The sequence below is a fragment of the Cellvibrio sp. PSBB006 genome (genome assembly GCF_002162135.1).
Taxonomy (GTDB): Bacteria; Pseudomonadota; Gammaproteobacteria; order Pseudomonadales; family Cellvibrionaceae; genus Cellvibrio.
The window spans coordinates 1,845,486-2,045,000 of record NZ_CP021382.1 but is presented as its reverse complement, the minus strand read 5'-3'; the positions used below and the strand labels follow the sequence as shown (position 1 = coordinate 2,045,000).

Below are 199,515 nucleotides of genomic sequence, written 5' to 3'. Positions count from 1 at the left end.
TGTGACTGCGTACCTTTTGTATAATGGGTCAGCGACTTATTGTCAGTGGCAAGGTTAACCGAATAGGGGAGCCGTAGCGAAAGCGAGTCTTAATAGGGCGTTCAGTCGCTGGCAATAGACCCGAAACCCGGCGATCTATCCATGTGCAGGTTGAAGGTGAGGTAACACTTACTGGAGGACCGAACCCACGTCTGTTGAAAAAGACGGGGATGACGTGTGGATAGGGGTGAAAGGCTAATCAAGCCGGGAGATAGCTGGTTCTCCCCGAAAGCTATTTAGGTAGCGCGTCATGTCTCACCCTCGGGGGTAGAGCACTGTTTGGGCTAGGGGGTCATCCCGACTTACCAACCCCATGCAAACTACGAATACCGAGGAGTGCAATCATGGCAGACAGACAGCGGGTGCTAACGTCCGTTGTCAAGAGGGCAACAACCCAGACCGCCAGCTAAGGTCCCCAATACCAGTTAAGTGGGAAACGATGTGGGAAGGCTTAGACAGCTAGGAGGTTGGCTTAGAAGCAGCCATCCTTTAAAGAAAGCGTAATAGCTCACTAGTCGAGTCGGCCTGCGCGGAAGATGTAACGGGGCTAAAACTGGTAACCGAAGCTGCGGATGCAACTTGTTGCATGGTAGGGGAGCGTTCTGTAAGCCGTTGAAGGTGAGTTGAGAAGCTTGCTGGAGGTATCAGAAGTGCGAATGCTGACATGAGTAACGATAAGGGGAGTGAAAAACTCCCCCGCCGGAAGACCAAGGGTTCCTGTCCAACGCTAATCGGGACAGGGTTAGTCGGCCCCTAAGGCGAGGGCGAAAGCCGTAGTCGATGGGAAACAGGTTAATATTCCTGTACCTCTTTTTACTGCGATGGGGGGACGGAGAAGGCTAGGCCAGCACGGCGTTGGTTGTCCGTGTTTAAGGTGGTAGGCTGAGATCTTAGGTAAATCCGGGATCTTAAGGCCGAGAACTGATGACGAGTGTTCCTCGGAACACGAAGTGGTTGATGCCATGCTTCCAAGAAAAGCCTCTAAGCTTCAGGTAAAAAGAGACCGTACTCGAAACCGACACAGGTGGTCAGGTAGAGAATACCAAGGCGCTTGAGAGAACTCGGGTGAAGGAACTAGGCAAAATGGCACCGTAACTTCGGGAGAAGGTGCGCTGCTGGCGGTGAAGGACTTGCTCCGTAAGCTGCTGGCAGTCGAAGATACCAGGCCGCTGCAACTGTTTATTAAAAACACAGCACTCTGCAAACACGTAAGTGGACGTATAGGGTGTGACGCCTGCCCGGTGCCGGAAGGTTAATTGATGGGGTTAGCTTCGGCGAAGCTCTTGATCGAAGCCCCGGTAAACGGCGGCCGTAACTATAACGGTCCTAAGGTAGCGAAATTCCTTGTCGGGTAAGTTCCGACCTGCACGAATGGCGTAATGATGGCGGCGCTGTCTCCACCCGAGACTCAGTGAAATTGAAATCGCGGTTAAGATGCCGTGTTCCCGCGGCTAGACGGAAAGACCCCGTGAACCTTTACTGTAGCTTTGCACTGAACTTTGAACCTACTTGTGTAGGATAGGTGGGAGGCTTTGAAGTTGAAACGCTAGTTTCAATGGAGCCGTCCTTGAAATACCACCCTGGTATGTTTGAGGTTCTAACGTAGACCCGTAATCCGGGTTGCGGACAGTGTATGGTGGGCAGTTTGACTGGGGCGGTCTCCTCCCAAAGAGTAACGGAGGAGCACGAAGGTTGGCTAATCCTGGTCGGAAATCAGGAGGTTAGTGTAATGGCACAAGCCAGCTTGACTGCGAGACTGACACGTCGAGCAGGTACGAAAGTAGGTCATAGTGATCCGGTGGTTCTGTATGGAAGGGCCATCGCTCAACGGATAAAAGGTACTCCGGGGATAACAGGCTGATACCGCCCAAGAGTTCACATCGACGGCGGTGTTTGGCACCTCGATGTCGGCTCATCACATCCTGGGGCTGAAGCCGGTCCCAAGGGTATGGCTGTTCGCCATTTAAAGTGGTACGCGAGCTGGGTTTAGAACGTCGTGAGACAGTTCGGTCCCTATCTGCCGTGGGCGTTGGAGATTTGAGAAGAGTTGTTCCTAGTACGAGAGGACCGGAATGAACGCACCTCTGGTGTTCGGGTTGTCGTGCCAACGGCACTGCCCGGTAGCTATGTGCGGACGGGATAACCGCTGAAAGCATCTAAGCGGGAAGCCTCCTTCAAGATGAGATCTCCCTGGGGCTTTAAGCCCCCTGAAGAGCCGTTGAAGACTACGACGTTGATAGGTCAGGTGTGGAAGCGCTGCGAGGCGTTGAGCTAACTGATACTAATTGCTCGTGCGGCTTGACCATATAACAGAATCGATTGTTTAACGATTGCGTGATCCGGGCTTTTTAAGAGATACCAATTCGCTGTAACAGCACGACTTTACATCCACCACCCTATTTGAAGAGCTACAGCACACCGACTGGTGGTAAGACTGGAATCCTTCATACCGCTTTGCTTGACGATCATAGCGAGTTGGAACCACCTGATCCCATACCGAACTCAGAAGTGAAACGACTTAGCGCCGATGGTAGTGTGGGGTTTCCCCATGTGAGAGTAGGTCATCGTCAAGCTCTTAAACCCAGGCCCCGGTTGCTAATGCAATCGGGGCTTTTTTATTGCTACACTAATCTGCCCTTCCTGCTCGTTCCGTACTTCCAATAATGAATGGTCTCGTCTAAAACTTTCTATCATCAACATTGTTGATGACTTTATATATTGAAATGTTTGTCTAGGGTTAACCCAGCATCGTATCTTAACTTTTTTTACTGCCTTATAATTTGATAAATCAAAAATGCGTGGTTAGCGTGGGATTTACGATGAATAAAGACAAATTAGTTATTTTTGATACGACGTTGCGTGACGGAGAACAGAGTCCGGGTGCGTCTATGACACGCGATGAAAAGGTGCGTATTGCCCGAATGTTGGAGAAATTGCGAGTCGATGTTATTGAGGCTGGTTTCGCAATAGCCAGTCCCGGGGATTTTGAATCTGTGCGAGCTGTGGCGGAAGCAGTTAAAGATTCAACAGTGTGCAGTCTAGCGAGAGCCATCAAAGGTGATATCGAGCGCGCTGCAGAAGCAATCAAGCCTGCAAATTCGGGGCGTATTCACACGTTTATCGCTACTTCACCCATTCATATGCAGTATAAGCTGCAGATGGAACCGTCGAAAGTGTTAGAGCAAGCGGTGGCGGCAGTTAAATTGGCTCGTCAGTTTACTGATGATGTGGAGTTTTCGCTGGAGGACGCCAGTCGCTCAGAGTTTGGGTTCATGTGTCGCATTATCGAGGCCGTGATTACGGCCGGTGCCCGAACAATCAATTTGCCTGATACGGTTGGTTATGGCGAACCGGATGAATATGGCATGCTCTTCCGTCGTTTGATAGAGGCTATCCCCAATGCGGACAAAGCAATCTTTTCGACGCATTGTCACAATGATCTGGGGTTGGCTGTGGCTAACTCTCTGTCTGCTGTGATGCATGGTGCACGCCAGGTGGAATGTACTATTAATGGGTTAGGTGAGCGTGCGGGTAATGCAGCGCTGGAAGAAATCGTGATGGCGGTCAAAACACGAAAGGATATGATGCCCGTTGAGACAACTATTGATACCGTCCATATTGTCCCGACTTCCAGACTGGTTTCCAGTATTACTGGTTTCCCCGTGCAACCTAATAAGGCGATAGTCGGTGCAAACGCATTTGCCCATGAGTCCGGTATTCATCAGGATGGGATTCTCAAGCATCGGGAAACCTATGAAATCATGCGTGCTGAAGATGTAGGCTGGAATACCAATAAATTGGTGTTGGGTAAGCACTCGGGGCGGGCAGCTGTAAAGGCGAGGTTTGAGGCTTTAGGTATTACTTTTGCGGATAGTGAAGCGCTTAATGCCGCTTTCACTCGCTTCAAAGAGTTGGCCGACAAAAAGCACGAAATTTTCGATGAGGATCTTCAGGCTTTGGTGAGTGACGCTCAACCTCATACTCTTCATGAGGCCTATCATCTTGGTGACATGGAGGTGGTTTGTAAGACAGGAACCAATCCTTATGCGAAACTGAATGTCGTGATGAATGGCGTGAGTCAAGCCGCAGAGGCAAGTGGTAGTGGACCTGTAGATGCCACCTTCAAAGCGATCGAAAAAATTGTTAATAGCAATGCGCATCTACAATTGTATTCAGTTAATGCGATTACAGAAGGGACTGATTCTCAAGGTGATGTTACGGTTCGGTTGGAGAAAAATGGCATCATAGTGAATGGGGTAGGTGCAGACACGGATATAGTGACAGCCTCTGCCAAAGCTTATCTTCATGCATTGAATCTCTTATATTCACGTGCGGAAAAATCGCATCCTCAACGGGATGGAATTTAAATTCGTCATGAATGAATATCAACGCCAGTCATATCTAACGTCGATGGGTATAGAGAACTATATGCCTCGTTGGCGTTTGGCTCTTGCCCCTGTTCCTGTCGCATGTGCGTTGCCTGTCTCAGACACAGTATTTCCACTTGGCGAGGAAGAATCACCGCAAACGGATACAAATTTACGCAACATGGTGGATAAGCCAACGGCGGTTGCGGATGTGTTACGTGACCTGAAATTGGATCAACCAAAGAAGACGGATGCACCGAAGCCGGAACAAAAAAATGATGTCGGTCTAATATCAACGCCAGTCGTTAAGACAATCCCGGCATTTGCATTAAGCATATGGCGGCCTCAACATGATCTGTTGGTTATCGATTCTCGCAATGCTCAGCTAGCTTTGCCTACTGAATTATTATTACAAAATATCCTTCGTGCTTTATACGGCGTTCCTTCCAATTCAGGAAGCGAAGATATCCTGCGTTGGCCGCTGATTGATAACACCTTCGTATCACGAACAGTTGATGATGCACGAAGTGTTTTGCAGGTCTGGCTGGAGGTTGAGTTGGAGCGTAGGCCAGTCAAGCGGCTTTTGTTAATGGGATATAACGCAGCACAATATTTTCTGGAATCGGAGAACTCATACCAGTCTTCGTTATTCCATATCTTGGCGTTAACACAATTTTCCACCCAAGCAATTATTGCCCCAAGCCTTGTCGAGTTGCTGCAAAAGCCTGAGCAAAAGCGCAGCTTATGGCAAGTGCTACAATCATGGCGCTCCGCAGCATAATCTATGTTTACGCCTATTACGTTAGATACCTCATCAGGGTTGCTGCTGAACATGCGTTTGCTGGTCGAATCAGACCTGGCTGATGTTTTACTGTTGGAACGCAGTGTTCACTCTCATCCATGGCGGCAGTCCAGTTTTGAAGATTGTCTAGATGGGCGGCAGCGCTGTTGGTTGGCTGAATGCAACGGTGTTCTGGCTGGTTACGTCGTTGTAACGTATGGCGGTGGTGATGCCGAATTATTGAATATCGCTGTAGCACCTAAGTATCAGCGTAAAGGTATTGGAAGTTGTTTGCTGCAGTATGCCGTTAGCTATGTTAAAGATCACGCGGATATGATGTTCCTTGAAGTCCGAGTTTCCAATCGTAAGGCGATAGAGCTCTATGCACGCGAGGGCTTTTTTGAAGTGGGGCAGCGCAAAAATTATTATCCCACTAATAATGGACATGAAGATGCGTTGCTGATGGCCTGTCAACTGTAACCTTATTGTCTTACCGGACGTTTTTGCAGTTTTCGTTGTAGCGTTCGTCGATGCATGCCCAAACTGCGCGCCGTGGCGGAAATATTTCCGTCGTTTTCCTGCAGCACTTTTTGTATGTGCTCCCATTCCAGTCTGTCGACTGACGGGGGATTAGCCGGAATCTCCAACTGTTTAATTGCTTGCAGATCAAAAGCGGCAAGAATATCTTCTGTATCTGCGGGTTTGCATAAATAATTTAACGCCCCCAGTTTAATGGCCTCTACGGCGGTAGAGATGCTTGAATACCCCGTCAGCATGACAATCTGCAAATCAGGTTGCCGTATCTTGAGTTCGCGAATCAATATGAGGCCGGATTCTTGCGCTAGCTTTAAATCTACGACGGCTTTGCTGAAGACGTATTTATCTACCAACAATAATGCTTCTTCACTATTGCCGGCAGAAAACGCCTGGTGTCCGCGCCGCACAAGTGCTCTGCCAAGTATCTGGCATAGCGTTGGATCATCATCGACCAGAAGAAAAATTTCTTTTGTTTGATGCATTGTCATGATTCTATCCCGAGTGCTGCAATGGCAGGTGTAATTCTGTCAAGGTACCTTGCGGTGAGCGGTTGTAAAGATAGACCTCTCCACCATAGCGATTAATCGTGGCATGGGTTAAAAATAATCCTAAGCCTAAGCCCTTTCCTTTTGTCGTGACAAAGGGTTTGCCTAATTGACTGGCAATTTCCATGGGAATACCTGGACCGTTATCTTCGATTTTCCAACGCATAGCAGCTTTATCCCAGCTGATGCTGATGATGATATTTTCTGGATTAGCATCAGCGGCGTTGTTGAGTAAATTAATAATGGATTGTGCAATGGTCGGGTGAAGATAACAAACAACATCCGGTGAATCCTGATTGATATCCAGAGTGGCGCTAACATCGGGGCGCATGACGAGCCATCGCTCAAGGATGTCCTCACAGAACTTTCGCAGGGATTGCGCTGCAAATTGTCCGTCTTTGCCATATTCAGCTTTTCCTACCAGGTTTTTCAAGGTAATTGAACATTGTTGAACCTGGTCTGACAGCACTTTTAAGTCATCGTATAGCTGCGGCTCATCGCTATATTCATCACGTAATTCTGCCAATAAGACTTTCATCGTGGATAACGGTGTACCCAGCTCATGGGCAGTTCCTGCAGCAAGTGTTGCGACAGCCATTAATTGTTCATCGCGTAGATCGTCTTCACGTTTTTGATTCAGTAAATCATCCTGTCGACGCAGATCCTGAGCCATCTTGACGACGAAATAGGTTATCAGCGCTGCGCTGATGAAAAAGTTCAACCACATTCCGAGGATGTGAAGATTAATATCCTGGTGATTACCGTGATGATGAGCTGGCGATAGCACAGGCAAGGCAATATGAAAAAATAATAAAAGTGTGTAGCTGGCAACGCACAGTGAGGTAATTACCCAGGTATAAGACCACGAAAGCGTCGCAGCCGAGATACAAATCGGCACAAGGAAATAAGAAATAAAAGGGTTGTTAGCCCCACCGCTGAAATAGAACAAGGCGCTGAGACAAAGCACATCAAGCAGCAATTGAATAAAAAATTCAATATCAGTGACCGGAACTTCACGATGCAAGCGTAAGGCTGTTAACCAATTGATAACGATAAAAATCAGCAAGATCGTGGCGAACGCCGGGTAGGGAAGATCCAAATCGCTGAATGTAAATGTTAAGGCAGCCGTTGCACATAGACATATGACTAACAGCCAACGAATCATGACCAGATGGCGGAGATGTTGCGCAGGTGCCGCAAGCGTTAGCGGAAGTTTATCGGTCATGGAATTTCACGGAATAGTTTGGGTCTGCATTGTGTCAGATTATAGCGAAAAACAGCGCTTAACCCGTTTATCTGTACTGCGACATCTTGCCGCAGTTGTTCAACAAAATCCCTCACATCGTGATCCCGGCCTGAAAGCTAGGGCGTGCTGGTGTATACTTTGCCGCTGTTTTTTCGCCCGTCTGATCATCGTTCCCTTGGATTTTAGAGGCACTACCTCAATTATGGCGCAATCGCTACAAGCTACCCTGATTGAGGGCCAGGTTCCGCAACAACTCAAAAACATGGCCGTTCCCATGGTGTGGGGCTTGATGGCCACCATGTCGCTTAATGCCGTAGATACTTTCTTTATCGCGCAAGTGGGTAGAGAGCCCCTGGCGGCGCTGAGTTTTACCTTTCCCGTCATCATGGTGCTGACCAGCCTTGGCATTGGCTTGGGAGCAGGCACCTCATCGGCTGTAGCACGAGCAATAGGCGAAGGCGACGCGCTCACCGCGCAACGTCTTGCTACTGATGCGATGAGCCTGACGCTGCTTGTTTCCGTTGTTATGTGCTTGATCGGCTGGATATTACTGGAGCCATTATTTTTGGCGTTGGGTGCTACCCCGGAGCTGATTCCACTGATTCGCAGTTACATGTCAATCTGGTTTTTCAGCGCGCCCTGTTTAATGGTACCCATGGTCAGCTTGGCCGCATTGCGAGCCATGGGTATGAGCAATATTCAAGGCTATCTGATGAGCGGCGCCGCGGTGCTCAACGCGGTTCTGGACCCTATATTCATCTTTGGATTACTCGGCGTGCCCGCGTTGGGCTTGCAAGGGGCTGCTATCGCTACCCTTATCACGCGTGTGTTGATGGTACTGGTCGCGCTTTATATTCTGCGCTATCGCGTCAGGATGTTGATCAATCCTTTCATTGGTTGGCTGCAACTCCGTGCCTCCTGGAGTGTAATTGTGCAAGTTGGCATTCCTGCCATGGTTGCCAACGTCATTGTCCCCCTGGCCAGTGCGGTGGTGGTCATGATGGTGGCCCGGTACGGTACGGATGCAGTAGCCGGACTGGGTATAGCCATGCGCGTTGAGCCCTTGGCGCTAATTGTTTTTTATGCCTTGTCGGGCGTTATTGGTCCGTTCTTTGGCCAAAATCTCGGTGCTGGAAAGTACGAGCGGCTGATTGAAGCCCAGCGAGTTCTGACCGTATTTTGTTTGGGTTTTGGCGTATTGTTAGCAGTGATCTTGTGGCTATGTGGCGACCTGATTGCGGGCGTTTTCGGCGATCATGCTGAAGTGATTGAAGTCACCGTGCTTTACCTGACGATAGTACCGTTCAGTTACGGGGCCTATGGTGTGGTCATGTCCGTTAATGCTGCATTTAATGGCCTCGGGCACCCTTGGCCTGCCATGCTGATTTCGGCGGGGCGAGTGCTGTATATCTTCTTGCCCCTCGCATTCCTCGGACAGTGGTTGTGGCAGATGACAGGTATTTTTATTGCAACGGCAGCCGCTAACCTGATTATGGGATTCTGGGCCTGGAGCTGGTTGAAAGGATATATCCAGCGCACCCAAAGTGAAGGGCGAACTACGCTATAATCGCGCCCGTTTTTTTAATTTCCTGCGATAGTATATTTATGACTGAATTAACCAGCGAGCTGGCCAAACGCCGCACTTTTGCCATTATTTCCCACCCGGATGCCGGTAAAACCACCATTACAGAAAAATTATTGTTATGGGGAAATGCCATTCAATTGGCCGGCTCGGTTAAAGGTAAACGCGGACCCCACGCAAAATCTGACTGGATGACCATGGAGCAAGAGCGGGGAATTTCAGTCACTTCATCCGTCATGCAATTTCCTTACAAGGGGCGGGTCGTCAATTTATTAGATACCCCCGGCCACGAAGACTTTTCTGAAGATACCTACCGAACCCTGACCGCAGTCGACTCTGTCTTAATGATGATTGACGGTGCCAAGGGGGTAGAGGATCGCACGATTAAATTGATGGAGGTTTGTCGTCTACGTGACACGCCGATTCTGTCATTCATTAACAAGATGGATCGTGAGAGCCGCGACCCGGTGGACTTGTTGGATGAAATTGAACGCGTATTGAAAATTACCTCCGCACCCATAAACTGGCCTCTTGGATCAGGAAAGGACTTCGTCGGCGTTTATAATTTTTATACCGACACTATTCACGTCTATCAGCAAGGTAAAGGCCACACCATTCCGGAAGATGTTCAAATCAAAGGTCTGGATAGCGCAGAAGCCACCAAAATATTGGGCAGCTACGCCAGCGATATTCGCGAGGAAATTGAGTTTGTTCGTGGAGCAACGAATCAGTTTGATATCAATGAATATCTTGCCGGACGGATGACGCCAGTGTTTTTTGGGACGGCTTTGGGGAACTTTGGTGTACGTGAAATGCTGGATGGATTTGTCGAGTGGGCTCCCACACCGCGCAGCCGCGCCGCAAAAGAGCGAACGGTAGAAGCCGGTGAAGAGAAATTCAGTGGGTTTATCTTTAAGATTCAGGCAAATATGGACCCCAAGCATCGCGACCGCATCGCATTTATGCGTGTCTGCTCTGGTGTTTACCGTCAGGGTATGAAGATGCGTCATGTCCGCCTGGCAAAAGATATCAGGATTGCCGATGCAGTGACTTTTATGGCTGGTGACCGCAGTGCGGTAGACGAGGCGCTGGCTGGGGACATCATCGGTCTGCATAATCACGGCACTATCCAGATTGGTGATACCTTCACCGAAGGTGAAGAATTGAAATTCACGGGCATTCCTCACTTTGCTCCAGAATTGTTTCGCCGCATTCGTTTAAAAGATCCACTCAAAGCCAAGCAACTACAAAAAGGGTTGCAACAGTTGTCCGAAGAAGGTTCAACGCAGGTGTTCTTCCCGCTAAACAATAACGATATTGTGGTTGGTGCGGTCGGTGTATTGCAGTTTGAAGTGGTGGCCTACCGCTTGAAAGACGAATACAAAGTGGAGGCTATGTACGAGCAGGTCAACGTCACGACCGCGCGTTGGGTTGATTGTGCTGACGCTAAAAAACTGGAAGAATTCAAGCGTAAATGTGCCGATAACCTGGCATTGGATGGCGGTGGCCATTTGACTTATCTGGCTCCTACAAGAGTCAACTTGTCATTGACGGAAGAGCGTCACCCGGATGTCCGCTTCCGCGCAACGCGAGAGCATTAATCATGTTTGCGACACTGGTACTGACGATACTGATCTTTATCGTAATACTGGTGGTCTTGATGTGGGTTCGCACACCCCGCTATCGTATCCAACGGCATAATGTCATTGCTCTGCTAGAGTTGGTATTGAATGGCCAGGCCAGTGAAAATGACTGGCGTGTTTTCGCAGCAGTACCTTTGCGTCACAATCCCGAACTGGATGAGATTCGCGAGCGCTGTATGGATATCGAAGAGCGTGAATATATCGGGCCCAGCCGTAGTGGATTATTATTTTCCCAGCAGGGGCTTGAAGAGTTACGCGAACTCTTGCAAAACCTGAAAGAAATGGAAAAAGCGTCGAAAGAAAAGGACGCGCGTTGATACGCAATGTGTTTGAGGTAGATTTTCGTGTGTTGATCGATGTGGCTAAACGCCACATCACACTTCGGCGAAAGGGCGTTGGTTGATGTAGCCCCGCTAATTTATATCTACAGGGGATGCATGTGAGTATCGCGAACGACAATAAAGACCTTGTATGGGATCTGGAAGCCTTTAAGCAGCGCCAACGGGCTATTGATTTTGTTATGGGTTTTGAAAATCGGCTGTGTGTTTTTTCAGGGTCGGTTGAACAGCTGTACACCAATTACAATATTTTTTTCCCTAAAGAAGAAGACCGCAAATTGGTCATCTTGCCAAATCCCTATGCTCCTCATGATACTTTTAATGGTATTCCGGCGGAATCAGTGACCGCCACAGGGTTGAATATTATTCCCGGAATCCATGAGGGCAAACCTGCCCTGTTTCTCTCGATTCCATTCCGTGGTGGTCAAAGCAAGTTCAAAAATGTTCCCTTGCAGATGGGGCTGCGTGTGGTCAGGCAACAGTTGCCAGCTAATAAACCATTTTTGCCGGTATTAATGAAAGGTGACTTGCGAGAGCTGGATGCTTCGACTCCGTGTTTGCATCTGCACGCCATTCATCTTGATCGTTTGATAGAGCATTCAGAATTGGAGCGAAAAAGTATCCAAAAAGTGATCGAGCAGCGACTCAGCAAACTTTCTTGAGAACATAAAAAAACCACCTTGCGGTGGTTTTTTTATCTCGGTACTGCCGTTTATTTGGGTAATGCGAAAGTAATGGGGGCAGAGAACTCGAAACCTGAGCCGGGGATGGCATCGGGCACAGCAGGGAAGGGTGATGAGCGCTGAATGGCTTCCCAGGCTTCTTTATTGAGCGTGTCGTGACGTGTTTCTTCCAACCATGACATGCTCTTGATGTTGCCTTGCCGATCAATGGCAATAGAAATCCGCACACCACCTTCATGACCTCGATCCAAAGCACGACGAGGATATTTCACATTGGTACGAATTTTCTTTAATAAATCTGACACATAGAACTGACGAGCCAAAAGCGATTGAGCCGTAAGTGCTGGTTCGTTGTCTTCTTCCTCTTCCTCACGTGAAGGGGGGGCTGCGACTGGTCTTGGCTGCTCTTTTGGCTCCGGTCTTGCCGCAACAGCAGGTTTCTCCGGTTCAGGCTTGGGTGTCTCTTCAGCCAATTTGGGCAATTCCACTTTCGGTGCTTCGATAGCCGGAGTTGCTGTTGGTGTCGCCGGTTGCGGTTTCGGCGCGGGCTTAGCCACTGCTACCTGAGCCGGTGCTGGTTCAGGCTCTTCTGGCTGAGTCCAGGCGGTAACTGCAGCTACACGGGCGGCAGAAGGCTGAATGCGCTCATATCGGCTGCGTAAATCTGCATTCACATCGCCGACTTTTAATAATTCTTCACGGTAAGTTGAGGATAAGGGAACCCGGCCAATCCAGGTACGCAGCAGCATAGGGAAAAACTGGTCGTCGGCGATGCGCCCCAGTTGCACATTATTGACCGAGACGGCGAGCCCCTGACCTGGGGTCTGGGCAAATACTATATGGTCATTGGCTTCCAGCCGGCCCTTGAACAGTCCGTCAAATTCCACCATGTTATCCGCTTGGGCCGTCAGTACGCTGTTGGTGTTATTAATCGCCATGCCTTCAATCCACATACGACTGAAACGGCGAATCATCATTCCACCCGGGTTTACAATCTTGAGTTCCATTCTCATGGCTGAATTGCTGTTAATCAGCGTATCCGCATCGTCCGTTAAGGTCTCCGAATAGAGTGCGCCAATAAATTGCTCGTTACCTAACTCCTGGTGCAGTGCCAGCCCGTTAAGTAAGGGCTCTGCCTGGGCATATGAGCAGAATAGAATTAAAAGCGCAGATAAATAGTCAGGTATTCTTGGTTTTAGACGCATAGGGTTACATCTCTGATTATTTTTTATGAAATAAACCGACGAAAATAAAGGAGGAGCATACATTCACTTATAAGCTCTTCCGCAGTATGTCAGGTATAAAAGTATAGTACAGAAAGTGGATCTAATTGAAATTTGGCCGCCAGTTCAAGGCGGGAAATACTACTTTACAGAAAAATAGCGCGACTGCAAGCAGGGCAATATCAAAGAGCTGACACCGCTGTTTGTCCATTCAGATAATTCGCTTTCGGTTAATCATCTATTCCCGTAATGTACTAATATGTATCAAAGTCCAGTTTGGATACCGCTGGCTTTGCTTGGTTGAGAATCATATATAAGTGTTATGACTTGGTGTTTGTACAGGATAGGACATGGAAATAAAACCGCTGCACAAGTTTCCCAGAGACACGCTTGAACAGCTGTTATCCGGAATCTCTTTTTTTAAAGCAGTTAAGCAACAGGATTCCTGGCAATATGAATTGTTACTTCAGTCTTCGCGCATTATTTCTTATATCCCCGGGGACATTGTATTAAAACGTGGTGACGCAGATGATTGGCTTTATTTTTTATTAAAGGGTCGGCTTGCCGTTTACGTTGATGATATGGGGCGCGGTGAGTTAGTGAATTATGTGACCCCAGGCGAGGTATTTGGTGATCTCGCACGCCTGGTGGGGCAGCCGCGCACTGCGACAGTGATCGCTGATGAAGCAAGCCGCCAATCCATGGTGTTTGCCATGGATTGCAGTATTTTTGATGATCTTTCTTCTAATCGCCCCATTACCCTCCAGACCAAATTGATTTACTACCGCAACACAGTGCACAACTTGCGCTGGAAATTGGAAGTCTACAGAGCGCAGCATCTACAGCATGAGTTGGCTAATCGCCATCGTCAGGTCCGGCTATATGCGGGCACAAAAGATACTCGGGAAGAGTTGGCGTCACTCCATGAGCAGGCGAAGGCTTTGGCGTTATTGTTGCTGGAATGGAATACAGAGTTCGGCGCTCCGATGGACTCTCCCTCGACCGGAGCGGCTTCCCGTTCTCCATTGAATGAATAATCATCGTTAGCTGTTGAGTTCCGATACCTCCCTTCTTGATACTTTCTATAGCAACCTGTTACATCCTTACACATTGAGCCTGAGGGGCTGCTAAACTGTCATCATTAATAACATTGAGTATCATAGTGCAATACACAATTGCTATTGCAGGTTTACATTACCCATGAAATTTGAAGACCTGAAACTGACGTACGGCTACCCCTTGCAGCTGCAACTGAATAACAGTGCGGGTCAGCCGGAGCGATTTTCTTGCCGTCTCATTGGCTGTATGCCGGGGCGAAGTATTTTATTATCGGTCCCACGCGCATCCGGTAAGCTTTTGCGTTTCCGAGCCGGGCAAAAGATGGTCGTCCGGATGATGGTTGATAACGGAATAGGTATTTTTGCCAGTATTGTAGAAGCGCAAACAGCGGAACCTTATCCGATATTGCATGTGAGCTATCCTGAGCAAGTGAGTTTCAAGGGAATCCGCGGGGCAACAAGGGTCAATGTAGACTTACCCATTCAGGTAAAAAATCTTAGTGCCATCAATGAAGAGATGGTGAGCGGAGTGATTGCAGACATCAGTATTTCTGGGGCGCGCATGGAGTTACCAGAGCCGATCGGCGAAATTGGTGACAAGATACGTGTCAGTGCAAGAGTCACTGTCCTCAATATGGAGCGCGATTTGATCGTCGAGGCGATTATTCGATCAAGGCTGGAGCGAAGCACGCAAGAAACTGACAAAAACTTGCCTGCTGTTTACGGCGTGGAGTTTACAGAAGAGGATGAGGAGAGACGTTTATTGTTGTGCGCCTATGTTTTTGGTCAAATTGTAGATGATCAGCAATTGACCCCCACATAATCGGAAAGCGAACATTTCATCGGCTATCCCACTGTTTAAATAAAAAAGGCGCTCGAATGAGCGCCTTTTTTTCAACCAAACCTGATATGACGAAATTATGCAGTCACAGCAGGAGCAGCAGCCTTTGGCTTGCGGCCACGTTTGGCAGGAGTTGCACCAGCAACAGTTGCCTTCTTGGCGGCTGGCTTTTTCTTGGCTACAGCTTTCTTGGCAACCTTTTTGGCGGGTGCTTTTTTAGCTACAGCTTTCTTGGCGGCAGGTTTTGCAGCTTTCGGAGCAGCTTTTTTGACTGCGCGAGGTGCTTTTTTGGTTGCTGCTTTTGAGCGCGCTGCAGCTTTCTTGGCAGCAGCTTTAGCGCGAGCGGCTGCTTTTTTCTCAGCAGCTTTCTTCTTGGCAGCAGCTTTCTTGGCAGCTACTTTAGCTTTAACAGCAGCTTTTTTGGCGGCCAGTTTGGCTTTAGCAGCAGCTTTCTTTTCAGCTACTTTAGCTTTGGCAGCGGCTTTCTTAGCGGCCAGTTTGTTTTTAGCAGCAGCTTTTTTAGCGGCAGCTTTCAAACGCTTGGCTACAACAGCTTCAGCTTTGGCAACAGCCTTGTCATGCGCAGCGGCCATTTTGTTAGCAGATTTAACAGCAGTAGCCTCTTTTTTGGCATTTGCAACAGCTTGTTTAGCAGCAGCAGCAGCTTTTTTGGCGCTCGCAAGTTCTGTTTTAGCAGCAGAAACTTGTTTGGCCGCGGCCGGAGTTTTCTTTTTGGAAGCAGCAGCCAGTTTGCTTTGAGCAGATTTTACCTGGGCAGTTGCTTTGGCAGCGTCTTTGGACAATGCCGAAACTTGTTTTTGGAGATCAGCAGCTTGAGCGACACGCGCTTTTGCCAACTGGGCTTTCAATTGAGCTAATTGCTGTTCTAAATTTGCAACAGCATCAACCGCTTTTGATTTACGTGCAGCCATGGTGTGTTTCCTTTATTGTTTTCGGAAAGAGTTTATAAAACGGATTAAAACTTCCAACACGCATAAGTTAAAACTTTATAGAAAAAATTCAAGTTTTTTGAAGAGTTTTGACGGAAAAAATGTGTTTTTTTTCTATTTTTTATCAAAAACGAGCTGCTTGAACCTTGGTTCGGAAGAAATTTTCGTAATTTCTTAAAAAGCTTTCGATAATTGGAGTTTTAGCCTCGGTTGAAAATTTACGGATCAGCTGGGTAAAACATCCCCCTTTTGTAATTCATGTGGGCTGAATTTTTTACACAAACCTACGTTGCCCGGTGTGAATGATGAACAGCACTTTATTTTTAAACGGGTGCTTTATGGCTTTGTGCTCAAGGAAATGAAATACAAAAACGAGTTCTCAATGGTAAATGGCGAGGTTTTTTTGCGGAATTCGAACCGAGTACGGCGGTGGCAAAAAAATGCAACTGGATACTTTCATGCAAGCCAAGCCGGCCATGAGTAAGATTTTAAGCTGCGGTTCCCTCAATAAACTTAACTCACTCTGCTGCCTAATCTTGTAAAAGCCTTTCTTCAGCTTATCCGAGTCGCACAATGTGACGATATTCATCTTCCTTCGGGCTACATTACTTCACTTCATTTGAGAGAAGGCTGGATGGGCAATATGTTTGTTTCTTCTCTTATAAAGACTTGTTGCGGCATCTTACTCATTTAAGATACTGTTTATTTAAACAGTTCCATGCGAAATAATGGCTTTTTATCGGTAATCTGCGGGGCGAGATCTCTCCATTGCGAAAAATTATTCATTGTGATGCCGACTGCTTCTTTGCTGCGATAGAAATGCGTGATGACCCAAGCTTACGCTGTCTACCCATTGCAGTAGGTGGCAGCGCCGATAGACGAGGAGTCATTTCAACGTGTAACTACGAGGCGCGTCGATATGGGGTACATTCTGCAATGCCATCAGCCACGGCACGGCGTTTATGTCCTGACTTGATAATTCTCCCGAATCGTATGGATGTTTACCGGGAAGTATCCCTTCGCATGCGCCATATTTTTTACGAATACACCGATTTGGTTGAGCCTTTGTCGTTGGATGAGGCGTTTCTTGATGTGACGGACTCGCCGCATTGCGATGGCAGTGCAACGAGAATTGCTCAACTGATCCGTAGTCGAATTGAGCGGGATTTGGGAATTACCGTTTCTGCCGGCGTAGCCCCTAATAAATTCCTGGCTAAAGTTGCCAGCGATTGGAGGAAGCCGGACGGCTTATTTGTCATTACACCGAAGCAGGTCGAGCACTTTGTGCAACAACTACCGGTGCGCAAAATTCATGGTGTCGGTAAGGCTACTGCGGCGCGCCTGGCAGAAGTGAACGTGAAAACCTGTGGTGATCTGCAAAAGTTTTCGGTGTTTGAGCTTTGTCAGCGTTATGGCCAGTTTGGACAGCGTCTTTACGATCTCAGTCGAGGGCAGGATGAGCGTCAGGTAATTCCCAGTCGGCGACGTAAATCACTCAGTGTGGAGCATACCTATCCGGAGGATCTGCCGGACCTGGCCCACTGTCTGAATCAGTTTCCTGAGCTATTGCAGACCCTGGCCAGTCGGTTGCGGCGTTTGGAAGACGAATACCAGGTTGTGAAAATATTTGTAAAGCTCAAATTCGCAGACTTCTCCGGTACCACTGTTGAGCGCGCAGGGCAAACGTTGAACATGGTTGATTATCACGCGTTATGTGCCCAGGCCTTTGAACGCGGCAACCACAGCCCGGTGAGGTTGTTGGGGGTGGGCGTCCGATTTGTTGATCTGCGTGAGGATCAGGCCTTCTACCAGTTGGATTTGTTCGATTAGGCGGTGATAGACGGGAACTTGGCGACAACCTCGGGCTCTATGGCCAGGTCCGCCCGAGCGGCATGCGGGGCATATGCCTGCGGTGAAGCCGTTATTTTGCCCAATTTCATGCCAATAAAGCATTAGTCATTCGCCCTGGAAAACTGGTAACATGGCGCTCTTGCTGTGCCGGCGCGGCATATATATATAACATTAGCAATACATAACACTAGAGGAGTAATCGCGGTGAGCCGAAGAAAAAAAGGCCGTAGTGCTGACGAGTCTAACGATATTGACCTGACCCCCATGCTGGATGTGGTCTTTATCATGTTGATCTTCTTTATCGTAACCGCTTCGTTTGTTAAAGAAATTGGTATCGATGTCAATATCCCGGAAGATAACAACAACCCTCCACCACCAGATGCCCCTCAGAATATTCTTGTGCGCATCACAGCCGATAACCAGATTTGGATGGAAGATCGCCGTGTGGATGAACGCGCTGTGCGCTCAAATATTGAGCGTATGCGTGCCGAGTTGCCCAAGGCAACGGTGATTATCTCCGCAGACCCGAAGGCTCATGCCGGTACTTATGTACTTGTTGCTGATGCAGCGCGCGAAGCACACGCACCAAATGTTGTGCTGGCTCCGATGAAAAACTGACGGTTGCCGAATAGAAAAAGCCCCGCTGTTGCAAAACAGCGGGGCTTTTTTATTGCCGTAAATTCGTGTTCTTGAGATCTATTACAGACGCATTTCTTCCTGGACCAGTGATACCTTGCGGCTCCTGGTTTTTTCGCGCTTCTTGAGGCGAACCCTTTCAGTACTGAAATGATCGTGCAACTTATCCTGCATCAGCCTGGAAAATTGGCTTTGTTCCAGGCAGATCAAATGCCGATGATCGCCCGCCTCAATAAATACCATTGGTGCTTGCATCAACTCATCATCCCATATGACATCCAGCCCGTAAGCCTCACCCAAGGCCGGTACTGCTCCGGCAGCACAGTCACGGAAAATATCATGTAGTTCATCTTCATCGACCAGCTCCATATGGCGATCAAAAATCTGATTGAGCGTATGACGTAAAATTTTGTTGCGTGATGGGAGGACGCAGAGGGTGTAATGAAAGTCTTCATCGCGGACCAGCACGGCTTTGGCCAGGCTGGTCTCATCAATATGCGCAATACGTGCAGTATTAAAAGATCCTTCGCTGTATTCGTGTTCCAGAAGTGTGAAATCTACACCCTTTGTTTTCAGGTACTTCTCAACGCTAGCAGCAACACCCATAAGACAATCTCCAGAGTGCGAACGAGATACGAGTGGGTGAGGGATATTCGCTCACCATTAACCGAAGTATATGTGTCGTTTCAGGAGAGCGATGGAAACTTTTCAACGGTAAACAGGATTCTTTATACGATTTGGGTCTTTTGCAAAGGGCGGGAAGCGTATGGCAGGCAATTCATATAAAAAAGCCGCCGGCCAAAGGGCCGACGGCTCTGATTAGTTCGTCAATTGTTACGCCAGACCGGCAAGTTTTTGTTTGACCGATGCGAGTTTTACGCAGGTCACAAATACTTGCATGGCAGCAACAACTTCGGGGACTGTTGGTACAGACGGGGCGATGCGAATATTGCGATCTTCCGGATCTTTACCATAGGGGTAGGTTGCGCCGGCGGGTGTTAATTTAACGCCGGCCTCCGCGGCCAGGCGGACAGTTTCTTTTGCGCAATTCTTGCGAGTATCAAACGACACAAAATAACCACCGACAGGTTTTTCCCATGCACCGAGATCGGTTCCATCAAAGGCGCTGGACAATGCACTCAGTACCGCATCGAAACGTGGATTTAACAAGGCAGCATGTTTTTGCATATGTTGCATCAATGCATCTTTGGTGGGTAAAAAGCGGGTGTGGCGGATTTGATTTACTTTGTCCGGCCCGATAGTGCAGGTATTCAGGAATTTTTTGAAACCCGCGAGGTTAGTCGCACTGGCTGCAACAAACGCAACGCCGGCACCTGCATGAGTGATCTTGGAGGTTGAGGCAAACTGGATAACAGAATCCTCTGTGCCGTTGCGACGCGTTGCGGCAAGAATGCTGGCTAATTGCGGTGCATTGGGCGTCAAGTCATGGACAGAATAGGCATTGTCCCAAAACACGCGAAAGTTGGGGCTGGCAATTTGGCCCAGTTTGGCGATGCGCTCAACAGTTTCGTCGCTGTAGACAACGCCCGTCGGGTTGGAATATTTCGGCACGCACCACATACCTTTGATGTTCTTATCTGCCTTGAGCAGCGCTTCAACGGTGTCCATATCCGGGCCGTTGGCGGTCATGGGCACATTCACCATGCTGATACCTAATTGCTCACAGACCGTGTAGTGACGGTCATAGCCAGGTACCGGGCACAGAAATTTGACTTCGCCTTCATTTTTCCAGGCGCTGGCCGCATCTTTCAGACCAAATTGATAGGCAGTCAGCATGACCTGAAACATCAAGGTCAGGCTGCTGTTGCCACCGACTAATACATTGGCGGCGTCAACATCCATGATATTTGCGCCCAATTGTTTGGCTTCTGGCAGGCCGTCGAGGCCGCCGTAGTTGCGGGTGTCAGTGCCGTCGGCGGCGGTGTAGTTGCCATTGAGAATTCCATCCAGTGCATCCGAGAGCGCCAACTGCTCTGCAGAGGGCTTGCCCCGGGTCAGATCCAGATTGAGTTTTTTATCGAGAATAGCTTGATAGTCGGCAGCCAGTTGGCTTTCCCACTGGCGCAATTGTTCCGGAGTCGCTTGATCCAGTTGCAAGGTCTTTACCTCAATGGTTGGTGATTGAATGGTTGTCAGGAGACAAAACGGCCGCATTATAACCGCTCACATAAATAATTACAGGTGATCAGGATCAAGTCGGGAGCAAGGGCGGGACCGGGCAATCCAATCCATCTGCCATTGCGCGAAATAATTCAGCTTCGGCAATAGAGACGACACCATCGTGCAGAATGCATTGACTCATGGCTTTTAAGAGCAGCGGTTTTTGCAGAGCTTTTACCTGATTTAATCGATCCAGGGCTTCATCCAGATGTGCAATTTTCACCACACTTTTCGGCAGAATATCTAACGCTGCCAGACGCAGGTTGTTAACACCAAGTTGAAAAGCATGTGCAGCCGCCTCGTCAGATGCGGCGCCTGCATAAGCGAGGACGCTCAGCAACAACTGACATTCATTCCGCATCTCGCGCAGATCATGTTGCCGGGAGATAACCTTTGGTTCCTGTAAATGATGAATGACGATGCGTTGCAGAGCCCACTCCATCAGATGGATTTTTTTATCCGCCTGAATCAGCAACTTGATACATCCTTTGAATGTCGCCGCCTGTTCCGGTGAAAGCTGCTTGAGTGTCGGCAGGCAAAGCTCAACCAGTGGAAGGCGTAAACGTTCGGATAATGCGCTACTCAGGCGCGCAATCTTTTGTAGGGCTGCAAGCTCTCTTGCCGGTATTTCTTTGGCCAATAGCTGCCACTGTCCTTGTTGTTGATCCGGTTTTTTACTCAGCAACAGCCCGTAGATAAGCGCTCGTGCGGAAAACGGATCATGGGCTGCTTCGCGAATCGCCTCATTGAGGGTGGCGAGAGTCTGTTGTGCGTAATCGATATGCGCAGTATCGGGCTGCCCGATATGCGCAAGTGTTGCATCAATATCGATAGATTGTTTGCGGCTTATTTCAGCAAATTGGGCGCTGCCAACCGTTTGCTGAACACTATCATCATCTGCTGGCCGGTTGTTTGTGAGTGTGATTTCGACCTGTGGATACTGCCCATTCCAACGGGGTTCTATGCGCTTTATACGTTGATCAAGCGGAGGATGCGTAGCCATCAATGCATTAAATGCCGTGCTCACACCTTGGCTGAAATACATATGGCTGAATTCAGCCGCATTAGCAGACTCAAGTTTTGAACCACTGACATAGCCGCCTATTTTTTTCAATGCACCGGAAATACCACCGGGATTGCGTGTGAATTGGACGGCGGAGGCATCCGCTAAAAATTCCCGCTGGCGACTGACGGCGGCTTTGATCATGTTGCCGAAAAATGTACCGCCATAACCGACCACCATCAATGCCATGCCAACACTCAAAAACGCGGCGGATGATTTATCGCGGCTGGAACGAAATATCCGGCGCTGACCGGTGCTGCGCACCATGTAATGCCCGATGAGGCCAATCAGCAAAATGCCGTTGAGCAATGCCACCAGGCGGATATTCAGGTTCATATCACCGTGAAAAATATGACTGAATTCATGGGCAACCACGCCTTGCAGCTCATCGCGATTTAACAGGCGAATGCATCCGCGCGTAATACCAATTACGGCATCTTGTGGTGTGTGGCCGGCGGCGAATGCGTTGATGGCATCATCTTCTATCAGATAAACCGGGGGCACCGGCGTGCCGGAAGCAATGGCCATCTCCTCGACAATATTAAGGATTTTTTTCTCATCGGCGTCGCTGGCATTGATATTAATCAAGCGGCCGCCCATGGCTTCCGCCACGACCCTGCCGCCGCTACGTAACTGGATTAACTTATAAGCGCTGCCGGCAAAGACGACACCGCAGATTATCAGCGTCATCCATCCCAATAGTTCCCAACTCAGCGTGTTAAACAGTCCTTGCCACAACCCGGTATGTTGAGCTTCATATAAATGACCGGTATACCCATCCTGTAAATAAAAGATGATGAATGCAAAGAGTAGGGTGGTGATAAGAATCAGTGAAAGGACCGCAGCGCACAATAAAAGAATAAGGCGTTTGGTATTGCGACGCGCCAGATCCTGTTGCTCAAAAAAGTTCATGGATGGTGTTCCTGCGGATAAGTGGCCGAGGAGATCGTCCTGATAATCTTCCTTCTTTATATATAGCTATTTTTTTCTGCCAGTTCGGCCCGCCACGACAGCGGGCACAATGATCGCAGGATTTAAAATGCAACCTTGGGTGCAGCCTGAATTTCTGCCGAATCGGCGAATTCCAGCAGGGCGGCATCTTCGCTGTGGCCAAACATATTGGCGAAGAAAACCGGTGGGAAAGTTTGTCTGTAGGTGTTGTAGGCCGTCACCGCATCGTTGAAAGCCTGCCGCGAAAAGGCGACTTTATTTTCTGTGCTGGTGAGTTCTTCGGAAACCTGCATCATATTTTGTGATGCCTTCAGGTCAGGATAGGCTTCCATCACCACATTCAAGCGACCCATGGCATTGGTTAGTAAATTTTCGGCACCGGCTAATTGTTGCATGGCGCTGGCACTGCCGGGTTCCGCTGCGGCAGCTTTCAATCCCGCCATGGCCTGGTTGCGCGCACTGATGACGGCTTCCAGGGTTTCGCGTTCGTGTTTCAGATAAGCTTTGGCGGTCTCGACGAGATTAGGAATCAGATCATAGCGGCGTTTGAGCTGGACTTCGATTTGGGAAAAAGCATTTTGGTAGCGATTTTTTAACGTAACCAGCTTGTTGTAGATGCCGATAACATAGAACACCACAATAGCAATAATCACCAGTGTCACAATGGTCGAGATCATAGCCTTATCCCCGAAAGTTGTTGTTGTGCATCCAATACTAGCACGTCAATGCGGAATTGCTGCTTTATCGATCTGCCGCCGGGCGCATTCATACTGAGGTGTGACTCGCGCCTCAATTGATATATTCAAATACGCGCACGACTTTTCTAACACCACCCGTGGTCCGCGCGATATCCGTCACGATTTCGGCTTCGCGGCGGGATACCATGCCCATTAAAAACACCGTTTTAGCTTCAGTGATTACCCGGACTCTGCTGTTGTCGATCTCTTTGTTGGCGATCAGTTTGGTTTTGATCTTGGTGGTTAACCAGGTGTCGTAAGTGCGCGTGGACATAGGCACATAGGGGCCGACTTGTAACTCATTGTGGAGTTGGCGAACAGTGCTGATCTTATTCACGGTGTCACTCGCCAGCTGGCGTAAATCATTGGAGGCAACCTGACCGGTTAACAACACTACGCCGTTGTGACTGTTGACGATGATGCGAGCATCGGCCAAACCGGGATGCGCCTTGATCATATTCACCATGGCAATGGTTTCGATATTCCGATCATCTATCGTGGCGCCGACAGTGCGCTTGCCGGGGTGAACATAAATGGGTTCGCTGGTTGTTGCTTCAATCAAGCGTGCGCAGCCGCTAAATAACATAACGAACGCAAGCAGAATCAGCGTTGGAGAAAACTTCAGCATGTTCAATGACTCCCGAATAGCTGCTGATCAATCAAATCACACAAGCAAAATAATGTTAGTAGATGCACTTCGTGAATTCTGGGGTGAGAGCCCAGCGGTACGCGCAATTCCAGGTCATTGACATCCAACAACGCGGGGATATCCCCGCCATCGCGACCGGTAAGGGCTATCACCTGCATCTCTTTATCATGGGCGGCGCTGATGGCTTGCAATAAATTACTGCTGTTTCCACCCGTAGTCAGCAACAGTAAAACGTCGCCCGGCTGGCCGAGTGCGCGGATTTGTTTAGCATAGATATCGTTAAAACTGTAATCGCTGGCGATGGCGGTTTGGGTGGTGATGTCACCACCCAGGTTGAGCGCGGGTAAACCTGGCCGTTCCTGTTCAAAGCGATTGACCAGGCTGGCGGTAAAGATTTGTGCTTGTGCGGCGGATATACCATTGCCACAGGTCAGAATTTTCTTCTCATCAAGCAGCGCGTGAACAATGATGTGACTGGCGCTGGCAATCAGCGGCGCAAGGCTTTCACCCGCTTGCATCTTGGCTTCGATGCTTTCGTGAAAAAGGGTAATCACCCGTTGATCCATAATGCTGTTCCGCTGAAGGAGTAAACGACTGCGCGCAGGTTAATCAATGATGGCGCATGGAGCAAGGTTTGCAGAACATCAGGCAGCGTTGAAGGCGCTTTTAATCCAGTCAATGCTCGCCGTCTGCATACCATCGAGCGCGATCACGTCAAAGCGACAGGGGACTTTGTCGGTGAGTTTGCGGGTTAGCAAAAAATATTGTGCCGCGCGGGTGATTTTATGTTGCTTGCGGTAATTCACGCTCTCCGCCGCCTGGGTAAAAAAGCGATTGCTGCGCAGGCGCACCTCCACAAACACCAACATATTCCCATCGCGCATGATGAGATCAATCTCGCCGGCCGCACAGCGATAATTCCGCTCGATACAAACCAGCCCTTGCCCCTGAAGAAATTGTTCTGCCAATCGTTCGGCCTGCGCACCGCGTGCCGATTTATTCGTATCCTTACGGGAAAAAGTCATGATTTACTCGATATAAGTTTCAGCAACGACCGTCGGAAGTGGCTGCGCTACACCATTGCGTATACGCGCCCAGATTTGCTCGCGCTCGATTCTGCCGTCAGGCAATAAATGCAAAGCGCCTGTTGCGCCATAGATACGCATCTCCGGCACTTGCGCCAGTTGGGGCAGGCGCGGATAGAGACGGAATGCATCGATGCCCAGCGCATGTAAGCGGCTGTAAATAGCCGAGGATTGGGTATTCTGATCAATCATTTTTTTCTCTGGGCTTTGGTTGTCGAACAGCCAGGGCATAGTGTTGAAACGAATTCCATTGAGGTCGCGGTCAATGCCGGGGTTGGGTATGCCGGAATAAATATGACTGGTTGCATAAACGGGAATATGGCCAGCGTAATGAAATGCCAGCGTAGGTTTTACCTGACGTGCCTGGGCCGGATCGGCGATCAGAAAGATCATATCCACATCCTGCCGGCGCCGTGCTTCAAACTGCAAATTGGTGCCCAGACGCCGCTCCAGTTCCACGGCGCGAGCCTGGCTTTGCTCAATTTGCATCGAGCTTTTGATCACCCGTGAATAATCACCCGTACCGATAAACTGGCTGGTGTTAACGACGGTGCCCCCCAGTTTTTGCCATTCCTCCGTAAATGCCTTGGCACTGCGCTCGCTCCAATCCTGCGAGGGAATCATAACCATCGCAAAGCGGTGGCCCTCAAGGTACGCCTGCCGTGCTACCTGGCGCGCCTCGTCTTCGGCAGCCAGACCAAATTGATAAAGTCCCTGAACCGGTGTTACCGGTTGCGTATCCGGATAATTCAGCGTCAGCACCGGTACGGGAAGGGAAGGCATTAAACTCAGTTCGGCCACCTTTTCTTTTTCCAGTGGACCAATGATTAACTCGGCCCCTTCGCTGACCGCCTGTTCGTAGGCTGTTAATACATCACCACTGCTGTCGTATTGACGAATCAAGGGCATCAGCGGACGTTCCTTGCTGGCGCGGTAGTAAGCCGCAAAGAAACCATCGCGAACGGCTTCACCGGCTTTGGCCAGGCGTCCCTGTAGCGGCAACAGTAACGCGATCTGGCGTGGCTGGTTGTCGATTAAGGTACGCAGTAATTGCAAATCACTGGGAAGGTTTTGGTTGGCAGGATGGCTGGGCCATTGCGCCCGCCAGGCATCCACCTGGGCCTGCTGTCGTTCCAGGTTGGTTTGGTTGTTCTTGCTCAGTGCGGCAAGGCTGTACCAGCCGCGCAGGGTTTCATCCGTTTCGTTTTGACTGCGCTCCTGTAGCTCGCCCTGCGACATGGTCATCAGGGTTTGCCAGATCTCTTCGCGGTTGCGGGCTTCTTCCTCCAGATCCGTCAGCAAGGCAGCCAGGGTTATACGCTCGCGCACGCTATTATGCGTCTCACCTAACAGCGCAAAGACCTGCGCGCGCTTCTGGCGGAGGCGGATCTCAACCTGAGGGTCAAGGCGTTGCCACTGTCGTTCAAGCCGCACGTTGGTTAGAATGCCCTGCGTCAGAAAATAGGAGCCATCTTCCAGGGCGACATTGCTCAACAGATCGACATACTTGATATAAGCATCGTCTTCCAGCGTGCCCGCATCCATCCCGGTCAACAGGTTACGCGCCCAGTCATAATCTTTGCGTTCGATCAATAATTCTGCCGCCTGCAGCATGAGCCTTTCCCGTTCGGGTGATGTACTTTGGCTGGCTTGTTCGAGCAGGGGTTTGACTTTAGGGGCGGTGGAACTGGTTGATCCTGGGGCGTCGGTGGTGGGCTGGCTGCTACAGCTCGCCAGAATGAATGCCAGAAGCGCGATCAACGCGCCGGTTATTCCACGATTCAGCATGCCCAACACTCTCCTGACATATTGCCGTTACAGAAAAAATAGAGAACGAATAATGACCAATAGTGCTTCGACATCAACTACATCTTCAATGTCCACGACAGGAATACTGTATGTCGTCGCCACACCCATCGGCAATTTGGCCGATATGGTACCGCGAGCGGTGGAAGCACTACAAACAGTTGCACTCATTGCAGCGGAAGATACTCGACACAGTTCGCGTTTGCTGGCTCATTTTGACATTAAAACACCGACCGTTGCCTATCACGACCACAGTGACGATCAGCGCACTGAGCAAATACTTCAGCGTCTGCTCAATGGTGAAAGCGTTGCGCTGATATCTGACGCAGGCACGCCGCTGGTATCTGACCCGGGTTATCGCCTGGTGCGTCACGCGCGGCAGCGGGGTATTCAAGTGGTTCCGGTACCGGGTGCCTGTGCCATGATTGCAGCGCTGTCGGCGGCGGGGCTGCCCTCGGATCGTTTTGCGTTTGAAGGGTTTCTCCCCGCAAAACAAACGGCCCGTTGCAATGTGTTGCAATCCTTGGTTAATGAAACCCGCACGCTCATTTTCTATGAAGCCCCGCATCGCATATTGGAAACGTTGCAAGATGTCGCGCAGATTTTTGGTGCGGAACGCGAGGTGGTGCTCGCGCGTGAGTTAACCAAAACTTTTGAAACGATTCGCGGCGGCGCGGTAGGGGAAATGGCCGACTGGGTCGCCAGCGACACCAATCAGCAGCGAGGGGAAATTGTGTTGCTCATTCACGGTGCCATAGCGCCGGCGGCCAAGGATATGGGAACGGAATCCGAGCGTGTGATGCGCGTTCTGCTGGAAGAGTTACCGATAAAACAGGCGGCGAGTTTAGGTGCAAAGCTGACCGGTTTAAAAAAGAATTTTTTGTATCAGTGGGCGTTGGAAAATAGTAAAAAAGAATAGCGGAAGTAAAGCGGCAGCTAATTGCCGGAGCAAATTTTCTGGTGGAAAACTGACTCCGGCAATCGTATTACTTACGGTTAAAACCTGAAGGTGCCCTGTAATGCAATCGTTCTGGGCCGCTCATAAAACGCGTAATAACCGGTACCAGTACCGCCGGTGAGGATGCTGGCAACCGGCAGACCGTTGGCATAGGTCACGACGTTTTCATCAGTCAGGTTCTTGCCGATCAACGCCAATTCCCAGATGTTGTCTGCATCACTGAGTGCAATACGCGCATTGACTTTCATAAACGCGTCCTGCTTCAGTTTGGGATCAAGCGACGGTGTGGTCAGGTATTCATCGCTGAAGATCAAGTCCAGGGTGCTGCTCAGCTCCAATCCGCCACTGGCAAAGCTGAAGGTGTGATCAATCCCCAGGTTGCCTTGATACTCCGGTGTGAATTCACGGCGCGCACCGCCGGCATCACAGAAATTGTCGCCAATGGGAGCAATGTTATCAGTCTGGCCAAAATAACATTGGGAATTGGGAAACTTATCGTATTCAAAATCCAGATAAGCAGCACCGCCGCGAACCAGAATCGTATCCGTTAACGCCCAGCGTCCATCGATTTCCAGGCCTTGCACAATCGCTTCAGCGGCGTTAGTTACGTTGAAGCTCACACCGCCATCAAACTGACTGGTTTGCATATCGCTAAATTCGGAACGGAACAATGCTAGGTTAACTTCCGCCGCACCGCCGGCCAGGGTGAACTTTCCACCCAGTTCATAATTCGTCACTTCTTCGTCTTCGAATTCGAAGGTGCCGGTGATCGGTACGGGTGAACCGCTGCTGGTATTGAATGCATAATTATTGCCTGCGCCGGGTGCGGCGTTGGCGCGAACGTCAAAACCGCCAGACTTGAAGCCAGTGGTATAGCTGAGGTAAATCATGTCTGTGGAATTCAGGTCATATTGCAAATTCACTTGCGGGCTGAACCCTGACTCACTCCGATCACCTTGCACGGTGGGATACGGCTCAATATTAAACAGACCGAACAATACGTTATACGGATCAGCCGGTGTGCCCACAGGCAGTTCTGTTCCCGCTGGACTGACATGGTACTGCCTGCGACTGGCCTCCTTATCTTCCTCGGTATAACGTCCGCCCAAGGTCAAATGCCAGCTATCAGAGATGTTCCATGTCACCTGCGCGAAGATCGCAGCCAGATCACTTTCCTGGTCAAAATTACGATTGCTGGATGCCCCTTGAATTGCCGGATTAACGGCGATGCCCAGCAAGCTATCGGAGGGAACGCCGATAACATCATCAAATTTCAAATCGCTGCTTTGAAAGAACACACCGCCGATATAGCTGATGGTGCCGTCTGTAGGGGATGCGATACGCAATTCCTGGCTGACTTGTTCGTAGTCTTCCTCGGAGCTGACGTTAAAAATCGGCAAGCCGACAAAGTCACAATCACACAGCTCTTCATAGTTATAGGCGTTATAGCCAGTTACCGACGTAAAGGTGTGATCGCCGAAGCCGGTTTCTATGGTGAGTGTTGCGTTTTCAGTATCGTTGTAACTGTAATCACCGTTGGATTGACGTTTGTAATCCTGTTGCGTATCCAGAACGTAAGTTCCACCGGTTAATGCAGAAAGCACATTGGCGTAGGGCACGGCGCCGGCAACCGGCAATTCAACCGGGCGTACCACTTCAATGTTGCGGCCATCGCTGTCAAAGGAACCATCTTCCAGTTTTAAGGTGATGTCCCAATTATCAGTAGGTTTCCAGGCGAGCGTGCCACGAATTACCCGCTCTTCATCGCGCGACTCATCCCGGCCTAATGTTGTATTTTCAAAATAACCATCCGTCGTGCGATCCAGCAGCGCAACGCGTGCAGACAGTGTGTCGGTCAGTGGACCTGAAACTACAAAGCGCAGATCTTCTTCATCGTATTCCGGTTCATAAAGGGCTGTAATCTTGGCCTCGAACTCGTCGGTAGGTTTAGCTGTGGTGATACTGATTGCACCAGCGGTACTGTTCTTGCCAAACAAAATACTCTGCGGACCGCGCAACACTTCGACTCGCTCTATGTCGAGGAAGGGCGCGCGCGCCAGTTGTGCGCGACCGAAATGTACGCCGTCGACAAATTGCGCAGCGGATTGCTCAAAACCCTGGTTTACGCCGGAGGTAATACCGCGAATGGAAATGTTGGTGCCGATACCCGTTTGGGTCATGTTAAAGCTGGGAATGTAGTCCGCCATGCGCTCAATGCTGGTGATGCCATCTTTTTCCAGCTTTTCACCGCCGATGGCGTTAACCGATATGGGAACATCTTTAAGACTTTGCACGCGTTTTTGCGCGGTGACCAGCACTTCCTCTAATGCCGGTGTTTGCGCAGTGGCTGTATGGCTGATGGCGTAGCCGGCGATGAGTGCGGTAAGTAAACTCAGTTTGTAACCCTTCACGTTAGTATTCTCCTGAACTTTTTATTTGATACATGCAAACTGATAAACGATGTCCGGATGGACAAGGATTGAAATTCGTTTCTGGATTCTCCCAATAACTTTTTATTTTTTTGCCAGCGCGAATGACCGGCTAATGATATTGAAAGATGTTGTCGAGTTGATAGCTTATTTCACTAAAAGTAGCAGTGAAGTAAACTTTTTGCTGGCTTTTTCAACGTTTGTGCAATTTTTGGCGCCAGACAATAACAAAGGAATGGTGTTTACAGGAGCGATGGCGTTTACGCTTCGACTCTTGCACTTTTTTTTTCGCGCAGTTACTGTGGCCGCTCGGAGTCGGCCCGACAGTCGCTTCGGTGTTAACTGCACAGTTCTCTTGAGTGCTGTCTGGTGCATCGGGGAGGAAAGTCCGGGCTCCACAGGGTAGAGCGCCAGGTAACGCCTGGGGGGTGTGAACCCACGGAAAGTGCAACAGAAAGTAAACCGCCTAAGTATCCTTCGGGATGCCGGTAAGGGTGAAAGGGTGCGGTAAGAGCGCACCGCGCAGCTGGTAACAGTCTGCGGCACGGTAAACCCCGCTCGGAGCAAGACCAAATAGGAACCCGATGGTGCGACCCGTACCGGGTTCGGGTAGGTTGCTTGAGGTATGTGGTGACACATATCCCAGATGAATGACTGTCCACGACAGAACCCGGCTTACAGGCTGACTCCGAATTACTTTCCTCACCAGGTGTTGGTTAGAACACATTCCTCTATAGACTTTCATTTTCAATACAAAATAATCACTTTCTTAATGTAATACATTAAGTTTGCCTCCTATCCTCTTGTATTTTGGCTAACTCCTCTCAAATCCTGATTTCGCTTTTCGCCAAAACCCTGTTTATACCCACAGTTATTAGGTTTTTTCTCTACAAAATCCCGTCACATCCGCGCCATTGCTGGCTTGACTTTGCTTTTGCCGCATTTATAGTGTGCTCGTGGGAAAAAGTGGTTAATAGTGGTTTTTTGTGGAAATTAAGTCCATCAAGTGGTGAAAAGTGTTCACAGGTAGTCATTCCATCAGCATGGACCCCAAGGGTCGCATGGCGATACCGACGCGCATCCGCGAGGCGTTGGCGGAATCCTGTGCTGGCCGTTTGGTGGTGACTGCCCATACCCAGGACCGCTGTTTGCTGGTTTACCCCGAGCCCGAGTGGCTGGAGTTGCTGCCGCAGATCGAGGCTTTACCCAGTTTCAATAAGGCGGCGCAGCGCGTTAAACGCATCATGATCGGTTATGCAACCTTGCTTGAGGTTGATGGTAACGGTCGCATCCTGGTGCCGCCCACGCTGCGCGAATACGCCAATCTCGATAAAAAGATGATGTTGGTCGGACAAGGTAAAAAATTGGAGTTGTGGAGCGAGGACAGTTGGGCTGCGCTCTTGAATGAGCCTGCCGACGATGAGCTGCCCGAAGAAATGCTGTCGCTTTCGCTGTAGGAGCCATCTGTGACTGAATCTGCCCATATCACGGTGCTTCTTAAGGAAGCCGTCGACGCCTTGGTGACTGACCCGAACGGTTTTTATGTCGACGGCACCTTTGGTCGCGGCGGTCACAGCCAATTGATACTGCAAACCTTATCGCCTCAGGGGCAATTGCTGGCTATTGATAAAGACCTTGCTGCTGTTGCCGTTGCGCGTAAGCGATTTGAACAGGATGCGCGTTTTGAGATTGCCCACAGTTCATTTGCCGATCTGGCTGAACTGGTTGCCGCACGCAACATGACCGGAAAAGTAACCGGTTTGTTGCTGGATTTGGGGGTGTCTTCCCCGCAGTTGGATGAAGCTGAACGAGGGTTCAGTTTTCAACAGGATGGTCCGCTGGATATGCGCATGGACCAAAGTCGCGGCCAGAGCGCGGCGGATTGGGTTAACAGTGCAGAAGAGAGTGAAATTGCCCAGGTGTTAAAGGATTACGGTGAGGAACGATTTGCCAAACGCATGGCGCGCGCCATTGTCGCTGAACGGCAAAAGCAGCTCATTACCACCACGGCGCGATTGGCAGAGATTGTGAAAGAAGCGAACCCGGCGTGGGAAAAAGGAAAGCATCCCGCGACCCGCGCATTCCAGGCAATTCGCATCAAGGTCAATGCGGAATTAACCGATCTGGACGCGGTGTTGGAGCAGGCGCTTAAGGTTTTGGCAGTGGGCGGCAGATTAGTGGTGATCAGCTTCCACTCCCTTGAGGATCGCGTTGTGAAGCGTTTTATCCGTCGTCAGGAGCAGGGCGATCAGTTGCCGCTTGGTGTACCGGTGCGCGATGAACAATTGAATAAACGCTTGCGCAGTTGTGGCAAAGCCATCCGCGCGAGCGACCTGGAAGTCAATGCGAATCTCCGTTCGCGAAGCGCCATCATGCGCGTTGCGGAAAAATTGCAGTAGCCGATTCGGCTCGGCGAAGCAGTAAAAAATACAAACATCAAAAGATATTTTTAATAAACCACCACAAGGCTGACATGAAACAAACCGCTCGCCATTCTGCCAAGCCCATCGCACCCGGTGCGCTGCTGGCGGCTGCGCTCTTGTGGTTGGCGGTTATCGCGTCGGCACTGGCGGTTGTCGCTTCGACACATCAAGTGCGCAAACAAACCAATACCCTCGAAACCCTGCGTCGCGAAGCTGCTCAATTGCAGGTGGAGTGGGGTCAATATTTGTTGGAGCAGAGCACCTGGGCTTCCTACAGTCGTGTGGAGGCTATCGCCACTCAACAGTTGGGTATGTTCCCCGCTACTGCAGAACGCATCGTGATGGTGAATAACCATGAATAGTTCTGTGAATTCCACTATCGCCGATTCGCGCACACTAAAAGTGGCGCGTTGGCGATTCTACAGCGTTGCGTTGGTCATGACGGCCGCTACGCTGGCGTTGATCTGGCACGTAGCCAGTTTGCAAGTGTTGCCTGACACCGACAAAGGTTTTGAATTTTTGCAAAACCAGGGGCAGTCTCGCACCTTGCGCACCGAACCTATTACGGCTTATCGCGGCGTTATCACCGATCGCAACGGTGAACCTCTGGCGGTCAGTACGCCGGTGGCTTCCTTGTGGGCAAATCCAAAAGTTTTGTTGCAGGCGCCGCAGCACTGGGCGGAATTATCCCAAGCGCTGGGTTGGAATAAAGCGGAACTGGAATCGCGGCTTGCACGCTACAGCAGCCGCGAATTTATGTATCTGCAGCGCCATCTGCCACCGCAGGCAGCCGAAACGATTTTGGCTTTGGATATTCCCGGCGTGTACAGCCAAACCGAATACCGTCGTTATTATCCGGCCGGTGATGTGACGGCGCATCTGGTGGGTATGACGGATATTGATGATCGCGGCCAGGAAGGAATGGAGCTGGCTTACGATGCCTGGCTGTCCGGTGAAAACGGCGCAAAAGAAGTCTTAAAGGATTTGCACGGGCGCACGGTTAAAGAATTGCAACTGATCAAGTCCGCCAGGTCCGGGCAAAGTCTTACCTTGAGTATCGATTTGCGCTTGCAGTATCTCGCGCATCGCGAATTAAAAAATGCGGTCGAGGAAAGCGGCGCGCGCGCGGGTTCGCTGGTTATCCTGGACGTTGTTACCGGTGAAGTATTGGCGATGGCTAACCAACCTTCCTACAACCCTAACGATCGTAGTCATGCCAAAGGCGCTGCTTTGCGCAACCGTGCAATTACCGACGTGTATGAGCCGGGGTCGACCATGAAACCCCTGGCGGTCATGGCTGCGCTGGAGTCGGGAAAATTTAAACCCAATGATGTTATCAACACCAGTCCCGGTTATATCCAGGTGGGCAGTAAAACCCTGAAAGATTTACACGATTACGGGACATTGGATCTGTCGATGGTCATCGCAAAATCCAGCCAGGTTGGTATGACCAAACTTGCGTTGGAACTGGAGCCGCACATCATCCGTGATATGTACGCGCGCCTGGGTATCGGCCAGACCACCGGTACCGGTTTTCCCGGCGAAGGTTCTGGCCTATTGCCTGCCCATGCACGCTGGCGACCAATTCAGCGCGCAACGCTGGCTTACGGTTACGGCATGAACGTCACGGTATTGCAACTGGCGCAAGCATATAGCGTGATCGCCAGTGGCGGCCTCAAACGTCCGGTGTCGTTGTTGCGTGTTGATAGCGAAGCTGCAGGAGAGCGTGTCGTGGCTGAACATTACACGCAAGACATCGTCACTATGTTGAAGCGCGCCGCCACCGAAGGTACCGCAACCCGCGCACGCGCAATTTCCTATACCGTCGCCGGCAAAACCGGAACTGTGCATAAAGTCGGTGCTCACGGTTACGAAGAGAAGCGTTATATGTCCTCATTTGCCGGCATGGCACCGGCCGACAATCCGCGCATTGTGGCGGTTGTCGTAATTGATGAGCCAGATGCATCGAAATATTTCGGTGGCCTTGTCGCGGCGCCGGTGTTTTCCAAAGTGGCGGAAGGTGCTCTGCGTATGATGCAGATCCCGCCGCAGCCCCTGGTGCCACCCAAATTGGCGTCACCAAAAATAATGTCGCCCAATATGGCCGTGCAACCCAAAAAAGAAGAACGCAAACCTCATGGGAGGCCCGTAACGTGATGGCGGTGGAATCCCAATCTTTTGCTGTAACCCTCGCACAGCTTTTGCCGCAAACAGAATTGGCAAAAGCTGCGCCCGTTGTGGTGTCCGGTTTAACCCTGGATACACGGCAGTTAAATCAGGGCGATGTATTTATTGCACTCGGCGGCAGCCAGTTCGATGGCCGTCACTTTATCGCCACCGCGATTGAGCGCGGTGCGGTCGCGGTGTTAGTGGAAGCCGATAAAGATTGGCAAGGTATTGATTGGTTGGGATCGGTGCCGGTCATTGCGGTGGAAAATCTCGCGCAACAGGTGAGTGCTATTGCCGGACGTTTTTATGGTGATCCCAGCGCGCACTTTCGGCTGGTGGGCATTACCGGTACTAACGGTAAGACCACCTGTAGCTTACTGTTGGGTCAACTGAGTGCTTTATTGCATGAGTGCGCAGGCGTTGTGGGAACGGTCGGTTATGGCGTGCTGGATGCAGCGGCCCTTGCGCCTTTTTCCCAACAATTGAACGCACTGACCTCCACCGGATTAACGACGCCGGATGCGGTTCGCTTGCAACATATTTTTGCGCAATTGCGCGATCGTGCCGTTGCTGAGGTGGCTATAGAGGTGTCATCCCACAGCTTGCAACAAGGACGCGTCGCCGGATTGCATTTTGAAACCGCCATCTTTACCAATTTGACGCAAGATCATCTGGATTATCACGGCGACCTTGCGAGCTACGGCAAAGCAAAACAGTTGTTGTTGCAAATGCCTGGCTTGCGTTACGCCATCATCAATGCCGACGATGAGTGGGCTAAAAGTTTATTGGAAAAAATACCCGCCGATGTGCAGCCTTTCCGTTATTCATTGCGCGATGTCGACGCGGATGTGTTTGCAAAAGATATTGCGCTCACCGGTTCCGGAGCCAAAGTAACACTGGTTACCCCCTGGGGCGTAGGTGAGTTCCACAGCCATCTGATGGGTGCTTTTAATCTCAGCAACTTGTTGGCTGTGATTACGGCTGCTTGTGTCGGCGGTGCGTCCCTGGCTGATGTGCTCCTGGCCATTCCGCAACTGCAACCGGCACCGGGCCGCATGCAGGCGGTGGTGCTTGAACAATCCCAGCAAGACATCAATGTCATTGTTGATTACGCGCACACACCGGATGCTTTGGAAAATACATTGAAAGCCATTCGTGAGCATAACCCCGGCCGAGTATGGACGGTATTTGGTTGCGGCGGTGATCGCGATAGAACCAAGCGACCGCTAATGGGCCGCATTGCAGAACGCTTTAGTGATTATGTCATTGTGACCAACGACAACCCGCGCACCGAAGACCCGGCGATCATCGCGGCAGAGATTTTACGTGGTATGCATAACACCCACGGTTGTCTGGTGATTGCCGAGCGAGCCCAGGCCATTGACCTTGCTGTCCAGCAAGCCAAGGCGGGAGATGTGGTATTGATTGCGGGTAAAGGTCACGAAGATTATCAAATCTTCGCCACACAAACCTTGCCATTCAGCGATGTAAAACAGGCGCGTCTTGCATTGCAGCGACGTATAGCACGGCGTGAAGCAGACGAGGAGCTGAAGTCATGATGATGCCACTGACATTGGCGCAAATGGCCGACCAGATGCGTACCTCTCTCGGCGCCACGTTACATAACGGTGACGTGAGTTTTTCCCGTGTAACCACCGATACGCGTCAGTTACAAGCTGGCGATTTATTTGTCGCCCTGCGCGGAGAGCGTTTCGATGCCCATGATTTCCTGGCTGAAGCTGCGGCAAAAGGTGTGTGTGGTGTGGTGGTAGAAAGTTTTGATGCAAATGTTGCATTGCCACAGCTGGTTGTCACTAACACGATGCTGGCGCTGGGACAAATTGCCGCCTGCAATCGCGCAGCTTTTAGCGGGCCGTTAATTGCGATTACCGGAAGCAGTGGTAAAACCACGGTGAAAACCATGTTGACCTGCATCTTGCGCGAACGCGGAGCAGTGTTGGCAACGCAAGGAAATTTGAATAATCACATTGGTGTTCCGCTGACGTTATTACAGCTGGAGCCAAAACACGAATATGCCGTTATTGAAATGGGTGCTAGCGGTCTCGGTGAAATTGCTTATTTATGTTCGTTGGCGACGCCATCCATTGCCATGATCAACAATGTGATGCCGGCCCACATCGCCGGCTTTGGTTCTATCAATAACGTAGCCATCGCCAAGGCCGAAATTTATCAGGGCCTGATTGCCAATGGTGCAGCGATCGTCAATCTGGATGACCGTTACGCAGCACAGTGGTTGGCGCAGCTGACGGATAAGCAGGTGATCAAGGTGTCCTTGCAAAATGAATCGGCTGATTGTTTCGCGCGCGATATTAAAGTCACCGCCGATGGTGTGACTTTTGTGTTAGTGATTCGTCAGGAATCCATGTCTGTGCAACTGAACGCCCTGGGTGAGCACAGTGTGCGCAATGCATTAATGGCCGCCGCTTGTGCTTGCGCGGCAGGTGCGAACATCCAACAAATTCGCAACGGTCTGCAAAAATTTACCCCGGTGGCTGGGCGAATGACTCGCCAGACAGGCCTCAAGGGCATGCAAGTGATTGATGACAGTTACAACGCAAACCCGGGATCTGTGCGTGCGGCAATTGATGTGCTCGCAGCACAAGAGGGAACCCGCGTGCTGGTGTTAGGGGATATGGGAGAGCTGGGGAATGACGCCGAGCAACTGCATGCTGATCTCGGCACTTATGCGCGTGCGCGGGGCATTGATAAGTTGTTGACGGTTGGTGTGTTGAGTCAACACGCCAGTGAGGCATTTGCTGGTGCAGGTTTGGCCTCGGGTGCACAGCATTTTGCTGAGCAGCAAACGTTGATTTATGCCTTGGCGTCGATGGCGAATAAAAGCATGACTGTGTTGATTAAAGGCTCTCGCAGTGCCAAGACAGATTTAATCGTGCGCGCCTTGTGCGATTCATCAACCTCCACCGGAGAACCCCACTAATGCTGTATTGGCTCGCAGAATACTTACAAGAATATGTGCGCGGTTTTGCAGTGTTTCAATACCTCACCCTGCGCGCGATCCTGGGCGTGTTAACAGCGTTGGGAATTTCGCTGTTGTTGGGGCCTTGGGTGATTAAACGTTTGAACGCTATGCGCATCGGCCAAGCGGTACGGACAGACGGGCCGCAATCGCATTTGAGTAAATCCGGTACGCCGACCATGGGTGGGGCACTGATTCTGAGCGCGATTTTTATCAGCGCATTGTTGTGGTCGGATTTAAGTAATCGCTACGTGTGGGTGGTCATCATCGTCACTGCAATTTTTGGTGCGGTGGGTTGGGTAGATGATTATCGCAAGGTGGCCAAGCGCGACAGTCGCGGTTTGCCGGCGCGTTGGAAATATTTATGGCAATCCATCGCCGGCTTTGGTGCCGCGGTATTTTTGTTTTACACCGCCGCCAGTCCGGTGGAAACACAATTGTTTATCCCATTCTTTAAAAACGTCGCCATCGATCTGGGTTTGTTTTACATCGTGCTGACGTACTTTGTGATTGTGGGTTCGAGTAATGCGGTGAATTTAACGGACGGTCTCGACGGCCTGGCCATTATGCCCAGCGTTATGGTGGCGGCCGCACTGGGAGTGATTGCGTATCTGTCGGGGAATGTGAAGTTTGCCCAGTATTTGCAAATTGCCTACGTGGCCGGCGCCGGTGAATTAGTGGTTTTCTGTTGTGCATTGGTTGGTGCGGGTTTGGGTTTTCTCTGGTTCAACACTTATCCCGCACAGGTATTTATGGGCGATGTGGGCGCGTTGGCATTGGGCGCCGCACTGGGCGTGATTGCTGTGGTCATCCGTCATGAAATCGTGTTGTTCATTATGGGCGGCATCTTTGTGTTGGAAACCGTCTCGGTGATTCTACAGGTGGCGTCATTCAAGTTGACCGGTCGGCGAATATTTCGCATGGCACCCATCCATCACCATTTTGAATTAAAAGGTTGGCCTGAGCCGCGTGTCATCGTTCGTTTCTGGATCATTACGGTGATCCTGGTGTTGATCGGCCTGGCTACTTTAAAACTGCGTTAATTAAAGAATGTTTAAAGAGAGATGACTGTGACCCAAATGATCGCCACAAGCAAAGTCAAAGCCATCATCGGCACCGGTGTGACCGGCCTGTCGGTGGCTCGCTTTTTGGCGAAGCAGGGGCAAGCATTTGTATTACTGGATACTCGCGCACAACCACCAAACCTGGCGCAGATTAAAAAAGAATTTCCCCATGTGTTGGTTGAGACCGGCGAGTTAAAAACCGAAACCTTATTGCTGGCGGATGAAATTATTGCGAGCCCCGGTGTTGCCGTGGCAACACCGGCAATTGCCGAAGCCAGGGCGGTGGGTATTCCGGTGGTGGGTGATATTGAGTTATTTGTGCGTTATGCGCGCGCACCCATCGTGGCGATTACTGGTTCCAATGCTAAAAGCACGGTAACAACGCTGGTGGGTGAAATGGCCGCTCAAGCCGGGCTGAAAGTTGCCGTGGGTGGCAATCTGGGTACGCCGGCGTTGGATTTATTGCGTGATGATATTGAGTTGTATGTGATGGAGCTCTCCAGTTTTCAACTGGAGACCGTGTCCAAACTCAACGCCAAAGTGGCGACGATTTTAAATATCAGTGCCGATCACCTGGACCGTTACCCCAGCATGCAGGCGTACCATGCGGCGAAACTGCGGGTGTATTTCGGTGCAGAAAAAATTGTTGTTAATCGCAATGATGTCCTGACTCATCCGCCGCTGGCGACCGGCGTAAAGCCGATCACCTTTGGTGGCGGGGCGGAGTTCAATAATTTCGGCATTATTCAAGAGCAAGATGAAGATTATCTGGCATGGCAATTCCAACCCTTGATGCCGGTAAGCCAATTGAAAATCCGTGGCAAGCACAATGTCGATAATGCCCTGGCTGCACTGGCACTGGGGCAGGCCGCAGGCTTGCCATTGCCAGCCATGGTCGAGACCCTGAAAACGTTTGCCGGGTTGCCGCATCGTTGTGAATGGGTCACCGCTATTAAAGGTGTGGAATTTTTTAATGATTCCAAAGGCACCAATATCGGTGCAACAGTGGCCGCCATCAAAGGGCTTGCTCGCCCGCCCGCAAAACTGGTGTTGATTGCTGGTGGCGATGGAAAAGGTGCAAATTTTGCCGAGTTGGCTCCGGCTATTGATGATCAGGTTCGCGCCGTCGTGTTGATTGGTCGTGATGCGCCACAAATTGCGGCGGCCATTGAGGGTAAAAGCAAAATAATTTTTGCAACGAGCATGACCGACGCGGTGAGTAAAAGTTTTGAGCATGCTCATGCTGGTGATGCAGTGTTGTTGTCACCTGCCTGTGCAAGTTTCGATATGTTCAAGAATTATGTAGATCGTGGACAACAGTTCTGTGTAGCCGTGCGGGAGTTGGCATCATGATGACCACAACCCGCAATGATCTGCCATTTAACCAGCGCATCGATTGGACGCTGCTGAGTTTATGGCTGGTGTTGATGTCAGTCGGGCTGGTGATGGTCGCATCGGCTTCCGTGGCTTTTGCGGCAGCCAATTATGGTGATGCCTGGTATTTCGCCAAACGTCACGGCGTTTATATGGCCATGGGCGTCACCGTGGCGATGGTGGTTGTGTCTATTCCCATGAGTGTATGGCAACGCTACGCGGGTTATTTTTTATTGTTCACCTTGTTGCTGTTGGTGATCGTGCTGATTCCTGGCGTAGGGAAAAAAGTTAACGGCAGTCAACGCTGGCTGAGCCTCGGTATTATTTCAGTGCAAGTGTCGGAGATCGCCAAGTTTTGTGCAGTGGTATTTTTTGCCAGTTTCTTTGCGCGGCGGTATCACGAATTGCATTTCGGCTGGCAAGGTTTTTTGAAACCCTTGCTGGTTGTTGGTTTGTTCGTTGTGTTGTTGTTGCTGGAGCCCGACTTCGGCAGTTCAGTGGTATTGAGCGCAACGGTGTTTGCCATGATGTTCATCGCCGGAGTGCGGATGTGGCACTTTCTGTTGTTGATCGGTTTGGGGGTTGCGAGCCTGGGAGCCGTGGCCGTGTTTTCTCCCTACCGGATGCAGCGCTTGATTACTTTTCTGGACCCTTGGGCGGATCAATTTAATACCGGCTATCAGCTAACGCAATCGCTGATTGGTTTTGGGCGCGGTGAGTGGTTTGGTTTGGGCTTGGGTAACAGTTTACAGAAGCTGTTTTTCCTGCCGGAGGCTCATACCGATTTTATCTTTGCCATCATCGCGGAAGAATTCGGTTTGATTGGGGCGACGATTATTATCGGATTGTTTGTTGCGTTGATACTACGCATCTTCACCATCGCAAAAAATAATCTGGCGGTGGGTAAAGCCTTTGCTGCCTTTGCTGCCTTCGGTGTCGCTATCCTGTTTTCGTTCCAGGTGTTTATCAATGTCGGTGTCGCTTCCGGATTATTGCCAACTAAAGGGTTAACGCTGCCGTTTATCAGTTACGGTGGAAGCAGTTTGTTAGTCAGCTGTGTGTTGCTGGCCTTTGTCATGCGTATTGAGTGGGAAGTGCGTGGAGTGAGTTCGATTTACATCCCGCCTGCGCGCCCCTTGCGCGCTGCTGTTCGTCCGCCACCGATAATGCCGGAGGCGATATGACAGATGCGCAATCGCTTAAGGTAATGATTATGGCTGGCGGTACCGGCGGTCATGTATTCCCTGCGTTGGCTGTTGCCGAGGTGTTGCGGCAGGCAGGCGCGCAGTTGATGTGGCTCGGGACGGGGCGCGGTATTGAAAATCGTTTGGTGCCGGCGGCGAATATTCCGCTGCATCTTATTCGTGTGGAAGGTGTGCGTGGCCGTGGATTATCCGGATTAATCAAGGCGCCGTTTTTGGTGGGTTATGCCATTGCTCAAGCCATCGGTATCTTGCGGCGTGAACAACCTGATGTGGTGGTGGGCTTTGGTGGCTTTGCTTCCGGACCGGGCGGTGTCGCTGCGCGATTGTTGGGAAAGCCTTTGGTCATTCATGAACAAAATGCGATTGCCGGGACCACCAATCGGTTGCTTGCACGTTTTGCAACGCGAGTGCTGTCTGCTTTTAACGGTGCATTTGCACAGGCACAGGTGGTAGGTAATCCAGTGCGTACGGCGATTGCCGCGCTACCGGCACCGACAGTCCGTTATGGGGAGCGTCGTGCACAAAAAGCAAAACTGCATGTGTTGGTGTTGGGTGGCAGCCTGGGTGCAAAAGCCATCAATGAAATGATGCCGGAAGCTCTGGCGCAATTGCCATCAGATTCGCGCCCGGACGTATGGCATCAAACCGGAAAAGATCATGCACAAACTACAGCGGCGCTGTATGAGCAACAACACGTGATCGCCAGAGTAGAGGCTTTTATTGACGATATGGCCGCTGCTTATGGTTGGGCGGATGTGATTGTGTGTCGAGCGGGTGCTTTGACGGTTTCAGAACTGATGGCTGCGGGTGTCGCTGCTATTTTAATTCCCTTGCCGTCGGCGATTGATGATCACCAAACCCATAACGCGGCAATTTTAAGTAGCGCCGGTGCCGGTATATCGATGGCCCAGCGCGAGCTCACACCGGCGAAATTGGCGGCGCTCTTGATGACCCATATCAATGAGCCGGAACAAAGTATGAACATGGCTGAAAAAGCGCGCCTGCTTGCGTTGCCTGATGCAGCAGAAACAGTAGCGAATATTTGTGTGGAGGTGGCGCGTGGATAAAGCCATAGAACATTATGAAGTGCCCGAAATGCGCCGTATCCGTCGCATTCATTTTATCGGCATCGGCGGTGCGGGGATGAGTGGCATTGCCGAAGTGTTGTTGAATCAGGGATATGAAATTTCCGGTTCGGATATTAAAGAATCCAGCGTGACAGCGCGTTTGGTAAATAAAGGTGCGCAGGTTTTCATCGGTCACAGTGCGAGCAATGTTGCCGGTGCTGATGTGGTGGTAAATTCCAGTGCAGTTGCGGCTAATAATCCGGAAATGATCGGCGCGCGCGAATTGCGCATTCCGATTGTTCGTCGCGCCGAAATGCTGGGTGAGTTGATGCGCTATCGCCATGGTATTGCCGTGGCCGGCACCCACGGTAAAACCACCACCACCAGTTTAATGGCCTCGATTCTGGCTGCTGCGAAACAGGACCCGACATTTATCATCGGCGGCTTGGTAAACAGTACCGGCACTAACGCGCAGTTGGGCGGTAGCCGTTATCTGGTCGCGGAAGCCGATGAAAGCGATGCATCCTTTTTGCATCTGCAGCCCATGGTCGCCATTGTGACCAATATCGACGCAGATCATATGGACACCTACGGTGGGGATTTTTCAAAACTGAAGAAAACTTTCATCGAATTTTTGCATAACTTGCCGTTCTACGGCTTGGCAGTGTTGTGCGGTGAGGACCCGGTGATTCGCGACATTATTCCCGATATTGCGCGTCCGATTCTCACCTACGGTTTTGACGAACATTGTGATTTCCGGGCGATCAACATTCAGCAAAACAAGATGCAGTCAGAGTTCGATGTACTGCGTCCAGGCAACGAAAAGCCTTTGCATATTCGCTTGAATATTCCCGGTATCCACAACGTGTTAAATGCGACGGCAGTGATTGCGGTGGCCACAGATGAAGGCATCAGCGATGAGGCAATTCAGCAGGGGCTGGAGAATTTCCAGGGTGTCGGTCGTCGCTTTCAGGTGTACGGCAATTTTCCTATTGGCAGTGGCGATGCCATGTTGGTGGATGACTACGGCCACCATCCGCGCGAAGTAGCCGCGATTATCAAAGCAGTACGGGACGGCTGGCCCGACCGGCGTCTGGTCATGGTTTACCAACCGCACCGCTATACGCGCACGCGGGATTTGTACGAAGATTTTGTTGAAGTGTTATCAACGGTAGATGCTCTGGTAATGCTCGAAGTTTATAGCGCGGGAGAGGAAGTTATTCCCGGTGCAGACAGTCGCCATCTGTGTCGCAGCATTCGCGCGCGCGGTGTGATTGAACCTATCTTTGTTGAAACCGTTGAAGGTGTTCCGGCCATCATCAAAGATCTGGTTAAAGCAGGCGATATTGTGATTACCCAAGGCGCGGGCAATGTGGGTGTGTTGTCCCCTGAATTAGCCAAGCGCAACTTGCAGTAGAGGTAAAGAAAAAATGCAATCCATACACTTGCCGATTGATGAGGCCTTAAAAAACCGCTTGGGTCGTGTGGGCGTTTTGTTCGGTGGACAATCGGCAGAGCGTGAAATTTCCTTGCAAAGCGGTACGGCCGTTATCAATGCATTGAAAGAAGCAGGTATTGATCCGGTGGTGATTGATGTTGGCGAGAATGCAATCAGCGATATACAAGCGGCAAAGCTGGATCGCGCGTTTATCGCGCTGCATGGCCCCGGTGGTGAAGACGGACGAATTCAGGCGGTGTTGGAATATTTAAAAATTCCGTATACCGGCAGTGACGTACAGTCATCGGCACTGGCAATGGATAAATTGCGCAGTAAACAATTGTGGCGTGGTGTCGGATTATCCACGCCGGATTTCGCTGTGTTGCAGGCACATACCGATTGGGCAGCCGTGCTGGATAATCTGGGTGGCGAAGTCATGGTGAAGCCAGCCCACGAAGGTTCCAGTATCGGTATGTCGCGTGTGCAATCAGCGACGGAGCTGCAAGCGGCTTATCAAAATGCCGCGCAATACGACGGCAGTGTGTTGGTTGAACGTTTGATCACCGGTGGCGAGTACACCGTGGCGATTCTGGACGGCAAAGCCCTGGCGCCAATTAAACTGGAAACTGACCACCGCTTTTATGATTTTGATGCGAAATATCTTGCGGAAGATACGCGCTACCTCTGCCCGTGCGGCTTGAGTGAGACGAAAGAAAAAGAGCTGCGTGAATTAGCGTTAAATGCCTTCAGCGCGCTCGGTTGTCGCGGTTGGGGTCGCGTGGATGTCATGGCCGATTCGGCACAGAATTTTTATTTGTTGGAAGTGAATACCGTGCCCGGCATGACCAGCCACAGCTTGGTACCCATGGCTGCAAAAGCAGAAGGTTTATCTTTTGCGCAATTGGTCATCGCTGTATTGCTGGCCAGTTTGTAAATCAGCATGAACGACAGCAGTGTCAATGGCAGGCGGCGCAGTAAACGAGCAGAGGGACTGAATACCAAGGTTCCCAGCTACGGCGGTGCCCGTTTGGGCGACAACAACAATGACAATGCCGGTCGTTGGTCAAGACGTTTAGTGGGATTGGTTTTGATAGTCGGAGCGCTGGGATTAGCGCTGTATTTTGTCGCTGAGCCTGTGGCGGAACTGGTTGATCGACCGCTGGCCAGCGTGATGGTGGAGGGTGACTTTCATTACATCAGCAAGGAGCGAGCTATGGCGTTAATCAGTGCAGAGATCAATGAAGATTTTTTGCAGCTGGATTTAATGCGCATGAAAACGGCATTGGAAAGTGAACCCTGGGTTGAGCACGCCGCCCTGGCGCGACGTTGGCCCGATGCGCTGGAAGTACGCATCACCGAGGAGCAGCCAATTGCGCGATGGGGTACAGACGGTTTTTTAAACCAGCGCGGCGAGTTGGTGCAGGTTGACAATATTGATGCATTGGCGGCGTTACCCTTATTGCAAGGCAACGCCGCTGATGCCAGCAAGATTATGCAGCAATATCAGGATTTATCGCAGTTGTTGCGCTCGCGTGGTCTGGACGTTATCGAGTTGAAGTGTGATAGCAAAAAGTCCTGGCGATTGATGTTGAAAGGTGATGTGGAAGTGGCCATTGGTCGGGATCAGGTGATGGAAAAAATGCGCCGCTTTATGACGGTCTACGACCAACACCTGAGCGAGGTCTGGCAAGACGTTACAGCAATTGATGTGCGCTATACCAACGGCGTTGCGGTGCAATGGTCGCCGGATTCAGAAGCGAAAAAAAATTACATTAAATCGATGTGATCATTCAAAGGTTGGAATGATTTAAAAAGAGGTTACGCCAATGGCAAATGCTGGTGACAACAAAATGATTGTTGGCCTGGATATAGGTACATCCAAGGTGGTGGCGCTTGTGGGGGCCATCACGCCCGAAGGACGCCTGGAAATTGTCGGTATCGGATCGCATCGCTCCAGCGGTTTGAAAAAAGGTGTGGTGGTAAATATCGAATCCACGGTGCTTTCGATCCAGCGCGCTATTGAAGAAGCGGAGTTGATGGCTGGTTGCCAGATTCACTCGGTCTACGCGGGTATCGCGGGCAGCCACATTCGCAGCCTGAATTCTCACGGTATCGTGGCGATCAAGGATCGTGAAGTGTTTCCGCAGGATCTGGATCGTGTAATTGATGCAGCACAGGCCGTGGCTATTCCAGCGGACCAGAAAATTCTGCACATCCTGCCGCAGGAATTTTTAATTGATGACCAGGACGGTGTGAAAGAGCCTTTGGGGATGTCCGGTGTGCGCCTGGAAGCAAAAGTGCATCTGGTGACTTGCGCAGTCAATGCGGCGCAAAATATTGAAAAATGTATTCGTCGGTGTGGTTTGGAAGTTGAAGATATTATCTTGGAACAATTGGCTTCAAGTTATGCCGTACTGACTGATGATGAAAAAGAATTGGGTGTTTGTGTGGTGGATATTGGCGGCGGTACCACTGACATTGCCATCTTTAAAGACGGTGCAATTCGCCATACGGGCGTGATCCCGATTGCCGGTGATCAGGTAACCAACGATATCGCTATGGCGCTGCGCACACCGACGCCTAATGCTGAAGAAATTAAAATTAAATATGCCTGCGCATTGGCAAAGTTAACCAGCCCGGATGAAACGATCAAAGTACCCAGTGTGGGAGATCGTCAACCACGCGATCTGTCCCGACAGGCATTGGCCGAAGTGGTGGAGCCGCGCTACGACGAATTGTTTACATTGGTGCAATCGGAATTGCGGCGCAGCGGTTATGAAGATTTGATTGCCGCCGGTATTGTCTTAACCGGTGGTACGTCGAAGATGGAAGGTGTTATTGAACTGGCGGAGGAAATTTTTCATATGCCCGTTCGTATTGGCGCACCACACGCCATTCGCGGTTTGACTGACATCGTGAATAATCCCATTTATTCCACCGGTGTCGGTTTGTTGATGTATGCAATGAAGCAACAACAGGAGGGCAGGGGAGCTGCGCATCATTCGAGGGAACAGCAGGGTTCGATTATCAGTCGGCTCAAGAAATTATTTCAAAGCAATTTTTAAACGCAACCAGGTTTTATTTTTTAACAGACACGTTCAAGGGAAAAAAGGGGTATTACTATGTTTGAATTAGTCGATAGCATTCAACAAAGTGCAGTTATCAAAGTTATCGGTGTTGGTGGTGGTGGCGGTAACGCCGTCAAACACATGATTGCCAATAACGTTGATGGTGTGGAATTTATCTGTGCAAATACTGACGCGCAAGCGCTGAAAGATATTGATGCACGCACCGTGTTACAACTGGGTAACTCCATGACCAAAGGGCTGGGTGCAGGTGCTAACCCGGAGGTAGGCCGGCAGGCAGCGCTGGAAGATCGCGAGCGTATTGCTGAGGTCCTGCGCGGTGCTGATATGGTATTTATTGCCGCAGGCATGGGTGGTGGTACCGGTACTGGTGGTGCACCGGTAGTGGCCGAAGTTGCGCGCGACCTGGGAATTCTGACGGTTGCGGTGGTCACCAAACCCTTCCCGTTCGAAGGCCGCAAACGTATGGCTATTGCCGACGCCGGTATTCGTGAACTGCAGGAGCGCGTGGATTCGTTAATCACCATTCCCAATGAAAAATTGTTGGCGGTGTTGGGTAAGTCAACCAGCCTGCTTGATGCGTTTAAAGCCGCTAACAATGTATTGCTCGGCGCGGTGCAAGGTATTGCCGATCTGATTATCCGTCCCGGCATGATCAACGTCGACTTCGCTGACGTTCGCACCGTGATGTCTGAAATGGGCATGGCGATGATGGGCACCGGTCGTGCAACAGGTGAAAATCGCGCACGCGAAGCAGCCGAAGCGGCAATTCGCAGCCCGCTGCTGGAAGACGTTAATCTGCAAGGTGCGCGCGGTATTCTGGTAAATATCACTGCCGGTATTGATCTGTCGCTCGGCGAATACTCTGAAGTGGGTAACACTATTGAAGAATTTGCATCCGCTGATGCGACTGTAGTGGTTGGTACGGTAATCGATCCAGAGATGAGCAACGAGCTTCGCGTGACTGTTGTGGCAACTGGTTTGGGTGCGGCGGCTACCGCAGCGGTTAAAGAAACCAAACCTGCGCCCACAAAAGTCATCGTGGATAACACGCGTCGTTCCAATGGTCAGATTGATTACAGCGCATTGGATCGTCCGGCGCACTTGCGCGCCAACAGTCATTCTTCGGCGGCTGTTGCACCGATGGCAGAAAAGGATCTTGAATATCTCGATATTCCGGCATTCTTGCGTCGCCAGGCGGATTGATCGATTGGATGTAGTGGTAATGAATGTCGCGAGTCTCAGTCGCCGCTGACGGACGACTTGAAAATTGCCTTTACCGGCACCACAACTCGTCAATGAACGTGTCTGAGTTAGTGGTCCGGTATGCGTAAAAAGCGCAGGGCAGTACTATTTTTAGCGGACAGGGACCAGGTTCGCTAAAGATTGATTTTTCCTATAGGCCGCTTAGCTGGCGACCTGCGACATATATTGGTAACATGACTTGCTTTTTTGAACGGGATTACTTTTGGTTAGACTGCGGGACATCAATAAGGATATCGCGAGTATGACGGCAAAAAATTTACGTCGCGTACACGCCAAAGTCACCTTGGGTACACTTGCTAATCTAGCTAACAGGTAGGGCTAACACAAAGCAATGATCAGACAACGAACACTTAAGAATGCCATTCGCGCGACCGGCGTTGGGTTACACACCGGCCAAAAGATTTATTTGACTCTGCTTCCCGCTCCTGTGGATGCGGGTATCCTGTTTCGCCGGGTGGATCTTGACCCTGTGGTGGAGATCGAAGCGAAGGCAGAAAATGTCGGTGATACGACGCTGTCGACGACCCTGATGAATGGCGACGTCCGCGTATCAACAGTCGAGCATTTGCTTTCTGCCATGGCTGGTCTGGGTATTGATAACGCTATTGTTGAAGTCAGCGCCCCGGAAGTCCCTATTATGGATGGCAGTGCTGGCCCTTTTGTTTTTCTGATCCAATCTGCTGGTATTCAAGAGCAACCAGCAGCGAAAAAATTCATCCGCATCAAAAAGCCCGTCACGGTGCAGGATGGCGATAAAATTGCCAGTTTCCTGCCATTTGAAGGCTTTAAAGTCACTTTCTCTATCGATTTCGATCACCCGGTTTTTCAGGGGCGTACCCTTGAAACGTCGGTGGATTTTTCCAGTACGTCTTTTGTAAAAGAAGTTAGTCGCGCGCGCACTTTCGGTTTTATGCACGAGATTGAATATTTGCGCTCCAAAGGCTTGGCCAAGGGCGGCAGCATCGACAACGCTATCGTCGTGGATGATTACCGCATCCTTAACGAGGATGGCCTGCGCTACGAAGATGAGTTTGTAAAACACAAGGTCCTGGATGCTATCGGTGACTTGTATCTTCTGGGAAATAGCCTGATTGGTGAGTTTAAAGCGCATAAGTCGGGTCACGGCCTTAACAACAAATCCTTGCGCCAATTAATCGCTCAAAAAGATGCCTGGGAAGTGGTCACATTTGAAGATGAGGACGCTGCGCCCATCTCTTATATGAAGCCTTTATTGGCTATTTAAGTTTTTCCCCGTCTTAGTTTCAACGACATTGGTGAACTGATGTCGTTGAAATTTTCTATTGATCATTACCTTTCATCTGTGCCATATTTCGACCTCCCGCTGATATTGGCGGATGATTTTTCAGAAATTGGTGCTAATTTTGCTTATAAATCCGTGTTATCACGGACGACAAAGTGATTGTTTATAATAAAGAAGTTGGTTTTTAAGTCCTTCGAGTTATAAAACATCCGCAACAAGGCAATATTGGTCTAAGCAAGAATCTTAAAATGCCTACTATTACTAATAATTGGTTCAGGCAAATCAGATAACATTCATTGCATGAAAATTATTATCCTCAACAAGCATCACGGTCAGTCACGGAGCATCTCCATTGCGGGATGGACTCGTGCGTTTCTTTCTGTCTGCTTGTTGGGTATGCCTGGAGTGCTCTGCGCTATTGGCTATAACTGGCTTGAAACGCAGGACAACGGTGACTTCTTTAATACCGAGTCCCGTCAGGCGCTTGAAGATGAATTGATTGCCCAGAAAGAACATCTGGAGAAAACCCGTCAGGAGGCCGAAGCACAATTGTCGGCGCTGACGATGAAAATCGCAGAAATGCAGGCGCGTCTCGTGCGTCTGGATGCTTTGGGTGAGCGGTTGACTACCGTTGCCAAGCTGGAAGAAGGCGAGTTCGATTTCAGTCAGCCCCCTGCCGTCGGCGGCCCGGAAACAGCGGCTGTCACTCAGGCCCAGTCTACTCCTGAACTGATTCGGATCATCGATCAGCTCTCTAATCAAATCGAAAACCGCGAACAACAGCTGGAAACGCTTGATGCTTTATTGGCCAAGCGCAAAATCCAGGATGACATCTTTATTGCCGGTCGACCCGTGCAAAAAGGTTGGATGGCTTCCCGTTTTGGGCGCAGAACCGATCCGTTTACCGGCAATGTTGCTTTCCATGCTGGTGTTGATTTCGCGGCCCGTGAAGGCACTGATGTCATCTCGGTTGCTGCCGGGGTTGTCACTGTTGCTGGTCGTCACCCTGAATATGGCAACATGGTGGAAATCAACCATGGTAACGGCTATGCCACACGCTATGCCCACAACAAAAGTAATCTGGTAAAAGTGGGTGATGTAGTTAAAAAAGGTCAAATCATCGCTTTAGTAGGCTCTACCGGTCGCTCTACTGGTCCCCACGTTCATTTTGAAGTTTACAAGCACGGTCGCCCTGTCGATCCTGCAACCTATATTCATCGCGCCAGCCGATAATTCTCCTCTCCCCGCTTGCTTTAACAAGCACCTTTCTGTTTACTTGCCAGCCTTGCTGTCAGGTTCATTTTATTTCAGATCTGCATTCTTATAAGTTACGGTATATCAAATGATTGGTTTTATAGCTAAAGCTTTATTCGGTTCAAAAAATGATCGTGAACTCAAGCGCATGAGCAAGATTGTGACGCGAATTAACGCGCTTGAGCCCGACATGGAAAAGCTGACTGACGAACAATTACGGGCAAAAACTGACGAATATCGTCAGCGTTACCAGCAAGGCGAGACCGTTGATCAGCTCTTACCTGAAGCTTTTGCCACGGTGCGTGAAGCAAGCCGCCGGGTTTTGTCGATGCGCCATTTTGATGTACAGCTTATCGGTGGTATGGCGCTGCACGAAGGGTGTATCGCTGAAATGCGTACCGGTGAGGGTAAAACCCTGGTGGCAACCCTGCCGAGCTACCTGCACGCCCTGACTGGTAAGGGCGTGCACGTGATTACAGTGAATGATTATCTGGCCAGTCGCGACGCAGCGTGGATGGCCCCGGTTTATGAATTTCTGGGCATGAAGGTTGGCGTTATCCAATCCATGCAGCCTTCTGCTTTAAAGCGCGAAGCCTACGCGGCGGACATTACTTACGGCACCAATAACGAATACGGTTTTGACTATCTCCGCGATAACATGGCGCTGAGTAAAGCCGATAAAGTACAGCGTCCGTTATATTTTGCCATCGTGGACGAAGTCGACTCGATTTTGATTGACGAAGCGCGCACACCTTTGGTGATTTCCGGTGCTGCTGAAAACAGTTCTGAACTCTACAAGCGCATGAACCAGTTGGTCGGCAGGTTGAAACCGCAACAGGAAGAAGACGGGGAAGGCGACTACTCTGTTGATGAGAAAACCCGTCAGGTGGAACTCTCTGAAAGCGGGCATCAACATGTAGAAGATTTATTGATTGAAGCAAAATTACTGCAGCCGGACCAAAATCTCTACGCGGCCAATAATTTGGCGTTATTGCATCACGTTAATTCAGCCTTGCGCGCCCATGCATTATTCCATCGCGATGTAGAGTACATCGTTCAGGAGAATCAGGTTGTCTTGATTGATGAGCACACCGGCCGAACCATGCAGGGGCGTCGTCTATCGGAAGGTCTGCATCAGGCATTGGAGGCCAAAGAAGGCGTACCGATTCAAAGCGAGAGTCAAACACTTGCGTCGACTACCTTCCAGAATTATTTCCGCCTATATCCGATTCTCGCGGGCATGACCGGTACGGCAGACACCGAGGCGTATGAATTCCGCGAAATCTATCGTCTTGATGTCGTGGTAATTCCCACCAATAAGACAGTACAGCGTGTCGACCTGAACGATTTGGTTTTTCTGTCGGTAGAAGAAAAATACGATGCAATCGTTGAGGACATCAAAACCTATCAGGAAAAAAATGCTCCGATTCTGGTGGGTACTGCATCAATCGAAACCTCGGAAGAAATGTCACGTCGCTTGAATAAAGCGGGCATTAAACACCAGGTACTTAACGCCAAATTTCACGCACAGGAAGCGGAGATTATTGCCCAGGCGGGTCGCCCAGGCGCGGTCACGATTGCGACCAACATGGCGGGCCGTGGTACGGATATCGTGTTGGGTGGTAAATGGGAAGCGGAAGTGGCCGCGTTGGAAAATTCGACAGAAGCGCAAGTTGCCGCTATTAAAGCCGAGTGGCAAAAACGTCACGAAACAGTTATTGCGGCAGGCGGGTTGCATATTATCGGTACAGAGCGCCATGAATCCCGCCGTATTGATAACCAGTTGCGCGGCCGCGCCGGTCGTCAGGGTGATCCGGGCTTAACGCGCTTTTATTTATCGCTTGAAGATAATTTGATGCGCATCTTTGCGTCGGATCGCGTGCGTGGATTTATGCAGGCATTAGGCATGAACAAGGGCGAGGCCATTGAACACCGCATGGTGAACAACGCCATTGAAAAAGCCCAGCGTAAAGTTGAAGGTCGCAACTTTGATATTCGTAAGCAATTGCTCGAATTTGATGACGTCGCTAATGAACAGCGGCAAATTATTTATCACCAACGCAATCAGCTGCTGGACGCCGACACTATTCGTGACACTGTTAATACTGTTCGCGGAGACGTGGTCGATGACATGATCAGCCATTTTATTCCTCCGATGAGCATTGAAGATCAGTGGAATGTTCCCGGTCTGGAAAAGCAAATTGAAACAGATTTTGGTTTGCAATTACCCATTGCCAAATGGCTTGATGAAGACAATCGTCTGCACGAAGAAAAGCTGCGTGAAAAAATTCTCGCTGAAATCCAGGCGGGCTACGATGCAAAATGCGAACGCATCGGCAACATCATGGTTGAGATTGAAAAACAGGTTATGTTGCAAGTGTTGGACAACGCTTGGAAAGAGCATCTGGCCAACATGGACCACCTGCGTCAAGGCATTAATCTGCGTTCCTATGCGCAAAAAAATCCGAAGCAGGAATACAAACGTGAAGCGTTTGAGCTCTTCCAGCAATTATTGGAAACCGTAAAGCGCGAAACAATCCACCTGCTAGCACGTGTTGAGCCGATTACACGCGAACAAATGGAAGCGATGGAAAAGCAACGTCGTGAAGCATTAGAACGGCAAAAAATGTTGCTGCAACATGAACAAGTCTCCGCTATGGGCGAAGAGCAGTTGCCCGAGCGCGATCATCAACAACCTGAGCCGTTTGTACGCCAGGGGCGAAAAGTTGGTCGCAACGATCCATGTCCTTGTGGTTCGGGGAAAAAATATAAACAGTGTCATGGACAATTGGAGTAAGGCATTAAAGGTTGAGCAACCGGTGCCTGTCGTTTAACCGGTGTCTGTGGTTTAAAAGTATCGTCGCAAATAGCACAGGAATTATGAATCATGGCCGTTGGTGAATATCCATTCCCTTCCATGCACCCGGTAGCGGGTGTAAAACTCACCGCTGTTTGTGCGGGTATCAAGCGTCAAAACCGTCGTGATGTCGTGTTGTTCGAGCTGGCAGAAGGCAGTGCTGTTGCAGGTGTTTTTACAAAAAATGCTTTCTGCGCAGCGCCGGTGACATTGTGCAAAGCCCACTTGGCGGCTGCGCCGATTCGTTATTTAGTGATTAACTCCGGTAACGCTAATGCTTGTACGGGCGAACAGGGCTTGCGCGATGCCAAAGCAACCTGTGAAGCCATTGCGCAGCAAACAGGTGTTAAGCCCGAGCAGGTTTTACCCTTTTCTACTGGTGTGATTGGTGAGCCTTTACCGGTTGCCAAGATCATCGCGGTAATTCCTGAAGCCTTGGCAAACGCAACCGAACAAGGTTGGACCGATGCGGGTGCCGGTATCATGACAACCGATACGCGCCCTAAAGGGTTTAGTCAACAAATCGAATACCAAGGCAAAACGATTACCGTGAATGGGATTGCCAAAGGTGCTGGCATGATCAAACCCAACATGGCGACTATGCTGGGTTACATCGCTACCGATGCCAAAATTGCGCAGCCTTTATTGCAGCAGTTAGCGAAGGAAGCGGCAGATAAATCGTTCAACCGTATCACTATAGATGGTGATACCTCTACCAACGACTCATGCATTCTCATTGCTACTGGTCAGGTTGATTTACCCGAGGTTAACAAACCTGAGGGTGAGTTATATGAAAAACTGAAAGACATTATTTTTGCTGCGTATATTCATCTGGCGAAAAGTATTGTCAGCGATGGTGAAGGTGCAACCAAATTCGTGACCGTTGCTGTCAGCGGCGGTGCAAATCGCGATGAATGTCTCGATGTAGCTTATGCTGTTGCACATTCTCCCCTGATCAAAACGGCTCTCTTTGCATCTGATCCTAATTGGGGTCGCATTGTTGCTGCTATTGGTTATGCCGGTGTGCCTGACCTTGATGCAACCAAAGTTCGTGTTCATCTCAATGATGTATTGATTGTAGAAAATGGCGGACGCGCAGCGAGCTATACCGAAGAGCAGGGCCAGACTGTTATGAAAGGTGAAGATATTGCCATTCGTATCGATCTCGGTCGCGGTAGTGTGGCAGAGACGGTGTGGACGACCGACTTGTCTTATGAGTATGTCCGTATTAACGCCGATTATCGTTCGTAATTATGGCAGTGAAAATTGTTCACGTTGCCGTCGGGGCTATTGTTAGTCCCGATGGCAAAATCCTTATCGCGCGCCGCGCCGCCGACGTGCACCAGGGCGGCTTGTGGGAATTTCCCGGCGGAAAGGTAGATGCTGGTGAAACAATTCATCAGGCACTGCAACGCGAACTTTATGAAGAGCTTGATATTCAAGTTGAGCAAACAGAACCTCTGATCCAAATTCGCCATGATTACGTGGATAAATCGGTTTTTCTAGACGTATATAAAGTGCTCGCCTTTTCCGGGGAGCCTCGCGGTGTGGAAGGGCAGCCAGTTCGCTGGGTTACAGTCCCGGAGCTGAGTGATTACCCTTTCCCTGCCGCCAATAAACCCATCATTACCGCACTGCAACTGCCCGATAGCTTGTTGATTACTGGTGAATTTGATTCGCACGCTGATTTTCTATTTCGCCTGCAGCGCGCCTTGCAACGTGGCATTCGCCTGGTTCAGCTACGTTGCCCCTCCGCATTGCCGGAACAATTCAGGGGCCTGGCGCAGTTGGCCAAAACATTATGCGAGCAGTATCAGGCAACATTACTCTGCAATACCACGCGGGATAACTTTTCCCGATGCGCTGGTGATGGCCTTCACCTCAACAGCCATGAATTACGAACATATGAATCCCGTCCGATAGATGACTCAAAATTATTAGGCGCTTCATGTCATAATGCAGAAGAAATTCAGCAAGCGCTACGTATAGATGTGGATTACATTTGCCTGTCACCCGTCGCCCCGACGTCTTCGCATCCGAATGCAGCAGTATTAGGCTGGGAGAAATTCGCGGAGCTGGTGCAAAACACAGGTGTTCCGGTGTTTGCGTTAGGTGGAATGGATGGCGATGACATTAAGATTGCAAAAGCCCACGGTGGGCAAGGAATTGCAGCAATCAGTTGCTTTTGGAATGAATAACGTTTGTGGTGCGTCTTGTCGGATTAGCAAAGCGTAATCCGACACTCCACCTGCAAATCAATCCATCCTCGCGGCTCGGTAATGTACTCCAACTAATCCCTCTCCTCATCATCATTCAAATCAACTTTCTCACCGGGAATCCGATGCCCCTCGCTGGCCCATTCTCCCAAATCAATCAATCGACAACGATCACTGCAAAACGGACGGAACGGATAATCATCCGTCCAATAAATCGTTTTCTTACAAATAGGGCAGGCGAGTTTCAAGGGTTTTTGAGTGTCAGTATCAGTCATAACAGAAGTATCAGTTTGAAAAGTGAATAAATCGAATCATGTTCGATAAGATAAAGAAATGGGTCTCCAACAACGTGGAGCGATAGTATCAAGATTCAGCCAGAGCCATATACTTTTGGTGCAGCGCATTAACCTGCTCATCCAACTCTCGCAAATCACGATGATTATGAATAACATCATCAGCCTTGCTGATACGCGTTTCACGATTAAGTTGTGTAGCCATAATTGCTTTGATTTGTTCGCTGGTATTGCCATCCCTGCTGCTGGCGCGAGCGATTTGCAAAGTTTCGTTCGCGTCAATGACCAGAATGCGATTCACTAACTCGTGCTGACGGGTTTCCAGTAGCAAAGGAGAGGAAAGCATTGCATAGGCGCTGCTCGCACCGGCTAATTGTTGACGAATTTCCTTGTTGATTAACGGGTGCAGTAGCGCTTCCAGCCAACGCTTTTCCTCTGGTTGAGAGAAAATAATTTTGCGCAACAGAGCACGGTTCAAATGCCCATCAGCCGACACAAGGTGGGGGCCAAAATGTGCAGCGATATCAGCCAGCGCTGGTTGGCCAGGCTCAACCACAAGCCGAGCGACCTCGTCGGCATCCACTACCATAATGCCGAGCGCCTGGAATCGGCGGGAGACTTCAGACTTGCCGCTACCGATGCCGCCCGTTAAACCAATGATTAATTTTCGCTTCACAAGTATTGATCAAGCGATCAGGGAGAAATAAAGAGTTGCAGGTAGGTGCGATTAATATAATCACCCCACAAAAACGCAATCCAGCCAGCAATCGCCAGATAAGGCCCAAACGGAATGGGAATATTTTTATCCCGCCCTCGCAGCACAATCATAGCAATGCCCAGCGCAGCCCCTACAAAGGACGACAGCAGGATAACCTGCGGCAGCATCTGCCAGCCCATCCAGGCACCGAGCGCACTCAGCAATTTGAAATCCCCATAACCCATGCCCTCCTTACCGGTTACCAACTTAAACAGCCAATACACCGACCACAAAGACAGATAACCCGCAATCGCACCCCAAACAGCATCCTGCAAGGGCACAACCAATCCAAAACTGTTGACGATCAAGCCTAGCCATAAGAGCGGCAGAGTTATATCGTCCGGCAGTAACTGTGTATCAACATCAATCATGGTCAGCGTAATCAGACACCAGGTAAACACTAGCGCTGCCAACCCCAAATAACTCAAACCGAAGAAATAAATCACCACCGCCGACAAGATGCCGGTAACCAGTTCGATGATTGGATAACGCAACGAAATCGGCGTTTTACAGGCCGAGCATTTACCACGTAGGAATAGATAGCTGATAACAGGGATGTTCTCCCAAGCACGAATACTGTGATTGCACACGGGGCAGTGGGAGGAGGGGAAGGCGAGGTTGAATTGGGTAGAGTTTTCTACAGTGGCTGCATCGCTGGTATCGAGCAACTCCGTACATTGCTGCCGCCATTCCGCCTCCATCATTTTCGGGAGGCGGTAGATGACGACGTTTAGGAAGCTGCCGACGACACAGCCAATTAGAAATAAGAAAAAAGTAACCGTTTTTGGATAAAGAGCAAAAACTTGAGCAACATCTTGCATATCTATACAACTTGACCGATTTGGAATATGGGCAAATACATCGCGATCATTAATCCACCGACTAACACACCTAGCACAGACATGATCATAGGCTCCAGTAATGAGGTTAGGCTGTCAACCATGTTATCAACGGCTTCCTCATAATACACTGCTACTTTGTCGAGCATTTCGTCGAGAGCACCGGATTCCTCACCAATCGCAGACATTTGTACCAATAATGTGGGGAATAAATTACGTGTGCGTAACGCCGTGTTCAATTGAATACCGGTAGAGACATCTTCTCTTACTTTTATGATCGCTTCGCTGTAAATTCGATTTCCTGCAGCTCCGGCAACAGAGGTTAGCGCATCAATTAAAGGGACGCCGGCAGCAAACGTCGTAGCTAACGTTCGGGCAAATCGAGCCATAACAGACAGATATAGAATTTTGCCTACAATGGGTATTTTCAGCATATATTTATCAACCATAAAAGCGAAACTCGGGGAGCGACGTACTGCTTCTTTAAACAAAAATACAGAGCCACCCATTCCCAGCAAAATGAGGAACCACCACTTTTGCGCTAACTCCGATAAATGCAAAACGAATAAAGTAAATGCAGGAAGATTTGCGCCAAAGCTGCTAAATGTTGCTGCAAACTGCGGTACCACTTTTACCAGTAATATGCCAGTTACTACTATAGCTACGACAATTACAGCGATTGGGTACGTCAAAGCCTTTTTGATTTTCGCTTTGAGGGCTTCTGTTTTTTCTTTATATGTTGCGATCCGGTCTAGCATTGTTTCAAGTGCGCCTGACTGCTCACCGGCCTCAACTAAATTGCAAAACAGGTCATCAAAATGTTTAGGATGTTTTCTCAGTGAAGGTGCAAATCCACTTCCTGAAGCAACGTCATCACGGATTGTTAGAACCATATCTCTAAGAGAAGGGTTCTCAAGCCCGTCTGCGACAATGTCAAACGCCTGAACCAAAGGAACCCCTGCTTTCATCATCGTGGCCATCTGACGAGAGAAAACAGCGATATCAGCCGCTTTAATTGATTTTTTTCCGCTGCCAAATAACGGTTTAGGCTTTTTGCTGACGGTTTTTGCTGATATGCCCTGCTTCAATAGCTGTGCTTTTACAATGGCGGTACTAATGCCATTGATCTCTCCCTGAATTTTGTTGCCTTTTTTATCGATCCCTTTATAAACATAAACATTCGATACCGATGTCTTTGGTGTGGCGGCCTTGGCTCTTGATGGTTTTGCTTTTTGTGCGGTTACAGTTGCCATAGGTTTAATCCTTGGTTACTCGGTTAGCTTCTTCGAGACTGGTGAGTCCCATAGCCACTTTACGTAGGGCTGAGACGCGTAAATTGTTAAACCCGGCTTCCCTGGCGGCTTTGGCAATCTGTAAGGAATTGCCGCCTTCCATTATAAGGCTCGCAATGACTGGGGTGATGCGAACCACTTCATATACACCTAGTCGACCTTTATAACCCTTGTTGCATTGGTTACAACCAACCGGGTGAAAAATTTGGTACTCAGCAGGTGGTATGCCAATATCATCAAAGCCCTCTTGCTTAAGTATATCTGCAGGAATATCTGTAGCAGGCTTTTTACAATTTGAACAAAGTCTCCTTGCAAGCCTTTGGGCAATGATCAAGCTTACGCTGGTTGCGACATTAAACGCTGGAACGCCCATATTTAAAAGTCGCGTCAAGGTCTCTGGAGCGCTATTGGTATGAAGGGTAGATAAAACCAAGTGTCCTGTTTGTGCAGCTTTAATAGCAATTTCGGCAGTTTCCAGGTCCCGAATCTCACCCACCATGATGACATCCGGGTCTTGGCGAAGGAAGGAGCGCAGCGCTTCGGCAAAGGTTAGTCCTACCCTGGTGTTCATTTGGACTTGATTAATACCTTCCAGATTGATCTCAACGGGATCTTCTGCTGTAGAAATGTTGGTTTCGGACGTGTTTAAGATATTCAAGCCGGTATAAAGAGATACTGTCTTGCCACTACCGGTAGGGCCGGTGACTAATATCATTCCTTGCGATTGAGCCAGGGCGTCCAGATAGAGTTTCTTCTGGTTATCTTCATAACCCAGTGCATCAATCCCAAGCTTTGCTGCACCGGGGTCCAAAATCCGTAATACGACCTTTTCTCCGAACAAGGTCGGTAAGGTGTTTACGCGAAAATCGATTGCGCGAGTCTTGGATATTTTCATCTTGATACGGCCGTCCTGAGGAACCCGCCGTTCTGAAATATCCATTTGCGACATCACTTTTAGTCGGGCAGCCATACGCGTAGCTAAATTGACCGGAGGGCGAGTCACTTCGTGAAGGATGCCGTCAGTGCGAAAGCGGACACGATAGGCTTTCTCATAGGGTTCAAAGTGAATATCTGAAGCCCCTTCTTTAATGGCATCCAGCAGAACTTTGTTAATAAAACGCACGATAGGTGCTTCATCGGCTTCTGATGCGCCTTGATCGGCGCTTGCAGCCTGGTCATCTACGGCCTGGATGTCCAGGTCATCTAACCCATCTTCATCCAGCCCGCCGAGCGTATCGCCAATGCTTTCTTCCTGGGCATTCAAAAATTTTTCGATAGCCGTTGCCAACTTATCTGCTTCTACTAATACAGCTTCAGTGTTTATACCGGTATTAAACTTGATCTCATCCAACGCATGGAGGTCAGTAGGGTCGGCTACTGCGATAAAAAGACGGTTGCCCCTGCGCGTGAGCGGTAGTGTGTGGTGCTTGCGGATTAGCTTTTGATCAACCAGCTTGGTAGGAATTGCTTCACGGTTGAGCGCGTCAAGATCAAATAAAGGTGTGCCGAATTCATCCGAGGCAGCCCGGGCAATGGTTCGGGCATCAAGTATGGCGTGATGCACCAGATGTTGAACAAAAGGTACTTTTTCCTTGGCGGCTTGGCTCATAGCTTGGCGGGCGCTCTCTTGATCCAGCAGGCCGTCTGTCACAAGGCGGCGGGCGAGGCCACTCAGTGTAGGTTGGGGGCTATTCATTGTTAGGTATCCTGTAACGCATCTTGGGCACGAGCCGGTATGCTTAAAACGCTTGCTCGGTCATAGAAAGATAACTGTAAACCCTGGTTATTAAAGATGCCATATCGGGTATGGGAAAGATTATAGAGTACATATACAGATAAAGTGGCATATATAGCCGGATCGGCGAAGAGAGCAACTTTCAAGGCTGCGACGACTGACAAAAAAAGTCACCTTTGTAGTAAAAACGGCAGTTTTTTATGTTTGGGATAATGGAGATTGCTGGAAGATGTAAAACTACAGCAGCCGCCCCTTGCTCGATCATAGAGGGTGCATATTATTTGGCACGGCGGTTGCTTAACCCAATTCGGATCAATCCCCGTTCCTTATTTGGAGATAGCTTTATGAAAAAAGTACAACAAGGTTTTACCCTGATTGAATTGATGATTGTAATCGCGATCATCGGTATTCTGGCTGCGGTTGCTCTGCCTGCGTATCAGGATTACACCATTCGTGCAAAGATGTCTGAAGTTGTATTGGCTGCAAGTTCTTGCCGTACCACCATTAGTGAAGTGTCTCAGACTGGTTTTGCCACGGCTCCAGCTGCAAATGGTTTCGGTTGTGGTGAGGGTGGTAGTGAAGCCAGCCCTATTTCTCAGTATGTAGAATCAATTGCCACCACAGAAGATGGCATTATTCAAGTTACTGTCCGAGAAATTGCTGGGGCTGTGGATGGCCAAGTTGTGGAATTGCGCCCCTATGTTGATGCAGACTTGACTACTGCGGCTGATGGTGACGACTTTACTCGCGGTTCAGCTCAGCCTATTCGTTCTTGGGCATGTGGTCCAGCTGCCGATACTCTTGAAGTGAAATACCTGCCTGCAACTTGCCGTGATGTTGTTGCTGCTGACTAATTCATAGTGTTAATTAAGTGATAAAAAGGAAGGGCAACCTTCCTTTTTTTATGACAAACCTCAAAAATAATTTTCCTGTTCTGTTGGCAGCATTTTTCTTTGCGCTCAGTATATTGTTGCCGAATCATAATCAGCCATGGCTATCTTTCTATCAAGAGGCTAGCGCTTTTGGCGGTTTGTTGTTTCTTCTTGTTTTTTTATTGGTCAATAGTTCATTTGTTTTTTGTAATCTATCGTTCGCATCTGTAACGTTATTTGTTTTATGTTTTCTTCCCGCATTGCAGTTCTTTTCTGGACCTTTCTCTAATTTAGAAGATTTATTTCTTAATACATTTTATATAGCTGGGTTTTGTATTGCCGTAGTGGCAGGTTTTCAAATCTCCACGATACCGGCAAAAAAAATTATGTTAAGCAAAGGCCTAGCGATAACCTTGTTGTTGGTTGCGGTTATTTCGGTCTGGATTGCCATAAGGCAATGGTTATCGATTTCAGGTAATTACTTAATTGTTGATATGAAGTCTGGTGGTAGGCCTTTCGCAAATTTTGGTCAACCTAATCATCTGGCGACCTTCCTTTGCATGGCATTGGCCGGACTGGTTTATATTTTTGAGCAGAAGTTAATTGGAAGGTTCTCTGCAGCGTTTCTTGCTCTGTTTATTCTGTTCGGTTTAGCCCTAACCCAATCCCGTACCCCTTGGTTGGGCTTTCTGTGTGCGTTCATCTGGTGGGGCTGGCAGTATCGTAGGAGGGTAGTAGCCTTACCTCCTTTTATATTGGGATTTTGGATTGGGTTGTTTGCTCTGTTAGTTTTGCTTCTGCCAACAATCAATGAGTTGTTATATCTGGGAGGAGAATCTGTTGCGGAACGTTTTGAAAAAGCAGAGCGCCTCACAATCTGGACGCAATTTCTATTAGCGATAAAAGAGGGTGGACTATGGGGATATGGTTGGGGGCAGGTAGGAGCAGCTCAGCTGCAAGTTGCTCTTGATTATCCGATTGGGCTGCGCATTGATAACACGCATAATATTTTGATCGATCTAATAATTTGGAATGGACCCATAATTGGGCTGATATTGATTGCCATTTTAATTATCTGGTTGTTTTGCTTGGCGGTTCGTTCCAAAACTCTAGAGTCTTCCTTCGCATTGCTCTTTTCAGGATTTCTTCTGGTCCATGGCATGGTGGAATACCCACTTGAGTATGCTTATTTTTTATTGCCATTGGGAATCATGCTGGGGGTGGCTGAGTCTGAATCTTCTACCGGAATTATTGTTAATAATAAGTTGGCCAAATGGTTGTTAGGTGTATCCAGTCTTGTGGGAGTACTGTTGTTAGTGCAAATATGGACGGAATATCAAAAGATCGAGGCCGGCTTTCAGCAAATGCGTTTTGATCGCGCGAATATTGGTAGGCCGAAACCTTGGGCGAACGATTCATCCATCGTTTTGCTAACGCAACTGGATGCTCGCTTGCGTGCGGCTTATGTCGATATTAATGCATCTATAACGGATGATGAAGTAGATAGCTTATGTCGCGTGGCGCACCGCGAACCCTATCCGTTGGAGCTTTATCGGTGCGGATTGGCGAAAGGTTACAGAGGGGATGCTGGTGGGGCGGCAAGAGAGTTTTTAATTATTGAAAGCCTTCACCGGCAGCGCTCATTTATGTGGGCATATACTGAACTACAAAAAAAATCTATAGAGTCGCCTGAACTGGTATCCGTGTTGACTGAAATTGATCGCGTTCGACCCACGATTAAACTGCAATATCAGCCAGAGATAGTGGGGCAGTAGTGGTATAATTTGAGCGGTAATAATTTGCGTTAATTGCAAGTAGGTTTTGCGTAGTATACTATCGGCATCTTACAAAGCACCGTATTTAGTTTTCTTTAATTGGCCACATTGTATAGGGAATATATGCTGTCACATCTCTCGACCATCAGGTCCAAAAGTCCTTCCTATCAATATCTTTTTCGACTGATTATTTTCGTTGTTTCTACGGGCTGTGTATCAGTTACACATGCCGCACAGATATCGGTAGCACCACAGACCACTTACCACTTTTATAGTGGGTACAGCATGACTTATCCGTCTCTAGGTGAGCTCATTTCAAGCCTAAACCAAACCAGTAGTACAGAATTTAGTAACTGCTTGGCTATCACAGAAATTGGTGCGTGTGTTCGTATAACTATTACTCATTACACCCCCAAAAATGCGAACAAAGAGAATGGGCAGCCTACCTCATATACACTCCATCGAAGCTTCTATACGATAAAACGTTATCAAGATGGTTCGGAAGAAGTTATTACAGGAGGGACAAATAGCTATTCAGCCTCTGTAGGCAACACATGCCCCTCCCCGTTCAAAACTCAATCCAGCGGCCCTTTAGAAGATCGAACAATAAACTGTATCTATCAGGAAAAAGAGTCCTGTTCTGTAGCTGGCAATCCCATCAATGTAGGTACGGCTGAAAAAATCGAACATGAAATTGATTATGTTTCAGCTGATGGCTTATTAAAACTGGAGCGGCGCTATCTGAACCAAAATGCGGGTTGGAGAATTGAAGAGCCGGATCACCTGGTGGATGTGCCTGTCGGCTCAACTGCGCCGATGCCCAGACTCATCAATAACTCATCGATTCTTTCTGATTATGTGATAACCAATCGCTGGCGGCGTTATAGCCACAAAAACCCTGATGCTCCCTATGAAATCGAGTTTTATAACCACACAGGGCGTCTTTCTTTCTCCAATCTTTCCGCACAAAACGACGCTTATGTTACACAAGGTTCGCGGCGCTATAAATTTGTTGAGCAGCAAACTGGAATCTACACCGAAGCATCAACCAAACCGAGTCAAAGATCTTTAGTTCGTCTGCACTCGGGGGCTGCTACATGGAAATTGATGAATCAAAATGGCACTGCTTCTTATTTTTTACCCGATGGTACATTGCAGCGTATTGAGTATGCCGACGGTAAAAGTCTGACCTATGCGTACGACGAGGGTCGACTCGTATCAAAAACAGATCACATGGGGCGATCCCTGACCTATATTCACGATGATGACAACAGGCTTATTGAGGTTGTTTTGCCGGATGGAGAATCCATCTTGTATACCTATGGTGATGATCAGGAGTCGGTAGAGTTTTATCTGTTGAAACAGGTTACCTGGCCTAACGGCGAAAGCATTCAATATCTTTACAATGAAGCAGAGTATAAGAGCGGCACTAATCCGCCATTAGCGTTAACGGGAAAGTTGGATTCGAACGGCGTGAGGATTGGAACCTACACCTACAGCGGCAGTAATGCTGTTAAAACTGAGGGGGTACTGGGCACGGATCAGAGGGAATTTTCCCATAGCGTTTATTATTCGATCGTAACGAACGGCAAAGGTGCACGGCAACAATATTCATTTTCCAACTTATCCGACGGCACGCGCCTTCTGACGAATGTTACCCAACCCGCCGGCAGCGGCTGTGCGGCCAGCTCATCTCCCCGCACATACACTGCTGATGGTCTACTCACCAAAAAAACCGAATTCAACGGCAATATCACGCTGTATGGCTATGACGCAATCACAAAGCTGGAAGATCGTCGTGTCGAGGGTCTAAAGGGATCAGTGAGCAATACCTTGCTCGACCCCAATGCCACTCTGCCAGTAGGCGCCCGCAAGATCAGCACCCGATGGCACAGTGAGCAGCGCAAAGCCGTTAAGGTTGCAGAACCTAAGCTGCTCACAACTTATATCTACAACGGTGACGCTGATCCCTTCGACGATCAACAAATCGCCAACTGTGCTCCCAACGACATCTTCGTCCTGTGTCGCAAAGTCCAGCAAGCCAGCACGGATGGCAACGGCGCTTCCGGTTTCAATGCTAGCCTGGATAACACGCTCGCGCCGCGCGAATGGCTGTATACCTATAACGCCTTTGGTCAGTTGCTGACGCTACGCCGCTCGCCAACCGCGGTACCGGAATACACCATCGAGTATTACGACACCACCACAACGCAGTGGACCACCGGTGATCGTAAAAGCGTAACCAACGCACTGGGGCAGGTGACCCACTTTGACCGATACGATCCTAACGGTCGCCTGTTGCAGATGACCGATACCAACGGGGTGGAAACCCACTTCACCTACGATGTGAGGGGCCGGTTAACCAGCCAATCGATTGGCGGTGCACTCACCACTCACACCTATGACCTTAACGGCAACCGCATCGGCAGCGAACTGCCCAACGGTGTAACCATCACCTATCACTACGATGCGGCCAAGCGCTTGATCGCTATCGAGAATGCGTTGGGCGATAAAATCCATTACGAGTACGATGTGGAAAATAATCTGCGGTTTGAGCGCATTTCTAATGTCAGCGACACGCTGACCTACATGAAGGAACACGTCTACGACGCCTTGTCCCGTCTGCAAAACACCATCGACAGCCAAGGCCACACGACCACCTACCTGTATGATGCCTCGGGCAACCTCACGGGTGAACAGGATGCAAAGCAGCAACAGACCAGCCACCTGTTTGATAAACTTAATCAACAAAAGTCCACCACTGATCCCCTGAGCGGCAAAACCGAATATACCTACGATGGCCGTGGCTATATGACGCAGGTGAAAGACCCCGAGGGATTAATTACCACCTACAGTTACAACCCCTTTGGCGACCTGACCCAACTTACTAGTCCCGACACCGGCACTACCACCTTCACCTACGACAGCGCAGGCAACCGCACCAGTGCCACCGACAGCCGCAATGTAGTGGTGAGCTACACCTACGATGCGCTGAACCGCCTGACCGGGATCGACTACCCGGCATCACCAACGGAAAACATCACCTACACCTATGACGAGACAACCAATGGCAATCACGGCATTGGCCACCTCACCGGGGTCAGCAATGCAGCCGGCACCACGCAGTACACCTATAACCCCCAGGGGCTGATCACCGCCAAACAGGTCACCCTCAACAACCAGACTAGCACCACGGCCTACACCTACGATGCCGTTGGCCAGTTGACCGGTATCACTTATCCCTCTGGGCGGATCGTGACCTACACCCGCGATACCGCCGGTCGCATCAGCGGCATGACCACCCGTGCCAGTAGCGGTGCGACAGAATACACCCTACTCAGCAACCTCCAGTACTTGCCCTTCGGCCCTGCCAATGCCTACACCTACGGCAACGGCCTGACCCTCAACCACGACTACGACCAGGACTACCGCCTGCAAGGCATCGAGGTCAGTGGCATCAATCCGGTGCTGGAGCGCGACTACAGCTACGACCCGGTGAACAACATCACCGCCATCGCCAACCCGCTCCACACCGTCAAGAACCAGAGCTTCGGCTATGACGCTCTCAACCGCCTGACCAGTGCCCAGGGCGTCTACGGCTTGCTCGACTACACCTACGATGCGGTCGGTAACCGCCTGACCCAAAGCCATGACGACGGCACGGCCGTGCATCACGATACCTACAGCTACGCCACCGACAGCCATCGCCTGCTCGGCATCAGCCGCCTGACCGACAACCAGCCCGCCGGCAACCGCAGTTTCACCTACGACAACACAGGCAATCGCCTCACCAACACCGCCGAAGACGGCAGTACCCACACGCACACCTACAACCACGCTAACCGGATGGAAAGTGTCAGTGTGGATAGCACCGCAACAGCCACCTATACCTACAATCCATTAGGCCAGCGCATCAGCAAGACCACCAATAACACCACAGAGCTTTATCACTACGATGAAGCCGGTCAACTTATCAGCGTGACGGATGCAAATGGCAATCCGCAGCGGGAATATATTTACTTCAATAACCAGCCCGTCGCCTTCATCACCAACAACACGATCTACTACATTCATACTGATCACCTGAACACACCACAGATAGTGACGGATCAGAATCAGCAGGTGGTGTGGGTGGGGGATTATCAGCCGTTTGGAAAACTCACAGACAGCACCAGCCAAACCAACAACATTGAGTTGTACAGTCGCTTTCCGGGGCAGTACCTCGACGTTGAGACAGGGCTGTATTACAACTATTTTCGGGATTATGATCCGAGCATAGGGCGTTACATTCAGTCTGATCCGATTGGGTTAGAGGGTGGAATAAATACCTATGCTTATGTGGAAGGTAATCCTCTTATTTATACAGATCCATTTGGTCTTGCTCGCCAATATTTTATAGGAGGTTCAGCGACAGGTGCTCTTTTGATACCCGGTGCTGGAGGAGGAATTAATTTTGGGATCTCCGTTCCTGAAGATATAAAAAATTGGCGTTGCTATCAGTTAGTTGCTGGTATGCAAGCTAATATTATGATGGGGGGAGGCATATATGCTGGTGCAGGATTAACAGCGAGCAACGCAGTTTCAGATGGACCCGTTCCTGTTTTTAGTGGTGGTACCTATAGGTACAACGAAATTTCTGCTGGATATGGTATTTCTACTGGCTTCTCAAGAACAGGGAGTGAAAAATGGAGCGGAGGAGGAATATTCGACTTCATCAACTGGGTGTGGGGGGATGGAAGGGAAGCTGATAAAGTATCATCAGTTGGTATGGGTATAGTTCCAAAATTAGGAGCCGGGTATGGCTTGTATTTAGGGCTGGGGTATACGATGAGTGGTAGTCTTGCCACTCCGACAATTGGAAGTGATTGTGAGTGCCAGTAGTTGGGGGGAGTTATGATTGGAATCAATGATATAAAAAGAATAATAAAAAAATGGTTCTATTTTTTGGGGATATTAGCAGTGCTATTTGGTGCTTTAATTTTACTGATCATAATAATTCAAACTGTAATGGATGGTGGCACTGAATATCCTCCTGCTGCTATGGTATTTTCTGCGCTTATGGTGTGTGTGGGTGCTACATTGGTTTTGCTATTAAAAGAAAAAAAGAAAAATATTATGTAATTATGGATGGATATCAAGCATGAACAGCTAACACATCGTCGGCTGCTCGGCTTAATGTTTTATCGTTTTTGTTTGACATCAGCTAAACCCCGAGGAATAACACACAGGAAATCTATGGCTACGATGAAGTCGGCTCATCAGCGTGATGGATGCAAATGGCACTCCGCAGCGGAAATACATTTACTTCAACAACCAACCTGTTGCCTTCATCGCCAACAGCACGATCTATTACATCCACACGGATCACCTGAACACACCGCAAGTCGTTACTGATCAGAACCAGCAAGTGGTATGGATGGGGGACTACCAGCCGTTTGGAAAACTTGCCGACACCACCAGCCAGACCAACAGCATCGAGTTGTACAGTCGATTTCCGGGGCAGTACTTCGACAGTGAGGCGGGGCTGTATTACAACTACTTCCGGGATTATGATCCGAGCATTGGGCGTTACATTCAGTCTGATCCTATTGGTCTTGAAGGCGGGATTAACACTTATGCTTATGTTAATGCCAATCCGCTCATTTATGCTGATCCAGAAGGACTGACTCCAGCGCACGCGGCTCGTGTTGGATGGAGCATTGGTACTAATATTGGTCGTGGATTTAATTGGGCATGGGAAGCCGCTGCGGGTCAGACTCTGGGAGGGTCGATTTACGACGCGCTTAACACGGAAGTGTTTAGTGTCCAATCTCAAGTTGATCAATTAAATCAAAGCGTCGCCAATGACGAAAGTGCATCTGTTCCATGGCCCGAAAGAAACAAAGGTAAATGGACAGCAATTTGTAAAGTCGTTGACCAAAGTCCTGATGCATGCCCAACAGCAAGCGGGAATAAAGTGGGTTGGGGATATGGAATTGCAAACGATATGACCTCTGCCCGAAGAGCGGCTGAAAAAATGGCAAAGGATTCATTAGGGTCTAGTAACGTACATCATCCATCTTGTAAATGTATTAGCCCGCAAGGGCAAGCTGTTCCTCTTTGTCGTTGAGTATGAGGAAATAATATGAGCATTCGAGAACTACGATCAGTAATTGAGGCCATGTCTCATTGTGATGATGAAAACAGATATGAACTATTATTTAACATGGCAAAAATTTTAATTTCAAATGGTGATGGTGGCGATGCAGAGCTAATTTGGTTGAAAACAAAACTCCCAGTTTTTGGTGATAATATTTCCTTGTCTGAAGAGATGGAAAAATTACTTGTAGATATGCTTTTTCAATCTTCGGAAGGTGGGTGTAGGGAGGCTCAATATGAATATGGTTGCATGCTCTATGAAAAAAATAATCTGGTGGAGGCCTATAGGTTATATGAAAAGTCTGCCAATCAAGGGTACCCTCCAGCTCAATGGTTGTTTGGGTATAGTTTGCTGAAATCTGACTTTGAGAAAGGTAAGCTGTATATAGTTCTATCCGCCGGTCAAAACTACGAGTATGCGATTGATTTTCTTATCGACTCATATGAGAACGGAAAAAATGGATTTGATATTAACGAAGATGAGTTTAAAAAATGGATTTTTGTTAAATCATACAACTTGAAATATTTAAATTAGTTTAGATTGCTGCTTGATTAAAAGGATATTTAGAATGATTGCATTTTGAAACCATGAGCCCGTTTTTGAAAAGTTAATCCATTATTATGTCACATTGTCGGCTTACGCAGCTTCGCTGCTAAGCCGACCTACGGGCAGGTTTTATAAACCGGTAATACGCATAGATAAATCTATTGCGCGGCAGTGTTTGGTCAACGCTCCAATCGAAATAAAATCCACGCCCGTTTCTGCAATCACAGGTAACGTTTCTTCCGTGACATTGCCCGAGGCTTCCAATTTAGCTTTGCCGTTATTCATCTTCACCGCAGTCACCATATCCTCCACCGAAAAATTATCCAGCATGATGATATCCGCATCGGCGGTGAGGGCTTGTTGGAGTTCTTCCAGGGTTTCAACTTCTACTTCTACCGGTTTGCCCGGGGCGATGTGGTGGGCGCTGGTGATGGCGTTGGCGATGCTGCCGCAGGCGGCGATGTGGTTTTCTTTAATTAGGAAAGCATCGTAGAGGCCGATGCGATGGTTGTGGCAGCCGCCGCAGGCCACGGCGTATTTTTGGGCGGTGCGCAGGCCGGGGATGGTTTTGCGGGTGTCGAGCAGTTTCACTGCCGTGTGTGCGACCAGTTGTGCATAGTGGTGGCTGATGGTGGCGGTACCGGAGAGGGTTTGTACGAAGTTAAGTGCGGCGCGTTCGCCGGTTAACAGGCTGCGCGCTTTGCCTTCCAGATGAAATAGCGAGCTGTTGGCTTTGGCCTGCTCGCCGTCTTTTACATGCCAGTTGATACGCACAAACGGATCGATCTGGCGAAACACTTCCTCTACCCAGGCTTGGCCGCTGAATGTGCAGTCTTCACGGGTGATGACGCTGGCTTGGGCAATCTGGTCGGCGGGAATCAGTTTTGCGGTGATGTCGCCGGTGCCGATATCTTCATTGAGTGCGTGTAACACCGCCGTGACGATATCGCGTTGCAGGTGAGGAATCTTGTCGGCGATGTGGTTAAGCATAAAAAGTCATCCAAAGTTGATGCAGTTCGAGAAAGCTGGCGTAGTTCGGAAAAGTCCTATGGGCTGCTGAAAGATAATGGCGAGACAGCCGGTAAAATAGAGAGAGCGAAGTTTATAACAAATAGACATTTTGAACGATTCGCATTTGGGCTTGCGTTGTGCCGCTGTGGCCGCAAGATAATCTGATCAGGTGATGCAAATTGCTAAATTCTTAAGCAACCATTACCCAGGCAATTTTTAATGCTGTGGCGCATATCGCCGCCTGCTTACTTGCCGTTAAATAACTCAATAAAAGCTCAATGTTCGGGAACTCGGTTACGCAGCTCCGGCCTATCGTTTTAGTCCATTCTTTACGCTATTGATGAGATGTTTTTTTAAGCGTCAGCGTGAGCAGAATACGTAAAAAATGGCGCTTTTTTCAAAATCACCTATAGCACCAAAAGATATAAAAAAGGAGTGTCTGTTTAAAATTGAACCAGTTTTTATGCCCATTTTTTACATTTTTCTAACGTTTTTTGCCAAACATATATAAGAAAAAATGCTGGTTATCGCTTAATGTGATATGGCTCTCGATATTGCAATTTGCTTCTGGGACGGGTTTTAGGCTTGGTTATACTTCCATCACAGCAGTCTTTCTTCAATGGTAATTCCGCCATGTCCGAGTCCATCAAATCTGACCAAAACAAGGTTGTGCAGTTGAATCCCGAGCGCAATGCAGCGCCGCATGTCGCGTTAACGCGCCTGCCGGCTTCCATGCACGCGTTGCGCGATAAAGCGCGCCAACAATTGCAGGTGATGTTGCGCGAATTGTTTGATCGGGCCGATGATGCCTTGTTTGAATTGGCCGACAAAGCCACGAACAACCACGAACAAAATCTTTATTTCGACTCCATGCGCGAAGTGCGTATCCGCCGCCGCGCGATTGAAGCGGCTTTCTTCCGTAGTATTGATGTTGGTTTTGCGCAGCTGCTTGATCCCTATGCCTATCGCGATCAATCCCGCGTAGAAGAAAAAGAATTCTCTCTCGATGAGCTGTCATTGGTTAAAAATGATGAGCTGGAAGAAATGGTGGCCACCGAGGGCATGGTTAACAAGGCGAACGATCAGTTTGCCGAAGCGATTCAACACCTGACCTTGCGCATTGATCATCTGGTGCCGGTCAAGGTGTATCAAAAGAATAATCCCTTGGGGGTGGATGTCATCTGCAACGCCTTTACCGATGCGACCAAGTCTGTACGCATTGATGTCAAGGCGAAGCTGGTGCTGTTCAAACTCTTCGATAATCTGGTGATGGCCAAACTGGGCGGATTGTTCCAGGCGCTTAACCAGCAACTGATCGAAGCGAATATCCTGCCGTCGTTGAAGCAGGGCAACAAGCCTAAAAAACCCGCTACAACCGCGCCGGAAAATCCCTACGGGGCTGGAGCCAGTGCGGCCCCTGGCAATGCTGCTCAGTCAGGGCAGGGCAATTATGCCGGCGGAGCAGGATACGACGAGCAAACCAATCAGGTACTGCACACCTTGCGTGACCTGTTGGGCTCTCGTAATGCAGCACCCGCGCCGCGTCCTACCGGTGAAGAGCTGGCCAGCCAGGAGTTGATCAATATCCTGTCTCAGGCGCAGCAGCGCAGCATGGCCTATTCCGGCGGTGCAAATTATTCCAATACGGCGCCCGTTAATGTGCGGGAAATGCTTAAAGATCTGCTGAAAGGCCCGGAGCAAAAATCGCAAAACATCAATCAGGTTGATGATGACGTGATCAACCTGGTTAGCATGATGTTTGAATTCATCCTGGATGACCGCAATCTGGCCGCGCCCATGAAAGTACTCCTGGGCCGTTTACAAATTCCCATGATCAAGGTGGCCATCGCCGATAAATCTTTCTTCAGTAAAGGCGGTCATCCGGCTCGTCGTTTGTTGAATGAGCTGGCGACAGCGGCGCTTGGTTGGCAGGAAAGCAGCGAAGAAAATCAGCGCAAAGACAACCTGTTCAGCAAGATGGAAGAGGTGGTGCAAAGCGTGCTGTCAGATTTTGAAGCTGACATGTCGATCTTTAATGGTTTGCTGAATGATTTCCGCGCTTATCTTGATAAAGAAAAACGTCGTGCCCAGATTCTTGAGCAACGCACTATCGATGCGGAAGACGGTAAAGCCAAATCTGAACGCGCTCGTGCTGATGTTGATACGGCGCTGAACGCGATTATCGGCAAACAAAATCTGCCCGCCGCCGCACTGAAATTGCTGCGCGATGCCTGGGCCAACGTGATGTTTATTACCTGCCTGAAAAACGGTACCGCCAGCGAAGAATGGCAAGCCAAGATCAGCACCGCACAGCAATTGGTGTGGAGCCTGTGTGCGCCCATGGACAAGGATAACCGTCAGCGTTTGCTGAAGCTGGTGCCGGTACTGCTGCAACAGTTGCGGCAAGGGCTGGAAAGCATCTCTTATAACCCCTTTGATGCCACACATTTGTTCAAGCAACTGGAAGGCCTGCATCTGGCGCGCTTGCGTGGTGAAGCTGTGCCGGTGGCTGTACCAACACCTGCTCCAACTGCTAAAGCGCCGTCGGCTCCAGCCCCGAAAGTACAGGCTCCGGTTGCAAAAGCAGAAACCCCGGCCAAGCCTGCTACGGTTGCATCCCCCGATAAAGTGGCTGCAAACCAGCCGGTTGTTGAAGAGCCAGCAGCCAAGGCGGTTCCCGCAGTTGATCGGCCTATTGTTGAGCCTGTTGCCCCGCAGGAAAAAATTGCGGCTAAAGCATCTGTGCCAGCAACTGATGCGCCGCGTGCAGAAGCAACAAAAGCCGAGGCGGTCAGTCCTACCGTGGCTGAAACCGTCAACGCCGCGCAACCCTTTGTAGTGATGTCACAGGATGCCGAAGAACAATTGCCGGAAGGTGATCAGCATTTATCTTTGGTGGCCAATATTACTCAAGGCAGCTGGTTCGAGATGGCCGGCGACGGCGGTCAAAAATTCCGTTGTCGGTTGGCGGCGATTATCCGTCCCACGGGCAAATACATCTTCGTCAACCGTTCTGGTATGAAGGTGGCAGAGGAAACCCGCAACAGTCTGGCGTTGGCTATGAAGTCAGGTCGCTTGCGCGTGCTGGATGATGGCATGTTGTTTGATCGCGCTCTGGAAGCGGTTATCGGTAATCTGCGCCAGGGGCGTCCTGCTAATTAATGCTCTCGGTGCTCACCGGGACGGTCCAGCCGTTTCGGTGAGTTTCCCTCGCTACCCTTGGTAGCCTCTGTCTTGCCCTCCCATGTATCATGTCGCCTTCCGAGATCAACGCAGGCGGACTCTTCTATTGGCACACACTCTCCTCAATGGCTGGTTACAAAACGTGCGGCACTGCCCTTCGCCCAATTTCAGCCAGCGTCCGGCCGGTGCAGCCATCAGTTTGCTGGTGATCCATAACATCAGCTTGCCACCGGGTCAGTTTGGTACGGGTTGTGTTGAAGCATTTTTCTGCAACAACTTGGACCCTGCGCAGCATCCCTATTTCACCACCATCGCTGACCTTAAGGTATCCTCACACCTGTTAATCGAGCGCACGGGTTCCATTGTGCAGTTTGTGGCGTTTAGCGAGCGCGCCTGGCATGCCGGTGCGTCCAGCTTTGACGGCGTGGTTGACTGTAACGATTACAGTATCGGTATCGAGTTGGAAGGGGCGGATGATATTGCTTACACTGATGCACAGTATCTGGCGCTTGCTGAGGTAACCTGGTGTTTGCTGGATGCATATCCGGCTATTACCCGTGAGCGAATTACCGGTCACGAACATATCGCACCGGGACGCAAGACGGACCCAGGGCCCGCATTTGATTGGGCACGCTATCACCAACTATTGGCGACGGGCACATTATGATCTTTCTCAGTTTGATAGTCGTTTTGCTTTTGGTGCAATGGTGGGGCTCAGGTGCGCCATTGCAATACGACGCGTGGTTTATTCGATGGCTGAACACCCTTAATGCTGCCCGGTTTATCGCCAATGCACCCTTACTTCATTTGCTATTGGCCATAGCGATCCCTTCGCTCATATTGGCTTTACTTGTCTACGTTATCGCCATGCTCTTGTCCGCCAACTGGTTGTTTTTTATTTACGTGCCGGTATTGCTCTACAGTCTGGGACGCGGAAATTTTTCTGCAGAAGTGAAGGCTTATATTGCTGCCAGTGAGCGAGGCGACAATGTTATTGCAAGCAAATTGACCGATGAATTGCGCGGTGGCGCGGTGTCTGAAGAGTCGTGCCCGGATGTGGAAAGCTGGCCCATGCTGCACAGTGAAACCTTGCGGGTAATCAGTTATCGCGGATTTGAGCGGATGTTTGCGGTGTTATTCTGGTTTTTTATCCTCGGTGCTGTGGGCGCCCTGTTGTACCGTCTCAGCGTCATTTATCGCGAGCGTGAAACTGTTGCGGCGGCGCATGGTCGTTTAGCCGCGCGCTGGTTGTGGTTGATGGAATGGCCGGCGGTGCGGGTGATGGGTTTGACCTGGGCGCTGGTAGGTAATTTTGAGACCTGCTACCGCTGTTGGCAGGCACGGTTGCTGGATGTAAAACATTCATCCATGACGCTGCTCAATAACAGCTTACGTGGTGCTCTCGGCGTAGATGATCCGGTGTTGGGTAATTGTGATGCGGGCGAAAGTGAGCCCTTGGTAAATCCCAATGAACCGGCTTATTCGCTATCGCTGATTAAAAACAGTTTGCCGCTGTTTTCTCGCTCACTGCTGTTGTGGGTGTGCGTCATTGCGTTGATTACCCTTGTATTGTAATGGGCAACAAGTTTTCAATGATTTCATCATTATTTGTTAAAGCATGTTGAGGTTTTTATGCCGTCTTTTGACATTGTTTCCGAAGTTGATAAACACACACTGACCAACGCGGTGGATCAGTCCAACCGCCTGATTACGAATCGTTACGATTTTAAAGGTGTGGATGCCAGTTTCGAACGCAAAGAATACGAAGTGACGATGACGGCTGACGTAGAGTTTCAGCTGGAACAAATGCTGGATATATTAAAAAGCGCTTTGCATAAAAATCAAATCGATATTGCCTGTCTGGAAATCAAGGACGTTAAAGCCTCCGGTAAAAAGGTCAAGCAGGAAATCATTGTGCGTACTGGCCTTGACTCAGACTTGTGCAGGAAGATTGTCAAGATGATTAAAGACACCAAGATGAAAGTACAAGCACAAATTCAGGGTGATCAAGTGCGCGTGACAGGTAAAAAACGTGATGACTTGCAAGAATGCATCGCTATGCTGCGCGGCGCGGAATTTGAAATGCCGCTGCAATACACCAACTTCCGCGACTAATGCTATCGCTTTGCGTAGGTCGGATTAGCGCAGCGTAATCCGACATAAACAATTTTCAGAAACTCTCTCAGATGCTCATACTTTTGGTAACTGCGTCGGATTACGCTGCGCTAATCCGACCTACTTGAGATACGTTATGTTCAATCGTGTGGACGGCAATGTCCAAAGCTGGCGCCAGGCGCTGAATTCCTATCGCGACATTCGTCTGCTGTACATATTCCTGCTGGGGTGCTCGTCGGGTTTTCCCTGGGTATTAGTTGGCTCAAGCATGAGTGGCTGGTTGAGCGATTCAGGATTATCTCGCTCTGCAATTGGTTATTTTGGCTCCGTTACCGTTGTTTATGCGATTAATTTTTTATGGGCGCCTTTGCTGGACCGCATTAAATTGCCTGTCATCTGCCAGCGCCTTGGGCAACGGCGCGGCTGGATTATGTTCATGCAAGGGCTGATGCTCTGCGCAACCGCCGGTATCGCTTTTACCAATCCTGCACACAGTCTGTTGTGGACTTCGTTGTTGGCCTTGGCTTTGACAACCTTTTCGGCCACTCAGGATGTCGCCATTGATGCCTATCGCATCGATATTATCGGTGATGACAAAGAGCGCTTACCGCCAGCCTCAGCGATGAGTGTGATCGGTTGGTGGACAGGTTATTCGTTGCCGGGTTATATCGCGTTTCACTATGCGGATGTCATTGGTTGGTCGAATGTCTATCTGGTTATGGCAGCAGTGATGGGCTTGATGATGATCTTTACCGGCATCGTCAGAGAGCCGCAAACCCAGCGCGAAGCCTTGCAGAAAATAGCCGAAGAAAAATACCTGCACGCTTTCTCACACACCGGGTGGTGGCAGAGAGTTGTGGCGCGAATCTCGGTCACTATCATCGAGCCTTTCGCTGAATTTTTCCGGCGCAACGGTTGGCAATTGGCCTGCATGATTTTGGTGTTTGTCTTTTTCTTTAAAATCGGCGAAGCCTTTCTCGGGCGTATGTCGATTCAGTTTTATCGCGAAGTGGGTTTTAGCAACGAACAAATTGCCGAGTATTCCAAGATGGTCGGCTGGATTATGACGATCATCTTCACGCTGATCGGCAGTGCGATCAATATTCGTTATGGCATTGTGCGCGGCTTGTTTATCGGCGGTGCAACCATGGCGGCGAGTAATTTGATGTTCGCCTGGATCGCAATTACCGGGCCCAGTGAAACCTTATTTCTGGCCACGATTCTGGTGGACAACTTCACCTCAGCGTTTTCGTCGGTGGCTTTTGTATCGTTTATCAGTTGGTTGAGCGGCCGTGCTTTTTCCGCATCACAGTACGCCTTGCTGGCCTCGCTGGGCAGTTTGGGGCGTACCTCGTTGTCGTCATTCAGCGGTCAGATGGTGGATAGCCTGAATGGTAATTGGGCTTTGTTCTTTGTCATCACCGCCGTGATGGTGATTCCGGGCTTGTTCTTATTGCTTGCCATTAGCAGGGTCTTTAAACGCCGTGAGCGCGATGCGCTTCGCGTTGGAGATGGGTCAGCTGTTCCATCCGAACCGCAGTAAATTGATTTTCCCGTTATGAATTTCTACGCCTTCTGCTGTCAGACGACGGATCTGTTCCTGATAACTGGGTGAGTCCGGTGGCAGGGATAATTTGCCTTGGGCATTGATCACCCGGTGCCAGGCCAGGCGCGTGCCTTTCGGTAAATCGCGTAACACACTGCCAGCCAGGCGCGCCGCGCCGGGTAAACCGGCAAGCCGGGCCAATTGGCCATAAGTGACTACCTTGCCCTGCGGGACCTGCTTGAGCGCAAGAAAAATCGCTTCTTTGTTGGAAATGGTTGGATGCATAGCCTGGCCCCATGGGAATTAAACCGGGCCGGTGGCATCAATTACGTTAATTAACACTTTTTGCATTGCGCCCACCGGAGGCGGCTATTGTAATCGTGGACAGACAAAATTTTGAGATGTAAAGGTGAGCGAGTGAAGTTTTTCTGGTTATTCCTGACGCTTATAGTGACCAGCGCACAGACCCATGCGGGTTATTTGGAACTGACGAATGGTGATCGTGCGGAAGGCGAATTCGTTCGTCTGGAAGGCGACAGCGTGATATGGAAATCGACCAACTTCGGTGAGCTCAATATCAAAAAAAATAAGGTAAAAAATATTGTCAGCTCCAAACCCTTCAAGATCAGCGGCAATGATATTCCCTGCATGCTGGAAAATATGGAAGGCGAAAACCTGGTGTATTACTGCGGGCTTCGTTCGCGTATGGTGCGCACGCCGCTGCTGTCAGTAAACGTCATGACGCCCTACGAAACCTTCGTGGAAGGCGAATACATTCACCACGGGCGCATCAATTTATGGGGTGCTTATTCCCGTGGCAATGAGGTGCGCGATGAATGGAATATCCAAACGGAGTTTACGCTGCGACGCAGCGAATTCCGTCATACCCTGGGTGGTGAATATGCGCGTGCGTCCTGGTGGTACTCGGAGCCGCCGGAGAAATGGAACGTCAGCTACGGCCTCGACTGGTTCTTTCGCGAGCGCTGGTTCTGGTCAAATAATATTGCCGTGGGTGTGGAAGAAGCACGGGGCATAGAGAATTATCATACCCTGGGCTCCGGTGTCGGTTACCAGTTTTGGGAAAACAGTAAGTCGGCTTTGTCCTTAAGGTCGGGCCTGGCCTATTACAACGAAGTGTATATGGATTCGTTTGTTATTGATCCAAACTACCAAATCGATGACAACTATACGGCCTGGCGAGTTGCTACGGATTTTCGTTATACGCTGCCGTTAGGCGTTTCGTTTTTTCATAACAACGAGTTAATTCAGTCCTTTGAGGACAGCAGTAACTTTTATCTGAAAACCACCACCGGTTTAAGTGCGATGATCCTGAGCAAGGTTTACTCGGAACTCAAGGTCGACTACAACGTCGATAATCAACCACAACCCGGTAAGCAGGAAAAGGACACGCGTATGTCTGTGGGCGTGAGTTACAAATGGTGATGTGCCATTATGGCGGGCCAAGAAACGACTGGAGTGTTTGATGCGATTTTTTTTAATGATGCTGCTGGTCCTGCCGGTGATCGAGATCTGGCTGCTTATTGTTATTGGCGATGAAATTGGTGTGCTTCCTGTGATCGCGTGGCTGATTCTGGCGGCCATTATCGGGATTAACCTGATCCGTTATCTGGGTGTGGCTACGATGATCAGTATTAATCAGCAGCTACGTCGCGGCGAAGCGCCAGCGCAGGCGGTGGTGGGTGGCATGATGATGGGTGTTGCCGGTGTGCTGTTGGTGATCCCAGGTTTGATCAGTGATGTTATTGCCGTGGCATTGCTGATTCCGCCGTTGCGCCGGGGTTTGTTGAATCGCTGGTTACGCAATATGCGCGCTAAAACGGCGCATTATCAAGGCAATGTATACGACGTCGAGGCGGAAACGCCGCCGCCAGTTGAGCCGGAGAAAATTGGTCGCACATTGGAAAGGGAATTTCGGAGGGACGATAAAAATTAATATGTTTGTAAGTTTTATTTGGTCGTTATCGAAGAATTTGCGGTAATTGCAAGGTTTCTTGGCACATTGTGAGTTCGTCGCGGCGGTCCTATTTCGAAACCCTCAAGTCAGGGACGACTTGAGGGAGCTACAGGGATGTATTCATGCGTTTTCGAAATAGGACCGCCGCGACGAACGGTCTACGAGGTCAAACCTTTCAAATGCTCATCCCTGAGCCTCATCGAATTAACGATAAACCCTCACATAATCCACATACATCCGTTGCGGGAAGCGGCTGGTGCCGTCCGGGCTGCCTGGCCAGGTACCGCCCACAGCGACGTTCAGCAAGATCCAGAAGGGTTGGTCAAACACCCAGGGGCCGCGAGCGGTGACTTGCGCGCGGGTGACGCTGTAGAACTGATTTCCATCGACAAACCAGCGAATACCATTCGCATCCCATTCCATCGCATACACGTGGTAGTTGGCATCAGCAGACTGGTTCAGGTTGTAGGTGCCCATGAAGGGTGTGTTGCCTGAATAGCCGGGGCCGTGGATCGCGCCGTGGGTCAGCGTTGGCTCAAAGCCCACGTGTTCCATAATGTCGATCTCGCCGCTCTGTGGCCAGCCCACATTCCCAAGGTTGTTGCCCAGCATCCAGAATGCCGGCCAGACGCCCTGGGTTTGCGGCAGTTTGATCCGTGCTTCCACGCGACCGTATTGGAACGAGCGTTTGTCACGAGTAATCATGCGGCTGGAGGTGTATTGGCAGGTGCCGTACCAGCAGTTGTAGTTGGCCGGATTGTTTTGACGCGCTTCGATCACCATGACGTTGCTGCCGGCAGCGCCATCATATTGGATGAAGGAGTTTTGACCACCGGTGTAGTACTGCAATTCATTATTGCCCCAACCGCCACCGCCAGTCTCGAAGGTCCAGTTTGCGGCATTGATGCTATCGAACTCGTCTGCCCACACGAGGTTATTGGTGGTGGCTTGACGTACCACAATAGAGGTCAGGACATCGTTGAAACCTTCATTGTTCAGGCAGCCATCATTGGCGGTGACGGTGATGGATTGACCGGTGAAATTGTCATTCATGTAAAGCACTGCTTCATAACCAGGAGCAACCTGAATAGACGAGGTCCGATCATTGGGGGCGCCGCGTGATTGCAATGCCGCCATGTTATAGGAACCGACATCCAGACCCACCGACCAGCCAGTGAAGTTGCAGTGTTCCCACAGGGTTACCCTGCTGGTGCCTCCGCTATTGGGTACCACTTCAATCCAGTTGAAGTTCCAGTCGCCGGTCTGTGCGAATACCCCCAGGCTGTAGGTCCCGGCGTTCAGGTTCACGGTGCGGGAGACGGTTTGCCAGTTTTGCCAGCCGCCGGTGTTGGGAATGGTGAAATTACCCAGCAGGATGGAGCCGCCGTTCAAGTCGACTGACGCAGTACCGCCCACGGTGCTCGCTACACGCATGCGAATGGTGTAGCTGCCGGAGCTGGGAATCATCAATCCGTTGTAGGCCAGCCACTCACCAGCGACAATCCAGCCGACGTTAAAGCCGCCGCCGTTGTCTGTGGTGGGCTCGATATCGACGGCATCGTTGCGAAACGCACCGCCGGTATTGCCCGGTGTTGTATCGTAAAACGCGTTGTAGCTTTCTGCCTGGAAAACCACAGCATTAGCGTTGATGGAAAGACATGCGAAAAACGCAAAACCCAATACCGATAAAAAACGACCGAAAGGTTTATGCAATAGGCACATTGTTTTTATCCTTTGTTGTAGTGAAAAACCTCCGTGCCAGACGGAGGTCAGGTTAATAGCCGGTTGTCAGCCCGGCACTTGCAAATGCCGCTCCCGACTTGGCACCGGGAGCGGCATATTCGTTTAACGAGGGCAGTAAAAGGTCACCTCGTACTTCAAGTTGGTTGCTGCCGGGCAACTGGATAAACCGTACCCGTCGTCGTAGGCATAAGCGTAAGTTTCGCAATGAGAGTGGATCATGTTGCGATACGCGGTGCTGTCTGCCGGACCCGCGCTGCATTGCTCCGGAGAAATGGGCGGGGTGGGGCAGGTATACATGCGTGCCTGGGGCGCATCCGGAGCATAAGTCTGGAAGCCGTTCGCCCAATGGCTGAAGGTCAGTTTGGCGGCTGGTGAATAACAGCCTGCGACGGCACCCGTCGTGGGATTGGTGACGGTGAGATTGACGTTAGCCAGCTGTGGGAATTGTCCGTTGGTGCTCAGGTTTTCGTTGACCGGGCAATCCGATACCCGCAACGTCGAGCAATCGATGACCCCACCTTGCGGACCGCCAGGGCCAAATACCGGCGCCGGTTGCGGCCCAACCGGACAATGGCCGTTGACCACAACTTTCATCGGCACGGTATAGCCATCCACCATGCTCGAATTCCACCAGTCACCACGCCCCAAGGGTTGGCCAGGCGCTGACGGATTCTGGTAACACTGCGCATCGGTCACACCGGGAATACAGCCAAACGTCGCTTCAAACTTGGAATCGATAGGTGGGGCACAGCCGCCGGGTGGGCAAGTGAAGCCCAGGTTGGCCGGACCGCCGCTGGCACCGACACGACAATTGTGACCATTACCATCGCAACCGAAGCCGGGCCAGAAACGCATGGCTGGCAGCCCCTTATCGGGAATGTCGTATTCAATAAAACTGCCGAGGCTGGCGAGGCGATGGCGGTTGGGTGCATTGAAGGTTACGCCAGGCGCGGTGAGCCATTGGACCCACATCGGGTCGCCGCAACCGTTGATAATCTTGAGACGTTTGTGAGTGCCGTTGGCGGTGCCGGGCGTGCCAGAGTTATTCACGGCTTCAATAACAATCGAGCTCACCTGGTCATTAAAGCTGTCGTCAACCAGGCAGGAATCATTGGCTGTCTTGACCACTGAACTGCCGGTGAAATTGTGATGTTGGTAAAGGATGGCGCGGTAGCCGCTGGATACTTGTAACGAAGAAACAAAATCGTTGTTGATACCCAATGCAATCAACTGGTTCATCGTATAGCTACCGACACCCAGTCCGGCGGACACACCCCCGTAATTGCAGTGCTCAAATAAACGTACAACACCGCTGGTGGGCGGCGGTGTTGTGCCGTTGAAGGTAAATTGCGTCCAGGCCGTATCAGTGGCGCCGCCACTGTTGTTGCCGATCGTAAAGAAATAACGCACCACGGCGCCGGTGTTCAGCCCCGTCAAATTATAGGTGTGGTTGGTGCCGCTCGCGCTCATGCGAATATTTTGCTGAACGCCACCGTTAACGGTGTAATGAATATCGGCCCAGGGCGCACCGTTCACATAAAAACGCACACTGGACGATGAGGTGACGGTATAACCGGATTGTTGCGCTGATGCGAACTGACAAAAAAAGCTTGCCAGCAAGGTTAGAAAACACAATAACGATATGAATCTGCGGGACGGGTGGAGTAAATTCCTGAAGCGGGAAATGGTATTCATCTTTCTCGGGCTCCTCTATGGGTTAATTTTTCTACCTCGAAATCTTTACGACCGAATCATTGCTTTTTATAAAAACACACCGCGCACGGCACGACATAAATCCCGTGTCGAGACAGAAAAACATCCTTGCTGGACGGTGTTTTGATAACAGGAAGGCTCTGGGACAACTTACAAGAACCGGAAAATCTGCGGAGCAAACAAGGCTTGCTATTCAGCAAACTTGCTGATGATTGGACAAAAAAAAATCTTTCGCAATACCGCCGGACTCCCACTTTAAAGTGGAAAGTGGGAGCGGAAATTATTGGATTGCGAATAAAGTGGTAAAAATAATTTCAGCCATTCTTTATAGAAGTTTTGGCTGTTTAAAAACGACGCAATGTGACAGAAGTCATAGAGTGGTGTGATTCACAGTTACCTTCGGAAGTGAAGTGTTACCAGAGCACACGACCTCAGCCATAGAATGAGATAGAAAAAATTATCTGTTTTTCTAAAACCGGTGTAGGTGTGTTCAGATGCACTTGCCACTATTTTTGATGAGCCAACAGAAAAGTGGGACGCCCCGTGATCAATGTCCAGGGACAAAAACTGCCACGGGTGAAGGTAGCTGCACACCCAATTAATGATTTTTGCGCCATATTGCTGGGTTGGCCGGATGCTTCGCACCGGGAGGGTGGGCGGATTTTCTGTCTGTTTTTTCGCCAGTTCTTCAAGCGATGAGTAATGGCATGGCAGGAAGTAACTTTATTTGTATCAAGGCAGTTGAAATCCCGCTGCTGAACCCCACTTCTGGGGCACTGCTTTACCGCTGCCTGACCGGCTTTCGCAGTAAGTTGGCCAGGTGGTTCTGGTGGCAGTTTTCAGTCTCTTTTCACCGGGAATTTACCCCTTGAAATAGCTGACACTGTCGCTATATAGGCAATCACTCGGGGGAATCCCGGCTAAATTTCCGTGTTTAACTGCTTGTTGGAGAAATGAGCTCATGAAAATTCGTCCTTTACATGACCGTGTTGTGGTTCGCCGCAAAGAAGAAGAGAAAAAAACCGCTGGCGGTATCGTTCTGCCCGGTTCTGCAAAAGAAAAGCCAAACCAGGGCGAAGTCTTGGCCGTGGGTAATGGCCGTGTATTGGCAAGTGGTGAATTGCGTCCGTTGGACGTGAAAGTGGGTGATGTGGTGGTGTTCGGCAAATATGCCGGTAGCGACACGATTGAAATCGACGGCGAAGAGCTGGTCATCCTCAACGAAAGCGACATCAAGGCTGTGCTGTTGTAAACCGCTCCTTGCCTGTCACAAACCCTCTGTTGAACGAATTTGAAGGAATTGGAAAATGTCTGCAAAAGAAGTGAAATTTGGTGATAGCGCTCGTCAACGTATGGTTGTCGGTGTAAACATCCTGGCTGACGCCGTTAAAGCAACCCTGGGCCCAAAAGGGCGTAACGTTGTTCTGGAAAAATCTTTCGGCGCACCTACTGTGACCAAAGACGGTGTTTCCGTAGCCAAGGAAATCACCCTGAAAGACAAGTTTGAAAACATGGGCGCGCAAATGGTGAAAGAAGTGGCCTCACGCGCGTCTGACGACGCTGGTGACGGTACCACCACCGCGACTGTACTGGCCCAAGCCATTGTGAACGAAGGTCTGAAGTCTGTTGCGGCGGGCATGAACCCGATGGACCTGAAGCGCGGTATCGACAAAGCCATCACCGCTGCTGTGGCTCACGTCAAGTCAATCGCCCAGCCTTGTGCTGACAGCAAATCTATCTCTCAAGTCGGCACCATCTCTGCCAACAGCGACACGTCAATCGGTGGCCTGATCGCCGAAGCCATGGAAAAAGTGGGCAAAGAAGGTGTGATCACCGTGGAAGAAGGCACCAGCTTGGACAATGAGCTGGACGTGGTAGAAGGTATGCAATTCGACCGTGGTTACCTCTCTCCTTACTTCATCAACAACCAGGACAGCATGAGCGTTGAACAAGACAGCCCATACATCCTGTTGGTTGACAAGAAAATCTCTAATATCCGTGAGTTGCTGCCCGTGCTGGAAGGTGTTGCCAAAGCCGGTAAGCCGCTGGTAATCGTTGCTGAAGACGTTGAAGGCGAAGCGCTGGCGACGTTGGTTGTGAACAACATTCGTGGCATTGTGAAAGTGGCTGCGTGTAAAGCGCCTGGCTTCGGCGACCGTCGTAAGGCCATGTTGCAAGACATCGCTGTGCTGACTGGCGCTACTGTGATTTCTGAAGAAGTGGGTCTGGATCTGGAAAGCGCAACCCTGGAGCATTTGGGTACCGCCAAGCGCGTCACCATGAACAAAGAAAACACTGTGATTGTTGACGGTGCTGGTAAAGCTGACGAGATTAAAGCGCGCGTTCAGCAAATCCGTGTGCAAATCGAAGAAACTACCTCTGATTACGACCGTGAAAAACTGCAAGAGCGCGTTGCCAAACTGGCTGGCGGTGTTGCGGTAATCAAAGTCGGTGCCGCTACTGAAATTGAAATGAAAGAGAAGAAGGCGCGCGTGGAAGATGCTCTGCACGCTACCCGTGCTGCGGTAGAGGAAGGCGTGGTTCCCGGCGGTGGTACTGCGTTGATTCGCGCCGTTGCTGCTATTGCAGACCTCAAAGGCGACAACGAAGATCAAAACGCCGGTATCGGTATTGCCCGTCGTGCGATGGAAGCGCCTTTGCGTCAAATCGTCGCCAACGCCGGTGATGAGCCTTCTGTGGTGGCTGACAAGGTTAAACAAGGCAGCGGTAACTTCGGTTTCAACGCGGCGACTGGTGAATACGGCGATATGCTGGAGATGGGTATTCTCGACCCGGCTAAAGTGACCCGTACTGCACTGCAAGCAGCCGGTTCAATCGCTGGTTTGATGATTACTACCGAAGCCATGATCGCTGACCTGCCGGAAGACAATAAGCCTGCTGCACCAGATATGGGTGGCATGGGCGGAATGGGTGGCATGGGCGGCATGATGTAATTTGCCCATGAGCATTAATTCGCTGTCTTCTGCCGTGAGTGCTGTGTCATACAAACCCGTATGGACTGGCATTAACGAGCAACAGAAGTGAGTTATACTGGCGGCCCTTCGGGGCCGCTTTCGTTTCCAGAAAAATTCTAACAGCCAGCAGGCTTTACGCCCTTTGTAAACTGGCGCTTTGCGACATTCGTGTGCTTGGCCAATCGCTAAGTGAAATTTTGAGATTACGTCTTCTTAAGGAGAATGATTATGGCTTTTGAATTACCTGCACTTCCTTACGCAAAAGATGCCTTGGCTCCGCACATCTCTGCCGAGACCCTGGAATACCATTACGGTAAACACCACAAAACCTACGTGGACAAGTTGAATGGCTTGGTTCCCGGTACCGAGTACGAAGGCAAGAGCCTGGAAGACATCATCAAGACTTCTTCCGGTGGCGTATTCAACAACGCTGCACAAATATGGAACCACACCTTCTATTGGAATTGCCTGAGCCCTAATGGCGGCGGCGAAGCCACCGGTGCCGTAGCTGAAGCCATCAACAAGGCATTTGGCTCCTTCGATAAGTTCAAGGAAGAGTTCACCAACTCGGCTATCAATAATTTTGGTTCTGCCTGGACCTGGTTGGTAAAGAAAGCCGATGGCAGTGTAGCTATCGTTAACACCAGCAATGCGCAAACTCCGCTGACAGACGCTTCTGTCAAAGCCATCCTGACAGTGGATGTGTGGGAGCATGCGTACTACATTGACTATCGCAATTCTCGTCCCAATTACCTGAATGCTTTCTGGTCTTTGGTTAACTGGGAATTTGTTAACGCCAAATACGCTGAATAAGCGTTTCGGGTGTGATAAAAAATCAGGCTTTCGGGCCTGATTTTTTTTGCAACCAGACTGTGTCGTCAGTGTCTTACGGCGGTAAATATAGGGTATTACCAGTTAACATCCTGATATGTAATTTGTCGTTCAACTTTTTTTCCCCCGCCATACCTGCTATAAAATGCAGCCTTTATTTGGCTTGCTGCTATTGGCGGGCTTCATCATCAGTTTCCCCCGGGTAATCGCAGATTATGGAACGTAAAGAACCAACCTTGTCTGGTCATGCCTCTGTACCCGAGCGCGATGAACCTATCACGCGCCGTGCAGCGGTAGATACCTCTCGACCCTCTCGCCCACAGACGCCTGCGGCTCCCGCGCCAGCTCCGTCATCAGGCACCAGTCCACTAGCAATCATCGCGCTCTTGCTGGCATTGGCTGGTGTGGCTATCGGGGGCTTCTTTGGTTGGAAATTAACGGAGGCCCAGGCTCTGCTGCAGCAGGCTGAGGCCCGTATTGCTGATCTGGAAGGGCGTTTGAGCGTAACCTCGGACGAATCCAGCCAATCGCTTACGCAGGTGGATGCCAAGCTTAAGTGGGTAGACTCAGAGATCCGCAAATTGTGGGGTATTTCGAATGATGTAAACCGCAAGGCGATTGCCGCCAATAAAGAAAATATCGCCAGTCTGGCCAAAGAGTTGGCCGCTGCCAAAAAAGATGCGAGTGAAGCCAACGCCACGGCAGCTAGCCTCAATACGCAGTTGGCGGCCAATAAAGCGGCAGTTGACGATGCCATAGCCAAGATTGATTCAGCCGTCCTCAGCATTGCAGAGCAGGGCAAGCGTTTGCAGGATTTTACCGAACAGGTTGACCGGGTAGACGGCCAGCTGAGTTCGTTGCAGGCACTGCAGCAAAAGGTTCGTACCAACGAGGAGGCTATCGCGGCTATCGACGCTTACCGTCGCACGATCAATCGCGATATCCTGGAGCTCAAGCAGCGCATCGGCGCGGCCCCCGCGAACTGATCAGCAAGCAGAAAATCCTTATGAGAGGCCGGAAAATTCACGTTTTCCGGCCTTTTTTATGGTGCATGGACGGATACCTTGCTACATCATTCTGTTTATGTTGGTGTAGAATTGCCGCCCGAATTCCATCCCAAAAAGCCCTCAGAGCTTCAACCTGCCGCGTTGAGTTGATATCGAGCTCACGCACACAGTTAACAGAGAAACTGCTATGCCAACCGTGATTCGTCAGCAAGACCTGATCGACAGCGTTGCCGATGCGCTGCAATTCATCTCTTATTATCACCCCGTCGATTTTATCCAGGCCGTTCATCAGGCCTATGAACGCGAAGCGAACCAAGCCGCCAAAGACGCTATGGCGCAAATCCTGATCAATTCCCGTATGTGCGCCATCGGCCATCGCCCGATTTGCCAGGACACAGGTATCGTTACCGTTTTCGTGACTGTGGGTATGGATGTGCAATGGGATGCGCAAATGAGTCTGACCGACATGGTCAACGAAGGTGTGCGCCGCGCCTATATGCAACCCGATAACGTTTTACGTGCCTCCATTCTGGCGGACCCGGACGGCGCTCGTAAAAATACCGGCGACAATACCCCGGCAGTGATCCACTACAACATCGTCCCCGGCAACACAGTAGATGTGCACGTAGCGGCCAAGGGCGGCGGTTCTGAAGCCAAGACCAAATTCGCGATGCTCAATCCCTCGGATTCAGTCGTGGATTGGGTGTTGGAGATGGTGCCCAAGATGGGCGCTGGCTGGTGCCCGCCGGGTATGCTCGGTATCGGTATTGGCGGCACGGCGGAAAAAGCGATGTTGCTGGCCAAAGAAGCGCTGCTTGATCCGGTGGATATCCAGGCGCTACAGGCGCGCGGTGCCAGCAATCGCGCGGAAGAGTTGCGCATTGAGCTCTATGACAAGGTGAATCGCCTCGGTATCGGCGCCCAGGGCCTGGGTGGTTTAACCACGGTGCTGGATGTGAAGGTCAAGGATTACCCGACCCATGCCGCCAACAAAGCCGTCGCCATCATCCCCAACTGCGCCGCTACCCGTCACGCGCATTTCACACTGGATGGCTCAGGTCCGGCATTGCAAACCCCGCCGTCGCTGGAAGATTATCCGGACATTTCCTGGGAAGTCGGCGAGGGTGTGCGTCGCGTTAACCTGGATACCCTAACTCCGGAAGAGGTGCAAACCTGGAAAACCGGCGAGACGATCTTGCTGTCTGGCAAGATGCTGACCGGTCGCGATGCCGCCCATAAGAAGATGACTGACTTGTTGGCGAAAGGCGAACCCTTGCCGGTGGACCTGAAAGGCCGCTTTATCTATTACGTTGGCCCGGTTGATCCGGTGCGTGATGAAGTTGTTGGGCCGGCGGGCCCCACTACCGCTACGCGGATGGACAAATTCACCCGCACCATGCTGGAAAAAACCGGCTTGCTGGGCATGATCGGCAAATCGGAACGCGGCCCCGCCGCCATTGATGCCATTCGCGATCATCAATCGGTGTATCTGATGGCTGTGGGTGGTGCTGCCTATCTGGTGGCCCAGGCGATCAAATCCTCCAAAGTACTGGGCTTTCCGGAACTGGGTATGGAGGCCATCTACGAGTTTGACGTTAAGGATATGCCAGTGACGGTTGCGGTGGATTCCCGGGGTGAATCGGTACACATTACCGGCCCGCAGGTCTGGAAAGCGAAGATCGAAGAGGGTGTGGTCAATATCGTATAAGGCATCAAACTTTCCCAATGCATAAAAAAGCCGGATTTTATTCCGGCTTTTTTATGCCACTGCTGATTCTACCGCTATACCAAACTCTTTCAGGGGTATGCAGTCCAACCCAAGGCATCTGTCACTGCAAACATCATGAATACCTAACGAAAGGGGGCTTCAATGAATTCGACTTCCCATAAACCGATCGCCGATGAAATCTGCGAAGCCTGTCGCGCCGATGCGCCACGCCTGACGGAAAAAGAAATCCATGATCTGCAAGAGGAAATCCCGCAGTGGCAGGTTATTCGGCGAGAGGACATTCCGCTGTTGGTGCGTGAATACACCTTTAAAAATTTCTTCCAGGCGTTGGCGTTCACCAATTTGGTGGGGCGTCTTGCGGAAAGTATGAATCACCACCCGGCCCTATTGACGGAATGGGGCAATGTTCGTGTTGAATGGTGGACGCACAAGATCAAAGGCTTGCATCGAAATGATTTTGTGATGGCAGCCAAGACAGAGCGTTTGTATGAAGCGCGGGATTGGGAAAAATAAATGCCCGTCATTAATCACGGGCATTTATTCAGAAGCGTATTAAATCAATACACCCGATACTGCTCAGGCACTTGATCAACAGAGCTGATCGGCTCCATCAAGTTGCGCACCCGGCCGTCGTGGATACCGTAGATCCAACCGTGAATGGTCAGTTCCTGCCCGCGTTTCCAGGCATTTTGAATAATATTGGTATGCGATACATTCGCTACCTGCTGCTTGACGTTTAGCTCACATAATTGATTGAGCTGTTCAGTGGGATCACCGATACCGTCGATCAATTCCTTATGGGTGTAATACACGTCGCGGATAGCGCGCACCCAATAATCCACCAATCCCAACTGGCGTCCTTCCAGAGCGGCTTTCACACCACCGCAGCCGTAGTGACCGGTGACCATGATGTGTTTCACCTTGAGGAACTCCACCGCAAACTGCATAACGGACATGCAGTTCAAATCCGTGTGGATCACAATGTTGGCCACATTGCGGTGCACGAAGAGTTCACCGGGCATGAGATCAACAATTTCGTTGGCGGGGACGCGGCTGTCGGAACAACCTATCCATAGATACTCAGGGGCTTGTTGTTTGGCGAGGGCTTCAAAGAAACCGGGTTGTTCTTTCTGGATTTTTTCCGCCCAGCGGGCGTTGTTTTCGAAAAGATGGTTCAAATCAGTCATGGCAATCTCTGTCAGCTGTTAACCCGGGCCGCAGTATATGCAATTGCTTTTGCGTGACCAAGCACTTCGGGTTTTTATTTTGGGCTGGAATGTTACAGTGGCGCCATCGAAGGAACAGGAGCCGGGGCCACGTGAATACTAACAACCCATCGAAAACCCAGTCCAACACCCTCTACTGGCATGACTATGAAACCTGGGGTGAAGTGCCTGCCCGGGATCGCCCGTCGCAGTTTGCGGGAGTGCGCACCGATGAGGACCTCAATATCATCGGCGAGCCGCTGATGCTCTACTGCCAACCGGCGCCGGATTGCCTGCCCAAGCCCGATGCCTGCCTGATCACCGGACTGACGCCGCAAGTCGCTCTGGAGAAAGGCGTGCCGGAGCATCAATTCGTTGCTGCCATCGCCGCCGAGTTGGGTGAACCGGGTACCTGCGGCGTGGGTTATAACTCGATTCGCTTCGACGATGAAGTCACGCGCTACGCGCTCTACCGCAATTTCTATGATCCCTATGAGCGCGAGTGGCGCAACGGCAATTCGCGCTGGGACATCATCGATATGGTGCGCATGACCCGCGCCCTGCGGCCCGAGGGTATCCAGTGGCCCGATTACGAGGATGGCCGCCCGTGTTTTCGGCTGGAGATGCTGACCGCTGCCAATAATCTGAACCATGAAGCGGCCCACGATGCGCTCTCCGACGTGCTCGCTACCATCGCTATCGCTCGTCTGATCAAGGAAAAGCAGCCGAAACTCTATGACTACGCTTATCGGCTGCGCGATAAACGCTTTGCCGGCAACCTTATCAACATTGATGAGTGCAAACCGATACTGCACATTTCGTCCAAATTTCCCAATGAAAACGGCAACGCGGCGCTGGTGGTGCCCCTGGCATTCCATCCGACAAACAAAAACAGCGTTATCGTGTTCAACCTGGCATCTGACCCGAGTGATTTGCTGCGTCTGCCGGTTGATGCCTTGCGGCGACGGTTGTTTGTCCGCCGTGAAGACCTGGCAGAGGGTGAGGAGCGGTTGGCATTAAAGGAAGTCCACCTCAACAAGACGCCCATGCTGTTGCCCCCTAATATGCTGGATGAAGCCACAGCACAGCGTCTGGGACTTGATCGCGGTGCAAACGAACGCCATTGGCAAGTACTCGTTAACCTGACGCTCCAGGAACAGCAGGCGCTACGTGGCAAGTTAATGGCGTTATATGGCGAACAGGTATTTGCCGAGCAGAGCGATCCGGAGCAGATGCTCTACAGCGGTGGTTTTTTTGATGACCATGACAAACGCCTGATGCAGAAGATTCGCGCTATGTCAGCGCAAGATCTGGCCACAGCAAGTTTGCCCTTCAAAGACACGCGATTAGCGGAACTGTTATTTCGCTATCGCGCGCGCAATTTCCCTTCCAGTTTGAACCCCACAGAGTCACAACGCTGGCGTGAGTTTTGTCGCTGGCGCCTCACCAATCCCGAGGCTGGAGCCGGTATCGTGTGGGACCAATTCCAGCAACGTATGGCAGAGCTGTCGGCAGAGGAGCTGACGACGTCCCAGCGGCAGCTGCTAAAGGATTTGGCGAACTATGCCGATAGCCTGATCAAACGTGTTCAGTAGGTGCCAAGCGCACATTCAGTAAACCATCATGCTGTAGACAAAAAGACGGTAAATTTTTGCTGGCACATTAATCTTCATGCAAAAGCTTTGCTATGCTGAATAAAAGCCCCGCGTTTTTAGTGATAAAAATTATGTTTAAAAGGATTTGTTCTAATAAGGGCAAAACTTTTACCAAAATAGACTATTAATTAAATAACCGGTCCACCAGACCGGCACCCATAAAAGTCAAAACAACATAATAATCAGCCGCTCATGACTAACGAGAGGCTTCTAAAGCGCACTGTTGGAGGCTGTATGTCAGCAAGATGGTCATTAAGAAAAAAAATAAGTGCCTCGGTAGCGGTATCCCTTGTTCTTGTTGGCTGCGCTGTTGCCTGGTTGTCCTACTCCTCCGCCATGACACAGATGGAAGCCAACATCGCCCAACAGGTGAAAGGCATCTCAGCCACCTTTACCAAGTACGTCGGTGACTGGTTTGCTGCCAAAGGTAAAGCGTTGGAAAGTTTTCCCGCCGAGGCGGATGAAAGTCGCTACAACGCGCACCTGGTGCAGTTACGTATCTCGGCCGATGTCGACAATGTCTTCCTCGCCTTTGCTGACGGTTCACTGGTGAATGCCAACAACCTGCAAATGGCGGCGGACAACAGTGACCCCCGTGTGTGGAGTTGGTACATCAACGCCACCAAAAATCCCCGCAAAACCGTCGTGGAAAATCCCTCGGTGGCATCCGCCACCGGTAAAAATGTCGTGTCCCTTGGACGCGCGGTGTTGAACCCGGATGGCAGCATCAAGGGTATCCTGGGGGTGGACGTAGTGCTTGATAATATCGTGCAGCAATTGCGCGATATTGAATTACCCGGCGATGGTGAAATGTTTATTGCCACCCGTAAAAACACCGTCTTCGCCCACCGCGATCAAAGCCTGTTAAACAAACCCCTGACCGATGTTGCGCCGGAGCTGACCCAATCGACAGTAGAAAAATTATTACAAGGCCAACAAGCCTCTACTCTGATTACCGTTGATGGACGCACCAAACAAATCTTCGCCGACCCGGTTGCTGACTCTGATCTGGTACTGGTGATGTTGTTGGATCGTGAAGCGCTGGTGGGTCCGGTGCAATCCACATTGATTGGTCAAATGATGGCGACCTTGTTATTGCTGGTGGCGACGTTGATTGGCATCAATTGGCTTAACGGGCGTTTACTGCAGCCGCTACATAACGTTTCGGATTCTCTCTCTGAAATTGCGTCCGGTGATGGGGATTTGTCGCGTCGGTTACCAGTGACCTCGAACGATGAAGTAGGGCAATTAGCGGCGAACTTCAATTTGTTTGTCGATCACATGCACGACTTGGTCGAACACATTCGCGGCCAGGCCAATGAGCTGCGCGATAACGCGCGCTCAACAGCGGAGCGTGCGGTGCACTCAGTGCGTGAACTGGGCATGCAGCAGGAACAGATTGGTATGGTGACCGAGTCCATGACCGAAATGACCAATGCGACCCAGGAAATTGCGCATCACGCGGAACGCACGGCCACCTCGGTTGATGAATCGGTGTCCAGCGCTGAACACGGAAAAACCCAGGTGGATAAAACCCGCGACTCGATTTTTGTGTTGGCAGAAAAGGTGGAGCAGGCAGGTAGTGTTATTTCGAATTTGAACGAGCACGCACAAAAAATCAGCGGCATTCTTGCCACGATACAAGGCATTGCCGAACAAACCAATTTGCTCGCATTGAACGCGGCCATTGAAGCCGCGCGCGCCGGTGAACCGGGGCGCGGTTTTGCAGTGGTTGCCGATGAGGTGCGGGTATTGTCGCAACGCACGCATGCCAGTACCGAAGAGATTCAGTCGATGATTTCGTCACTGCAAGCAACAGCGCAGAACGCGGTGTCGATCATGGATGACAGTCGTAAGCTGGCGACAGGCAGTGTGACCAATGCGGACAATGCATCGCAATCGCTTAATAAAATTAATGAGGCTGTCGGTGTGATCAGTAGTATGGCTTCGCAGATCGCTACAGCGGCGGAGGAGCAAAGTCATGTGGTGCAGGAGGTGCTTAAGAATATGACGGCGATCAAGCATGTAGCGGATGGTCTGGCGACGGATGCGCAATCCGGCGAGGCGCGGGCGAAGGTGTTGGAGGATCACTCGCGTGCATTGAGTGATAAAGTGGCTACTTTTACGTTGTGAGATTTTAATGATTTTCATACGGGTGCTTCGAAAGTCGTTTGTTGTTAGCCTGTGTATTTAGAAAACGCATACATACATCCTTGTAGCTCCCTCAAGTCATCCCTGACTTGAGGGTTTCTAAATACACAGGCTAACAACAAACTTGTATTGTGCGAATATCTGTCCCTTTCCTGCAATATCCCTGTCACCAAACCACGCTATAAATGCCCCTTTTCTTTTGGATAGGGGCGAGCAGATGATCACCACGGCGAAACAGGGGCGCGGCCCCAAGCACTTCAATGTCACCTTGGTGGATCGGTTGTGGAATTTAAAGCGCCTGTGCGAGAGCGAATTCAAGCTGCATATTCCGCTAAATATGGTGCTTAAAGACGAGGCCTATCGCGAAGAGTTGCTGGAGAAAGCGCTCAAATTAAATCATGAAGAGCTAACTAACCTGGTGTGGGAAATTCGCCAGCTGGAGGATGACCAGGTCTCTGCTGAGGGGGTTGGTCGTGGTAAGAGTCTGCAAGTCAAAGAAAAGAAAAAGTATTGGTTAAAATTAACACCGTTGGCCAGCGTAGCCGTGGGGCTGGTGGTGTTTCTGGCGGGTTTTTTGTTTCGTTCGGTGATGCCTGGTGGCGACGGTATTCACTGGTTGGCGCAATCAGCAGTGGCACAAAAAAATTCCGCACCGACGACGGTTCAGCCAACGCCGGTCGTTGCATCGAATCAACCTTTGTTTCGTCTGCACGGTTCCAATACCGTCGGTGAGAAGCTGGCACCGCGCCTGGTTTCTGCTTATTTGACGGAGAAGGGGGCTACCGCGATTAAGACAGAAGTCGGTGATAATCCGGTAGAGAAAATAGTTAGCGGTTTGCTTGAGGGTAAAAAAGTATTTGTAGAAATTCATGCGCACGGTTCGAGCACCGCGTTTGAAGGTTTGCGCAACAGCGCTGCGGATATTGGCATGTCATCGCGGCGAATCAAGGATGAAGAGCTGCAAGCGTTACAAGCGCAATATGGCGATCTCGCTCATGGCGGGAGTGAGCATGTGATCGGGCTGGATGGGTTGGCGATCATTACTCATCCGGGAAATGCTATTGCGACATTGTCCCTGCAACAATTGGTCGCCATTTTCTCTGGTGCTGTCACCAATTGGTCGCAACTGGGTGGCAGTGATATACCGATCACGCTTTATGCACGCGACGAAAATTCTGGTACCTGGGATACCTTTAAAAGTCTTGTGCTGGCTCCGCGTCAGTCCAAACTGGCAGCGGATGCCAAGCGCTACGAGTCCAGTACCGGTTTGGCGGATGACGTGGCGAAAGATCCGGGTGCTATCGGATTTATCGGTTTGCCTTATGTGCGTCAGGCGAAGCTGTTAGCCATTTCGGAATCGGATGAACATCTTGCCATTATTCCCACTCACTTTACGGTAGGGACCGAAGATTACCCGCTGGCGCGACGCTTATACTTTTATACGCCGCAACTGAATGCCAACCCTTTTGCGCGTGAGTTCGCTAACTTCAGCGTGCAGGAAGATGCCCAGGCGATTGTGGAAAAGATCGGTTTGGTATCGCAAAACATCACCACCGGAAAAGCCTTCGATAAAACCTTTTACCCTCCGCTGGTGCGCGAACTGACCACACACTCTGAGCGGCTCTCCATTAATTTTCGCTTTAAAAGCGGCAGCGATGAACTGGACAGTAAAGCCCTGCGTGATATTGATCGGCTGGTGAAGTACATGGAACAGAACGCGCCCAAGCGTGTGCAGCTGTTTGGCTTTTCCGACAGCGAGGGTGACGAGGTTTCCAGCCAGGAACTGTCGCTCCAGCGTGCGCGCGTTGTGGAACAGGCTTTGATTGCACGCGGCGTTTATCCGCTATTAACCAAAGGGCTGGGCGATGCGGCGCCGTTGGCCAGCAGTGAAACCCCATCCGGTCGCAATATGAATCGCCGCGTCGAGGTGTGGACGCTCTGATAGGGCGCTTCGAAATAATGAATGAAGTGTATCGGTCTGTGTAAGTGCTCCGTAATCCGTTTGTCATTAGGCCTTTTGTTTCGAAAACGCATGAATACATCCCTGTAGCTCCTTCAAGTCATCCCTGACTTGAAGGTTTCGAAACAAAGGCCTAACGCCAAACTCACCGTGTGCGAGTGTCAACTTCAGCTTTCTAGCCGTAAAGAACTTCCTTCAAATCACAACAGCTTCTCAATATCTTCTACCAGATCTTCGGGTTTCGTAGTAGGCGCATAACGCTCAACTACCCGCCCTTCGCCCGTCACCAGAAATTTGGTGAAATTCCATTTAATCGCCTTACTGCCCAAAATACCCGGCGCAGCCTCCTTCAAGGCAACAAACAGCGGGTGCGCATCATCACCATTCACATCCACCTTGCTGAATAAAGGAAAGGTCACCCCATAATTCATCTCGCAGAACTGTGAAATCTCCGCGTCACTGCCGGGCTCCTGGCCGCCGAACTGGTTGCAAGGAAAGCCCAGTACCTGCAAACCCTTGTCGCGATACGTTTGCCATAAATTCTCCAGCCCTTTGTACTGTGGCGTAAAGCCGCACTCGCTGGCGGTGTTAACAATCAGGTAGGCCTTGGCGGGGTAGTCGCTTAAGCGGGCTTCGCGGCCATCGTTGGTGGTGCAGGGGATGGTTAAGAGTTCGTTGCTCATGGTGAGTTCTCCTTTAATGAAGTGGTGGCTAGTGTGCGCCCGGATGCTCGGTGGGTAAACGGCCGTTTACTTGAGAATCGTTGCCAAATGAAACATATCCACACAAAAAATGGGTAAACCCGTTACAGGGCGGTGGGAATTTGCACTTTTTACGAGTACAATCCCGCGCGCTGATTCGGTGCTGGTTTTCGCGCCGTGCAGGTCCTCATTCTCCAATAGTTCGTCTCGCGGGAGCTTCCTATGTCATCCATCAAGAAAGTGGTTCTGGCCTACTCCGGCGGCCTTGATACGTCAGTAATCGTTAAATGGCTGCAAGAAAACTACAACTGCGAAGTGGTGACCTTTACCGCCGATATCGGTCAGGGTGAAGAAGTAGAACCGGCCCGCGCCAAAGCCCAGGCGTTGGGTGTCAAGCAAATCTATATTGATGACCTGCGTGAAGAATTCGTGCGCGATTTCGTGTTCCCCATGTTTCGCGCCAATACCATCTATGAAGGTGAGTACCTGTTGGGTACGTCCATTGCCCGTCCGCTGATTGCCAAACGCTTGATCGAAATTGCCAATGAAGTGGGGGCCGATGCCATCTCCCACGGCGCTACCGGTAAAGGTAACGACCAGGTGCGTTTTGAGCTGGGCGCCTATGCACTTAAGCCGGGTATCAAAGTGATCGCGCCCTGGCGTGAGTGGGATCTGACTTCCCGCGAAACACTGATGGCTTACTGCGCCAAGAACAATATTCCGGTGGATTTCAACAAGAAAAAGAAATCTCCCTATTCCATGGATGCCAACCTGCTGCACATCTCTTATGAGGGCGGCGTTCTGGAAAATCCGTGGACTGAAGCTGAAGAAGATATGTGGCGCTGGAGTGTGTCTCCGGAAGCTGCGCCAGACAAGGCCACTTACATCGATCTTACGTACGAAAAAGGGGATGTTGTCGCCATCAATGGCGAAGCTATGTCGCCTGCGACCGTGCTGGCAACCCTGAACAAGCTGGGTGGTGAAAACGGTGTGGGTCGTCTGGACATCGTGGAAAACCGTTACGTGGGTATGAAGTCCCGCGGTTGTTATGAAACCCCCGGCGGTACTATTTTGTTGCGTGCGCACCGTGCCATTGAATCCATCACGCTGGATCGTGAAGTGGCGCATTTGAAAGACAGCCTGATGCCGCGCTACGCCGAGATGATCTATAACGGTTACTGGTGGAGCCCGGAACGCAAGATGTTGCAAACCGCTATCGACGAGTCACAACAATTTGTTAACGGTGACGTTCGCGTAAAACTTTATAAAGGTGCTGTGCATGTGGTTGGTCGCCGCTCGGCGGACAGCCTGTTCGATGAGAAGGTTGCAACCTTCGAGGACGATGCCGGTGCTTACAATCAAAAAGATGCAGAAGGCTTTATCAAGCTGAATGCACTGCGTATGCGCATTGCGGCTAACAAAGGTCGCACACTGCGTTAATTCTTTGGGTTTACCACGCGGTAAGAGCAGCATTTTTTAAATGCTGCTCTACACTGTATATATTTTGGGCAGTTTGATGTCGCCCTGCACGCGCTAAAGTTCCAGCTTTATCCGCTGTCGCGCCATCAGTGACGGATCAGTTATTAACGGAGTGTTATCCCGGGGATTCAACTTGATCAGGATCAATATCGATAACCTCTCTTTTACGCACAATGGCACCCCGGAAGGGGGAAACCTTGTGCGGTTGATACATCTTCTTTTCTTGAACGTAACCCTTTTCTTTATCGCATCGGGAATGTCCTATGAGTAGTAATACGGCAGTAGCCACTGACCATCCGGTCTATGATTACAATGTCGTGCGCCAATTCGCCATTATGACCATCGTTTGGGGTGTCGTCGGTATGGGTGTTGGTGTGCTGATTGCGGCCCAGCTGTTTTGGCCGGAATTAAACGACATCTTTCAACCCTACACCCACTTTGGCCGGCTGCGTCCGCTGCACACCAATGCGGTGATCTTCGCCTTCGGCGGTTGTGCGTTATTTGCGACTTCCTATTACGTGGTCCAACGGACCTGCCAGACCCGCCTGTTCGGTGGCTGGCTGGTGCCGTTTACCTTCTGGGGTTGGCAATTGGTGATTGTGCTCGCGGTGATTACCTTGCCGCTGGGTTACACCACTTCCAAGGAATACGCCGAGCTGGAATGGCCGATCGACATTTTAATTGCGATTGTGTGGGTGAGTTACGCGATCGTGTTCTTCGGCACGATCGTCAAGCGTAAGACTGATCACATCTACGTGGCCAACTGGTTTTACGGTGGATTTATCCTTACCGTTGCTGTGCTACACATCGTCAACAGTGCCTTTACGCCGGCTTATTTCATGAAGTCCTACTCCGCCTATGCGGGCGCGGCTGATGCCATGGTGCAGTGGTGGTATGGCCACAACGCGGTCGGTTTCTTCCTGACTGCCGGCTTCCTCGGCATGATGTATTACTTCGTGCCCAAGCAAGCGGGCCGTCCGGTTTATTCCTATCAGTTGTCCATCGTTCACTTCTGGGCGTTGATCTCTATTTATATCTGGGCCGGTGCCCACCATTTGCATTACTCGGCATTACCGGATTGGGCGCAAAGCCTGGGTATGGTGATGTCCCTGATCCTGCTGGCACCCAGCTGGGGCGGCATGATCAACGGCATCATGACCCTGTCCGGTGCCTGGCATAAGCTGCGTACCGATCCGACCTTGCGCTTCCTGGTGGTGTCTTTGTCCTTCTACGGTATGTCTACCTTTGAAGGCCCGATGATGTCCATCAAGACAGTTAATGCGCTGTCGCACAATACCGACTGGACCATCGGCCACGTTCACTCTGGTGCTTTGGGCTGGGTGGCGATGATTTCTATCGGCTCGATTTACCACCTGCTGCCGATCCTGTTTGGCCGCAAGGAGATGTTCAGTGTGCGCCTGATCAATGTCCACTTCTGGCTGGCGACTATCGGCACGGTGTTGTACATCGCGTCCATGTGGGTGAACGGCATCATGCAAGGGTTGATGTGGCGCGCGTTCAACGCCGACGGCACCTTGACCTACAGCTTTGTTGAAGCCGTACAAGCCAGCTACCCCGGTTACTTTGTGCGCTTCCTCGGCGGCGCCGTGTTCCTGGCGGGTATGTTCCTGATGGCCTACAACGCGTACCGCACAGCCAGGACACCGGAACCCGAAGTGGTCCCGGCTGATCCGGCAACTCAGGCGGCGTAAGGGGATATTTGATGAAAGGTCATGACATAGTAGAAAAAAATATTGGCTTGATGACTGTGCTGGTCATTGTGGCCATCAGCTTCGGCGGCCTGACGCAGATCGTGCCGCAATTCTTCCTGAAAGAAACCACCACGCCCGTGGAAGGTTTGAAGCCATTACCAGCGTTGGTACTGGAAGGCCGTGATATCTATATCCGCGAAGGTTGCCATGTGTGCCACACGCAGATGGTTCGCCCCTTGCGCGCAGAAGTTGAACGTTACGGCCATTACTCGGTAGCGGGTGAGTCGGTTTATGAGCATCCGTTCCTATGGGGCTCCAAGCGCACCGGTCCGGATCTGGCGCGTGTGGGTGGTCGTTATTCTGACGACTGGCACAAGGTGCACCTGTTCAACCCGCGCATCGTGGTGCCGGAATCCAATATGCCGGCCTTCCCCTGGCTGTACGACAATATCCTGGATGGCAAGCACACCGCTGCCAAGATGCGTGCGCTGAGCCGCGTGGGTGTCCCTTACACCGAGGAAGACATCGCTGGCGCTGAAGCGGCCGTAAAAGGTGTATCCGAGATGGATGCCCTGGTGGCCTACTTGCAGCAATTGGGCACGCTCCTGAAAGAGAAGCGTTGATGATGGACGCAGGCACTCTCGGCGCAATTTCTACAGTATTGGTGATGATCGCCTTCTTCGGCGTGTGCTGGTGGGCCTTTGCCCCCAAGCGCAAAAAGCGCTTTGAAGAAGATGCCAAACTGCCCTTTGCTGATGATGACGCGGCGGGCAAAGCACACGAGCAGAACGATCATCCCGGTGATGATTCAGACAGGCGGAATTGATTATGGGTACATTCTGGAACCTTTGGATTATTGGCTTGACCCTCACCAACCTGGCGTTGGTGTTGTGGGTACTCTTGGCCAACCGCAAGGTAGCGGTAAGCGATCAGGACGAAGAAGAAAACAAAACTACCGGTCACGTCTACGACGGCATTGAGGAGTATGACAATCCGCTGCCGCGTTGGTGGTTCATCATGTTTATCGTGACCTTTGTCTATGCCGGCGTTTACCTGCTGGTATACCCCGGTCTGGGTTCCTGGCCGGGCTTGTTCGGCTGGACCTCGGTAAAAGAACTGCGCGGCCATCAACAGCAGGCCGATGCACGTTACGCCGATACTTTTGGCACCTACGCCAATACACCTATCGAGGAGTTGGCCCAAAATCCCGACGCCATGAAGATGGGCCTGCGCCTGTTTTCCAACAATTGCGCAGTGTGCCACGGCGCGGATGGCGGTGGTAATTACGGCTTTCCCAACCTGACTGACCACGATTGGTTGTACGGCGGCACACCGGACAAGATCAAGGAAACCATTACCCTTGGTCGCAAGGGCGCCATGCCTGCCTGGGGTGCCTTGATGGGTGAAACCGGGGTGGTGAATGTGTCTGAATACGTGTTGCAAATGAGCGGCCAGGAACATGACGCAGCGAAAGCCGAACTGGGTGCAAAACTCTTTAACCAGAATTGCGTAGCCTGCCACGGTGTCGATGGTAAAGGTAACCAGGCGCTGGGTGCGCCCAACCTGACGGACGACATCTGGTTGTACGGCGGTGAGCCCCAGGACATCCGCGCCACCCTGCGCAACGGTCGCAACGGTGTAATGCCCGCGCAACAGGAGCTGCTTAAAGCGGATCGCATCCACTTGCTGGCAGCCTATGTATACAGCTTATCGCTGGAGCAAAAGTAGAAAAAAGGGAATCGGGAAAAGAAGAAAAAGAGTTGCTGTTTGGCGACGAGCGGTTTCTTTAATGTGATCCCTGAATCGGAGGAGGTATCAGGTTTTACCTGGTCCTCTTCCAATTCCCTGACGAGGTAACTTCCTTGAGCGTTAAGCCCGATAGCTCTGGTAAAGATCATTCCGATAACGTCATTCGTTACGTCAATCTCTACGAAGCCGACGAAAAAGTTTATACCCGCCGCATCACCGGTTTTTATCAAAAACTGCGCCGCTACACAGGCTTGCCCTTGTTGGCGGGTTTTGTCCTCATGCCCTGGCTGATGATCGACGGGCGTCCGGCGATGTTGTTCGATTTGCCCGAACGTAAATTTCATATTCTCTGGATGACATTCTGGCCCCACGACGGCATGTACCTGGCGTGGCTGCTGATTATTGCCGCGTTTATGCTGTTCACGGTTACCGTGTTGGTGGGGCGTGTATGGTGCGGGTTTACTTGTCCGCAAACCGTGTGGACGCAGATGTTTATCTGGGCCGAACACGTCTTTCAAGGCGACCGCAACAAACGTATCAAACTCGATGCACAGCCATGGAATTTTGAAAAACTTTGGCGCAAGGGTGCAACACAAACCTTGTGGATTGTTATTGCGTTAATTACCTCGCTGACCTTTGTTGGTTATTTTGTCCCGATACGCACATTAATCTACGATCTCGTCACCTTCCGATCGGATCTCGCGCCGGCATTCTGGGTATTTTTCTTCACCGGCGCCACCTACATGAACGCCGGTTTCCTGCGCGAACAAGTGTGTAAATACATGTGTCCTTACGCGCGTTTCCAGTCGGTTATGTACGACAAGGATACGCTGACGGTGTTTTATAACTACGTGCGCGGCGAGCAGCGCGGCCCGCGCAAACTCGACGAAGATTACAAAGCCAAAGGCCTGGGCGATTGCATCGATTGCTCCTGGTGCGTGCAAGTATGTCCGGTGGACATTGATATCCGCGATGGCTTGCAACCGGAATGTATCGATTGCGGTTTATGCGTGGACGCGTGTAACACCGTGATGGACAAGATGGGTTACGAGCGCGGCCTGATCAGCTTTACCACCGAAGACGCGATTGAAAAAGGTCACACCAAAGTCTTTCGTCCGCGCCTGTTAGGCTACGCCGTTGTATTGATTGCGATGATCAGCGTGTTTGTCTATTCCATCGCCACGCGCGTGCCGGTTGGCCTGGAAGTGCTGCGTGATCGTGGTGTGCGTATGTACCGCGTGGCGGGGCAGGACATCCAGAACGTCTACACCATCAAAATCAACAACATGGATCGCCATGCCCATGTGTACGATATTCAAGTGAGTGGTGATTATCCGTTCGAGTTGCAAGGCTATCGCCCTCTGCCCGTCGAGGAAGGTGAATTGTTGACCATCCCTGTTCGAGTTGCTGTGCCGCGTGATGCTTTAAACGATGTACAGACGGATGTAACCATCAAAGTACAGGCGCGGGATAATCCGAAATTAACGGCGGAACACACCACCAGTTTTATTGGCCCGCAGCCGCGTGGGTATTAGTCTATTGTTAGCGGGACGGTCGATGGTGCAAGCGTTTCTGAAAACGCATGAATACATCCCTGTAGCTCCCTCACGTCGTCCATGACGTGAGGGTTTCAGAAACGCTTGCACCACCGCCCTGTGTGCCACGTTTAAACTTACACTCTACGAATGATTAGTGATGAAAACCGAACAGGACACACAACCCTTCTACCGCCAATTCTGGTTCTGGTTTGTTTTCACACCACTTATCGTGGTGGTGTGCGTATCCTTGACGATGGTAACCGTAGCTTTTCGTCATGCCGACGATGTGGTGATCGACAATTACTACAAAGAAGGGCGAATGATCAATCAAACGATGGAGCAGGATCGACGCGCATTGGAATTAGATTTAACTGCGCAGTTGCGTTTTGATCGCACCACCGGCGAAGTGTTTTTGCAGATACCACAACAGGCGTCTGTGCCAGCGCAATTATTATTGTTGCTTGATCATCCGTTTGAGGCGGATCTGGACCAGCAAGTGGTACTGCAGCAAACATCCAGCGGTCATTATCGCGGCAGCCTGGAGTTTAACCCGAGAAACAATTGGTACTTGTCTTTATTGCCGGTGCTGGATAAGCATCAGCGTAAAGCGGCGGAATGGTTGTTAAGTGGCGAGATTAATTTTGCGGTGGGCGACGAAACGCGGTTACAGCCGCGCATCGCCAAGGAATAGAAAATTTTCAACAGTTGTTAAAAGGCGCCCAGCTGAAAATAAATATTAAAATCCCCACTAAAAGTAAAACCATAACCCAGGTAGACCGGCCCCAGTGGTGTCTCGCCGCCGAGGTAAATAATGGCGGATTCCAGCCACTCATCTTCCTCGCCCAGGTTAATCGGCTCTTCCAGTTTTGCACCTTCAACGGCAATACCCATGCGCACATCGCCACTTAAACCCAATGGCATATGACCAATAATTTTTTCAGCGCGGATGTGGGAATAGAAGGCGCCGTTAGTCCAGATCTGGTCGGTGGCGTAGCCGGATAAATTTAAAAAGCCGCCCAGTAATTCAGCGTCGAATAACGGCAGCTCGTCATCAATCGCGGTGACGTAGGAGGTGCGCATGCCCCAGACATAATCCCCCACCAGATAGGTGCCGCTGAGTTCTGCCTTGGCTTTGCGATAATCCTGTTCTGCCGATTCAAAATAGCTGATACCACCACTCCAGCCTTTGGAGGGAAAATACAAACGGTTGCGACTGTCGAAGATCGTTTCTGCGACCCAACCATCGTAACGTTCATCGATATTCGGTAATTCGACAACGCCGATTTGCGAGCGGCCGCGTGTATGGTATTGCCGCCAACCGATTCTCGCTTGTCCCCAGATACCGATGTTCCTGCCTGCCAGTATCTGGGCGTAATCTGTCCTGAGATCGTATTCGGCAATTTTTTCGTTGTCTAAATAAATGCTGATCTCGTCCCGTTGCGTCACGTAACTGGGTTCAATAAACCAGCTTTGGTGTTGGTTGAGCGGTTGGTAAAAATCCACTTCAAAAGAGGAATTGCTGCCGAGGTCCATCACCGCAAAAAATTCACCGCCATAGCGATTCAACCACACGTTACGAAAAGCGGTGCGCAAATTGATGCTGGAACCTTCACGCCGTTCTTCGTTAATACTGAAGCCGAAGGTCAGATAATCCGATGAAGCTTTATTTTCACGGGCGAGGATGGTGAGATTATTTTTGCCGTCGATCTGTTGTACCTGGTAATCCACATTGTCAAAACCGCCCATGCCGTAGATGCGGATCAAATCAACTTCCAGTTGTTCGCGATCGAGTGGTTCACCTTCCTGTTGGCGAATCAATTGCCGCACAAATATCGGATTGACCCGTGTCATGGGCGCGATGGTGATGGTATCAATGGTGGAAATCAGTTCACGTTCATCGTGCAATTCTGCTCGCCAGCGCGCATAGGCATCCGGTGTGACCGCAAACTGCTGCAAGTCTGCGGTCCGCGCATCGGCAGCAGCGTATCCGAGGTCTGCGGCTTCCTTGTAACGTGCGAACTCCGTGGCGGTGATGTCGCCCAATTCCGGCGTAATGTAGATGTCATGCTCGCCCAGACTGGCAACGGAATAGGCTACATTCTGACGGGTCAGAATACCGATCATCTGCACGGTGACGCTCAGCAGGGATGTCACTTTGTCGGCGGGCTTCAGGGGTGTTCCCACATCTACAGCGATGACGCGTTCCGCATTGCATAACTCGCGTCCGACTTGAATCGGCACGTTGTCGACGAGCCCGCCGTCCACTAATTTTGCGCCTTCGTATTCCACCGGCGCCATAAAACCGGGAACCGACATGCTGGCACGCATGGCATGGGTCAGGCTGCCGTTTTTGAGCACGATTTTTTCACCGCTGCCGATATCGGTTGCAATGATGGCCAAGGGCAGGCGCAATTCTTCAATCATGCGTCCGCCGACATCATCGCCCACCAGCTGATTGAAAAAGAGTTTGATCTTTTCGCCAGACACCAGGCCGGAGGTAATTTGTAAACCTTCGTCGGACAAACCGATCTCCGCACCCGGCAACAAACCTTCGGTTACGCGCTTGGTGCGGTAATTCATCTGCGAATAGTCCGCAGAATCCAGAAACATGTTGGTCCAATCTGCTTTTTTCAACTTTTCGCGCATCTGCGCCGGCGACAACCCGGCCGCGTAGGCGCCGGCCACCAGCGCACCCATACTGGTGCCCGCCACGCAATCAAAGGGAATCCGCTCCCGTTGCAGGATTTCCAGTACCCCGATATGCGCTGCACCACGGGCACCGCCGCCACCGAGCACCAACGCGGTACGGGGGCGAGAATCGGGTGATTCTTCCTGCGCGAGGATAGCCTGGCCAGGGCATAGGATAAGCAGCAGGATCGATAGACGAAGCGATAAGCGGTAGGGCATGGACGAGTCCTTTGTCGTGTTGACATGCGCATATGAGATGCGGTTTTTGCGTGCTATAGGTGTAGCACATCAAGGTAACAAAAGTTGCCGTTGAATCGGTGATTCGGCCTGCGTGATCAGTGGGGCTCGGCTATAATGTCCGCGCGATTTTGCTTGCACCCGATGGACCGGTCAATCCAATGAACGGCGACCAGCCAGCCTTTGACGTATTCTGAAAAGTGCCCATACCCGTGCCTATGCCCGCGTCCGATACCCCTCTTGCCTGTTATCACTGTGGCTTACCCGTGCCCGCCGACGCGCATTTTCCGGTCACGATTGCCGGTAAAGATGAATTGATGTGTTGCCCCGGTTGCCAGGCGGTTGCCATGGCGATTGTGGATGGCGGCCTGGCAAATTTTTATCGTTTTCGCACGGAAAACAGCGCGCGCCCCGCAAGCGGTAGTGAAGCCCGGCAAGCACAATGGAGCATCTACGATCTACCCGAGGTGCAGGCGGATTTTGTTGTCGAGCTGGATGCAGAACATCAGCGGCGCCAGGCGAATGTATTGCTGGAGGGTATCAGCTGCGCCGCGTGCAGCTGGTTGATCGAAACCCATCTGAAAAAGCAGCCGGCGGTCCAGTCGGTTACCATCAATATCACGACCCACCGCTGCACCCTCATCTGGGATGCGCAGCAACAACCGCTCAGCGAACTGTTAGCCGCCTTGAGCGAGATTGGTTATAAACCCCGCCCCGCTACCGATGAACAACAACAGGATCTGGTCCGGACAGAAAACCGTATGGCCCTGTTTCGTCTGGGCGTGGCCGGCTTTGGCATGATGCAGGCGATGATGGTCGCGGTGGGCATGTATACCGGGGCCACCGATGCCTGGTTGAGTTTTTTACGCTGGCAGAGTTTTCTGGCGGCGACACCGGTGGTGTTCTTCAGTTGCTGGCCGTTTTTCAAGTCGGCCTGGCGCAGTATCAAAAGCCGCCATTTGGTGATGGACGTGCCTGTGGCCTTGGCTATTGGCCTGGCTTACATTGCCAGCGGCTGGGCCACCATCGCCGGTGGTGGTGAGGTGTATTTTGAATCCATCTCCATGTTTGCCTTTTTTCTGCTGCTGGGGCGTTACGTGGAGATGCGTGCGCGGCATCGCAACCGCCTGGCGTTCGGCAACCTGGCGCAACTCATGCCGCTCAGTGCCTGCTGCCTGACAGAGCAGGAGGGTAAAGCCTGTGAGCAGCAGGTACCGCTGAAAACCCTGCGGCCGGGTGATCGGGTGCTGGTTAAAGCAGGCGAGACATTTCCTTGCGATGGCTTGGTGGAGTCCGGTGAGAGCAGCGCGGTGGAGGCAATCCTGACGGGCGAGTCCAATCCGGTCACCAAGCGGCACGGCGATACCGTAATAGCGGGAACCCTGAACAGTGACAGTCCGTTAGTGATTAGCGTGACGGCAACCGGCGCCGCGACCCAGCTTTCAGCGATCGAGCGGCTTGCTGCGCAGGCGGCGGAGGAAAAGCCCGCCCAGGTGACGGTGGCGGATCGGATTGCGCGTTTTTTTATTGCGCGACTGTTGGTGGTGTGCGCGCTGGTATTTGCCTTCTGGTGGTGGTACGACCCGGCGCGGGCCTTGTGGGTCACCTTGTCGGTGCTGGTGGTGACCTGTCCGTGCGCGTTGGCGTTGGCGATGCCGGCGGCTTTGAGCGCAACCACAGCCAATCTGCGCAAACAGGGCTTTCTGGTAGCGCGCGGCCATGTGGTTGAGACCTTGACCCAGATCAGCCGGGTTATCTTTGATAAAACCGGCACCCTCACCAAGGGGCAATTTGTGGTCGTGGATGTCCGCCTCTGTCGTCAGTCGGATCAAATCCATTGCCTGGCCATTGCCGCCGCGCTGGAGGCCAGTGCCAATCATCCTCTGGCGCTGGCTTTTCGCCATCTGGATTACTCCCAGCCGGCCAGTCAGGTTAAACAGATGACGGGCGCCGGTGTGGAAGGCGAGGTGGCGCAGGTGCGTTATCGTCTGGGTACTCTGGACTTTGTATCCGCTTTGTTTCCGTCGGGTATGGCATCGCCAGTATTGCCTGACACCCGACAGCAATGGCTATTGCTGGGTGACAACCAGGGGCCGTTGGCCTGGATTGCGTTGGAAGATGAGGTGCGCCCCGGTGCGGCCGAGGTGGTTGCGGCGTTTCAGCGAGAGGGAATTGCCGTGGAATTACTCAGCGGCGACCAATCCGGTGCAGTGGCCGCGCTGGCGGGGCAGTTGGGCATTCGGGATTTTATCGCGGGCGCGAAACCGGAAGACAAATTGTCGCACTTGCACCGGCGGCAAGCCCAGGGTGATAAAGTGCTGATGCTGGGTGACGGCATCAACGATGTGCCGATTCTGTCCGGCGCGGATATTTCCATCGCTATGGCATCTGCTTCTGATCTGGCACAAACCCGGGCCGACGCGGTCTTGTTGAATGACAACCTGCCGGTGTTGCACAACGCTGTGGTATTGGCTCACCGCACCAAGCGGATTATCCAGCAAAATCTGCGGTTTTCCCTGACTTACAACCTGCTGGCATTGCCGCTGGCGGCGGCGGGTTGGGTAGCACCCTGGCAAGCGGCGATTGGTATGACGGCCAGCTCATTGATCGTAATCTTCAACTCCCTGCGTTTGAGTGACAGCTCTGACGCAACGCACCGGTAACGGTATTTGTTGTGGAAAGTTTTTATTTTTTGATTCCTATTGCTCTGATCTTCGTTGCCATTGCGCTGCGGTTTTTATTCTGGGCGCTTCACAATGGCCAGTACGACAATCTGGACACCGAGGCTCATCGCATCCTGTTTGATGAGGATGCACAGCAGCAGTCCAAACCGGACGATCGAACGACGACCCAGACTGACGTTTCCAGGCCTGTGTCGCCTGAGGAGCCCCATGAAGAGCCTTCCAGTGAAGAATCTTCCCGCGAAACCCCCTCCCATCAAAAATCTCGCCGCTCATGATTGACTGGGCTCCCTTGCTAACCGCCTTTTCACTCGGCTTGCTCAGCAGCGCGCACTGTGTCGGTATGTGCGGCGGCATTATGGGCGCGTTGACCATGGCGATTCCCGCCGCCGCCCGCCAACGCCGTTTGCAATTGTTGTTGGGCTATAACCTGGGGCGCATCGGCAGTTATACCCTGATGGGGGTGTTACTCGGTGCCTTTGCCGGCGTGGTCACGGGCTGGGCCGGAGAAACTTGGCTGCGGGTGATCGCGGGATTGCTCTTGATCACGATGGGGCTGTATCTGGCTGACTGGTGGCGCGGCCTGACATACCTGGAGCGGGTAGGGCGCTATTTATGGGCATACCTGCAACCTTTGGGAAAACCGCTGATGCCGGTGGACAATCTGCCCAAGGCCATATTGCTTGGTATGATCTGGGGGTGGTTGCCCTGTGGGTTGGTTTATACCGCACTGGCCTACGCTGCCGCTCAGGCCGATATGCGTGGCTCGGGGGGCGTCATGTTGGCCTTCGGGCTGGGGACTTTACCTGCCGTGTTAGCCACTGGTCTGGCGGCCCGTCAGCTGGCCGGTCTGTTGCAAGCGCGCGGCGTGCGTACGGGCTTTGCCCTGTTAATTATTCTCTTTGGTATCTGGACGTTACTGGGTGGCAGCCCCGGCCACCGTCATCATCACGCAGAGGCTGGCGACCCGGTGCAGCAGCATGCCGATCCGGCTGGTGATGCGTCCCACCATCACTGAGGTTGGTGTGCTGCGTCTTTGTTAAGCACCTGACTCGTGTTAATGTGCGCGGCCCAACACACTTAAACAAAAAAATCATCCGGATGATGATTTGCAATCACTATAATCGAAATTGTGTTGTCTTAAGCTTGGTTGTGTACTGAGTTAATTTTCCAGAGAACAAAAAATGATCAAGACCCTGTGTAATGGGTTAGGTGTTAGCGCGATGTTGCTGTTCAGTGCTGGGGCGCTGGCGCAAACGGATTCTATTTCTGCAAAGGAGGTGGATGAGGAATGCGTTCGCTTCGAACACAGCTGGCAAGAAGGCGATGTCGCCCGCGATAAAAACACGCGCCTCGATACCAATGTTTTTGCGCAGTATGAAGGCAAAATCATTCGCAATATTACCTTCAACAATATTGATGTATTCGATGAATCCAATCCGGATGAAAACAACAGCCTCTACCGCTTTTTAAACAAGTTACACTTCAATACCAAGCCTCACGTTGTCCAATCGCAACTACTCTTTAAAGAAGGCGATCCTGTTAATCGCAAAATGATTCAGGAAAGCGCGCGTATTTTGCGCACACGAAATTATTTATCCACGGCTTATATCGTCCCGGATGCCGTATGCGGTGATGAGATCGATATTCTCGTGGTAACCCAGGATTCCTGGTCGCTGGAACCGCAGGTTTCTTTCAGTCAGAAAGCGGATGATAGTGAATCGGGTTTTGCTCTCAGCGATGACAATATTCTCGGGTCCGGTAACAGTGTTGTTATCGGTTACGAACAAACCGCAGACCGCAACAGTATCCGTTACAGTTTTTCCAATCCCCATTTTCTAAATAAACCGGTATCGGTAAAGCTCTCCTTCGCGGAAACCAGTGATGGTGACAACAGCTCCGTATACGTGGCCAAACCTTTTTATTCGTTAACCACACCCTGGGCAACTGGCGTTCAGCTGGATGATATTTCTGAAGTCAGCATTATTCGTTCCGGAGGTGATGTCATCAATGAGTACCGCCACCAACAGGTTTTTCAGGAAGCATTCTTTGGTGTTGCCACACATGTTGATGATGATTACACACGACGAATCCTGATTGGTTTTACCAAGGAAGAAGACACCTTTTACGAAGTTGATGAGACGGTTCTGGGTATTCCGGAGGATCGCAAGGCGGTATACCCCTGGATCGGATTTCAATCGTTACATAACCAGTTCGGTGTTTTTAAAAACGTGAATCAAATTCAGCGGGCGGAAGACATCGCGTTAGGTGTAAATACAGAATTCCGTGTTGGTTACGGCGGCACCTCGCTGGACAGTGCGGACGAAATGGTTCGCTACAAAGGCAAGATCACCAATGTCGTGGATATGCGCAATCACCATATCCTGGAGATGAGCGCCGAGATGGACGGTCGCCACCATCTGGATTCCGGGCGCGACGACAGTTCTGTTATCGGGGGTGAAGTTGCTTACAATTATTTTATCAATGATAAAAATCGTTGGTACGCAAGAGTTCGCTACGATGTTGGCCAGGATCTTTTACAGCATGAACAATTAACGGCGGGTGATGAAACCGGGTTGCGTGGTTACCCCACGGATTTTCAGCGCGGTGACCAGCGTTATCTGTTCACCCTTGAGCGGCGTTATTTTTCCGATTATCACTTGTTCAACATTGTTCGTATGGGTGGAGTGCTGTTCTTTGACGCCGGTAAAGCCTGGGGTGACAAAGACGGGCGACCCAATCCTCACTTATCCAACATCGGCTTTGGCTTGCGCTTCAGCTCCACGAAAGTTCGTGTAGGCAACGTGGTTCACGTAAACTTTGCGACACCACTGGCCGACAAGTCCGGCATCAGCGATTTTCAGTTGCTTGTCAGCGCACAGCAACGCTTCTGATTTATTCTTTTACAACGACAACTCGTGGTTAATAATCCGTAAAGGTGATTTTATGCGTTTACTTCATACTATGTTGCGCGTGGGAAATCTTGATCGATCCATCGCGTTCTACACCGACATCCTCGACATGAAACTTCTGCGCAAGCATGACTATCCCGATGGTGAGTTCACTCTGGCTTTTGTGGGCTACGGCGATGAAGTTTCTCATTCGGTTATCGAACTGACCTACAACTACGGCGTGGAAAAATATGAATTGGGCACGGCCTATGGGCACATCGCTTTAGGTTGTGATGATGTCTACGCAACCTGCGAAAAAATTCGTGCAGCGGGCGGCAAGATTGTGCGTGAGCCGGGTCCGATGAAACACGGCACGACGATCCTGGCGTTTGTTGAAGATCCGGATGGCTACAAAATTGAGTTGCTGGGCATCGAATAATCCATATGCCGTCAGTGTCATTCGAGAGCGTAATTTTATCGCGTGGCACTGGCAGAAGGGCGGAGTGTGATGCGCGACCGTCACCGACAGGAAGTCGGTGTCGAGCCCCCAGGGATGGGTTTACGGCGTGTCGCGCATCACACTCCGCCCTTCTGCTCTCTGTCCAGGAAAAATAACTATAAGTCTTCTTCTGAACGTTGGCTGTTGTCGATGTGATGTAGCCATTCTTTCCAGATGGCAATCAGGATGGCCATTAGTACCGGGCCGACGAAGAGGCCGACAAACCCCATGGTCTTTACGCCGCCGATCAAACCAAAAAACGTCGGTAAAAAAGGGAGTTTAATCGGGCCGCCGACCAGGCGCGGGCGTAAGGTTTTGTCGACGATAAATAATTCTACCGAACCCCAGATAAATAAGCCGATACCGGCAACCGTATCACCGGAACCCACCAGATAAAGTGAAACCATCGTAAAAGCCAGTGGTGCACCGCCAGGTACCAACGCGAGAAAGCCGGTGAGTACACCGAGCGCCACCGGCGAAGGGACGCCGGCAATGGCGTAGGCGACCCCGAGTACAACGCCTTCACCTAAGGCAATCAAACCCATACCGGTAACGGTTGAGCTGACGGTCGCGGGCACGACTCGTGAAAAACGTTGCCAGTGAATCGGTAAAATGCGGTCGCCTACTTTGTCGACTTGCGCAATTAATCGCAGACCGTCCTTGTAGATAAAAAATAGCGTAATCAGCATGAACAATAACGTCAGAATCAAACCGAAAGCTTTACCGCTCAGTGCGAGCAACCAGCGGTAGATGTTGCCGATATGTTCACCGCTGAAGAGTTGTACCAGTTCTCCCAGGTCGTGGGGGTTGGCCAGATTTTCATTCCAGTAATTGGTCAGCCATTCGCCCACACCGGGCAGGGCACCGATCCACGCGGGTGCGGCTGCGCCTTCGCGGTTGGCGATCACCAGCCACTCCACCCAGATCTTGATCTCTTCGATGGCATAGGAAAAAGCGAGGGCAATCGGAATCACCAGTACGGTAATGATGACCAGCAGGGCAATGGTTGCTGCCACCACATTATTGCGATGACATCGGATTAACAGACGCTCATACAACGGCCAACTGGCGAAACCGATAATCAGTGCGGCGAGCACCGGTACGACAAAGCCGCTGAAGAAGTAAATGGCGGCGATCAGGACAAAGACCAACAACCAGCGAGCAATGGAATTTTCGGGCAGAACGGTAGACATATAAGTCGTGAATCCTGAAAGCAGCCATGAGCCGGGCGGGATTGAACGTGAGCCTGATTGTAAACGTGAAACTGATTGTAAAATAGTCGCGTCCAAACGAACAGCAGCAAGATTTTATTTGCGTCGCTTGCTTGCATCATGCGGATTGAGCCCCACATTGGGTTTTACCCTATGTGATTGCTGCGACATCTGTGGCTTGCCGGAAAGATGCGCCAGGTGTTGCGTACTCATTTTCATTTCTTTACAGAAGCTCGCTTATGTCGCCACATCCGCCGTCCTCCTCAGCTCCGTTGACGCTGGAACAGCTGCGTTTTGATAACCGCCTGGTGCGCGAGTTGCCTGCGGACCCGGTCAGTGAAAACTCCCGCCGACAGGTGTTGGGAGCCTGTTATTCCCGCGTAAATCCTCAACATGTGCGACAACCACAATTGGTGGCTTATGCGCAGGAAGTAGCGGCATTGCTAGACCTGCCGCCAGAAGAATGTCGCACAGAAAATTTCACACAGATATTTGCCGGTAATCGCTTGTTACCTGGTATGGAGCCTCATGCCTGTTGCTACGGCGGCCATCAATTCGGCCACTGGGCCGGGCAACTGGGTGACGGTCGCGCGATTAACCTGGGTGAGGTGCTCAATCAGCGCGGGGAGCATTGGACCTTGCAACTCAAAGGCGCGGGGCCGACACCTTATTCACGTACAGCGGACGGTCTGGCGGTGCTGCGTTCGTCGCTGCGGGAATTTTTATGTAGCGAAGCCATGTTTCATCTGGGAGTTCCCACTACCCGCGCGTTAAGTTTGATTTTGACCGGTGAACAAGTACAGCGCGATATGTTTTACAGCGGTAATCCACAATGGGAACCGGGTGCGGTGGTGTGTCGGGTTGCGCCGAGTTTTACCCGCTTCGGCAATTTTGAAATTTTTTCAGCGCGCAATGAGCTTGATGTCTTACAACAGTTGGTGGGCTTTACTCTGCGCGCTGATTTCCCCCACCTTGGTGAGCCGGGGCCAAAAACTTATATCGCCTGGTTTGAAGAAGTATGCCGCACGACGGCGCAGATGATTGCGCATTGGATGCGGGTGGGCTTTGTACACGGCGTGATGAACACCGACAACATGTCGATTCTCGGTTTGACCATTGATTACGGTCCTTATGGTTGGCTGGAAGGCTTTGATCCTGACTGGACTCCCAACACAACCGATGCGCAAAGGGGGCGTTATCGGTTTGGCAACCAGCCGAAGGTGGCCTTATGGAATCTGGCGCAATTGGCCAACGCGATCTATCCCTTGATCAATGATGTTGAGCCTTTGCAGGCGGCCCTGGATATTTATCGCAATCAATACCAGAATGCCTGGCAAAACGATATGGCTAATAAGTTAGGCTTGAGCGAATTTACCGAGCAGGACAATACACTGGTTGATGAATTACAGCGCGTGTTGCAATTGACGGAAACGGATATGACAATCTTTTATCGCCGCCTGGCCGATATCGATCTGCAACTTGAACGGGATACTTTTGAAGGATCAACGGACAGTGTACTAGCGCCGCTAAATGAAGCTTTTTATCAGAAGCCGGCACCGGAAAAATTACAGTCCTTGCTCGATTGGTTGCAGCAATATCGCCAGCGTTTATTACAGGATTATATTCTGCACGGCACCACAACCGAACAGCGTCGCATCCGTATGAATGCCACTAACCCCAAATACGTGCTGCGCAATTATCTGGCGCAGCAAGCGATAGATAAAGCCAGTGAGGGCGACTTTGCGGAAGTGGAAAATTTATTGGCATTGCTGCGTAAACCTTACGATGAGCAGCCGCACAACCAGCATTATTTTGCCAGGCGTCCGGAATGGGCGCGTCATAAGGCGGGTTGTTCGATGTTGTCCTGTAGCTCCTGACACATATTGGAAAACGCATTTTTTATTATATGAATAACACCAAGGTTTAACTATGATCGGAAAAATTATCGGCGGCCTTCTGGGTTTTGCCGCAGGCGGACCCCTGTTGGCCATTATCGGCGTGGTGATCGGCCACATGTTTGATCGTGCATTGAAACGCACGCTGAATGTCTCGCCGGAAGAGTTGCAGGCCATCCAAACCAGCTTCTTTAACACGCTGTTTATGCTGTTGGGGCACATCGCCAAAGCGGACGGGCATATCACGGAGACAGAGATAAAACTGACTGAATCCCTGATGGAAAAAATGGGCCTAAGCGCGGACCACAAACGCGAAGCTATTCGGTTATTCAAAGTCGGTGCCGAACCGATCTTTAATATGGACAATGTACTGCGCGATTTTAAATTCCACAGCAGCCGCAGCCCTAACCTGATCCAGATGCTGCTGGTATACCTGATTAACCTGGCCATGGCCGACGGTGAGCTGCACGAGAAAGAAGAACAGATACTGCGCCAGGTTGCCGAGAAGCTCGGCTTCTCCTCGTTTATCTTTGAACAGCTGCTGCGCATGATTCGCGCGCAGAATACCTTTGGTGGCAATGATCAGTTTTCCGGCGCGCGACAAGCACCGCGCGCGGATGAAGTCGCGCTGGCCTATGAAGCGCTTGGCGTTAGCCCCAGTGCCGGCGATGCGGAAGTAAAAAAAGCCTACCGTAAATTGATGAGCCAGTATCACCCGGATAAGTTAATCGGACAGGGTATGCCGGAAGATATGATTAAAGCTGCCACAGAGCGTTCCCAGGAAATTCAGAAGGCTTATGATGTGGTAAAAAAATCCCGCGCTTGATTTCAAGGTTTCTGCGCAGTAATCATTTCTTCTTTGCTTTTTTATGCGGTGGGCGAGTCACGATGGACGATTCGCCCGTTGCCGCAGGCTTCAGTAATCTCGTCATTCCCCACACCGACAAACCCCACAACAGAATAATCACCACCACCAAAATCACTGCAATAAAGCCAAACAAGTCCGGCGCTTTCATCAGCGTAGTCATCAACGAATCCTGATAAAAGAAAAACCATTCATGTTCATCGGGAAAGATTTGTTCATGCAGCCAATAAAATACGGCTTTAGGGCCGATAAGCAGAATGGTCAGCGTGATTAACACCAGTCCCGAGAGAAAGCCCAGCAGGATTTTCTTGAGTGCCGGAAAGGGAATCCGTTGTTGGTATGCATAAGCGAGCAGGCAGAGCCACACTAACCCGCCGATCAAGCCGGCCCAATAAAACACGTCGACCAGGTTTGCCACATCTTGCAAGTGAATGACTTCGGCTTCGCGCATCAGCGGTGTGGCGGTGCCATTGGGCAGGCGGTAAGTAATGTCGGCCAGTCCTTCGCCGTGGTTTTGCACGGCCTGGGTAATCTGCGCAAACAGATCCAGGTGCTCAGCTGGTGTGGTTTGCTCAAAATCTTTTTTATAGCGATTCAGCGGCCCGAAGTGGCGGATATGTTGTTCAACATCTAACAGGTCATAACCTACCGGATAAACAAAATTGACCTGCGCCAGCAGATGCCAGGCCAGCAGACTGACTGCCAACAAATGGCCGAGCAACAGCAGAGGCCAGAGAAAAAAATGTTTAACGTTGTTCATGCAATCTCTCATCGCTTAAACGCGGGTAGGAAAACCACACCAGTATGCCGGCCAACACAATGCCGAAGCCGGCGGTGCCGAACAAGGCTTGTGCATGGATACCTTTATCGATCAACAGGCCGAACAGGATCGGTGAGGCTGAGGTAGCGATCATGCCCAGGGATGTCATCAGTGAGCGGATGGAACCCAGTTTGCCGGTGCCATAAACCTCAGCCCAGAGTGCACCAGTGATGGGGCTGCTGATGCCGATGTTGATGCCGAGCAAGGTCATAAACAAGAGTGCAACCCAGGAGCCGTTCAACCATGCCAGGCTGAACATGGCGCCCGCGAGAGGCAGCACAATGATCGGCAGCAGGCGGCGCGCGGTAAACCGGTCTACCAACACGCCAGCGGCCATGGAGCTGACCCAGTGCACAATCCCATACACCACAAAACAGCTGGCCAGCCACAGCGGGTCCCATTGTTTCTGCGCAATGATGAAACCTTGATGAATAAAGACGCCGGTGAGGATAAAAGGGCCAGATACCACCGTTGGCAAGGCCAACCAGAAGCGGTAGTCGCGCAACATTTCCCGCCGTCCACGGCTGGTGTGATGATGGGGATTGGCGGAGCTTAGTGGGGCCTCGCACTCGTTGATCGGCGCACGGCGCAGCAGCCAATACATCGTGGGTAAATAAATGAGTGGAATGGTAAGTGCCATCACCCACCAGCTCTCGCGCCAGCCGATGGCACTGATCAGTGCGACGGCCAGCAACGGCAACACGATCTCGCCGATCGGTACGCCGCTGGCAGAGATGCTCAACGCCTTACCACGATGATTGTCAAAATAGCGCGCCATGGTGGTCTGCGCTGTGTGCGGGAAGAGCCCTTGCCCGCACAGGCGCACCAGGAAAAACCCCAGGAACAGCATGGGCAGTGTATTCGCCGCACTCAAGGCCACACAGGCGGCAGTCAAACCTATGGCGGCGAGGGTGGCGAAGCGGCGCAGGGGCCAGCGATCAATCATGCCACCAAAGGCCATGATCACCAGGCTGCTGAGCAAGGTTGCCGACGAATAGACAGTGCCATAGGCACCGGCGGAAAGGGACAGGGAATCCTGGATACTTGCGCCGTACCAGCTGATAAAGAATGACTGCCCCAGATTGCCCCAGAAAATGCTGACGAAACCAAAGGCCAGCAAGGGCCAGGATGAAGCAACAAACTGCCAATAACGCTGCACGGGAACCTGCTTGAGCGGATGAATGATCGCGAAAGGTACCTGTGGCTACGCCAGAAGGTCAACCCGCTTATACACGGAATTAACCTGCGCCGGATCGTTATCCCTGCTGTACCGTCCAGCTCACCAGCTTCACCACCAGCGGACGCACAATCATCACGCACACAAAGGCAACCGGCATGGCAAGCTTATAGGCGTTGAGCACCTGCAAGAAATACTGGTCGCTGAAGCCCCGGTTTGCAGCGGTCACCACCATACAGATCAGAAAAGCCATGATGCCGGACATATAGAACGCGAACACGACGGGCGTAAAACGCGGATGGAGCTTGCGGCTGGCGGTTAAGGATTGCTGGGTCATGAATAACTCCTTTGAGCAGATGTGCGGCCTAATCTACCCCGTGCACGGCGCAGCCGGTAGAGCCGTTTGGCTGCAAGCAGTATTAAGCTAAACTTACGAATCATTTATCTATTCATTGGAATTGCTATGGAAAACTTGCGTGGAATTGACAGCTTCGTCAAGACAGTGGACGCGGGCAGTATTGCCGCTGGCGCGCGGCTGCTGGGTATCAGCGCGGCAGCGGCGAGTCAAAACATTATCCGGCTGGAAAATCAACTGGGCGCGCGCTTGCTCACTCGCACCACACGGAGCTTGCGTTTAACGGAAGCTGGCGAGCTGTACTACAGCAAGGTGCGCCATATCATCCATGAACTGGAGCTGGCGAACAGCGCCGTGAGTGAGTTGTCCGGTGAACCCCAGGGCCGTCTGCGGATCGCCTCGACAGCGGCCTTTGGTCGCCATGTGCTGGCAGCCCTGTTACCTGAATTCAACGCCAAATACCCGCGAGTATCGGTAGAGATTCTCACCACGGATCGCAACGTCGACCATGTTCGCGACGCCGTCGATGTCAGCATCCGTTTCAAGCAACAATTGGAGGACGGGATGGTCGCGCGCCGTATTGCCAACATTCCTTTTCTGTATTGCGCGTCACCAGCGTACCTGGCGCGGATGGGGCGACCCAAAAATCCCGATGATTTGGCTGAACACGCGGGTCTTATGTTTCGGATGCCCACCACCGGAAAAATTTACCACTGGCGCTTTGCGCGCAATGGTATTGCCTTTGATGCGAAGATACGCGTGGCGACCGTCAGTGATGACATTGATGTGCTTGCGCGGTTGGCGGCAAACGGCGCCGGCATCGCCCGCCTGGGAGATTTTATTGCGCGCCGTTACATTGAACGTGGCGAGTTGGAAGTGTTATTTGAATCCTGCCACGCCGCCGGTATAGCTCGCGCGATTCCAGAGCCCCTTGAGCTGTTCATCGTGTTGCGCGATCGCCACGAGCTGACACCCAAGGTGCGCGCGTTCACCGAATTTCTGATGAACGCGCTACCGCAGGAATGGCAGGTGAAAAGTGTGGGCGAGTAACGCCGGACTACACCATCAGGGGCGTGATCGTCCGTTGATCCCGGTTGCTTAAAAAATCCGGCCGAGGTTCAAGCCCGCCGAAGGGTGCCACCGGTTTATTCAGCACACTGTTGTACACACACATCAAAATCGTGCGCGGATCATTGGAAATGTTATCCGGCGAACCGTGCAGAATATTGCACTCATGAAATACCACTGTGCCCGGTTTACCTGTAATGGCTTTGATGTCGCGCGTTGCGAGAATCTCATTCATGGTGTCGGGTTGCGGCACACCGAGCTTCTGCGTTTTCAATGACGTTTTATAATTTTCCGCTTCGGTTTGACCGGCGCATGACACATACAATTTATGCGAGCCGGGAATAACATAAAGCGGGCCATTGTGCTCATGATTCTCGGTTAACATAATCCAGGCAGTCACCGCACGCATGCGCGGCATGCCGTCCTCTACGTGCCAGGTTTCAAAATCTGAATGCCACGCAAAAGAACGCCCGGTATAAGCTGGTTTGATATTGACGCGCGACTGCATCATATACACATCGGAACCTAACAACTGACGGGCCACATTAAGAATTTTCGGGTCGCGAAAAAAATTGCGAATCACATCGCTGTATTGAAAAGGTTTGAAGATGGTGCGCACTTCACGGCTGCCTGGTTCGGTTACCAGCGCCTCTTCACCTGCCATGGTTTTTTTCAACGCTTCAATTTCCGCGAGCAGCGGGGAAACCTGTTCCGGCAGATAATCCGGCAATACCAGGAAGCCGTTGTCGGCATAGAAATCCAGCGAGCTCTGCGCGAGTGGGTTTTCAGAAAGGGATGGGTTGTTATAGATTGCGGGATCTTTTCTTGGAATGACTTGTTCATCCGCACCTGTGCGCGAAGGGTACATGTCATCGGGCAGAAACATAAAATTTTCCTCCTGTTATTTGATTTGAATTTGTGGGGCGTGATTGTAAGTTGATAGCGCCCATGATGCAAAAATCACACGCTGGACTCTTCCGCTTCGCTTGCCAGGTTTTGCTCCTCACGCGGTAATTGGAGCAGGAAAAACAGGGCGAAAATCACTGTGATACTCGCGACGATAAAAGGCAGGGTGACAGTCCAGCTCGCCAAATACCCGGCGGCTAAGGTAGCGATGACTTCAGCAATCACCACGACGCTGCGGTAAATACCCATCAACTCGCCCTTTTCCTGTGATGTAGCCAATCGGGACACGAACTGCGCGCTGGTGACCTCAATAAACACAATGCCAAAAGCCACCATGCTCACAGGTAGAATCAATCCAGCGATGGAATCTGCGTTGGTCAGCAATAACAACCCGCTTGCCATCAGCAGGAGCGCAAGTGCGGTCAATTTTTTTGTGTCGAGCCAACGACTCAGCGCACTTGTCAGTAGCCCGGCAATGATCAGGGGAACACTTAATAATGCGCAATACATTCCAATATCAGCCGTTGTCGATGCAAATACTTGAACGAGGTAGGGAGGCAAATAAGAGAACAGGGTATAAACGCTCCAAAATGCCAGTAGCGTCAGCGTTAACACCGCCAGCATATTCGGTTGGCGGAAAAGCTGTGGCAGTTTAATAGTGTTGTGTTTGCTGGCATGGGCTGGTGATGTTGGACGTTCCTCAACAAAAATGATGACTACCAGAACATTGATCAGATACATCGCAACCGCAAGGATGAAAGGCAGGGCCGGGCTGCTGACAGGTGTTGCGGTCGGGTCGCCCAAAAATCCGCCCAGTAGTGGACCGATGATCCAGCCCGCATTCATGGCAATGGAGAGTGCGGCAAAATTACCGGCTTCATGATCGCTGCCTTCGTCGCTGGCCATCGCTTGTGCAATCGCCATGTTGCCTTCGCCGAGGCCGGAGATAAGCCTTCCCACCAACACGGCCCATAAAAGATTGGCGAATACGCCGAACGCAACCAACGCCATGCCGACACTGGCAACCATTAGCGATACGGTCAAGGCGGGCTTGCGCCCGCGGCGATCAGAATAACGACCCCATCCGGGAGCGCTGAGTATTTGGCCAAATGGATAAAGTGCAAGCGCGAATCCCAGCAGGATTTTACGCTCATCAAGGGGAATACCTGGCGGTAGAAAAGTCGAATCGACCGCAAGAAATAAATGACTGAATACGGGAAAAGGTAAACTGAAGCCAATAAAACCGGTAAATATTGTCAGTATAATCGGCAGCATTCGACGTGACGACAGCATATTCCTCTCCACTGCAAAGTAATCATAAGTTGGAGGGTGGATACTATGTCGATCATTCAACAAAGCAGAATGAGTTACTATCTGGGATCGCGATAGATGAAAGAAACAGTGGATCAAATCAGTGTTGAACAATTGCGCGCATTTATTACCGCATGTGAAAAGGGTTCGTTTTCTGCTGCCGCGCGCGAACTCGGTAAAGTGCAAAGTGTGGTGAGTACACAGATCCAGAATCTGGAGCTGGATTTGAATCTGAGCTTGTTTGATCGCACAGGCAAATATCCGGTCGCGACCGAAGCTGCCGGGTTATTGCTGCCGCTCGCACGCCAGGTGATTGCCCAGATGAAACGCTTTCAACAGGCGGCGGCATCGTATCAAGCGGGTGAAGAAAGCCAGCTGCGTCTTGCGTTTGAAGAATTGGTTATGCCGGATCGTTTGAACGATATACTGGCCGCATTCGCTGAACGCTTTCCCTTTACCCAGGTGGTTTCCAATACCGCCGTTGACAATGAAATCATTGCAATGGTTGCCAATGGCGAAGCCGATTTCGCATTCGTTACCAGTCGCGATGCCTATCCCGAAGAAATTGACTTTACGAATCTCGGGCAACAGAAAGTGCTGATTCTTGTTGGTCGTGAGCATCCGCTTTCGCAGGCCAACATTGTTTCATTGAATGATCTGGGTAAGTATCGACAAATTATTACAGCCTCGGCCACCAGTCATAAACGCTGGCAGTTATCAGCACAAATCTGGACCTGTGATTCGCTATTGCAGGCGATGGAACTGGCCCACCGCGGCGTGGGCTGGGTCAATGCACCTTACGAAGCGGCGCGTCCCTTTCTGAAAACCGGGAAGTTGATTGAATTAAATATCAATAATGCCCTGACGTCCTGGAGCCTAGGGGTGGATTTGCTTTGGTCAACGAAAACACCGCAAGGTGTGGGGGCCAAATGGTTTGCGCGGGAAGCCGGTCGACTCTATGGAAAATATTACAGCGAACCTGTTGCGCTGCCTGAATCTATCGTTAATCCCGATAGTAAGTAACTGGCGGCGTGCAAGAGCGTAGCGATAATACATTCCATCCCGGACAACACCTGTCTTTTGGTGATGATGATCCGGTCTCTGGCAATCTATCCAATGAGGTGGTTATGACTCAGGAAAATCATTCTGAACAGTTAAAAAAATTTGAAGAACATTATCACTATGATGCAGGTTACCTGCATGAATTTTTACAACACTCACCTTCAGGGTATGAAAAATTCGCGAATTTCCAACCCTTATCTCAACATCGGGAAACCCTTGATATCGACACTTACTGGATTGCCAAATTGGCATCCATGCAGGTTGCTGATTGCGGGCACTGCGTGCAGCTCAATGTGCGTATGGCGTTAGAGGCCGGCGTTGATCGAAAATGGGTTGCGGCAAGCTTGAATGGCGGCAGTAATCTGCCGGAACATCTGAAAGATATCTATGACTTTTCTACCAGTGTTGCGTCCTATCAGACGATCGATCCGGTATTGCGTGAACGCATCAATCATGCTCTCAATAAAGCGCAGTTAATTGAGTTGGGGGTATGTATTGCCACTGTTGCGATCTTTCCTACTATCAAACGCGCATTGGGTTATACCGTGACCTGTAGTCTGGTGGAGATAATGGTATAGGGATGTGGTGAAACAACGGTAGAAGGACTGCTATTCGTCACACCCTTCTACCGCGTTGCACACTAATTAATTCCGCGTAACACGAATCCAATTCAAATTGTAACCACCGGCCGGTGCGTAGATAGCAACTTGCTGTTGGCCCGCCGTTAAATTCACGTTGTGGGAAATCGTCGTCCAGTTTTGCCAGCCACCTGTGCTGGGAACGCCGATAATGCCGTAAGTCAGGCCGCCGCCGGCACGCTCAAATTGGATGGAGCCACCGCCGTTCTGGCTGGCAACGCGGTATTGAACGTTGTAACTGCCGGATGACGGAATATTCACGTTCCACACCATCCAGTCGCCTGCCTCAATCCAGCCAACATTTTGCCCGCCTTCGGAGCAACTTTCCGTTTGCACGCCGGACATCTGCGCGAAATTTTCCGCTTCAATCTGGATTGGTGCCGCATTATTTTGTTGATAGACCCGCACGTAGTCCACTTCCATGATGCGCGGCCAGATATTGGGATCAACGCCCTGCGCGCCGCCCCAGCTGCCGCCAACGGCGAGATTCAAGATAATGTGGAAGTTGTGATTAAACGGCCATGACTCCCAGCCGGTGCCGTCGTTCCACACCGTAAAATAATTCACGCCATCCACAAAAAAGGCGATGTGATCCGGATACCATTCCGCGGCATACACGTGCCAATTTGCCGTAGGGTCTGCCACATTAATTGTGCCGGTGCGCTGGGTGCCCACTGCCCAAAAGCAGCACGCGCTGTGGGTAGACGCGTGGATCACATTCTGGTCATAGCCCACATTTTCCATGATGTCGATTTCCCCGGCGTTGGGCCAACCATAGTTGGTGATCGGATTGGTGCCGTAACGAAAATCATCATCGGGATACAGCCAGAACGCCGGCCAGGTACCCCAGCCGCCGGGCAGCTTCATACGTGCTTCAAATCGCCCATAGGTCCAGGAAGCGGTAGAGTTCAACCGCGCTGAGTAATAATCATTCTGCCCGGTGGAGTTGTTATACACCGCGGCGGCTTTAATTTTTAACGTGCCATTGGAGACGTAAGCGTTATCGAGGTTGGCGGTGTAATGTTGCAATTCATTATTCACCACACCGGGGTTCCAGATTTCCGGGCTCCAATTACCATTGGGATAGCCGGAGTAATTAAATTCGTCACTCCAGATCAGTTGCCAGTTTTGGGCGTTGGCGTGCGGCAGCACGCAGAGTGAAAGAAACAACAGAAAAACGCGCAGTAAATTTGAGATTCCAATGAGAGAAGTTTTGTAGACAGGCATAGTAAAGACTCCGCAATTCGTTATTGTTAATTGATAATTCCAATGCGGCTTGGGAAGCTGCATCGACGGCGGATTATCTATTGCAGAGCGTAGTAGCCGTAGCAGTCAGTGTCGTTCTGCTACGGGATAGTGTTTGTATGTGTACGGGTTTTGCTAAGGTTTTTTTGCTCGAACCCGCGGTCCCGGCTTGTCAAAAAAGGAATACTTTCCGTGGGTTAGGCGAGCAAATTCTCCAGAGCCTTTTCATAAATCCCGGTCAAGGTTTCCAGATCCGCCGCACTGATACATTCATTCACTTTGTGAATCGTGGCGTTGATGGGGCCGAGCTCGACAACCTGCGCACCGGTGGGGGCGATGAATCGTCCATCTGAGGTGCCGCCGGAAGTGGAGAGTTCAGCGTCACGTCCGGTTTCGCTTTTAATAGCAGCTACGACCGCATTCACCAAATCACCGCGCGGTGTAAGAAAAGGTTGGCCGCTGAGCGTCCAGGTGATGTCGTAATTCAAGCCATGTTTGTTGAGGATAGCTTCCGTGCGTTCGCGCAGGATTGCATCGGTCAATTCGGTGGAAAAACGAAAATTAAATACCACCTCAACAGTGCCGGGAATAACGTTGGTTGCGCCGGTGCCGCCGTTAATATTCGATACTTGAAAACTGGTAGCCGGAAAAAATTCGTTACCATCATCCCAGTGTTCAGCGGCCAGTTCGGTGAGAGCCGGTGCCAGTTTATGGATCGGATTATCTGCGAGGTGAGGGTAGGCCACATGGCCTTGAATACCTTTTACTGTCAGGATGCCGCCGAGCGAGCCGCGACGACCATTTTTAATCACATCGCCCACCAGCTTGGTGGAGGATGGTTCACCGACGATACACCAGGTGATCCTGGTGTTATTCGCTTCTAGCCACTCGACAACCTTGACCGTGCCATTGATGGATGGGCCTTCCTCGTCGCTGGTGATCAAAAAGGCGATGCGCCCGGAATGATCGGGATGTTTTGCGACAAAACTTTCACAGGCAAGCACCATGGAGGCGAGTGAGCCTTTCATATCGGCGGCGCCGCGCCCGTGTAACATGCCATCAATGATGCGCGGCTCGAAGGGTGGATTTGTCCACTGTTGTTCGGGGCCGGTAGGCACAACATCGGTGTGTCCGGCAAAAGCGAGAATGGGGCCTGATTCACCGCGCACAGCCCAGAAATTATCCACGTCATCAAAGCGTAAGTGCTCAACCTTAAAGCCGATGGCTTCAAGACGTTTGGTCATCATCTGCTGACAGCCATCGTCCGCCGGTGTGACGGAACGACAGCGAATAAGATCAGTGGCAAGTTGCAAGGTGGGGGAGAGGTTGGTCATTACAAACAGAATCCTGTATTACCGGCTCACCCGTGCGGCGGCCGCTGAAAAATAGGCGGCAATTCTAGCAGCTTTGTCGGTGACTCGATAATCGTGGTGCGGGAGCAGAGGCTCCCGCCCGATCAGCTATGTACAACCAGAGTGCCTGCGAGTTTGTCATGCCAGGTTTGTTTTTTGGGGTCCCAGGCGGCCCATAAATAACCTAAGCCCAAAGGCAACGCCGAGAGAAAGTAGGCAAAGTAGCGACCAACGAATTGACCTGAAGTGGGTTTGCCGCCGGTCTTGGCATCCACAATTTTGGCGTCGATGATCATCTTGCCCGGCGTTGCCTGCCGGTAGGTCCAGAAGCTGATAGTCCATATCAACGGGAAGGCATAGCTGAAGAAAAAATCAAGAGGGCCTTGAATCATTTCTTCGGATTCGAAATAGCCTGCGCCATAAATCAGATACAAAATCGGAAAGGTAATGAGGATGGTAATGATGCTGTCAATTATCGTAGCTAAGACACGCATCCAGAAACCGATATAAACCAGCTCGTTCGGGTTTTCTACCAATTCAGCGGCAGGGGCCTGATAGGGATTGTCCATAAAAAATCCTTGTAGTGAGTATGTTGAGGGACAGGCCACTATAACCGCTATGAGGGCCGGGCGACTAGCCTGCAGCGGAGGTGACAAAGAAGAAAAGACAGGCTACCCATCCGCAGCAGGAACGGAATGGCTATTGTTAATTCTGAGGTGTTATGAAGAGGGCGGCGGCCTGAGCCGTCGCCCGATCAGGTTTACGCGGCCTTGTCTTTCTCCGCCTTGTGTTCAAGTACATTGCCGGATTGGTTGATGGCGATGCTTCTGGGCTTCATCGCCTCCGGAATCTCTTTCACCAGGCTGACAGTTAACAAGCCATTGGTTAATTCGGCACCGGTTACTTCAACGTGATCGGCCAAATTAAATTTGCGCTCGAACGCGCGAGTCGCGATACCTTGGTGCAGATATTTGCGCTCTTCCTTTCCGCCTTCGGCTTTTTTACCGCGAACGGTCAGTACGCCTTTTTCCACCTGAATATCCAGTTCGTCCCGGTCAAACCCGGCGACAGCCAGTGTAATACCGTAGCGGTTGTCGCCAACCACTTCGATGTTATACGGCGGATACCCGGCAGAAGCTTGTTCAGCGCGAAGCGCAGTATCCAGCAGCGCACCCAGACGGTCGAAACCGATGCTGCTGCGATAGAGGGGAGTGAGATCAATTGTATTCATAACCATATCCTCCATAAGAAGCGATAAAAAAATACAGTTAATGTCGATGCCTCGTTCTCACAGAGACCCGAAGCATGTATTTATCTAGGGCGGGTAAAAAAATTTTCAATATATTTCAGGAAATTTTTTCTACAATATTTTCTACTATCAAGTAGGTCGCATTAGGCGCAAAGCGCCGTAATCCGTCCCAGGACTTTCAAAATCCACAACCTGCCAGACCCCAAACAAAAAACCTTTCAGCAGCCCTTGAACTTTCATTTGCTGCCCCTATCTAATCGGCGCTGTAATCATTTCATACCATTGTTGGATGGGGAATAATCCCGCTAACCAGGAACAATAACAATGTATAACTTGACTATATGCCGTCTCAAGACTGCGCGTTATCCCCCTCGCTCTTCCTAAAAAATTAATTAAATTTATTTCCATTTTTTTCTCTATTAGCTACGTCTATTAATGGAGGACGTTATGCTTGATGTTAATTCTCTCAAGCGCACCTATGGTGACTTCGTCGCGGTGGATGGTGTGACTTTTTCTATCGGAAAAGGTGAAATTGTCGGTCTGCTCGGCCACAACGGCGCGGGTAAAACTACCATCATGAAGATGCTCAGCGGGTACCTCGAACCCAGCGGCGGGCAGATCAAAATGGACGGCGTTGACCTGGCTCAGCACTTAAAAAAACTACAGCAAAAAATTGGTTACCTGCCGGAAAGTTTACCGGTGTATCCGGAGATGACGGTGGCTGATTACCTGGTCTACGCGGCCTCTCTGAAGGGGCTGCAAGGCACTCAGAAACAAGCGGAGATCAAACGGGTCTTACAAGCGACAGCCATCGGCGAGAAATTGCTGGCTCCCATTGCGACTTTATCGCGTGGGTATAAGCAACGGGTTGGTGTGGCTCAGGCCATTCTGGGTAAGCCCGGTTTATTGATCCTCGACGAACCTACCAACGGTCTTGACCCCACCCAAACCCTCCAGATGCGTGAACTGATTCGCGATATCGCCAAAGAAGCTACGGTTATTTTATCCACCCACATCATGCAGGAAGTTGATGCCCTGTGTGATCGAGTGCTTATGGTACGTGGTGGCCGTCTGGTGATTGATGCGCGTCTGGATAGCTTGCGACAAAGCCGTTATCTGCAACTAGCCACCAGTCCCCTGAGTGAAGACGCCGTCAGCACGCTTACTCATATTCCTGGCGTACAAACGCTTGAACCACAAGCGGGGAACAACGCGCGGGCCATCCACCGGGTGACGCTGAGTGAGGATGTTGATCTGGATGTAGTCAGTGCGGCATTGGCAAAAGCCGTGATAGCAGCGGGTGCTGATCTGTACCAGTTAAACGCCGAAGTTCGCGATCTTGAATCCCTGTTCCGCGAAGTCAATCAACACACCGGTGCAGCTGATAAGGAGGATGTTCGTCATGCAGCCTAAGCGCACTATTCGCCGTATTGCGGCTAAAGAAATTACGTTATTTTTTTCATCGCCGGTGGCATATTTATTTTTAGCCGTGTTTGCGGCGGTAACACTGTTTATCTTCTTTTGGGGCGAAGCATTTTTCTCGCGCAATATCGCTGATGTTCGTCCGTTGTTCGAGTGGATGCCACTGTTACTGATCTTTCTCGCCAGTACGCTCACCATGCGGATGTGGAGCGAGGAGCGCCGTACCGGCACATTGGAACATGTGCTGACCCAACCGGTACCTCTGTGGCATTTTGTCGTGGGTAAATTTATCGGTTGCCTTGCCTTGTTGGCAATTGCGCTACTGATTACCTTGCCGCTGCCTATTACTGTCGCCATCATCGGTGATCTCGATTGGGGGCCGGTATGGGCTGGTTATCTCGCGACATTTTTGCTGGGTGCTGCCTACCTCAGCATCGGCTTGTTTGTATCCTCGCGCAGTGAAAATCAGATTGTCAGCCTTATCATCGCCGTTGCCGTGTGCGGCATGTTCTATTTACTCGGCAGTAAAACCCTGACGGATTTCTTTGGCAACCAGGCCGGTGAATGGCTGCGCCTGCTCGGCACGGGTTCGCGTTTTGAAGCGATCACGCGTGGTGTTATTGATTTGCGCGATCTCTATTATTACCTCAGTTTGATAGCCGTTTTCCTTACGCTAAATACATTTTCGCTGGAGCGTGAACGCTGGGCTCTAACCGGTAGTCGCGAACATCATTCGGGCTGGCGGGTAATGACTGTGCTGTTGATTGCCAATGCCATCGGCGCGAACTTTTGGTTGGGTCAGGTCCATAGTCTGCGTATTGATGCCACTGCCGGTAACCAATACTCCATCTCACCGGCGACAGAAGAATACCTGCAACAATTGCAAGAGCCTTTGTTGTTGCGCGGGTACTTCAGCAGTAAAACCCATCCCTTGTTATCGCCGCTGGTGCCGCAGTTGCGCGACCTGATACAGGAGTACGCGGTGGTCAGTGATGGCCGCGTACGTGTGGAATTTATTGATCCAGTTACCCAGCCGGAACTGGAAGAGGAGGCTAATCAAAAATATGCGATACAGCCGGTACCTTTTCAGGTAGCAGATCGCTATCAGGCCGCCGTGGTAAATTCCTATTTTAATGTGCTGGTGCAATATGGCGATGAGTATCAGGTATTAGGCTTCCGCGAACTGATTGAGATCAAAGCTCGCGGTGAGGGCGATATCAATGTGCAGTTGCGTAACCCGGAGCATGACCTGACTCGCGCAATCAAAAAAGTCCTGCACAACTATCAGGCCGGCGGCAATTTGTTTGATACCGTAAAAGGTGAGCTGACATTTAACGCTTACATTTCTGCCGACAATCGTTTGCCGCAACCCTTGCAGGATTTCCGAAAAATTGTCACAGACCAGGCACAGAAACTGCGGCAAGAATCTAACGGCCGTTTGCAGGTTAATTTCCTTGAGCCGGAGGCGAACGGCGGTGCAGTGGGTCACCAGATATTGCAGGACTATGGCTTTCAGCCTATGGCGACCAATCTGTTCAGCAATGAACGCTTTTACTTTTATCTGACCCTGGGACAGGGTGAGCAGGTGGTACAGATTCCTCTGGATGATATGAGTGAAGCCAGCTTCGAACGCAATCTGTCATCGGCCATAAAACGCTTTGCCAGTGGCTTCACCAAAACAGTGGCATTGGTTACACCCGCTCCCGCTGCGCATCATCAATTTGGTGGTATGAACACTGCGCAGTTTAATCAGCTGGAAAACTTTCTCGGTGCAGAACTGAACGTGATGCCGGAAGACTTGAGTGATGGCAGTGTATCGGGGCAAGCCGATATTCTGGTGCTGGCGGCGCCGAAAAATCTGGATGAAAAGCAGCTCTTCGCTGTGGACCAATTTCTGATGCAGGGTGGTACGGTTATCGCAGCCACGTCGCCATATTCTGCCAGCGTCTCCAATCGCAGCTTGAGCGTGCAACCGCAAACCAGCGGATTGCAGGAATGGCTCAATCATCACGGTCTGCAAATAGAAAACCAATTGGTTATGGACTCGCAAAATGTGCCCTTCCCGGTCCCGGTCACACGCAATGTCGGTGGCTTCAGTGTGCAGGAAATTCGTATGCTGGATTATCCCTACTTTGTTGATGTCCGTGGAGCGGGTTTGAATCAGGATAATCCGATTACCGCTAACTTGCCACAGACAACCATGGCCTGGGCTTCGCCGATTGTTGTTGATCAGGAGAAGCAAAGCGCGCGTGAAGTGATTGAGTTGCTGCGCTCCTCTGACGAGGCTTGGCTGTCCAGTTTAACTCAAGTGATGCCGCGAATTGATGGTGGCACTATGAGTCGTTTTGCACCGGAGGGCGAACAGAAATCCCATCTGTTAGGCGTGATCACCACTGGTCGATTTGATTCGTATTTTGCCGGTAAATCCTCGCCTCTGCTTGCACAGGCTGACGAAGATAATACCGAAGCAAATGAAACCGACGCGGCAACCACTGTATCGGGGGTTATTGAGCGTTCACCAGAATCTGCTCGTATCATCCTGTTCAGCTCCAACGATTTCCTGACGGACCAGTTGTTGCAAATGGCGGGTGCTGCCGGAGGCGGCGAATACCTGAATAGCCTGCAATTATTTGCCAACACCGTTGATTGGTCTCTGGAAGATGCGGGCCTACTCAGCATTCGCTCGCGTGGCAATTTCAATCGCACTTTGCCAACGCTGGAACATGGTACACAGTTGTTCTGGGAGTATCTGAATTATGGCCTGGCGTTGTTGGCTTTATTGATAGTGGTGGGTGTTCGCTATCAGATAAACCGGTCGCGTCAAAAAGGCTATCAACAATTACTCGCACACTAGGGAGCACACCATGAAAAAATATCATAGCTGGTTGGCGGGACTATTAGCGGTGCAGGTGGTTCTGGCCGGTAGTTTGTTCTGGTACAAGGAGCAAGCCACTCCTGATGCAACCAATGAGCCTTTGTTAAGTTTTGAACCTGCCGCGATTGATAAATTGGTTATCGCGGATGCAGATAGCAGCGTGATTTTGCAGAAATCCGGTGATCAATGGCAATTGCCGGCATTACATAACTTGCCGGCGGTTGATCAAAAAGTCCCGGAGCTGTTAAACAAACTCAAGGATGCTAAGGTCCGCTGGCCCGTCGCCACTACGGCGTCGAGTCATGAACGCTTCGAAGTCGATGAGGAAAAATTTCAGCGTCGTGTTGAAGTCTTCGCCGGGGATAAAAAGATGGGTGAGGTACTCCTGGGAACCTCGCCCGGTTTCCGCAAGGTGCATGTGCGTCGGCCGGATGACAATGAAATCTACGCTGTAAACCTGAACACTTTTGATATGCCAGTTGCGGACACTGAATGGCTGGATAAAACATTGCTCGGTGCCAAGGATTTAAAAAATATTAAAGGGCCGGATTACGAGTTACAAAAAACCGAGGATCAATGGAATTTGGCTGGCAGCGCAACCGAAGCAATAGATACAGAAAACGTGAAAGTCGATGCGCAAAAAGCGCAGGAGCTGGCGAATGCGTTAAGTAATTTGCGCATTGTCGATGTTGCCGAACAACAGCCGAAGGGCGAACCGGTGGTTATCTCAGTAAGCACGGATACCGGCGAACTGCAATACGAGTTTCTGAAATCTGAGGGCGACTACTTCGTGAAGCGCAATGATCAAAGCCAGGTGTTTACGCTCAGCCAATTCGACTATGACCGTATTACCCAGATACGTCAGCCGCAGTTAGCGGTGAAAGCTGAAGAGCAAAAAGCAGACGCAGACAAGGAGAAAACCAACGGCTAATTTAACGTTGTTTCGTAGGTCGGATTAGGCGCGAGCGCCTAATCCGACCTACTTATTATTCGCGATTGCGCTCGTCTATCTGGCCGTTCAAGGTCCATAAATCATAAAGCCAACCCAAACCAAATAAACCCAGTGTGAAGAGATAAATCAAACCGGTAATCCACTTACCCAGATACATCCGGTGGACACCAAACAGCCCAAGAAAAGCCAACAAGATCCAGGCGACGGAGTAATCAATCGGACCGGGACGAAAACGTGTGTCGGCTTCTCTGGCCATGGAGGGAACCAGGAAAATATCAATTAACCAACCAATACCCAGCAGGCCGAAAGTAAAAAACCACAAGGTACCGGTGAGCGGTTTGCCGAAATAAAACCGGTGCGCACCCATGAATCCCATAATCCAGGTGATATAACCAATTAAAACTGAATGCGTAGATATCTTTTGCACCGTTTAGCCGCCCTCAAATAATGAATGTCCGTAGGTCAGGTTAGCGGCAACGCCGCGTAACCCGACAATCCCTTTTAATCCGTCAAACCAACATACACTTCCTGCACATCATCATCGTCATCAATGGCCGCAAGAAAATGTTCTACTTCCTCTAGGGCCTCACCGCTCAAGCTGACAGGATTCTTCGGGCGATAACCCAGCTTGGCTGACTCGACAGTAAAACCTTGCGCAGGTAACGCGCGGCACACCAGATCGAGATCCGTGGTGTCAGTAATAAACAAGGTCGTGCCGTCATCGTCAGTTTCAAAATCCTGTGCTCCGGCTTCGATGGCGGCCAATTCCGGATCAGCATCCGCGTTTGCCGGTGATGCTTCGATTAATCCGACGTGGTCAAAATCCCAGGATACCGAACCCGAGGAACCCAATTGCCCTTTGCGAAACAGCACGCGCATGCTCGAAATAGTGCGATTCACGTTATCCGTCAAACATTCAACAATTACCGGCACCTGATGCGGAGCAAAACCTTCGTAGGTAACTTTTTCGTAATTCACAGCGCCATCTAATTGGCCTGAGCCCTTTTTGATGGCGCGTTCTAATGTCTCGCGTGTCATTGACGCTTTTTTGGCTTGCTCTACCGCCAAACGCAAACGGGGATTCATATCGGGGTCCGCACCATTGCGAGCCGCAATCATGATTTCCTTGGTCAGTTTGGTAAACAATTTACCCTTGGCATTCGCCGCTGCTTCGCGGTGTTTTGCTTTCCACTGAGCGCCCATATTTTTCTCCCGATAGTAGGTCGGATTAGCCGCAACGCGGCGTAATCCGACATTGAATTTAATTACTATGCAACGCCGAATTTAACTGCAATGCACTTTTATTGGTAACCACTTCCACACGCCCGGTAATGGAATTGCGCCGGAAAACCAGATCAGATTCATTGGCCAATTCACGTGCTTTTACCGTCTTTACCTCAGCGCCAGTATCATCCAACACAATCACCTTGGTGCCGGCAGTGATATACAAACCGGATTCCACTTTGCAGCGATCACCTAACGGAATGCCGATACCGGCATTAGCACCGATCAGGGATTCCTTGCCCACAGAAATGACAATGTTCCCGCCGCCGGACAGTGTGCCCATGGTTGAGCTGCCGCCACCCAAATCAGAACCGGCACCGACAAACACACCGGCAGAGATGCGTCCTTCAATCATTGCCGGGCCTTCGGTGCCCGCATTAAAGTTCACAAAACCTTCGTGCATGATGGTGGTGCCTTCACCGAGATACGCACCCAAACGCACGCGCGCGGTGTGGGCAATACGCACACCTTTCGGTACGACATAGTTGGTCATCTTGGGAAATTTATCGACGCAGGCCACTTCCAATAATTCGCCATTGATGCGAGCCTGTAATTGGCGCTCCGGTAATTCTGCAAGATCAACAGCGCCCTGGTTGGTCCAGGCCACGTTGGGCAATACGCCGAAGACGCCATTCAAATTCGTGCCGTGAGGTTTAACCAGGCGGTGCGATAACAAATGCAATTTCAGATAGGCTTCCGGCACGGAAACTGGACCGGCATCACTTTCCAACAGTGTCACAATCAAGGGTCTTTGACTTTTGCTAAGCGTGCGCGCAACAGCGGACTGGATGTCGTCGCCAGCGTCCGCCAGTGCATCGGCCAATTCGGCAGCTTGCGCCGGTGTGATGTTGATCGCGTGGTTGCCACCGGTGTAGTTCAGGGTTTTGGTAATGGCATCAACGGTATTGGCCGAGGGGTTCAGCAGAGGCTGCGCGTAAAAAATTTCAAGCCATTCACCTTTGGTATTGTGGGTGCCGACACCGAGTCCGAGGCAGTAAAGAGTTGTCATAGTCTTTCCTATTGCTTGCGAGTAAAAATTCTTTTGTGTCGAATTAGCCGCAACGCGGCGTAATCCGACATATTCTCCAATTAACCAAATACGCGCGCATAATCCGCCGCCTTAAAACCTACCTGTTGTTGCTTGCCGGTATCCAGCAATGGCCGCTTGATCAAGGTAGGATTTTTAACAATCACCGCCACGGCGGTTTGTGCATCAAAACTGGATTTTGTCGCCTCATCCAGCTCCTTCCAGGTGGTGCTGCGTTTGTTCACCAATGTATCCAGACCAATATCATTTATCCACCGCTTAACCTGACTTTCGGTCAGGCCATCAACGCGAAAGTCGTGAAAGCGATAATCGATGTGCTGTGTTGCCAACCAGTCTCGCGCCTTCTTGACCGTGTCACAATTCTTGATGCCGTAAAGGGTAATCGTCATAACCAATGCTCTTTTCAAAAATCAGGCTTTTAATACAATCTTCGGTTTCTTACGATTGGGATAGCAGGTGCGACAAATATCGCACACAGTGCCGTCGCAGGTTCGCGCGCTACAGTGCTCGCGACCGTAATAAATGATCTGCAGATGCAATGCGTTCCAGGTTTCTTTGGGAAACAAACGCTTTAAATCTTTTTCCGTTTGCACTACGCTTTTGCCGTTGGTCAAGCCCCAGCGCTGGGCTAGGCGATGAATATGTGTATCCACCGGAAAAGCCGGGTGCCCGAATGCCTGGCTCATCACGACGCTGGCCGTTTTGTGGCCCACACCGGGCAAGCGTTCCAACGCATCCCAATCTTCCGGTACCTGTCCGGCGTGTTCATTTATCAGAATCTGCGACAGTAATGAAATCGCTTTGGATTTTTGCGGCGATAAACCGCAGGGCCGGATTACTGCCTGAATTTTTTCTACCGGCACCTTGGCCATGTCAAAGGGATTGTCAGCAAGTTGCCACAGTGCCGGGGTAACCTGATTGACCCGTTCGTCTGTGCATTGTGCCGAGAGCAGCACCGCAACCAACAGGGTGTAAGGATCTTTATGCTGCAAGGGAATCGGCGGCGCCGGGTAAAGCGTCTGTAAGCGTTGCAGGATAAAAGCTACCCGCTCTTGTTTGGTTAAATTTTTTTCGCTGGTCATAAGCTGTTAACAAATGCCTTGATACGCTGAGCCGCTTCGATACATTCCGTCAAAGGCGCAACAAGGGCCATCCGAACGTAATCTTCACCGGGATTTAAGCCATCACACATGCGTGCCAGATAGCTGCCCGGTAGCACGGTCACGTTTTGCTGTGCAAACAACTGTTGCGCGAAATCTTCACCGCGAATAGGTGTTTTAGGCCAGAGATAAAAACTGGCATCGGGCATGCTGACATCGAGCGCCCCCTCAAGAATATCCAGCACCGCTTCAAATTTTTGACGATACGCGGTGCGGTTAGCACGCACATGTTCTTCATCTTTCCAGGCCGCCACACTGGCCAATTGGGTAGGAACTGGCATGGCACAGCCGTGATAAGTGCGATACAGCAGAAATTTTTTCAGGATATCCGCATCGCCCCCGACAAACCCTGAGCGTAAGCCGGGCAGGTTAGAGCGCTTGGACAAGCTGTGGAATACCACGCAGCGTGCAAAGTCGTGGCGGCCTAACTCGGCACAGGCTTGCAGCAAACCCGCGGGAGGCTGTTGCTCATCAAAATATAATTCGGAATAGCACTCATCGGACGCGATGACAAAATCATACTGATCCGCCAGAGCAATCAGTTTTTTTAACTGCGCGCTGCTCATCACCGCGCCGGTGGGGTTGCCGGGTGAACAGATAAATAACACCTGACAGCGGCGCCATACATCCGGATCTACTGCATCAAAGTCCGGAATAAAATGATTCTGCGGTGTGCAATTGAGAAAAAAAGGCTCAGCCCCGGAAAGAATCGCAGCTCCCTCATAAATTTGGTAAAAGGGATTCGGGCTCACCACCAGCGGCGCAGACTGCCCGCGATCAACCAATGCTTGTGCAAACGCGAACAAGGCTTCGCGCGTGCCGTTAACCGGCAAGACATGCCTCTCTGCATCAAAGCTGCCTGGTTTTAAGTGGAAACGCTGCGTCGCCCAGGTAGCGATTGCCTGACGCAATTCCGGCAACCCTTTGGTGGTGGGATATTGGGATAATGCGGCAAGGTTATCGACGAGGGTCTGTAAGACAAACCTTGGTGGTTCGTGTTTGGGCTCGCCGATAGACAAGGCAATGTGAGTCAAATGTGCCGGTGCAGATACCGCTGCTTTCAGCGCAGCCAATTTTTCAAAAGGGTAGGGATGGAGTTGTTGCAAATCCGGGTTCATTGTCAAAACTTCACATACGTTTGTAGGTCGGATTAGCCGCAGGCGTAATCCGACGGGTTTACTGTTCAATGATAATGTCAGATTACGCCTTGCGGCTAATCCGACCTACGCGCTTCATTCATTATTGGCTGGTAACGCGCCGGTCCAATTGTTCGCAAATTTCCCGCTGCAAACGTTCGCACATATCGGGGTCGCTGAGCGGAAGCCCCTGGTTGTCCGAGATAAAGAAAATATCTTCCACGCGCTCGCCAAGGGTGGCGATCTTGGCATTTTGCAACTGCACATCAAATTGCAAGAAAATGCGGCCGATACAGGCGAGCAAGCCGGGTCGATCCGGGCTGATGACTTCCAACATGGTATAGCCGCTGATCATGTCGTTGCTCAACGAGGTGCGCGTAGGCATGGAAAAATATTTCAAGCGGCGCGGCGTGCGGCGGGTAATCACTTCGGAATAATTGTCCGCCAGGCGCAATTCATCCTGTAGCGCCTTGTGAATATTTTTCAATACGGTCGGATTGCTACCTAATGGTTCACCGTTCTGGTTGAGCACAAAAAAAGTATCGATGGTGTAACCCGACTTGGAGTTGTAGATGCGCGCGTCCTGAATGGAAAGATTTTGTTGATCGAGCGCCGATGCGACGGCCACAAAGACATTTTTGCGCTCTTTGCTGCGCACGAAAATCTGTGTTGCTCCCGCCAATTCCTTATTGGTGGTTTTCTTGATCAGGATCAGCGGTGCATCATCTTGCTGGTCTGCTACGGCGGCGGTGTGCCAGGCGATATCCTGGAAGCTTTCGCGCAGGAAATATTCTTCGCCCATGTCGCCCCAGATTTGCCAGGCGCGTTCTGCATTGATGCCTTTGCGTTCCAGTTTGCGGATGGCGGCCTGCTGGGTTTCTTCAATTAGATCCTGTTTATCAATATTGTTTTCCAGCCCGCGACGCAACGCACGGCGGGTATCCAGATACAACTGCCGCAGTAAACTTGCCCGCCAGGTGTTCCATAATTCTTTATTGGTGCCGTTAATGTCGGCCACGGTTAAGCAATAGAGATAATCCAGGTGTAACTGATCGCCGACGCGCAGGGCGAAATTGTGGATGATCTCCGGGTCGGAAATATCCTGCTTTTGCGCAACGGCCGACATCAATAAATGCTGTTCCACCAACCAACAGACCAAGCGGGTTTCGCGTGGTGAAATACCGTGTCGCTGACAGAACTCTTCAGCATCTACCGCACCCAGTGTAGAGTGATCGCCGCCACGGCCCTTGGCAATGTCGTGATACAGCCCCGAGACGTAGAGTAGTTCCAGTTTGGGTAAACGATTAACCACATGGGCGGCGACAGGGAAATCTTCTTTCGCCGATGGCAGCAGGAAGTTACACATGTTCTGCACGACTTTGAGCGTGTGCGCATCTACTGTGTAGATATGAAATAAGTCGTGTTGCATCTGGCCGGTTACGCGGCCAAATTCCGGTAAATACAAACCCAGGATGCCGTAACGCGTCATGCGTTTCAGTTGTTCTACCAAGCCGGCGGATTGTTGCAACAGCTTCATAAAAAGCTGGGTATTTTTAGGGTCGCGACGATATTGTTCGTCGATAAGATAGCGATTTTCGCGTAACAATCGAATCGTGGATGCATGAACGCCTTCGATTTCAGGGCGTTGCGCCATCAGTACAAAGATCTCCAGCAACGCTGAAGGCCGATCCTCAAAAACCGTGTTATGAATTGCCTCGATATAGTTATCGCGAATCTGAAAACGCTCGTTAAGCGGAATGACATGATGCGCAACATCTTTATTCAAGATCACTTCCTGCAAATATTGCAGTAGCACGTCATTCAATTCGCGCAATGCGAGTACTGTGCGGTAGTACTTGTGCATGAACTGTTCGACCGCGAGGTTCTCGCTGTTGTCAGCGTAGCCAAATAGCTTGGCCAGCTCGCGTTGGTGATCAAACAGCAAACGTTCTTCAGCCCGTTTGGCTACCATGTGCAAACCGTAGCGCACTCGCCAGAGAAATTCCTCGCCGCTATAGAGCATGGAAAACTCTTCTTCAGTGAAAAAATTCTGGCCGTGCAGTTGGCGCAACGTGCGGACCTGATAGTAGCGTTTGGCTACCCAGCAAATGACCTGGATATCGCGCAAACCACCGGGAGCATTTTTGATGTTGGGTTCAAGGTTGTATTCGGTATCGTTATATTTTTGATGCCGTTGGATCTGTTCATCCCACTTTGCGCGGAAAAATTCATCAGCAGGCCAAAGTTGATCAGGCGATGTGAGTTGTTGCAATTCCTGGCGCAGCCTTTCGTCGCCAACCAGCGTGCGCGACTCCATGATATTGGTCGCAACGGTAATATCACTGCGGGCGATCTCTACGCATTGCTTGACAGTGCGGACGCTGTGGCCAATCTCCAGACCGATATCCCAAAGCAGCGTAAGAAAGCGTTCGATATTATCTTTGTAGGCGGGCAGTACAGCAGCGGTGTGCAGGATCAGCAGGTCGATATCGGAAAACGGATGAAGTTCGCCGCGACCGTAACCACCAACGGCTTCCAGGCTGATTCCTTCGGGCCATTCGAACTGATACCAGGCGTAATGCAGGATGCAATCGATAAACAGCGCGCGTTCATACACCAGTGTGCGTATGTCTTCGCCTTCACAGAAACGCGCGTTGAATTGCCCATTGGCTGCTGCCAGCGCATCCTTGAAAACCGTGATAATCGGTTTTTCACTCAGGGCGCGACGAAAGCGACTTTGATCAAAAAAGAACAGCGGTCTTTCGAAATAGGGCACCGAAGGGTTCAGCATGATTTAAAAAACTTCTCCTGTGCGTGCCGTCAGTACTTCAACACCGTCTTTGGTTACCACCATGGTATGTTCCCATTGGGCGGAGAGGCGCCCGTCTTTGGTTTCCACGGTCCAACCGTCACTTTTTAACTTGGTATGTGGTTTGCCGGCATTGATCATCGGCTCGATGGTGAAACACATGCCCTCGCGCAACGCCATCCCGGTGCCCGGGCGACCGTAATGCAGAATCTGTGGTTCTTCATGGAAAACCTTGCCAATACCATGACCGCAATATTCGCGCACAACCGAGTAATAATTGCCTTCCGCGTGCTGCTGAATCACATGGCCGATATCACCCAGTGTGCAACCGGGTTTTACGATCTCGATTGCTTTGTACATACATTCCTGGGTCACCTTAACCAGACGCTCCGCATGGGAGGCTGGTGTACCCACGAAATACATGGCGCTGGTGTCGCCGTGGTAACCGTCGTAAATCACCGTGACATCGATATTGATGATGTCGCCGTTCTTGAGCACTTTCTTATCCGACGGAATGCCGTGGCAGACCACCTGATTCACCGAGGTGCAGATAGATTTGGGGAAGCCGCGATAGCCAAGGCAGGCGGGGATGGCTTTCTGCACCTCCACGATGTGGTTGTGGCAGATGTTATCCAGTTCGGCCGTGGTGACGCCGGGTTGCACGAAGGGGCCGATCATCTCCAGTACCTCGGCGGCCATACGTCCCGCAACACGCATCTTTTCGATTTCTTCAGGGGTTTTGATAGTCACAGACATGAGTGAACACTAACTCTCATTGGCGATTGAAAGGCCAACATTCTAAACGATAAGGGCGTAGTTCTACAGGGATAACTTGGGATGGTCAGGCATTGGCAGGAGGAGGGCGATAGTCGGCGGTTTCACTGTTCCTTTTTGAAACCGCCGGGGAGCATGTTTGTTAACTGGTGGCGCGTGCGCGCATGACCGAAACGGCATGGATGACGCCGCGCAACTCCGCAAGTCCTTTCATCCTGCCGGCGAACGAGTAACCGGGGTTGATGCCGGTTTTACCGATCTCATCGCCCATCAGGTGGCCGTGGTCCGGGCGCATACTGATCTTTGGCAATTTTGTGCCTTGCTTGTCGCGGCGCGCTTCTTCATCCAGCAGGGCTTCAATCAGGCCGACCATATCGTTGTCGCCATCCAGATGGTCCGATTCGTAGAAGGAACCGTCATCTTCCCTCTTTATATTGCGCAGATGCACAAAATAGATGCGCTCACCAAACTCCCGCGCCATGGCGACCAGGTCATTGTCGCAGCGCGCACCGTAAGATCCGGCACACAAGGTAAGGCCATTGGACGGACTGGGAACAGCATTGAGCAGGGCGCGGGCATCGTCGGCAGTAGACACGACGCGCGGCAGGCCGAACAGTGAAAAGGGTGGGTCATCCGGGTGAATACACATCCGCACGCCCGCGTCTTCGGCAACGGGGATGATCTCGTTTAAAAAGGCGAACAGGTTGGCGCGCATGCCTGCATCGCCCATCCGGATAAATTGGTCAATAGCCGCGCGAATACCGTTCCGGTCATAGGAGCCCTCGCCACCGGGCAGTCCGGCGATGATGTTTTTCTCCAACAGCCCTTTTTCTTCCTCGCTCATGGCATCCAGGCGCACCTTGGCTTTGGCCAGCACCTCTGGTTGATAATCAACTTCGGCGCCGGGGCGCTGGAGGATATACACATCGTAAGCCGCAAAATCGCTCATCTCAAAACGCAATGCCTGGCTTTTATTGGGCAGGGTGTAGCTCAGGTTGGTGCGGGTCCAGTCCACGACTGGCATGAAGTTGTAGCAAATGTCGTAAACCCCGGCCGCCGCGACGTTGCGAACCGATTGCTGGTAATTGGCAATATATTCACGGTAGTTGCCGGTACGGGTCTTTATATCGTTGTGCAAAGGAATGCTCTCAATGACCGCCCACTCTAATCCATGGGCTTCAATGAGCGCCTTGCGCTCCAGGATATCCTCCATCGGCCAGACTGCTCCGGTCGGAATATGATGGAGAGATGTCACTATGCCGGTTGCGCCGGCTTGGGCGATATGTTGCAGGGAGACGGGGTCTTTAGGGCCAAACCAGCGCCAGGTTTCTTTCATAACAATACCGAGTCATAGGTTAAAGAGGTTGTTCAATCTATTAGACGGCAAAGGCGCACTAGTATGCAAGTCGGGCGCAGTTATCTTTATAGGTTCTTTGTTTGAAGATAGGTGCTTAGCTTGAAGACTCTTTGGTTGAGACTGGCGGGGCAAGGCAGTATGGCTCGGTAGAGAGTTGTTTATCTGTAATACAAAGTGTGGTATAAAGCGCGCCTCTTTCGGCCCGTCGAATCAGTTTTTAACGATATGCGTGGGTCCCGAGGGGGCTGAACTGACACAGAATGTCTCTGTGTCCGGCGCTTCTGGCGCTGTACTAACTTAACGTCACACATATACCGACACATTGAACCTGGGTGCCCACAGCGCGAGCTAACGGGTTGGTTGATGGGGTATATGGAGGCTTAACCCGACAGGAAAAACTTATGCCTACAGTAAGCATGCGCGATATGCTGTCCGCCGGTGTCCACTTTGGTCACCAAACCCGTTACTGGAACCCGAAGATGGGTCGTTATATCTTCGGTGCGCGTAACAAGATTCACATCATCAATCTGGAGCACACCGTTCCAGCCTTCAATGAAGCTCTGGCCCTGATCCAGCAAATGGCTTCCCAGAAGAAGAAAATCCTTTTTGTCGGCACCAAGCGCGCCGCACAAAAAACCATTAAAGAACAAGCTGAACGTGCTGGCCAGCCATTTGTCAGCCATCGTTGGTTGGGCGGCATGCTCACTAACTACAAAACCATCCGTGCTTCTATCCGTCGTCTACGCGACCTGGAAACGCAAAGTCAGGATGGTACCTTTACCAAGCTGACCAAGAAAGAAGCGCTGATGCGTACCCGCGATATGGAAAAGCTTGAGCGTTCCATCGGCGGTATTAAAGAAATGAGCGGCCTGCCGGACGCTATGTTTGTGATCGATGTTGACCACGAGCGTATTGCCATTCAGGAAGCTAATAAGCTGGGTATTCCGGTTATCGGTATCGTGGATACCAACAGCAACCCGGAAGGCATTGATTATGTTATCCCAGGTAACGACGACGCCATCCGCGCAGTAAAACTGTACGTAACGGCGGTGGCCGATGCTTGTCTTGAAGGCTCCAAATCAGCGTCTGCTGTGCCGAACAAAGACGAGTACGTTGCTGCTGAAGAAGGCGCTGCTGAATAAGCCCTGCACGCTTTGCTAGATGCAACGAAAGGGGGCTTTGCCCCCTTTTTTCAAACCAGAATTTGAATACTGACTGAGGACAAAACCATGACAGCTATTTCCGCAACAATGGTAAAAGAACTGCGTGACCGCACCGGTTTGGGCATGATGGAATGTAAAAAAGCGCTGGGCGAAGCCAACGGCGATATCGAACTGGCGATTGAGAATCTGCGCAAGATTTCCGGCCTGAAAGCGGCCAAGAAAGCTGACCGCACCGCTGCTGACGGCGTAGTTGCTGTCAAAGTGGCCGACGACAACAGCTATGGTGTCGCTGTTGAAGTGAACTCCGAAACTGACTTCGTTGCTCGCGATGCCGGCTTCCTGGCTTTTGTTAACAGCGTAGTGGACAAGGCGTTCACCACCAAGCAAACCGACGTAGCGGCTTTGATGTCTGGTGATTTGGAAAACGCTCGTGAAGCGCTGGTACAAAAAATCGGTGAAAACATCGGCGTGCGTCGTATTAAGTTGGTTGAAGGCGGTGTGGTTGGTGGTTACGTTCACCTCAACAGCCGTATTGCCGTATTGGTGCAGCTGGAAGGTGGCAATGAAGAGTTGGCCAGAGACATTGCTATGCACGTCGCAGCGGTTAACCCGGCCGTGGTCAATTCTGAGCAGATGCCAGCCGACCTGGTAGAAAAAGAGAAAGACATCATTCGCGCGCAACCGGATATGGCTGGCAAGCCTGCCGAAATCGTTGAGAAGATGATGGTTGGTCGTATCAACAAATTCCTGAAAGAAGCTAGCCTTATCGACCAGCCCTTCGTGAAGAACCCTGAGGTGACTGTCGGTAAGCTGGCTAAAGATGCCGGTGCTTCCGTAACCAGTTTTGTGCGTCTGGAAGTAGGCGAAGGTATCGAGAAAGTTGTTGTCGACTTTGCCGCAGAAGTTGCTGCCCAGGTGCAGGCCTCCAAGGGCTAATCCCCGCTGTTGCTAGACCTCCCATTAAAAGAGGCTGGGTGTCCCACTCAGCCTCTTTTTGCTGTTAAACTGCCGTGATTTTTTCGCCTACCCATCTTACGGAGTCCAAGTCTATGCCAAACCCCAGAGAGAAGAAGTACAAGCGGATTTTGCTGAAACTGAGTGGTGAGGAGTTGATGGGATCGGAGGGGTTCGGTATTGATCCCAAAGTGCTGGACAAGATGGCACTGGAAATCGGGCAGTTGGTGGGAATCGGGGTTCAGGTCGGTCTGGTTGTGGGCGGCGGTAACCTGTTTCGCGGCGCTGCATTGAATGCGGCCGGTCTCGACCGGGTGACGGGCGACCATATGGGTATGTTGGCCACCGTCATGAATGCACTGGCCATGCGCGATGCGCTTGAGCGCTCCAACATTTCCTCCCGGGTCATGTCGGCCATCCCCATGAGCGGTATTGTCGAACACTATGATCGCCGTCGTGCGATTCGTTTTCTGAGTTCCGGCGAAGTGGTAATCTTTGCCGCCGGTACCGGTAATCCTTTCTTTACCACTGACTCTGCCGCCTGTCTGCGTGGTATTGAAGTCGAAGCCGATATCGTGCTTAAAGCGACCAAAGTGGACGGGGTGTACACCGCTGACCCGATGAAAGACGCCACAGCGACCAAGTATGACCGACTGACTTATGATGAAGTATTGGATAAAAAATTGGGCGTGATGGATCTGACTGCCATCTGCCTTTGTCGTGAACATGACATGCCGGTACGTGTTTTCCGTATGAACAAAAGCGGTGCCCTGTTGAACATTGTGGTCGGCAGTAACGAAGGCACTTTGATTGAAGAAGGACAAAACTGATGATTAATGACATAAAAAAAGATGCTGAAGATCGCATGAAAAAAGCGGTCGATGCGCTGGTTACCAATTTCTCCAGAATCCGCACGGGCCGGGCGCATCCCAGTTTGCTCGACGGAATAATGGTTTCTTATTACGGTACCGACACCCCGCTGAGCCAGGTGGCCAACATTAACGTTGAAGATGCGCGCACCTTGTCAATCAACCCCTGGGAACGCAATTTAGTGCCTGATATTGAAAAGGCGATCATGAAATCCAATCTGGGCCTGAACCCGTCCACGAATAACGGGCTGATCCGCATTCCCCTGCCCATGCTGACCGAAGAAACACGTAAAAACTTCATCAAGCAGGCGCGCGCGGAAGCAGAAAACGGCCGTGTTGCTGTGCGCAATGTACGCCGCGATGTTTTATCTAGCGTTAAGGCACTGTTGAAGGACAAGGCGATCAGTGAGGACGACGATCATCGTGCGCAGGACGATATCCAGAAAATAACTGATAAATATATTGCCGAAGTTGATAAAGCACTGGCGGCCAAAGAAGCGGATCTGATGGCGATTTAATGCCCCGCTTGAAAAATGCTTTTCCTCAGGAGTCATGAGTGACCACAAATACCCTGCGCCATGTGGCCATCATTATGGACGGCAATAATCGCTGGGCGAAACAGCGGGGTATGGCCGGTGTCTCCGGCCATAAAGTCGGTGTTGAGCGTATCCGCGATGTAATGAGTGCCTGTCAGGAATTGGGCATTGAAGTGCTGACCTTGTTTGCCTTCAGCAGCGAGAACTGGAAGCGTCCCCCCATTGAGGTGGACGCTCTGATGTCGTTGTTTTTGCTTTATCTCAAAAAAGAAGTCCGTGAACTCCATAAGAAAGGCGTGCGCCTGCGGGTGATCGGTAATCGCAACCGTTTTAGTCCCGCTATTCAAAAAGCGATAGAAGCCGCTGAAGAGGCGACTCGCGACGGCAAGACGACCTTGGTGATTGCGGCGGATTACGGTGGTCGCTGGGATATTGCCCAAGCGGCCAAGCGTGCGGCAGAGGAAGTTGTAGCTGGCCGTCTTGTGGCAGATGACATAACCGAAGAGTTATTGCATCGCTACACCTCCATGGCTGATCTGCCCGAGCTGGATTTGCTCATACGCACCGGCGGTGAGATTCGCATCAGTAACTTTCTTCTGTGGCAGTCAGCCTATGCTGAACTCTACTTCAGCGACAAACTCTGGCCAGATTTTGATGGTGCAGAACTTCACGCAGCCGCCGCAGCGTTTAAAGAGCGTCAACGTCGCTTCGGTTTAACCAGCGAGCAGATAACCAAGGTCCGCGTGTCAGGGGGCCAGGATGCTTAAGCAACGGGTTATCACAGCGCTGATTCTGTCGGCCATCTTTCTGGCCGCACTTTTCTATCTTCCCGTCCCTTTGTTTTCTGTGTTTGTGGCTCTGGTGATGTTGGTCAGCGCCTGGGAATGGGCCAACCTGGCTGGATTTGGCCGCTCCTGGCAAAGATTCGGCTACGTTGTATTGGTCGCGACGGCAACTTTTCTGGCCGGTTATTACCTGGAAATGTCGGTCTGGTCGCCAGATATTACGGTTGATTCAGGTAAATTCCGTGAAATCCTGATAATCGGTTGCGTCTGGTGGGCCGTGGCGCTGTTGTTTGTGCAGGGTTTTCCCTCAAGCGCCATCCTTTGGCGCCATCCGTTGTTGCGCGGTCTGATGGGGTTATTTGTATTGGTGCCCACCTGGGCTGCCTTTACCTATGTCCGTGCACAGGAACATGGCGCTTTGTTAGTTCTGTTGATTGTTGCAGTCGTTGCCTGTGCGGACATTGGTGGTTATTTTGCCGGTCGTCGCTGGGGAAGGCGCAAACTGGCGCCTGCTGTCAGCCCCGGCAAAACCTTGGAGGGTTTTCTGGGTGGGGTAAGTTTCAATCTCCTGTTGTCTTTAATCGTCTGGGGTTTTGTGGGCGGGAGCTATCCTATGTTGCTGGCAATCATCCTGCCGACAAGTCTTGTCTCGGTGTTGGGCGACTTATTCGAAAGTATGCTTAAACGCCAGCGGGGCATTAAAGACAGTAGTGCATTGCTGCCTGGTCACGGCGGCGTTCTTGATCGGGTTGACAGCCTGACCGCTGCCGCGCCGGTTTTTGCCCTGGCGCTCCTCAGCACAGGTTGGCCGGGGTAAGTCATGCAACAGGTCACCGTCCTGGGAGCCACGGGTTCCATTGGTATCAGTACATTGGATGTGCTTTCCCGTCACCCGGAACGCTACGGTATTTTTGCATTAACGGCGGATCGGCAATGGCAGTTACTTGCCAACCAATGTTTGCAGTATCAGCCGCGCTATGCCGTGCTGCGCGATCCCGCCGCCGCGCTGGCGCTTAAAGATATGTTGGCACAGCAAGGTTGCCTCACTGAAGTGCTGCAGGGCGCTGATGCCTTTGCGGAGGTGGCGGCTCATGGTGATGTGGATACAGTCATGGCTGCAATTGTCGGTGCAGCGGGTTTGTTACCGACGCTTGCGGCTGTTAAGGCCGGCAAAAAAGTGTTGCTTGCCAACAAAGAAGCCTTGGTGATGGCAGGGGGGTTATTTACTCGTGCTGTTGCTGAACATGGCGCCACTCTCCTGCCCATTGATAGTGAACATAACGCTATCTTCCAATGTCTTCCAAACCATCGTCCCGACTATTTGCATCAAGGTTTATCGAGCAGTGGTGTGCGCAAGGTGCTGCTTACAGCTTCAGGCGGTCCTTTTCGCACGACGCCACTTGCCCAATTGCGCGGGGTCACCCCTGAACAAGCCTGCGCGCATCCGAATTGGAGCATGGGGCAAAAGATTTCCGTTGATTCGGCCACTATGTTGAATAAAGGGCTAGAGCTGATCGAAGCCTGTTGGTTATTTAATGCTTCCCCGGCCCAGATTGAGGTCGTGATTCATCCCCAAAGTGTGATTCATTCATTGGTGGAATACATCGATGGGTCGGTGTTGGCGCAATTGGGTAATCCTGATATGCGCACACCGATCGCCCATGCGCTGGCTTGGCCTGAGCGTATTGAGTCCGGCGTAGCCAGCCTTGATTTATTTACGACGGCGCGGCTGGATTTCTCGGCGCCTGATTACGAGCGTTTCCCTTGCTTGCGTCTGGCGCAGGAAGCCGCTACAACTGGCGCCACGGCGCCGGCGGTTCTGAATGCTGCCAATGAAGTGGCTGTAGCGGCCTTTTTGCAGCGCCGCCTGCGTTTTGACCAAATTTCACACGTCATAGAAAGTGTATTAACGCGTCTTCCAATCACTGAACCAGCGTCACTGGACGTTGTCCAAAACGCCGATTCCGAGGCCAGAGCCATGGCAATGTCGGTTATCGGCTCACTCTAACGAGGTTGTCTGTGGCAGTAGTGCAAATGATTTTATGGTTTCTGGTGGCGATTATCGTCCTGGTTACTATTCACGAATTCGGTCACTTCTATGTAGCCCGGCGCTGTGGCGTCAAGGTGCTGCGGTTTTCGATCGGATTTGGCAATGTGCTTTGGCGTTGGCACGACAAACAAGGCACCGAATATGCTATTTCCGCCGTTCCACTCGGCGGCTACGTCAAGATGCTCGATGAGCGCGAAGGTGAAGTTCCTCCCGAAGAATTGCATCGCAGTTTCAATCGTAAAAGTGTCTGGCAGCGCATGGCAATTGTCGTGGCCGGTCCGGTGGCTAACTTTATTCTCGCAATTTTACTGTTCTGGGCATTGGTATTGCCGGGTGTGCGGGACTTTGCGCCGGTCATCGGTTCAGTGGAACCGGATTCGCTGGCAGCGCATGCCGGCTTGGAGGCGGGTCAGGAAATCCTGTCGATTGATGGCGAGCCGACCCCAACCCGCCAGGCGGTCTACCAGCAGTTACTGCGGCGCCTCGGCGAAAGCGGGGAGATGCATGTTTCACTGAGCTATCCTGACTCGTCCTTGCGCTACCAATCTGAAGTGGTATTGGATGATTGGCTGAAAGGTGTTGAAGAACCAGATCCGTTGCGTGGCTTGGGGTTAAATTTCTTTACGCCAGAGGTGGATACCCTGGCTGCAGCAATTACCCCGGGAAGCCCCGCCGACGTGGCTGGCATGAAAGCCGGCGACCGTGTGCTGGCGGCAGATGGTGTAACGATGGTGTCAGGTAGCGACTGGATCGAGTACGTCAAGCAGCGTCCTGGCCAGCCGATTGACATGCTCATTGAACGTGACGGGGCGCAATCCCGTGTGCAGGTTACTCCGGAGTCAGTCGCGGAGAACGGCGCAACCATAGGGCGTGTCGGCGTGGCCTTGCAGCTCAAGCCCTGGCCAGACGACATGATTCGCCAAAACCATTATTCCATTGGTGGTGCTTTTCTTGTTGGTGTCGAACGAACCTGGGATACCGCAGGATTTGTTCTGCTGTCAGTAAAAAAGTTACTGCTCGGAGAAATTTCCACGAAAAACTTGAGCGGGCCGATCAGCATTGCTAAGGTGGCGGGCTCTTCGGCGGAGAGTGGTTTGGAAAGCTTCGTAGCCTTCCTGGCGTTACTCAGTATCTTTCTGGGAGTTTTTAATCTCTTGCCCATTCCGGTGTTGGATGGTGGGCATCTGCTGTATTACCTGATTGAGGCAATAAAAGGCAGCCCGGTATCAGAAAAAGTACAATTGGCTGGCTATCAGGTGGGCTTGTTTCTGGTAATCGGATTGAGTGTACTGGCTCTATATAACGACATTATGCGGCTGTGATACCTGCAGCCCGATTGCCACTTCTACTGACCAAACTAGATAAGATGATATGAAGCGAGTTTCGATGCGATTTTTCTGCTGCTTGTTAATACTGATGATGTCATTCGCCGCACAGGCACAAAGTTTTCGGGTGAGTGATATTCGCGTCGAAGGCTTACAACGGGTTTCCGCCGGAACGGTATTCAGTGCGCTGCCAATTCGTGTTGGCGATGTCGTTACCCAAACGGAAATTCAGAATGCCACTCGCGAACTCTTTAAGGTTGGTTATTTTGCCGATGTCTCCATGGGGCGCGATGGTGATGTGCTGGTATTGGTTATTAAAGAGCGCCCGGCTATTAATGCCATTGAAATTGAAGGCAACAAAGTCATCAAGACTGAAAGCTTGATGGACAGCTTGAAGGAAAATAATCTTTCCGAAGGACAAATTTTCCAACGCGCAACCCTCGAAGGTATCAGTCAGGCGTTGCAGCGTGAATATATTGCACAAGGTCGCTATGGCGCCAGCGTTGATGTGGAAGTTGAAGATCTTCCGCGTAACCAGGTGAAGGTCAAGATTAATATTACTGAAGGTGCCGTTGCTCGCATCAAACAAATCAATATTGTCGGCAGCGATGCCTTCAGCGATGAAGAGCTGGTAGATCTGTTTGAATTGAAATCGACCGGTTTGTTTTCCTGGATTAGCGGCAACGATAAATATTCACGCGAAAAACTGAAAGGCGATCTGGAGCGGGTCGAGTCCTATTATCTGGATCGCGGCTACCTGAATTTCAAGATTGATTCGACCCAGGTATCCCTGAGTCCCGACAAATCAAAAATTTTCATCACCGCCAATGTAAGCGAAGGTGATATTTATAAAGTGAATGGTGTTGACCTTGCAGGTGATCCGGCAATCGATGAGGCGATTGTGCGCCGTATGATCCTGGTTCGTGAGGGACAGACATTCTCACAAATCCTGATGACAACTTCAGCGGAATACATTACCCAGCGTCTGGGTAATGAAGGTTATACCTTTGCCAAAGTCGAAGGGTTGCCGGAGCGCAATGATGAAGATAAAACGGTGAAGGTGACATTCTTTATTGAGCCAGGCAAACGTGCTTATGTAAACCGCATTAACTTCCGTGGCAACACTAAGACTATCGATGAAGTATTACGCCGTGAAATGCGGCAGATGGAGGGTGGTTCTGCATCAACCGCACAAATAGAACACTCTAAAGTTCGCCTGGAACGACTGGGTTTCTTTAAGGAAGTAAAGGTCGACACTGTGGAAGTGCCGGGCACCTCTGATCAAGTTGATGTGGATTTTACGGTGGAAGAGCAGCCCTCGGGCAGCATGGGTCTACAGGTGGGTTATGCGCAATATTCGGGTCTGTTATTTTCCGCCAGTATCCAGCAAAACAACTGGTTTGGTAGTGGTAAACAAGTAGGTTTCAGTTTCTCCCATAACCGTTATCAAACCGGCTATAACTTCAATTACAACGATCCCTATTTCACTGTTGACGGTGTGAGTCGCGGCTTCAGTTTGTATTATCAAAAAACCAAATATGACATCGTCAACGTATCGGGTTACAGCACCGATATGTATGGCGGCAAGATGAGTTTTGGTTATCCGATTTCTGATATTGAACGCATTGGTTTCGATATTGGATTTCGCGATTTGACGGTAAAACCCAATACGTATGCGCCGCGTGAGATTACGCGGGGCAACATCGCGAACAGGGGTTATATCACACAGGAAGACCTGGATATTCTCAGTGATATTGCCGAATCAGGTGGAGATTTCCCTGCGGGCACGGTTGATATTCTGCCACTGACTTCCGATGTTGTTGCTGACCCGGGTTTCCTTGATGTCTACGGTGACCACTTCCAGGACGTAACAACCAGTTTGTTCTGGGGTAAATCGACACTCAACCGCGGCATTCTGGCCACGCGTGGGGCGTCCCAGCGGCTTTCTGTCGAGGTCTCGTTGCCGGGTGGTGATCTGCAATATTACAAGCTGGATTACGATGCGCAGATGTTCAAGCCGCTCACGCGCAATCTCACGTTGCGCTTACATACTCGCCTGGGTTACGCCGATAGTTACGGGGATATGGATGAGCTGCCGTTCTTCCAGCACTTCTTTGCGGGTGGTTTCGGTTCTGTTCGCGGCTTTGAGCGTAATACGTTAGGGCCTCGTGGTACGCGCGAAACGGAGCAAACAACCACATCAGTGTGGGATGACCTTGATGGTGATGGCATTGTTGATAGTAACGAAACGGCACAGACCTACATCCTTTGTCAGGACCCTAGTGTCTACAATCCTGAAAATATTAATTGTACGCCAGGACGCCTGATAACCTCAGTGAGTGATCCCGACAACTTCGGCCGCAACCGTGGCGCTTTTGGCGGTAACGTGTTGATCGAAGGCGGTGCTGAAATTCTGTTCCCCCTGCCGTTTATTAAGGACCAGCGGATGCTGCAATCGACCTTTTTTATCGATGCGGGCAACGTGTTTGATACAAACTGTGGCGTTGGTCAGCGTAACTGTTATGATGTCGACCTTTCCAAGATCAACGCCTCCGCTGGTTTTGGTTTGACATGGATTTCCGGCTTTGGGCCTATGACTTTCAGTATTGCCAGGCCACTGAAGGAAAACGAATATGATCGGACTGAATTCTTCCAATTCTCTCTCGGACAAACCTTCTGATAATAGTGTTTTAGTTGATAAACAAGAGGATAAAAATTGTGAGCGTTACCCGGAAACTCTGTGCTGCATTCTTGTTGTCCATCCTGTCCGCAGCTAGCTTTGCGCAAGGCAAGGTCGTCATTCTCGACGTTCAGGCGGCTATGTTAGGTACCGAATTAGCTAAACAGAACCTGACAAAATTGGACAAAGACCCTGAATATGCCGCCATGAAAGCAAAGCTTGATGGTCTGGTTGCAGATATGAAAAACCTGCAAGCGGCCGCTGAGAAAGACGGTATGACCTGGTCTGCAGAAGAACAAGCCGAGCATCGCAAAAAAGTTGAGTATCTCCGTGCAGATTACGAGCTTGCCGGCAAAAAGCTTCAGGCTGAACGTCAAGCTGTTATGCAGCGTGTAATGCAAGACCTGACACCCAAAACCCGTACCGTGCTTGAGCAATTAATCGCTGCCGACAATATCGGTCTGGTATTGAATAGCCAAGCTGCCATACATGCAGCACCTGCATTCGATATTACCCAGAAATTGACCGATATGTTAAACAAAGCCAAGTAATTCGCCCTTCTGGCTGGGGACATTTCAGGTGAAAAAATCCTATTCACTTGCCGAACTGGCTCAGTACATTGATGCTGAGCTGGTTGGCGATCCTGATTATCACGTCAGCGCGTTCGCCAGTCTGCAATCTGCACAAGCTCACGACATCAGTTTTATAGCCAGCCCGGCCTATACCAAATACCTGGCGACCTGTAGTGCAGGTGCAGTGATCCTGAATGTTGAGCAGGCCACTCATTTCGCTGGCAATAAACTGCTGGTTGCCAACCCCTATATCGGCTATGCCCGGTTGACACGCTTGTTCGATCACAGTCGTACAGAAGTTGTCGGCATTCATCCTTCGGCGGTAATCGGAGATGGGGTAACGCTGGGTGAAAACGTCAGTATTGGTGCTCATACGGTTATCGGTACCGGCGTAAGTCTGGGTGATGGCGTAGTCGTTGGTCCCGGTACAGTAATCGGTGAAGATACATCGATTGGAAATAACACCCGCTTGATGGCTAATGTGACGATATATCACGGTATAGCCATTGGCGATGACTGTATTATCCACAGTAGCTCAGTCATCGGCGCGGACGGTTTCGGTTTTGCGCCCAACGGTAAGGAATGGGTCAAGATCCACCAATTGGGTGGTGTTATCATCGGCAACCGGGTTGAGATAGGTGCATGTACTACAATAGACCGCGGGGCGCTGGGTAATACCGTCCTGGACGACGGCGTGATTATCGATAATCTGGTTCATATCGCTCACAACGTGCGATTGGGCAAAAACTGTGCGATGGCGGCGACCTCGGCAATCGCTGGTAGTACGGTTGTTGGTGATAACTGCACTTTCTCCGGCGGTGTTGGTGTCGTTGGTCATATAGATATTGGCGATAATATTCATTTTACCGGTATGACGATGGTCTCCAGTTCCTTGTCTGAACCTGGTTCCTATTCCTCAGGTACACCAATGTCGACAACGAAAGAGTGGCGCAAGAATGCGGTGCGTTTTCGTCAATTGGATGCTATAGCGACTCGCCTGAGTCGACTTGAAAAAGATGTAAAAAAAGATTGAATTGAATAACCGTGAGGCTTTTGTGCGGTGTGTTGCCTTTTTTGCAACCTGCGTACAAAAGTCTCTTCATATTTTTTATAAGCTTAAAAGCTGAGTATGCAGGGGTCTTCGACCATGATGGATGTGAATGAAATACGCGAATACTTACCTCATCGTTATCCATTTTTATTGGTCGATAGAGTCATAGAGCTGGTGGAGGGCGAATCAATCATCGCCTACAAAAACATTACAGTGAATGAGGAAGTCTTCAACGGTCATTTTCCGCAGGCACCGATTTTCCCCGGCGTCCTGATCATTGAGGCTATGGCTCAGGCTTCCGGAATTCTCGGTTTTAAAAGTGCCAAAAAGAAACCGCAAGATGGCTCTATATACCTGTTTGCGGGAGTGGATGATGTGCGCTTCAAGCGTCAGGTAATTCCCGGTGACCGTCTGCAACTGGAATCCCGTGTCGTCTCGGAAAAGCGTGGGATATGGAAATTCGAGTGCCGTGCAACGGTCGACGGTGCGTTGGCTGCATCGGCAACAATACTTTGTGCCGATCGCAAAATCTGAGCGTGCAAGCATACGCATGGATTGTTGATCCCATAACCTGCACTGACTTTTAAAGTAGGCTTCTGTTCGCTGCTGCTGATATTTGATCGTGAGTGATACAGGTGGATCGACAACACCACAGTCAACCAGAATGGTGAGAATAATTCCTTGATTGATTCACGAGCTATCATCCATCCCTCTGCCAAACTGGCCTCCGATGTTGAGGTCGGTCCCTGGTCTATTATTGGCCCTGATGTGGAAATCGGCGCGGGTACTGTTATCGCGTCGCATGTAATTATCAAAGGCCCCACGGTTATTGGTAAACATAATCGTATCTATCAATTCTCATCGGTCGGTGAGGATACCCCCGATTTGAAGTACAAAGGCGAGCCAACGCGCTTGGTGATTGGTGATAACAACATCATTCGTGAAGGTGTCACCATCCATCGCGGCACTATTCAGGATCGTCACGAAACCACGATTGGTCATCACAATTTATTGATGGCCTATGTACACATCGGTCACGACAGCGTGATTGGTAACCATTGCATTCTGGTGAATAACACCGCATTGGCCGGGCATGTGCACATTGATGACTGGGCTATTCTCAGTGGTTTTACCCTGGTGCATCAGTTTTGCAAGATCGGCGCTCACAGCTTTAGCGGTATGGGTACAGCAATCGGTAAAGATGTGCCGGCGTATGTGATGGTCAACGGTAGCCCCGCGGAAGCAAAAAGCGTAAATGCTGAAGGTTTACGTCGCCGGGGATTTACCTCCGAAGACATTACCAACATCACCAAAGCGTACAAATTGATTTATCGTCGTGGTTTGACACTCGATGAAGCCATTGCAGAACTTGAGCAGATGGCACAAACCAGCAGTGCTCTGAATATTCTCATCGATTCATTAAAATCATCGTCTCGCGGTATAGTGCGCTAGGAGGCGAGATGTCGGATCGTTTGCGTATCGGCATCGTAGTAGGAGAAGCATCGGGAGATATACTCGGCGCAGGGCTCATGACGGCATTGCGCAAACATTTTCCTAACGCAGAATTTTCCGGTATCGGTGGGCCACGCATGTTGGCGCTCGGCTTCCATTCATTTTTCCCGCAGGATCGCCTGGCGGTTATGGGATTAGTGGAACCGTTGAAACGCTTACCGGAACTGCTAAAGATTCGCGCATTTTTACGCGATCATTTTATTGCCAACCCTCCCGCTGTCTTTATCGGTATTGATGCACCGGATTTTAATCTGACCCTTGAAGGCGATTTAAAAGAAAAAGGTATTCTTACCGCTCACTATGTCAGTCCTTCGGTTTGGGCCTGGCGACAAAAACGTGTTCACAAAATAGCGCGCTCCGTTGATTTAATGCTGACGCTATTGCCGTTTGAAGCAGAGTTTTATCAACAGCATCAGGTTCCGGTTGCATTTGTCGGTCACCACCTGGCTGATGAAATTCCGTTGGATGTTGATCAACAAGCTGCACGCAATACTTTGCACATTGCGCAGGATGCCAAAGTTGTGGCGCTGTTACCTGGCAGTCGCAGCAATGAGGTTGAACGACTCGGGCAGCTGTTTATGGAGACGGCGGTACATTGCTTGCGACGTAATCCCGCATTGCAATTTATCATTCCTGCTGCCAATGCAGACCGCTACCGGCAATTGCATTTGCAGCTTAGTAGTTATATTGATTACCCCATCCATCTGGTGAACGGTCAATCGCAAACGGTTATGGCGGCGGCTGATGTCGTCCTGATGGCCTCCGGTACCACCGCCCTCGAAGCCATGCTGCTGAAACGGCCGATGGTGATCGCCTACAAACTATCCTGGCTTTCCTGGGCAATTTTGTCGCGTATGGTAAAAACACCTTATGTCGGTTTACCCAACTTGCTGGCGGGAAAAAAGTTAGTCCCGGAATTATTGCAAGATGATGCAACCCCGGAAAATATGAGCGCAGCCGTAATGCATTATTTTGAGCATCCGCAAGAAACCCAGGCATTGCGCGACACATTTTATGACATGCACCAATCTATAAAACGCCATGCCAGTGATCGCGCGGCGGATGCTATCGCGGAGCTTATTCAAACAAAGGAGCTTCAGCATGACGCTACTTGAGCCATTTATTTCATGTTATCCAGGACATCTGTTTGCCGGAGTCGATGAAGTCGGGCGTGGCCCTTTGGCTTGGGATGTTGTTGCAGCAGCGGTCATCCTGGACCCGGAGCGACCCATTGATGGCTTGAATGATTCCAAAAAGCTTACCGAAAAACGTCGTGAATTTTTATTCGATGAAATTCAGTTGCACGCGAAAAGCTGGTGTATTGCGCGCGCGACCGTTGTTGAAATTGACCAGATTAATATTCTGCAAGCCAGCTTATTGGCCATGACAAGAGCTGTTGAAGGGCTGCATATTCAGCCGGAACATGTGTTGGTGGATGGCAACAAACTACCAAAATGGAAATACGCAGCGGAAGCTGTGGTTAAAGGCGATAGCCGCGTAGCGGCCATTAGCGCGGCATCTATCCTGGCGAAGGTCGCGCGCGACCGGGAGATGCTGGAACTCGACAAACAATATCCCGGTTATGGGTTTGCTGAGCACAAGGGTTATCCGACAAAAGTTCATATGCACGCACTTGAAAAGTTGGGTGTTACGCCGATTCATCGCCAGTCTTATGCGCCGGTTAAGGCGCGAATTGCGCAAATAGAATTGTTCTAATTTCCGACGTTGAAGTAAGGGTCGGGTAGAGGTTTGTGATACACGCCGTGAACCCATCCCTGGGGGCTCGACAGCGGCGTCCTGCCGCTGACGGTCTCACAAACCTCTACCCGATCCTTCCAGATCATCGCGTTAATAAACGTAGAAAGTAAAAGCGTATGACTACTAACTTTGTCCATCTTCGTCTCCATACCGAATTCTCACTGGTCGACAGTCTGGTGCGTATCAAGCCCTTGGTAAAACGTGTGGCTGAATTGAAGATGCCTGCCTGCGCGGTTACCGATCAAACCAATTTTTACGGCCTCATTAAATTTTACAAGGCGGCGCAAGGCGCCGGTATCAAACCGATAGTGGGCAGTGATTTCCTGATGTCGAGTAACGACACTGAAGGCAAGCCTACATTGTTAACCTTGTTGGCGGTAGACAATACCGGCTATAAAAATATTATTGCGTTGATCTCCCGTGCCTGGCAGCACGGCCAACAGCAGGGCGTTGCCTATGTACAGCGCGAATGGATCAGTGAACACAGTGAAGGCGTAATTGCGCTCTCCGGCGGAAAGTTGGGCGATGTCGGTATGTGTTTGCTGGCGGGGCGTGCGGCGCAAGCGCACGAATTGTTGCAGGGTTGGATGCGCGATTTCCCCAATCGTTTTTATCTTGAATTACAGCGCACCGGTCGGGAAAACGATGAAGAATATTTGCATCAGGCCGTTGCGCTGGCGGATGAAATGCAATGCCCGGTGGTTGCTACTAACGATGTGCGTTTTATAAAGCGTGATGAATTTGAAGTTCATGAAGCGCGGGTATGTATCAGCGAAGGCCGCACCCTGGATGACCCGCGCCGTGAGCGCCGCTACAGCGATCAACAATACCTGCGTTCGCCGGAAGAGATGGCGGAGTTGTTCAGTGATATTCCCGAAGCTATCGCTAACACCGTTGAAATCGCCAAGCGCTGTAATGTATCCATTCAAATGGGCAAATACTTCCTGCCCGAATATCCAATTCCTGAGGGAATGACCGAGGCGGGGTTTTTCCGCAAGATTTCCCACGAGGGGTTAGAGGAACGGCTCGAACGTATCCTCGATAAATCAGCGGCGAATTATGCTGAGCGACGCAAAGAGTATGAAGATCGTTTGACCTTCGAGCTCGACATCATTGTGCAGATGGGTTTTCCCGGCTATTTCCTTATCGTGATGGACTTTATCCAGTGGGCTAAAGATCACGATATTCCCGTTGGGCCGGGGCGGGGTTCCGGTGCGGGTTCTCTCGTCGCTTACTCGCTAAAAATTACCGACCTTGATCCGCTTGAATACGATTTGCTGTTCGAACGTTTTCTCAACCCGGAACGGGTTTCCATGCCCGACTTCGATATCGACTTCTGCATGGATAACCGCGATAAAGTGATTTCCTACGTGGCCGATAATTACGGTCGCGATGCGGTCAGCCAGATCATTACCTTCGGTACCATGGCGGCCAAGGCGGTGGTGCGTGATGTGGCACGCGTGCAAGGCAAGTCATACGGGCTTGCAGATAAATTATCCAAGATGATTCCCCCGACGCCGGGCATGACCCTGGAAGCGGCGCTGGAGCAAGAGTCTATCCTGCGTGAATTTTTAGAGATGGACGGCGATGCCCAGGAAATCTGGGAGATGGCCAAGCAATTGGAAGGCTTGACGCGCAACGTCGGTAAGCACGCCGGTGGTGTGGTGATCGCGCCCACCAAACTCACGGATTTCTCACCGCTGTTTTGCGATGAAACCGGTAGCGGCTTGGTAACACAATTCGATAAAAATGATGTGGAAGAAGCGGGCCTGGTAAAGTTCGACTTCCTCGGATTGCGCACCCTGACCATCATCGATTGGGCGCGCCTGATGATCGACAAGCAGCGTGCCAAAAAAGGCGAGCCGCCGCTGGATATCAATGCAATCCCACTGAATGACCAAAAAACCTTTAGCTTGTTAAAGCGCGCAGAGACAACCGCGGTATTCCAGTTGGAATCGCGCGGCATGAAAGATCTGATCAAGCGCTTGCAGCCGGATAATATTGAAGACCTGATCGCATTGGTTGCCTTGTTTCGCCCAGGTCCGTTGGAGTCGGGCATGGTTGATGACTTTATCAACCGGAAACACGGGCGCGCGCAGGTTGCCTATCCCGATGCAAAATTTCAGCATGCCAGCTTGAAGCCGGTGCTTGAACCGACCTACGGCGTTATCGTTTATCAAGAACAGGTTATGCAAATTGCCCAGGTGCTTGCCGGATACACGCTCGGCGGTGCAGACATGTTGCGTCGCGCTATGGGTAAGAAAAAGCCCGAGGAAATGGCCAAGCAGCGCGAAGTATTTGAGGACGGTGCAAAAAAACAAGGCGTCGATCCTGACCTGGCGATCAAAATCTTTGATCTGGTAGAAAAGTTTGCGGGCTACGGTTTTAACAAATCCCACTCGGCTGCTTACGCCATTGTGTCTTACCAAACCGCCTGGTTGAAAGCACATTATCCGGCACACTTTATGGCCGCAACCATGTCATCGGACATGGATAAAACCGACAAGGTAGTAACCTTCATCGAAGAGTGCCGTCAGATGAAGTTGATGCCGTTGCCGCCCGATGTGAACAGCGGTGAATTTCATTTCACGGTGAATGACGCAGGCAATATTATCTATGGTTTGGGCGCTATCAAAGGCTTGGGTGAGGGACCGGTAGACAGCATTATCGCCGCGCGCAATGAAGGTGGGCCGTTTAAAAATTTATTTGATTTCTGCGCGCGTGTTGATCCACGAAAAGTCAACAAGCGCGCGCTGGAAGCACTGATTCGTTCCGGTGCAGCCGATAAGCTCGGGCCGGGTATCAATATCGATCATGATCGCGCGGTGATGTTTGCAGCGATGAATGAGGCAGTGAAAACGGCTGAACAATCTGCCGCGAACAGCAGCGCCGGGATGATGGATTTATTCGGCGATGTAGTGCCCAGTGCCGCTTCTGATGAAGACGTATACCGCGATTTTCATCGCGTGCGCAGTTGGACCATGAAAGAGCGCCTGCACGCGGAAAAAGAAACTCTTGGCTTGTATCTCACTGGTCACCCCATCGACGAATACGACAGTGAATTGAACCATCTGGTGTCATCGCGCATTGCGGATTTGAAACCGGAGAAAAGTAACCAGACCGTTGCGGGCCTGGTTGTTGCGCAACGTGTAATGAAAACCAAGCGCGGCGACACCATGGCTTTTGTAACCCTGGATGATCGTACCGGACGCATTGAAGTGGCAATCTTTTCGGATGCCTACAATCAGTCCCGCGATTTGTTGATGAAAGATGGCTTGCTGGTGATCAACGGCCAGGTGAGTTACGACGATTACAACGGCTTACTGAAGATGCGTGCTGACACCATCAGCCTGTTGTCCGATGTGCGTCAGGAAAAGGCGCGGGAACTATGCCTGGAGCTGGAATCAGGTAATTTGCCGGCAAACTTTATCCGTGAGTTGAGCAGTATTCTTGATCCTTACCGTGAAGGGCGCTGCCCCCTGGTTATCGACTACCAGCGCAGCAACGCACGAGCGCAGCTTCGTCTCGGCAACGCCTGGCTGGTCCGACCGGAGGATGATTTGTTACAACGCCTGCGTGACCAGTATGGAACAGCCAAGGTGCGGCTGGTTTATTAGTCGATCGTCTGCCTGCTAAGCCATTGATTGCTTTTACATTTCATCAGGAAAATACGCCTCGGAGGTCGACTCGCGGGGCACTTTAGCGTATCTTAGGCGACCTTATCGTGCCCGGCATATCTGGAGACTCATCCGGAGTGGCACCTGAATAAATCACCACGCAACACACCCAAACCTTGAGCCAGTTAGTGATATGAATCTGAATTATCTGGATTTTGAACAGCCGATTGCGGTCCTGGAAGGCAAAATCGAAGAGCTGCAACTGGTTGGCAATGCCAACGATCTTAATATTGCGGACGAGATCGCCAAGCTGCGTGAAAAGAGCACCAAGCTGACCGAAAGTATTTATTCCAACCTCACTCCCTGGGACGTCGTTAAGGTGGCCCGCCATCCACAACGTCCTTATACCTCTGATTACATCAGTCGGGTATTTACCGATTGGGACGAGTTGCATGGTGATCGTCACTTTGGTGACGACAAAGCGATCATTGGCGGTGTTGCACGCCTGGATGGCAAGCCGGTGATGGTGATTGGCGAAGAAAAAGGCCGCACCGTGCACGACAAGGTGTACCGTAATTTCGGTATGCCGAAGCCCGAAGGTTATCGCAAGGCATTGCGTCTGATGGAGATGGCAGAGCGCTTCAAATTGCCCGTGTTAACGCTGATTGATACCCCCGGTGCCTACCCGGGTATTGATTCGGAAGAGCGCGGCATCTCCGAAGCTATCGCGCAGAACCTGGCGGTAATGTCACGTTTGCGCACCCCGATTATTTGTACGGTTATCGGCGAAGGTTCATCCGGTGGCGCCTTGGCCATTGGCGTGGGCGATCACCTCAACATGCTGCAATACTCCACTTATTTTGTTATCTCACCGGAAGGCTGCGCCAATATCATCTGGAAGACCGTTGCCAAAGCGCCGGAAGCGGCACAGGCGATGGGTGTTACCTCCAAGGTGTTGGAAGATCTGGGTATCGTGGATGAAACCATTCCTGAACCGCTCGGTGGTGCCCATCGCAATATCGATGCCATGGCAGTAAAACTGCAAGAGCGTTTGGTGGATCAGGTTGATCGCTTGAGTAAGGAACACATTGATAATGTGCTGGAACGTCGTTACCAACGGTTGATGAGTTACGGTAATCCCTAGTTTTTCTGTCTCTAAAGAGTGGCGCTTCGAATCCGTTTGTCATTAGGCCTTTTGTTTCGAAAACGCATGAATACATCCCTGTAGCTCCTTCAAGTCATCCCTGACTTGAAGGTTTCGAAACAAAAGGCCTAACGCCAAACTCGCTAGGGTGCCAATAGATTCTGTAAGCCCGCAATCGCGGGCTTTTTTGTGAGCGAAATTAACTGGTGTAAATTCCCTGGCTCCGCAAATAATCTTCATAGTTACCATGAAAATCAATTAATCCGCTGGGTTGCATATCAATAATTCGCGTAGCGAGCGAAGACACAAATTCACGGTCGTGGCTGACAAAAATCAGCGTGCCGGGGTAGTTTTCCAGCGCCAGGTTCAAAGCCTCAATCGATTCCATATCCAGGTGATTGGTCGGCTCATCAAGCAGCATCACATTCGGATTGATCAAGCTGAGTTTGCCAAACAACATCCGACCTTTTTCACCGCCGGACAATACCTTCACATGCTTTTTAACTTCATCGTTGGAAAACAACATCCGACCCAGCGCGCCGCGCACCAGTTGTTCGTCGCCTTTGGTCCATTGTTTCATCCAGTCGAATAAATTGCTGTCTTCGGTAAAGTCGGCGGCGTGATCTTGTGCGAAGTAACCGATCTCGGCTTGCTCGGCCCACTTTACTGTACCGCTGTCTGGTGTCAGGTCGCCATAAAGGCAGCGTAATAGCGTTGTTTTACCTGCGCCGTTGGGGCCGATGATGGCAATCCGTTCGCCGGCTTCCACTTGCAGGCTCAGGTCATCGAACAGGGTTTTATCGAAGCTTTTGGATACCTGATCGAGGGTGACTGCCTGGCGGTGCAGTTTTTTATTCTGTGTAAACCTTATGTAAGGGCTGACGCGGCTGGAGGGCTTAACGTCTTCCAATTGGATCTTTTCAATTTGTCGCGCGCGTGAGGTGGCTTGTTTCGCTTTGGACGCGTTGGCGGAGAAGCGGCTGACGAAGGTTTGCAGCTCGGCAATCTGCGCTTTCTTTTTGGCATTCTCATTCAGCAACTTTTCCCGCGCCTGGGTTGAGGCCATCATGTAATCATCATAGTTGCCGGGATAAATGCGCAACTCGCCGTAATCCAGATCTGCCATATGCGTGCAGACAGCGTTCAGGAAGTGGCGGTCGTGCGAAATAATAATGATGGTGCTGTTGCGTTGGTTGAGCACGCCTTCAAGCCAGCGAATGGTGTTGATGTCGAGGTTGTTGGTTGGCTCGTCGAGCAGCAGCACTTCGGGATCGGAAAACAAGGCCTGTGCCAGGAGCACACGCAGCTTCCAACCCGGTGCAACCGCGCTCATCAGACCATTGTGTTGTTCAATGGGAATATCCAGACCGAGTAGCAATTCACCGGCCCGCGCTTCAGCGGTATAACCATCCATCTCGGCAAAGGCGACTTCGAGTTCTGCCACGCGCATGCCGTCCGCTTCACTCATCTCCGCCTGGTTGTAGATGCGGTCGCGTTCGGATTTCACTTGCCAGAGTTCAGTATGTCCCATAATCACCGTATCGAGCACGGTGAAATCTTCATAGGCAAATTGATCCTGTTTGAGTTTCCCGAGGCGCGTATTCGGTTCCAGCATCACCTGGCCGGCGGACGCTTCCAGGTCACCGCCGAGGATCTTCATAAACGTGGATTTGCCGCAACCGTTGGCACCAATCAGGCCGTAACGGTTGCCGTTATTGAATTTGACGGACACATTTTCAAACAGGGGCTTTGCACCAAATTGCATGGTGATATTGGCGGTGGAGATCACAGGTTAACGTCTCTGGATATGGCTGCTGGCCGAGTTAAAAGGCGGGCATTCTAGCGTAATTGATGTCAGGACAGGGATTTTTTGGCTACAACGGCCCCGGCGATTGCCGAGGCGCGGCGAGAAATGGGGCAAAGATTGATCAGGCGTTAGCCAGCAGGCGGTCGTATTTGCGACTCAGCATGTCATAAAACTGCTCGCGGATCTGTAAGATTGATTGTTTCAAGGCAGTAATTTGTTCCTGGGTAATATCCTGGCGGCCGACGTACACTTGCTTGCGGAACAACGCAATTCTGGCGCCGTATAAGCGCAAGCTGCGCTCCATGTTCTTTTCCCCCAGCATCAGCAATTTGGCTTCTGCCTCCGCCAGTTTTTTGAACTCTGCTACCAGCTCAGCATTTATCACATCCAGTTCCAGCTTGCGCGCCACGGGCCACTTTTCGCCGAACTGAATGGACTCCAATACCAGTGTCGAATATTTGGCGAAGATATGGCTTACCGTCCCCACATTGGCGGATACCTCCTCCAAAACCTGTAAGCGCCGATTGCCCGGTGACAATGTTTGTGTTTGCTGGCGCCGCAGTACCAGCCAGCCGCTTAATACGGCAATCAGGGCACCAAACCCCATCTTGAGTGAGGTTTCACTCAGCTGTAATAAGGTTTCCATATCCATGCATGCTACCTCTCTGTCAAAAAAACGGCGTTGGGAATAATTACCAGAGGTAGAGCAAAAAGCAGGCCAGTAAAAGGGGGGTTAATTGCGGCCAGCGGCGCGCAGAGGTTTCAACAAACCTTCGAGGCCATTCAGTTTAATTTCGTACAGCAACGCCAGCTGTTGGCCCAGTTTGCCTTTGGGGAAACCCTTGCCCGCCATCCACACCAGATAGGGTTCCGGCAAGTCGGCCAGCAGGCGGCCCTGGTATTTGCCGAAGGGCATCTCCTGGGTAACGAGGTCACGCAACAGTTGGGGATCGGGTTGATTGCTGTCCATCTCAACCACCGGCAAGCTTGACGGTGTAACCGCGCTTTTCCAGATCGGTCTTGATCTTGTCGCGGTGATCACCCTGGATTTCAATGACGCCATCTTTTACCGCGCCGCCACCGCCGCAGAGTTGTTTTAACTGCTTGGCGATATTTTTCAACTCATCACCGGTTGTTGGGATGCCGCTTATCGTGGTGACGCCTTTGCCGTTACGGCCAGCGGTTTCACGACGAATGCGGACAATACCGTCGCCTTGGGGGGCCGCTTGGGGAGACGCTTTTTCTTCTTTGATACGACCAGTTTCGGTGGAATAGACCAGGCGGCTGTTTTTACTCATAAAGATCCCCCATTAGACGAGCATTAGACTGGCGGTGATGATAGCGCAATTGGCTTGGGTGGTGCCGGGTGAGCAGTGTTAGAATTCCGCGCGTTTTCAACTTATAACCATTAATCGGGTACCCGTGTGAAGCTGACTAACTTATTCATTCTGCCCCGTGCCCTTAGCGCGGTCGGGTTATTGCTGGCCTTGCTGGCTTGTTCAGATCAGGCGCCATCGCCGGCAACAGCCTTGTCGCAGGAAGAGCAGCGGGTCCAGATGGGCAGCCAGACAGCGCGCATGTGTGTCGGATGCCATGGCCCCAAGGGCATCTCGCGAGTGGCTTCTTATCCTTCCATCGCCGGCCGACCGCAGGCCTATCTGGCGGAACAGCTGCGCGCATTTCGCGACGGAACCAGGGAAAACCCGATGATGAGTTCCATCGCAAAGACTATGGATGATGAAGATATTCTGGCATTGAGCTATTACTTTGCCAGCCTTCCCGGCCCGGTTGTGGCAGATGAGCAAGCCCCGAAGCAAGCACATGATAAAAGGGAGCAAACACATGATTGAGGGTAAATGGGATAACGCCTGGGAACCCGTCGTTGAGGCATTCACGCGCAATTTTACCGAGATGGGTGAGCAGGGCGCAGCGCTGGCGATCTATCGCTTCGGTGAGCCGGTAGTCAATATCTGGGCCGGCGTGCGTGACAATCAGGGGGCCGGAGTAACAGGGCAGCCTTGGCAGGAAGACACCTGCGTCAATATTTTTTCCGTCGGCAAAGCATTGGTGGCATTGTGCGTCCTGCAATTGGCAGAGCGTGGCTCGCTTGTTCTGGATAAACCAGTCGCGGATTATTGGCCGGAATTTGCGCAGGAAAACAAAGGTGATATCACCATTCGCCAGGTGATGTGTCACCGCACCGGCCTGTCAGCTTTTCGCGGCCTGCTGGAATACGAAGACATCTTCGACTGGCAGAAAATGGTCGACGAAATTGCCGCGTTAAAACCCTGGTGGGAACCTGGTACCGCCCAAGGGTATTCACCGTTTATTTACGGCTGGATTTTGGGTGAATTGATTAAACGAGCCAGTGGTTGCGCCAGCTTCGATGACTATTTTCAGCGCGAAGTGGCCCAGCCTTTAGGTATTCGCTGCCGCTTTGGCGTACCACCGGAGCAGCAAGTCCATTTGGCAGATACCGCGCCCTTGAAAAACCCCAACGGGTTGGTCATCAACAGTCATGGTGCGGATAGCCTGGCGTTGGGCAAGATCATGAAAGCCGACCCGCGGGGCGTGACCAACCGGGCATTCGGCAATCCGGTGAGCTTTATGACGGCTACCAACAGCCCGGCCTGGCGGCAGGCACAGATTCCAGCGGCCAATGGTCACACCAATGCGGTGGCGCTGGCCAGGATCTTCGGCGCATTAGCCAATGAAGGGCGTCTGGATGATGTGGAGCTGTTGTCACCGGCCCAACGCCAGCTTTGTTCGCAGGAACTGTCTGCAGAGGATGATCGTGTCTTAGGGTTACGTCTGCGTTTCGGTCACGGGTTTATGCTGCCCCAGGATCGCCCGGATTGTCGCTTCGGGCGCGGCGCAACGGCATTCGGTCATCCGGGTTCTGGCGGCTCGCTGGGTTTTGCGGACCCGGATTACGGTTTGGGGTTTGGTTATGTAACCTCGCGCATGGGCCAAAGCCTGTTAATTGATCATCGGGCCATCCGTTTGATTGATGCAGCGTATCAACATGTGATTAACGCTTGACGGGGAAACCGCTATGAACGAACTGCAAGAGCAACTGATAGAACTGCAAACCCGGGTCGCCTTTCAGGAGGATACCCTGACGCAACTGAATCAGGTGGTTGCCAAACAAGACCAGGAAATCCTGACCTTGCAACAACAGCTGCGCCTGCTGGCCAAGCGTCTTGATGACGCGCTTTATCAACAGGAGCAGGGCGACGAAAAACCGCTCGACGAACGGCCGCCACACTACTGAGTGAAGCGAGTACTGCATTAGATAGGTTTGCCGGGATTTTTGTCGCCAGGTAGCATTTTCCCGAATAAAAAATTCACACTTCTTAACAGAATGCCGGCGATCTTCGCTGGCGTTTCGGTCATTTTTTCAATTCATCAGCAGTCTGATAATTCTTGTCTACACTTATGGCTATCAGCGGTCGTGACAAAGGGTTTCACTTCTGAATCAACCACTAAAACAAACGGGCCTGCAATTCGACAGCGCATTATATGCCTCGGAGATGGCGGTATGGTGCCTGCGTCCGCAAAGCGGTGAACTGCAGGTATCCGCGCACTTCTACGATCTGTTGCCGGAGCTGGTTGTACCCCTTGCCAGAATCGACGATCTCCTGTCGCTGATGCCGGCGGCAGATAGCTATATATTTCAAAAAACCTTTGGCATTAACACGCTTACCCAATCTTCACACCATCCGGCACAAATGCATTCATGCGAAGTGCGCCTCGCTGCGTTAGTGAGCTCACCGCGTTTGCGTTTTATTGGTCGAATAACGCGTGATATCCACAGCGAAGCGGGGCTTTGTTTTCAAGGTGTTGTGGTTAGCAGCAATCATTGGTTGGCTAATCCTGGCCCGGAAACGATTCAACAATGGTTAGGGAATTTATTTGCTGAAAGTCCTGTTCCCAGCATCATGACAGACAGCACCGGCATTGTGTTGCAGCAAAACCAGGCGCTTGAAAAACTCCTCAATCTCACGCCGCGCCAGGCAATCAGGGCAGTTGGGCACTACAATTTATTCAAAGACAAAAACATCAGCGCCGATACGCATGCATTAACGCAAATAAAGCGGGCATATGAACAAGGGCACAGTGTCAGTTTTGACTTGTATTATCCACTGGGTCATCTGCATCGCAATAAATTATTGGATAAGCCGAAGCTTTATTTGCGTGCGCACTTTCTGCCGTTGAAAGATCGCAATGGCAAGGTAGCCCGAATGCTGGTGCAGATACAGGACTGTTCGCTGGAGTTCGGTGCCAGCGAAGCCTTACAGCAACAGGATCAATTACTTTACAGCTTGATTAATAATTCCCGGAGCCTGATTACCGTCAAGTCGGTAACGGGACATTATCTGTTGGTAAACCAGAGTTTTTCATCCTGGCTCGGTCGTGACCTCGAAGAAATATGCGGTAAAACGGATGCGGAATTATTTGACCCGGCTACGGCAGCGCGGCTTGCCTGGCAGGACCAACAAATACTGCAAGGCCATGATGTGGCGCAAGCGGAGGAAATATTACCCGCGCAGGATGGCGCACAAGGCGAAAAGTTTAGAAGTACCTTTGTCAGTGCCCGTTTTCCGGTTAAGGATGCGGCCGATAATGTTGTTGGCGTGGGCCAGGTGTTGACAGAAATCAGCCGTCAAAAAGCGATTGAGGAAACCTTGGAAAATCAACGCAAAGAATTACATTTACTGCTCGATTCCATGCATTCGGCGATTTGGTACCTGGATCGTTGGGGCATGATCAAGGACAGTAATTTATTAGCGCTTAAATTGATTGGCGATGCTGCAGCCGGAAAGAGTTTTATCGAGGTTGCCCGTTTTTGGGATGATCCGGCGGAGCGTCAACGTGAAATCATGCAAGTGATTCGCACGGGCCAACCCATACTGAAATCCATCGAAAGTACCCACGTTGATGGTGCGCAGTGTTGGTTTACCGTCGATAAAATTCCCACCCTGGATAATGCCGGTCAAGTCAGCGGTTTGTTGCTGGTAATGACCGATATTACCGACAATTTAATTAAAGAGCGCGCCCTTGAAGAAAGTGAAGCGCGCTACAAAGCATTTATCGCCAACAGCTCTGAAGCCATCTGGTGTTACGACATGATCCCCCGGTCGACACCACCGCAGAGCTGGAACAACAGGTAACAGATATTGCACAGAGTGCGCGGTTATCCGAGTGCAACAAAGTGCTGGTGCGAATGTTGGGAGCACAGGATATTAACGAGATTTTGGGTTCAGGTTTGGTGGATAGCGGGTCGCAAAATTACCTGTTTGATCTACACCACTTCGTGGAAAAACGTTATCAATTGGTTGATCACGATATTGTGCGCGAAGACAGCAAAGGCCGCCGTCTGTGCTATCAAATTTCCTGCGTCGGCGTGGTAGAAAATGGGTTGTTGCGTCGGGTCTGGGGAACCACCAAAGATATTACGGCACGCAAACGTTATGAAGATCGTCTCGAATACCAGTCTACCCATGATGCGCTCACCAAGTTGCCGAACCGAATCAAACTCTATCGCGAGATAGACCACTGGATTCACCACCGCGAAGAAGGGCATTTGTGTGCTCTGATGCTGATCGATCTGGATCGCTTTAAAGAGATCAACGATACCTTGGGGCATCAGGTCGGCGATCGTCTTCTTCAGTTGATCGGTCCGCGCCTGGAGACAGAAATGTCCGAGATGCCGGGTTTGATCGCGCGTCTTGGGGGTGATGAGTTTGCCATCTTCTTGCCGCGCATCCGCAATCAGCGGCAAGCGATAGTCTTTGGCCACCGCGTGCTGGACGCCCTGCGCCAGGAATTTGATGTTGAAGGTTTTTGTACCGAGATCAGTGCCAGTATCGGGATTTCCTTGTGCCCGAACCAGGCAAAGGATGTCAGTACCATGATGCGTTATGCCGATGTGGCCATGTACCGCGCCAAGACAGAAATGTCCGGGCTGTCGCTATACAACCCGGAATACGATCCGCATTCACCCAAGCGTCTGGCGCTGATGGGTGAGTTGGGCCGCGCAATTCGTGAAGATCAATTGCGCTTATATTTCCAACCCAAGGTCTCGCTGGAATCCAATTGCTTTTATGGGTTTGAAGCGCTGTTGCGCTGGAACCATCCGGAGCTGGGGTTTGTGCCTCCCGGCGAGTTTATACCGATTGTTGAAATGACCAGTTTGATTCACCCCATGACGGCCTGGGTGCTGGAAAAAAGTATCGAGCAGTGTCGGTCGTGGCACGATCAGGGGCTGGCGGTGACGGTGGCGGTGAATTTGTCTGCGCGCAATCTGCTTGATGAAAACATGCCCAAACAAATTATGCGTCTGTTGCAGCAATACCAGTTACCGCCCAAGTATCTTGAATTGGAAATCACCGAAAGCTCTATCATGACCGACCCCAACCGCGCTATGCGGGTATTGGATCAGTTGCACGAGCTGGGCGTGTTGCTGGCTATTGATGATTTCGGCACCGGCTACTCCTCCCTTGCATACCTCAAACGACTGCCGGTACAAACGCTCAAGATTGATTATTCATTTGTGCGCAATATGCTTGAAGATAAACAGGACGAAGTCATCGTGAATTCCACCATCCATCTTGCTCACAACCTGGGTCTGAAAGTGGTGGCAGAAGGTGTGGAAAACGAAGAATTATTGCGGCGTTTGAATATGATGGGTTGCGATGATGCCCAAGGCTATCATATCGGCCGACCCATGCCTGCGGACAAGGCGGACGAATGGGTCAGCAACTCGGATTGGACCAAAAATTTTTCGCGCACAGTTATTCCTTCAAATTAGCCCGGAAGGGCTAAAAGTTTTGTTCCTGCCGCTGGCGCTCCACGTATTTCAATCGTTCTTCCAGTAAAGCAGTGCGGTGGAAGTTGCCTTGTGCCAGCTTTAACGCATTGCGCAATTGAATCTGCGCGCGATCATACACACCGTTGAGAATAAAATATTCGGCGCGTGCTTCGTGCACACCGAGAATATTTCCCGCCAATCCGTAGACTTCTGCTAACAGATACCAGACATAGTCATCTTTATTGCGCTGCCGTGAATAGCGTTCTAACACGGCGGCACTGCCCTCATAGTCACCTGCTTTCATCAGGGCTTCGGCGTAGCGCACGATGACCGGATGACTGCCGGGATTTTTATCCAGCAGGGCTTCCAGGTCTTTAAGTGCAGGCTTGTAATTTCGGGCGGCCACTTCAATATCATTGGCCATGATGAGATAGCTCAGCCTCTCGGGATCTTTTTCCAGTAAGGGTTTGAGCGTAGCCCTGGCTTCGGCAAATTGCTGCGCATCGGTATAAGCCAGTACAAGACCGTAGCGGCTGGCATCGGCCGATGCACTGTCTCCCTGAACCTCGCCTTTAAACCGCTTGACCGCTAATTGCGGTGTTTCTTCACTCCTGACCCGAATGCGGGTGCGCATCAACTGGAATTCGAGGTTATCGTCGTATTGCTTACGTGGATACTGCATCGCGCGGTTGCGGGCATCCGAGATACGGCTTTCGGTAATCGGGTGCGTCAGCAGGAATTCCGGGGGGCGGCGGCCATAGCGACTGCCGCGCAGCATCTCTTCGAACATGTCGGAGGCGGCGTAGGGATCTAACCCCGCCTCAATCATGGTTTGCATACCGATGCGGTCGGCTTCCTGTTCATTTTGTCGGCTGAAGCGCAATTGCGCATCAATCGCCGCTGCCTGGGTGGTTGCCAGGGCTGCCAGGCCCGCATCGCTGTTGGAGCCGCTGGTGGCGAGCAACACCAGACTGGCCAGCATCCCGGCATAAAAGGGCGCAGCCATGTTTTTTTGTTGTTCAAGTTGGCGGGCATAATGGCGCTGGCTCAAGTGCGCCAGTTCGTGAGCCAGAACTGCCGCCAGCTGGTTTTCGGTTCTGGCATAGGTCAGCAAACCGGTGTGGACGCCGATGATGCCGCCTGGTACGGCAAAGGCATTGAGGGTATCGTTCTGGACCAGCACCAATTCCAGGTCTTTGTTGTCCAGCTGGCTGTGGATCGCCAACCGATTCAGCAGTTTTTCGAGGTAATCGATAATCAATGGATCAGAGGACGTGGGAACCTGACTACGGTACAATCGCAACCACTTTTGCCCAAGTACACGCTCCTGCACTGGTGAAATCATGCTGGAGCTGGTGTCTCCCAACATCGGAAGTTCTATCTCCGCCGCCGCATTCATAGCGATGCCGCTTGCGAGAATCATTGGAATCAGCAAGGTTTTGCGAAACACAGACACAGTTGTTGGCACTCCTCCGGGTGGCGATCTAGCGGCCGTTACTCTAGCGTCTTTGCTGGCCAAAGGCTACGGCCGGCGGATAGACAGGCTTTGGACTAATATGCGCCAACTTTGTTCAACCCGGACTCGGCAGGGTTCCATAGCATAAACGGGTTTTATTGGCATGAATGATCCAAATCAGCAGTTGCCGCGCATTGCATATGAAGAGATCACAACACATGTTGTGACGACGGACGTCGATGCCAGTGGATTGCGTTGTCCTTTGCCGCTCCTGCGTGCCAAACAGACGCTGCGTGAGCTGGCATCCGGTGAGTTACTGAGGGTGAGAGCCACGGATGCCGGGTCGGTGCGTGACTTTTATGCGTTTGCGGAAATCAGCGGCCATGCCCTGGAGGGTTTTTGTGAGCAGGATGGTTGCTATCTGTATCTGCTGCGGAAAAAGTAGATCCTGTGCAGTAGGTCCCCGTGCTGCACCCTACAAGAGATCGGAAACAACGTTATAGCAAAGCCAGGACGTGCCAGGCGTTCTCCGGTAACGCGTTAAATGAAGGTGATTGTGTTAATGAATAGCGTAAGTCGTTTTGCCCGGCATCTTTACTGGTTGTTACTTTGCTCTGCGTGCTTGCTGCGCAGCGGCTTGGTTGCCGCGCAGGAAGACCTGGCGGTACCTGATGATGGTCCGGCGGTGACTGCCGTTGTTGATGTCATCAAGAGCGAAAATGATGAGCGCGAATATCGTTATCTCACGTTGAAAAACAAGCTGCGGGTGCTGTTGGTATCCGATGCAGATACCGAAAAGTCAGCCGCCGCACTCGATGTGTTTATCGGGCACAACCAAAACCCCGCCGACCGCCAGGGGCTCGCCCATTTTCTTGAGCACATGTTGTTTCTTGGTACGGAAAAATACCCGGAAGCGGGCGAGTACCAGGCATTTATCAGTCAGCACGGCGGAAACCACAATGCGTTTACCGCACCGGAACACACCAATTATTTTTTCGATATCGATAGCGGTTATCTCGATCCGGCGCTGGATCGCTTTGCCCAATTTTTTATTGCTCCGTTATTTGATGCTGGTTATGTCGAGCGCGAGCGCAATGCAGTGAATTCGGAATATCTGGCGCGTATAAACGATGATGCGCGGCGCATGCTCGATGTGTATCGCGAAGTGCTCAACCCGGAGCATCCGGCGGCCCAATTTTCTGTGGGCAGCCAGGAGACACTCGCCGATCGTGAAGATGATGCTGTGCGCGATGATCTAATCGACTTCTATCGCCAATATTATTCAGCTGACGCCATGACATTGGTTGTGCTCGGAAAAGAATCCCTGGATGAGCTGCAAAAAATGGTGGTGGGCCGCTTTGGCAATATTCCGTCGCACACCGTCGAACTTGCAGATAAATATCCGCCGCTTTTTCCGGCGAATTTCCTTCCTGCCGCCATCAGCATAAAACCGGAAAAAGAACTACGACAACTGTCTATGCTTTTTCCAATCCCTGAACCTTGGGATACCTATAACAAGAAACCCTGGCATTACATCGGCAATTTATTGGGACACGAAGGCAAGGGCAGTGTGCTGTCCCTATTGAAAGATCTCGGTTGGGCCGAAGGGCTGAGCGCCGGTGTGGGGGCCAGTACGCGCCACGACGCATTCTTCCAGATTACTGTTCAACTGACCGAGAAGGGGACACGAGCACGCGATCAAATAGTTCCCTTGATGTTTTACATGATTGAACAATTGCAGGCTCGCGGTCTGAAAGACTGGCGCTACAACGAACTCAAGGAATTGGCTGATATCGATTTTCGCTTCCAGGAACAGGCTCCTCCGATTGATACGGTAAGGAGTCTGGCTTCTGTAATGCACATCTATCAGCCGCAGGATGTGCTGCGCGGTGATTTTCTTTATACCGCCTACGATGAAAAATTAATTCAACAATGCTTGAGTTATCTGCGCAGTGATAATGTGATGACCGTGTTTGTTGCCCCGGATTTGACCACAGACAGGCTATCCGGTTTTTATCAAACACCTTACGCCGTTGAAAAAATCAAATTTGAAGAATACGAAATAAAACCGAGCGTGCGGAAGAAATTATATTTTCCCGAACCGAATGCTTTTATTCCGACACGTCTGGCGGTCAAATCCCAGTTGCTGTTGCCCACGCCCAGTGAAAGTGCCGCGCCGCGTATCGCGGATCGGCCGCAAGTGGTGATACGCAATGAGCGAACCCGTGCCTGGTTTAAGCAGGATCAACAATTTCATGTGCCCAAGGCCAGGATTAACCTGCGTTTAAAATTACCACTGGTGGCGGCCAATGCGGAGGGTGCAGCCCAGACGCAATTGTTTGCGGCGCTGGTGATGGACGAATTAAATGAATTTTCCTATCCGGCGCGTCTGGCTGGTTTGAACTACTCGGTACGCGCCAACACGCGTGGCCTGGATATTTCCATTGATGGCTATAGCAGTCGTCAGGGACTACTGCTGAGCAAGATAGCCAAAGCGGTTCGCAAAGGCCGCTTCACCCAGGAGCGTTTTGCCAATCTCAAGCAGGAGTTGATTCGCAACTGGCGCAATGACAACAAGAACACACCTTACATTGTGCTGGCTGGGCAAATACCGGTGCTGCATTACGAGCCCTATTGGAGTAACGAAGAACTGGTGAGCGGGCTGGAAAACAAAACCCTTGAACAATTTCACCAGTTTGCAACTCGGTTGTTGCGCGACGGCACCATGGAAGCATTGTTGTACGGCAATTTATTCCGGCAGGAAGCTATTAAGCTTGCTGCACTGGCAGAGTATGAATTACTCGGCGCACGCACTGGCAGACCAGAACCGACCGCTCGTCTTTATCAACTTTCGGCAAAACAGGAGAAACCCTGGTTATACCGTCACACCCTTGATCACAATGATCGCGTGGTGCAGTTATATATCCAAAGCTTGCAGCCAGGTATCGTTGATACGGCGCACATGAAATTGTTGCAGCAAATGTTACAGCCGGCTTTCTTTGACAGCTTGCGTACCGAAAAACAGCTGGGCTATATCGTGAGTGTTTTCCCCATGCCGATACGCGATCTTGAAGGAACGGTGTTTGTTGTCCAATCACCTGCGACGGATGAAGCGCAAATCGTGCAGGAAATTGATGGCTTCCTGACGGACTATGCAAAAGTGTTGGGCAAACATTTAGCGGAAAATAAACAATCCCTGGTGCGTGAACTGAAAAAGCCGGCGCGCACATTGACAGAACAGGCGGCAATCTATTGGGAAAGTATTCTGCTCGAAGATGAAGAGTTTGAGAGACGTCAACAGATAGCAGCGGCTGTCGCCGGTATTACTGAAGAATCACTGGGTAATTATTATCAGCGCGTTATACTCGAAAAACAGCGGCGGCTTTGGTTGACGTCGCAACGAATGTCTGACACAGAAAACTTTCGCTTGTTGAATGACCGCGATGTTTATCATGAACAATTGGATAGTCTGGTGTATCCATAAATTTGTTGAATTTTCCTGCGTTGTTTTTAGGGTTAAAGCCGTTGTCAACCGACAACGTTATCCTTGACAACCTTGTCTGCAATCGTAAATAGGCTGTGTAAAAAATGGGCAATGTTTTTTGCTTGCTCCGCACTGCTCCTGTGGTTAGCCCAGTGTAAGGAGCGGGGCTGGTAAAAAAACGCCATATATGTAAGAATTCGGGGATTTTTTCGCTCCGACGCTGGAGCGAAACCGCCAATAAACCTACAGAAATCAATGACTTCTGTGACACTACAAGCTGCGGTTACACCCTTCCTAATTCCTTTATTTGATACTGTTGCTACGTTTATATGTGCCACAGCGCGCATAGTTGAGGAGATTTGAATGCTAGAAGATATCGATGCCATTGAAACGAAAGAATGGCTGGATGCCTTGGAATCAGTTGTTCGCCACGGTGGCAAAGAGCGCGCCGCATACCTGTTGAAAATGCTTTCCGAGAAGGCTGTGAATAAAGGTATTGAGCAACCTTCTTCGATCCAGACTCCCTACCGCAACAGTATTCCGCCCGAGAAAGAAGTTGCGTTTCCCGGTGATCGGGTTCTGGAACGAAAAATTCGTTCCATTGTGCGCTGGAATGCGATGGCGATGGTGATGAAAGCCAACGACAATGAAGATGCACTCGGTGGTCACATCGCGTCTTTTGCTTCATCCGCTACGCTTTATGATGTAGGTTTCAATCACTTCTTCCGTGGTAACGACGGTGATGTTCCGGGTGACCTGGTGTATTTCCAGGGGCACGTTTCTCCCGGTATGTATGCCCGCTCTTATGTCGAAGGTCGCTTCGACGAAAAACATCTCGATAGCTTCCGTCGCGAAGTCGACGGCGGTGGACTTTCTTCTTATCCGCATCCCTGGTTGATGCCGGATTATTGGCAATTCCCGACCGTTTCCATGGGCTTGGGTCCGATCAAAGCCATCTATCAGGCACGCTTTATCCGTTACATGGAAGCGCGTGGTCTGGTACCGCAAACTGATCGCAAAGTCTGGGCATTTTTAGGCGACGGTGAGTGTGATGAGCCGGAAAGCCTGGGTGCAATTTCGCTGGCAACCCGCGAAAAACTCGACAACCTTATTTTTGTGATCAACTGTAACTTGCAGCGTCTCGATGGTCCGGTGCGTGGTAACGGCAAGATTGTTCAGGAACTCGAAGGTGTGTTCCGTGGTGCCGGCTGGAACGTGATCAAAGTGCTGTGGGGCAGCAGTTGGGATCGTTTGCTGGAAAAAGACAAATCCGGTCTGTTGCAAAAGCGCATGGACGAGGTTGTCGACGGCGAAATGCAAAATTACAAAGCTAACGGCGGCGCCTACACCCGCGAGCATTTCTTCGGCAAATACCCGGAGCTGCTTGAGCTGGTAAGCGATATGTCAGATGATGAAATTCTTCATCTGGCGCGCGGCGGCCACGACGCAAGCAAGGTATATAACGCTTATCATCAAGCGGTGAATACCAAAGGTCAGCCCACGGTAATTCTGGCGCAAACCGTCAAGGGTTACGGTATGGGCGCATCCGGTGAAGCGATTAACAAGACGCACTCCGTTAAATCCCTCGATGTTGAAAGCCTCAAGAAATTCCGCGACCGTTTTGAGTTACCGATCAGCGACGAAGACCTTCCCAAATTACCGTATTACCGTCCGGCGGAAGACAGTCCGGAAATGCAATATCTGCGCGCGCGCCGCCAGACATTGAAAGGTTATTTGCCAGCGCGAAAGGCAGATTTCGAAGCGCTGCAAACACCGGATCTGGATGCATTTGCTGCACAACTGAAGTCCACCGGTGAGCGTGAAATTTCGACCACCATGAGTTTTGTACGTATTTTGTCATCCTTGGTGAAGGACAAACAAATCGGCAAAAATATTGTGCCGATTGTGCCGGACGAAGCGCGTACCTTTGGTATGGAAGGTATGTTTAAAACCATCGGAATTTATTCTTCCGAAGGTCAAAAATATGTTCCCCATGACGCTGGCCAGATGATGTCTTATCACGAATCATCGAACGGTCAAATTCTGGAAGAAGGCATCAACGAAGCCGGTTCCATGTCTTCCTGGATTGCGGCGGCAACCTCGTACAGCAATCATGGCGTGCCCATGATTCCGTTCTACATCTATTACTCCATGTTTGGTTTCCAGCGTATTGGCGATCTGGCATGGGCAGCGGGTGATTCGCAGGCGCGCGGCTTTATGCTGGGTGCAACCGCCGGTCGTACCACGCTGAACGGTGAAGGCTTGCAGCACCAGGATGGCCACAGCCATGTGATGGCAAACACCATTCCTAATTGCCGTACTTACGATCCTACTTACGCTTACGAATTAGCGGTGATCATCCAGGATGGCATCAAGCGCATGTACGGCGACAAGGAAAATTGCTTCTACTACATCACCCTGATGAACGAAAACTACCAGCACCCGGATCTGCCGGAGAATGCGCAGGAAGGTATCATCAAAGGCATGTACCTGCTTGAGCAGGGCAAGAGCAAAAAGAAAAATCGTGTGCAGTTGATGGGCGCGGGCACCATTCTTAACGAAGTGCGTGCTGCCGCTGAATTGCTGCGCAAGGATTTTGATGTTGAAGCGGATGTGTGGAGCGTGACCAGTGTGAACGAGTTGACCCGCGACGGTCAGCGTGCCACGCGCTGGAATTTGCTGCACCCGACCGAAGCGCCGCGCAAAGCCTATATTACTGAACAATTGGAAGGGCGTGACGGTCCGAAAATTATTGCTACAGACCACCTGAAAACCTACAGCGAACAATTACGCGCGTTTGTTCCCGGCACCTACACCGTATTGGGTACAGAAGGTTTTGGTCGCAGTGATTCCCGCGCGAAATTGCGTCATTTCTTTGAAGTGAATCGTTATTTCGTGGTTATCGCCGCGCTCAAGTCGCTGGCAGATGAAGGCAAGATCAAAGCCGACGTCGTCGCCAAGGCCATCAAGAAATTCGGGATTGATCCGGAAAAAGCGGACCCGATGAGCGTGTAAATCCAACGCCCTCTTACAAAGAGGGCGTTCTTGTATTCGCATTGAATAACAGTTGATCGAATTTGCAGAAAGTGAGGAGTTACAGTGGCAATTCAAACCATTAAAGTGCCCGATATCGGTGGTGCGGAAGGCGTCGATGTAATTGAAATCTCCGTGAAAGTAGGCGATGTAATTGCCGAGGGAGATTCCATCGTCGTGCTTGAAACGGACAAAGCATCCATGGAAATTCCTGCCGATAAAGCGGGTAAAGTTGTCGCTATCAAGGTGAAAGAGGGAGACAAGGTTTCGCAGGATGATGTATTGATTGAAGTGGAAGCAGAAGGCGCTGCCGAGGCTGCTCCTGCTCCTGCCGCCAAAGCACCCGCTGCCGCCCCGGCTCCGGCCAAAGCATCTGCAGCAACCAGCGAAATTACCATTACGGTGCCAGATATTGGCGGCGCAGAAAATGTGGATGTGATTGAAGTGACCGTTAAACCCGGTGATGAAGTAGCCGAAGGCGATTCCCTGATTGTGCTGGAAACTGACAAAGCGTCGATGGAGGTTCCCGCTACTGCATCAGGCAAGATCGTTAGTATCTCGGTGAATGTGGGTGATAAGATTTCCCAGGGCACGGCCATTTGTGTTGTGGCTGTCAGTGGCGGCGCAGCATCTGCTGCCGCGCCTGCACCAGCGGCAGCAACACCTGCTGCCTCAGCGAGCAGCAGTGAGGTGACTATCACGGTCCCGGATATCGGCGGCGCAGAAAATGTTGACGTTATTGAAGTGACGGTGAAAGCGGGCGATGACGTTGCAGAAGGCGACTCACTGATTGTCCTTGAGACTGATAAGGCATCTATGGAAGTACCTGCTACTGCGTCCGGCAAGATCGTCAGTCTCGCAGTGAAAGTCGGTGACAAGGTATCGCAAGGTTCGGTTATCGGGGTGATGACCACCTCAGGTGGCGCTGCGCCGGTACAAGCCGCTGCGCCGGCCAAAACTGAAACCAGCACACCGGCACCTAAAGCTGAAGCGCCTAAGGCTGCACCAGCCGCTTCTGCACAAACTGAAACGGTGGTGAACACGGGTGATGTTTACGCTGGTCCGGCAGTGCGCAAATTGGGTCGCCAACTCGGCGTGGATCTGGGCAAAGTGTCCGGCACCGGTCCGCGTGGTCGCCTGCTGAAAGATGATGTTCGCAACTATGTGAAAAACATTGTCGTCAGCGTTCAATCCGGCGCATCGGTAGGCGGTGGTTCAGGTATTCCGCGTGTGCCAGCGGTTGATTTCGCCAAGTTCGGTGAGATTGAAATGGTCAAGATGAGCAAGATCAAAAAGCTCACTGCTGAAAACATGACCCGCAATTGGTTGAATGTTCCCCATGTCACCCAATGGGATGATGTGGACATTACCGAGATGGAAGCTTTCCGTACCGGCTTGAAAGCGGAAGCGGAAAAGCGCGGCAGTAAATTAACGCCCTTACCTTTCCTGTTGAAAGCCTGTGCTGCCGCATTGCGCGCAGAGCCGAGTTTCAATGTGTCCATGCATCACGATGGTGAGCACATTGTGCAGAAGAACTATGTGCATATCGGTGTGGCGGTGGATACGCCAATCGGTCTGCTGGTTCCGGTGGTGCGCGATGTGGATAAAAAAGGTCTGTGGGAGTTGGCTGACGAGATTAATGTCCTGGCCAAGAAGGCGCGCGATGGTAAGTTGATGCCAGCAGAGATGCAGGGTGGTTGTTTTACTATCTCTAGCCTGGGTGCGATGGGCGGTAGTGGTTTTACGCCTATGGTGAATGCGCCGGAAGTGGCGATTCTGGGTGTTTCTCGTGCGCAGATTAAGCCGGTGTGGAATGGTAAGGAGTTTGTGCCACGTAATATGTTGCCGATTTCTTTGTCGTACGATCATCGTGCGGTGAATGGTGCGGATGCTGGTCGGTTCTTTACGTTCTTGACTGGTGTGATTGCGGATATTCGGCGTTTGGTTTTGTAATATTCGTAGACTTTAATCCGTTTGTCGTTGGGGGCTTTGGTTCAAAAACGCATAACAAATTGGCAGGATAGCCAATTTGCACAGCGAAGCTGCCCGTAGGGTGAGCCACAAGGATGTGGCGAATGAATCATCCTTGTAGCTCCCTCAAGTCGTCCCTGACTTGAGGGTTTCGAAACCAACGCCTTAACGCCAAACTCGCATAGTGCGAGTTCCAAGACAGATAATAAAAAAGCCAGCGCAAATGCTGGTTTTTTTATTGATGAAAATTGAGTTTAACTCGTTCCTAAAAATAATATTGATTACCGCTTTATCGCAAAAACGTGATCTTGTGACTTCATCTGCCTGAACTTTAATGCTCTATTGAACTCCTGAAAAATACATCAATAAAAATAACAACCAAGGGTTTCTGCAATGAGTGTCGAAACGAAAAAATTCTCGAATGTGCGTTTGCTCTTTCTGACGTTGCTTAACGTATTTTTGGCTGCTTGCACCGCTGTTCCGCATCAATCGTCTAACTACACTTCCGATGATATCTTTCGCGAGCAAGTAAAACGTTATCCCTACATCAAGCTGGCCAGTCGCGTTGTGCCGGAGGGTATTGCTGAGTTTAAAAATCTCACTTATATCCAACGAGGTGCGCGTGATTTGCAGTTGGATTTGTATGCGCCGGGGACGACGATGGATGAGTTGCGGCCGGGTATTGTTTTGGTGCATGGCGGTGATTGGTTGGGTGGTGAGCGGGAGCATTTAACGTCTCTTGCGATAAGCCTGGCTTTACGCGGTTATGTTGTTGCCACTATCGATTATCGTTTGGCTTCGCAAGCGCCTTACCCGGCGGCGGTGGAGGATGCCCAGGCTGCTGTGCGGTGGATGCGTGAGCATGCGGAACCTTACGGAGTCGATTCATCGCATATTGCATTAGGTGGGGCTGGCGCGGGTGGGGTGGTAGCGGCCTTGGCTGGATTGACGGCGGTTGAGTTGGCCGAGGTGCAGGTTATTCTCAATCTTGATGGTCCTTGGCAGCTTGATCCCGCGATGCTGAAAAGTGAAACCGGGCATCCCGATCCAATCGGTTATTGGCTCGGCGGCGAGGTGGCCCAACAGGAGGCTTTACTGCATCAGGCGTCGCCAGTGAACCTCGTCCGTAAAGGGATGCCGGCTGTATTGTTGTTGAATAGCGGCGAGCCGGGCTATCGGGCGGGGCAGGATGAAGTGCTCCGGCGCCTGGTGCACTTCCGGGTGCCGCATCGGATGGAGGAAATCTCCGGTAGCCCGCATGCTTTCTGGTTGTTTGAGCCCTGGGTGAGCCCGGCAGCCAATATCACCGCTGACTTTCTGGATTTGCAGTTCAAGTACCGTATGACCTGTCACTAAGACTATCTTTACCTATGAACTGGCTGGCCTTATGGCGCTTGGTGCTTTATTGTTTCCGGTTCCAGTAATCGGTCAACAATAAGAGATAGTCCATATGATCCTTCGGCATTGCGTTACCGTTATCTTTACTCTGGCTGGCAGCGTTGCGCTGGCATTAATGCTTGGTTGTTCAACCACCGCACCCATCACCTCGGTCAATGACCCTCAAAATACTTACACTCCGGCTGATACCTACACAAAATATGTGAAGGATTTTCCGCAAATGCGCATGCTGGACGGCAAATTGCCGGAAGGCATACTTGCATTTAAAAACCTGACCTACGTTAACTACGGCGCGCGGGAATTGCAGTTGGACCTCTATGCCCCCGAACCCACCATGGCGGATCAGCGGCCAGCTATCGTGTTGGTACACGGTGGTGGCTGGCGGGCTGGTTATCGTGAAAATATGATGCCCTTGGCCCACCAATTAGCGTTGCGCGGTTATGTGACGGCGACTATCAGTTATCGCTTATCGCCGGAAGCTGAATATCCTGCTGCGATTCATGATGTGAAAGCGGCGGTTCGCTGGTTGCGCGAGAATGCGAAAACCTATGGTGTCAATCCGGAACGTATTGCTGTGGCTGGTGGTTCTGCAGGTGGACAAATCGCTGCTTTGGTCGGTATGACAAACGGTGACGTAAAATTTGATCCGCAGGCTAAGAGCAGTATCTTTACCAGTGATGTGCAAGCGGTGGTGAACATTGATGGCTTGTCGGATTTCACGTCGGAAGAAGCACGCAAATATGAAGATGATCCGCGCAAAAATCCCTCGTCGGCCGGTCAATGGTTTGGTGGAAACTATGCGACAAAAACCGCTTTATGGCACGAGGCCTCGCCGATTTATCACGTAAGCAAAGGCAAGCCGCCGGTATTGTTTATCAACAGTTCACAGGCGCGTTTCAGTGTGGGGCAAGCGGAGATGATCAAGCGGCTTGAGGAAGCCAAGATTAATTATCATGCTGAAAAATTTTCGGATGCACCGCACAGTTTCTGGTTGTTTTATCCCTGGGCAAAACCGACCGCAACGATGATGGCAAATTTCCTGGATGCGCAATTTGCTTACAAGATGATGTGTCACTGATATTCCAATAAAAAAATCCCCGCCGAATAGCGGGGATTTTTTTGTCAAATCCCTTTGTATTTTTTATGTCACTTTACGTTCTTATTGACGCATCAGTGATTTCACCAAGGTGCCTGACGGCGACAGGTCACTGGCGGACCAGTTACCTGTTGTGCTGGCGCCGGGGGTCAGCGCAGCGGTGCCTTCCTCTTTTGGCGTAATGCTCCAGTTAATCCAGCTGATTCCGCGTTGATTCAGGAAATTAATCCAGGTACGGGTATCGTTTTCACACACACTGCCGTCGCCAGTGGCGTCGGCGGTGCCCCATTCAGTAGAGAAAATCATCGCGCCTTGCGCGCGTGCCTGATCTACGCGGTCGCGTAACCATTGGCCGTGAGTACACGCATAGAAATGCATCGCATAGCCGACATTCGGAAAACTCACCGGATTGGCCGCTGCATCAGTAACGTCCTGACTCCATGTACCCGTACCGACAATGACCAGACTATTCGGTGCGTGATTGCGAATCACCGGAATGACTTCCTGGGCATAAGGGCGAATCGCCGCATTCCAGGTGACGCCACCGCCGTTGGGTTCGTTGGCAATTTCATAAATCACGTTGGGTGTGTTGCCGTAACGCTGCGCGACCTCGTTGAAAAATGCTTTCGCTTCCGCTTTGTATTGTTGCGGGTTGCCATCGCTGAGAATATGCCAGTCGACAATCACATAAATATCCAGCGCAATCGCGGCATCGACAATTTCAAATACTTTATTTTTGACTGAAGGATCTTCGATGTAACCTTCGCTGGCGGTATACATAGCCGCACGAATCACATTGATACCCCAGTCATCGCGCAACCAGCGGATGCTACTGAGATTCATGTAGTCGCCATACCATTGCAGCCCGTGGGAACTCATACCGCGTAACTGAACAGCGGTACCGTTTTTGTTGATCAGTTGATTGCCGCTGGTACGCAGTTGCCCATGGGTACTGACAAAACCCTGGTTACCGGCGGAACTGCTTGAAGATGTCGCGACACTTGAACTGTTGGACGAATTATTTCCTCCAACGATGCCGTAAGGCGCCGGTTGCGAACTACAGGTGCTGGGCGAAATACAACTGCGATTCGCCTCCCAGCCCCAACCACTTTGCGTATTGGTACACAAGGGATACAAAGTGCCGTACCAGTTGCATTGCTGCCCCGCGTTGTTGTTGGCTGACGATGAGCTGATAGAGCTCGCGCTGGATGACGGTGCCACGCTCTGGCTCGATGCGCTGCTTGATGGCGAACTGCTTACACTACTGGTTGCGGAAGAATTATTGTTGCCACCGGAACAGACAGCACCATTCAATGTCGGCATTTCGGCACTGCCACCGTTTTTATTCACCTGAAAGCCAATCTCCACACTGGCACCGGCAGGAACGTTGCCATTCCAACCTAGATCCGTTGCGGTGTAAGGATTATTACCAGTGATATTGGCATTCCACGAACTGGTGATGCGATTGCTGTTGTATTGCCAGCTGAGACTCCAGCCGTTTAACGAGCTGGAACCGTTGTTGCTGATAGTAATTGCACCGGTGTAGCCGGTATTCCATTCGTTGGTAATACGGTAACTGCAATTAGCTTGTGCACTTGCCTGTTGTGCGACCGCACAAATTAAAACAAACATCGCAACCGAAAAACCGGCGATTTTTTTAAACGCTATCATTGTTATTCTCCTGTATGCCTTATTGGAGTTATTACAGCTTGTTATACACCCTGCGCTGAAGCCTTAAGCGCGACTACGGTGGTTTTTATCACTCTCGACGCTGATCAGGTTCAACGCCGAGCGGTGTAGGAGTGGCGTCTCAACGGTCGTTATTGTTTTAACTGATTGAGTGTCCAAAAAATATTGATAAATAGTTAATCCGATAAGCCTTCCACGAAACCATCAAAAGCGGGCTTCGCCTGCCTGAGGTCGTTAAACAACAATGGCCAGTCCGGTCGCCCGTGCAGATCGATCAACCAGCTGTCGCTATCGTACAAGCCCCATACGGTAATGCCGCCCCGCAATTCGGGTGGAACCACATCCAGGTAGGCTGCAACGACTTCACGATATTTATCTTTCTGACGCTCAGCCGCTTCAGCGGTAAAGGTTTGATATTTGTCAGGATTGGCGTAGGTGTTAACCGGTATATCCAGCTCGGTAATTTTTACTTTCAGGCCGCGATTGACCACCTGCTGGAAAGCATTTTTTATTTGCGACTCACTCGGCCACTCTATGTTGATATGCATTTGGAAACCAACACCATCTATTGGAATATCGCGCGCTTTGAAGTCATCGACCATTGCTAATACGTAATCGAATTTTTGCTGTCCGCCTTCGAGGTTGTAATCGTTATAGTAAAGATCTGCTACCGGATCGGCTGCATCAGCAGCGATGAATGCCTGCTCGATATAACCCGGCCCAAGTTTCTGATACCACAACGAATTGCGATAACCATTGATTGCATTGCTGTCGCCGTCATCAGCAAATGCTTCGTTAACAACATCCCAGCTCACCACGCGTCCTGCGTAGTAACTGGTGATGTTTTGCACGTGTTCCTGCAACAGAGTCGCGTAATCACCAGTGTAATTTTTCATCCAGGTGGGGATCTGGTAATCCGAATGCCAGATCAGCGTGTGGCCGTGAATAGAGATATTATTTTCAAGAGCAAAGTTAACCAGCTGATCAGCGTGCTCAAAGGTGTAAGTGTTTTCACTCGGATGAAGATAACTCATCTTCATGATATTGCCGGCGGTAAGCTGGCTGAAATGCTGTTGAATCAGCGTCCGGTCTATGCCGCCATCGTTGCGAAATATGCTATTGGTTTCACTACCCGCTGACACGGCAACACCTATCGGGAATCCGGCAAGGTTTTTTAAACTAGGTGAGGAACTACTACTGGATGAGTGTGAACTGGAAATACCTGAAGACGAACTGATATTGAAACGACATTGCGAGATTGGCCCACAAGGAGCATTTCCCTGAGATGTGCACCCTGGTGCGCAGATGTACATCCAGCTTCCGTTGATATCCTGGCACTCGTAGCCGGTAAATGGGCACATCGCGAGGCTACTTGAAGATCCTGTGCTGTTTGTCACCGAGCTTGCCTCAGACGAACTTGCCTCAGAGGAGCTGGCTGGTGACGAACTAGTGATGCTGCTTGAGTTGCCGTAAGTTCTACACATGTTCGCAGAGATGCAGGGTGCAGGTCCCTGGCTAGTGCAGCCGGGTGCGCAAATATATTCCCAGCTGCCGCTCAGAGACACGCACTCAACCCCGGTAAATGGACAAGAACCGTAGTCTGCCGAACTCGAGCTGAAGCTAGCAGTGGAACTGGATGTATGCGAGCTTGATGTATAGGAACTCGATGATGAGGTGTTGCAGATTTCGCCACTCACGACGGGGCGTTCAGCAGCACCGCCGTTTTTGTCCACCTGGAATCCAAACTCCACGCTCGCTCCCGGCGCGATCGTTCCATTCCATGAAAGTGATTGTGCTGTATAGGGGTTATTACCCGATAACATCGCACTCCATAAATTGCTTATTCGATTTGCCTGGTACTCCCAATTCACACTCCAGTTGCTGACGCTGGTGGTTGATTGGTTTGAAATGGTTATTGTGGCGATGTAACCGCTGTTCCACTCATTGGTAATCCGGTATCGGCAGGATGCGTCCTGTGCGATGACAGACGTGGACAGCAGGGGTAGCAAGCTGGTTAATAGCGAACAAAAAATTATTTTCCATACAAATCGCATAATGTTTTCTCCTGTAAACGAATAGATGCAACGCGTAAATTCTGCTTGAGTGATGCAGCGATTTTTAAAGCCAGTTGTGTTGATTCACATAAACATCGAGAAAATTATTCGCAGACATTACCGCTTACATTTATGGCATGTGGCGCGTTGCCATTTTTCGTTGCCTGAAAACCGAACTCCACGCTTTGTCCCGGTTGGATGTTGCCGTTCCAGCCAAGGTTGGTCGCTATATAAGGATTGGTACCGGAGACAGCAGCGTTCCAGCTGTTAGTAAGGCGGGTGCTGTCGGTGTAGGACCAACTAACGCTCCATCCGCTGACTGGGGCGCTACCGTTATTGGTAATGCGGATCGCACCGGTGAAGCCATTGCTCCATTCGTTGGTAACGACGTGTACACAATTACCACCTGTGGTGATTGAACTGCTCGATGAGCTGGCAACAACTGACGATGAGTTACTTGAACTGGTCGTCGAGCTACTACTGGAAACGGAATTTAGCGATGAGCTACTCGCGGCGGTATCGCCGACAATGCCATAAGGCGCCGGTTGTGATTCACAGGTTGAACGTGCAATACAGCTGCGATTTTGTTCCCAGCCCCAACCACTTTGGGCGGTTACACAAAGGGGATACAAAGTGCCGTACCAATTGCATTGCTGCGTACCAGCAGAAGACGAAACAGACGATGCACTGTTTGATGAAACGCTACTGCTTGACGAGGATGTCACACTGCCATCTAACACAAGGCTTAACGCATCAAACCAATTATCGGCAATCAATTGATCGCCCGCAGCATTGGGATGCACGCCGTCATAGGTGTGGTTGTCGGTGTTGAAGCCAGTCCATTGATCGACCAGTAATACGGGTGATGCAGCGCTGGTAATACCGGCGACCCAGGCGGGCAGGGCATTGTTCAGGGCAATCACGTTTTGCGCACAGCTACTGCACGAACGCGCGGAATCCATGGGAATAATTTGGGCTACCAGAATGATCATCGCGGGATTGTTTGCGCGCATCTGGTTCACGAGGGTATCAAAGGCAGAAAGAATTGCAGCCGTGCTGCGGTTGCTCCAGGCATCGTTGGTACCCAGATGCATGAGGACGATATCGGGGTTGGTCGCGTCCAGCCAGGGTACCAATTGATTGGCGTTGGCCATATTGGTGGCGAGGATGCCGCCATGCCCTTCGTTGTCGCCATCGTGGGTTTGGCCGCAACCCTGAGTGGGCAGGGTGCCGACAAAATCAAGGGCTGAATAACCATCGTCCTGCAATTGGTTCCACAATAGCGCGCGCCAACATCCGGGTGACCCGGTAATGGAGTCGCCGAGTGGCATGATACGTGTCGGCGTTTGGCCGCTGGCATGACCCGCTAGCAGAATACAGGCGATAACGGGGAAAAAAGCCAGCTTCAAACAATGAATCAGGTGGGGACGATACATAGTGGAAACCTCCGTTAACGGGTCATTCTTAAAAAGAAAAATTAAACGCAAAGTCTTCGCGATGGATCAGTTGCCATCCATCGCGAAGACAAGGCTTTGGCGGTTTAACCGGGTTTAGTTACAGGGCGCTCCACTGACGACCGGCACAGAAGCTGCGCTGCCGCCTTTGGTGCCCTGGAAACCAAACTCGGCGGTTTGGCCCGGTTGCAAGGTGCCATTCCAGCCCAGGTTGCTGGCACTGTAAGGGTTGCTGCCGGACAGGTTGGCGTTCCAACTGTTGGTGATACGTGAGCCGTCGTTGTAATTCCAGCTCACACTCCACCCGTTGATGGGCGAACTGCCGTTGTTGGTGATGCGGATCGCGCCGGTAAATCCGTTGTTCCATTGGTTGGTCACCACGTATTCGCAACTGCCGCTACCGTTAGGCGCAGAGCTGGACGATGAACTGCTGGCAACCAGGCTGGAACTGCTGCTGGAGGCTGGCGCTGAGCTGGAACTGCTGGATGCAGGACTGGAGCTGGATGAGGGACTGGAGCTGGCAGGACTGGAACTGGAGGTACCGCCTCCAACAATGCCCCAGGGCGCCGGTTGTGAGCTACAAGTGCTGCGCGAGATACAGCTGCGATTCTGCTCCCATCCCCAGCCGCTTTGGGTGGTGACACACAGCGGATACAGCGTGCCATACCAGTTACATTGTTGACCGGTCGGCATGCTGGAACTGCTGGAAGACGACGCCAGGCTGCTGGAGGAACTGGCAACCACAGAGCTGCTGATTGAGCTGCTCGAACTACTAACCGGCGCGCTACTGCTTGACGAACTGGACACCGGAATACTGCTGGCACTCGACGAAGAACTGCTCGCGACACTGGAGCTGATTTGACTGGAAGATGACGACGACGCGCCGCCTTCATTGCCGTAATCATCATAAAACGCCAACACCCACGCCAGTGCCGAGTTCCAGTTGATGGTGATCTCGTTGGTGGACCAGGAGTTGATGTCATCCATGTAGCAGGTGGCCGGACGAGTCTGGCAGCCGTTCAAGGCACCCTGTGCCACTTCGTCTTCCAACCCGGCATTGGGGCCGCCGGAGAAAGCACCTGGCGGTAACCAGGGGTAAGCACCGTTCAGTGCCCCGGCCCAGAAACGGTGGTGCGGCTGGGTCAGTGCATTTTCACCGTGGCCGGAGATGTAGGAGAACGACAAGGTGTTTCGACCGAAGAGATAATCGACAGCCTTACCGACGCCTTTGGCGTAATCTTCGTTGCCGGTAAAGTCGTAAGCCAAACCGACCAGGAACAGTTTATTGGCAACGCCATTATTGGAGCCCCAGTAGTATTCCTCTTCCGTATGAGGGGTGAGATAACCGGTGCTATCGATCACGCCCAGGTGGTAATCAGCGATCTGGACGATGGTCTGCCGAGCGCTTGTGCGCAAACTTGCCGTATGGCTGGCTGGTACTGTGGCGAGAGAAATCAAACCCGGTAATTCAGTGTCTGGCCAACCAAAATCGGTACGCTCGATTTCATAATTCTGGATGGTTGGCAGGTACTTGCTGTCACCGGTAGTGATATACAGCTCCGCCGCTGCCCAGAAAAATTCGTCGGCGACGAACCGGTCACCGTAACCGCCGCCGCCATTATCGTAGCCACCGGTGTAGAGATCACTGGGGTTTTGCTGCGCCGCATCCCAGGCGCGTTCTGCCGCCGTCAAACAGGTGCTGGCAAAAGCGGCATCGATGTTTTGCCACAGGCGCGCACACTGTGCGGCAGTGGCGGCTACATTCAAGGTTGCAGCGGTGCTGGGCGGTACCAGCGCACGGGCCTGGCTATCTTCATGAGGTGCCAGCGGCAAGCCAGTCCAACCCACATCATGCATCTTGTGATGCACCATGCCGGCCTTGGCCTGGCCTTGGGGCACTTGCATGGAAAGCATAAATTCCATCTGCCAGCGCACTTCGTCCAGAATGTCAGGTACGCCGTTGCCGCTTTCGGGGATATTCAAGGTGCCGTCAGCAAACGCACCGGCGTTGTCGCTCAAGTGCAGGGCACGTTCGTACATTGTGAGCAGTTTCCACACGGAAATCCCGCCGTTAACCACGTATTTCCCATGGTCACCTGCGTCGTACCAACCCTTGGTTACGTCCAGGCTGTAATTACAGGTGCCGCTCCAGCAGGGCACGTCATAGTCGCCCTGGTTTGCGCCCATATTCAGGTGGCCCGCCGGGCGTGCCCATTGGGCATTCGGTGCGTAGCTGGTGTTGCCGCCACCGGTGTAGGCAGTCTCAATCGCGATGCCGCTGCGGTTGTGGTAGAAGTATTTGATCGAGTCGTAGAGCGCGCCGGTAAACGCATCGGCTGCGATCTCAAAGGGATAACTTTCATCGTTGCCGACGTAAAGTTTGTAGCCGTCGGCCTCAGTGGTTACGCCGCTGATGTCGATGATATGGATGTTATCGCCCGAGGCTGCGTCAACGCCGCGCGGCATAGTCGTTCCGCTGGTGACGAGGGTGCCATTGAGGCGTAATTCCCAGGGCAATGCTGCCAGGGCATCGCTGCTATAGGTGGCCACTTTGGCGCTGTTGGGTAAATAACCCACCTGATTAACGCGCGGGTTACCCACGGCGGCCCAGGCGCTGCCGGCAACCAGGCCGGATAACACCACGGCGCTGATGGCGCGGGTCAGAATTCTGGGGGCGCTTGTGTTCAAGCGGGATGTTAACAATGGTTTGGAATATGCCGGTTTATTTGTTTTGGGAGCTTGAGTCATTGGAAGTGTCCTCACTTCATTTTTTTTATGTGGATTGGAGGGAGCGGAGTTCTGGTGCTCCGTCGCAGGAAAATACAAGGGCAATACAGTCGTGAAAAAAACAACCGGCCGCACCACGGGGTAATGGATAAGGCCGGTTAAACACACTGCATCGACTTACAACTCGGTTAAAACCCGATCATCTTGGCTCTGGTGTTTGCATCTGCTGTGCATGAACCAAAGCCTGGTTTTGTTCATTGATGAAGCCTTCCCTGGCCTTGGTCATCCTTGCTGCCGCTGAGGATTACAGCGGGGGGTATGCGTTGTTCAACAGAAGCTGGAACCCTTCGGTGTGCCAGCGGCCCGCATGGGGTGCACCGGGAAGTGAACCGGTCAATGTGCCGCTGGAATTGGTGAAGGTCGGATCGCAGTTGCGGTCAAAACCTTTCGCCGGGTCGACAGGATCGATGATGCCGGCTTCGGCCACACCGTCTGACTCACCTGGTGGTTTCACCCACACGTAAGCATCGATACCAGGTTCCGGAGCAACGGTAGGACGCTCACCGATACCGCCAGGCTGGTTACACCAGTTGCCGCGGTGATAGCGACGGTCTACGCGGGACTCGTCCACGAAGGTATCAACACTGGTGCTGGTGGATTGCGCGGTCGGACGATCAGAACCGCCCCAGCCGTTGCGCGAGGTATCGATCAGCATGCCGATGGTGCTCGGGAAACCCAGCTCGATCATGCGGTTGCGCCAAGCCTGCACAAAGCTGATTTCGCTGAAGTAGGGGTTCCACTCATAGAAGGCTGCCTGACGTACTTGCACGCCTGGATTGCCCGGCATGCCGCCGGTAGACAGGGAGTCAAGGAAGGGCTCGCGCAGCGGTGTGTAACCAGCGGTGTTGGAAACGAAACCGGCAACACTGTTTACACCTTTCTCAGCACCTTTGATGGCGTCGGCGATAAGGGTGGTCGCTTCCTGGAAGTTATCCGGCCAGCCCAACCAGCCAGAGTGGCCGATGTCGATGTAGGAGTAAACGTTTGGCAGTTTGCCCAGCTCGGTTAGCGTATGACGGGTGCCGTCGATGTAACCGCCGGGACCAGCAGCTTCCTGACACTTGGGGGTAGAGATGTTAGTCACCAGGTTTGGCAGCGAATCCGGCTCAATGATGGTGACAATGCGCAAGCTGTTGTATTTCGGATCGGAGAAGATATCCACAATCGGCGCAATATACTCGTTCACGTAACGGTTGAAGCCATCTTCGGCCATCAACAATTCACCGTTGGAAGCCAGCGCGTGACAGTCGCGGTTTGGCAGGTCATAGATCACAACCTTGATCAGGTTCGCGCCTTGGTCCAATGCAGCGTCCAAATGTTCGCGCAGGCCGAGTACGTTGGGATCTTCCGGATCGATTGCACCGATGCGGTCCATCCATACGGCGGTGCTGACGTCAGCGATAGCGGCACCGCCGGAGGCAGTAGCGTTATCAGCCCAATCCTGGTTGATGTACCAGTTGGCGCCGATGAAGGGGTTATCCATACGGTTGCCCCAGTCAGCTGAACTGGTGGAAGAGGCGACGCTGGAGGATGGAGCACTCGACGAGGGCGCGCTGGAAGACGGCACACTTGAGGAGGGCACGCTAGAGGAAGGAACGCTTGAAGATGGCACGCTGGAAGAAGGCGCACTTGAGGAGGGTGCACTCGACGATGGCACGCTGCTCACAACAACACTTGAGCTGCTTGAGCTGACCGGTGTGCTGCTGGCGGAAGAACCACCGACAATGCCATAAGGCGCCGGTTGTGAGCTACAGGTGCTCGCGGAGATACAGCTGCGATTTTGCTCCCAGCCCCAGCCACTTTGGGTAGAGGTACACAAGGGATACAAGGTGCCGTACCAGTTACATTGCTGGCCGCCGGTTGTCGGCGTGCTTGAAGATGAATTCGGAGCGCTGCTCGTAGGCGTGCTGCTGGCCACGCTGGACGCAGAAGAACTGGTCACACCGCCACCGGAACAGACGGCGCCATTCACGGTCGGGGTTTCGGCAGAGCCACCGTTTTTATTGACCTGGAAACCAAAGGACACAGTTTGTCCCGGTGCGATATTGCCGTTCCAGCCCAAAGAGGTCGCGGTGTAGGGATTGCTGCCGCTGAGGTTGGCGTTCCAGGAGCTGGTCACACGGTTGGTGTTGTATTGCCAGTTCACACTCCAGCCGCTGATCGCACTGGAATCGGTATTGTTGATGGAAATCGTACCGGTGTAGCCGGTGTTCCACTCGTTGCTGATGCTGTAGGTACAGGTTGCCGCCTGGGCTGCCGAGCCAAAGGTCGCTGCCGCCATGCCGAGACTCAGCATGGTCGCCAGGCCGTAGCCCTTTCTTGTTAGCCTTATCATTGTTAGTTCTCCAAAAGTCCGGTTAGGAGGGAGTACATCTGGTGCCCTCGTCGTCGTTACACACACTGGCTCGCCCTCAACGGAATGGCGAGGTGTGGTTCATGCTCTACGCCTTGTAGCTTGCCCGCCCGCTTAACCGGCCGAGAAATATTCATCCGTGACAGACTCCGTATGGTGTGTCGGGTGTTGGCCGACGGAAGCAGTTCATTGCTGCTTCATTTTTGCTATCGCCTGTTTGTCAGGGTCAGTCGTGCGCCCGAGGACGCACGACTGATTTGCTCTCCTTACTTATTTTTATTGGTTGTCCTGAAACCCTTTTTACGCCACCTAAAACAAAAAGACAGCGCTGTCATTTTGTTTTCAATGGAAACGCTTTTTTACTGTTTCCCTAGATATTTTTCTCGTGCGATTTTTTACTGATCAAATGATGTAAAAGGTAGCGCTATCATTTTTCAGTAACATATTGCACATTTTTAGTGATCTATTGCTCCAGCCTGAACATGTTTATCGGTGATAACGACCGCACGAGATTCACGCAGTCGTTACACCGACTTTATTTCATTAAAAACAGATCCGGTTAATTACAAACAGACCCGCTTACCGCCGGCACACTGGCTTGAGCGGAATTTTTTGTTCCTTGAAAACCGAACTCCACCGTTTGTCCCGGTTGAATTGCAGCATTCCAGCCCATGGCAGTTGCACTGTAAGGATTGCTGCCACTAACGGTTGCATTCCAACTGTTGGTCACGCGCGAACCATCCGTGTAATTCCAGCTTACATTCCAACCATTAATCGCACTGTTACCGTTGTTGGTAATGCGAATTGCGCCGGTAAAACCATTGCCCCATTGGTTGGTCACCACATAGGTGCAACTGCCGCTACCGGAGCTGCTTGATGAAGAACTTGTCGGTGAGCTGCTGGAAGGCGAAGAACTTGCAAGCGATGAGCTACTGGACGGTGCGCTACTGGATGAGCTCGGTATTGAAGAGCTGGTTGTACCGCCACCGACGATACCGTAAGGCGCTGGTTGTGAACTACAGGTGCTGCGTGCAACACAACTGCGATTCTGTTCCCAACCCCAACCACTTTGCGTGGTCGCACATAAAGGGTACAAGGTGCCATACCAATTACATTGTTCACCACCGGCTGCGCTCGAACTCGAACTGGATGGCGTACTGCTGGCAATTGATGAAGATGAACTGGATACGGAACTGCTGCTGGACATACCGCCGCCGTTAAATACAGTCGCCGTCTCCGCCGTAGCACGAATACCGTTGGTGCCATTGATCAAACGATCACCCCAGGTCGACAAACTGTTTACGTTCCAGTTGTTGGTGATATCCAGTGACGCAACTTCGCTGCTGTTGCCGGACCAGGACCAACCGAGATAACCGATATTGTATTGCTCGGCTACCGCGAGAATGGAATCTTCATCCACATTATTGCCGTAGTGATCCGCACCGAATTCACCAACGATCAAAGGCAAATTATGCGTACTTAAAAAATTGGAAACATAGCCTTCAATCTTCGCGCGATCCTGATAAACCTCGTACATGTGAACGCTGAACATTGTATTGTTTTGCGAGTCAGCGGCGGCCACGGTGGATGCATTGTTGAGCATCACTTCCTGCCAATCCTGCCCCCAGTTCGCTGCATCAATTAATAAAGTATGCGTTAAGCCAGCGCTACGGATGCGTTGAATGGCCTGGATATGGCCATCGATCCAGCTGCTTTCCGGCACGCCGTTACCAAAAGGTTCGTTGGCAATATTGATAATGACGTAATCTTCCTGGCCTTGTAGTGTGCTGGCGATATCTATCCAGTAACTGGTGGCGTTATAGAGCGTGCCCGCCGAACTTTGCTCGCCGGAACCGGTAACGTCATGCACTTCCAGAATGGCAATTAAATTATTGTTCTTGGCCCACTGAATAATGTTGGCTACCTCAGTGGCACTGGTGCGCGTCCACTGCTGGCCGTCGGATAACACAACGCGAACACTGTTGGCCTCAACACTTGCGATATCAGCCAACGCTTGTTGAGTGCGATTGGTATACCAGGCATGGGCATGGTTGACACCACGCATAATAAAAGGATTGCCATTGCCATCCAGCAGCTGGGTGCCGGAAACCTGGAAGCCCGCATTCACGCTGAATGCGGTAGCGAGGGTGGTGGCAAATAACAATGCTTTGCTTAGTTTTTTCATGCCGTTAAATCGTTTGGTTTGTGTCAGGTTTTGTTGGGTGCTTTTCATTTAATCCAGCCTCATTATTGTTAGTAATTGGGAGTAGAACGATTGTGTTGGTACTGCTTTCATTTGCAGAACGTTTTAAAAAGAACTGCAATTTTTCCGCAGACCGACTCGTTGAACTCTCGCCGGACAGCACACCAGATATCGCGCATACAACTCACAAATCTCAGGGCATATTGTGTGTGTCTGCAAGATGGCTCACCAAATCAATCCACAGGAAACTGCTATTCATGGCCCCTGGAAATTGTGGGCCGTCCTGCTGTGTTTTTTTGGTAGCGCAATCATGCTCAAGCCGGAGTTATCCCGCCGGTTTGATAAAACTGCACAGACAAATACCCTTAAAAATGTTTATCGATGATGTATTGATGATCATCATCGATGGTTGGCGCCTAAATTATTCTAATATTTCGGAGTAATTTTTAAATTACTTATAGCGAATTATTGGGTGGCGCTTTTTTTATTAGGATTTTAAATATCGCGACAGTTTATTTATTTCAATTTATAAACATTGCAACGCGAAAACATCTCAATAGCACCTAATCCGTGGCAAGGTAGAGCAAAAGAATAGAAATGACAATCCCAAAAACACCCTCCATCCGGGAAATGTGACGCACGCAGGAACGTTACGTGGTTGCGATAACAAAATGTGTCGTCGAAAATAATATCCGTTATTTTGATTCATAATAATGAATGGCAAACTTCTTTTATTTTCTAATGAGAGGTTGGCAAGTGGAGATCAGGTTTTCTGGTGTGGACCTTTGAGCGGTGCCAGGTCAGGCGAAAGGAATTCGTGAGGCTGTGGAAATGTTTTTAATAGTGAAATCGTAGGGCGATTCAGAAAAACATGCATTGCTCACGTTATTTTTTGTGAAGTCTTTTTTATTTTGCTGCGGTTCAAGACACAGTATCAGCGGCGCTTCATCATTAATATCGCGTGGATTTTGCCGGCGGTTGGTTTTATTTTTTCCAGAATAAATACTTGTGTTCAAGTTGGCGATCAGTCATTTTATTTTTCCATGTGCTCCTTTAAATATTCTGCCGCCAATAAAAATACAGGTTTTATTGATAGAAAATAACGCTATATGGAATTGAAAAATATATAGCGATTAATTGATTTTCTATTTATAGGGGAATGCTTCGATAAGAACAATTTTTATTGATGATAAATGCACAGAAGGCTTTGAGACGTAGTATGAAATGCTGTTTTGGCAGCATAAAAGCGAGTTGGCATTTTTATGGATAAATATTTTGTGTCATCAAAATCATGATAATTTTTATGTCGGATTTAGCACGTTTGATTAAAAGCGGAATTTTAAAATGTATTTTTTTAGCGCAAGATGTCGAGCTCTAATAACGGTGATTTCAGCGTAGCGCTTCAAGACAACCTTGTCTCAAGAAAAATGGATCGCATTAAAACATTCGTGTGCGCAATCTTAATAACGGGTGATGGTAAAACGATTTTCCCTATAAAAAATTCGCACAACCCGCGAATAATTCGCGAACAAACTATACGCAAGCCGATAACCATAATGGCTGTTTTCATAAGAAGTGCCTGAACTGGCAGCAGGTACTGAGGGTGTTGACTACCCCAACTGGAATTCCAACGACGCATAACTAGAAAATCAAAAATCGAAGGAGAGCAACAAATGCAGTCTCAGTCACTTCTGGACAAGGTGTTCACTTTGTCACCGATTGTTAGCGCAGTCATTTGTGCGTTGAGCACTCTACGTATACCTGCTATGGCTGCCCCGAGGGAGTCCTATACCTGGAAAAAAGTCCGTATTGATGGCGAGGGGTGTCAGTGCGAGTTGCACCGTGACCAATTCCTGGTGCAGCGGTTACCGCGCCAACAACTAGTTTGTTCATGATGTGCACTTTCCTGCAACCACTTGTGGTTGCAGGTTTTTTCACTCAAAAAGATTGCAAGGTTGATTTTATTTAATCGGCATTAATAACGAAAAACGCGAGCCCGGGAGGGCATTACTATGAAAACTCTCGTCATTTATGCTCACCTGCTAGCGGCGTGTGTTTCTATCGGTACCTTGTTGTTACAAGATCTCGCTTTATGGCGCTCGCGCTACCGCGTGTTAACGCAAGATGAGATCAATACCCTGCGCAATACGGCCAACATTGTGTTCCTTGCACTGGTGGTTCTCTGGGCGACGGGTAGTGGGTTGGTGACCATGGGATATTTTGAAAATCCGGAATTTTTTTCCAATCAAAAAATATGGGCCAAGATTTCGGTGGTGATCATTCTCAGCCTCAATGGCGTTTTTCTGCATTTTTACAGCTTTCCAAAAATTGTTGGTAATAAAGCGATCTTGCAATTGCCATCAGCTGATCAAAAGTGGATTGGTTGTTCCGGCGCTTTGTCTACTGTGTCCTGGTTATTTGCGTGTTATCTGGGCATTGCGCGAACCTGGAATTACAGCGTTGATTACTCAAGCATCATGTTGTTGTACGCAGGCTTGGTATTTTTTGCGTTTATTGTGGCCCACGAGGTCATGCGTATGTCGCGCACGATTCACATTGCGAACCTGAATATGAACGAACGTGGCGACAGGGATACTGTTTAACAATTTCTTGAATCATGTGGCGAAGATCAGTAATGGTTTTCAACGTTTCATGATGTGTGCGTTCCTGCAACCCGACAGGGTTGCAGGTCTTTTTAAAACTGACTACTTACCATTGGAAGGAGCGCAATTGATGGGCTTTTTTCGGCGTTAACAGGCAACAAAACGCTGCAATGAACATGCTGGCTTGAGCAGGGATCAGTGATTGGCATGTGATGTTTTCACCGGATTATCAGGAACCGCCGAAGGA

The 199,515-nt window shown here is 51.0% G+C and carries 159 protein-coding genes, 2 rRNA genes, 1 other RNA gene and 1 pseudogene (1 of these 163 cut by a window edge); 106 read left to right on the top strand and 57 right to left on the bottom strand.

The window, feature by feature from the left end; genetic code table 11:
• From CBR65_RS08460 to rimI, 5 genes are all read left to right on the top strand, one after another.
• Positions 1 to 2,345, top strand: a 23S ribosomal RNA gene (locus tag CBR65_RS08460); it begins 541 nt to the left of the window's first position.
• A gap of 151 nt (positions 2,346 to 2,496) precedes the next feature.
• Positions 2,497 to 2,612 (top strand): 5S ribosomal RNA (rrf, locus tag CBR65_RS08455).
• 246 nt (positions 2,613 to 2,858) lie between these two features.
• On the top strand, positions 2,859 to 4,406 hold the full coding sequence (locus CBR65_RS08450) for a 2-isopropylmalate synthase (protein ID WP_087466455.1): 1,548 nt from the start codon (positions 2,859 to 2,861) through the stop codon (positions 4,404 to 4,406).
• Positions 4,407 to 4,413: 7 nt separating this feature from the next.
• Positions 4,414 to 5,187 (top strand): hypothetical protein, encoded by a 774-nt coding sequence (locus CBR65_RS08445; protein ID WP_157672014.1) that lies wholly within the window; start codon positions 4,414 to 4,416, stop codon positions 5,185 to 5,187.
• A 3-nt stretch (positions 5,188 to 5,190) separates the two neighbouring features.
• Positions 5,191 to 5,667 (top strand): ribosomal protein S18-alanine N-acetyltransferase, encoded by a 477-nt coding sequence (rimI, locus tag CBR65_RS08440; RefSeq protein ID WP_087466453.1) that lies wholly within the window; start codon positions 5,191 to 5,193, stop codon positions 5,665 to 5,667.
• A gap of 2 nt (positions 5,668 to 5,669) precedes the next feature.
• Here the strand turns inward: rimI and CBR65_RS08435 are convergent, their stop codons facing one another.
• Both CBR65_RS08435 and CBR65_RS08430 read right to left on the bottom strand, forming a co-directional pair.
• On the bottom strand, positions 5,670 to 6,212 hold the full coding sequence (locus CBR65_RS08435; RefSeq protein WP_198300912.1) for a response regulator transcription factor: 543 nt from the start codon (positions 6,210 to 6,212) through the stop codon (positions 5,670 to 5,672).
• Between the two features lie 4 nt (positions 6,213 to 6,216).
• Complete coding sequence (locus tag CBR65_RS08430) at positions 6,217 to 7,494, bottom strand: ATP-binding protein (RefSeq protein WP_087466452.1); 1,278 nt, start codon at positions 7,492 to 7,494, stop codon at positions 6,217 to 6,219.
• Between the two features lie 223 nt (positions 7,495 to 7,717).
• Here CBR65_RS08430 and CBR65_RS08425 point away from each other — a divergent pair, with 223 nt between their 5' ends.
• The 4 genes from CBR65_RS08425 (at position 7,718) to CBR65_RS08410 (ending at position 11,740) form a co-directional block, all read left to right on the top strand.
• A complete protein-coding gene (locus tag CBR65_RS08425; RefSeq protein ID WP_087466451.1) occupies positions 7,718 to 9,082 on the top strand; it encodes an MATE family efflux transporter in 1,365 nt (454 codons plus the stop codon).
• Between the two features lie 38 nt (positions 9,083 to 9,120).
• Positions 9,121 to 10,698, top strand: coding sequence for a peptide chain release factor 3 (gene prfC, locus CBR65_RS08420; RefSeq protein WP_369825652.1), 1,578 nt, complete (start codon positions 9,121 to 9,123; stop codon positions 10,696 to 10,698).
• A 2-nt stretch (positions 10,699 to 10,700) separates the two neighbouring features.
• The gene (locus CBR65_RS08415) at positions 10,701 to 11,057 is read left to right on the top strand and encodes a hypothetical protein (protein WP_087466449.1); all 357 of its coding nucleotides are present in this window, start codon (positions 10,701 to 10,703) and stop codon (positions 11,055 to 11,057) included.
• A gap of 122 nt (positions 11,058 to 11,179) precedes the next feature.
• On the top strand, positions 11,180 to 11,740 hold the full coding sequence (locus CBR65_RS08410) for a hypothetical protein (protein ID WP_232461400.1): 561 nt from the start codon (positions 11,180 to 11,182) through the stop codon (positions 11,738 to 11,740).
• 50 nt (positions 11,741 to 11,790) lie between these two features.
• On the opposite strand, the gene CBR65_RS08405 is transcribed toward CBR65_RS08410, so the two are convergent.
• Positions 11,791 to 12,966, bottom strand: a complete 1,176-nt coding sequence (locus CBR65_RS08405; protein ID WP_198300911.1) for a TonB family protein — start codon at positions 12,964 to 12,966, stop codon at positions 11,791 to 11,793.
• 368 nt (positions 12,967 to 13,334) lie between these two features.
• Here CBR65_RS08405 and CBR65_RS08400 point away from each other — a divergent pair, with 368 nt between their 5' ends.
• Positions 13,335 to 14,021 carry a cyclic nucleotide-binding domain-containing protein gene (locus CBR65_RS08400; RefSeq protein WP_087466446.1) on the top strand — a complete coding sequence of 229 codons (687 nt, stop codon included), beginning with the start codon at positions 13,335 to 13,337 and terminating at the stop codon, positions 14,019 to 14,021.
• Positions 14,022 to 14,184: 163 nt separating this feature from the next.
• Complete coding sequence (locus CBR65_RS08395; RefSeq protein WP_087466445.1) at positions 14,185 to 14,865, top strand: flagellar brake protein; 681 nt, start codon at positions 14,185 to 14,187, stop codon at positions 14,863 to 14,865.
• Positions 14,866 to 14,960: 95 nt separating this feature from the next.
• Here CBR65_RS08395 and CBR65_RS08390 read toward each other — a convergent pair whose 3' ends face one another.
• Complete coding sequence (locus CBR65_RS08390) at positions 14,961 to 15,815, bottom strand: hypothetical protein (protein ID WP_087466444.1); 855 nt, start codon at positions 15,813 to 15,815, stop codon at positions 14,961 to 14,963.
• Positions 15,816 to 16,601: 786 nt separating this feature from the next.
• Between CBR65_RS08390 and dinB the strand changes: the two genes are divergently transcribed.
• Together dinB and CBR65_RS08375 are read left to right on the top strand one after the other, a co-directional pair.
• Positions 16,602 to 17,663, top strand: coding sequence for a DNA polymerase IV (gene dinB, locus CBR65_RS08380; protein ID WP_087466442.1), 1,062 nt, complete (start codon positions 16,602 to 16,604; stop codon positions 17,661 to 17,663).
• Positions 17,664 to 17,888: 225 nt separating this feature from the next.
• Positions 17,889 to 18,302 (top strand): biopolymer transporter ExbD, encoded by a 414-nt coding sequence (locus CBR65_RS08375; RefSeq protein ID WP_087466441.1) that lies wholly within the window; start codon positions 17,889 to 17,891, stop codon positions 18,300 to 18,302.
• Positions 18,303 to 18,383: 81 nt separating this feature from the next.
• On the opposite strand, the gene CBR65_RS08370 is transcribed toward CBR65_RS08375, so the two are convergent.
• From CBR65_RS08370 to CBR65_RS08335, 8 genes are all read right to left on the bottom strand, one after another.
• Entirely contained in the window at positions 18,384 to 18,926 is a 543-nt protein-coding gene (locus CBR65_RS08370) for an aminoacyl-tRNA deacylase (protein WP_087466440.1), read from the bottom strand.
• Positions 18,927 to 19,154: 228 nt separating this feature from the next.
• Positions 19,155 to 20,438 (bottom strand): aminotransferase class I/II-fold pyridoxal phosphate-dependent enzyme, encoded by a 1,284-nt coding sequence (locus tag CBR65_RS08365; RefSeq protein ID WP_087468981.1) that lies wholly within the window; start codon positions 20,436 to 20,438, stop codon positions 19,155 to 19,157.
• A 94-nt stretch (positions 20,439 to 20,532) separates the two neighbouring features.
• Positions 20,533 to 22,476: a M48 family metallopeptidase gene (locus CBR65_RS08360; RefSeq protein ID WP_087466439.1), complete on the bottom strand. Its 1,944-nt coding sequence runs from the start codon at positions 22,474 to 22,476 to the stop codon at positions 20,533 to 20,535.
• A gap of 122 nt (positions 22,477 to 22,598) precedes the next feature.
• Positions 22,599 to 23,192: a LemA family protein gene (locus CBR65_RS08355; protein ID WP_087466438.1), complete on the bottom strand. Its 594-nt coding sequence runs from the start codon at positions 23,190 to 23,192 to the stop codon at positions 22,599 to 22,601.
• 112 nt (positions 23,193 to 23,304) lie between these two features.
• A complete protein-coding gene (locus CBR65_RS08350) occupies positions 23,305 to 23,880 on the bottom strand; it encodes a BON domain-containing protein (RefSeq protein WP_087466437.1) in 576 nt (191 codons plus the stop codon).
• A gap of 2 nt (positions 23,881 to 23,882) precedes the next feature.
• On the bottom strand, positions 23,883 to 24,467 hold the full coding sequence (locus CBR65_RS08345; protein ID WP_087466436.1) for an SIS domain-containing protein: 585 nt from the start codon (positions 24,465 to 24,467) through the stop codon (positions 23,883 to 23,885).
• 78 nt (positions 24,468 to 24,545) lie between these two features.
• Positions 24,546 to 24,926, bottom strand: coding sequence for a YraN family protein (locus tag CBR65_RS08340; RefSeq protein WP_087466435.1), 381 nt, complete (start codon positions 24,924 to 24,926; stop codon positions 24,546 to 24,548).
• Between the two features lie 3 nt (positions 24,927 to 24,929).
• Positions 24,930 to 26,774, bottom strand: coding sequence for a penicillin-binding protein activator (locus CBR65_RS08335; RefSeq protein WP_087466434.1), 1,845 nt, complete (start codon positions 26,772 to 26,774; stop codon positions 24,930 to 24,932).
• An 88-nt stretch (positions 26,775 to 26,862) separates the two neighbouring features.
• Here CBR65_RS08335 and rsmI point away from each other — a divergent pair, with 88 nt between their 5' ends.
• Complete coding sequence (rsmI, locus tag CBR65_RS08330; protein ID WP_198300961.1) at positions 26,863 to 27,711, top strand: 16S rRNA (cytidine(1402)-2'-O)-methyltransferase; 849 nt, start codon at positions 26,863 to 26,865, stop codon at positions 27,709 to 27,711.
• Positions 27,712 to 27,788: 77 nt separating this feature from the next.
• Here the strand turns inward: rsmI and CBR65_RS08325 are convergent, their stop codons facing one another.
• Complete coding sequence (locus CBR65_RS08325; protein WP_232461398.1) at positions 27,789 to 30,161, bottom strand: TonB-dependent receptor; 2,373 nt, start codon at positions 30,159 to 30,161, stop codon at positions 27,789 to 27,791.
• Between the two features lie 329 nt (positions 30,162 to 30,490).
• On the opposite strand from CBR65_RS08325, the gene rnpB reads away from it, so the two are divergent.
• The 21 genes from rnpB to CBR65_RS08220 all read left to right on the top strand — a co-directional run bounded on the left by rnpB (position 30,491) and on the right by CBR65_RS08220 (position 55,839).
• Positions 30,491 to 30,873: RNase P RNA component class A (gene rnpB, locus CBR65_RS08320), an RNA gene on the top strand.
• A 322-nt stretch (positions 30,874 to 31,195) separates the two neighbouring features.
• Positions 31,196 to 31,636, top strand: a complete 441-nt coding sequence (gene mraZ / locus CBR65_RS08315; protein WP_087466432.1) for a division/cell wall cluster transcriptional repressor MraZ — start codon at positions 31,196 to 31,198, stop codon at positions 31,634 to 31,636.
• Positions 31,637 to 31,645: 9 nt separating this feature from the next.
• A complete protein-coding gene (gene rsmH / locus CBR65_RS08310; RefSeq protein ID WP_087466431.1) occupies positions 31,646 to 32,578 on the top strand; it encodes a 16S rRNA (cytosine(1402)-N(4))-methyltransferase RsmH in 933 nt (310 codons plus the stop codon).
• A gap of 74 nt (positions 32,579 to 32,652) precedes the next feature.
• On the top strand, positions 32,653 to 32,964 hold the full coding sequence (gene ftsL / locus CBR65_RS08305; protein WP_087466430.1) for a cell division protein FtsL: 312 nt from the start codon (positions 32,653 to 32,655) through the stop codon (positions 32,962 to 32,964).
• Positions 32,957 to 34,759 carry a penicillin-binding protein 2 gene (locus tag CBR65_RS08300; protein WP_087466429.1) on the top strand — a complete coding sequence of 601 codons (1,803 nt, stop codon included), beginning with the start codon at positions 32,957 to 32,959 and terminating at the stop codon, positions 34,757 to 34,759. The genes ftsL and CBR65_RS08300 overlap by 8 nt, the downstream gene beginning before the upstream one ends.
• A complete protein-coding gene (locus CBR65_RS08295) occupies positions 34,759 to 36,330 on the top strand; it encodes a UDP-N-acetylmuramoyl-L-alanyl-D-glutamate--2,6-diaminopimelate ligase (RefSeq protein WP_087466428.1) in 1,572 nt (523 codons plus the stop codon). Before CBR65_RS08300 ends, CBR65_RS08295 begins: the two co-directional genes overlap by 1 nt.
• Positions 36,327 to 37,730, top strand: a complete 1,404-nt coding sequence (murF, locus tag CBR65_RS08290; protein WP_087466427.1) for a UDP-N-acetylmuramoyl-tripeptide--D-alanyl-D-alanine ligase — start codon at positions 36,327 to 36,329, stop codon at positions 37,728 to 37,730. Before CBR65_RS08295 ends, murF begins: the two co-directional genes overlap by 4 nt.
• Entirely contained in the window at positions 37,730 to 38,812 is a 1,083-nt protein-coding gene (mraY, locus tag CBR65_RS08285; protein WP_087466426.1) for a phospho-N-acetylmuramoyl-pentapeptide-transferase, read from the top strand. Before murF ends, mraY begins: the two co-directional genes overlap by 1 nt.
• 36 nt (positions 38,813 to 38,848) lie before the next feature.
• Positions 38,849 to 40,186, top strand: coding sequence for a UDP-N-acetylmuramoyl-L-alanine--D-glutamate ligase (murD, locus tag CBR65_RS08280; protein ID WP_198300960.1), 1,338 nt, complete (start codon positions 38,849 to 38,851; stop codon positions 40,184 to 40,186).
• Positions 40,183 to 41,391, top strand: a complete 1,209-nt coding sequence (gene ftsW / locus CBR65_RS08275; protein WP_087466424.1) for a putative lipid II flippase FtsW — start codon at positions 40,183 to 40,185, stop codon at positions 41,389 to 41,391. Before murD ends, ftsW begins: the two co-directional genes overlap by 4 nt.
• Complete coding sequence (gene murG, locus CBR65_RS08270; protein ID WP_087466423.1) at positions 41,388 to 42,479, top strand: undecaprenyldiphospho-muramoylpentapeptide beta-N-acetylglucosaminyltransferase; 1,092 nt, start codon at positions 41,388 to 41,390, stop codon at positions 42,477 to 42,479. The genes ftsW and murG overlap by 4 nt, the downstream gene beginning before the upstream one ends.
• 28 nt (positions 42,480 to 42,507) lie before the next feature.
• Positions 42,508 to 43,896, top strand: coding sequence for a UDP-N-acetylmuramate--L-alanine ligase (murC, locus tag CBR65_RS08265; RefSeq protein WP_232461432.1), 1,389 nt, complete (start codon positions 42,508 to 42,510; stop codon positions 43,894 to 43,896).
• Between the two features lie 13 nt (positions 43,897 to 43,909).
• Entirely contained in the window at positions 43,910 to 44,851 is a 942-nt protein-coding gene (locus tag CBR65_RS08260; protein WP_087466421.1) for a D-alanine--D-alanine ligase, read from the top strand.
• 6 nt (positions 44,852 to 44,857) lie between these two features.
• Positions 44,858 to 45,703: a cell division protein FtsQ/DivIB gene (locus CBR65_RS08255; RefSeq protein WP_087466420.1), complete on the top strand. Its 846-nt coding sequence runs from the start codon at positions 44,858 to 44,860 to the stop codon at positions 45,701 to 45,703.
• Positions 45,704 to 45,743: 40 nt separating this feature from the next.
• Positions 45,744 to 46,982, top strand: a complete 1,239-nt coding sequence (gene ftsA, locus CBR65_RS08250) for a cell division protein FtsA (RefSeq protein ID WP_087466419.1) — start codon at positions 45,744 to 45,746, stop codon at positions 46,980 to 46,982.
• A gap of 57 nt (positions 46,983 to 47,039) precedes the next feature.
• Positions 47,040 to 48,209 (top strand): cell division protein FtsZ, encoded by a 1,170-nt coding sequence (gene ftsZ, locus CBR65_RS08245; protein ID WP_087466418.1) that lies wholly within the window; start codon positions 47,040 to 47,042, stop codon positions 48,207 to 48,209.
• Positions 48,210 to 48,600: 391 nt separating this feature from the next.
• Complete coding sequence (gene lpxC, locus CBR65_RS08240; protein ID WP_087466417.1) at positions 48,601 to 49,512, top strand: UDP-3-O-acyl-N-acetylglucosamine deacetylase; 912 nt, start codon at positions 48,601 to 48,603, stop codon at positions 49,510 to 49,512.
• A 318-nt stretch (positions 49,513 to 49,830) separates the two neighbouring features.
• On the top strand, positions 49,831 to 50,763 hold the full coding sequence (locus tag CBR65_RS08235) for a M23 family metallopeptidase (RefSeq protein ID WP_087466416.1): 933 nt from the start codon (positions 49,831 to 49,833) through the stop codon (positions 50,761 to 50,763).
• Positions 50,764 to 50,872: 109 nt separating this feature from the next.
• A complete protein-coding gene (gene secA / locus CBR65_RS08230) occupies positions 50,873 to 53,581 on the top strand; it encodes a preprotein translocase subunit SecA (RefSeq protein ID WP_087466415.1) in 2,709 nt (902 codons plus the stop codon).
• 90 nt (positions 53,582 to 53,671) lie between these two features.
• Positions 53,672 to 54,892, top strand: coding sequence for a bifunctional glutamate N-acetyltransferase/amino-acid acetyltransferase ArgJ (argJ, locus tag CBR65_RS08225; protein WP_087466414.1), 1,221 nt, complete (start codon positions 53,672 to 53,674; stop codon positions 54,890 to 54,892).
• Between the two features lie 2 nt (positions 54,893 to 54,894).
• Positions 54,895 to 55,839, top strand: coding sequence for a Nudix family hydrolase (locus CBR65_RS08220; RefSeq protein WP_198300910.1), 945 nt, complete (start codon positions 54,895 to 54,897; stop codon positions 55,837 to 55,839).
• 92 nt (positions 55,840 to 55,931) lie between these two features.
• Here the strand turns inward: CBR65_RS08220 and yacG are convergent, their stop codons facing one another.
• The 5 genes from yacG to pilB form a co-directional block, all read right to left on the bottom strand.
• Entirely contained in the window at positions 55,932 to 56,132 is a 201-nt protein-coding gene (gene yacG, locus CBR65_RS08215) for a DNA gyrase inhibitor YacG (RefSeq protein ID WP_087466413.1), read from the bottom strand.
• Positions 56,133 to 56,220: 88 nt separating this feature from the next.
• Positions 56,221 to 56,826 (bottom strand): dephospho-CoA kinase, encoded by a 606-nt coding sequence (gene coaE, locus CBR65_RS08210; RefSeq protein WP_087466412.1) that lies wholly within the window; start codon positions 56,824 to 56,826, stop codon positions 56,221 to 56,223.
• Positions 56,827 to 56,843: 17 nt separating this feature from the next.
• Positions 56,844 to 57,728: an A24 family peptidase gene (locus tag CBR65_RS08205; protein ID WP_087466411.1), complete on the bottom strand. Its 885-nt coding sequence runs from the start codon at positions 57,726 to 57,728 to the stop codon at positions 56,844 to 56,846.
• Positions 57,729 to 57,730: 2 nt separating this feature from the next.
• Positions 57,731 to 58,999: a type II secretion system F family protein gene (locus tag CBR65_RS08200; RefSeq protein ID WP_087466410.1), complete on the bottom strand. Its 1,269-nt coding sequence runs from the start codon at positions 58,997 to 58,999 to the stop codon at positions 57,731 to 57,733.
• A 4-nt stretch (positions 59,000 to 59,003) separates the two neighbouring features.
• A complete protein-coding gene (gene pilB, locus CBR65_RS08195) occupies positions 59,004 to 60,734 on the bottom strand; it encodes a type IV-A pilus assembly ATPase PilB (RefSeq protein ID WP_087466409.1) in 1,731 nt (576 codons plus the stop codon).
• A gap of 383 nt (positions 60,735 to 61,117) precedes the next feature.
• Here pilB and CBR65_RS08190 point away from each other — a divergent pair, with 383 nt between their 5' ends.
• The 6 genes from CBR65_RS08190 (at position 61,118) to CBR65_RS08165 (ending at position 70,093) form a co-directional block, all read left to right on the top strand.
• On the top strand, positions 61,118 to 61,627 hold the full coding sequence (locus CBR65_RS08190; protein WP_087466408.1) for a pilin: 510 nt from the start codon (positions 61,118 to 61,120) through the stop codon (positions 61,625 to 61,627).
• 50 nt (positions 61,628 to 61,677) lie between these two features.
• Positions 61,678 to 63,420: a PglL family O-oligosaccharyltransferase gene (locus CBR65_RS08185; RefSeq protein WP_087466407.1), complete on the top strand. Its 1,743-nt coding sequence runs from the start codon at positions 61,678 to 61,680 to the stop codon at positions 63,418 to 63,420.
• Positions 63,421 to 63,777: 357 nt separating this feature from the next.
• Positions 63,778 to 68,301 (top strand): RHS repeat-associated core domain-containing protein, encoded by a 4,524-nt coding sequence (locus CBR65_RS08180; RefSeq protein WP_198300909.1) that lies wholly within the window; start codon positions 63,778 to 63,780, stop codon positions 68,299 to 68,301.
• 12 nt (positions 68,302 to 68,313) lie between these two features.
• On the top strand, positions 68,314 to 68,541 hold the full coding sequence (locus CBR65_RS08175; RefSeq protein ID WP_087466405.1) for a hypothetical protein: 228 nt from the start codon (positions 68,314 to 68,316) through the stop codon (positions 68,539 to 68,541).
• Positions 68,542 to 68,686: 145 nt separating this feature from the next.
• The gene (locus CBR65_RS08170) at positions 68,687 to 69,529 is read left to right on the top strand and encodes an RHS repeat domain-containing protein (RefSeq protein ID WP_157672192.1); all 843 of its coding nucleotides are present in this window, start codon (positions 68,687 to 68,689) and stop codon (positions 69,527 to 69,529) included.
• 15 nt (positions 69,530 to 69,544) lie between these two features.
• Positions 69,545 to 70,093: a tetratricopeptide repeat protein gene (locus CBR65_RS08165; RefSeq protein WP_087466403.1), complete on the top strand. Its 549-nt coding sequence runs from the start codon at positions 69,545 to 69,547 to the stop codon at positions 70,091 to 70,093.
• A gap of 141 nt (positions 70,094 to 70,234) precedes the next feature.
• Here the strand turns inward: CBR65_RS08165 and nadC are convergent, their stop codons facing one another.
• Positions 70,235 to 71,095, bottom strand: coding sequence for a carboxylating nicotinate-nucleotide diphosphorylase (gene nadC / locus CBR65_RS08160; RefSeq protein WP_087466402.1), 861 nt, complete (start codon positions 71,093 to 71,095; stop codon positions 70,235 to 70,237).
• 654 nt (positions 71,096 to 71,749) lie between these two features.
• Between nadC and CBR65_RS08155 the strand changes: the two genes are divergently transcribed.
• The 5 genes from CBR65_RS08155 (at position 71,750) to CBR65_RS08135 (ending at position 77,957) form a co-directional block, all read left to right on the top strand.
• Positions 71,750 to 74,278: a DUF1631 domain-containing protein gene (locus CBR65_RS08155; protein WP_087466401.1), complete on the top strand. Its 2,529-nt coding sequence runs from the start codon at positions 71,750 to 71,752 to the stop codon at positions 74,276 to 74,278.
• 127 nt (positions 74,279 to 74,405) lie between these two features.
• Positions 74,406 to 74,966, top strand: a complete 561-nt coding sequence (gene ampD, locus CBR65_RS08150) for a 1,6-anhydro-N-acetylmuramyl-L-alanine amidase AmpD (RefSeq protein ID WP_232461396.1) — start codon at positions 74,406 to 74,408, stop codon at positions 74,964 to 74,966.
• On the top strand, positions 74,963 to 75,874 hold the full coding sequence (gene ampE / locus CBR65_RS08145; protein WP_087466399.1) for a regulatory signaling modulator protein AmpE: 912 nt from the start codon (positions 74,963 to 74,965) through the stop codon (positions 75,872 to 75,874). Before ampD ends, ampE begins: the two co-directional genes overlap by 4 nt.
• 57 nt (positions 75,875 to 75,931) lie before the next feature.
• A complete protein-coding gene (locus tag CBR65_RS08140) occupies positions 75,932 to 76,414 on the top strand; it encodes a YajQ family cyclic di-GMP-binding protein (RefSeq protein WP_087466398.1) in 483 nt (160 codons plus the stop codon).
• Positions 76,415 to 76,550: 136 nt separating this feature from the next.
• Positions 76,551 to 77,957, top strand: a complete 1,407-nt coding sequence (locus CBR65_RS08135) for an MFS transporter (protein WP_087466397.1) — start codon at positions 76,551 to 76,553, stop codon at positions 77,955 to 77,957.
• On the opposite strand, the gene CBR65_RS08130 is transcribed toward CBR65_RS08135, so the two are convergent.
• Complete coding sequence (locus CBR65_RS08130) at positions 77,931 to 78,245, bottom strand: MGMT family protein (protein WP_087466396.1); 315 nt, start codon at positions 78,243 to 78,245, stop codon at positions 77,931 to 77,933. The two genes, CBR65_RS08135 and CBR65_RS08130, sit on opposite strands and share 27 nt — an antisense overlap.
• A gap of 132 nt (positions 78,246 to 78,377) precedes the next feature.
• Between CBR65_RS08130 and CBR65_RS08125 the strand changes: the two genes are divergently transcribed.
• Positions 78,378 to 79,403: a DUF481 domain-containing protein gene (locus tag CBR65_RS08125; protein ID WP_232461395.1), complete on the top strand. Its 1,026-nt coding sequence runs from the start codon at positions 78,378 to 78,380 to the stop codon at positions 79,401 to 79,403.
• A gap of 40 nt (positions 79,404 to 79,443) precedes the next feature.
• Positions 79,444 to 79,914, top strand: coding sequence for an FxsA family protein (locus tag CBR65_RS08120; RefSeq protein WP_087466395.1), 471 nt, complete (start codon positions 79,444 to 79,446; stop codon positions 79,912 to 79,914).
• A gap of 225 nt (positions 79,915 to 80,139) precedes the next feature.
• Here CBR65_RS08120 and CBR65_RS08115 read toward each other — a convergent pair whose 3' ends face one another.
• Together CBR65_RS08115 and CBR65_RS22270 are read right to left on the bottom strand one after the other, a co-directional pair.
• Positions 80,140 to 81,657: a family 16 glycosylhydrolase gene (locus CBR65_RS08115; RefSeq protein ID WP_087466394.1), complete on the bottom strand. Its 1,518-nt coding sequence runs from the start codon at positions 81,655 to 81,657 to the stop codon at positions 80,140 to 80,142.
• A 123-nt stretch (positions 81,658 to 81,780) separates the two neighbouring features.
• Entirely contained in the window at positions 81,781 to 83,373 is a 1,593-nt protein-coding gene (locus tag CBR65_RS22270) for a thaumatin family protein (RefSeq protein WP_198300908.1), read from the bottom strand.
• Positions 83,374 to 84,352: 979 nt separating this feature from the next.
• On the opposite strand from CBR65_RS22270, the gene CBR65_RS08105 reads away from it, so the two are divergent.
• From CBR65_RS08105 to CBR65_RS08080, 6 genes are all read left to right on the top strand, one after another.
• Positions 84,353 to 84,643, top strand: a complete 291-nt coding sequence (locus CBR65_RS08105) for a co-chaperone GroES (RefSeq protein ID WP_087466393.1) — start codon at positions 84,353 to 84,355, stop codon at positions 84,641 to 84,643.
• A 55-nt stretch (positions 84,644 to 84,698) separates the two neighbouring features.
• The gene (gene groL, locus CBR65_RS08100; protein WP_087466392.1) at positions 84,699 to 86,345 is read left to right on the top strand and encodes a chaperonin GroEL; all 1,647 of its coding nucleotides are present in this window, start codon (positions 84,699 to 84,701) and stop codon (positions 86,343 to 86,345) included.
• A 249-nt stretch (positions 86,346 to 86,594) separates the two neighbouring features.
• Positions 86,595 to 87,179, top strand: coding sequence for a superoxide dismutase [Fe] (gene sodB, locus CBR65_RS08095; protein ID WP_087466391.1), 585 nt, complete (start codon positions 86,595 to 86,597; stop codon positions 87,177 to 87,179).
• 233 nt (positions 87,180 to 87,412) lie between these two features.
• The gene (locus CBR65_RS08090; RefSeq protein ID WP_087466390.1) at positions 87,413 to 88,183 is read left to right on the top strand and encodes a hypothetical protein; all 771 of its coding nucleotides are present in this window, start codon (positions 87,413 to 87,415) and stop codon (positions 88,181 to 88,183) included.
• A 208-nt stretch (positions 88,184 to 88,391) separates the two neighbouring features.
• Positions 88,392 to 89,912 carry a fumarate hydratase gene (locus tag CBR65_RS08085; protein ID WP_087466389.1) on the top strand — a complete coding sequence of 507 codons (1,521 nt, stop codon included), beginning with the start codon at positions 88,392 to 88,394 and terminating at the stop codon, positions 89,910 to 89,912.
• Positions 89,913 to 90,074: 162 nt separating this feature from the next.
• On the top strand, positions 90,075 to 90,446 hold the full coding sequence (locus CBR65_RS08080) for a 4a-hydroxytetrahydrobiopterin dehydratase (protein WP_087466388.1): 372 nt from the start codon (positions 90,075 to 90,077) through the stop codon (positions 90,444 to 90,446).
• A gap of 44 nt (positions 90,447 to 90,490) precedes the next feature.
• Here CBR65_RS08080 and can read toward each other — a convergent pair whose 3' ends face one another.
• Positions 90,491 to 91,120 (bottom strand): carbonate dehydratase, encoded by a 630-nt coding sequence (can, locus tag CBR65_RS08075; RefSeq protein ID WP_087466387.1) that lies wholly within the window; start codon positions 91,118 to 91,120, stop codon positions 90,491 to 90,493.
• Between the two features lie 131 nt (positions 91,121 to 91,251).
• Here can and sbcB point away from each other — a divergent pair, with 131 nt between their 5' ends.
• The 3 genes from sbcB (at position 91,252) to CBR65_RS08060 (ending at position 96,886) form a co-directional block, all read left to right on the top strand.
• Positions 91,252 to 92,733, top strand: coding sequence for an exodeoxyribonuclease I (sbcB, locus tag CBR65_RS08070; RefSeq protein WP_232461394.1), 1,482 nt, complete (start codon positions 91,252 to 91,254; stop codon positions 92,731 to 92,733).
• 294 nt (positions 92,734 to 93,027) lie between these two features.
• Complete coding sequence (locus CBR65_RS08065) at positions 93,028 to 94,926, top strand: methyl-accepting chemotaxis protein (protein WP_198300907.1); 1,899 nt, start codon at positions 93,028 to 93,030, stop codon at positions 94,924 to 94,926.
• A gap of 235 nt (positions 94,927 to 95,161) precedes the next feature.
• Positions 95,162 to 96,886, top strand: a complete 1,725-nt coding sequence (locus CBR65_RS08060) for a substrate-binding domain-containing protein (protein WP_087466384.1) — start codon at positions 95,162 to 95,164, stop codon at positions 96,884 to 96,886.
• A 218-nt stretch (positions 96,887 to 97,104) separates the two neighbouring features.
• Here the strand turns inward: CBR65_RS08060 and CBR65_RS08055 are convergent, their stop codons facing one another.
• Complete coding sequence (locus CBR65_RS08055) at positions 97,105 to 97,587, bottom strand: glutathione peroxidase (RefSeq protein WP_087466383.1); 483 nt, start codon at positions 97,585 to 97,587, stop codon at positions 97,105 to 97,107.
• A 240-nt stretch (positions 97,588 to 97,827) separates the two neighbouring features.
• Between CBR65_RS08055 and CBR65_RS08050 the strand changes: the two genes are divergently transcribed.
• From CBR65_RS08050 to CBR65_RS08020, 7 genes are all read left to right on the top strand, one after another.
• Positions 97,828 to 99,045 carry an argininosuccinate synthase gene (locus CBR65_RS08050; RefSeq protein ID WP_087466382.1) on the top strand — a complete coding sequence of 406 codons (1,218 nt, stop codon included), beginning with the start codon at positions 97,828 to 97,830 and terminating at the stop codon, positions 99,043 to 99,045.
• A gap of 302 nt (positions 99,046 to 99,347) precedes the next feature.
• Complete coding sequence (gene ccoN / locus CBR65_RS08045; RefSeq protein WP_087466381.1) at positions 99,348 to 100,796, top strand: cytochrome-c oxidase, cbb3-type subunit I; 1,449 nt, start codon at positions 99,348 to 99,350, stop codon at positions 100,794 to 100,796.
• Positions 100,797 to 100,807: 11 nt separating this feature from the next.
• Positions 100,808 to 101,419 (top strand): cytochrome-c oxidase, cbb3-type subunit II, encoded by a 612-nt coding sequence (gene ccoO / locus CBR65_RS08040; protein WP_087466380.1) that lies wholly within the window; start codon positions 100,808 to 100,810, stop codon positions 101,417 to 101,419.
• A gap of 2 nt (positions 101,420 to 101,421) precedes the next feature.
• Entirely contained in the window at positions 101,422 to 101,622 is a 201-nt protein-coding gene (locus tag CBR65_RS08035) for a cbb3-type cytochrome c oxidase subunit 3 (protein ID WP_087468977.1), read from the top strand.
• Positions 101,623 to 101,624: 2 nt separating this feature from the next.
• Positions 101,625 to 102,524, top strand: coding sequence for a cytochrome-c oxidase, cbb3-type subunit III (gene ccoP, locus CBR65_RS08030; protein WP_087466379.1), 900 nt, complete (start codon positions 101,625 to 101,627; stop codon positions 102,522 to 102,524).
• A gap of 134 nt (positions 102,525 to 102,658) precedes the next feature.
• The gene (ccoG, locus tag CBR65_RS08025; RefSeq protein ID WP_087466378.1) at positions 102,659 to 104,080 is read left to right on the top strand and encodes a cytochrome c oxidase accessory protein CcoG; all 1,422 of its coding nucleotides are present in this window, start codon (positions 102,659 to 102,661) and stop codon (positions 104,078 to 104,080) included.
• A gap of 160 nt (positions 104,081 to 104,240) precedes the next feature.
• On the top strand, positions 104,241 to 104,774 hold the full coding sequence (locus CBR65_RS08020) for a FixH family protein (protein WP_087466377.1): 534 nt from the start codon (positions 104,241 to 104,243) through the stop codon (positions 104,772 to 104,774).
• Positions 104,775 to 104,791: 17 nt separating this feature from the next.
• Here CBR65_RS08020 and CBR65_RS08015 read toward each other — a convergent pair whose 3' ends face one another.
• Positions 104,792 to 106,990, bottom strand: a complete 2,199-nt coding sequence (locus CBR65_RS08015; RefSeq protein ID WP_087466376.1) for a patatin-like phospholipase family protein — start codon at positions 106,988 to 106,990, stop codon at positions 104,792 to 104,794.
• A gap of 236 nt (positions 106,991 to 107,226) precedes the next feature.
• On the opposite strand from CBR65_RS08015, the gene CBR65_RS08010 reads away from it, so the two are divergent.
• The 5 genes from CBR65_RS08010 (at position 107,227) to gloA (ending at position 113,019) form a co-directional block, all read left to right on the top strand.
• The gene (locus CBR65_RS08010; RefSeq protein ID WP_087466375.1) at positions 107,227 to 109,671 is read left to right on the top strand and encodes a heavy metal translocating P-type ATPase; all 2,445 of its coding nucleotides are present in this window, start codon (positions 107,227 to 107,229) and stop codon (positions 109,669 to 109,671) included.
• Positions 109,672 to 109,682: 11 nt separating this feature from the next.
• Positions 109,683 to 109,967, top strand: coding sequence for a cbb3-type cytochrome oxidase assembly protein CcoS (gene ccoS, locus CBR65_RS08005; protein ID WP_087466374.1), 285 nt, complete (start codon positions 109,683 to 109,685; stop codon positions 109,965 to 109,967).
• Positions 109,964 to 110,707: a sulfite exporter TauE/SafE family protein gene (locus tag CBR65_RS08000; protein ID WP_087466373.1), complete on the top strand. Its 744-nt coding sequence runs from the start codon at positions 109,964 to 109,966 to the stop codon at positions 110,705 to 110,707. The genes ccoS and CBR65_RS08000 overlap by 4 nt, the downstream gene beginning before the upstream one ends.
• A 166-nt stretch (positions 110,708 to 110,873) precedes the next feature.
• Positions 110,874 to 112,583 carry a hypothetical protein gene (locus tag CBR65_RS07995; protein WP_157672013.1) on the top strand — a complete coding sequence of 570 codons (1,710 nt, stop codon included), beginning with the start codon at positions 110,874 to 110,876 and terminating at the stop codon, positions 112,581 to 112,583.
• 52 nt (positions 112,584 to 112,635) lie between these two features.
• Positions 112,636 to 113,019 (top strand): lactoylglutathione lyase, encoded by a 384-nt coding sequence (gene gloA / locus CBR65_RS07990; RefSeq protein WP_087466371.1) that lies wholly within the window; start codon positions 112,636 to 112,638, stop codon positions 113,017 to 113,019.
• Between the two features lie 176 nt (positions 113,020 to 113,195).
• Here the strand turns inward: gloA and CBR65_RS07985 are convergent, their stop codons facing one another.
• Entirely contained in the window at positions 113,196 to 114,272 is a 1,077-nt protein-coding gene (locus CBR65_RS07985) for an AI-2E family transporter (protein WP_087466370.1), read from the bottom strand.
• A 257-nt stretch (positions 114,273 to 114,529) separates the two neighbouring features.
• Here CBR65_RS07985 and CBR65_RS07980 point away from each other — a divergent pair, with 257 nt between their 5' ends.
• Both CBR65_RS07980 and djlA read left to right on the top strand, forming a co-directional pair.
• Positions 114,530 to 116,167 (top strand): YdiU family protein, encoded by a 1,638-nt coding sequence (locus CBR65_RS07980; RefSeq protein WP_087466369.1) that lies wholly within the window; start codon positions 114,530 to 114,532, stop codon positions 116,165 to 116,167.
• Between the two features lie 52 nt (positions 116,168 to 116,219).
• Entirely contained in the window at positions 116,220 to 117,011 is a 792-nt protein-coding gene (gene djlA / locus CBR65_RS07975) for a co-chaperone DjlA (protein WP_087466368.1), read from the top strand.
• Positions 117,012 to 117,033: 22 nt separating this feature from the next.
• Here the strand turns inward: djlA and CBR65_RS07970 are convergent, their stop codons facing one another.
• From CBR65_RS07970 to CBR65_RS07960, 3 genes are all read right to left on the bottom strand, one after another.
• Positions 117,034 to 117,810, bottom strand: a complete 777-nt coding sequence (locus tag CBR65_RS07970) for a DUF1461 domain-containing protein (RefSeq protein ID WP_087466367.1) — start codon at positions 117,808 to 117,810, stop codon at positions 117,034 to 117,036.
• Complete coding sequence (locus tag CBR65_RS07965; protein WP_087466366.1) at positions 117,797 to 119,029, bottom strand: nitrate/nitrite transporter; 1,233 nt, start codon at positions 119,027 to 119,029, stop codon at positions 117,797 to 117,799. The genes CBR65_RS07970 and CBR65_RS07965 overlap by 14 nt, the downstream gene beginning before the upstream one ends.
• Positions 119,030 to 119,126: 97 nt before the next feature.
• Positions 119,127 to 119,384: a DUF2798 domain-containing protein gene (locus CBR65_RS07960; protein WP_087466365.1), complete on the bottom strand. Its 258-nt coding sequence runs from the start codon at positions 119,382 to 119,384 to the stop codon at positions 119,127 to 119,129.
• A 126-nt stretch (positions 119,385 to 119,510) separates the two neighbouring features.
• Here CBR65_RS07960 and CBR65_RS07955 point away from each other — a divergent pair, with 126 nt between their 5' ends.
• Positions 119,511 to 120,452, top strand: coding sequence for a LysR family transcriptional regulator (locus tag CBR65_RS07955; RefSeq protein WP_087466364.1), 942 nt, complete (start codon positions 119,511 to 119,513; stop codon positions 120,450 to 120,452).
• 7 nt (positions 120,453 to 120,459) lie between these two features.
• Here CBR65_RS07955 and CBR65_RS07950 read toward each other — a convergent pair whose 3' ends face one another.
• Positions 120,460 to 121,356 (bottom strand): phytanoyl-CoA dioxygenase family protein, encoded by an 897-nt coding sequence (locus CBR65_RS07950; protein ID WP_087466363.1) that lies wholly within the window; start codon positions 121,354 to 121,356, stop codon positions 120,460 to 120,462.
• A gap of 74 nt (positions 121,357 to 121,430) precedes the next feature.
• Complete coding sequence (locus CBR65_RS07945) at positions 121,431 to 122,669, bottom strand: MFS transporter (protein WP_087466362.1); 1,239 nt, start codon at positions 122,667 to 122,669, stop codon at positions 121,431 to 121,433.
• A gap of 96 nt (positions 122,670 to 122,765) precedes the next feature.
• On the opposite strand from CBR65_RS07945, the gene CBR65_RS07940 reads away from it, so the two are divergent.
• The gene (locus CBR65_RS07940; RefSeq protein WP_087466361.1) at positions 122,766 to 123,710 is read left to right on the top strand and encodes a LysR family transcriptional regulator; all 945 of its coding nucleotides are present in this window, start codon (positions 122,766 to 122,768) and stop codon (positions 123,708 to 123,710) included.
• 104 nt (positions 123,711 to 123,814) lie between these two features.
• Entirely contained in the window at positions 123,815 to 124,327 is a 513-nt protein-coding gene (locus CBR65_RS07935) for a carboxymuconolactone decarboxylase family protein (RefSeq protein WP_157672012.1), read from the top strand.
• A gap of 66 nt (positions 124,328 to 124,393) precedes the next feature.
• Here CBR65_RS07935 and CBR65_RS07930 read toward each other — a convergent pair whose 3' ends face one another.
• From CBR65_RS07930 to CBR65_RS07915, 4 genes are all read right to left on the bottom strand, one after another.
• Entirely contained in the window at positions 124,394 to 125,614 is a 1,221-nt protein-coding gene (locus tag CBR65_RS07930; protein ID WP_198300906.1) for a carbohydrate-binding protein, read from the bottom strand.
• 215 nt (positions 125,615 to 125,829) lie between these two features.
• Positions 125,830 to 126,966 (bottom strand): succinyl-diaminopimelate desuccinylase, encoded by a 1,137-nt coding sequence (gene dapE / locus CBR65_RS07925; protein ID WP_087466358.1) that lies wholly within the window; start codon positions 126,964 to 126,966, stop codon positions 125,830 to 125,832.
• A 122-nt stretch (positions 126,967 to 127,088) separates the two neighbouring features.
• Complete coding sequence (locus CBR65_RS07920) at positions 127,089 to 127,553, bottom strand: RDD family protein (protein WP_087466357.1); 465 nt, start codon at positions 127,551 to 127,553, stop codon at positions 127,089 to 127,091.
• Positions 127,554 to 127,744: 191 nt separating this feature from the next.
• Positions 127,745 to 128,215, bottom strand: coding sequence for an Hsp20 family protein (locus CBR65_RS07915; protein ID WP_087466356.1), 471 nt, complete (start codon positions 128,213 to 128,215; stop codon positions 127,745 to 127,747).
• 465 nt (positions 128,216 to 128,680) lie between these two features.
• On the opposite strand from CBR65_RS07915, the gene CBR65_RS07910 reads away from it, so the two are divergent.
• From CBR65_RS07910 to CBR65_RS07900, 3 genes are read left to right on the top strand one after another with little or no spacing between them, the layout of a single operon-like run.
• Positions 128,681 to 129,646 carry an ABC transporter ATP-binding protein gene (locus tag CBR65_RS07910; protein ID WP_087466355.1) on the top strand — a complete coding sequence of 322 codons (966 nt, stop codon included), beginning with the start codon at positions 128,681 to 128,683 and terminating at the stop codon, positions 129,644 to 129,646.
• Complete coding sequence (locus CBR65_RS07905) at positions 129,636 to 132,509, top strand: Gldg family protein (RefSeq protein WP_087466354.1); 2,874 nt, start codon at positions 129,636 to 129,638, stop codon at positions 132,507 to 132,509. The genes CBR65_RS07910 and CBR65_RS07905 overlap by 11 nt, the downstream gene beginning before the upstream one ends.
• A gap of 10 nt (positions 132,510 to 132,519) precedes the next feature.
• Positions 132,520 to 133,461 carry a DUF4340 domain-containing protein gene (locus tag CBR65_RS07900; RefSeq protein WP_087466353.1) on the top strand — a complete coding sequence of 314 codons (942 nt, stop codon included), beginning with the start codon at positions 132,520 to 132,522 and terminating at the stop codon, positions 133,459 to 133,461.
• A 55-nt stretch (positions 133,462 to 133,516) separates the two neighbouring features.
• Here CBR65_RS07900 and CBR65_RS07895 read toward each other — a convergent pair whose 3' ends face one another.
• The 9 genes from CBR65_RS07895 to uxuA all read right to left on the bottom strand — a co-directional run bounded on the left by CBR65_RS07895 (position 133,517) and on the right by uxuA (position 143,029).
• Entirely contained in the window at positions 133,517 to 133,909 is a 393-nt protein-coding gene (locus CBR65_RS07895; RefSeq protein WP_198300905.1) for a TM2 domain-containing protein, read from the bottom strand.
• A gap of 74 nt (positions 133,910 to 133,983) precedes the next feature.
• On the bottom strand, positions 133,984 to 134,685 hold the full coding sequence (locus CBR65_RS07890) for a YebC/PmpR family DNA-binding transcriptional regulator (protein WP_087466352.1): 702 nt from the start codon (positions 134,683 to 134,685) through the stop codon (positions 133,984 to 133,986).
• Positions 134,686 to 134,743: 58 nt separating this feature from the next.
• Entirely contained in the window at positions 134,744 to 135,775 is a 1,032-nt protein-coding gene (gene dapD / locus CBR65_RS07885; RefSeq protein ID WP_087466351.1) for a 2,3,4,5-tetrahydropyridine-2,6-dicarboxylate N-succinyltransferase, read from the bottom strand.
• An 80-nt stretch (positions 135,776 to 135,855) separates the two neighbouring features.
• A complete protein-coding gene (locus CBR65_RS07880) occupies positions 135,856 to 136,203 on the bottom strand; it encodes an ArsC family reductase (RefSeq protein ID WP_087466350.1) in 348 nt (115 codons plus the stop codon).
• 21 nt (positions 136,204 to 136,224) lie between these two features.
• Positions 136,225 to 136,896 carry an endonuclease III gene (gene nth, locus CBR65_RS07875; RefSeq protein WP_087466349.1) on the bottom strand — a complete coding sequence of 224 codons (672 nt, stop codon included), beginning with the start codon at positions 136,894 to 136,896 and terminating at the stop codon, positions 136,225 to 136,227.
• On the bottom strand, positions 136,893 to 138,092 hold the full coding sequence (gene dapC / locus CBR65_RS07870; protein WP_087466348.1) for a succinyldiaminopimelate transaminase: 1,200 nt from the start codon (positions 138,090 to 138,092) through the stop codon (positions 136,893 to 136,895). The genes nth and dapC overlap by 4 nt, the downstream gene beginning before the upstream one ends.
• A 121-nt stretch (positions 138,093 to 138,213) precedes the next feature.
• Entirely contained in the window at positions 138,214 to 140,901 is a 2,688-nt protein-coding gene (locus CBR65_RS07865; protein WP_087466347.1) for a [protein-PII] uridylyltransferase, read from the bottom strand.
• 3 nt (positions 140,902 to 140,904) lie between these two features.
• On the bottom strand, positions 140,905 to 141,675 hold the full coding sequence (gene map, locus CBR65_RS07860) for a type I methionyl aminopeptidase (protein ID WP_087466346.1): 771 nt from the start codon (positions 141,673 to 141,675) through the stop codon (positions 140,905 to 140,907).
• A gap of 160 nt (positions 141,676 to 141,835) precedes the next feature.
• Positions 141,836 to 143,029, bottom strand: a complete 1,194-nt coding sequence (gene uxuA, locus CBR65_RS07855; RefSeq protein ID WP_087466345.1) for a mannonate dehydratase — start codon at positions 143,027 to 143,029, stop codon at positions 141,836 to 141,838.
• Between the two features lie 422 nt (positions 143,030 to 143,451).
• Here uxuA and rpsB point away from each other — a divergent pair, with 422 nt between their 5' ends.
• The 15 genes from rpsB to rnhB all read left to right on the top strand — a co-directional run bounded on the left by rpsB (position 143,452) and on the right by rnhB (position 158,263).
• On the top strand, positions 143,452 to 144,192 hold the full coding sequence (gene rpsB, locus CBR65_RS07850; protein ID WP_087466344.1) for a 30S ribosomal protein S2: 741 nt from the start codon (positions 143,452 to 143,454) through the stop codon (positions 144,190 to 144,192).
• A gap of 87 nt (positions 144,193 to 144,279) precedes the next feature.
• Complete coding sequence (gene tsf / locus CBR65_RS07845; protein WP_087466343.1) at positions 144,280 to 145,149, top strand: translation elongation factor Ts; 870 nt, start codon at positions 144,280 to 144,282, stop codon at positions 145,147 to 145,149.
• 113 nt (positions 145,150 to 145,262) lie between these two features.
• Positions 145,263 to 145,997 carry a UMP kinase gene (gene pyrH / locus CBR65_RS07840; protein WP_087466342.1) on the top strand — a complete coding sequence of 245 codons (735 nt, stop codon included), beginning with the start codon at positions 145,263 to 145,265 and terminating at the stop codon, positions 145,995 to 145,997.
• Positions 145,997 to 146,554 carry a ribosome recycling factor gene (frr, locus tag CBR65_RS07835; RefSeq protein WP_087466341.1) on the top strand — a complete coding sequence of 186 codons (558 nt, stop codon included), beginning with the start codon at positions 145,997 to 145,999 and terminating at the stop codon, positions 146,552 to 146,554. Before pyrH ends, frr begins: the two co-directional genes overlap by 1 nt.
• A 38-nt stretch (positions 146,555 to 146,592) precedes the next feature.
• Positions 146,593 to 147,339 carry a polyprenyl diphosphate synthase gene (gene uppS, locus CBR65_RS07830; protein WP_087466340.1) on the top strand — a complete coding sequence of 249 codons (747 nt, stop codon included), beginning with the start codon at positions 146,593 to 146,595 and terminating at the stop codon, positions 147,337 to 147,339.
• The gene (locus CBR65_RS07825) at positions 147,332 to 148,174 is read left to right on the top strand and encodes a phosphatidate cytidylyltransferase (protein WP_087466339.1); all 843 of its coding nucleotides are present in this window, start codon (positions 147,332 to 147,334) and stop codon (positions 148,172 to 148,174) included. Before uppS ends, CBR65_RS07825 begins: the two co-directional genes overlap by 8 nt.
• A 3-nt stretch (positions 148,175 to 148,177) precedes the next feature.
• Entirely contained in the window at positions 148,178 to 149,365 is a 1,188-nt protein-coding gene (gene ispC, locus CBR65_RS07820) for a 1-deoxy-D-xylulose-5-phosphate reductoisomerase (RefSeq protein ID WP_087466338.1), read from the top strand.
• Between the two features lie 11 nt (positions 149,366 to 149,376).
• A complete protein-coding gene (gene rseP, locus CBR65_RS07815) occupies positions 149,377 to 150,729 on the top strand; it encodes an RIP metalloprotease RseP (RefSeq protein WP_198300904.1) in 1,353 nt (450 codons plus the stop codon).
• 64 nt (positions 150,730 to 150,793) lie between these two features.
• Positions 150,794 to 153,412, top strand: a complete 2,619-nt coding sequence (gene bamA, locus CBR65_RS07810; protein WP_087466336.1) for an outer membrane protein assembly factor BamA — start codon at positions 150,794 to 150,796, stop codon at positions 153,410 to 153,412.
• Positions 153,413 to 153,450: 38 nt separating this feature from the next.
• Positions 153,451 to 153,963, top strand: coding sequence for an OmpH family outer membrane protein (locus CBR65_RS07805; protein ID WP_232461392.1), 513 nt, complete (start codon positions 153,451 to 153,453; stop codon positions 153,961 to 153,963).
• A gap of 28 nt (positions 153,964 to 153,991) precedes the next feature.
• Positions 153,992 to 155,017 (top strand): UDP-3-O-(3-hydroxymyristoyl)glucosamine N-acyltransferase, encoded by a 1,026-nt coding sequence (lpxD, locus tag CBR65_RS07800; RefSeq protein WP_087466335.1) that lies wholly within the window; start codon positions 153,992 to 153,994, stop codon positions 155,015 to 155,017.
• A gap of 114 nt (positions 155,018 to 155,131) precedes the next feature.
• The gene (gene fabZ, locus CBR65_RS07795) at positions 155,132 to 155,569 is read left to right on the top strand and encodes a 3-hydroxyacyl-ACP dehydratase FabZ (protein ID WP_087466334.1); all 438 of its coding nucleotides are present in this window, start codon (positions 155,132 to 155,134) and stop codon (positions 155,567 to 155,569) included.
• Between the two features lie 147 nt (positions 155,570 to 155,716).
• Positions 155,717 to 156,487 carry an acyl-ACP--UDP-N-acetylglucosamine O-acyltransferase gene (gene lpxA, locus CBR65_RS07790; RefSeq protein WP_087466333.1) on the top strand — a complete coding sequence of 257 codons (771 nt, stop codon included), beginning with the start codon at positions 155,717 to 155,719 and terminating at the stop codon, positions 156,485 to 156,487.
• A gap of 8 nt (positions 156,488 to 156,495) precedes the next feature.
• Positions 156,496 to 157,662: a lipid-A-disaccharide synthase gene (gene lpxB / locus CBR65_RS07785; protein ID WP_087466332.1), complete on the top strand. Its 1,167-nt coding sequence runs from the start codon at positions 156,496 to 156,498 to the stop codon at positions 157,660 to 157,662.
• Entirely contained in the window at positions 157,649 to 158,263 is a 615-nt protein-coding gene (gene rnhB / locus CBR65_RS07780; protein WP_087466331.1) for a ribonuclease HII, read from the top strand. The genes lpxB and rnhB overlap by 14 nt, the downstream gene beginning before the upstream one ends.
• Here the strand turns inward: rnhB and CBR65_RS22040 are convergent.
• Positions 158,260 to 158,442 (bottom strand): hypothetical protein, encoded by a 183-nt coding sequence (locus CBR65_RS22040; protein ID WP_157672011.1) that lies wholly within the window; start codon positions 158,440 to 158,442, stop codon positions 158,260 to 158,262. The genes rnhB and CBR65_RS22040 overlap by 4 nt on opposite strands.
• Here CBR65_RS22040 and dnaE point away from each other — a divergent pair.
• Positions 158,422 to 161,922 (top strand): DNA polymerase III subunit alpha, encoded by a 3,501-nt coding sequence (gene dnaE, locus CBR65_RS07775; RefSeq protein WP_087466330.1) that lies wholly within the window; start codon positions 158,422 to 158,424, stop codon positions 161,920 to 161,922. The genes CBR65_RS22040 and dnaE overlap by 21 nt on opposite strands.
• Positions 161,923 to 162,115: 193 nt before the next feature.
• On the top strand, positions 162,116 to 163,066 hold the full coding sequence (locus CBR65_RS07770; RefSeq protein WP_087466329.1) for an acetyl-CoA carboxylase carboxyltransferase subunit alpha: 951 nt from the start codon (positions 162,116 to 162,118) through the stop codon (positions 163,064 to 163,066).
• A 199-nt stretch (positions 163,067 to 163,265) separates the two neighbouring features.
• Here CBR65_RS07770 and CBR65_RS07765 read toward each other — a convergent pair whose 3' ends face one another.
• The 4 genes from CBR65_RS07765 to yciH all read right to left on the bottom strand — a co-directional run bounded on the left by CBR65_RS07765 (position 163,266) and on the right by yciH (position 166,171).
• Positions 163,266 to 164,855 (bottom strand): ABC-F family ATPase, encoded by a 1,590-nt coding sequence (locus CBR65_RS07765; RefSeq protein WP_087466328.1) that lies wholly within the window; start codon positions 164,853 to 164,855, stop codon positions 163,266 to 163,268.
• Between the two features lie 139 nt (positions 164,856 to 164,994).
• On the bottom strand, positions 164,995 to 165,525 hold the full coding sequence (locus tag CBR65_RS07760) for an energy transducer TonB (RefSeq protein WP_087466327.1): 531 nt from the start codon (positions 165,523 to 165,525) through the stop codon (positions 164,995 to 164,997).
• An 81-nt stretch (positions 165,526 to 165,606) separates the two neighbouring features.
• The gene (locus tag CBR65_RS07755) at positions 165,607 to 165,843 is read right to left on the bottom strand and encodes a DUF3820 family protein (RefSeq protein ID WP_087466326.1); all 237 of its coding nucleotides are present in this window, start codon (positions 165,841 to 165,843) and stop codon (positions 165,607 to 165,609) included.
• Between the two features lies 1 nt (position 165,844).
• Positions 165,845 to 166,171 (bottom strand): stress response translation initiation inhibitor YciH, encoded by a 327-nt coding sequence (gene yciH, locus CBR65_RS07750; RefSeq protein ID WP_087466325.1) that lies wholly within the window; start codon positions 166,169 to 166,171, stop codon positions 165,845 to 165,847.
• 126 nt (positions 166,172 to 166,297) lie between these two features.
• Here yciH and CBR65_RS07745 point away from each other — a divergent pair, with 126 nt between their 5' ends.
• From CBR65_RS07745 to CBR65_RS07730, 5 genes are all read left to right on the top strand, one after another.
• Positions 166,298 to 166,723 carry a cytochrome c gene (locus CBR65_RS07745; protein ID WP_087466324.1) on the top strand — a complete coding sequence of 142 codons (426 nt, stop codon included), beginning with the start codon at positions 166,298 to 166,300 and terminating at the stop codon, positions 166,721 to 166,723.
• Complete coding sequence (locus tag CBR65_RS07740) at positions 166,716 to 167,915, top strand: serine hydrolase domain-containing protein (protein ID WP_232461391.1); 1,200 nt, start codon at positions 166,716 to 166,718, stop codon at positions 167,913 to 167,915. Before CBR65_RS07745 ends, CBR65_RS07740 begins: the two co-directional genes overlap by 8 nt.
• Positions 167,916 to 167,928: 13 nt before the next feature.
• Positions 167,929 to 168,147 carry a SlyX family protein gene (locus CBR65_RS07735; RefSeq protein WP_087466322.1) on the top strand — a complete coding sequence of 73 codons (219 nt, stop codon included), beginning with the start codon at positions 167,929 to 167,931 and terminating at the stop codon, positions 168,145 to 168,147.
• Positions 168,148 to 168,406: 259 nt separating this feature from the next.
• Positions 168,407 to 170,047, top strand: coding sequence for a PAS domain-containing protein (locus tag CBR65_RS22470; RefSeq protein ID WP_232461390.1), 1,641 nt, complete (start codon positions 168,407 to 168,409; stop codon positions 170,045 to 170,047).
• Entirely contained in the window at positions 169,993 to 171,687 is a 1,695-nt protein-coding gene (locus CBR65_RS07730; protein ID WP_232461389.1) for a bifunctional diguanylate cyclase/phosphodiesterase, read from the top strand. Before CBR65_RS22470 ends, CBR65_RS07730 begins: the two co-directional genes overlap by 55 nt.
• Before the next feature lie 10 nt (positions 171,688 to 171,697).
• Here the strand turns inward: CBR65_RS07730 and CBR65_RS07725 are convergent, their stop codons facing one another.
• On the bottom strand, positions 171,698 to 173,143 hold the full coding sequence (locus CBR65_RS07725; RefSeq protein ID WP_232461388.1) for a M48 family metalloprotease: 1,446 nt from the start codon (positions 173,141 to 173,143) through the stop codon (positions 171,698 to 171,700).
• Positions 173,144 to 173,306: 163 nt separating this feature from the next.
• On the opposite strand from CBR65_RS07725, the gene CBR65_RS07720 reads away from it, so the two are divergent.
• The 6 genes from CBR65_RS07720 (at position 173,307) to CBR65_RS07690 (ending at position 184,107) form a co-directional block, all read left to right on the top strand.
• Entirely contained in the window at positions 173,307 to 173,588 is a 282-nt protein-coding gene (locus CBR65_RS07720) for a sulfurtransferase TusA family protein (RefSeq protein ID WP_087466321.1), read from the top strand.
• Between the two features lie 117 nt (positions 173,589 to 173,705).
• Positions 173,706 to 176,627, top strand: a complete 2,922-nt coding sequence (locus CBR65_RS07715; protein WP_198300903.1) for an insulinase family protein — start codon at positions 173,706 to 173,708, stop codon at positions 176,625 to 176,627.
• 363 nt (positions 176,628 to 176,990) lie between these two features.
• Positions 176,991 to 179,642 carry a pyruvate dehydrogenase (acetyl-transferring), homodimeric type gene (aceE, locus tag CBR65_RS07705; RefSeq protein ID WP_087466318.1) on the top strand — a complete coding sequence of 884 codons (2,652 nt, stop codon included), beginning with the start codon at positions 176,991 to 176,993 and terminating at the stop codon, positions 179,640 to 179,642.
• 84 nt (positions 179,643 to 179,726) lie between these two features.
• Entirely contained in the window at positions 179,727 to 181,613 is a 1,887-nt protein-coding gene (gene aceF / locus CBR65_RS07700; RefSeq protein WP_087466317.1) for a dihydrolipoyllysine-residue acetyltransferase, read from the top strand.
• A gap of 411 nt (positions 181,614 to 182,024) precedes the next feature.
• The gene (locus CBR65_RS07695) at positions 182,025 to 182,987 is read left to right on the top strand and encodes an alpha/beta hydrolase (RefSeq protein ID WP_087466316.1); all 963 of its coding nucleotides are present in this window, start codon (positions 182,025 to 182,027) and stop codon (positions 182,985 to 182,987) included.
• 94 nt (positions 182,988 to 183,081) lie between these two features.
• A complete protein-coding gene (locus CBR65_RS07690; protein ID WP_087466315.1) occupies positions 183,082 to 184,107 on the top strand; it encodes an alpha/beta hydrolase in 1,026 nt (341 codons plus the stop codon).
• Positions 184,108 to 184,188: 81 nt separating this feature from the next.
• Here the strand turns inward: CBR65_RS07690 and CBR65_RS22635 are convergent, their stop codons facing one another.
• The 7 genes and pseudogenes from CBR65_RS22635 to CBR65_RS07660 all read right to left on the bottom strand — a co-directional run bounded on the left by CBR65_RS22635 (position 184,189) and on the right by CBR65_RS07660 (position 196,695).
• Positions 184,189 to 185,796 carry a cellulase family glycosylhydrolase gene (locus tag CBR65_RS22635; protein ID WP_087466314.1) on the bottom strand — a complete coding sequence of 536 codons (1,608 nt, stop codon included), beginning with the start codon at positions 185,794 to 185,796 and terminating at the stop codon, positions 184,189 to 184,191.
• Positions 185,797 to 185,990: 194 nt separating this feature from the next.
• Complete coding sequence (locus tag CBR65_RS22455; protein ID WP_369825660.1) at positions 185,991 to 186,968, bottom strand: endo-1,4-beta-xylanase; 978 nt, start codon at positions 186,966 to 186,968, stop codon at positions 185,991 to 185,993.
• A 537-nt stretch (positions 186,969 to 187,505) separates the two neighbouring features.
• Positions 187,506 to 187,868 (bottom strand): annotated as a pseudogene (locus CBR65_RS22695) (cellulose binding domain-containing protein); the annotation flags it as partial.
• Between the two features lie 104 nt (positions 187,869 to 187,972).
• Positions 187,973 to 189,304, bottom strand: a complete 1,332-nt coding sequence (locus CBR65_RS07675) for a cellulose binding domain-containing protein (RefSeq protein WP_087466312.1) — start codon at positions 189,302 to 189,304, stop codon at positions 187,973 to 187,975.
• A gap of 114 nt (positions 189,305 to 189,418) precedes the next feature.
• Complete coding sequence (locus CBR65_RS07670; protein WP_087466311.1) at positions 189,419 to 192,070, bottom strand: glycoside hydrolase family 9 protein; 2,652 nt, start codon at positions 192,068 to 192,070, stop codon at positions 189,419 to 189,421.
• Positions 192,071 to 192,353: 283 nt separating this feature from the next.
• The gene (locus tag CBR65_RS07665; RefSeq protein ID WP_087466310.1) at positions 192,354 to 194,444 is read right to left on the bottom strand and encodes a glycoside hydrolase family 6 protein; all 2,091 of its coding nucleotides are present in this window, start codon (positions 194,442 to 194,444) and stop codon (positions 192,354 to 192,356) included.
• 577 nt (positions 194,445 to 195,021) lie between these two features.
• Positions 195,022 to 196,695: a cellulase family glycosylhydrolase gene (locus tag CBR65_RS07660; RefSeq protein ID WP_232461386.1), complete on the bottom strand. Its 1,674-nt coding sequence runs from the start codon at positions 196,693 to 196,695 to the stop codon at positions 195,022 to 195,024.
• A gap of 1,982 nt (positions 196,696 to 198,677) precedes the next feature.
• Here CBR65_RS07660 and CBR65_RS07645 point away from each other — a divergent pair.
• A complete protein-coding gene (locus CBR65_RS07645) occupies positions 198,678 to 199,268 on the top strand; it encodes a hypothetical protein (RefSeq protein WP_087466307.1) in 591 nt (196 codons plus the stop codon).
• Positions 199,269 to 199,515: the final 247 nt, after the last annotated feature.

Coding starts and splice junctions, on each gene's coding strand:
- murD (WP_198300960.1), top strand. CDS start 38,849: ATGATCGCCACAAGCAAAGTCAAAGCCATCATCGGCACCGGTGTGACC.
- dapC (WP_087466348.1), bottom strand. CDS start 138,092: ATGAACCCGGATTTGCAACAACTCCATCCCTACCCTTTTGAAAAATTG.
- pilB (WP_087466409.1), bottom strand. CDS start 60,734: ATGAATAGCCCCCAACCTACACTGAGTGGCCTCGCCCGCCGCCTTGTG.
- CBR65_RS07955 (WP_087466364.1), top strand. CDS start 119,511: ATGGAAAACTTGCGTGGAATTGACAGCTTCGTCAAGACAGTGGACGCG.
- CBR65_RS08080 (WP_087466388.1), top strand. CDS start 90,075: ATGAATTCGACTTCCCATAAACCGATCGCCGATGAAATCTGCGAAGCC.
- CBR65_RS08295 (WP_087466428.1), top strand. CDS start 34,759: ATGGCGGTGGAATCCCAATCTTTTGCTGTAACCCTCGCACAGCTTTTG.
- CBR65_RS08185 (WP_087466407.1), top strand. CDS start 61,678: ATGACAAACCTCAAAAATAATTTTCCTGTTCTGTTGGCAGCATTTTTC.
- CBR65_RS08370 (WP_087466440.1), bottom strand. CDS start 18,926: ATGGGTGTTGCTGCTAGCGTTGAGAAGTACCTGAAAACAAAGGGTGTA.
- CBR65_RS08000 (WP_087466373.1), top strand. CDS start 109,964: ATGATTGACTGGGCTCCCTTGCTAACCGCCTTTTCACTCGGCTTGCTC.
- CBR65_RS08155 (WP_087466401.1), top strand. CDS start 71,750: ATGTCCGAGTCCATCAAATCTGACCAAAACAAGGTTGTGCAGTTGAAT.
- aceE (WP_087466318.1), top strand. CDS start 176,991: ATGCTAGAAGATATCGATGCCATTGAAACGAAAGAATGGCTGGATGCC.
- CBR65_RS08390 (WP_087466444.1), bottom strand. CDS start 15,815: ATGGCTGCACGTAAATCAAAAGCGGTTGATGCTGTTGCAAATTTAGAA.
- CBR65_RS07770 (WP_087466329.1), top strand. CDS start 162,116: ATGAATCTGAATTATCTGGATTTTGAACAGCCGATTGCGGTCCTGGAA.
- secA (WP_087466415.1), top strand. CDS start 50,873: ATGATTGGTTTTATAGCTAAAGCTTTATTCGGTTCAAAAAATGATCGT.
- CBR65_RS08445 (WP_157672014.1), top strand. CDS start 4,414: ATGAATGAATATCAACGCCAGTCATATCTAACGTCGATGGGTATAGAG.
- CBR65_RS07865 (WP_087466347.1), bottom strand. CDS start 140,901: ATGCTGAACCCTTCGGTGCCCTATTTCGAAAGACCGCTGTTCTTTTTT.
- CBR65_RS08085 (WP_087466389.1), top strand. CDS start 88,392: ATGCCAACCGTGATTCGTCAGCAAGACCTGATCGACAGCGTTGCCGAT.
- CBR65_RS08190 (WP_087466408.1), top strand. CDS start 61,118: ATGAAAAAAGTACAACAAGGTTTTACCCTGATTGAATTGATGATTGTA.
- CBR65_RS07890 (WP_087466352.1), bottom strand. CDS start 134,685: ATGGGCGCTCAGTGGAAAGCAAAACACCGCGAAGCAGCGGCGAATGCC.
- rsmI (WP_198300961.1), top strand. CDS start 26,863: ATGTCCACGACAGGAATACTGTATGTCGTCGCCACACCCATCGGCAAT.
- CBR65_RS07755 (WP_087466326.1), bottom strand. CDS start 165,843: ATGGACAGCAATCAACCCGATCCCCAACTGTTGCGTGACCTCGTTACC.
- ispC (WP_087466338.1), top strand. CDS start 148,178: ATGCAACAGGTCACCGTCCTGGGAGCCACGGGTTCCATTGGTATCAGT.
- CBR65_RS08140 (WP_087466398.1), top strand. CDS start 75,932: ATGCCGTCTTTTGACATTGTTTCCGAAGTTGATAAACACACACTGACC.
- CBR65_RS07665 (WP_087466310.1), bottom strand. CDS start 194,444: ATGATAAGGCTAACAAGAAAGGGCTACGGCCTGGCGACCATGCTGAGT.
- rnhB (WP_087466331.1), top strand. CDS start 157,649: ATGACGCTACTTGAGCCATTTATTTCATGTTATCCAGGACATCTGTTT.
- yciH (WP_087466325.1), bottom strand. CDS start 166,171: ATGAGTAAAAACAGCCGCCTGGTCTATTCCACCGAAACTGGTCGTATC.
- CBR65_RS08055 (WP_087466383.1), bottom strand. CDS start 97,587: ATGAGCAACGAACTCTTAACCATCCCCTGCACCACCAACGATGGCCGC.
- dnaE (WP_087466330.1), top strand. CDS start 158,422: ATGACTACTAACTTTGTCCATCTTCGTCTCCATACCGAATTCTCACTG.
- CBR65_RS08130 (WP_087466396.1), bottom strand. CDS start 78,245: ATGCATCCAACCATTTCCAACAAAGAAGCGATTTTTCTTGCGCTCAAG.
- CBR65_RS08255 (WP_087466420.1), top strand. CDS start 44,858: ATGAACGACAGCAGTGTCAATGGCAGGCGGCGCAGTAAACGAGCAGAG.
- CBR65_RS07905 (WP_087466354.1), top strand. CDS start 129,636: ATGCAGCCTAAGCGCACTATTCGCCGTATTGCGGCTAAAGAAATTACG.
- CBR65_RS08360 (WP_087466439.1), bottom strand. CDS start 22,476: ATGAACTTTTTTGAGCAACAGGATCTGGCGCGTCGCAATACCAAACGC.
- CBR65_RS07720 (WP_087466321.1), top strand. CDS start 173,307: ATGAATGATCCAAATCAGCAGTTGCCGCGCATTGCATATGAAGAGATC.
- CBR65_RS07670 (WP_087466311.1), bottom strand. CDS start 192,070: ATGACTCAAGCTCCCAAAACAAATAAACCGGCATATTCCAAACCATTG.
- CBR65_RS07920 (WP_087466357.1), bottom strand. CDS start 127,553: ATGGACAATCCCTATCAGGCCCCTGCCGCTGAATTGGTAGAAAACCCG.
- CBR65_RS07760 (WP_087466327.1), bottom strand. CDS start 165,525: ATGGATATGGAAACCTTATTACAGCTGAGTGAAACCTCACTCAAGATG.
- ftsL (WP_087466430.1), top strand. CDS start 32,653: ATGAAACAAACCGCTCGCCATTCTGCCAAGCCCATCGCACCCGGTGCG.
- map (WP_087466346.1), bottom strand. CDS start 141,675: ATGTCTGTGACTATCAAAACCCCTGAAGAAATCGAAAAGATGCGTGTT.
- CBR65_RS07985 (WP_087466370.1), bottom strand. CDS start 114,272: ATGTCTACCGTTCTGCCCGAAAATTCCATTGCTCGCTGGTTGTTGGTC.
- CBR65_RS08220 (WP_198300910.1), top strand. CDS start 54,895: ATGGCAGTGAAAATTGTTCACGTTGCCGTCGGGGCTATTGTTAGTCCC.
- CBR65_RS08235 (WP_087466416.1), top strand. CDS start 49,831: ATGAAAATTATTATCCTCAACAAGCATCACGGTCAGTCACGGAGCATC.
- tsf (WP_087466343.1), top strand. CDS start 144,280: ATGACAGCTATTTCCGCAACAATGGTAAAAGAACTGCGTGACCGCACC.
- CBR65_RS08015 (WP_087466376.1), bottom strand. CDS start 106,990: ATGCCCTACCGCTTATCGCTTCGTCTATCGATCCTGCTGCTTATCCTA.
- CBR65_RS08405 (WP_198300911.1), bottom strand. CDS start 12,966: ATGCGTCTAAAACCAAGAATACCTGACTATTTATCTGCGCTTTTAATT.
- CBR65_RS07910 (WP_087466355.1), top strand. CDS start 128,681: ATGCTTGATGTTAATTCTCTCAAGCGCACCTATGGTGACTTCGTCGCG.
- CBR65_RS08175 (WP_087466405.1), top strand. CDS start 68,314: ATGATTGGAATCAATGATATAAAAAGAATAATAAAAAAATGGTTCTAT.
- uxuA (WP_087466345.1), bottom strand. CDS start 143,029: ATGAAAGAAACCTGGCGCTGGTTTGGCCCTAAAGACCCCGTCTCCCTG.
- CBR65_RS08415 (WP_087466449.1), top strand. CDS start 10,701: ATGTTTGCGACACTGGTACTGACGATACTGATCTTTATCGTAATACTG.
- CBR65_RS07980 (WP_087466369.1), top strand. CDS start 114,530: ATGTCGCCACATCCGCCGTCCTCCTCAGCTCCGTTGACGCTGGAACAG.
- CBR65_RS08200 (WP_087466410.1), bottom strand. CDS start 58,999: ATGGCAACTGTAACCGCACAAAAAGCAAAACCATCAAGAGCCAAGGCC.
- ccoO (WP_087466380.1), top strand. CDS start 100,808: ATGAAAGGTCATGACATAGTAGAAAAAAATATTGGCTTGATGACTGTG.
- prfC (WP_369825652.1), top strand. CDS start 9,121: ATGACTGAATTAACCAGCGAGCTGGCCAAACGCCGCACTTTTGCCATT.
- CBR65_RS07945 (WP_087466362.1), bottom strand. CDS start 122,669: ATGCTGTCGTCACGTCGAATGCTGCCGATTATACTGACAATATTTACC.
- CBR65_RS22470 (WP_232461390.1), top strand. CDS start 168,407: ATGGCGGTATGGTGCCTGCGTCCGCAAAGCGGTGAACTGCAGGTATCC.
- CBR65_RS07690 (WP_087466315.1), top strand. CDS start 183,082: ATGATCCTTCGGCATTGCGTTACCGTTATCTTTACTCTGGCTGGCAGC.
- CBR65_RS07735 (WP_087466322.1), top strand. CDS start 167,929: ATGAACGAACTGCAAGAGCAACTGATAGAACTGCAAACCCGGGTCGCC.
- sodB (WP_087466391.1), top strand. CDS start 86,595: ATGGCTTTTGAATTACCTGCACTTCCTTACGCAAAAGATGCCTTGGCT.
- CBR65_RS08350 (WP_087466437.1), bottom strand. CDS start 23,880: ATGCTGAAGTTTTCTCCAACGCTGATTCTGCTTGCGTTCGTTATGTTA.
- CBR65_RS07715 (WP_198300903.1), top strand. CDS start 173,706: ATGAATAGCGTAAGTCGTTTTGCCCGGCATCTTTACTGGTTGTTACTT.
- groL (WP_087466392.1), top strand. CDS start 84,699: ATGTCTGCAAAAGAAGTGAAATTTGGTGATAGCGCTCGTCAACGTATG.
- CBR65_RS08060 (WP_087466384.1), top strand. CDS start 95,162: ATGATCACCACGGCGAAACAGGGGCGCGGCCCCAAGCACTTCAATGTC.
- CBR65_RS08260 (WP_087466421.1), top strand. CDS start 43,910: ATGCAATCCATACACTTGCCGATTGATGAGGCCTTAAAAAACCGCTTG.
- pyrH (WP_087466342.1), top strand. CDS start 145,263: ATGCCAAACCCCAGAGAGAAGAAGTACAAGCGGATTTTGCTGAAACTG.
- CBR65_RS08065 (WP_198300907.1), top strand. CDS start 93,028: ATGTCAGCAAGATGGTCATTAAGAAAAAAAATAAGTGCCTCGGTAGCG.
- CBR65_RS07645 (WP_087466307.1), top strand. CDS start 198,678: ATGAAAACTCTCGTCATTTATGCTCACCTGCTAGCGGCGTGTGTTTCT.
- CBR65_RS08425 (WP_087466451.1), top strand. CDS start 7,718: ATGGCGCAATCGCTACAAGCTACCCTGATTGAGGGCCAGGTTCCGCAA.
- CBR65_RS07935 (WP_157672012.1), top strand. CDS start 123,815: ATGACTCAGGAAAATCATTCTGAACAGTTAAAAAAATTTGAAGAACAT.
- rimI (WP_087466453.1), top strand. CDS start 5,191: ATGTTTACGCCTATTACGTTAGATACCTCATCAGGGTTGCTGCTGAAC.
- CBR65_RS08400 (WP_087466446.1), top strand. CDS start 13,335: ATGGAAATAAAACCGCTGCACAAGTTTCCCAGAGACACGCTTGAACAG.
- dapE (WP_087466358.1), bottom strand. CDS start 126,966: ATGACCAACCTCTCCCCCACCTTGCAACTTGCCACTGATCTTATTCGC.
- dapD (WP_087466351.1), bottom strand. CDS start 135,775: ATGACAACTCTTTACTGCCTCGGACTCGGTGTCGGCACCCACAATACC.
- argJ (WP_087466414.1), top strand. CDS start 53,672: ATGGCCGTTGGTGAATATCCATTCCCTTCCATGCACCCGGTAGCGGGT.
- CBR65_RS07825 (WP_087466339.1), top strand. CDS start 147,332: ATGCTTAAGCAACGGGTTATCACAGCGCTGATTCTGTCGGCCATCTTT.
- CBR65_RS08035 (WP_087468977.1), top strand. CDS start 101,422: ATGGACGCAGGCACTCTCGGCGCAATTTCTACAGTATTGGTGATGATC.
- CBR65_RS08340 (WP_087466435.1), bottom strand. CDS start 24,926: ATGACTTTTTCCCGTAAGGATACGAATAAATCGGCACGCGGTGCGCAG.
- CBR65_RS08135 (WP_087466397.1), top strand. CDS start 76,551: ATGTTCAATCGTGTGGACGGCAATGTCCAAAGCTGGCGCCAGGCGCTG.
- CBR65_RS07880 (WP_087466350.1), bottom strand. CDS start 136,203: ATGACGATTACCCTTTACGGCATCAAGAATTGTGACACGGTCAAGAAG.
- CBR65_RS08165 (WP_087466403.1), top strand. CDS start 69,545: ATGAGCATTCGAGAACTACGATCAGTAATTGAGGCCATGTCTCATTGT.
- mraY (WP_087466426.1), top strand. CDS start 37,730: ATGCTGTATTGGCTCGCAGAATACTTACAAGAATATGTGCGCGGTTTT.
- ftsW (WP_087466424.1), top strand. CDS start 40,183: ATGATGACCACAACCCGCAATGATCTGCCATTTAACCAGCGCATCGAT.
- ftsZ (WP_087466418.1), top strand. CDS start 47,040: ATGTTTGAATTAGTCGATAGCATTCAACAAAGTGCAGTTATCAAAGTT.
- CBR65_RS08105 (WP_087466393.1), top strand. CDS start 84,353: ATGAAAATTCGTCCTTTACATGACCGTGTTGTGGTTCGCCGCAAAGAA.
- ftsA (WP_087466419.1), top strand. CDS start 45,744: ATGGCAAATGCTGGTGACAACAAAATGATTGTTGGCCTGGATATAGGT.
- CBR65_RS22635 (WP_087466314.1), bottom strand. CDS start 185,796: ATGATAGCGTTTAAAAAAATCGCCGGTTTTTCGGTTGCGATGTTTGTT.
- CBR65_RS08020 (WP_087466377.1), top strand. CDS start 104,241: ATGAAAACCGAACAGGACACACAACCCTTCTACCGCCAATTCTGGTTC.
- ampE (WP_087466399.1), top strand. CDS start 74,963: ATGATCTTTCTCAGTTTGATAGTCGTTTTGCTTTTGGTGCAATGGTGG.
- CBR65_RS07900 (WP_087466353.1), top strand. CDS start 132,520: ATGAAAAAATATCATAGCTGGTTGGCGGGACTATTAGCGGTGCAGGTG.
- CBR65_RS08450 (WP_087466455.1), top strand. CDS start 2,859: ATGAATAAAGACAAATTAGTTATTTTTGATACGACGTTGCGTGACGGA.
- CBR65_RS07970 (WP_087466367.1), bottom strand. CDS start 117,810: ATGAACAACGTTAAACATTTTTTTCTCTGGCCTCTGCTGTTGCTCGGC.
- fabZ (WP_087466334.1), top strand. CDS start 155,132: ATGATGGATGTGAATGAAATACGCGAATACTTACCTCATCGTTATCCA.
- CBR65_RS08300 (WP_087466429.1), top strand. CDS start 32,957: ATGAATAGTTCTGTGAATTCCACTATCGCCGATTCGCGCACACTAAAA.
- ccoN (WP_087466381.1), top strand. CDS start 99,348: ATGAGTAGTAATACGGCAGTAGCCACTGACCATCCGGTCTATGATTAC.
- CBR65_RS08090 (WP_087466390.1), top strand. CDS start 87,413: ATGGAACGTAAAGAACCAACCTTGTCTGGTCATGCCTCTGTACCCGAG.
- CBR65_RS08345 (WP_087466436.1), bottom strand. CDS start 24,467: ATGGATCAACGGGTGATTACCCTTTTTCACGAAAGCATCGAAGCCAAG.
- CBR65_RS08010 (WP_087466375.1), top strand. CDS start 107,227: ATGCCCGCGTCCGATACCCCTCTTGCCTGTTATCACTGTGGCTTACCC.
- CBR65_RS07740 (WP_232461391.1), top strand. CDS start 166,716: ATGATTGAGGGTAAATGGGATAACGCCTGGGAACCCGTCGTTGAGGCA.
- CBR65_RS08435 (WP_198300912.1), bottom strand. CDS start 6,212: ATGACAATGCATCAAACAAAAGAAATTTTTCTTCTGGTCGATGATGAT.
- frr (WP_087466341.1), top strand. CDS start 145,997: ATGATTAATGACATAAAAAAAGATGCTGAAGATCGCATGAAAAAAGCG.
- CBR65_RS08355 (WP_087466438.1), bottom strand. CDS start 23,192: ATGATCTCGACCATTGTGACACTGGTGATTATTGCTATTGTGGTGTTC.
- CBR65_RS07995 (WP_157672013.1), top strand. CDS start 110,874: ATGATCAAGACCCTGTGTAATGGGTTAGGTGTTAGCGCGATGTTGCTG.
- CBR65_RS07960 (WP_087466365.1), bottom strand. CDS start 119,384: ATGACCCAGCAATCCTTAACCGCCAGCCGCAAGCTCCATCCGCGTTTT.
- CBR65_RS08170 (WP_157672192.1), top strand. CDS start 68,687: ATGGATGCAAATGGCACTCCGCAGCGGAAATACATTTACTTCAACAAC.
- lpxC (WP_087466417.1), top strand. CDS start 48,601: ATGATCAGACAACGAACACTTAAGAATGCCATTCGCGCGACCGGCGTT.
- CBR65_RS22270 (WP_198300908.1), bottom strand. CDS start 83,373: ATGAATACCATTTCCCGCTTCAGGAATTTACTCCACCCGTCCCGCAGA.
- bamA (WP_087466336.1), top strand. CDS start 150,794: ATGCGATTTTTCTGCTGCTTGTTAATACTGATGATGTCATTCGCCGCA.
- CBR65_RS07675 (WP_087466312.1), bottom strand. CDS start 189,304: ATGTATCGTCCCCACCTGATTCATTGTTTGAAGCTGGCTTTTTTCCCC.
- CBR65_RS07915 (WP_087466356.1), bottom strand. CDS start 128,215: ATGAATACAATTGATCTCACTCCCCTCTATCGCAGCAGCATCGGTTTC.
- CBR65_RS07940 (WP_087466361.1), top strand. CDS start 122,766: ATGAAAGAAACAGTGGATCAAATCAGTGTTGAACAATTGCGCGCATTT.
- CBR65_RS08335 (WP_087466434.1), bottom strand. CDS start 26,774: ATGCTGAATCGTGGAATAACCGGCGCGTTGATCGCGCTTCTGGCATTC.
- murF (WP_087466427.1), top strand. CDS start 36,327: ATGATGATGCCACTGACATTGGCGCAAATGGCCGACCAGATGCGTACC.
- djlA (WP_087466368.1), top strand. CDS start 116,220: ATGATCGGAAAAATTATCGGCGGCCTTCTGGGTTTTGCCGCAGGCGGA.
- CBR65_RS07950 (WP_087466363.1), bottom strand. CDS start 121,356: ATGTTTCTGCCCGATGACATGTACCCTTCGCGCACAGGTGCGGATGAA.
- rpsB (WP_087466344.1), top strand. CDS start 143,452: ATGCCTACAGTAAGCATGCGCGATATGCTGTCCGCCGGTGTCCACTTT.
- murC (WP_232461432.1), top strand. CDS start 42,508: ATGCGCCGTATCCGTCGCATTCATTTTATCGGCATCGGCGGTGCGGGG.
- can (WP_087466387.1), bottom strand. CDS start 91,120: ATGACTGATTTGAACCATCTTTTCGAAAACAACGCCCGCTGGGCGGAA.
- CBR65_RS08205 (WP_087466411.1), bottom strand. CDS start 57,728: ATGCAAGATGTTGCTCAAGTTTTTGCTCTTTATCCAAAAACGGTTACT.
- CBR65_RS08050 (WP_087466382.1), top strand. CDS start 97,828: ATGTCATCCATCAAGAAAGTGGTTCTGGCCTACTCCGGCGGCCTTGAT.
- CBR65_RS08120 (WP_087466395.1), top strand. CDS start 79,444: ATGCGATTTTTTTTAATGATGCTGCTGGTCCTGCCGGTGATCGAGATC.
- yacG (WP_087466413.1), bottom strand. CDS start 56,132: ATGACTGATACTGACACTCAAAAACCCTTGAAACTCGCCTGCCCTATT.
- nth (WP_087466349.1), bottom strand. CDS start 136,896: ATGACCAGCGAAAAAAATTTAACCAAACAAGAGCGGGTAGCTTTTATC.
- CBR65_RS08115 (WP_087466394.1), bottom strand. CDS start 81,657: ATGTGCCTATTGCATAAACCTTTCGGTCGTTTTTTATCGGTATTGGGT.
- CBR65_RS07695 (WP_087466316.1), top strand. CDS start 182,025: ATGAGTGTCGAAACGAAAAAATTCTCGAATGTGCGTTTGCTCTTTCTG.
- nadC (WP_087466402.1), bottom strand. CDS start 71,095: ATGCTTAACCACATCGCCGACAAGATTCCTCACCTGCAACGCGATATC.
- CBR65_RS22040 (WP_157672011.1), bottom strand. CDS start 158,442: ATGGACAAAGTTAGTAGTCATACGCTTTTACTTTCTACGTTTATTAAC.
- CBR65_RS08395 (WP_087466445.1), top strand. CDS start 14,185: ATGAAATTTGAAGACCTGAAACTGACGTACGGCTACCCCTTGCAGCTG.
- ccoP (WP_087466379.1), top strand. CDS start 101,625: ATGGGTACATTCTGGAACCTTTGGATTATTGGCTTGACCCTCACCAAC.
- CBR65_RS08430 (WP_087466452.1), bottom strand. CDS start 7,494: ATGACCGATAAACTTCCGCTAACGCTTGCGGCACCTGCGCAACATCTC.
- murG (WP_087466423.1), top strand. CDS start 41,388: ATGACAGATGCGCAATCGCTTAAGGTAATGATTATGGCTGGCGGTACC.
- lpxB (WP_087466332.1), top strand. CDS start 156,496: ATGTCGGATCGTTTGCGTATCGGCATCGTAGTAGGAGAAGCATCGGGA.
- CBR65_RS07930 (WP_198300906.1), bottom strand. CDS start 125,614: ATGCCTGTCTACAAAACTTCTCTCATTGGAATCTCAAATTTACTGCGC.
- gloA (WP_087466371.1), top strand. CDS start 112,636: ATGCGTTTACTTCATACTATGTTGCGCGTGGGAAATCTTGATCGATCC.
- CBR65_RS07660 (WP_232461386.1), bottom strand. CDS start 196,695: ATGAAAAGCACCCAACAAAACCTGACACAAACCAAACGATTTAACGGC.